The 221,323-nt window shown below is 66.8% G+C and carries 210 protein-coding genes, 3 tRNA genes and 1 riboswitch (2 of these 214 cut by a window edge); of the genes, 110 read left to right on the top strand and 103 right to left on the bottom strand.

The features are described 5' to 3' along the window. A protein-coding gene (locus AC1RMY_RS19100; RefSeq protein WP_492867162.1) for a hypothetical protein crosses the window boundary here: on the top strand, nt 1-496 show its 3' portion. The gene continues 173 nt to the left of window position 1, outside the view; the window shows 496 of its 669 coding nt (coding positions 174-669); its start codon lies off the left edge, out of view; its stop codon occupies nt 494-496. A 217-nt stretch (nt 497-713) separates the two neighbouring features. Here the strand turns inward: AC1RMY_RS19100 and AC1RMY_RS19095 are convergent, their stop codons facing one another. Next, nucleotides 714-2,231, bottom strand: a complete 1,518-nt coding sequence (locus AC1RMY_RS19095; protein ID WP_492867161.1) for a sensor histidine kinase — start codon at nt 2,229-2,231, stop codon at nt 714-716. A gap of 187 nt (nt 2,232-2,418) precedes the next feature. Here AC1RMY_RS19095 and AC1RMY_RS19090 point away from each other — a divergent pair, with 187 nt between their 5' ends. The 5 genes from AC1RMY_RS19090 (at nt 2,419) to AC1RMY_RS19070 (ending at nt 5,166) form a co-directional block, all read left to right on the top strand. Beyond that, nucleotides 2,419-2,868: a thermonuclease family protein gene (locus AC1RMY_RS19090; RefSeq protein WP_492867159.1), complete on the top strand. Its 450-nt coding sequence runs from the start codon at nt 2,419-2,421 to the stop codon at nt 2,866-2,868. A 108-nt stretch (nt 2,869-2,976) separates the two neighbouring features. Next, nucleotides 2,977-3,588 (top strand): glutathione S-transferase family protein, encoded by a 612-nt coding sequence (locus AC1RMY_RS19085; protein WP_492867158.1) that lies wholly within the window; start codon nt 2,977-2,979, stop codon nt 3,586-3,588. Beyond that, entirely contained in the window at nt 3,588-4,058 is a 471-nt protein-coding gene (locus AC1RMY_RS19080; RefSeq protein WP_492867157.1) for a hypothetical protein, read from the top strand. Before AC1RMY_RS19085 ends, AC1RMY_RS19080 begins: the two co-directional genes overlap by 1 nt. Nucleotides 4,059-4,084: 26 nt before the next feature. Then, nucleotides 4,085-4,543, top strand: a complete 459-nt coding sequence (locus tag AC1RMY_RS19075; protein WP_492867155.1) for a hypothetical protein — start codon at nt 4,085-4,087, stop codon at nt 4,541-4,543. Beyond that, nucleotides 4,540-5,166: a uracil-DNA glycosylase family protein gene (locus AC1RMY_RS19070; RefSeq protein WP_492867154.1), complete on the top strand. Its 627-nt coding sequence runs from the start codon at nt 4,540-4,542 to the stop codon at nt 5,164-5,166. Before AC1RMY_RS19075 ends, AC1RMY_RS19070 begins: the two co-directional genes overlap by 4 nt. A gap of 13 nt (nt 5,167-5,179) precedes the next feature. On the opposite strand, the gene AC1RMY_RS19065 is transcribed toward AC1RMY_RS19070, so the two are convergent. The 3 genes from AC1RMY_RS19065 to AC1RMY_RS19055 all read right to left on the bottom strand — a co-directional run bounded on the left by AC1RMY_RS19065 (nt 5,180) and on the right by AC1RMY_RS19055 (nt 8,171). After that, nucleotides 5,180-5,566, bottom strand: coding sequence for a hypothetical protein (locus AC1RMY_RS19065; RefSeq protein WP_492867153.1), 387 nt, complete (start codon nt 5,564-5,566; stop codon nt 5,180-5,182). 158 nt (nt 5,567-5,724) lie between these two features. Beyond that, nucleotides 5,725-6,819: a TRAP transporter substrate-binding protein gene (locus tag AC1RMY_RS19060; RefSeq protein WP_492867151.1), complete on the bottom strand. Its 1,095-nt coding sequence runs from the start codon at nt 6,817-6,819 to the stop codon at nt 5,725-5,727. A gap of 266 nt (nt 6,820-7,085) precedes the next feature. Next, a complete protein-coding gene (locus tag AC1RMY_RS19055) occupies nt 7,086-8,171 on the bottom strand; it encodes a TRAP transporter substrate-binding protein (protein ID WP_492867149.1) in 1,086 nt (361 codons plus the stop codon). 216 nt (nt 8,172-8,387) lie between these two features. Between AC1RMY_RS19055 and speB the strand changes: the two genes are divergently transcribed. Further along, complete coding sequence (gene speB, locus AC1RMY_RS19050) at nt 8,388-9,455, top strand: agmatinase (protein ID WP_492867147.1); 1,068 nt, start codon at nt 8,388-8,390, stop codon at nt 9,453-9,455. Between the two features lie 14 nt (nt 9,456-9,469). Here speB and AC1RMY_RS19045 read toward each other — a convergent pair whose 3' ends face one another. Then, nucleotides 9,470-10,144 carry a spermidine synthase gene (locus AC1RMY_RS19045; RefSeq protein WP_492867145.1) on the bottom strand — a complete coding sequence of 225 codons (675 nt, stop codon included), beginning with the start codon at nt 10,142-10,144 and terminating at the stop codon, nt 9,470-9,472. Between the two features lie 206 nt (nt 10,145-10,350). Between AC1RMY_RS19045 and AC1RMY_RS19040 the strand changes: the two genes are divergently transcribed. From AC1RMY_RS19040 to AC1RMY_RS19025, 4 genes are all read left to right on the top strand, one after another. Then, a complete protein-coding gene (locus tag AC1RMY_RS19040) occupies nt 10,351-11,583 on the top strand; it encodes an MFS transporter (protein WP_492867143.1) in 1,233 nt (410 codons plus the stop codon). 203 nt (nt 11,584-11,786) lie between these two features. After that, nucleotides 11,787-12,569 carry a transporter substrate-binding domain-containing protein gene (locus tag AC1RMY_RS19035; RefSeq protein ID WP_492867142.1) on the top strand — a complete coding sequence of 261 codons (783 nt, stop codon included), beginning with the start codon at nt 11,787-11,789 and terminating at the stop codon, nt 12,567-12,569. Between the two features lie 71 nt (nt 12,570-12,640). Continuing rightward, nucleotides 12,641-13,369 (top strand): ABC transporter permease, encoded by a 729-nt coding sequence (locus AC1RMY_RS19030; RefSeq protein ID WP_492867140.1) that lies wholly within the window; start codon nt 12,641-12,643, stop codon nt 13,367-13,369. Next, nucleotides 13,366-14,082 carry an ABC transporter permease gene (locus AC1RMY_RS19025; protein ID WP_492867139.1) on the top strand — a complete coding sequence of 239 codons (717 nt, stop codon included), beginning with the start codon at nt 13,366-13,368 and terminating at the stop codon, nt 14,080-14,082. The genes AC1RMY_RS19030 and AC1RMY_RS19025 overlap by 4 nt, the downstream gene beginning before the upstream one ends. A gap of 24 nt (nt 14,083-14,106) precedes the next feature. Here the strand turns inward: AC1RMY_RS19025 and map are convergent, their stop codons facing one another. Further along, nucleotides 14,107-14,856, bottom strand: coding sequence for a type I methionyl aminopeptidase (map, locus tag AC1RMY_RS19020; protein WP_492867137.1), 750 nt, complete (start codon nt 14,854-14,856; stop codon nt 14,107-14,109). Nucleotides 14,857-15,003: 147 nt separating this feature from the next. Between map and AC1RMY_RS19015 the strand changes: the two genes are divergently transcribed. Continuing rightward, complete coding sequence (locus tag AC1RMY_RS19015) at nt 15,004-15,870, top strand: NAD(P)-dependent oxidoreductase (protein ID WP_492867135.1); 867 nt, start codon at nt 15,004-15,006, stop codon at nt 15,868-15,870. A gap of 36 nt (nt 15,871-15,906) precedes the next feature. Here AC1RMY_RS19015 and AC1RMY_RS19010 read toward each other — a convergent pair whose 3' ends face one another. Both AC1RMY_RS19010 and AC1RMY_RS19005 read right to left on the bottom strand, forming a co-directional pair. After that, the gene (locus tag AC1RMY_RS19010; RefSeq protein WP_492867133.1) at nt 15,907-17,097 is read right to left on the bottom strand and encodes a multidrug effflux MFS transporter; all 1,191 of its coding nucleotides are present in this window, start codon (nt 17,095-17,097) and stop codon (nt 15,907-15,909) included. Continuing rightward, nucleotides 17,094-17,996 (bottom strand): DMT family transporter, encoded by a 903-nt coding sequence (locus tag AC1RMY_RS19005; protein WP_492867131.1) that lies wholly within the window; start codon nt 17,994-17,996, stop codon nt 17,094-17,096. Before AC1RMY_RS19005 ends, AC1RMY_RS19010 begins: the two co-directional genes overlap by 4 nt. Before the next feature lie 301 nt (nt 17,997-18,297). Between AC1RMY_RS19005 and AC1RMY_RS19000 the strand changes: the two genes are divergently transcribed. Next, complete coding sequence (locus AC1RMY_RS19000) at nt 18,298-20,073, top strand: methyl-accepting chemotaxis protein (RefSeq protein ID WP_492867129.1); 1,776 nt, start codon at nt 18,298-18,300, stop codon at nt 20,071-20,073. A gap of 18 nt (nt 20,074-20,091) precedes the next feature. Here the strand turns inward: AC1RMY_RS19000 and AC1RMY_RS18995 are convergent, their stop codons facing one another. The 4 genes from AC1RMY_RS18995 to moaA all read right to left on the bottom strand — a co-directional run bounded on the left by AC1RMY_RS18995 (nt 20,092) and on the right by moaA (nt 24,201). Continuing rightward, a complete protein-coding gene (locus AC1RMY_RS18995) occupies nt 20,092-20,856 on the bottom strand; it encodes a hypothetical protein (RefSeq protein WP_492867127.1) in 765 nt (254 codons plus the stop codon). 97 nt (nt 20,857-20,953) lie between these two features. After that, nucleotides 20,954-22,486: a hypothetical protein gene (locus tag AC1RMY_RS18990; protein WP_492867125.1), complete on the bottom strand. Its 1,533-nt coding sequence runs from the start codon at nt 22,484-22,486 to the stop codon at nt 20,954-20,956. Next, on the bottom strand, nt 22,476-23,063 hold the full coding sequence (locus AC1RMY_RS18985) for a hypothetical protein (protein ID WP_492867123.1): 588 nt from the start codon (nt 23,061-23,063) through the stop codon (nt 22,476-22,478). Before AC1RMY_RS18985 ends, AC1RMY_RS18990 begins: the two co-directional genes overlap by 11 nt. A gap of 124 nt (nt 23,064-23,187) precedes the next feature. Then, nucleotides 23,188-24,201, bottom strand: coding sequence for a GTP 3',8-cyclase MoaA (gene moaA / locus AC1RMY_RS18980; protein WP_492867210.1), 1,014 nt, complete (start codon nt 24,199-24,201; stop codon nt 23,188-23,190). A 187-nt stretch (nt 24,202-24,388) separates the two neighbouring features. On the opposite strand from moaA, the gene AC1RMY_RS18975 reads away from it, so the two are divergent. Next, complete coding sequence (locus tag AC1RMY_RS18975) at nt 24,389-24,757, top strand: gamma-butyrobetaine hydroxylase family protein (protein ID WP_492867121.1); 369 nt, start codon at nt 24,389-24,391, stop codon at nt 24,755-24,757. A 137-nt stretch (nt 24,758-24,894) separates the two neighbouring features. On the opposite strand, the gene hpxZ is transcribed toward AC1RMY_RS18975, so the two are convergent. The 11 genes from hpxZ to cyoA form a co-directional block, all read right to left on the bottom strand. Then, nucleotides 24,895-25,299, bottom strand: coding sequence for an oxalurate catabolism protein HpxZ (gene hpxZ, locus AC1RMY_RS18970; RefSeq protein ID WP_492867119.1), 405 nt, complete (start codon nt 25,297-25,299; stop codon nt 24,895-24,897). Next, the gene (locus AC1RMY_RS18965) at nt 25,296-26,468 is read right to left on the bottom strand and encodes an amidase (RefSeq protein ID WP_492867118.1); all 1,173 of its coding nucleotides are present in this window, start codon (nt 26,466-26,468) and stop codon (nt 25,296-25,298) included. Before AC1RMY_RS18965 ends, hpxZ begins: the two co-directional genes overlap by 4 nt. Nucleotides 26,469-26,610: 142 nt before the next feature. Continuing rightward, on the bottom strand, nt 26,611-27,189 hold the full coding sequence (locus tag AC1RMY_RS18960; RefSeq protein ID WP_492867117.1) for a L,D-transpeptidase: 579 nt from the start codon (nt 27,187-27,189) through the stop codon (nt 26,611-26,613). 244 nt (nt 27,190-27,433) lie between these two features. Next, a complete protein-coding gene (locus AC1RMY_RS18955; protein WP_492867115.1) occupies nt 27,434-27,685 on the bottom strand; it encodes a hypothetical protein in 252 nt (83 codons plus the stop codon). 171 nt (nt 27,686-27,856) lie between these two features. Beyond that, nucleotides 27,857-28,390, bottom strand: a complete 534-nt coding sequence (locus AC1RMY_RS18950) for a response regulator transcription factor (protein WP_492867113.1) — start codon at nt 28,388-28,390, stop codon at nt 27,857-27,859. Then, on the bottom strand, nt 28,380-29,582 hold the full coding sequence (locus tag AC1RMY_RS18945) for an ATP-binding protein (protein ID WP_492867111.1): 1,203 nt from the start codon (nt 29,580-29,582) through the stop codon (nt 28,380-28,382). Before AC1RMY_RS18945 ends, AC1RMY_RS18950 begins: the two co-directional genes overlap by 11 nt. A 91-nt stretch (nt 29,583-29,673) precedes the next feature. After that, on the bottom strand, nt 29,674-30,432 hold the full coding sequence (locus AC1RMY_RS18940; RefSeq protein ID WP_492867109.1) for an SURF1 family protein: 759 nt from the start codon (nt 30,430-30,432) through the stop codon (nt 29,674-29,676). Beyond that, complete coding sequence (gene cyoD / locus AC1RMY_RS18935) at nt 30,429-30,812, bottom strand: cytochrome o ubiquinol oxidase subunit IV (protein ID WP_492867108.1); 384 nt, start codon at nt 30,810-30,812, stop codon at nt 30,429-30,431. Before cyoD ends, AC1RMY_RS18940 begins: the two co-directional genes overlap by 4 nt. Continuing rightward, entirely contained in the window at nt 30,809-31,441 is a 633-nt protein-coding gene (gene cyoC / locus AC1RMY_RS18930) for a cytochrome o ubiquinol oxidase subunit III (protein WP_492867106.1), read from the bottom strand. Before cyoC ends, cyoD begins: the two co-directional genes overlap by 4 nt. Nucleotides 31,442-31,458: 17 nt before the next feature. After that, nucleotides 31,459-33,438, bottom strand: a complete 1,980-nt coding sequence (cyoB, locus tag AC1RMY_RS18925) for a cytochrome o ubiquinol oxidase subunit I (RefSeq protein ID WP_492867208.1) — start codon at nt 33,436-33,438, stop codon at nt 31,459-31,461. Nucleotides 33,439-33,478: 40 nt separating this feature from the next. Continuing rightward, the gene (gene cyoA, locus AC1RMY_RS18920; protein WP_492867104.1) at nt 33,479-34,657 is read right to left on the bottom strand and encodes a ubiquinol oxidase subunit II; all 1,179 of its coding nucleotides are present in this window, start codon (nt 34,655-34,657) and stop codon (nt 33,479-33,481) included. Between the two features lie 185 nt (nt 34,658-34,842). Here cyoA and AC1RMY_RS18915 point away from each other — a divergent pair, with 185 nt between their 5' ends. Further along, nucleotides 34,843-36,177, top strand: a complete 1,335-nt coding sequence (locus AC1RMY_RS18915; RefSeq protein ID WP_492867206.1) for an MFS transporter — start codon at nt 34,843-34,845, stop codon at nt 36,175-36,177. An 8-nt stretch (nt 36,178-36,185) separates the two neighbouring features. On the opposite strand, the gene AC1RMY_RS18910 is transcribed toward AC1RMY_RS18915, so the two are convergent. From AC1RMY_RS18910 to gph, 4 genes are all read right to left on the bottom strand, one after another. Beyond that, entirely contained in the window at nt 36,186-36,614 is a 429-nt protein-coding gene (locus AC1RMY_RS18910) for a DUF1810 domain-containing protein (RefSeq protein WP_492867102.1), read from the bottom strand. Between the two features lie 37 nt (nt 36,615-36,651). Beyond that, a complete protein-coding gene (locus AC1RMY_RS18905; RefSeq protein ID WP_492867101.1) occupies nt 36,652-37,689 on the bottom strand; it encodes a hypothetical protein in 1,038 nt (345 codons plus the stop codon). 152 nt (nt 37,690-37,841) lie between these two features. After that, a tRNA-Val gene (locus AC1RMY_RS18900) sits at nt 37,842-37,916 on the bottom strand. A 37-nt stretch (nt 37,917-37,953) separates the two neighbouring features. Continuing rightward, nucleotides 37,954-38,667: a phosphoglycolate phosphatase gene (gene gph, locus AC1RMY_RS18895; RefSeq protein ID WP_492867099.1), complete on the bottom strand. Its 714-nt coding sequence runs from the start codon at nt 38,665-38,667 to the stop codon at nt 37,954-37,956. A 188-nt stretch (nt 38,668-38,855) separates the two neighbouring features. Here gph and AC1RMY_RS18890 point away from each other — a divergent pair, with 188 nt between their 5' ends. From AC1RMY_RS18890 to AC1RMY_RS18875, 4 genes are all read left to right on the top strand, one after another. Then, entirely contained in the window at nt 38,856-39,197 is a 342-nt protein-coding gene (locus AC1RMY_RS18890) for a hypothetical protein (protein WP_492867204.1), read from the top strand. A gap of 139 nt (nt 39,198-39,336) precedes the next feature. Beyond that, nucleotides 39,337-40,788, top strand: a complete 1,452-nt coding sequence (locus AC1RMY_RS18885) for an NAD-dependent succinate-semialdehyde dehydrogenase (protein WP_492867098.1) — start codon at nt 39,337-39,339, stop codon at nt 40,786-40,788. A 61-nt stretch (nt 40,789-40,849) separates the two neighbouring features. Then, a complete protein-coding gene (rpiA, locus tag AC1RMY_RS18880; RefSeq protein WP_492867096.1) occupies nt 40,850-41,551 on the top strand; it encodes a ribose-5-phosphate isomerase RpiA in 702 nt (233 codons plus the stop codon). A 252-nt stretch (nt 41,552-41,803) separates the two neighbouring features. Beyond that, on the top strand, nt 41,804-42,322 hold the full coding sequence (locus tag AC1RMY_RS18875) for a DUF2059 domain-containing protein (RefSeq protein ID WP_492867094.1): 519 nt from the start codon (nt 41,804-41,806) through the stop codon (nt 42,320-42,322). Nucleotides 42,323-42,402: 80 nt separating this feature from the next. On the opposite strand, the gene AC1RMY_RS18870 is transcribed toward AC1RMY_RS18875, so the two are convergent. Continuing rightward, the gene (locus AC1RMY_RS18870) at nt 42,403-43,827 is read right to left on the bottom strand and encodes an APC family permease (RefSeq protein ID WP_492867093.1); all 1,425 of its coding nucleotides are present in this window, start codon (nt 43,825-43,827) and stop codon (nt 42,403-42,405) included. Nucleotides 43,828-43,985: 158 nt separating this feature from the next. Between AC1RMY_RS18870 and AC1RMY_RS18865 the strand changes: the two genes are divergently transcribed. After that, entirely contained in the window at nt 43,986-45,038 is a 1,053-nt protein-coding gene (locus AC1RMY_RS18865; RefSeq protein ID WP_492867091.1) for an SDR family oxidoreductase, read from the top strand. 147 nt (nt 45,039-45,185) lie between these two features. Here the strand turns inward: AC1RMY_RS18865 and AC1RMY_RS18860 are convergent, their stop codons facing one another. The 3 genes from AC1RMY_RS18860 to AC1RMY_RS18850 all read right to left on the bottom strand — a co-directional run bounded on the left by AC1RMY_RS18860 (nt 45,186) and on the right by AC1RMY_RS18850 (nt 48,240). Then, nucleotides 45,186-46,685 carry a tripartite tricarboxylate transporter permease gene (locus tag AC1RMY_RS18860; RefSeq protein ID WP_492867089.1) on the bottom strand — a complete coding sequence of 500 codons (1,500 nt, stop codon included), beginning with the start codon at nt 46,683-46,685 and terminating at the stop codon, nt 45,186-45,188. 12 nt (nt 46,686-46,697) lie between these two features. Next, nucleotides 46,698-47,177: a tripartite tricarboxylate transporter TctB family protein gene (locus AC1RMY_RS18855; RefSeq protein WP_492867087.1), complete on the bottom strand. Its 480-nt coding sequence runs from the start codon at nt 47,175-47,177 to the stop codon at nt 46,698-46,700. Between the two features lie 100 nt (nt 47,178-47,277). Further along, nucleotides 47,278-48,240: a Bug family tripartite tricarboxylate transporter substrate binding protein gene (locus tag AC1RMY_RS18850; protein ID WP_492867086.1), complete on the bottom strand. Its 963-nt coding sequence runs from the start codon at nt 48,238-48,240 to the stop codon at nt 47,278-47,280. Between the two features lie 228 nt (nt 48,241-48,468). Here AC1RMY_RS18850 and AC1RMY_RS18845 point away from each other — a divergent pair, with 228 nt between their 5' ends. The 5 genes from AC1RMY_RS18845 to AC1RMY_RS18825 all read left to right on the top strand — a co-directional run bounded on the left by AC1RMY_RS18845 (nt 48,469) and on the right by AC1RMY_RS18825 (nt 53,508). Continuing rightward, a complete protein-coding gene (locus AC1RMY_RS18845; RefSeq protein ID WP_492867084.1) occupies nt 48,469-49,734 on the top strand; it encodes an O-antigen ligase family protein in 1,266 nt (421 codons plus the stop codon). Between the two features lie 9 nt (nt 49,735-49,743). Further along, entirely contained in the window at nt 49,744-51,111 is a 1,368-nt protein-coding gene (gene gor, locus AC1RMY_RS18840) for a glutathione-disulfide reductase (protein ID WP_492867082.1), read from the top strand. Between the two features lie 77 nt (nt 51,112-51,188). Next, nucleotides 51,189-51,437: a type II toxin-antitoxin system VapB family antitoxin gene (locus AC1RMY_RS18835; RefSeq protein WP_492867081.1), complete on the top strand. Its 249-nt coding sequence runs from the start codon at nt 51,189-51,191 to the stop codon at nt 51,435-51,437. Further along, on the top strand, nt 51,434-51,835 hold the full coding sequence (locus AC1RMY_RS18830; RefSeq protein WP_492867079.1) for a type II toxin-antitoxin system VapC family toxin: 402 nt from the start codon (nt 51,434-51,436) through the stop codon (nt 51,833-51,835). Before AC1RMY_RS18835 ends, AC1RMY_RS18830 begins: the two co-directional genes overlap by 4 nt. 287 nt (nt 51,836-52,122) lie before the next feature. After that, nucleotides 52,123-53,508 carry a class II 3-deoxy-7-phosphoheptulonate synthase gene (locus AC1RMY_RS18825; RefSeq protein ID WP_492867077.1) on the top strand — a complete coding sequence of 462 codons (1,386 nt, stop codon included), beginning with the start codon at nt 52,123-52,125 and terminating at the stop codon, nt 53,506-53,508. An 82-nt stretch (nt 53,509-53,590) separates the two neighbouring features. Here the strand turns inward: AC1RMY_RS18825 and AC1RMY_RS18820 are convergent, their stop codons facing one another. Continuing rightward, the gene (locus AC1RMY_RS18820) at nt 53,591-54,490 is read right to left on the bottom strand and encodes an outer membrane protein (protein WP_492867075.1); all 900 of its coding nucleotides are present in this window, start codon (nt 54,488-54,490) and stop codon (nt 53,591-53,593) included. Between the two features lie 161 nt (nt 54,491-54,651). Here AC1RMY_RS18820 and AC1RMY_RS18815 point away from each other — a divergent pair, with 161 nt between their 5' ends. Both AC1RMY_RS18815 and gltX read left to right on the top strand, forming a co-directional pair. Next, on the top strand, nt 54,652-56,391 hold the full coding sequence (locus tag AC1RMY_RS18815) for an NAD+ synthase (RefSeq protein WP_492867073.1): 1,740 nt from the start codon (nt 54,652-54,654) through the stop codon (nt 56,389-56,391). Nucleotides 56,392-56,460: 69 nt separating this feature from the next. After that, complete coding sequence (gene gltX / locus AC1RMY_RS18810) at nt 56,461-57,804, top strand: glutamate--tRNA ligase (protein ID WP_492867072.1); 1,344 nt, start codon at nt 56,461-56,463, stop codon at nt 57,802-57,804. A 130-nt stretch (nt 57,805-57,934) separates the two neighbouring features. Here the strand turns inward: gltX and AC1RMY_RS18805 are convergent, their stop codons facing one another. Continuing rightward, nucleotides 57,935-59,272 (bottom strand): MFS transporter, encoded by a 1,338-nt coding sequence (locus AC1RMY_RS18805; protein ID WP_492867071.1) that lies wholly within the window; start codon nt 59,270-59,272, stop codon nt 57,935-57,937. Between the two features lie 204 nt (nt 59,273-59,476). Next, nucleotides 59,477-60,658 (bottom strand): DUF2865 domain-containing protein, encoded by a 1,182-nt coding sequence (locus tag AC1RMY_RS18800; RefSeq protein ID WP_492867069.1) that lies wholly within the window; start codon nt 60,656-60,658, stop codon nt 59,477-59,479. A 302-nt stretch (nt 60,659-60,960) separates the two neighbouring features. Between AC1RMY_RS18800 and AC1RMY_RS18795 the strand changes: the two genes are divergently transcribed. After that, nucleotides 60,961-61,911: a phosphoribosylaminoimidazolesuccinocarboxamide synthase gene (locus AC1RMY_RS18795; RefSeq protein WP_492867067.1), complete on the top strand. Its 951-nt coding sequence runs from the start codon at nt 60,961-60,963 to the stop codon at nt 61,909-61,911. Nucleotides 61,912-62,101: 190 nt separating this feature from the next. Here the strand turns inward: AC1RMY_RS18795 and AC1RMY_RS18790 are convergent, their stop codons facing one another. Continuing rightward, complete coding sequence (locus AC1RMY_RS18790; RefSeq protein ID WP_492867066.1) at nt 62,102-62,596, bottom strand: MarR family winged helix-turn-helix transcriptional regulator; 495 nt, start codon at nt 62,594-62,596, stop codon at nt 62,102-62,104. 35 nt (nt 62,597-62,631) lie between these two features. Continuing rightward, on the bottom strand, nt 62,632-63,717 hold the full coding sequence (locus AC1RMY_RS18785; RefSeq protein ID WP_492867065.1) for a TRAP transporter substrate-binding protein: 1,086 nt from the start codon (nt 63,715-63,717) through the stop codon (nt 62,632-62,634). 63 nt (nt 63,718-63,780) lie between these two features. Between AC1RMY_RS18785 and AC1RMY_RS18780 the strand changes: the two genes are divergently transcribed. Together AC1RMY_RS18780 and AC1RMY_RS18775 are read left to right on the top strand one after the other, a co-directional pair. After that, complete coding sequence (locus AC1RMY_RS18780) at nt 63,781-64,791, top strand: fumarylacetoacetate hydrolase family protein (protein ID WP_492867063.1); 1,011 nt, start codon at nt 63,781-63,783, stop codon at nt 64,789-64,791. Between the two features lie 107 nt (nt 64,792-64,898). Then, nucleotides 64,899-65,432: a hypothetical protein gene (locus AC1RMY_RS18775; protein ID WP_492867061.1), complete on the top strand. Its 534-nt coding sequence runs from the start codon at nt 64,899-64,901 to the stop codon at nt 65,430-65,432. Here AC1RMY_RS18775 and AC1RMY_RS18770 read toward each other — a convergent pair. Then, nucleotides 65,402-65,977: a GNAT family N-acetyltransferase gene (locus tag AC1RMY_RS18770; protein ID WP_492867059.1), complete on the bottom strand. Its 576-nt coding sequence runs from the start codon at nt 65,975-65,977 to the stop codon at nt 65,402-65,404. The genes AC1RMY_RS18775 and AC1RMY_RS18770 overlap by 31 nt on opposite strands. 87 nt (nt 65,978-66,064) lie before the next feature. On the opposite strand from AC1RMY_RS18770, the gene AC1RMY_RS18765 reads away from it, so the two are divergent. Next, nucleotides 66,065-66,583 (top strand): CreA family protein, encoded by a 519-nt coding sequence (locus tag AC1RMY_RS18765; protein ID WP_492867058.1) that lies wholly within the window; start codon nt 66,065-66,067, stop codon nt 66,581-66,583. A 307-nt stretch (nt 66,584-66,890) separates the two neighbouring features. Here AC1RMY_RS18765 and AC1RMY_RS18760 read toward each other — a convergent pair whose 3' ends face one another. Beyond that, nucleotides 66,891-67,184 carry a hypothetical protein gene (locus tag AC1RMY_RS18760; protein WP_492867056.1) on the bottom strand — a complete coding sequence of 98 codons (294 nt, stop codon included), beginning with the start codon at nt 67,182-67,184 and terminating at the stop codon, nt 66,891-66,893. 301 nt (nt 67,185-67,485) lie between these two features. After that, nucleotides 67,486-67,818, bottom strand: a complete 333-nt coding sequence (locus tag AC1RMY_RS18755; protein WP_492867054.1) for a hypothetical protein — start codon at nt 67,816-67,818, stop codon at nt 67,486-67,488. 323 nt (nt 67,819-68,141) lie between these two features. On the opposite strand from AC1RMY_RS18755, the gene cysS reads away from it, so the two are divergent. The 3 genes from cysS (at nt 68,142) to cimA (ending at nt 71,951) form a co-directional block, all read left to right on the top strand. Next, a complete protein-coding gene (gene cysS, locus AC1RMY_RS18750; RefSeq protein ID WP_492867052.1) occupies nt 68,142-69,692 on the top strand; it encodes a cysteine--tRNA ligase in 1,551 nt (516 codons plus the stop codon). A gap of 185 nt (nt 69,693-69,877) precedes the next feature. Beyond that, nucleotides 69,878-70,243 carry an endonuclease domain-containing protein gene (locus tag AC1RMY_RS18745; RefSeq protein WP_492867202.1) on the top strand — a complete coding sequence of 122 codons (366 nt, stop codon included), beginning with the start codon at nt 69,878-69,880 and terminating at the stop codon, nt 70,241-70,243. Between the two features lie 109 nt (nt 70,244-70,352). Then, the gene (gene cimA / locus AC1RMY_RS18740; RefSeq protein WP_492867050.1) at nt 70,353-71,951 is read left to right on the top strand and encodes a citramalate synthase; all 1,599 of its coding nucleotides are present in this window, start codon (nt 70,353-70,355) and stop codon (nt 71,949-71,951) included. 114 nt (nt 71,952-72,065) lie between these two features. Here the strand turns inward: cimA and AC1RMY_RS18735 are convergent, their stop codons facing one another. After that, nucleotides 72,066-72,413, bottom strand: coding sequence for a hypothetical protein (locus AC1RMY_RS18735; RefSeq protein WP_492867048.1), 348 nt, complete (start codon nt 72,411-72,413; stop codon nt 72,066-72,068). 169 nt (nt 72,414-72,582) lie between these two features. Here AC1RMY_RS18735 and AC1RMY_RS18730 point away from each other — a divergent pair, with 169 nt between their 5' ends. Both AC1RMY_RS18730 and AC1RMY_RS18725 read left to right on the top strand, forming a co-directional pair. Then, the gene (locus AC1RMY_RS18730; RefSeq protein ID WP_492867046.1) at nt 72,583-74,496 is read left to right on the top strand and encodes an ABCB family ABC transporter ATP-binding protein/permease; all 1,914 of its coding nucleotides are present in this window, start codon (nt 72,583-72,585) and stop codon (nt 74,494-74,496) included. A 132-nt stretch (nt 74,497-74,628) separates the two neighbouring features. Beyond that, nucleotides 74,629-75,117 carry a hypothetical protein gene (locus AC1RMY_RS18725; protein ID WP_492867044.1) on the top strand — a complete coding sequence of 163 codons (489 nt, stop codon included), beginning with the start codon at nt 74,629-74,631 and terminating at the stop codon, nt 75,115-75,117. Between the two features lie 12 nt (nt 75,118-75,129). Here the strand turns inward: AC1RMY_RS18725 and AC1RMY_RS18720 are convergent, their stop codons facing one another. Further along, nucleotides 75,130-76,497: a cytochrome P450 gene (locus tag AC1RMY_RS18720; RefSeq protein WP_492867042.1), complete on the bottom strand. Its 1,368-nt coding sequence runs from the start codon at nt 76,495-76,497 to the stop codon at nt 75,130-75,132. Between the two features lie 63 nt (nt 76,498-76,560). Next, nucleotides 76,561-77,574, bottom strand: a complete 1,014-nt coding sequence (locus tag AC1RMY_RS18715) for an SDR family oxidoreductase (protein WP_492867040.1) — start codon at nt 77,572-77,574, stop codon at nt 76,561-76,563. A 187-nt stretch (nt 77,575-77,761) separates the two neighbouring features. Between AC1RMY_RS18715 and AC1RMY_RS18710 the strand changes: the two genes are divergently transcribed. Further along, nucleotides 77,762-78,469 (top strand): phosphatidylserine decarboxylase, encoded by a 708-nt coding sequence (locus tag AC1RMY_RS18710; protein ID WP_492867039.1) that lies wholly within the window; start codon nt 77,762-77,764, stop codon nt 78,467-78,469. Between the two features lie 233 nt (nt 78,470-78,702). After that, on the top strand, nt 78,703-79,539 hold the full coding sequence (locus AC1RMY_RS18705) for a CDP-alcohol phosphatidyltransferase family protein (protein ID WP_492867037.1): 837 nt from the start codon (nt 78,703-78,705) through the stop codon (nt 79,537-79,539). A gap of 29 nt (nt 79,540-79,568) precedes the next feature. On the opposite strand, the gene AC1RMY_RS18700 is transcribed toward AC1RMY_RS18705, so the two are convergent. Further along, a complete protein-coding gene (locus AC1RMY_RS18700; protein ID WP_492867035.1) occupies nt 79,569-79,880 on the bottom strand; it encodes a hypothetical protein in 312 nt (103 codons plus the stop codon). A 419-nt stretch (nt 79,881-80,299) separates the two neighbouring features. Here AC1RMY_RS18700 and AC1RMY_RS18695 point away from each other — a divergent pair, with 419 nt between their 5' ends. Further along, nucleotides 80,300-80,908 carry a Maf-like protein gene (locus AC1RMY_RS18695; RefSeq protein WP_492867200.1) on the top strand — a complete coding sequence of 203 codons (609 nt, stop codon included), beginning with the start codon at nt 80,300-80,302 and terminating at the stop codon, nt 80,906-80,908. Between the two features lie 134 nt (nt 80,909-81,042). On the opposite strand, the gene AC1RMY_RS18690 is transcribed toward AC1RMY_RS18695, so the two are convergent. Beyond that, on the bottom strand, nt 81,043-81,699 hold the full coding sequence (locus AC1RMY_RS18690) for a TetR/AcrR family transcriptional regulator (protein ID WP_492867033.1): 657 nt from the start codon (nt 81,697-81,699) through the stop codon (nt 81,043-81,045). 232 nt (nt 81,700-81,931) lie between these two features. Here AC1RMY_RS18690 and AC1RMY_RS18685 point away from each other — a divergent pair, with 232 nt between their 5' ends. From AC1RMY_RS18685 to AC1RMY_RS18660, 6 genes are all read left to right on the top strand, one after another. After that, nucleotides 81,932-82,825: an NAD(P)/FAD-dependent oxidoreductase gene (locus AC1RMY_RS18685; RefSeq protein ID WP_492867198.1), complete on the top strand. Its 894-nt coding sequence runs from the start codon at nt 81,932-81,934 to the stop codon at nt 82,823-82,825. A 24-nt stretch (nt 82,826-82,849) separates the two neighbouring features. Beyond that, nucleotides 82,850-83,323 (top strand): methyltransferase family protein, encoded by a 474-nt coding sequence (locus AC1RMY_RS18680; RefSeq protein WP_492867031.1) that lies wholly within the window; start codon nt 82,850-82,852, stop codon nt 83,321-83,323. Between the two features lie 884 nt (nt 83,324-84,207). After that, complete coding sequence (locus tag AC1RMY_RS18675) at nt 84,208-85,029, top strand: SDR family NAD(P)-dependent oxidoreductase (RefSeq protein WP_492867029.1); 822 nt, start codon at nt 84,208-84,210, stop codon at nt 85,027-85,029. Next, on the top strand, nt 85,022-85,243 hold the full coding sequence (yacG, locus tag AC1RMY_RS18670; protein ID WP_492867027.1) for a DNA gyrase inhibitor YacG: 222 nt from the start codon (nt 85,022-85,024) through the stop codon (nt 85,241-85,243). The genes AC1RMY_RS18675 and yacG overlap by 8 nt, the downstream gene beginning before the upstream one ends. Nucleotides 85,244-85,352: 109 nt before the next feature. Then, entirely contained in the window at nt 85,353-85,697 is a 345-nt protein-coding gene (locus AC1RMY_RS18665) for a hypothetical protein (protein WP_492867025.1), read from the top strand. A gap of 115 nt (nt 85,698-85,812) precedes the next feature. Then, entirely contained in the window at nt 85,813-86,097 is a 285-nt protein-coding gene (locus tag AC1RMY_RS18660; RefSeq protein ID WP_492867023.1) for a hypothetical protein, read from the top strand. 250 nt (nt 86,098-86,347) lie between these two features. Here AC1RMY_RS18660 and AC1RMY_RS18655 read toward each other — a convergent pair. Continuing rightward, a tRNA-Phe gene (locus AC1RMY_RS18655) sits at nt 86,348-86,423 on the bottom strand. Between the two features lie 201 nt (nt 86,424-86,624). Between AC1RMY_RS18655 and AC1RMY_RS18650 the strand changes: the two genes are divergently transcribed. Beyond that, nucleotides 86,625-86,715, top strand: a tRNA-Ser gene (locus tag AC1RMY_RS18650). Nucleotides 86,716-87,079: 364 nt separating this feature from the next. Here the strand turns inward: AC1RMY_RS18650 and AC1RMY_RS18645 are convergent. Next, a complete protein-coding gene (locus AC1RMY_RS18645) occupies nt 87,080-88,045 on the bottom strand; it encodes an ABC transporter substrate-binding protein (protein ID WP_492867021.1) in 966 nt (321 codons plus the stop codon). A gap of 154 nt (nt 88,046-88,199) precedes the next feature. Between AC1RMY_RS18645 and ilvD the strand changes: the two genes are divergently transcribed. The 5 genes from ilvD (at nt 88,200) to AC1RMY_RS18620 (ending at nt 93,402) form a co-directional block, all read left to right on the top strand. Beyond that, on the top strand, nt 88,200-89,906 hold the full coding sequence (ilvD, locus tag AC1RMY_RS18640) for a dihydroxy-acid dehydratase (RefSeq protein ID WP_492867020.1): 1,707 nt from the start codon (nt 88,200-88,202) through the stop codon (nt 89,904-89,906). A gap of 13 nt (nt 89,907-89,919) precedes the next feature. After that, nucleotides 89,920-90,873, top strand: coding sequence for an NAD(P)-dependent oxidoreductase (locus tag AC1RMY_RS18635; RefSeq protein ID WP_492867018.1), 954 nt, complete (start codon nt 89,920-89,922; stop codon nt 90,871-90,873). 149 nt (nt 90,874-91,022) lie between these two features. Then, complete coding sequence (locus AC1RMY_RS18630) at nt 91,023-91,862, top strand: ABC transporter ATP-binding protein (RefSeq protein WP_492867197.1); 840 nt, start codon at nt 91,023-91,025, stop codon at nt 91,860-91,862. Continuing rightward, entirely contained in the window at nt 91,859-92,641 is a 783-nt protein-coding gene (locus tag AC1RMY_RS18625) for an ABC transporter permease (RefSeq protein ID WP_492867016.1), read from the top strand. The genes AC1RMY_RS18630 and AC1RMY_RS18625 overlap by 4 nt, the downstream gene beginning before the upstream one ends. A gap of 8 nt (nt 92,642-92,649) precedes the next feature. Continuing rightward, a complete protein-coding gene (locus AC1RMY_RS18620) occupies nt 92,650-93,402 on the top strand; it encodes an ABC transporter permease (protein WP_492867015.1) in 753 nt (250 codons plus the stop codon). An 11-nt stretch (nt 93,403-93,413) separates the two neighbouring features. On the opposite strand, the gene AC1RMY_RS18615 is transcribed toward AC1RMY_RS18620, so the two are convergent. Then, nucleotides 93,414-94,382, bottom strand: coding sequence for a flavin reductase (locus tag AC1RMY_RS18615; protein WP_492867014.1), 969 nt, complete (start codon nt 94,380-94,382; stop codon nt 93,414-93,416). A gap of 118 nt (nt 94,383-94,500) precedes the next feature. Between AC1RMY_RS18615 and AC1RMY_RS18610 the strand changes: the two genes are divergently transcribed. After that, nucleotides 94,501-95,547, top strand: a complete 1,047-nt coding sequence (locus tag AC1RMY_RS18610; protein ID WP_492867012.1) for a 2,5-dihydroxypyridine 5,6-dioxygenase NicX family protein — start codon at nt 94,501-94,503, stop codon at nt 95,545-95,547. Nucleotides 95,548-95,560: 13 nt separating this feature from the next. On the opposite strand, the gene AC1RMY_RS18605 is transcribed toward AC1RMY_RS18610, so the two are convergent. Genes AC1RMY_RS18605 through AC1RMY_RS18585 form a run of 5 tightly spaced genes read right to left on the bottom strand, consistent with a single transcriptional unit; the run spans nt 95,561 to nt 101,275 of the window. Continuing rightward, nucleotides 95,561-96,550 carry a 3-hydroxybutyryl-CoA dehydrogenase gene (locus AC1RMY_RS18605; RefSeq protein ID WP_492867011.1) on the bottom strand — a complete coding sequence of 330 codons (990 nt, stop codon included), beginning with the start codon at nt 96,548-96,550 and terminating at the stop codon, nt 95,561-95,563. After that, nucleotides 96,547-97,641 carry an NAD/NADP octopine/nopaline dehydrogenase family protein gene (locus tag AC1RMY_RS18600; protein ID WP_492867009.1) on the bottom strand — a complete coding sequence of 365 codons (1,095 nt, stop codon included), beginning with the start codon at nt 97,639-97,641 and terminating at the stop codon, nt 96,547-96,549. The genes AC1RMY_RS18605 and AC1RMY_RS18600 overlap by 4 nt, the downstream gene beginning before the upstream one ends. Beyond that, entirely contained in the window at nt 97,638-99,164 is a 1,527-nt protein-coding gene (locus AC1RMY_RS18595) for a class I adenylate-forming enzyme family protein (RefSeq protein ID WP_492867007.1), read from the bottom strand. The genes AC1RMY_RS18600 and AC1RMY_RS18595 overlap by 4 nt, the downstream gene beginning before the upstream one ends. Nucleotides 99,165-99,184: 20 nt before the next feature. Further along, the gene (locus AC1RMY_RS18590; protein WP_492867005.1) at nt 99,185-100,450 is read right to left on the bottom strand and encodes an acyl-CoA dehydrogenase family protein; all 1,266 of its coding nucleotides are present in this window, start codon (nt 100,448-100,450) and stop codon (nt 99,185-99,187) included. A 3-nt stretch (nt 100,451-100,453) separates the two neighbouring features. After that, nucleotides 100,454-101,275 carry an alpha/beta fold hydrolase gene (locus AC1RMY_RS18585; RefSeq protein ID WP_492867003.1) on the bottom strand — a complete coding sequence of 274 codons (822 nt, stop codon included), beginning with the start codon at nt 101,273-101,275 and terminating at the stop codon, nt 100,454-100,456. A gap of 604 nt (nt 101,276-101,879) precedes the next feature. Between AC1RMY_RS18585 and AC1RMY_RS18580 the strand changes: the two genes are divergently transcribed. The 8 genes from AC1RMY_RS18580 (at nt 101,880) to AC1RMY_RS18545 (ending at nt 108,658) form a co-directional block, all read left to right on the top strand. Further along, on the top strand, nt 101,880-103,178 hold the full coding sequence (locus AC1RMY_RS18580; protein ID WP_492867001.1) for an alanine racemase: 1,299 nt from the start codon (nt 101,880-101,882) through the stop codon (nt 103,176-103,178). A 10-nt stretch (nt 103,179-103,188) separates the two neighbouring features. Beyond that, nucleotides 103,189-103,848 (top strand): amino acid ABC transporter permease, encoded by a 660-nt coding sequence (locus AC1RMY_RS18575; protein WP_492866999.1) that lies wholly within the window; start codon nt 103,189-103,191, stop codon nt 103,846-103,848. Between the two features lie 12 nt (nt 103,849-103,860). Next, on the top strand, nt 103,861-104,511 hold the full coding sequence (locus tag AC1RMY_RS18570; RefSeq protein WP_492866997.1) for an amino acid ABC transporter permease: 651 nt from the start codon (nt 103,861-103,863) through the stop codon (nt 104,509-104,511). Continuing rightward, nucleotides 104,498-105,226, top strand: a complete 729-nt coding sequence (locus tag AC1RMY_RS18565) for an amino acid ABC transporter ATP-binding protein (RefSeq protein WP_492866996.1) — start codon at nt 104,498-104,500, stop codon at nt 105,224-105,226. The genes AC1RMY_RS18570 and AC1RMY_RS18565 overlap by 14 nt, the downstream gene beginning before the upstream one ends. Before the next feature lie 41 nt (nt 105,227-105,267). Further along, entirely contained in the window at nt 105,268-106,062 is a 795-nt protein-coding gene (locus tag AC1RMY_RS18560; protein ID WP_492866994.1) for a transporter substrate-binding domain-containing protein, read from the top strand. Between the two features lie 72 nt (nt 106,063-106,134). Then, nucleotides 106,135-106,479, top strand: coding sequence for a RidA family protein (locus tag AC1RMY_RS18555; RefSeq protein WP_492866992.1), 345 nt, complete (start codon nt 106,135-106,137; stop codon nt 106,477-106,479). Between the two features lie 54 nt (nt 106,480-106,533). Continuing rightward, nucleotides 106,534-107,562, top strand: a complete 1,029-nt coding sequence (locus tag AC1RMY_RS18550; protein WP_492866990.1) for a M14 family metallopeptidase — start codon at nt 106,534-106,536, stop codon at nt 107,560-107,562. A gap of 25 nt (nt 107,563-107,587) precedes the next feature. After that, nucleotides 107,588-108,658 carry a LacI family DNA-binding transcriptional regulator gene (locus AC1RMY_RS18545; protein WP_492866988.1) on the top strand — a complete coding sequence of 357 codons (1,071 nt, stop codon included), beginning with the start codon at nt 107,588-107,590 and terminating at the stop codon, nt 108,656-108,658. A 110-nt stretch (nt 108,659-108,768) separates the two neighbouring features. On the opposite strand, the gene AC1RMY_RS18540 is transcribed toward AC1RMY_RS18545, so the two are convergent. The 4 genes from AC1RMY_RS18540 to AC1RMY_RS18525 all read right to left on the bottom strand — a co-directional run bounded on the left by AC1RMY_RS18540 (nt 108,769) and on the right by AC1RMY_RS18525 (nt 113,412). Beyond that, nucleotides 108,769-110,148, bottom strand: a complete 1,380-nt coding sequence (locus AC1RMY_RS18540) for a TRAP transporter large permease (protein WP_492866987.1) — start codon at nt 110,146-110,148, stop codon at nt 108,769-108,771. Further along, entirely contained in the window at nt 110,145-110,780 is a 636-nt protein-coding gene (locus AC1RMY_RS18535; RefSeq protein WP_492866985.1) for a TRAP transporter small permease subunit, read from the bottom strand. Before AC1RMY_RS18535 ends, AC1RMY_RS18540 begins: the two co-directional genes overlap by 4 nt. 14 nt (nt 110,781-110,794) lie before the next feature. After that, complete coding sequence (locus AC1RMY_RS18530) at nt 110,795-111,877, bottom strand: TRAP transporter substrate-binding protein (RefSeq protein ID WP_492866983.1); 1,083 nt, start codon at nt 111,875-111,877, stop codon at nt 110,795-110,797. 281 nt (nt 111,878-112,158) lie between these two features. Then, entirely contained in the window at nt 112,159-113,412 is a 1,254-nt protein-coding gene (locus AC1RMY_RS18525) for an ROK family protein (RefSeq protein ID WP_492866981.1), read from the bottom strand. 174 nt (nt 113,413-113,586) lie between these two features. Between AC1RMY_RS18525 and AC1RMY_RS18520 the strand changes: the two genes are divergently transcribed. The 7 genes from AC1RMY_RS18520 (at nt 113,587) to AC1RMY_RS18490 (ending at nt 121,378) form a co-directional block, all read left to right on the top strand. After that, nucleotides 113,587-114,846 carry a sugar ABC transporter substrate-binding protein gene (locus tag AC1RMY_RS18520; protein ID WP_492866979.1) on the top strand — a complete coding sequence of 420 codons (1,260 nt, stop codon included), beginning with the start codon at nt 113,587-113,589 and terminating at the stop codon, nt 114,844-114,846. Between the two features lie 190 nt (nt 114,847-115,036). Next, entirely contained in the window at nt 115,037-115,963 is a 927-nt protein-coding gene (locus tag AC1RMY_RS18515) for a carbohydrate ABC transporter permease (protein WP_492866977.1), read from the top strand. Continuing rightward, entirely contained in the window at nt 115,963-116,820 is an 858-nt protein-coding gene (locus AC1RMY_RS18510) for a carbohydrate ABC transporter permease (protein WP_492866976.1), read from the top strand. Before AC1RMY_RS18515 ends, AC1RMY_RS18510 begins: the two co-directional genes overlap by 1 nt. 5 nt (nt 116,821-116,825) lie before the next feature. Next, complete coding sequence (locus tag AC1RMY_RS18505) at nt 116,826-118,343, top strand: argininosuccinate lyase (protein ID WP_492866974.1); 1,518 nt, start codon at nt 116,826-116,828, stop codon at nt 118,341-118,343. After that, nucleotides 118,343-119,419 (top strand): ABC transporter ATP-binding protein, encoded by a 1,077-nt coding sequence (locus tag AC1RMY_RS18500; protein WP_492866973.1) that lies wholly within the window; start codon nt 118,343-118,345, stop codon nt 119,417-119,419. Before AC1RMY_RS18505 ends, AC1RMY_RS18500 begins: the two co-directional genes overlap by 1 nt. Further along, nucleotides 119,416-120,363 (top strand): carbohydrate kinase family protein, encoded by a 948-nt coding sequence (locus AC1RMY_RS18495; RefSeq protein ID WP_492866971.1) that lies wholly within the window; start codon nt 119,416-119,418, stop codon nt 120,361-120,363. Before AC1RMY_RS18500 ends, AC1RMY_RS18495 begins: the two co-directional genes overlap by 4 nt. Then, the gene (locus tag AC1RMY_RS18490; RefSeq protein ID WP_492866970.1) at nt 120,356-121,378 is read left to right on the top strand and encodes an SIS domain-containing protein; all 1,023 of its coding nucleotides are present in this window, start codon (nt 120,356-120,358) and stop codon (nt 121,376-121,378) included. Before AC1RMY_RS18495 ends, AC1RMY_RS18490 begins: the two co-directional genes overlap by 8 nt. A gap of 39 nt (nt 121,379-121,417) precedes the next feature. On the opposite strand, the gene AC1RMY_RS18485 is transcribed toward AC1RMY_RS18490, so the two are convergent. Then, entirely contained in the window at nt 121,418-122,323 is a 906-nt protein-coding gene (locus AC1RMY_RS18485; RefSeq protein WP_492866968.1) for a LysR family transcriptional regulator, read from the bottom strand. Between the two features lie 114 nt (nt 122,324-122,437). Between AC1RMY_RS18485 and AC1RMY_RS18480 the strand changes: the two genes are divergently transcribed. The 4 genes from AC1RMY_RS18480 to AC1RMY_RS18465 all read left to right on the top strand — a co-directional run bounded on the left by AC1RMY_RS18480 (nt 122,438) and on the right by AC1RMY_RS18465 (nt 126,579). Then, complete coding sequence (locus AC1RMY_RS18480; RefSeq protein ID WP_492866966.1) at nt 122,438-123,235, top strand: type 1 glutamine amidotransferase domain-containing protein; 798 nt, start codon at nt 122,438-122,440, stop codon at nt 123,233-123,235. Nucleotides 123,236-123,309: 74 nt separating this feature from the next. After that, nucleotides 123,310-123,606: a putative quinol monooxygenase gene (locus AC1RMY_RS18475; RefSeq protein ID WP_492866965.1), complete on the top strand. Its 297-nt coding sequence runs from the start codon at nt 123,310-123,312 to the stop codon at nt 123,604-123,606. Nucleotides 123,607-123,677: 71 nt separating this feature from the next. Then, nucleotides 123,678-124,682 carry an aldo/keto reductase gene (locus AC1RMY_RS18470; RefSeq protein ID WP_492866963.1) on the top strand — a complete coding sequence of 335 codons (1,005 nt, stop codon included), beginning with the start codon at nt 123,678-123,680 and terminating at the stop codon, nt 124,680-124,682. Between the two features lie 139 nt (nt 124,683-124,821). Continuing rightward, nucleotides 124,822-126,579 (top strand): adenylate/guanylate cyclase domain-containing protein, encoded by a 1,758-nt coding sequence (locus AC1RMY_RS18465; protein WP_492866961.1) that lies wholly within the window; start codon nt 124,822-124,824, stop codon nt 126,577-126,579. Here AC1RMY_RS18465 and AC1RMY_RS18460 read toward each other — a convergent pair. Continuing rightward, nucleotides 126,554-126,769 carry a hypothetical protein gene (locus tag AC1RMY_RS18460; protein WP_492866960.1) on the bottom strand — a complete coding sequence of 72 codons (216 nt, stop codon included), beginning with the start codon at nt 126,767-126,769 and terminating at the stop codon, nt 126,554-126,556. The genes AC1RMY_RS18465 and AC1RMY_RS18460 overlap by 26 nt on opposite strands. A 353-nt stretch (nt 126,770-127,122) precedes the next feature. Between AC1RMY_RS18460 and AC1RMY_RS18455 the strand changes: the two genes are divergently transcribed. From AC1RMY_RS18455 to AC1RMY_RS18445, 3 genes are all read left to right on the top strand, one after another. Continuing rightward, nucleotides 127,123-127,878, top strand: coding sequence for an IclR family transcriptional regulator (locus AC1RMY_RS18455; RefSeq protein ID WP_492866958.1), 756 nt, complete (start codon nt 127,123-127,125; stop codon nt 127,876-127,878). Nucleotides 127,879-128,062: 184 nt separating this feature from the next. Beyond that, nucleotides 128,063-129,331, top strand: coding sequence for a hypothetical protein (locus AC1RMY_RS18450; protein ID WP_492866957.1), 1,269 nt, complete (start codon nt 128,063-128,065; stop codon nt 129,329-129,331). After that, nucleotides 129,328-129,921, top strand: coding sequence for a protein-S-isoprenylcysteine O-methyltransferase (locus tag AC1RMY_RS18445; protein WP_492866956.1), 594 nt, complete (start codon nt 129,328-129,330; stop codon nt 129,919-129,921). The genes AC1RMY_RS18450 and AC1RMY_RS18445 overlap by 4 nt, the downstream gene beginning before the upstream one ends. A gap of 10 nt (nt 129,922-129,931) precedes the next feature. Here the strand turns inward: AC1RMY_RS18445 and AC1RMY_RS18440 are convergent, their stop codons facing one another. Next, the gene (locus AC1RMY_RS18440; protein ID WP_492866954.1) at nt 129,932-130,609 is read right to left on the bottom strand and encodes an L-2-amino-thiazoline-4-carboxylic acid hydrolase; all 678 of its coding nucleotides are present in this window, start codon (nt 130,607-130,609) and stop codon (nt 129,932-129,934) included. A gap of 151 nt (nt 130,610-130,760) precedes the next feature. Here AC1RMY_RS18440 and AC1RMY_RS18435 point away from each other — a divergent pair, with 151 nt between their 5' ends. Then, complete coding sequence (locus tag AC1RMY_RS18435; protein WP_492866953.1) at nt 130,761-131,255, top strand: L,D-transpeptidase; 495 nt, start codon at nt 130,761-130,763, stop codon at nt 131,253-131,255. 55 nt (nt 131,256-131,310) lie between these two features. Here AC1RMY_RS18435 and AC1RMY_RS18430 read toward each other — a convergent pair whose 3' ends face one another. Then, a complete protein-coding gene (locus AC1RMY_RS18430) occupies nt 131,311-132,015 on the bottom strand; it encodes a hypothetical protein (protein WP_492866951.1) in 705 nt (234 codons plus the stop codon). A gap of 736 nt (nt 132,016-132,751) precedes the next feature. On the opposite strand from AC1RMY_RS18430, the gene AC1RMY_RS18425 reads away from it, so the two are divergent. The 6 genes from AC1RMY_RS18425 (at nt 132,752) to AC1RMY_RS18400 (ending at nt 137,159) form a co-directional block, all read left to right on the top strand. Beyond that, nucleotides 132,752-132,928, top strand: coding sequence for a hypothetical protein (locus AC1RMY_RS18425; RefSeq protein WP_492866949.1), 177 nt, complete (start codon nt 132,752-132,754; stop codon nt 132,926-132,928). A 130-nt stretch (nt 132,929-133,058) separates the two neighbouring features. Continuing rightward, entirely contained in the window at nt 133,059-134,177 is a 1,119-nt protein-coding gene (locus AC1RMY_RS18420) for a mandelate racemase/muconate lactonizing enzyme family protein (RefSeq protein ID WP_492866947.1), read from the top strand. A 206-nt stretch (nt 134,178-134,383) separates the two neighbouring features. Then, nucleotides 134,384-134,484, top strand: a riboswitch (TPP riboswitch). Between the two features lie 46 nt (nt 134,485-134,530). Further along, on the top strand, nt 134,531-135,565 hold the full coding sequence (gene thiO, locus AC1RMY_RS18415) for a glycine oxidase ThiO (protein ID WP_492866945.1): 1,035 nt from the start codon (nt 134,531-134,533) through the stop codon (nt 135,563-135,565). Beyond that, a complete protein-coding gene (gene thiS / locus AC1RMY_RS18410) occupies nt 135,549-135,746 on the top strand; it encodes a sulfur carrier protein ThiS (protein ID WP_492866943.1) in 198 nt (65 codons plus the stop codon). The genes thiO and thiS overlap by 17 nt, the downstream gene beginning before the upstream one ends. A gap of 16 nt (nt 135,747-135,762) precedes the next feature. Continuing rightward, entirely contained in the window at nt 135,763-136,536 is a 774-nt protein-coding gene (locus AC1RMY_RS18405) for a thiazole synthase (protein ID WP_492866942.1), read from the top strand. 14 nt (nt 136,537-136,550) lie between these two features. Continuing rightward, a complete protein-coding gene (locus AC1RMY_RS18400) occupies nt 136,551-137,159 on the top strand; it encodes a thiamine phosphate synthase (RefSeq protein ID WP_492867195.1) in 609 nt (202 codons plus the stop codon). Nucleotides 137,160-137,310: 151 nt separating this feature from the next. Here AC1RMY_RS18400 and AC1RMY_RS18395 read toward each other — a convergent pair whose 3' ends face one another. The 3 genes from AC1RMY_RS18395 to AC1RMY_RS18385 form a co-directional block, all read right to left on the bottom strand. Then, a complete protein-coding gene (locus AC1RMY_RS18395) occupies nt 137,311-137,625 on the bottom strand; it encodes an Rdx family protein (RefSeq protein WP_492866941.1) in 315 nt (104 codons plus the stop codon). A 117-nt stretch (nt 137,626-137,742) separates the two neighbouring features. Beyond that, on the bottom strand, nt 137,743-138,828 hold the full coding sequence (locus AC1RMY_RS18390; RefSeq protein ID WP_492866939.1) for a DUF3616 domain-containing protein: 1,086 nt from the start codon (nt 138,826-138,828) through the stop codon (nt 137,743-137,745). Between the two features lie 62 nt (nt 138,829-138,890). Further along, on the bottom strand, nt 138,891-139,709 hold the full coding sequence (locus tag AC1RMY_RS18385) for an IclR family transcriptional regulator (protein WP_492866938.1): 819 nt from the start codon (nt 139,707-139,709) through the stop codon (nt 138,891-138,893). A gap of 178 nt (nt 139,710-139,887) precedes the next feature. Here AC1RMY_RS18385 and AC1RMY_RS18380 point away from each other — a divergent pair, with 178 nt between their 5' ends. Genes AC1RMY_RS18380 through AC1RMY_RS18350 form a run of 7 tightly spaced genes read left to right on the top strand, consistent with a single transcriptional unit; the run spans nt 139,888 to nt 146,556 of the window. Continuing rightward, nucleotides 139,888-140,940 carry an ABC transporter ATP-binding protein gene (locus AC1RMY_RS18380; protein WP_492866936.1) on the top strand — a complete coding sequence of 351 codons (1,053 nt, stop codon included), beginning with the start codon at nt 139,888-139,890 and terminating at the stop codon, nt 140,938-140,940. Next, nucleotides 140,937-141,839, top strand: a complete 903-nt coding sequence (locus AC1RMY_RS18375; protein WP_492866934.1) for an ABC transporter permease — start codon at nt 140,937-140,939, stop codon at nt 141,837-141,839. The genes AC1RMY_RS18380 and AC1RMY_RS18375 overlap by 4 nt, the downstream gene beginning before the upstream one ends. 5 nt (nt 141,840-141,844) lie before the next feature. Continuing rightward, entirely contained in the window at nt 141,845-142,639 is a 795-nt protein-coding gene (locus tag AC1RMY_RS18370) for an ABC transporter permease (protein ID WP_492867193.1), read from the top strand. 11 nt (nt 142,640-142,650) lie between these two features. Continuing rightward, nucleotides 142,651-142,941: a (2Fe-2S)-binding protein gene (locus AC1RMY_RS18365; protein ID WP_492866933.1), complete on the top strand. Its 291-nt coding sequence runs from the start codon at nt 142,651-142,653 to the stop codon at nt 142,939-142,941. Further along, nucleotides 142,938-144,326, top strand: coding sequence for an FAD/NAD(P)-dependent oxidoreductase (locus tag AC1RMY_RS18360; protein ID WP_492866931.1), 1,389 nt, complete (start codon nt 142,938-142,940; stop codon nt 144,324-144,326). The genes AC1RMY_RS18365 and AC1RMY_RS18360 overlap by 4 nt, the downstream gene beginning before the upstream one ends. Then, nucleotides 144,323-145,507 carry an NAD(P)/FAD-dependent oxidoreductase gene (locus tag AC1RMY_RS18355; RefSeq protein WP_492866930.1) on the top strand — a complete coding sequence of 395 codons (1,185 nt, stop codon included), beginning with the start codon at nt 144,323-144,325 and terminating at the stop codon, nt 145,505-145,507. Before AC1RMY_RS18360 ends, AC1RMY_RS18355 begins: the two co-directional genes overlap by 4 nt. Continuing rightward, nucleotides 145,504-146,556 carry an ABC transporter substrate-binding protein gene (locus AC1RMY_RS18350; protein ID WP_492866929.1) on the top strand — a complete coding sequence of 351 codons (1,053 nt, stop codon included), beginning with the start codon at nt 145,504-145,506 and terminating at the stop codon, nt 146,554-146,556. Before AC1RMY_RS18355 ends, AC1RMY_RS18350 begins: the two co-directional genes overlap by 4 nt. Nucleotides 146,557-146,712: 156 nt before the next feature. Here the strand turns inward: AC1RMY_RS18350 and AC1RMY_RS18345 are convergent, their stop codons facing one another. From AC1RMY_RS18345 to AC1RMY_RS18335, 3 genes are all read right to left on the bottom strand, one after another. Beyond that, on the bottom strand, nt 146,713-149,898 hold the full coding sequence (locus AC1RMY_RS18345; RefSeq protein WP_492866927.1) for an efflux RND transporter permease subunit: 3,186 nt from the start codon (nt 149,896-149,898) through the stop codon (nt 146,713-146,715). A gap of 161 nt (nt 149,899-150,059) precedes the next feature. Further along, entirely contained in the window at nt 150,060-151,280 is a 1,221-nt protein-coding gene (locus AC1RMY_RS18340; protein ID WP_492866926.1) for an efflux RND transporter periplasmic adaptor subunit, read from the bottom strand. A 55-nt stretch (nt 151,281-151,335) separates the two neighbouring features. Continuing rightward, complete coding sequence (locus AC1RMY_RS18335) at nt 151,336-152,172, bottom strand: alpha/beta hydrolase fold domain-containing protein (protein ID WP_492866924.1); 837 nt, start codon at nt 152,170-152,172, stop codon at nt 151,336-151,338. 132 nt (nt 152,173-152,304) lie between these two features. Here AC1RMY_RS18335 and AC1RMY_RS18330 point away from each other — a divergent pair, with 132 nt between their 5' ends. Then, nucleotides 152,305-153,261, top strand: coding sequence for a LysR family transcriptional regulator (locus AC1RMY_RS18330; protein ID WP_492866923.1), 957 nt, complete (start codon nt 152,305-152,307; stop codon nt 153,259-153,261). A 38-nt stretch (nt 153,262-153,299) separates the two neighbouring features. On the opposite strand, the gene minE is transcribed toward AC1RMY_RS18330, so the two are convergent. The 13 genes from minE to AC1RMY_RS18265 form a co-directional block, all read right to left on the bottom strand. Beyond that, on the bottom strand, nt 153,300-153,563 hold the full coding sequence (gene minE, locus AC1RMY_RS18325) for a cell division topological specificity factor MinE (RefSeq protein WP_492866921.1): 264 nt from the start codon (nt 153,561-153,563) through the stop codon (nt 153,300-153,302). Further along, nucleotides 153,560-154,375 (bottom strand): septum site-determining protein MinD, encoded by an 816-nt coding sequence (minD, locus tag AC1RMY_RS18320; protein ID WP_492866919.1) that lies wholly within the window; start codon nt 154,373-154,375, stop codon nt 153,560-153,562. Before minD ends, minE begins: the two co-directional genes overlap by 4 nt. Nucleotides 154,376-154,409: 34 nt before the next feature. Continuing rightward, nucleotides 154,410-155,159 (bottom strand): septum site-determining protein MinC, encoded by a 750-nt coding sequence (minC, locus tag AC1RMY_RS18315; protein ID WP_492866917.1) that lies wholly within the window; start codon nt 155,157-155,159, stop codon nt 154,410-154,412. A gap of 305 nt (nt 155,160-155,464) precedes the next feature. Next, complete coding sequence (locus AC1RMY_RS18310; RefSeq protein WP_492866915.1) at nt 155,465-156,958, bottom strand: carboxypeptidase M32; 1,494 nt, start codon at nt 156,956-156,958, stop codon at nt 155,465-155,467. A gap of 35 nt (nt 156,959-156,993) precedes the next feature. Beyond that, nucleotides 156,994-158,085 carry an NADH:flavin oxidoreductase/NADH oxidase gene (locus AC1RMY_RS18305; RefSeq protein ID WP_492866914.1) on the bottom strand — a complete coding sequence of 364 codons (1,092 nt, stop codon included), beginning with the start codon at nt 158,083-158,085 and terminating at the stop codon, nt 156,994-156,996. A gap of 136 nt (nt 158,086-158,221) precedes the next feature. Further along, nucleotides 158,222-159,898, bottom strand: a complete 1,677-nt coding sequence (locus AC1RMY_RS18300; protein WP_492866912.1) for a saccharopine dehydrogenase family protein — start codon at nt 159,896-159,898, stop codon at nt 158,222-158,224. After that, nucleotides 159,895-160,317 (bottom strand): thiol-disulfide oxidoreductase DCC family protein, encoded by a 423-nt coding sequence (locus AC1RMY_RS18295; RefSeq protein WP_492866910.1) that lies wholly within the window; start codon nt 160,315-160,317, stop codon nt 159,895-159,897. The genes AC1RMY_RS18300 and AC1RMY_RS18295 overlap by 4 nt, the downstream gene beginning before the upstream one ends. A 4-nt stretch (nt 160,318-160,321) precedes the next feature. Continuing rightward, the gene (locus AC1RMY_RS18290) at nt 160,322-161,593 is read right to left on the bottom strand and encodes an acyl-CoA dehydrogenase family protein (RefSeq protein ID WP_492866908.1); all 1,272 of its coding nucleotides are present in this window, start codon (nt 161,591-161,593) and stop codon (nt 160,322-160,324) included. Nucleotides 161,594-161,604: 11 nt separating this feature from the next. Beyond that, the gene (locus tag AC1RMY_RS18285) at nt 161,605-162,648 is read right to left on the bottom strand and encodes a phosphotransferase family protein (protein WP_492866906.1); all 1,044 of its coding nucleotides are present in this window, start codon (nt 162,646-162,648) and stop codon (nt 161,605-161,607) included. Between the two features lie 52 nt (nt 162,649-162,700). Then, on the bottom strand, nt 162,701-164,101 hold the full coding sequence (locus AC1RMY_RS18280) for a protein kinase domain-containing protein (protein ID WP_492866904.1): 1,401 nt from the start codon (nt 164,099-164,101) through the stop codon (nt 162,701-162,703). Between the two features lie 15 nt (nt 164,102-164,116). Further along, entirely contained in the window at nt 164,117-164,857 is a 741-nt protein-coding gene (locus tag AC1RMY_RS18275; RefSeq protein ID WP_492866902.1) for a metallophosphoesterase family protein, read from the bottom strand. Between the two features lie 83 nt (nt 164,858-164,940). Further along, on the bottom strand, nt 164,941-166,326 hold the full coding sequence (locus AC1RMY_RS18270) for a methyl-accepting chemotaxis protein (protein WP_492866900.1): 1,386 nt from the start codon (nt 166,324-166,326) through the stop codon (nt 164,941-164,943). Between the two features lie 82 nt (nt 166,327-166,408). After that, complete coding sequence (locus AC1RMY_RS18265) at nt 166,409-167,647, bottom strand: aspartate kinase (RefSeq protein ID WP_492867191.1); 1,239 nt, start codon at nt 167,645-167,647, stop codon at nt 166,409-166,411. Nucleotides 167,648-167,799: 152 nt separating this feature from the next. Here AC1RMY_RS18265 and ubiG point away from each other — a divergent pair, with 152 nt between their 5' ends. Then, entirely contained in the window at nt 167,800-168,555 is a 756-nt protein-coding gene (gene ubiG, locus AC1RMY_RS18260; RefSeq protein WP_492866898.1) for a bifunctional 2-polyprenyl-6-hydroxyphenol methylase/3-demethylubiquinol 3-O-methyltransferase UbiG, read from the top strand. A gap of 27 nt (nt 168,556-168,582) precedes the next feature. Here the strand turns inward: ubiG and AC1RMY_RS18255 are convergent, their stop codons facing one another. Beyond that, nucleotides 168,583-168,891: a hypothetical protein gene (locus AC1RMY_RS18255; RefSeq protein WP_492866896.1), complete on the bottom strand. Its 309-nt coding sequence runs from the start codon at nt 168,889-168,891 to the stop codon at nt 168,583-168,585. Between the two features lie 272 nt (nt 168,892-169,163). Here AC1RMY_RS18255 and ccrA point away from each other — a divergent pair, with 272 nt between their 5' ends. The 4 genes from ccrA to AC1RMY_RS18235 all read left to right on the top strand — a co-directional run bounded on the left by ccrA (nt 169,164) and on the right by AC1RMY_RS18235 (nt 174,165). Next, on the top strand, nt 169,164-170,450 hold the full coding sequence (ccrA, locus tag AC1RMY_RS18250; RefSeq protein WP_492866894.1) for a crotonyl-CoA carboxylase/reductase: 1,287 nt from the start codon (nt 169,164-169,166) through the stop codon (nt 170,448-170,450). A gap of 315 nt (nt 170,451-170,765) precedes the next feature. Continuing rightward, nucleotides 170,766-171,425 carry a glutathione S-transferase family protein gene (locus tag AC1RMY_RS18245; RefSeq protein WP_492866892.1) on the top strand — a complete coding sequence of 220 codons (660 nt, stop codon included), beginning with the start codon at nt 170,766-170,768 and terminating at the stop codon, nt 171,423-171,425. Nucleotides 171,426-171,526: 101 nt separating this feature from the next. Then, on the top strand, nt 171,527-172,411 hold the full coding sequence (locus tag AC1RMY_RS18240; protein ID WP_492866890.1) for a DMT family transporter: 885 nt from the start codon (nt 171,527-171,529) through the stop codon (nt 172,409-172,411). A 77-nt stretch (nt 172,412-172,488) separates the two neighbouring features. Next, a complete protein-coding gene (locus tag AC1RMY_RS18235) occupies nt 172,489-174,165 on the top strand; it encodes an acyl-CoA dehydrogenase family protein (protein WP_492866888.1) in 1,677 nt (558 codons plus the stop codon). Between the two features lie 35 nt (nt 174,166-174,200). Here the strand turns inward: AC1RMY_RS18235 and AC1RMY_RS18230 are convergent, their stop codons facing one another. After that, nucleotides 174,201-174,914 carry a cytochrome b gene (locus tag AC1RMY_RS18230; RefSeq protein WP_492866886.1) on the bottom strand — a complete coding sequence of 238 codons (714 nt, stop codon included), beginning with the start codon at nt 174,912-174,914 and terminating at the stop codon, nt 174,201-174,203. A gap of 13 nt (nt 174,915-174,927) precedes the next feature. Here AC1RMY_RS18230 and AC1RMY_RS18225 point away from each other — a divergent pair, with 13 nt between their 5' ends. Further along, nucleotides 174,928-175,659 (top strand): SIMPL domain-containing protein, encoded by a 732-nt coding sequence (locus AC1RMY_RS18225; protein ID WP_492866884.1) that lies wholly within the window; start codon nt 174,928-174,930, stop codon nt 175,657-175,659. A 102-nt stretch (nt 175,660-175,761) separates the two neighbouring features. Beyond that, the gene (locus AC1RMY_RS18220; RefSeq protein ID WP_492866882.1) at nt 175,762-176,832 is read left to right on the top strand and encodes an HD-GYP domain-containing protein; all 1,071 of its coding nucleotides are present in this window, start codon (nt 175,762-175,764) and stop codon (nt 176,830-176,832) included. Nucleotides 176,833-176,845: 13 nt separating this feature from the next. On the opposite strand, the gene AC1RMY_RS18215 is transcribed toward AC1RMY_RS18220, so the two are convergent. The 11 genes from AC1RMY_RS18215 to AC1RMY_RS18165 form a co-directional block, all read right to left on the bottom strand. Beyond that, nucleotides 176,846-178,801 (bottom strand): bifunctional 2',3'-cyclic-nucleotide 2'-phosphodiesterase/3'-nucleotidase, encoded by a 1,956-nt coding sequence (locus AC1RMY_RS18215; protein WP_492866881.1) that lies wholly within the window; start codon nt 178,799-178,801, stop codon nt 176,846-176,848. Nucleotides 178,802-178,893: 92 nt separating this feature from the next. Next, complete coding sequence (locus AC1RMY_RS18210; protein ID WP_492866880.1) at nt 178,894-180,774, bottom strand: bifunctional sugar phosphate isomerase/epimerase/4-hydroxyphenylpyruvate dioxygenase family protein; 1,881 nt, start codon at nt 180,772-180,774, stop codon at nt 178,894-178,896. After that, the gene (locus AC1RMY_RS18205; protein WP_492866878.1) at nt 180,771-181,829 is read right to left on the bottom strand and encodes a Gfo/Idh/MocA family protein; all 1,059 of its coding nucleotides are present in this window, start codon (nt 181,827-181,829) and stop codon (nt 180,771-180,773) included. The genes AC1RMY_RS18210 and AC1RMY_RS18205 overlap by 4 nt, the downstream gene beginning before the upstream one ends. Before the next feature lie 82 nt (nt 181,830-181,911). Continuing rightward, complete coding sequence (locus AC1RMY_RS18200; RefSeq protein WP_492866877.1) at nt 181,912-182,649, bottom strand: ABC transporter ATP-binding protein; 738 nt, start codon at nt 182,647-182,649, stop codon at nt 181,912-181,914. Nucleotides 182,650-182,660: 11 nt separating this feature from the next. Next, complete coding sequence (locus AC1RMY_RS18195; RefSeq protein WP_492866875.1) at nt 182,661-183,422, bottom strand: ABC transporter ATP-binding protein; 762 nt, start codon at nt 183,420-183,422, stop codon at nt 182,661-182,663. Next, nucleotides 183,419-184,456: a branched-chain amino acid ABC transporter permease gene (locus tag AC1RMY_RS18190; protein ID WP_492866873.1), complete on the bottom strand. Its 1,038-nt coding sequence runs from the start codon at nt 184,454-184,456 to the stop codon at nt 183,419-183,421. Before AC1RMY_RS18190 ends, AC1RMY_RS18195 begins: the two co-directional genes overlap by 4 nt. After that, nucleotides 184,453-185,331 (bottom strand): branched-chain amino acid ABC transporter permease, encoded by an 879-nt coding sequence (locus AC1RMY_RS18185; protein ID WP_492866871.1) that lies wholly within the window; start codon nt 185,329-185,331, stop codon nt 184,453-184,455. The genes AC1RMY_RS18190 and AC1RMY_RS18185 overlap by 4 nt, the downstream gene beginning before the upstream one ends. 222 nt (nt 185,332-185,553) lie before the next feature. Then, nucleotides 185,554-186,690 carry an ABC transporter substrate-binding protein gene (locus AC1RMY_RS18180; RefSeq protein ID WP_492866869.1) on the bottom strand — a complete coding sequence of 379 codons (1,137 nt, stop codon included), beginning with the start codon at nt 186,688-186,690 and terminating at the stop codon, nt 185,554-185,556. Between the two features lie 75 nt (nt 186,691-186,765). Continuing rightward, the gene (locus AC1RMY_RS18175) at nt 186,766-187,650 is read right to left on the bottom strand and encodes a shikimate dehydrogenase (RefSeq protein WP_492866867.1); all 885 of its coding nucleotides are present in this window, start codon (nt 187,648-187,650) and stop codon (nt 186,766-186,768) included. Nucleotides 187,651-187,753: 103 nt separating this feature from the next. After that, nucleotides 187,754-188,695, bottom strand: coding sequence for a LysR family transcriptional regulator (locus tag AC1RMY_RS18170; protein ID WP_492866865.1), 942 nt, complete (start codon nt 188,693-188,695; stop codon nt 187,754-187,756). A 260-nt stretch (nt 188,696-188,955) separates the two neighbouring features. Continuing rightward, on the bottom strand, nt 188,956-189,453 hold the full coding sequence (locus AC1RMY_RS18165; RefSeq protein WP_492866863.1) for a DUF4142 domain-containing protein: 498 nt from the start codon (nt 189,451-189,453) through the stop codon (nt 188,956-188,958). Between the two features lie 214 nt (nt 189,454-189,667). Here AC1RMY_RS18165 and AC1RMY_RS18160 point away from each other — a divergent pair, with 214 nt between their 5' ends. From AC1RMY_RS18160 to AC1RMY_RS18135, 6 genes are all read left to right on the top strand, one after another. After that, nucleotides 189,668-190,420 (top strand): fumarylacetoacetate hydrolase family protein, encoded by a 753-nt coding sequence (locus AC1RMY_RS18160; protein WP_492866861.1) that lies wholly within the window; start codon nt 189,668-189,670, stop codon nt 190,418-190,420. Nucleotides 190,421-190,535: 115 nt separating this feature from the next. After that, nucleotides 190,536-192,548 (top strand): autotransporter assembly complex protein TamA, encoded by a 2,013-nt coding sequence (locus tag AC1RMY_RS18155; protein WP_492866859.1) that lies wholly within the window; start codon nt 190,536-190,538, stop codon nt 192,546-192,548. Next, nucleotides 192,548-196,879: a translocation/assembly module TamB domain-containing protein gene (locus tag AC1RMY_RS18150; RefSeq protein WP_492866857.1), complete on the top strand. Its 4,332-nt coding sequence runs from the start codon at nt 192,548-192,550 to the stop codon at nt 196,877-196,879. Before AC1RMY_RS18155 ends, AC1RMY_RS18150 begins: the two co-directional genes overlap by 1 nt. A 397-nt stretch (nt 196,880-197,276) precedes the next feature. After that, a complete protein-coding gene (locus AC1RMY_RS18145; protein WP_492866855.1) occupies nt 197,277-198,662 on the top strand; it encodes a porin in 1,386 nt (461 codons plus the stop codon). Nucleotides 198,663-199,026: 364 nt separating this feature from the next. Then, nucleotides 199,027-201,384 (top strand): OmpA family protein, encoded by a 2,358-nt coding sequence (locus tag AC1RMY_RS18140; RefSeq protein ID WP_492866853.1) that lies wholly within the window; start codon nt 199,027-199,029, stop codon nt 201,382-201,384. Nucleotides 201,385-201,397: 13 nt separating this feature from the next. Continuing rightward, entirely contained in the window at nt 201,398-202,042 is a 645-nt protein-coding gene (locus tag AC1RMY_RS18135) for a helix-hairpin-helix domain-containing protein (protein WP_492866851.1), read from the top strand. A 4-nt stretch (nt 202,043-202,046) separates the two neighbouring features. Here AC1RMY_RS18135 and AC1RMY_RS18130 read toward each other — a convergent pair whose 3' ends face one another. Both AC1RMY_RS18130 and AC1RMY_RS18125 read right to left on the bottom strand, forming a co-directional pair. Further along, on the bottom strand, nt 202,047-202,946 hold the full coding sequence (locus AC1RMY_RS18130) for an alpha/beta fold hydrolase (RefSeq protein WP_492866849.1): 900 nt from the start codon (nt 202,944-202,946) through the stop codon (nt 202,047-202,049). Nucleotides 202,947-203,128: 182 nt separating this feature from the next. Beyond that, nucleotides 203,129-205,216, bottom strand: coding sequence for a lytic transglycosylase domain-containing protein (locus AC1RMY_RS18125; RefSeq protein ID WP_492866847.1), 2,088 nt, complete (start codon nt 205,214-205,216; stop codon nt 203,129-203,131). 169 nt (nt 205,217-205,385) lie between these two features. On the opposite strand from AC1RMY_RS18125, the gene dapA reads away from it, so the two are divergent. Beyond that, on the top strand, nt 205,386-206,279 hold the full coding sequence (gene dapA / locus AC1RMY_RS18120; protein WP_492866845.1) for a 4-hydroxy-tetrahydrodipicolinate synthase: 894 nt from the start codon (nt 205,386-205,388) through the stop codon (nt 206,277-206,279). Between the two features lie 180 nt (nt 206,280-206,459). After that, on the top strand, nt 206,460-206,933 hold the full coding sequence (smpB, locus tag AC1RMY_RS18115) for an SsrA-binding protein SmpB (RefSeq protein ID WP_492866843.1): 474 nt from the start codon (nt 206,460-206,462) through the stop codon (nt 206,931-206,933). Between the two features lie 670 nt (nt 206,934-207,603). Here the strand turns inward: smpB and AC1RMY_RS18110 are convergent. The 5 genes from AC1RMY_RS18110 to lepB all read right to left on the bottom strand — a co-directional run bounded on the left by AC1RMY_RS18110 (nt 207,604) and on the right by lepB (nt 211,471). Continuing rightward, nucleotides 207,604-208,239, bottom strand: a complete 636-nt coding sequence (locus AC1RMY_RS18110; protein ID WP_492866841.1) for a LabA-like NYN domain-containing protein — start codon at nt 208,237-208,239, stop codon at nt 207,604-207,606. A gap of 113 nt (nt 208,240-208,352) precedes the next feature. Then, nucleotides 208,353-208,937, bottom strand: coding sequence for an orotate phosphoribosyltransferase (gene pyrE, locus AC1RMY_RS18105; RefSeq protein ID WP_492866839.1), 585 nt, complete (start codon nt 208,935-208,937; stop codon nt 208,353-208,355). An 82-nt stretch (nt 208,938-209,019) separates the two neighbouring features. Then, nucleotides 209,020-209,949: a GTPase Era gene (era, locus tag AC1RMY_RS18100; protein ID WP_492866837.1), complete on the bottom strand. Its 930-nt coding sequence runs from the start codon at nt 209,947-209,949 to the stop codon at nt 209,020-209,022. Continuing rightward, on the bottom strand, nt 209,942-210,673 hold the full coding sequence (gene rnc, locus AC1RMY_RS18095) for a ribonuclease III (RefSeq protein ID WP_492866835.1): 732 nt from the start codon (nt 210,671-210,673) through the stop codon (nt 209,942-209,944). Before rnc ends, era begins: the two co-directional genes overlap by 8 nt. 30 nt (nt 210,674-210,703) lie before the next feature. Then, entirely contained in the window at nt 210,704-211,471 is a 768-nt protein-coding gene (gene lepB / locus AC1RMY_RS18090) for a signal peptidase I (protein WP_492866833.1), read from the bottom strand. A 177-nt stretch (nt 211,472-211,648) separates the two neighbouring features. Here lepB and aqpZ point away from each other — a divergent pair, with 177 nt between their 5' ends. Next, nucleotides 211,649-212,374, top strand: coding sequence for an aquaporin Z (gene aqpZ / locus AC1RMY_RS18085; RefSeq protein WP_492866831.1), 726 nt, complete (start codon nt 211,649-211,651; stop codon nt 212,372-212,374). A 12-nt stretch (nt 212,375-212,386) separates the two neighbouring features. On the opposite strand, the gene AC1RMY_RS18080 is transcribed toward aqpZ, so the two are convergent. The 3 genes from AC1RMY_RS18080 to AC1RMY_RS18070 are packed head-to-tail and all read right to left on the bottom strand — an operon-like array spanning nt 212,387 to nt 214,620. Further along, nucleotides 212,387-213,439: a DUF2332 domain-containing protein gene (locus tag AC1RMY_RS18080; protein WP_492866830.1), complete on the bottom strand. Its 1,053-nt coding sequence runs from the start codon at nt 213,437-213,439 to the stop codon at nt 212,387-212,389. Nucleotides 213,440-213,456: 17 nt separating this feature from the next. Next, nucleotides 213,457-213,861, bottom strand: a complete 405-nt coding sequence (gene acpS / locus AC1RMY_RS18075; RefSeq protein WP_492866828.1) for a holo-ACP synthase — start codon at nt 213,859-213,861, stop codon at nt 213,457-213,459. 9 nt (nt 213,862-213,870) lie between these two features. Continuing rightward, nucleotides 213,871-214,620 (bottom strand): pyridoxine 5'-phosphate synthase, encoded by a 750-nt coding sequence (locus tag AC1RMY_RS18070; RefSeq protein WP_492866827.1) that lies wholly within the window; start codon nt 214,618-214,620, stop codon nt 213,871-213,873. A gap of 237 nt (nt 214,621-214,857) precedes the next feature. Here AC1RMY_RS18070 and AC1RMY_RS18065 point away from each other — a divergent pair, with 237 nt between their 5' ends. From AC1RMY_RS18065 to AC1RMY_RS18055, 3 genes are all read left to right on the top strand, one after another. Continuing rightward, nucleotides 214,858-216,558 carry an ATP-binding protein gene (locus AC1RMY_RS18065; RefSeq protein WP_492866825.1) on the top strand — a complete coding sequence of 567 codons (1,701 nt, stop codon included), beginning with the start codon at nt 214,858-214,860 and terminating at the stop codon, nt 216,556-216,558. Nucleotides 216,559-216,661: 103 nt separating this feature from the next. After that, nucleotides 216,662-217,054 carry a DNA-directed RNA polymerase subunit omega gene (gene rpoZ / locus AC1RMY_RS18060; protein WP_492866823.1) on the top strand — a complete coding sequence of 131 codons (393 nt, stop codon included), beginning with the start codon at nt 216,662-216,664 and terminating at the stop codon, nt 217,052-217,054. A gap of 153 nt (nt 217,055-217,207) precedes the next feature. Beyond that, nucleotides 217,208-219,427 carry a RelA/SpoT family protein gene (locus tag AC1RMY_RS18055; RefSeq protein ID WP_492867190.1) on the top strand — a complete coding sequence of 740 codons (2,220 nt, stop codon included), beginning with the start codon at nt 217,208-217,210 and terminating at the stop codon, nt 219,425-219,427. Here AC1RMY_RS18055 and AC1RMY_RS18050 read toward each other — a convergent pair whose 3' ends face one another. Beyond that, a complete protein-coding gene (locus AC1RMY_RS18050) occupies nt 219,428-220,282 on the bottom strand; it encodes a LysR family transcriptional regulator (protein WP_492866822.1) in 855 nt (284 codons plus the stop codon). A gap of 132 nt (nt 220,283-220,414) precedes the next feature. Between AC1RMY_RS18050 and AC1RMY_RS18045 the strand changes: the two genes are divergently transcribed. After that, nucleotides 220,415-220,798: a tautomerase family protein gene (locus tag AC1RMY_RS18045; protein WP_492866820.1), complete on the top strand. Its 384-nt coding sequence runs from the start codon at nt 220,415-220,417 to the stop codon at nt 220,796-220,798. A 184-nt stretch (nt 220,799-220,982) separates the two neighbouring features. After that, nucleotides 220,983-221,323: the beginning of a DNA repair protein RecO gene (gene recO, locus AC1RMY_RS18040; RefSeq protein WP_492866818.1), read on the top strand. The gene runs 403 nt beyond the window's last position; only the first 341 of its 744 coding nucleotides appear in the window; its start codon is at nt 220,983-220,985; its stop codon lies off the right edge, out of view.

Genomic DNA, 221,323 nt, shown 5'->3' with positions numbered 1-221,323 from the left:
TGCTCAAGCTGCGGGCGCCGGCGGCAAGACCTGGCGGGCCTATCTCTCCACCCAGGCCGTCGGCGGCGCTACAGCCGTCAATGCCCGCGATCGCATCGGCACCGGTCCGTGGCAGAATGCCAAGGGTGTGATCGTCGCCACCAGCGTCGCCGATCTGCACGGCACTGCGCCGAACCTCACCAAGCAGACGGCGCTCAACGAGAAGGGCGAGCCCGTCAACGGCCGCGGCGACACCCCGAACCAGCACGACATCCTGACGGGCTCCCAAGCCGACGGCACCACCTTCGGGCCGGGCGAGGACCGCACCTGCGGGAACTATACCAAGAGCGGCACGGAGGGCGCGGTGATGGTCGGTCATCACGACCGCAGTGGGCTCGACGACTCAGCCGCAGCGAAGTCCTGGAACATGTCGCATCTGTCGCGCGGCGGCTGCAGCCAGGATGCGCTGCGCAGCACCGGCGGTGCCGGCCTGCTCTACTGCTTCGCCATCAATTGAGGCTGGTCGTGCCATCAGGCGACGTTCGGCGCGGGGCGATGATCCGCCAGAGGGCGCTGAATTTGACAGGAGCGCGCGGTCATCCCGGACAAGCGGCGTAGCCGCGCAGCTCCGGGATCCATCGTAGGGCTCCGGAGGCCTCCAATGGATCCCGGGGCAAGCCCGGGATGACGCCGTGGTTCCGTGCAGAACTAGCACGCTCCAAGGCTTCGACCCCTCACGCTGCCCGCGTCTCCGGCTCGGGCAGCGCCGCGAGCGTGTCCATCACGCGCACGGCCGGCAGCGTGATCGTCACCTCCGTGCCGGCGCGCGGCTTCGACTTCAGGCTGAAGCCGCCGCCATGCAGGTCGATAAGCCCTTTCACGATCGGCAGCCCGAGCCCCGAGCCCTGCTCGGCCGTCTTGATCGCCAGAGAGCCGCGCCCGAAGGTCTGCAGCACGACCGGGATCTCGTCCTCGGGAATGCCCGGACCGGTATCGGTGATCGAGACATATTGGCCGCCATTCGCGGTCCAGCCGACCTTGATGGTGATCTCGCCGCCCGGCGGGGTGAACTTGATCGCGTTCGCGAGGATGTTGAGCACGACCTGCCGGATCGCACGCTCGTCGGCCCAGACCTTCGGCAGGTCGGGCTCGACCGCCTCGCGGATGGTCTGGCCCTTGGCCTTGGCCCGCAAGTTGAGCATGTGCCGGCAATCTTCGGCGATGGCGGCGAGCGAGAGCGCTTCCTCGTTTAGCTCGTATTTTCCGGCCTCGATGCGCGACAGGTCGAGGATCTCGTTGATCAGTTCCAGCAGGTGCTGGCCGGAGCTGTGGATGTCGGCCGAATATTCCTTGTAGGCGGCGTTGGCATGTCCGCCGAAGACCTCGTTCTTCATCACCTCGGAGAAGCCGAGGATGGCGTTGAGAGGCGTGCGCAGCTCATGGCTCATCGTCGCCAGGAAGCGGGACTTGGCGAGGTTGGCCTCCTCCGCCTTGCGCCGGGCTTCGTCGGAATTGGCGTTGGCGGTTTCGAGTTCGGCGATCAGCGCGTCCTTCTCCGCCCGGAATGCGATAGCCGAGACCGAACTGGCATAAAGCCGGTTGGCCAGAAAGACGAAGAAGAGCTGCGCCGAGGCCGCCATGACGGCGGTGGTGAGGCTGTCCATGTCGGTCCGCCCCCAGAAGAAGGCGGCGATGCCGATCATGATCGGAACGATCCCGGCATAGACCGCCATCGGGATGGAGGCGGCGAGCATCACCGTCAGGGCGCTGACGATGAGCAGTGTCGTGGTGACGAAGACTTTGGCACCGGGCGCGTCGACCTTGGCGAAGACCATCAGGATCAGCGCCCAGGAGATGCCGTGGAAGCCCTCCGCCAGCGCAAACCCGCGGCGCCAGCGCTTGATACCGATCTCGTCGCTCGGTTGCGCCAGGAAGCGCCGGCTCAGCACGACGATGATCATCGTCGCCAGCAGCACCGCCCCGACCCAGGGCGTGACCATGTAGACCGGCACCCAGAGGCATGCCGCGGCGGCGATGCCGATGGCCAGGACGAGCGTGCCGACCGAGCCGTTCATCCGGTATTCGGCGAAGACCCGCAGCAGCTCATGATCGAAGGCGCGTTCGAGCCCGGTCGAGGATGTCAGCCGCTCGCGCACCGACTTGACCTCGCGCGTGACGAGCTTGCGGCGCGCGAGGGCGGTCGGGTCCGGCCCGCGTCCACGCTGCACCTGTTCGGCCGTCACTTCAGGCATGATCGGGACGTGATTAACCTCTTCCTGCGCGCGGGATGCGCGACGGGCTCGCCATCATGGTCGGCAAATCGTTAAGCTCTTCCTGATGACGCGCTTCGGATTCACCCGTTCGAGACAGGGACCCTTCGGCTGGCGGCGGGTCAGCCGCCCCGTTGATATCGTTGTAGCTCTTGGAATCATTGGCTTATTGGCGATTGCAGGCGCGGTGTTGCAATATCGCCTCGGCCCTGCGCGAACGCTGATCGGCGCCGCCCGCGCGATCGATGGCGATTCCCTGCGCCTCGCCGGCGAGGAACTGCGGCTGCAAGGGCTCGACGCGCCCGAGTTCCGGCAAAGCTGCACGGATCGGGCCGGCCGCGCGGTCGATTGCGGCCGTGCCTCGCGGCGGGCGCTGGAGGTGCTGCTGTCGCGCGGCATCGTCACCTGCGAGATCGGCAAGGTCGATCGCTATGGCCGAGGCCTCGCCCAGTGCCGTCAGGGCGAGACCGACATCAACGCGATGCTGGTGCGCGATGGGCATGCCGTCGCCTATGGCGCCTACCGCGCCGAGGAAGCCGAGGCGAAGGCGGCCGGGCGCGGTATCTGGGCTTTCCAGTTCGAGCGCCCGGAGACCTGGCGGCGTGGGCAGGGGCGATAGGGAGGAGCAGGTCCCGGCGCCACACAACCATCACGAAGAGCCTTGAAAGGATTGACCATCCGGCCCTCGGCATGGTCGGGTCGCGCGGCGATGGCGGAGAGGATGTCGATGAAACTCTATGATGGCGGGCGGGCGCCCAATCCGCGGCGCGTGCGCATCTTCTTTGCGGAAAAGGGTGTGCCCCTGCCGGAGATCGTGCCGATCGACATGGCGAAGAAGGAGCACAAGACCGAGGTCTTCACGAAGCTGAACCCGGCGCAGCGTCTGCCGGTCCTGGTGCTCGACGACGGCACGGCGCTGGCCGAGACCGTCGCGATCTGCCGTTACATCGAGAGCCTGCATCCGAACCCGCCGCTCTTCGGTAAGGATGCCAAGCATCAGGCCCTGATCGAGATGTGGAATCGGCGCATCGAGCTCGGCCTGTTCGCGGCCGTCGCCGCAGTATTTCGTCATTCGCACCCCTCGATGGCGGAACTCGAGGAGCAGGTGCCGGAATGGGCCGAGGCCAATCGCGAGCAGATCGACGATCACCTCTGGATCCTCGAGCTGCAGCTCGCCGGCAACCGCTATGTCTGCGGCGACGAGCTGACGGTCGCCGACATCACCGCCGGCATCGCCATCGATTTCATGAGGCCCTCGCGCATTCCGCTGCCGGAGGACTTTGTCCAGATCCGGCGCTGGCACGCCGAACTCTCCGCCCGGCCGAGCTGGAAGGCCTGATGCGAGCCGCCATTCTCCTCCTGGCCGCTCTCGCCGCGCCGCCGCTGCCCGCCTTCGCGGTCGACAAGCTCGATGGCGAGGCGATCCGGCGCGCCTTCGAAGGGAATACCGTCAGCGGCCGCTACACCAATGGTGGCTTCTTCACCGAGTATCACGATCCCGATGGCCGTGCGCTCGGCCACAATGGCTGGCAGCCCAACCGCGATGCCTGCTGGACCACGCGGGCCGATCAGGTCTGCTACTACTACGGACCGCAGAGCGACCGCACGGTGCATTGCTTCACGGTGGAACTCAGCCGCGATCTCTATGTTTTGCGCAATGCCGGCAACGGCCGGATCAATGCGCTCGCCTCGGTCGAACCGGGCAATCCGCGCAAGCATGGCGACAACGGCGAGTCCTGGTATTGCGATGGCCTGATCTCGAAAGCGCCCGAACCGCTGATGACGCGACGGCGTCTCGCCGCACGCTGATGCTGCCCAGGAGCCTTGCCGCCGCCATGCTCGCGGTCGTCATCACGCCCGGCGCCGCCGCGCAGGCGGCCGAGCGGCTCGATGGCGAGGCGATCCGGCGCGCCTTCGAGGGCAACACGGTGGCCGGGCGTTACTCCGGCACCAATATGCCTTTCAGCGAACATCATCATCCCGATGGTCGCGCCACCGGCCATAATCGCAACGTTCCCAACCGCGACGCCTGCTGGACGACGACGGCGGAAGCTGTCTGCTACTATTACGGCCCGCAGGAGACGCGCCGGACCTACTGTTTCACGGTCGAGCGCAGCGGCCGGCTTTATGTCCTGCGCAACCGGTCGAGCGGCCGCATCAACGGCATGGCGACCGTCGAGGCGGGGGATCCGGAGGGCGCCAGCCAAGGCCCTCCCACCTGGACCTGCGATGGGCTGATCTCGCAGGTTCCAGGTCGTTTGCGCCCGAACCGCTCGCGGCTGGCGAGGCGATGACCGGGCCGGAACCTCTCGATACGGTCCTGCGCGAATTGAGGGCCTGCCGGATCTGCCGCGATGCGCCGCTCTATCCGCCGCCGCTGCCGCATCAGCCGAGGCCGGTCATCCAGGCTTCGGTGACCGCGCGGCTTTGCATCGCGGGACAAGCGCCGGGCACCCGCGTCCATGCCAGCGGCAGGCCTTTTACCGACCCCTCCGGCGTGCGGCTGCGTGGCTGGCTCGGCCTCGACGAGGCGGTCTTCTACGACGCGGCGAAGGTCGCGATCGTGCCGATGGGCCATTGCTTCCCGGGCCTCGATGCCAAGGGCGGAGACAAGCCGCCGCGCCGCGAATGCGCTCCGACCTGGCGCGCCCGCGTCTTCGCTGCGATGCCGGTGGTCGAACTCGTGCTCGCGATCGGCCGCTATGCCCAGGCCTGGCATCTAGGCCCCGGAGCGGGCGCGAGCCTCTCCGACACGGTCAGCGACTGGCGTGCGATCTTCGCGCGGCCGGAGCGCCCCCGAATCCTGCCGCTGCCGCATCCGTCCTGGCGCAACAATGCCTGGCTGAAGCGCAATCCCTGGTTCGAGGACGAACTGGTGCCGGTGCTGCGCCGCGAGGTCTCGCGCCTCGTCGGTTGAGCCCGCGAGGGCGTCAGCGATACTGGAAGCTGCCCGAATCGAGGTTGCGATCGACCTGTCCGCGCATCTGGATCACCGTGCGCACCGGCCCCATGCCGGTCTGGCCGCGCCCTTCGAGATGGACCAGGGCACCGGCGGAGGAGCCGTAGCCGTTCCGCGAGCTCTTGCCGAATTCCGCCCGGACCGAGCCGCCGGCGCGCACGCAGAGCGAAGAGCCGTCGACACGCACGAAGCCGGGGCCGTATTCGGGGCAGGGCCGCGCTGCCTGCTGTTCGGGACGCGCCGGCTTCGCCCGTTCCTTGACCTGGCCACGACCCGGCAAGGGTTCTCCGATCGACTGAGCCTGGGCGGAGGCCACTGTCAGGAGGATGAAGAAAGCGGAGCCGGCAAGGCGAAGCATGGGGCGAATCCGGAGGCGAACCGAGGGCCTATCAACACGTAGCAAAAAAGGCGCGACGAAGGCCGCCAGCATATGCGCCTCTCCGGCAACGGAAAACCCCGGCCTCGCGGCCGGGGTGGGGTTCCAGTTGGGCCGCGTGCGCGGCCGGTCGCTCCTTGTCAGAGCTGGTTGGCCGCGCGAGCGCGGATCAGGAAGTTATCGTAGGTGTATTCGGCGATCTGGAACCACAGATATTCGTCGCCGCGGAAGGCCGACATCGCGTCATAGACCTTCTTGAAGGCGTGGTTCTTGGCCGAGGTCTCGGCATAGACCTCTTTCGAGGCCTTGAGGCAGGCTTCCAGGATCTCCTGCGAGAACGGCCGCAACTGCGCGCCGGCGCCCACGAGACGTTTCAGCGCGGCGGGATTGCGAGCGTCGTACTTGGCCTGCATGTCGACATTGGCGAGCGCCGCGGCGGTCGTCAGCACCGATTTGTAGGCCTTCGGCAGCGCGTCCCACTTGGCGGTATTGAGGAAGAAGTGCAGCGCGGCGCCGCCTTCCCACCAGCCCGGATAATAGTAGAACGGCGCGACCTTGTTGAAGCCAAGCTTCTCGTCATCGGCGGGGCCGACCCATTCGGCTGCATCGATCGTGCCCTTCTCGAGCGCCGGATAGATGTCGCCACCGGCGATCTGCTGCGGCACAACGCCGAGCTTGGCCATGACCTGCCCGGCGAAGCCGCCGATGCGCATCTTCACGCCCTGGAGGTCGGCGACGGTCTTGATCTCCTTGCGGAACCAGCCGCCCATCTGGCAGCCCGTATTGCCGCCTGGAAGCGCGTAGATGTTGTAGGACTTGTAGAACTCGTTGAGCAGTTCGTTGCCGCCGCCATGGTAGAACCAGGCGTTCTGCTGGCGCGCGTTGAGCCCGAAAGGCACCGCCGTGCCGAAGGCGAAGGTCGGGTCCTTGCCGACATAGTAGTAGGATGCGGTGTGGCACATCTCGACGGTGCCGTTGGTCACGGCATCGGCCGCCTGAAGACCCGGGACGATTTCGCCGGCTGCGAAGACCTGGATCTGGAACTTGCCGTCCGTGGCCTCCGACACGGCCTTGGAGAGAACCTCGGACGCGCCATAGATCGTATCGAGGGATTTCGGGAAGGAGGAGGTCACCCGCCACCTGACCTCCGGCGTCGCCTGAGCGATGGCCGGGCTTGCGATCACGCCGGCGGCCGCACCGGCACCTGCAACTTTCATGAACTGACGACGCTTCATTCCGTCTCCTCCCTGGAGTCCTTTCGCGCACCGGTTCCGGGCCGATCGTCACGATTCCGTCAGAAAAGCAGGTTTGCAACACAACGCAAGAGGAAAATGCATGCCGGTTATGCGCCTATGGTATGGAATCGCGGTGGATCCGCGGCCGTCACGGCGCTTGGCGCGGGGGGCGATCCGCAAGCCCGATCCCAACGAAAAAAGCCCGGCCGAAGCCGGGCTTTGAACGAAAGGCACGACCGGCGCCGCGAAGACGCCGGTATCAGGCTTCAGCGTGCGCGCGAACGCACCTGGAAGACGTCGAAGCTGAGCTCCGCCACCTGCCACCAGAGATACTGGTCGCCGCGGAAGGCGGCCATGGCGTCGATCGCCTTCTTGAAGTCGGGGTTCTTGGCCGAAATCTCGCCGTAGAGCTCGTTGGAGGCCTTCAGGCAGGCTTCCAGGATTTCCTGCGAGAACGGACGCAGCTGCGTGCCGGCGCCGACGAGACGCTTCAGCGCGGGCGGGTTCTGCAGGTCGTACTTCGCCGCCATCTGCGTGTTGGCATAGGTGCAGGCGGCGGTCAGGGCAGCCTGGTAGGCCTTGGGCAGCGCGTTCCACTTCTCCAGGTTGACGAAGGCGTGGACGCAGGGCCCGCCCTCCCAGAAGCCGGGATAGTAGTAGTACGGCGCGACCTTGGAGAAGCCGAGCTTCTCGTCGTCATAGGGGCCGACCCACTCGGCGCCGTCGATCGTGCCCTTTTCGAGCGCCGGATAGATGTCGCCGCCGCCGATCTGCTGCGGCACGACGCCGAGCTTGGCGAGCACCTGGCCGGCGATGCCGCCGATGCGCATCTTCAGGCCCTGCATGTCGGCGACGGTCTTGATCTCCTTGCGGAACCAGCCGCCCATCTGGGCGCCGGTGTTGCCGCAGGGCAGGCCGTAGATGTTGAACTTCTTGTAGAACTCGTTGAACAGGTCGTTGCCGCCGCCCTGGTACAGCCAGGCGTTCTGGCCGCGCGCATTGAGGCCGAACGGCACCGAAGCGGCGATCGCGAAGGTCGGGTCCTTGCCGACATAGTAGTAGGACACCGTGTGGCACATCTCGACAGTGCCGTTGGTGACGGCGTCGGCGGCCTGCAGGGCAGGGACGATTTCGCCCGCGGCGAAGACCTGGATCTGGAACTTTCCGTCGGTCAGTTCGGAGACCATCTTGGCCATGACTTCGGCGCCGCCATAGATCGTGTCGAGCGACTTGGGAAAGCTCGACGCCAGACGCCACTTCACCTCGGGGTTCGACTGCGCGACGGCCGGCGAGGCGATCGCGGCCGCTGCTGCACCGGCGGTAGCGGTCTGGATAAACTGACGGCGCTTCATGATGGACATCTCCTCGATGGGTCTCGGATTTCCGAGTGTTGTGGCGGTGGGAGGCGGTTCGGCCGCGCTCGCCGATCATTCGATACTTGCTTGGCCTTCTAGACGAGCGCCTCGCCAATCGCGAGCACTTTCAACGCTCTGGCCTGCGACTTTTGGCTAGTGCCGGGCCTGCTTTGGCGGCCTCGGCATGCTCGGCTACAAGGATGCTCGCTGCACATGAAGGGACGGAGCATGGATCACGACAAGCTGAAGCGGCTGAGGGCGCGCTATGCCGGCGCCAGCGGCGCCGACATCCACGATCCCCGCTTCGCCAAGGTCGCCGCCGACCAGTTCAAGGGCGACAAGCGCAAATGGCCGTTCTCGGACGTGGCGACCTTCATCAGCGCACCCTATCGCCCGGACGCCCTGAGCCTTCCCGATCTCGGTGGGCTCGACGTCGCGATCATCGGCCTGCCGATGGATCTCGGCGTCACCAACCGTGCCGGCACGCGGCTCGGGCCGCGCGCCGTGCGCGCCGTCGAGCGCATGGGGCCGATGGATCATGTCCTGGGCACGGCGCCCTTCGGTATGCTCAAGGCTGCCGATATCGGCGACGTGCCCTTCCGCTCGCGCTATTCGCTTGAAAGCTGCCACGAGGATATCGAGGCGACCTTCAGGACGATCGTCGCGGCCGGCGTCTCGCCGCTGGCGGTCGGCGGCGACCATTCGATCACCTATCCGATCCTCAAGGCGGTCGGCGCGAAGCGTCCGGTCGGCATGATCCATATCGACGCCCATTGCGACACGTCGGGGCCCTATGAGGGCTCGAAGTTCCACCATGGCGGGCCGTTCCGGCAGGCGGTGCTAGACGGCGTGCTCGATCCCGAGCGCGTCATCCAGATCGGCATCAGGGGCGGGGCGGAGTATCTCTGGGAGTTTTCCTACGAGTCCGGCATGACCGTGATCCATGCCAACGAGGTCGATGATCTCGGCATCGAGGCCGTCATCGCCAAGGCGCTTGCCGTGATCGGCGACGGGCCGACTTACGTCTCCTTCGACGTCGATTCGCTCGACCCTGCCTTCGCGCCCGGCACCGGCACGCCCGAGGTCGGCGGCCTGACGCCGCGCGAGGCGCTGGCGATCCTGCGCGGATTGAAGGGCGCCGATATCGTCGGCGCCGACGTCGTCGAGGTCGCCCCGCAATATGACGCGACCTCCAACACAGCCCAATGCGCCGCGCAGGTCCTGTTCACCGAGCTCTGCCTGATCGCAGAGGCCAGGGCGCTCGGGAAGGGGCGGCCCTAGGGCACCCGGCGGCCTCAGGCCCTGCGTGCCAGCCAGATGACGTGCCGGGCGCCGCTGCGGCCGCGATGGGCCCGCACCGTCACCTCCTCGGCCGCGAAGCCGGCCTGCCGCAATCGCTGGGTGAAGCGCCGGTCGGGTCCTTGCGACCAGACGGCCAGGATGCCGCTGGGGCGTAGCGCCGCCTTCGCCAGGCCGAGGCCGCCATCATCGTAGAGCCGGTCGTTGGCGGCCACGGTCAGCCCGTCCGGACCGTTGTCGACATCGAGCAGGATCGCGTCATAGCGTCCCGCGCCCTCGGCGATGACCTGCGCGACATCCCGCTCCACGATGGTGACACGCGGATCGTCGAGGCAACCGGCGAAAAGCTCCGCCATCGGCCCGCGTGCCCAGGCGACGACGGTGGGGATGAGTTCGGACACGGTGATCTCGGCATCCCCGCCGAAACTCGCCAGCGCGGCGCGCAAGGTGAACCCCATGCCGAGCCCACCGATCAGGATGCGTGGTTTGGGCCGGCCAGCGAGACGCGTCGCGACCAGCGTCGCCAGCGCCTCCTCCGAACCGCTGAGGCGGCTGTTCATCAGTTCGATGCTGCCGAGCATGATCGAAAACTCGGCGCCGCGCCGCTTCAGCCGGAGTTCGGGACCGGCGCCGGGCGACTTCGCGGTGTCGAGCAGAATCCAGGGCAGCATGGCGAGCTCTCGATCACAGGCGTGAGGTTCGGGCTGGCAAAAGCCAGCCATTCGGTTCTGTCTATAACGAGCGCGCTCGACCCATGCAGGAAATTCATGCCGGCGCTCCTCACGTCGTGTTGATCTGACGCAAGCTGCATGGCTATGCCATCTTGTTGCATCGCAGCGAAAAATGCTGCGTCGCCAAAGATGGGCTTCCGATCCTGATGACTCTCGCAACGAACGACACCCACATCGGGGCAACTGCGTCAGTGCAGGCCAAGGCCCGCCCGGGCAGCCATATCGGGCTGGTCCTGTTCGCGCTCGCGATGGGCGGCTTCGCCATCGGCACCACGGAATTCGCGGTGATGAGCCTCGTGCCGTATTTCTCAGCCGGACTCGGCATCGACGAGCCGACGGCTGGTCATGTCATCAGCGCCTATGCGCTCGGTGTCGTCGTCGGCGCACCGATCATCGCCGTGCTCGCGGCGCGGCTGTCGCGCCGGACGCTGCTGATCGGCCTGATGGCGGTGTTCGGTGTCGCGAACCTCATGAGCGCGCTGGCCCCGAGCTATGGCTGGATGCTTCTCTTCCGCTTCCTCAGCGGCCTGCCGCACGGCGCCTATTTCGGTGTGGCCGCGCTCGTCGCCGCCTCGCTCTCGCCGCCCAACCGCCGGGCCCAGGCAGTCGCGCGCGTCATGCTCGGCCTGACTGTCGCGACGATCATCGGCGTGCCCTTCGCTAACTGGATGGGGCAGGCGCTCGGCTGGCGTTGGGGCTTCGGCATCGTCGCCCTGCTGGCGCTGCTGACCATGGCACTGGTCTATGCCTTCGCCCCGCGCGACCGGGTCGAACCTGGTGCGAGCCCCTTGCGTGAACTCGGCGCGCTCAAGCGCCGGCAGGTCTGGCTGACGCTTGCCATCGGCGCGATCGGTTTCGGCGGCATGTTCGCGGTCTACACCTATGTCGCCTCGACGCTGATGGAGGTGACACAGGTCGCGCCGTCGGTGGTGCCTGTCGTTCTCTGTGTCTTCGGCCTCGGCCTGACGGCGGGCACGCTGGTCGGCGCCTGGGCGGCCGACCGGGCGCTGATGCCTTCGGTCGGCGGCATGCTGCTCTGGACGGCCGCAGCCCTGGCGCTGTTTCCATTCGCCGCCGGCAACATCTGGACGGTTTCGATCGTGATCTTCCTGATCGGCACCAGCGGCGGGCTCGGCGCCATGTTGCAGACGCGGCTGATGGACGTGGCCGAGGACGCGCAGACGCTGGCAGCCGCCCTCAACCACTCGGCCTTCAACACGGCCAACGCTCTCGGGCCCTGGCTCGGCGGCATGGCGATCGCCGCCGGCCATGGCTGGACCTCGACGGGCTGGGTCGGCACCGCGCTGGCGCTCGGCGGCTTCGCGATCTGGATCGTGGCCGTGCTCGACGACCGCCTCCGTGCGACGAAGGCCCGCTGATCGCGCCCGGGACCCGGTCTCTCGCGGCGCACTTGCTCGACATGACAGCCTCTCGCCCGCCCTGCCGAATAATTCGGCGGGCTGGCTCAGAAAAGCTGCGAGCCCCCACTTGCGGCCATGGCACGGCATCGCCCAATCTGTGGGCAGAGCTGGCTATGGGAACTCGAAACGCCCGTCCGGCCAAAACCTTGTGGGAGGTCCGAATGAAGGGTTTCGCGAAATTCATCGCCGCCGCCGCGCTGACGGTCGTCGGCGCCACCGGCGCCCTGGCGCAGGCCAAGGAGTGGAAGGAAGTTCGGATTGGTACCGAAGGCGCCTATCCGCCCTACAACAACCTCAACGCCAAGAAGGAGCTGGAAGGCTTCGAGATCGACTACGGCAACCTGCTCTGCGAGCGGATGAAGGTGAAATGCACCTGGGTCGTGCAGGACTGGGATGGCATCATCCCGGCGCTGCTCGCCAACAAGTACGATGTCATAATCGCCGGCATGAACGCGACCGACGAGCGCAAGAAGCAGGTCGACTTCACGAGCGTCTACAATAAGACGCCGATCTGGATGGTCGGGCCGAAGGCGACCAAAGGCAACGACATCACTCCCGTAGCGCTCAAGGGCAAGGCGGTCGGCGCGCAGGGCTCCACGATCCACGCCAATTTCCTCGAGAAGTTCTACAAGGACTCCAATCCGCGTCTCTATCCGACGCAGGAAGAGGCCAATCTCGATCTGATCAACGGCCGGCTCGACTATATCGTCGCCGATGCGCTCGCCCTCTCGGATTTTCTGAACGGCAAGGGCAAGGACTGCTGCAAGCTGATCGCCGAGGTGCCGCGCGATCCTGCGATCCACGGCCCGGGCGTCGCAGCAGCGATCCGCAAGAGCGACACCGCGCTCAAGGCCCTGTTCGACAAGGCGATCGCCGAAACCATCGCCGACGGCTCGAACAAGAAGCTCGAGGACAAGTGGTTCAAGCTGGCGGCCACCAACTGACCTGCCGATGTCACGCCCGCCGGCATCGCGCCGGCGGGCGCTTCCAGCGTAGGTCGCCAGCGTAGGTCGCAATGATCGAAAAGCTTGCTCTGCTCGGCTTCGGCGAGGGCGGTTGGGGCCTCGCGCTGCTCCAGGGCGCCGGAATCACCATCTCGATCGCACTGGCGACGCTGCCCTTCGGTCTGGCGCTCGGGCTGGTCGTGGCGCTGGGCAAGCGCTCTGACAGCGCCATCCTGCGCTGGATCGCGACGGGCTACACCACCGTCTTCCGCGGCGTGCCCGAACTGCTGACGCTCTACATCATCTATTTTGGCGTCCAGATCCTGCTGCAGCGGCTCTGGGAATGGCTTGGACTGCCGGGCAGTTTCTCGATGCCGCCCTTCGTCGCCGGCATGATCGCGCTCGGCGTCGTCCTCTCGGCCTTCTCCAGCGAAGTCTGGGTCGGTGCGCTGAACTCGATCCAGAAGGGTCAGCGCGAGGCGGCGGCGGCGCTGGGACTATCGAAGGCCCAGGCCTTCCGCCTCGTCGTCCTACCCCAGCTCATCCGTGTCGCGCTGCCCGGCCTCGGCAACAACTGGATGGTGCTGCTGAAGGAGACCTCGCTGGTCTCGGTCATCACCCTGCCGGACATCATGTTCATCACCACCCGCGCCAATGTCGCGACCAAGGAGCCCTTCCTGTTTTTCGGGGCGGCGATGCTGATCTACCTCGCCTTCTCGCTCGCCTCCGCCTGGGGGCTGGGCAAGCTGGAGGCGCGCACCAATCGCGGCTATGCGGCCTTCGGGGGCGCGACGCGATGAGCTGGTGCGAATATCCGGGCTGGCTCGTCGGCAGCGAGGTCTTCCAGAACTATGGCTGCCGCATGTTCAGCGGCCTCTGGATCACCTTCGAACTGGTGGCGATCTCGGTGACGCTGGGCTTCGTGCTGGCGCTTGGGCTTGCCGTCGCGCGGCTCTACGGCCCGAAATGGGCGCAAGGCCTGATCAATGGCTACACCACCTTCTTCCGTGGCACGCCGCTGCTCTGCCAGCTCTTCCTGGTCTATTACGGGCTCGGCCAGTTCCGCGTTTTCTGGACGGATCTCGGGCTCTGGTGGTTCTTCCGGGAGCCGTTCTACTGCGCGCTCCTGACCTTCGTCATCAATACGGCAGCCTATCAGGCCGAGATCCTGCGCGGCGCGATCCAGTCGATTCCGCGCGGCCAGTTCGAGGGCGCGCTGGCGCTCGGGCTGCATCGCTGGGCGACGCTTCGCCATGTGATCATGCCGCAGGCGATGATCCTGGCCCTGCGCCCGCTCGGCAACGAACTCATCGTGATGATCAAGTCGAGCGCGGTCGCCTCGCTTGTGACCCTGTTCGACCTGATGGGCGCGACGCGGCTCGCCTTCGCCCGCTCCTTCGACCTTTCGATCTACCTCTACGCGGCGCTGATCTATCTCGTCCTGGTCGAGGTCATCCGGCGCGTCTGGGACAGGCTCGAACTCAGGCTGACGAGGCATATGGCGCTGCGCTGATCGCCAGCGCCGATCGTTCCTGGATCAGGCTGGAAGCGTCAGGATCAGGGCTCCGTTGGCGGTCGCGACGACGGTGTGCTCGTACTGCACCGTCAATGCACGCGGCTCGCCATAGAGCGTCCAGGGATCGTCGCCATTCTCGGCCCAGTTCGCCCCGAGCGACAGGAACGGCTCGATCGTGAAGACCAGCCCCTTCTGCATCACCCGGCGCTCGGAACGATCCGGCCATGTCGCGAGCTCGGTCGGTTCTTCATGCAGCGAGCGACCGACGCCATGGCTCGCGAGGTTGCGGACCAGCGTATAGCCGTTCTTCTCGGCGAAGCGCCCGACGGCCCGTCCGATCCCGGCCAGCGGCTTGCCGGCCCCGACCTGCCCGATGCCGACCCAGAGCGCGCGGCGCCCGTCACGGCACAGCCGTTCGGTCCTGCGAGCGACCGGCGGTACGGCGAAAGAGGCGCCGGTGTCGGAAAAGAAGCCGTTCTTCTCCGCGGACACGTCGATGTTGACGAGGTCGCCGGCTTCGATCCGCCGCTCGCCGGGAATGCCATGCGCGATCTCGTCATTGACGCTGATGCAGGTTGCTCCCGGGAAATCATAGGCGAGTTCCGGTGCCGACCGCGCTCCGGCCTGTTCCAGCAGGGCTCGGCCGATCCCGTCGAGTTCCCCTGTCGTCATGCCCGGCTCGATCGCCTTTCCCATCGCGGCGAGCGCGGCCGCGACGATGCGGCCGATCTCCTGCAATCCCTTGAGCTCGTCGTCGTTGGATATGGTCATGGCCCGATGCCGTAGCCCGTTCGGCGACGTGCCACAACCGGCGCCTCGTTCTCGCGCATATGCGCCGTCGCAGCGGCGCTCCTTCCCAGCGGGCTTGCCGCAAGCTAAAGCGCTTGGCGAATTCAGAACAATGCAGCGGAGCGAAACATGGCCAAAGTCGCGTTCATCGGTCTCGGCGTCATGGGCTATCCCATGGCCGGTCATCTCAAGGCCAAGGGCCACGAGGTCACGGTCTACAACCGCAACCCGACGAAGGCGCAAGGCTGGGTCTCGCAGCATGCCGGCATTTCGGCGCCGACCCCCGCCGATGCGGCGCGGGGCCAGGAGATCGTCTTCGCCTGCGTCGGCAATGACGATGACCTGCGCTCGGTGACGCTGGGCGAACAGGGCGCCTTCGCCGGCATGGACAAGGGCGCAGTATTCGTCGACCACACCACGGCGTCGGCCAATGTCGCCCGCGAGCTCGATGCTGCCGCGAAGGCCGGCGGCTTCGGATTCGTCGACGCGCCGGTCTCGGGCGGCCAGGCCGGCGCCGAGAACGGCGTGCTGACGGTCATGTGCGGCGGCGAGCCTGCGGTTTATGCCCGTGCCGAGCCGGTGATCGCGGCTTACGCCCGCATGTGCAAGCTGATGGGCCCGGCCGGTTCCGGCCAGCTCACCAAGATGGTCAACCAGATCTGCATCGCCGGCCTCGTCCAGGCGCTGTCGGAGGGCGTGCACTTCGCCAAGCGGGCCGGGCTCGACGTCGAGGCGATGCTCGAGGTGATCTCGAAGGGCGCCGCCGGCTCCTGGCAGATGGAGAACCGCGGCAAGACCATGAATGCGGGCAAGTTCGACTTCGGCTTCGCCGTGGACTGGATGCGCAAGGATCTCGGCATCGTGCTCGACGAGGCGCGCAGCAACGGTGCGCGCCTGCCGGTCACCGCTCTGGTCGATCAGTTCTATGCCGATGTGCAGAAGCTCGGCGGTGGTCGCTGGGATACCTCGAGCCTGCTCAGGCGCCTGGAAGGCTGAGCGGGAGAGCCGGCTCTGCCATCACCCGGGCCTCCGTCAGCGGTCCGGCGTCGCGTCCCGCCGGCCTAGGTGGATCGCGACCAGCCCGGCCGCGGTCAGGAGCCACATCAATACCACCAGCGAAGGCGACCAGATCGTCACCAGCCAGCTGATCAGCACCGTCATCAGCGCGCTGAGCCCGAGCTGGATCGCGCCCATCAGCCCGGCGGCGGAGCCTGCAAGTTCCGGCCGGGCCGACAGCGCCTCTGCCGTCGCGCCAGGGATCGTCATGCCGTTGCCGATGGCGTTGAGGGCGAGTGGCAGGAACAGCATCAGCGGCACCCAGTCCGTGCGCAGCGCAAGCGGAACCGCTATCGTCATCGCGACGGCCGAGATGACGAGCCCGAGATGGACCATGCGCGGGGCGCCGATGCGGACCACCAGCCGCGCCATGGCGAAATTACCGAACATGTAGCCCAGCGCGTTCAGGATGAAATAGGTGCCGTAGACGTCGCTGCTGCGCCCCATGGTCTCGACCACGACATAGGGTGCCGCGGCGATGAAGGCGAAGAAGGCGGAGGTGCTGGTCGAGACGGCTATGACGTTCAAACTGAAAGCACGGTTTCCGGCGAGCTGCGGGAAGGCGCGGAACACACCGAGGAGCGGCGTCCGCTGGCCGAGATCAGGGGCGGTCTCCGGCAGTCGAGCCACTGTCAGCAACAGCACGACGGCGCCCGTGACCGTCATGAACCAGAGGATCATGCGCCAGCCGAAGGCGACCTCGATCTGCCCGCCGAGCCAGGGCGCGACCATCGGCGCCACGACCATCACCATGGTCACCGTCGCGATCTGGCTCGCAGCCTGGTCGCGTGTGGCGGTGTCGCGGATGATCGCGCGCGACAGCGCGAAGACCGAGCCCGAGCCCGCGCCCTGCAGCACCCGCGCCAGCAGCAAGAGCTCGATCGACGGAGCCAGCGCGCCGAGCAATGAGCCGATCACGAACAGGATGATGCCCGCATTGACGCAGGGCCGGCGGCCGAAGCGATCGGAGAGCGGGCCGCTGACGAGCTGTGTCAGGGCCACCGCCACAAGGAACAGCGTCAGGGTAAGCTGGATCGTCGCGTAGCTCTCGCCGAAATGGCGCGCCAGGTTCGGCGCAGCCGGCGCCATCAGGTTGAGCGCGAGCGGCTGCAAGGTCGACATCGCGACCAGCACCACCAATGTCGGCTTCAACGCCATCGCCGTCATGCCGGTGGTCCGCCCGCGATCTTGAGCTTCGAGTCGGGTACGACGCGTTGCCGGTGCATGGTGTAGAGCCCGCTCGCGACGATCAAGGCTATGCCGAGGAAGGCGACGGCATCGGGAATCTCGCCCCAGACGAAATAACCCATCAGCACGGCGAGGATGACGACCGAATAGCGATAGCCGGAGACGACTCCGACATCGGTGTTGCGATAGGCGCTGATGATGCAGATGCTTCCCGCCGTCATCAACGCGGCCGCCGCCGCGACATAGAGCGTTTCGCGGCGCCAGATCGGTGCCCAGACCTCGAACAGCCCGTAGCCGCAGGCGACGAGGCCGACGATCGCGGTCGTCATCAGGGCGATGACGGTCGAGGGAATCTCGTTCCCGATCCGGCGGGTCAGCAGATCGCGGCAGGCGGCGAGGCTGGCGCTTCCGAGCGCGACGAGGGCGGCGAAATCGAAGGAATCCGCCGCCGGCCTCAGCACCACCAGAACCCCGCAGAAGCCAACGAAGACCGCAATGGTTCGGCGCCAGCCGACACGCTCGATGCCCAGGACGACGGCAAGCGCCACGATGATGATCGGCGAGGCCAGCAGGATCGCGGTGACATCCGCCAGCGGTAGCTTGGCCAGCGCCCATATGAAGGTCAGCGTCACGCCGGCGTCGATCAGCCCGCGCAGCAGCACGATCGGTTTCGCGGCCAGCCGCAGCCTGGCACCATCCCGAAAGGCGAGGACGAGCCCGAGCGAGGCCAGCAGCGCGAAGGCCGTGCGCAGCGTGATCGCCTGCCCGACCGGGTAGGCCTCGCGCGCCAGCTTCATCAGGGCGTCGTTGCAGATGAAGAGCGCCATGGCGCCCAGCATGGCGAGAATGCCGCGGCGATTCTGTTCGGGGCTGGCCACGGCGTCGTCCCGTCCTGGCTCAGGCCGCGAGGCTGTCGAGTGAGAAGGGGCTCGGGTCGAGGGCGGATCGGCCTGCCGTCGAGACGTCGTCGCTGATGCTCGTCATGGGCGATGCTGGCTCGGCAGGGCGCGGGAGGAAGGCGGGATGGGACATATGACCCTGTCGGAGCCTTACAGGCGCACCTCGTTTGGGTCCATGTCCACAGGCGCCCGATCGACCTGCTCCGGGCACAGTCGTCAGTCTTTGTTAACAATCTCGAACCATAAGGAAGCGGCTGACTTAACCTAACGGGATGGCCTGATGCACGGCAGGGTTCGACGCTGGCTGAGCAGTCGAAGCCGTGCGGCTGCGGTCGATGCCGCTGTGGCGGCGGAAGCGGCGTCCGCCGCCGTCCTGGCCGCAACGGATATGGTCGCTACCCGCCGCGCCGCCAATCGCGAAGCGGTAAACGTCCTTGAGCAGGACGTGGTGGCCGCGATGCGTCGCCTGACTGCCGATCTCGGCAGCGCCGAGCGGTTCTCGACCGAATCCGAGACTCGATCCAGCGCCATCCATGAGAGCGTCATCGGGATGCGGACTGCGGCCGCGACTGCGAATGAGAATTCGGCAGCGCTGGTGACGGCGTCGCAGCAGGTCTCCGATGCCGCCGAGGAAATCGGCAGCTCGATGAGCCACGCGCGCGAGCGACTGGACGCAGCCGCGACCCGCGCCGGCGAGGCGACCGAGATGATGACGGGCCTCGCCGTCGCAACGGCCGAGATCCGCGGCATCGTCGATTCGATCGCCGAGATCGCGCGCCAGACCAATCTGCTCGCGCTGAACGCCTCGATCGAGGCTGCCCGCGCCGGCGAGGCCGGGCGCGGCTTCGGCGTCGTCGCGCAGGAGGTCAAGGTCCTCTCAGTGGAGGTGCGCGATGCGGTCGAGAGTATCCGCAACCGCGTCGACCGGCTGACGCAGGCTGCCCATGGCTCGGCCGCCATCGTGACGGACGCCCTCCAGATGGTGCGCGACGTCAACCCGGTGATCGCCGCGATCGGGACGGCCTCGCAGGAGCAGGCGGCGGCGACGGCGGAACTCTCGCGCAATGCGGGTGAGACGGCGCGCTTCGTCGAGACGGTGGTGCAGCGCGTCGACGAGATCGACCGCGTGGCGCTGTCGGCCGCGACCGAAAGCGCCAATGCCCGCAGGGTGACCAGCATAGGTGCCAGCCGTGCATGCGGCATGCTGCGGCGGTTCATACCGACCTTGCGGCACTCCTCCTTTGCCGACCGCCGGCAGCATGACCGCTTTCCCGTCGAGCATCGTGCCAAGGCCAGGTTCGGTGCCGTCGACTTCGTCAGCCGCACCATCGATCTCGGCCGTGGTGGCGTTCTGCTCGCGAGCCCGCAGGATCACATGTTCGTGCCGGGCATCTCCGGTTCGATCGAGATCGCCGACCTGCCGCCGATGCCCTGCCGCATGGCGGCGACCAGCGAACTCGGCCTGCACATGGTCTTCGATCGCCAGGCGGCCGGCGAGGCGCATCAGCTCGATGGGCTGATCGAGACGATCGAGAACTCCTACCGCCCGCTGACCGACAAGGCCCAGGCCTTCGCAGCCGAACTCTCCGCTGTGATGGCGGGCGCCCTCGATGACGGCCTCGCGAGCGAGGCGGAACTGTTCGACGTGGACTATGTCGCGGAAACCGGCACCGACCCTCAGCAGTATAGCAACCGCGCCTTGCCGGCTCTCGAGACCCTTCTGCCGCCCGTGCTGGCGCGTACGCTCGCGAGCGATCCGCGCCTGCTCTTCACGGTGGCGATCGACCGCAACGGCTTCATCCCCGTCCACAACCAGGCCTATTCGCTGCCTCAACGCAGCGGTGATCCGGCCTGGAACGCGGCCCACTCCCGCAACCGGCGCATCTTCGACGACCGCGCCGGCATCGCGGCGGCCCGCTCGGTTCGGCCCTTCCTCGTCCAGTCCTATCTGCGCGACATGGGCGGCGGCGTCACCGAAATGGTCCGCGAGGTCGATGCCCCGCTGCGGGTCAGGGGCCGTCATTGGGGCGGCGTGCGGATGGCCTACCGAATGTAGACCGGCGCAGGCCGGCCGTCAGAGCCGTTCCCAGACGAAGGGAATGTTCAGCCCGCGCAGCGTCTGCTGCCAGAGCGAGCCGGCCTGTTCGAGACGTTGCGCGTCATAGACGCCCTGGACCTGGTGGACCTGCAATTGCCAGGCGCTGGCGCCTGAATCCTTCCAGACCTTGCCGACGAGGCGCTTGAGGCGCTCGGGGTCGCGCGCTGCGGCGTTGCTGCCGAAGACGGTGAACTGGTTCGAGTTCTGCAGCATGTCCGAGACCAGGACGAGCGCCTTGTCGCCGTCGCGCACGCGCGTCTCGGGCCGCGAGACGACGTCGCCCACCGCTTCCACGATCGGCGAGAGGTTGCCCTTGGCTGGCTGTGTCAGGACGGCCAGCGCGTCGTCGAGTGGCCGGCCGAACTTCTCGACCCAGCGCATATAGTCGCGGCGCGGATTGCCGATCAGCTCGCTCGCCGTCCGCCCCGGATTGCACAGCGACAAGAGCGGCGGAAAGCCCGGCTCGAACACGTCGTTGAAGACATAGATCGACAGCATCCGGTCCGGCGGCAGCTCGTCGCCGATCTTCTTGACCAGCCGCTTCAGCCGCCCGGCCTGGACCTCGCTCCACGGGTCGCTCTTGTCGACCAGCACCAGCGTATGGCCGACCGCGCCGGTCTTCAGGCAGAGCGATTCGGAATCGCGCGGCGGTCCCTTGAGCAGCGAGGGCGCGGCGAAGAAGCCGACCAGCGCGACGCCTGCCAAGATGGAGGCGACGATCGCCCAGCTCTCGCTCTTCATCGACCACTCTTCATTCTGCAATCCTCGGAAACACTGAGCGTCATCCCGGGCTTGCCCCGGGATCCATCGGAGGGCCGTTCCTTTGACGGATTTGGCCCTACGATGGATCCCGGATCTCCGCTTCGCTGCGTCCGGGATGACGGCGCGGTTCGGGCGCCGGACGCGAATTCTCACGTTCCATAGCGGCGAATTCCGCATTGATCTGCCGGCGCGCCGCCTCGTCCTGCTCGAAGGCATCGCGCCCCGCCTCGGCGGCCCGCGTCTTCAGCCGCTCGATCTCACCGGCCAGATCGAGGCCGCGCACCAGAGCCAGCCGCTCCCGCAACTTGGCCTCGACCAGGGCCGGCATGTTTGCCAGTTGCCGCTCGAAATCGGCGATCAGGGTCCTGACCGCACGATGCTCGGCAAGCTCGGTCGGCTCGTCGATCTCGGGCAGGTTGAGCGATTGCGAGAAATAGGCGGGCGGGATATCCGTCCGCACGCGCAGATTGGCCTCGCGATACTGCATCAGCGCGGCGTCCTTGGCCGAACGAAGCTGTGCGAGGCGCGCATTGAACAGATCGCGCGCCTGGTCGGCGTTGGCTTTGAAGGCCTGCAGCCGGGCGAGTTCATGCGCGCAGTCCTCCTTGAAGCCGTCGATGCCGGATCGGAGGATTTCCAGTTCCGGCAGCAGTTCGACATCGAGCCGGCGGCGCTCGTCCTCGACCGCGCTCCAGCGCTGGCGCCAGCGCTTGTAGGCTGCGCCATGCCCGGGATAGGTGCCGAAGGCCGAATAGCCCTTCACGGCCGCGGCGAAGGCGACGATGCAGCCGATCAGCACCAGCGCCGCCGATTTCAGTTCGGTGATCGCGAGCGGGCTCTCCATCAGGCGCGGCAGCACCTGCAGCGAGCGCGCATCGGGCGTGGCGATCAGCATCTCGCGGTAATGTCCGACGGCGAGGTTGAACAGCACGATCAGCGCGATCAGCGCGGCATAGACGGGCAGGGCCCAGAACAGATGCGAGGCTCGCACATGCTGGCAATATCGTGCCGGCCAAAGGCCGACGAGGAAGCCCAGCGCGATGTTGAGGGCCGAGATGATCACGGCGGTTGCGGCGCCGCCGACGAGGCCGAACTCGCTGGCCTCCGCGAAGAAGTTGCCGTTGAGCAGGCTCTCGATCACCAGCGGCACGATCAGGAAGAGCAGGATGAACTGCCATTTGTCGATCTTCGGATCGGCGGTGCGGCGATGCGTGTAGTTGAAGAACTCGTATTCCCGCTTGGCCTTGAGCGCGTCATAGACCCGCTGCTCCAGCTCGCCGCCATGTCGGTTCAGCAAGGCGCGCATTGACGCCTCGATCGAGCGGACCCGACCCTCATAGCGCTCCTGGGTGAAGATCTCGCGCCGGCCGGCGATCTCGGCATGCAGGGCGTTCAGCGCCGAGGCGGCCTCCTGCCGGATCGCTCCGAACAGCTCCATGACGCGCGCCAGCAGGGTCAGCTCGGTCTGCGAGGGCAGGGTCGAATGCGGTGGCGGGTTGTTGTCGAGCGCATCGCTCGCGCCATGATGCCCCGCCTGCACCACCTCGGCGAGGTGATGGGCCGTGATCGGCGGAAGCATGCCGTTGGCGGCGCCGGGTTCATGCGCCATGCACGGATCTCGCCAGGAAATGCCGGGCGTCGACGACATCGACATGGAAATCCCGGAAGCCGCGTCGGGCCGGCCGGCGATAGGTCCGCTGGAACCAGCCTGTCATGGCCAGCAGCAGGGCGGTGATCGCCAGCACGATCCATCCCTCCGTCGTCGGATGTTCCGTGGCGGGCACGCTGGCGATCGCCAGCAACGCCGCGGCGATCGCGGCGAGCGCCAGCAGCACGCCGACGCGATGCCGGCCGACGTCATGCGCCAGTCGCAGCGCGGTTTCGATCCCGGCAATTACGGTGAAGGCGCACAGCGCGAGCACGGTCAGGGCCGCCAGGCCCGCGGCGATTCCGGCGCCGATGCCGCTCGGGGAGGCCGGTGCCAGCGCCGTGAACACGCTGCGCGCCGACAAGCCGGCGAAGACGACACAGGCGATGACGAGCAGGGCCAGCAGCAGCGAAAGCAGCCGCAGATTTGGCCAGAGCCTGATGGCCATGGTCGCCAGCCGGGCGATCCGGGTCTCCAGCACGAAGCGGGAGACGTCATGCGCGGTCGACCTGAGCCGAGGAAGAATGCCTCTGATCATCGAACGCCCGCAACAGCCACCATCAACGAAGCGTTAATGCTTTGGTGAAGCGCGTCAAGGCATTGGCGCTGCGCGCACGCCGCCGTCCCCAGCGGGCGGCGCGTGCGGGTGCGCAGCCGTCCGCTCACCCGCCGGTGACGCTCATATGGCGGCCGACCGCTGGCCGGCTGCGGCGCCGGTCGATGACGAAGTCATGGCCCTTGGGCTTGCGCGAGATCGCCTCTTCCATGGCGCGATGCAGGGCGGCGTCGTCGGCCGAAGCCCGGATCGGGGCGCGCAGATCGGCGGCGTCCTCCTGGCCGAGGCACATATAGAGCGTGCCGGTGCAGGTCAGCCGCACGCGGTTGCAGCTCTCGCAGAAATTATGCGTCATCGGCGTGATGAAGCCGACGAGCCCGCCGGTCTCCTTGACGCGCACATAGCGGGCCGGGCCGCCGGTGCGATACGGATCGTCGACGAGGTTGTAGCTGTCCATGAGCCGCGCCCGCACCACCGAGAGCGGCAGGAACTGGTCGATGCGCCCGGGCTCGATCTCGCCCAGCGGCATCACCTCGATCAGGGTCAGGTCCATGCCGAGGCCGTGGGCCCAGGTCATCAGGCTCTCGATCTCGTCCTCGTTGACGCCCTTGAGCGCGACCGCGTTGATCTTGACCCTCATGCCCGCCTTGCGCGCCGCCTCGATGCCGCCGAGCACCTTGCCGAGGTCGCCCCAGCGCGTGATCTTGCGGAACTTGTCGGGGTCGAGCGTGTCCAGCGAGACGTTGATCCGGCGCACGCCGTAATCGGCGAGTTCCTGGGCGTAACGGTCGAGCAGCGAGCCGTTCGTCGTCAGCGTCAGCTCTTCCAGCGCGCCCGTGGCGAGATGGCGCGAGAGCGAGCGGAACAGGCTCATCACGTCGCGCCGGACCAGAGGCTCGCCGCCGGTGAGGCGGAGTTTCCGGGTGCCGCGTGCGACGAAGGCGGAGGCGACGCGGTCGATCTCCTCCAGCGTCAGCAAATCGCGCTTGGGCAGGAAGGTCATGTCCTCGGACATGCAATAGACGCAGCGGAAATCGCAGCGATCCGTCACCGAGATCCGCAGATAGGAGATATCGCGGCCGAACGGGTCGGTCAGAACCGGGCGCGTCAGCGGCGCGATCGTCGGCTTGGTCGTCTCGGGGATCGTCGTATCGAGCAGCACGGCCTGAAACTGTCCGGTCACTGGCGCCTGCCTTCTTCCGCGCTGTGCGGGAAGGCGGCATTGCTATGGTGCCGAGACATTGGCATTGCTGCGGCCAAGGTCAAGCGCAGCCAGTGTCGCGCCCCGTCACCGAGAACCCGATCCGATGTCATCCTGGCCGACCGAAATCCGCCTCTCGAAGGACCGCCGGACGCTTCACATTGCCTTCGACGACGGCGCGAATTATGCGCTCGCGGCCGAATTGCTGCGTGTCGAGAGCCCCTCGGCCGAGGTGCAGGGCCACGGCCCGACGCAGAAGAAGACCATACCCGGCAAGGCCGAGGTCGAGATCCTCACCGTCGAACCCGTCGGTCACTATGCCGTGAAGCTCACCTTCGACGACATGCACGACACCGGCATCTATGGCTGGGACTATCTGCGCGAGCTCGGCGAAACGGGCGAGGCCAAGATGCAGGCCTATCTCGAAGCGCTTGCCGCGCAGGGGCTCTCGCGGGAGCCGCTACGTCGGCGGTGAGGTGGTCAGCGCCGTTTCAGGCGAGGATGCGCGCGACAGTCCCGCCATCGCGAGAAGCGAGAGCGACGAAGCAATCCAGGAGCCGTAGCGCTCGACGCTTCCCTGGATTGCTTCGCTGACGCTCGCAATGACGACGTTCAATAGAGCCGCACGCCGTCCATGGTCGAGACATGCGCCGAGATCACCTTCCAGCCGAGCTCGGGAAAGCGCACCCAGCTCTGGCTCTGCCGGCCGATCAGGTCGCGGCCACGCACCTTGAACTCCAGGTTGACGGTCGCGATGTCGCGCCCGAGCGTCAGGATCTCCAGCCGGATCCGCTTCTCTTTGATCCCGGGTCCGGGCGGGCGGGCGACGCGGTGGCCATGGATTTCGGCGAAGCCGTAGCCGTTCTCGTGCAGCGCGTAGCGGATCGTGTGCGGGCTGTTCCAGAAGGTCGCGTCGAGCACATCGACATTCTTGTCGATCAGCGCCTGTTCGTAACGCTCGAACAGCGCCGAAACCTCGGCGACCACATCGGGCAGGTTGGGCGTCAGGTCGGTCACGCGGCTTTCTCCATGGCTTGGGCGACGGCGACGAGCGCGGCGTCCGTGCCGCGCCCGCCGATGATCGAAAGCCCGACCGGCGCACCATCCACCGTCGCACCGGGCAGGCTCACCTGCGGCGAGCCGGTCAGCCCGCCCTGCGAGCACAGGCAACTGATCCGGTCCTTGAAGAACTGCTGGACCGGCGTTGAGAGGCCGCGCTTCGGGGCAGGGAAAGGCGTGGTCGGCAGGCACAGGATCGTGCCGGGCGGCAGCAGATAATGCAGCCTTGCCCTGGCCTCCTGTCGCATCAGCGCGGCCCAGGCACGATCCGCTTCCGGCATCCGCGCGCCGTTGAGAAGCCCGGCCGCTACGGTGAAGGCCATGCGCGGATTGGCGCTCTCGACCCAGGGCCTGAACGTCTCCCAGGCCTCGACCGGCTGCAGCGTGCGCTGCGCCTTCGCCCAGACGGAGAGACCTTGCGGCGCCATCAACTCCTCGCGCACCTCGCCGATGATCTTGCCGAGCCGCTCGACCATTGGCGCAAGCGCCGCGGCGACGTCCGGGTCGGCGAAGCCGAAGGCATCGACGGCCACGATCAGCTTTGTCGGCAGCGGGCCGGGCGCCTCGCCCAGCATCACCGTCGAGACCCTGGCGAAGGTATCCGCATCGCGCGCGAACCAGCCGGTCGTGTCGGAGGAGGGCGCCTGCGGCAGCATCCCGGTGACGTCGATCCGGCCATGGGTCGGGCGGATGCCGTAGAGGCCGCAGAAGCTGGAGGGAACGCGCACCGAGCCGCCCGTATCGGTGCCCAGCGCCGTGTCGCAGAGGTCGGCCGCGACAGCCGCCGCGGACCCCGACGACGAGCCGCCCGGCACGCGATCGGGCGCGGCGGTATTGAGCGGCGTGCCGTCGAAGGCATTCTCGCCGAGGATGCCGAGCGAGACCTCGTCGGTTATGGTCTTGCCCACCAGATCCGCCCCGGCATCGAGCAGGGTCTGGACCGCCCAGGCATGGCGCTCCGGCACGGGGTTGAACGTCGCCCAGTCGTGATTGCCGCCCCTGGTCGGCACGCCAGCGACATCGAACAGGTCCTTGGCCGCGAAGCTCAGTCCGGAGAGCGGCCCGCCCGCTTGCCCGCAGATACGAACCCGCGGTCCGGCCACGAAGGCATTGACGACATCATCCACGTTCATTCTCGTCAGTTGCTGAATCCAGCTTCGAGAATGCCAGTGCGAGAGCGGGGCCGCTATGCCAGCCGCGGCATACGCAACCAACAAAAACGGGCCGCCCCGAGGGGCGACCCTGATCTGAATGGTACGGTCACTCCGCTCAGCGGGCGACGACGACTCGAGTGCCAACCTTGACGCGCTCATAGAGGTCCATGACGTCCTCGTTGAGCATGCGGATGCAGCCGGAGGAGACGGCCTGGCCGATGGTCTCCGGCTCATTCGAGCCGTGGATGCGGTAGAGGGTCGAGCCGAGATACATCGCGCGCGCGCCCATCGGGTTCTCCGGACCGCCGGGCATGAAGCGCGGCAGGTCGGGGCGGCGCTTCAGCATCTGGGCGGGCGGCGTCCAGGTCGGCCATTCCTGCTTGCGGGTGATCGTCTGCGCACCGGCCCAGTCGAAGCCCGGGCGGCCGACGCCGACGCCGTAGCGCATCGCCTTGCCGTCCGGCATGATCAGATACAGGCGGCGCTCGGTCGTGTTAATGACGATCGTGCCGGGATTGTAGCGGCTGCTGTAGGACACGATCTCGCGCGGGATCGCGGTCGCCTGGGCCTTGGACGGGTCCTCGGAGGTGAACAGCGGCTGGCGGGTCAGCGGATCGATCTCCGCCTTGGCGGTGGACGCCAGGGCGAGCAGACCAAGGCCGGAGAGTGCGGCCATGCGGAAAAAGCGGTTCATCGGGACCTCGGGCAGGCAGCGAAAGGAATATGGGGCAAGAAGTTGGCCAGAAAAGGTCAACAACTCCTCAATTTCCTGTCAGAATCAGGCCGAGGGCGCAATCTGATCGCCATCACATCGGTGCGAGCACGAGGGCTTTGACAGGCCCCGTTGCGCGCCTGCAACATGACGGTTCGGGCGCAGATTCGACACCTTGGAAGGAAGGCGTCGATCCGCAGCCGTCCGCCTGCTCACCAGGCTGCGATCAGGCGTCGGAATCGGCGATCCCGAAATTCTGCAGCATCTCCTTGCGGCTCATGCAGCTGACATCATAGGTCACGGCGCGGCCCTTGAACTCCGGCTTCTTGCCGAACTCCTGGGTCATCGTATCAGTGATGCCGTCGATGCGCGCTTCGCAGGCCTCGATCGTCGTGAAGCGCACGTCGGCGACGCGCGCGCTCGTGCATTTCGGCTCGCCCGCGATGCAGGCGAGAATGACCATGGTGAATGCGTCCATCACCGTCCTTCCGGCGTTCCGATTCACCCCCCAGCGCGTCAATAGGAGCAAGATCGGGGCCAGCCGGCTACCTGTTGCACCCCGCGAAGCATTTCGTTGTTGGGGAAAGTGACTTCCCGGACACACGCCATGGTGTGAGGGCGATGGCGAGGCAAGGGCCCCGACCGGGTCTCAGGTCAGGCGCCGCTTCTCCAGCTTCCGCGCCAGCGTCCGGCGATGCATGCCGAGGCGGCGGGCGGTTTCCGAGATGTTGAAGTCGGTCTCGACCAGGGTTTCGTGGATCCGCTCCCATTCGAGAGTCTTCAGTGAGGTCTGGCGCTGCGTGAGGGGAACCTCGGCATCGCCCTCGACCTTGTCGAAGGCGGCCTCGATGTCGTCGGTATTGGCGGGCTTGGCGAGATAGTGGCAGGCCCCCAACTTGATCGCCTCGACGGCGGTGGCGATGCTGGCGAAGCCGGTCAGCACGACGATCTTCATGCGGGGGTCGCGGGCATGCAGCAGCTTGACGCATTCGAGCCCCGAGCCGCCGACCACCTTAAGGTCGACCACGGCGTAGCGGGGCGTCACGGTCTCGATCAGGGTTCGCAGGCTGTCGACGCCGTCGCAGTCGAGCACGCTGTAGCCGCGGCGCTCGAAGGAGCGGCGCAGCACCGGCGCGAAGGCCGGGTCGTCCTCGACGATCAGCAGCGTCTTCTCATCCGCCATGGCTGCCCTCCCAGATCGCCGGGGTCGGCGAGAGCGAGGCGAGCGGCAGGGTCACGGTGACGCAGGCGCCGCCGCCGTCGCGGTTCTGCGCCGACAACGTACCGCCGAGCTTGCGCATCACGTTGCTGACGAGGAAGAGCCCGAGGCCGCCGCCCGGCCGCCCCTTGGTCGAGCGATAGGGCTTGCCGAGCGTGGCGAGGATCTCGCGGGGAAAGCCCGTTCCCTCATCCGTGACGATGATCACCAGATCGTCCTCGCGCCGCTCGACCCTGACGCCGACATGGTCGGGCGAGGCCTCCAGCGCATTGTCGAAGATGTTGCAGATCACCTGCTTCAGAGCCGGGTCCGAGACGATCGCCGCATCGGGCTTGAAGACGTTGACATAGTCCAGCCGGACCGGCGCCTGATGCGACTGCCATTCCGCCACCAGTTCATCGACGAAGCGACGCACCGTCGTGCGGCCGGGATTCTCGCCGCGCGTCTCGCCTGAGGACATCAGGATGCCGGAAACGATCCGCTTGCAGCGATCGAGCTGGCCCTGCATCTCGCCGATGTCCTGGATCAGATCTGGCTGCGCCTTGAACACCGGCATGCGCCGCCAGTCGTTGAGTATCACCGAGAGGGTCGAGAGCGGCGTGCCGAGTTCATGCGCCGCGCCCGAGGCGAGCAGGCCCATGCGCACGATATGGTCCTCCTCGACGGCGCGCTGGCGCAGATCGGCGAGGTGCTCGTCCCGGATGCGCAGGTTGCGGCTGATCCGCTGGATGAAGACGACGAGCAGCCCGGCCGCGATCAGGAAACAGATGAAGACGCCCTGGATATGCAGCCGCGGCACGCCGTCATCGAGGGAGACCGGCAATGCGAGCGGGCGATGGACGCCCATCAGCCCGATGAAGCAGAGGCTGGCGATTGCGACCAGCACCCAGGTCGACCAGCGTTCGAGCAGCACGGCCGCCAGCCCGATCTGGAGCAGGTAGAGCGAGATGAACGGGTTCGTCGCGCCGCCGCTGAGATAAAGCTGCGTGGTCAGCGCTGCGACGTCGAACAGCAACGCAGCGAACAGCTCGGCATTGCTGACCTCGGCGGCGCGGCGACGAAGCCGGACGAGGCTCACGAGATTGAGCAGCACCAGGAGCGCGATCACCAACGCCATCTCGCGCAGGGGCAGGGCGATGCCGAGGCCCCATTGCACGATCAGGATGGTCAGGACCTGGCCGCCGACCGCAAGCCAGCGAAGCTGGACCAGCAGCAGCAGGTTCGTGCGGTTGGTGGTGTCGCGGACGCTAATGCTCTTGCTCCGTGCCGTTTCGCAGCCTGTACTCGCCGCGTAGCACGAAGAACAGGGCGCCCGCGAGCATCAGCGCCAATGCGAACCAGGTCAGCGCGTAGACCAGATGGTTGTCGGAGAAGCGCAGCACGGTCAGCCCGCCGACCGGATAGCCGCCGGGATTGGGCGCGGCGTCGGCATCGATGAAATAGGGGGCGGCGCTCTCCAGCCCGCGCGCCCTTGCGATCGCCGCGACATCGCGCGAATGCCAGCGTCCCTCGGCCGGCGCGTTCGTGCGCAGGAAGCCGCCGCCGGGTTCGCTCAGGCGCAGCAGGCCGGTGATGGCGACCGTGTCCAACGGCTGGCCCGAAGCCCGGCTGACCGGGTCGCGCCGGTCGGGGGGAACGAAACCGCGATTGACAAGGATGGTGAAGCCCGCATCCGTCACCAGCGGCGTGAGCACCCAGAAGCCGCTGCCCCGCTCGGTGACGGCCTGCACCAGGGTTTCGCGGTCATTCAGGAAACGGCCAGAGAGCGTCACGCGCAGATACTCGTCCTGCGCAATCTCTGGCCAGCGTTCCGGGCCGGGCGCGGGGACCGGCGTCGCCCGGATACGCGTTTCCACCCGTTCGATCAGCGCCTGCTTCCAGCCGAGGCGCTGGATCTGCCAGACACCGAGCGCGGCTAGCCCGGCGACGCCGAGAAGCGCGATCAGCGTGCCGATGGCGAGGGCGGGCAGGGACCGCGGCGCGCGCGCCGCGGCAGCCTCTTTCACGGCATCTGTCTCATGTCGTGAACCGGCATCATGTTGGTGTTGAGATGGTACATCACCCACAGCGAGCCGGCGAGCGCGATCACCACGAGGATGATGGTGAAGACCAGCGCCAGCATCGTCCAGCCGCCTTCCGATTTCCCGTTCATGTGCAGGAAATAGATCATGTGGACGATGATCTGGGCGACGGCGAACCCCATGATCGCGAAGGCGGTCAACTGGTTGCTGCCGAGGGCGCCTGACATCACCAGCCAGAACGGGATCGCGGTCAGGATGACCGAGAGCACGAAGCCGATCATGTAGCTCTTGAAGGAGCCGTGGGCATGCTCGTCATGACCGTGGTCATGGCCGGCATCGTGGTCCGTGTGGGTCTCGGCGCTCATCGCAGCATCCCCATCAAATAGACGAAGGTGAAGACGCCGATCCAGATGACGTCGAGGAAGTGCCAGAACATCGAGAGGCACATCAGCCGCCGGCGATTGGCGGTGATCAGCCCGTGCTTCGCGACCTGCACCATCAGTGTGAACAGCCAGATCGTGCCGAAGGTGACGTGCAGCCCGTGCGTGCCCACCAGCGTGAAGAAGGCGGAGAGGAAGGCGCTCCGCTGCGGCGTCGCGCCCATATGGATCAGGTGGTGGAACTCGTAGAGCTCGATGCTCAGGAAGGCGATGCCGAACATCGCGGTCACCGCGAGCCAGATCTGCGTCGCGGCGACACGACCCTGCACCATCGTCAGCATGGCGAAGCCATAGGTGATCGAGGAGAACAGCAGCATCGCCGTGTTGAGCGCGACGAGCGGCAGGTCGAACAGGTCCTTCGGCCCCGGACCGGCGGCATAGTTCGCGCCGAGCACGCCGAAGATCGCGAACAGGATCGCGAAGATGAGGCAATCGCTCATCAGGTAGATCCAGAAGCCCAGCGGCGTGCTGTGCCCCTCCGGATGTGGATGCTCGTCGCGCAGATAGAAGACCGGCGCTTCGCCGCTCTGCGCGGCAGGAATGGAATTGGCCATCGAACTCGCCATGACGCTCAGGCCCTCGATCCGGCGAGCAGGCGGGTGCGCTCGTCCTCGGCTCGGACGACCTCCTCGGCCGGGATGTGGAAGTCGCGGTGGTAGTTGAAGCTGTGAGTGATCGCCGTGACGATGATCGCGGCGAAGGAGAGCGCCGCCAGCCACCAGATGTGCCAAATCAACGCGAAGCCGAGCGCCGTCGAGATGCCCGCGAGCACGATGCCGGTCGCCGTGTTCTTCGGCATGTGGATCGGCTTGAAGCCGTCGAGCGGGCGCACATAGCCGCGCCGCTTCATGTCGGTCCAGGCGTCGTTGTCATGCACGACTGGCGTGAAGGCGAAGTTGTAGGCCGGCGGCGGCGAGGACGTCGCCCATTCCAGCGTGCGCCCGTCCCAGGGGTCGCCGGAGACGTCGCGAAGCTCGTCGCGCTTCCAGATGCTGTAGGCGATCTGCAGCAGGAAGGCGACGATGCCGAGCAGGATCAGGAAGGCGCCGAAGCCGGCGATGACGAACCAGATCTGCAGGGACGGGTCGTCGAAGACGCGCATCCGCCGCGTCACGCCCATCAGGCCGAGCACATAGAGCGGCATGAAGGCGAACCAGAAGCCGATCGCCCAGAACCAGAAAGAGAATTTCCCGAGCAGCGGATGAAGCCGGAAGCCGAAGGCCTTCGGGAACCAGTAGATCATGCCCGCGAACAGCCCGTAGAGCACGCCGCCGATGATGACGTTGTGGAAATGCGCGATCAGGAACAGGCTGTTGTGCAGCACGAAATCGGCCGGGGGCACGGCGAGCAGCACGCCGGTCATGCCGCCGATGACGAAGGTCAGCATGAAGGCGACGGTCCACATCATCGGCGCCTCGAAGCGGATGCGCCCGCGATACATCGTGAACAGCCAGTTGAAGATCTTCGCGCCGGTCGGGATCGAGATGATCATCGTCGTGATCCCGAAGAAGGAATTCACGCTCGCGCCCGAGCCCATCGTGAAGAAGTGGTGCAGCCAGACGAGGTAGGACAGGATCGTGATGACGACCGTCGCATAGACCATCGAGGTGTAGCCGAAGAGGCGCTTGCCCGAGAAGGTCGAGGTCACCTCCGAGAAGATGCCGAAGGCCGGCAGGATCAGGATGTAGACCTCCGGATGGCCCCAGATCCAGATCAGGTTCACGTACATCATCGGGTTGCCGCCGAAGTCGTTCGTGAAGAAGTTCGTCCCGACATAGCGGTCGAGCGAGAGCAGCGCGAGCACGGCCGTCAGCACCGGGAAGGTCGCGACGATCAGGACGTTGGTGCACAGCGAGGTCCAGGTGAAGACCGGCATCTTCATCAGGGTCATGCCGGGGCAGCGCATCTTCACGATCGTGCAGACCAGGTTGATGCCTGACAGCGTCGTGCCGACGCCCGCCACCTGCAGCGCCCAGATATAATAGTCGACGCCGACATCGGGGCTGTAGGCGATGCCCGAAAGCGGCGGATAGGCGAGCCAGCCGGTGCGCGCGAACTCGCCGATGAAGAGCGACATCATCACCAGCACGGCGCCGGCCGTGGTCATCCAGAAGCTGAAATTGTTCAGGAAGGGGAAGGAGACGTCGCGCGCGCCGATCTGCAGCGGCACGACATAGTTCATCAGCCCCGTCACCAGCGGCATGGCGACGAAGAAGATCATGATCACGCCATGCGCGGTGAAGATCTGGTCGTAGTGATGGGCGTTGAGGTAGCCCTCGGAGCCGTCGAAGGCCATCGCCTGCTGCAGCCGCATCATCACCGCGTCGGCGAAGCCGCGCAGCAGCATGATCAGGCCGAGCACCATGTACATGATGCCGATCTTCTTGTGGTCGACCGAGGTGAACCACTCGCGCCAGAGATAGCCCCAGAGCTTGAAATAGGTGATGGCGCCGACGACGGCGATGCCGCCGAGCGCGACGACGACGAAGGTCGCGAGCACGATCGGCTCATGGACCGGGAAGGACTCCAGCGTCAGCCGGCCGAAGACCATGGAATGGGGTGTGGAAGCGCTGGTCACGGGGAAACTCGCTTCAGGAATTGGACGGCCGGGCCTGGCTCAGCAGCTCGGAGAAGGTCTGCGGCCGGCGTGGCGTGAGGGCGGGGAGGGGCAGGCCGAGCCCGCGCATCGGGGCGAGGTCGCGTGGCGTCGTGTCGGCCGGCACCAGCGCCATCAACGCCTTGGCTTCCTCGATCGTGCAGATCGAGGCGATGTAGCTCGGCTGCGCGCCGAAGGGGGCTTCGCCGCCGCGGCGGGTGTATTTGTCATAGGCGAGGGGCAGGGTGGTGTGGATGCCGGCGAGGCCGAGCCCGCCCTTGGCGTCGAGCGCCATCATCTCGCTCATGCACATCTTGCCGGGCTGGACGCAGAGATTGCGGATCGCGTCGAAGAGCTTGGGTTCCGTCGCGGCGAAGCGCTTGACCGGAACGTTCTCGCTTGGGCGTTCGAGTTCGAGATAGGCGGCGCGGTCGAGCGTGCCGCCTGCCTCCTTCGCCTTGGCGATCCAGCCCGCGAAATCGCCCTCGGACAGGCCGAAGAAGGCGAAGCGCATGCCGGAGAAGCCGGCGCCGCTGTAATTGGCCGAGAAGCCCTGATAGCGGCCGGGATGGTTGATGACCGCATGCAGCCGCGTCTGCATCGCCGGCATCGCATAGATCTGGCCGGCGAGCGCCGGGATGTAGAAGGAGTTCATCACCGAGGACGAGGTGATGCGGAAATGGATCGGCCGGTCGACCGGCGCGGCGAGCTCGTTGACCGTCGCAATGCCCTGTTCCGGGTAGATGAACAGCCATTTCCAGTCGAGCGCCACGACCTCGACCTCGAGCGGTTTGGCCGTCTCCGGCACCGGCCGCCCCGCCGCGATCCGGTCGAGCTTGCGATAGGGGTCGAGCAGATGCGTGCCCATCCAGGTGAGCGCGCCGAGCGCGATGATGATCAGCAGCGGCGCCGCCCAGATCACCAGTTCGAGCCCGGTCGAATGGTCCCAGTCGGGCTTGTAGGTCGCGTCCTTGTTCGAGGCGCGGTAGCGCCAGGCGAAGAACACGGTCAGCGCCATCACCGGCACGATGATCAGCAGCATCAGCACCGTGGAGATCACCACGAGATCGCGCTGCTGCGCCGCGACATCGCCCGCCGGCGCCATGACGACGAGGTTGCAGCCGCCGAGGGCGACGAGCAGGGGAATGACGAGGGCGAGACGCAGACGGCTCAAAGCATGCACCTTTCGCAAGGCTATGTTCGGCGAGACCGCTAGCTGCACTGCAGCAAAGGGGACATTGGACAATTTGCCCAATGCCGCCTTTCCGTCGGATAATGCACTAGCAGCCGCTCCGCGGCAAAACGCTACGGTGCCGCCCTCCCTGGATCCACGCGCAACGGTTAGAGATCATGGCTCAGATGCCCGCGACGCAAGTCCCGCTGACGGACGAACGCGATTCCAGCCATCTGAGCGAGAGTCATGGCGCGGTGAACCCCGGCGAGATGGCGATCGGCGTCATCATCGGCCGCACTTCCGAGTTCTTCGATTTCTTCGTCTATGCGATCGCCTCGGTCATCGTCTTCCCGAAACTGGTCTTCTCATTCGCCGATCCGCTGACCGGCACGCTCTATTCCTTCGCGATCTTCGCACTCGCCTTCATCGCGCGCCCCTTCGGCACGGTCATCTTCACCGCCATCGACCGCAAGATCGGCAAGAGCGCCAAGCTGACGCTCGCCCTCTTCCTGTTGGGCATCTCGACCTGCTCGATCGGCTTCCTGCCCGGTTATGAGCGGATCGGCATCGCCTCGGTCTGGCTGCTGGCGCTGGCGCGCATCGGGCAGGGCATCGCGCTCGGCGGCACCTGGGACGGCCTCGCCTCGCTGCTGGCGATGAATGCGCCGCAGCGCCATCGTGGCTGGTATGCGATGATTCCGCAGCTCGGCGCGCCCTTCGGTCTGATCGTGGCGAGCGGGCTCTTCGCCTTCTTCGTCGGCAATCTCTCGGCCGAGGATTTCTACGACTGGGGCTGGCGCTATCCCTTCTTCGTCGCTTTCGCGATCAATGTGGTGGCGCTGTTCGCCCGGCTGCGCATGGTCGTGACGCCGGACTACCAGAGGCTGTTCGAGAGCCGCGATCTGCAGCCGGCCAAAATCATCGACACGCTGCGGGCCGAAGGGCAGCATGTCGTGATCGGCGCCTTCGCGCCGCTGGCGAGCTTCGCCATGTTCCACATGGTCACGGTGTTCCCGCTCTCCTGGGTCTATCTGTTCACGCAGGAGGGGCCGGCCCGCTTCCTCGTCATCGAAGCGGTCGGTGCGGTCTTCGGCGCCATGGCGATCGTCGCCTCCGGCGTGATCGCGGACCGGATCGGCCGGCGCGCGCTTCTCGGCGGCTGCGCGATGGCGATCGCCGTGTTCAGCGGCTTCGCGCCGCAGCTTCTCGATGGCGGCTTCCTTGGCGAGATCGTCTTCATGATCGGCGGCTTCATCCTGCTCGGCCTGTCCTTCGGGCAGTCCTCCGGCTCGGTCGCCTCCGCCTTCTCGCCGGTCTACCGCTATACCGGCTCGGCCCTGACCTCGGACCTCGCCTGGCTCTTCGGCGCAGGCTTCGCGCCGCTGGCGGCGCTCGTGCTCTCAACCCGCTTTGGCCTGATCTCGGCCGGCGCCTATCTGCTTTCCGGCGCGGTGGTGACGCTGCTCGCGCTCAGGCTGAACCGCCAATGGGAGATGCGCCGCGCTGACGAGCGCGGCTGAGCGCAGCATCAGCCCTGAAGGAGCGCGATCGTGCGGGCGTCCCGCTGCCCGCCGCAGCAGCGCTCGATCGCCTGATCGAACAGGCTGGGCCTTTCGTGTGCGGCGAGCGCGAACAGCGTCATGCTGGATGCGAACTTCATGTCGTCCGGCGAGCCGAAGATTTCGCGCAGGCTGCGGCCCTCGACCGCCAGCACGGCCTGCGTGCAACGCTGCAGCCGCTCCCCGAGCAGCGGATGCGCCAGATAGGCGCGAGCCTCGCCCAGGCCCGATAGTCCGAAGTGCTGCGAGGTCGGCGAAATGCCCAATCCGCGCAGTTGCGGGAAGACGAACCACATCCAGTGGCCGCGCTTGCGCCCGGCGCGAAGCTCGGCCAGCGCGTCGTCGAAGGCGGCGGCCTGCGCCGACACGAAGCGCTCAAGATCGAACGGGTCGCTCATTTCTGAAAGATGGCGGAGCGGCCGGCGAGTGCAAGGTTCACGCGCGAGGGATGCTCCGTCGATATTCGGCGAACAGCCTAGAGCAAGTGAGATCCCCGATCTCGATAAAGCTGCGATCGGGGCGTTGGAGCCATTGGGCAATGCCCTCGCGCGTGGAATCGATGTCAGATTTCGACATACCGCAGGCTGACGCGAATACCCTTTTTGCGCGCCCGAGTCCGGCAGGCGCGATCAACTCCATATTCTGAGGATGAAACGCGAAGCCGAGGAAGACGATGGTTTCTGCTCGCTGCACGGCGTGCCTCATGCGCGCCAGTAAGTCGTCATCTTCGTGGCGCTCAGTGAACGTCTTTATTTGCGACGCTAGGCGTACCAACTCGAATCCGCTGACGGTTGGATCGCCAAATTGAGTCGATTGGTTCGGCGATTGCCATGGCAGAAAGCCAACTTTTCCATAGGGATGGTGTATATGCAGCGAGGATACGATCTCTCCCGCAGTCGCAAAATTCATGGAATAATAGCTCATTAGGGCTCTAGTGAAAAAATGCTCTATGCATCGATCGTAATTGAAACAAATTATCTCAATTTTTGAGAAAAAATGATCGGTATTTTCTTTGGATACGCCTTCGTTCATCATCTTAAATAGGTCGCCATACCAAGTGTCTCCGACCTTAGAGACGTCGACGTAATCTTGATCGTCGACCCGTAATTTTGAGCGCCCTTCGGAGTTCAGAATCGCTCTGACGATGCCCAGCTTCCCAAGCGTGACGACGGCTTCGTCACTTTGATGTGCGTCGAGAAAGTTATCGATCGAATAGGATAGCTTGAGGCCTTCCTGCATTCGCCCATGAGCGCGTACATATTTGTCGACCGTGTCGTTTAGAGACCGGTGCAACGCACGTTCATGTGCCCCCAACGCTTGCATCAGTTCTCGGTCGCCTTTGGCCGGTCCGATGTCGCGCCTTTCGATCTTCGTAGCCGCAAGAACCTTTGGCATAAGTTCGAGGCCTAGCGGCAGGTCCGCCTCTTTGCTGGCTCCCGCCCCGACTATCAGCAGCGTATTTGACTTGAGCATGGAGCGAGATCCGAATCGGCTTCGTCCCAGCATTCTTCACACAGATGCGCCTCGTGCATCTCGTAGAAGGGGCAGAACCGGCACAGTTCTCGGCCAAACCCGGCGGCACTTCGCAGCGGTGGAATATTGGCGGCAATGACCTGGGAATGCGGTGGTGGGCGACACAGGGATCGAACCTGTGACCACTCCCGTGTGAAGGGAGTGCTCTACCGCTGAGCTAGTCGCCCGCACCGGCGCCTCTCCTAGTCGGCGCGCGCGTTGGCGTCAAGAATGAGCCGCGACCTTGCTGCGGACTTCCTTGTCGCGCTGGCCGAACACCGCGCGCACGGCCTCGGGCAGCGAGTCGAAATGCTGGATGATCACATCCGGCTCCAGTGTCTCGATCGGCACGTCGGTATAGCCGAAGGGCACGCAGATCGTCGGGATGCCGGCGGCGCGCGCGGTCGCGATGTCCGTGCGCGAATCGCCGATCATCACGGCCCGCGCCGGATCGGCCCCGGCCGCCTCGATCGTCAGGGTCAGGTGGCGCGGATCGGGCTTGTGGAACGGGAAGCTGTCGCGGCCGGCGACGGCAGCGAAGCGCTGCGCGATCTTGAAATGGTCGAGGATCAGCCGCGTATGCAGGATCGGCTTGTTGGTGCAGACCGCGAGCGCGTAGCCATCGGCGGCAAGCGTATCGAGCGCATCGAGCACGCCGTCGAAGAGATGGCTGTTGGACGCGACGTCCTCGGCATAGATCAGCAGGAAATCCTCGAACAGCCGCTCCAGCGTCGCCTCATTGAGCGGCCGCCCCGAAACCTTGAAGCCGCGCTCGATCAGGGCGCGCGCGCCGGCACCGACCAACTCGCGGGCCCGCTCCAGCGGCAGCGCCGGCAGGCCCTCGCGCTCAAGGATGACGTTCAGCGTGCGCATGATATCGGGAGCCGTTTCGGCGAGCGTGCCGTCGAGATCGAAGACGACGATGGGGGGCAGGCTCATCGGTATGGCTCTCCAACTAAGGCGGCTGCCCGCTTAAAGGCGCTTCGGCGGGGCTTGGCAAGCAGGCTCGGCAACGAGGCTTCGCAGGCGGAGCACAGGAGATCGTCCGCCCAGCCAATGATGCTATCCTCCGCTCGATTCGCGGAAGGAATGGTGCGGTGTCGAAATCCCTCGGACGATTGGCTGCCATGGCGGCCGGCGGTTGGCTGGCGCTCAGCGAGGTCGCGCTGGCTGCGCCCTTCGAGTTCGCGCCGGCGCCGCAGACCGACCTGAACCGGGTCTACCGCATCGACAAGGCGACTGGCGAAGTCGCGGCCTGCCAGTTCCAGCTCAAGGAGGGTGGCGTCGGCGTCACCGTCTGCTTCCCTGCCGGCGAGGGGGCAGGTCCGCAGGCGCCGAGCGACTACACGCTGATGCCGTCTCGCCATGAGCGCGAGGGCGGCATCTTCCGGGTCAATATCCGCACCGGCGAGATGAGCATCTGCTACGTCTTCGACGACAAGACCGTCTGCACGGCCCAGGCGAAATAGCACGTCGAAATATTCCGCCGTCGGCAGGGCCGAAAAGCGCAGGACCTATTGCTGTTATGCGCCTCCGGCCTGTCGTCAGCCGCGGCCCCGGCATGCTAGATCAGGCGCGAAATCTTCCTTTCGCGTCATCGAGGCTGCCATGCTGAAGCTGAACGATCCGTCCCTCCTGAAGTCGCAGTGCTATGTCGACGGCGCCTGGATCGGCGAGGGCGTTGATGTCGTCGACAATCCCGCCACCGGCGAGGTGCTGACCAAGGTGCCGCGCTTCGGCGCTGACGAGACGACGGCCGCCGTCGAGGCGGCCTCGCGCGCCTTCAAGCCTTGGGCGAAGAAGTCCGCCAAGGAGCGTTCGACGATCCTGCGCAAATGGTTCGATCTCATCATGGCGAACCAGGAGGATCTGGCGCAGATCATGACGGCCGAGCAGGGCAAGCCGCTGGTCGAGTCGCGCGGCGAGGTCGCCTACGCCGCCTCCTTCGTCGAGTTCTACGCGGAGGAAGCCAAGCGCATCTATGGCGAGACGATTCCCTCGCCCTTCCCGAATTCGCGCATCATCGTCCAGAAGCAGCCCGTCGGCGTCTGCGCCGCGATCACGCCCTGGAACTTCCCGGCCGCGATGATCACCCGCAAATGCTCGCCGGGCCTCGCCGCCGGCTGCACCTTCGTGGTCAAGCCCGCGCCGGACACCCCGCTGACCGCCTTCGCCCTGATCGAACTCGCGATCCGCGCCGGCTTCCCCAAGGGCGTGTTGAACATCGTCACGGGCGATGCGGTCGCGATCGGCAAGGTCATGACCTCGCACCCGGCGGTACGCTTCATCGGCTTCACCGGCTCGACCCCGGTCGGCAAGCTCCTGATGCAGCAGGCGGCCTCGACCGTGAAAAAGGTCGGCCTCGAGCTCGGCGGCAACGCGCCCTTCATCGTCTTCGACGACGCCGATGTCGATGCCGCCGTCCAGGGCGCCATCGCCGCCAAGTTCCGCAACATGGGTCAGACCTGCGTCTGCACCAATCGCCTCTTCGTTCAGGAGGGGATCCATGACGAATTCGTCGCCAAGTTCGCCGGCGAGGTCGCTAAGCTCAAGGTCGGCAACGGCGTCGAGGTCGGCGTCGTGCAGGGCCCGCTGATCAACGAGCGCGCGGTCGAGAAGGTCGAGCGGCATGTCGCCGACGCCATCGCCAACGGCGCGAAGGTGGTCGTCGGCGGGCATCGCCACGCGCTGGGTCGCACTTTCTACGAGCCGACGGTCCTATCCGGCGTCACCACCAAGATGCTGGTGACGAACGAGGAGACCTTCGGCCCCGTCGCCCCGGTCTACACCTTTAAGACCGAGGAGGAGGTCGTCGCGCTCGCCAACGACACGCCCTTCGGGCTGGCGGCCTATTTCTACTCGAAGGATCTCGGTCGCGCCTTCCGCGTCGCCGAGGAACTCGAATACGGCATGGTCGGCATCAACTCCGCCATGCTCGGCACCGAGGTCGCCCCCTTCGGCGGCGTCAAGGAATCGGGGCTCGGCCGCGAGGGCTCGCTCCACGGCATGGATGAGTTCGTCGAGATCAAATACATGCTGATGGGCGGTCTCGGGGCTTGAACCGGCGGCCCCGGGCCGTCATTGCGGGTGCTCGCGATGACGTGCTCCGGAGAATGATGGAATGAGCCCCGACGATCTCAAGAAGCTTGCAGCCGCGCGTGCGCTCGAACTCGTGCGCCCGGGGATGCGGCTCGGCCTCGGTACGGGCTCGACGGCGAAGCATTTCGTCGACCTGCTTGGCCAGCGCGTCGCCGACGGCCTCGATGTGATCTGCGTCTCCACTTCGGAAGTGACGGAGGCGCAGGCGCGGTCGCTCGCCATCCCGATGTCGACGCTCGACGAGACGCCGGAGCTTGATCTCACCGTCGACGGCGCCGACGAGGTCGATCGCGAGCTTCGCCTGATCAAGGGCGGCGGCGCGGCCCTGCTGCGCGAGAAGATCGTCGCCTCCGCCTCGGCGCGGATGGTTGTCATCGCCGACGACAGCAAGCTCGTGGAACGCCTCGGCTGCTTCCCGCTGCCGATCGAGGTTGTGCCCTTCGGCCTGGAGGTGACCCGCCGTGCCGTCGTCGCCGCGATCGCCTCCGTCGGCGCGACCGGCGACCTCGTCCTGCGCCGCAAGCCCGATGGCAGCGTGGTCCTCACCGATGGCGGGCACTACATTCTCGACGCGCATCTCGGCGCCATTGCACGCCCGGAGGCGCTGGCGGCCGCGCTCGCCCTGATTCCCGGTGTGGTCGAGCACGGCCTGTTCCTCGGCCTCGCCAGCGCCGCGATTCTCGCCAGCGGCACGGGATTGACGGTGCTCGGAACGCTCGACTGACCGCTTTTGCTCAGCCTATTGCCGGTTTCGGGGCGCTTGTGCATGCGACATCGGCACGCCCGAATTCCAGTTTCCACTTTGCGCGACGATGCTCTATGGAGACCGCTTGATGCGCCGTTCGGCATCGGGGTTGCCTTGAGGCGGCGCCCGGCCGGGCGCTACGAAATGATCCAGCGGCTGGCGGGCCATGCGTGGCGCGGGCCGTCATCCAGATGCGATTGCGCGATCCGGCGCATGAGGAAGGGGCTCACCATGATCCGTCACCATTTGGCCGGCGCGGCCGTCAGCCTGGCGCTTGTGTTCGCCATGCCCGTGCAGGCGCAGACCGCCGCGCAGCCGGCGCAGGTCGACGTACCGCAGAGCTGGCTCGAGGCGGGCCGCGATGTCGTCGTCCTGTCGGGGCTCGCCGAGTCCTTCGAGGCGATCTATCTCGAGTTCCGCGAGCGCGTCACCCAGACGGTCGCCACGACGCGTCCCGAGGTTCGCAAGGACATGGAGGAGGTCATCCTGCTGCTGCGGCCCGAGGCCGAGAAGAAGCGCCAGGAGATCATCGCCTCCGCCGCCTATATCTTCGCCAAGCGCATGAGCGAGGCCGATCTGCGCGACGTCGCGGCCTTCTTCAAGTCGCCGGTCGGGCAGCGTTACAACGCGGCCCGCCCGCGCGCGATCGACGAAATCTTCGCGCTGATGCAGCCCTGGAGCCTGCAGACCAGCAACTTCCTGTTCGACCGCTTCAGCGAGGAAATGCGCAAGCGCGGCCATCAGCTGTGATCTGAAGGAGCCGCCATCGGCTATCCTGTCAGAAGGCCGCCGGCCATGGGCCGGCGGCTTTTTCGTTTGGCCTGCCGCTCTCAGTTCGTCGGGCCGATGCGCCCGAAATCGTCGGGGTCGGGCGCGCTCGGCCGCATGCCCGTGGCACGGTTGACCATCACGGTCACGATCCAAAGTAGCACGCCGATGCCGATGAGGACGCCCGCGATCTTGTATTGGACAAGGTCGCGGCCGGTCCATGGGCCCGCGAAGAACGCGCAGGCCAGAGCCCCCAGGATCGGCAGCAGCGTCGGCGTGCGGAAATGGTCGTGCTCGACCCTGTCCTTGCGCAGCACCAGCACGGCAATGTTGACGACGGTGAAGACGCAGAGCAGCAGCAGCGCCGTCGTGCCGCCGAGCGCCGGAACCTCGCCGACGAAGGTGATCAGTGCGAAGGCGAGCAAGGTCGTGAAGCCGATCGCGACATAGGGCGTGCGCCGGGTCTGGTGCACCTTGCCGAGGACCGGCGGCAGCACATGCTCGCGGCTCATGCCGTAGACCAGCCGGCTCGCCATCAGCATGTTGATCAGCGCGCTGTTGGCGACCGCGAACATGGTGATGAAGCCGAAGATCCAGATCGGGAAGTTGGGCGCGCCGGCCTGCACTACCTTGAGCAGCGGCGTCTCGCCCTCGCCGAGTTGCTCGGGTGGCACCAGCGTGATCGCCGAGATCGAGACCAGCACATAGATCGTGCCGGTGATGACGAGCCCCGCGAGCAGCACCTTCGGGAAGATGTGGCTCGGGTCCTTGCACTCCTCGGCCATGTTGACCGAATCCTCGAAGCCGACCATCGCGAAGAAGGCGAGCGTCGTCGCGGCGATCACCGGCCAGAACGCGCCGCCATCGCCCGCCGTCTTGAATTCCAGCACGCGCGAGACGTCGCCCTGGCCGCCCATGATCGCGATCATGCCGATCGTGATGATGATCAAAAGGCCGGTCAGCTCGACGCAGGTCAGCACGACATTCGCCTTCACGCTTTCGCCGACCCCGCGCAGGTTCACCGCCGCGACCAGCGCCATGAAGCCGAGCCCGATCGCGGTGATGCCGAAAGTGCCGGCGAGGCCGAGATTGAAGGCGTTCGACATGTTGGCGGCGAAGGCGCGCGACGCTGTCGAGGCCGAGGTGATGCCTGAGCACATCACCGCGAAGGCGACGATGAAGGTGATGAAATGGATGCCGAAGGCCTTGTGGGTGTAGAGCGCGGCGCCGGCCGCCTTCGGATACTTCGTGACCAGTTCGAGATAGCTGAACGCGGTCACCAGCGCGACGACGAAGGCGACGAGGAAAGGCAGCCAGACCACGCCGCCGACCTGTTTGGCGACCTGCCCGGTCAGCGCGTAGATGCCGGTGCCGAGGATGTCGCCGACGATGAAGAGCAGCAGCAGCCACGGGCCCATGACCCGGTGGAGGCTGGGTTCGGCTGTTGCTTGGGATGCTGGTGCTGAGGAGAGGGGGATGTCGCTCATGGCTTGTCGAGGCTCCGGCCACTGACTGAAGGGCAGCATGGTACGAACACAGTTGCGCCGCAATTGTTTACCGCCTTCGGCGCAGCACTCCCATCAACTGGCGAAAGGCGATAGACGAGGGCGCATCTGCGCCCCGCTTGAACCAACGGATCTCCTGCATGAGTGCCGCCCCTGTCCTCGTCACCGGCGGCTCCGGCTTCCTGGCCGGTCATTGCATCCTCGCCTTGCTGGCGGCAGGGCACATGGTCCGCACGACGCTGCGCTCGCCGCAGCGCGAGGCCGGTCTGCGCGCCGCGCTTGCGGCCGCAGGCATCGATCCGGGCGTGCGCCTCGAGGTGGTGACGGCTGACCTGATGGCCGATGACGGCTGGCCGCGCGCCGTGGCCGGCTGTCGCTATGTGCTGCATGTTGCGTCGCCGCTGCCGGCGGCCGCGCCGAAGCATGAGGACGAACTGATCGGACCGGCCCGCGATGGCACGCTCCGGGTGCTGCGGGCGGCCCACGCCGCTGGCGTCGAGCGCGTCGTGCTGACCTCCTCCTTCGCCGCGATCGGCTATGGCAAGGTGCTGACGCGCCCCTATTCCGAGAGCGACTGGACCGACGTGTCCGCGCCGGGCCTTGCCGCCTATCCGAAATCCAAGACGCTCGCCGAGCGCGCGGCCTGGGAATTCGTCGATGGCGAGGGCCGAAAGCTGGGCGAAGGGAACGGGCTCGAACTTGCCGTGGTCAATCCCGTCGGCATCTTCGGCCCGCTGCTCGGGCCTGAGCTGTCTGCCTCGACCCTGCTGGTGAAGAGCATGCTCGAAGGCAGGCTGCCGGCTTTGCCACGCCTGATGTTCGGTGTCGTCGATGTCCGCGACGTCGCCGATCTGCATCTGCGGGCGATGACGGACCCCGCCGCTGCCGGGGAACGTTTCCTGGCCACGGCCGGCGACTTCCTGACCATGCAGGAGATCGCGCAGGCGCTGCGCGATCGGCTCGGCTCTGCAGCCGGCAAGGTCTCGACGCGCGTTCTGCCCGACTGGCTGGTCCGCTTCGTCGCACGCTTCAGCGCTGCCGCACGGCAGGCGGCGACGCCGGAACTCGGACGGAGCAAGACCGCGTCGAGCACCAAGGCCCGCGCCATGCTGGGTTGGGAGCCACGGCCCGCCGCTGACGCATTGGCCGCGACGGGGGAGAGCCTGATCCGGCTCGGCGTGGTCGGGCGGTAAGGTCACAAGCCCGTCATCCCCGGACGCAGCGAAGCGGAGATCCGGGATCCATCGTAGAGCGCTGGAGCCCTACGATGGATCCCGGCGCTTCGGCCGGGATGACGGCGTGTTTCTGTGCAAGATAAAGAAGCGCGCCTGATGAGCGCTTCAGTCCTCGCTCGCCTTGAACTTGTTCAGCCCTTTCATCACGAAAGGCGCGACCAATGCGATAAAGGCAAGGCCGAGCAGCGTCGCCGAGCCTGGATTCTCCAGCAGGATCATCGGGTCGCCCAGGCTGATCTGGAGCGCACGGCGCAGCTGTGCCTCGGCCATCGGCCCGAGGATGAGGCCGACCACCATCGGCGCGACCGGATAGTCGTAGCGCCGCATCAGATAGCCGAGATAGCCGAACAGGAAGAGCATGCCGAGTTCGACCGGCGAGGCGTTGACGGCGAGCGTGCCCATGGTCGCGAACACCAGGATGCCCGCATAGAGCCAGGGCTGCGGCACGGCGAGCAGCTTCACCCATAGCCCGATCAGCGGCAGGTTCAGGATCACCAGCATGACGTTGGCGATGAACAGCGAGGCGATCAGGCCCCAGACCAGGTCCGGCTTCTCGGCGAACAGGAGCGGGCCAGGGTTCAGCCCGTATTGCTGGAATCCGGCCAGCATGATCGCCGCCGTCGCAGAGGTCGGCAGGCCGAGCGTCAGCAGCGGCACGAGCGTGCCGGCGGCCGAGGCGTTGTTGGCGGCTTCCGGCCCCGCGACGCCCTCGATCGCGCCCTTGCCGAACTCCTCCGGATATTTGCAGAGCTTCTTCTCGGTCGAATAGCTCAGGAAGGTCGGCACCTCGGCGCCGCCGGCGGGCAGGGCGCCGATCGGGAAGCCATAGGCGGTGCCGCGCAGCCAGGGCGCCCAGGAGCGCTTCCAGTCCTGCTTGCTCATCCACAGCGAGCCCTTGATCGGAATGATCTCTTCCGGGTCGCGATGGCGCTTGGAGGCGACGTAGAGCGCTTCGCCCACGGCGAAGAGGCCGACCGCCAGCGTCGTCACCTCGACGCCGTTCAGGAGTTCCGGCACGCCGAAGGTCAGTCGCGCCTGGCCGGTCAGCTTGTCGATGCCGATCAGGCCGAGCGTGATGCCGAGGAACAGGCTCGTCAGCCCGCGCAGGGGCGAGTCCCCGAAGGTCGCCGAGACCGTGACGAAGGCGACGATCATCAGGGCGAAATAGTCCCATGGGCCGAACTTGATCGCGACCTCGACGAGCCAGGGCGCGAGGAAGGCCAGGCCGATCGTGGCGATCAGCCCGGCGACGAAGGAGCCGATCGCGGCCGTCGCCAGCGCCGGGCCGCCGCGGCCGGCCTTGGCCATCTTCGAGCCTTCGAGCGCGGTGGCCAGCGAGGCGCTTTCACCGGGCGCATTGAGCAGGATGGCGGTGGTCGAGCCGCCATACATGCCGCCATAGTAGATGCCGGCGAACATGATGAGCGAGCCGGCCGGATCCAGCTTGAAGGTCACGGGCAGCAGCAGCGCGACCGTCAGCGCCGGGCCGATGCCGGGCAGCACGCCCACGGCCGTGCCGAGGAAGACGCCGATCAGGCAGAACAGCAGCTTTGACGGCTCGAGCGCGACGCTGAAGCCGTTGAGGAGCGAGAGAGCGGTTTCCATGGCCGGCGGTCCTCAAAGAAACAGGCGTTCGAGAGGCCCGACCGGCAAGAGCAGGGTCAGGAGTTTGGCGAAGACGAGGAAGATCACGAGGCCGAGCGCGAAGCCGATCGCTACGTCGACTGCCAGTGCGCGCCGGCCGAAGCCTCGCGCCGTGCAGGCGAAGAGGATGGTGATCGCGATGACGAAGCCGGCGCCAACGGCGATGCAGGCGATCAGGCCGATGAGACCGCCGACGATCCAGAGCAGCGCGCCTCGATCGGCGCTTTCCGGCTTCGGCAGCCCTTCGCGGACGGCGACGAAGAGATGTGCCAGTCCGAGCAGGACCAGTCCGATGCAGGCGACCATGGGCATGGCCGTCGGTCCGAGGCCGTAATTCGAGGTGATCGTCTGCTGCGAGGCGTCGTAATAGACGATGCCCGCCAGTGCGAGCAGCAGGACGCCGACGATGAGGGCGGGCCTGTCGGCTCCGCGAGCCATTTTTTCGTTCGTCATGGCATTCCCGTCGTCTGGCCGTGCATGCGGGGAGGATGGTGCCGAGGCGCGAAGGGGGCCGATCTCCCGGCCCCCTTCGTCTTCCTTGGCGATCTCGGGATTACTTTACGAGGCCGACATCCGTCATGACCTTGGCGACGCGCGCCTGCTCGGCCTTCATGAAGGCCTCGAACTCGGCGCCGCCGAGATAGGCGTCGTCCCAGCCGCGAGCCTTCAGGATCTCGGCCCATTCCTTCGTCTTGACCAGCTTCGAAACGGCGTCCGACAGTGTCTTCGTCTGGTCGGCTGTCAGGCCCGGAGGGGCGACGACCGAACGCCAGTTGATCAGCTCGAGATTGACGCCGCCCTCCTTGAGCGTCGGGGCGTCCGGGGCATTGGCGAGCCGCGCCGAGGACGAAACGCCGACGACGCGCAGCTTGCCGGCCTTGATCTGGCCCTCGAACTCGCCATAGCCGGAAATGCCGGCGGTGACGCGCCCGCCGAGCATGGCTGCCAGTGCCTCGCCGCCGCCCGAGAACGGGATGTAGTTGATCTTCTTGGGATCGCCGCCGGCCGCTTCCGCGAACAGAGCGGCGAGGATGTGGTCGGCACCGCCGGCCGAGCCGCCGGCCCAGGTCACCTTGGCCGGGTCGGCCTTGACGCGCTCGGCCAGGTCCTTGGCGGACTTGATCGGGGAATCGGTGGGCACGACGATGACGAGGGCTTCCGCCGTCAGCCGCGCGATCGGGGTCACCTGCGTCAGGTTGACCGGCGACTTGTTGAGCAGGATCGCGCCGACCATGACGAAGCCGTTGACCATCAGCTGCGAGCCGTCGCCCTTGGCGTTGATCAACTGCGCCAGGCCGATCGTGCCCCCGGCGCCGGTGACGTTGGTCACCTGCACGCTCTTGGCAATGCCCGACGCGGTCAGCGCCTGCTGCATCGAGCGCGCCGTGCCGTCCCAGCCGCCGCCCGGCGAAGCCGGGGCCATGATCTTCAGCTCGAGCTGGGCGAAGGCCGCTGTCGAGAGGCCGGCAACCGCGACCGCCACGATGGCGCCGCGCTTCAAAATGGATGTGAGCATGTGAATTTCCTCCGCACGCGGCTTCCCCGCGCATTTTTCAGCCGCAGGCCTGCCACTGATGGCTGGGCGCGTCAGCGTCAATTGCGCATGATTGCATAATCATGAGTCAAGAGATTTCGTCTGGCATGGGGCCAACGGCCGGCTTCTTGGTCTTTGGTTCTACGACCTCGGCCTGCGGTCTCGACAAGGCTCTGGCCGCATTCGCGATGATCGCGTAAGCGCTGCACGATGACCACGACAGCCCCCTCCGGCACCGAAGCCGCTACGTCCGGCCACGCGCAGCGTCTGTCGCGCAGGCTGGCCGCGCTCGGTACGGTCCTGCTCATCCTGATGCCTTTGGCGATGTGGCTGGCAAACCGTTCGGCCCCGCTCATCCTCGGGCTCGCGGCCGGCTGCTTTGTCGCTGCCGCCGTCATCGCCGAGGGCGCGGGCCCCTTCCTGTCCCGCCTGCGGACGTGCCTTCGCGGGCCGGTCGCGCTTTCGCTCTGCGCCTTCGTTGCCTGGTCGCTCGCGACCCTGGCCTGGAGTCATCGCCCGGCCCCGGGGCTTGCCGCATGGGGCGAGCTGGTGCTGCCGCTGGCATTCGGCCTGTTGATCGCGGTCAGCGGCCGATTCCGGCCCGGCACCGATGCCGACCGGGCGCTCGCGCTGGCGCTCGTAGCAGCTGTCGTCCTGATGATGGCCGAACTTGCGAGCGGTCTTTCGCTGCGGATCATGCTCGGCATCGGCAAGCAGCAGGGCTTCATCTTCAATCGCCCGGCCCTGACCTGCCTCGTCCTCTCGGCCGCCGTGTTGCCTGGACTGCTGCGTCCCGCCGCAATGCTGCGCGACCGACTGCTCGCCGGCCTCGTCCTGCTCGCCCTCGTCGCGCTCTCCTTTCAGTCCGACAGCGGGGCCACCGGCTTCGGCCTCGCCATCATGGCGGTCACCTGGCTCGCAGCGCTCCTGCTGCCGCGGCTGACATTGTTGGCCGTGGCACTAGGCTTTGCCGCGACCATGCTGCTGTCTCCGGTCACGGGTAGGCTTGTCGATGCGAGCCTGCCGCCGGCGCTGCACGAAAAGCTCGCGGGTTCGCATACGCGCGAGCGAACCGATGTTTGGCTGAGCTTCGGCGAAGCCATCCTGGCGCGGCCGCTCCTGGGTTCGGGCTTCGGCACCTCGGCGACGCTGGATCGTCATCCCGTCGCGCTCGAGGTCTCGCCGCCGCATCGTGCGATGCTCGCGGTCGGGCATCCCCACAGCGCGCCGATGCAGGCCTGGGTCGAGACGGGGGCGGTCGGTGCTGCCCTGCTGGCCTTTGCGGGGCTCGCCTTCCTCTATCGCCTGCGCCATCTGCCGGCGCGGGATCTGGCGCCGCGGCTGGCGCTGGCGGCGTCCGCGTTCGCCGTTGCGTCCGTCGCGCATGGCGCCTGGCAGGGCTGGTGGATTGCGGTGCTGGCCGCAGCGACCTTATGGCTGGCTGCCCGGCCCATGGTGCAGGGCCGAGAGGCTTGAGAGGGCAAGATGGCTGAATTCGACGTCGATCTCTTCGTCATCGGGGCTGGCTCGGGCGGAACCCGCGCCGCGCGCATTGCGTCCGGCCATGGCGCGCGCGTCATGATCGCGGAGGAGGACCGCATCGGCGGCACCTGCGTCATTCGCGGCTGCGTACCCAAGAAGCTCTTCGTCTATGCCAGCCGCTTCGCCGAGGATTTCGAGGACGCCGCCGGCTTCGGCTGGACCGTCGAGAAGCCGAGCTTCGACTGGCCGACGCTGCGCGATGCCGTCGCCAATGAGGTGACCCGCCTGTCGGGCCTGTATCGAAAGGGGCTGGAAGGGGCGGGTGTCACCATCCGCGAAGAGCGCGCGACGGTGGTCGACGCCCATACCGTGCGCCTCGCCAAGAGCGGCGAGATGGTCCGCGCCCGGCACATCCTGGTTGCGACCGGTGGCTGGCCGGCCTTCGACCCGCCGATCCCGGGCGGCGAGCTCGGCATCTCCTCGAACGAGATCTTCCATCTTCCGAGCTTGCCTAAGCGCATGCTGGTCGTCGGCGGCGGCTACATCGCGCTCGAATTCGCCAGTCTGTTCGCGCGCCTCGGCGTCGAGGTCACGGTGCTGCATCGCGGCGACAATGTGCTGCGCGGCTTCGACGAGGACGTCCGCAGCCGCCTGCGCGACGCGCTCGAACATGCTGGCATCCATTTCCGCCTCGGCTGCACGGTCGAGCGGATCGAACTCTTGCCCGATGGCTGCCGCCGCGCCCATTGCGCCAAGGGCGCGCCGATCGATGCCGACGTGATCCTCGTCGCGACGGGGCGGCGCCCCCATACGGCGGGGCTCGGTTTGGCCGAAGCAGGTGTCGAACTCGGCCCGGTGGGCGAAGTCGTGGTCGATGCGAATTCGGCCAGCAACGTGCCGTCGATCCATGCCGTCGGCGACGTCACCGACCGGGTCAACCTCACCCCCGTCGCGATCCGCGAGGGCCATGCCTTCGCCGACTCCGTCTTCGGCGGCAAGCCCTGGCAAATGGATCACGGCCTCGTCGCCTCGGCGGTCTTCACCACGCCGGAGATCGGCACGGTCGGTCTGTCGGAGGCCCAGGCGGCTGCCGCCGGCTACGAACTGCGCATCTTCGAATCCGGCTTCCGTCCGATGAAGGCGACGATCTCGGGCCGGGCCGAGCGCATCTACATGAAGCTCGTCGTCGACGTGAAGACCGACAAGGTGCTCGGCGTCCACATCCTCGGCCACGACGCCGGCGAGATCATCCAGGCGGTGGCCATCGCGGTGACCATGGGGGCGACCAAGGCCGATTTCGACCGCACCATCGCCCTGCATCCGAGCGCTGCGGAAGAGCTGGTGACGATGCGGACGCCGCGGGCGGGGTAGGGCGGGACGATTGCTTTGAGACGTCGTCGAGCGTATTCTAGAATGCTGCGGGATGTATTCTAGAACGAGGTGCTTGGATGGGCATCAGCATCAAGAACGACGAGGTCGAGGCGCTGGCCCGCCAACTCGCCAGCAAGCACGGCAAGGGCCTGACCGAGATCGTCCATGACGCGCTGCGCGAAAAGGCGGAGCGCGAGGCCGCCGAGCCCACGCTTTGGGAGAAGCTTGCGCCGTTGCGGGCGAGACTGGCCGCTATGCCTGACAGGGGGCCAATCCCGGATCGTGCCTTTTACGACGAACTGAACGGAGAGGACGAGCGGCGGTGATCGTCGTCGATGCGTCGGCGATCGTGTCAGTTCTGGCGGAGGAACTGGACGCGCAAGCCATGACCGCGCGCCTGGCCGTCCATCATCAACGTTCGATCTCCACCATCTCGATCTGGGAAGCGGCTTGTGCAATCGCGCGCTGGAAGGATTGTTCGCGCCCTGACGGCCTTGCGATCGTCGAGGAGTTCATGCGGTCTGCCAGCATCAAACCCATCGCCCCTGACATGGCGATCACCGCGCTCGCGATAGAAGCATCCGAGCGCTATGGCCTCGGCGGCGGTCGCCCCGGCATCCTCAATCTCGGCGATTGTTTCTCCTATGCGACGGCGAAGCACCTGAAGGCCAGGCTGCTGTTCAAGGGCGACGACTTCAGCCGCACCGATGTCGAGCCGGCCTGAGCGCGCGCAGTGCGCAAGCCGGGTCCAGTTTCGGCTGATTCAAAATCCGAACGCGTTGAATCGCCGCGTGATGCCGTTGAATCGGTTTCTCGCCGATCGGAATCATTTTGTGAGCCGCGATCGCTAGCCCTTTGAAGCGATTCAGGATTCGCTAACCATGAGAGCGGCCCCGCACGGCGCATGGCGCATGAGCGGCACAGTGGCCTTCGCGGCGTCATGGGTGTATAGGCCCGCCTTCGCGCTTCAAAGAGGTTAACCGGCGCGATTTCAAGTCAGGAGCAGGACCCATGTCGGAGCGGTGGACGCCCGAGAGCTGGAGGGCAAAGCCCGTCCAGCAGATCCCGGATTATCCGGACCAGGCAGCCCTGAGGGCGGTCGAGCAGCAGCTCGCCGGCTTTCCGCCGCTCGTTTTTGCGGGTGAGGCGCGCAAGCTCAAGAAGGCACTCGCGAAAGTCGCAAGCGGCGAGGCCTTCCTGCTCCAGGGCGGAGACTGTGCCGAGAGCTTCGGCGAGCACTCCGCCGACAACATCCGCGATTTCTTCCGGCTCTTCCTGCAGATGGCGGTGGTGCTGACCTTTGCCGGCGGCTCGCCCGTCGTGAAGGTCGGTCGCATCGCCGGCCAGTTCGCGAAACCGCGTTCAGCTCCCACAGAGACCGTCAACGGCGTCGAGCTGCCGAGCTACAAGGGCGACATCGTCAACGACAACGAGTTCACGGCGGAGGCGCGCATCCCCGATCCGCGCCGCCAGCTCGAGGCCTACCGGCAGTCGGCGGCGACGTTGAACCTGATCCGCGCCTTCGCGACCGGCGGCTACGCCAATCTCGACAACGCTCATCGCTGGATGCTCGGTTTCGTCAAGGATGCTCCTGCCTCCTCGCGCTACAACGAGGTCGCCGAGCGCATCACCGAGGCGCTCGACTTCATGCGCGCCATCGGCATCGACCCGGAGACCCATCCGGAGATGCGTACGACCGACTTCTACACCAGCCATGAGGCGCTGCTGCTCGGCTACGAGCAGGCGATGACACGCACGGACTCGACCACCGGCGATTATTACGACACATCCGGCCACATGCTCTGGATCGGCGATCGCACGCGCCAGATCGACCATGCGCATGTCGAGTTCTTCCGCGGCATCAAGAATCCGATCGGCCTGAAATGCGGCCCCTCGACCACGGTCGACGGTCTGCTCAAGCTGATCGAGGTGCTCGATCCGCAGAACCAGGCCGGCCGCCTGACGCTGATCGGCCGTTTCGGCGCCGACAAGGTCTTCGACAACCTGCCGGCCCTGGTGCGCGCCACCAAGCGGGAAGGGCGCAACGTCGTCTGGTCCTGCGATCCGATGCACGGCAACACGGTCAAGGCGGCGAGCGGCTACAAGACCCGGCCCTTCGACCTGATCATGACCGAGGTGAAGAACTTCTTCGCCGTCCATCAGGCGGAAGGTACCCATGCCGGCGGCCTGCATCTGGAGATGACCGGCAAGAACGTCACCGAATGCACCGGTGGTGCGCGCGGCATGACCGATGCGGATCTGAACGACCGCTACCACACGGTCTGCGATCCGCGCCTCAATGCCGAGCAGGCGCTGGAGCTGGCCTTCCTCGTCGCCGAGCTGGTCAAGCGCGAGCGGGCAGGGCGGACGCGGCCCGAGGTCGAGGCGGCCGAGTAGACTGCGCCGGCAACCATAGCCGTGACAAACGAAAAAGCCGGGGCGACCGCCCCGGCTTTTTCGCGTTCGCGAATGATCGATGTCAGAACTTCAGGCCGGCGGCGACGCGGGCGGTGTTGATCGTCGTCGTCGTGCCCTCGACATCGGCGAAGCGGATGAGCTGGTACTCGGCGCGGAGGAAGAGATTGTCGGTCAGCGCCCAGTCGACGCCGAGACCGGCGGTCAGGCCGAAGCCGTAGACGTTGGTCTTGCTCGCGCCGACGCGCAGAGGGTAGCCGGCTGCCGTGAGGTTTGCACCGGTGGTTGAATTTGGCGGTATGAAACGCCAGGTAGCATCAATGGTCGATACCGTGTTGAAGCGCCCGACCGCGCCGCCGAACGTACCGAAGGGCATAATCCGGCCATAGGCCCAGCCCATGCGGATGCGCGCGGTCGCATAGTCGAGCAGCTCGGCACCCAGGTTGGTGGTGAGCGAGTAGCCGTTGTCCGTGCCATCGGAGGTGGTGGAGCGCCGAGCGATGTAGTCGGAGATCAGATACTCGTGGTTGGACCGCGTGTAGTCGGCTTCGAGACCGAGAATCACGTCGCCGAAAGTCCAGTTGTAACCGGCGAAACCGAAGAAGGTCGCCCCGCTGTCGGTCTTGGAAGGCAGGTTGCCGACGAGCGAGCCCATGTCGAACTCGCTGCCGAGGAGCGTGTTGCGATAGGCGAAACGCGCCAAATCCTGCAGGCCGTTGCCCGGTTCGAACTTGGTCGACGAGACCCCGGCGCCGCCGCCGTAATAGAAGCCCGACCAGTTCATCCTGCTGTCGAAGGTTTCAGGCGCCGGGGCATCTTCGATCTGGGAGCCTCGCAGAACGGGGTAGTCGGCGGCCTCAGAGGTCGTGGTCGTGGCAAGGGAGCCGACGACAAGCGCGCCGGCGACGAGGGCGCAGGCGGCGAGGGGGGCTCTGCCCATCGCGGTGATCTGGCGGGTACGCATGCTCGCTTCTCCGAACGGCGGCCGGCAATCGTGCAAGAGCGGCTCGTGATCGATTCATGCGCGATTAACCCTAACGTCGGGTTAAGCGGCGGCCGCGATCGGCAGGTCCGCCCGGCTCCGGCGGCATTGCCCGCTCCGCACCGCCGCGCTACAGCCGCGCCATGACCGCGGCCTCCTTCCGCCTCGCGCTTGCGCAATCCAATCCGACCGTCGGCGACATCGCCGGCAACGCGGCCCGCATCAGGGAGGCGAGGCGGCTGGCAGGGGAGGCGGTCGCCGATCTCGTGATGTTCCCCGAGCTTTTCCTCTGCGGCTACCCGCCGGAGGATCTTGTGCTCAAGCCGGCCTTCCAGGACGCCTGCCGGAAGGCCTGCGAGGATCTGGCGCGCGAAACCGCCGATGGTGGCCCGGCCGTGCTGCTCGGCCTGCCCTGGGTGGAAGGCGGCAAGCTCTACAACGCCTATGCGCTGCTCGATGGCGGCGTGATCCAGGCGGTGCGTTTCAAGGTGGCGCTGCCGGATTACGGCGTCTTCGACGAGGCCCGCGTCTTCGCGCCCGGGCCTTTGCCGGGGCCGGTGCCCTTCCGGGGCCGCGTCCGCCTCGGGCTGCCGATCTGCGAGGACATCTGGAGCGAGGACGTGGCCGAATGCCTCGCCGAGACTGGGGCCGAGATCCTGCTCTCGCCCAACGGCTCGCCCTTCCGGCGCGGCGTCGGCGACGAGCGCATGAATGTCGCGGTGGCGCGCGTCGTCGAGACCGGCCTGCCGCTGGTCTATCTCAACCAGGTCGGCGGACAGGACGAGCTCGTCTTCGACGGCGCCTCCTTCGTGCTCGACGCCGGCCGCAACCTGACCCATCAGCTGCCGGCCTTCCGGGAGGCGCTCGTGGTCACGGAGTGGCGGCGCGAGGCGGGGCGCTGGCGCTGCGAGCCGGGACAGCCCGCCGCGATCGAGATAGGCGACGAGGCCGACTACGCCGCCTGTGTGCTCGCCTTGCGCGACTATGTCGGCAAGACCGGCTTCCCCAGCGTCGTGCTCGGCCTCTCCGGCGGCATCGATTCCGCGCTCTGCGCCGCTATCGCCGTCGATGCGCTGGGGCCAGACCGCGTCACCTGCGTGATGATGCCTTCGCGCTTCACCGGTCCGCAAAGCCTCGCCGATGCGCAAGCCTGCGCGCATGCGCTCGGCGTGGACTACAAGACAGTGCCGATCGCGGACACCATCGCGGCCTTCGATGCCGCGCTGGCCGGCCTGTTCGCGGGTCAGGCGCCCGGCGTCACCGAAGAGAACCTGCAGAGCCGCGCGCGCGGCACGCTGCTGATGGCGCTCTCCAACAAGTTCGGCTGGATGCTGGTGACGACCGGCAACAAGTCGGAAATGTCCTGCGGCTACGCCACGCTCTATGGCGACATGAACGGCGGCTTCAATCCGATCAAGGATCTCTACAAGACCGACGTCTTCCGCCTCGCCGCCTTGCGCAACCGCTGGAAGCCGTTGGGCGCGCTGGGTCCCGACGCGATCGTCATCCCCGAAGCGATTCTGACGAGACCGCCCAGCGCCGAATTGCGCGCCGACCAGACCGACCAGGATTCCTTGCCGCCCTATGAGGTGCTCGACCCCATCCTTGTCGCGCTGATCGAGCGCGAGCAGCGCGTCGCCGACATCGTCGCCCAGGGCCATGATCGCGAGACCGTGCTGGCCGTCGAGCGCTTGCTCCACCGCGCCGAATACAAGCGCCGCCAGGCCGCGCCGGGGGTGAAGGTCACCAGCCGCAATTTTGGCCGCGACCGGCGCTACCCGATCGTCAACGGCTTCGCCGACAAGGGCGAGGCCGCCTACACCCCCGATGCTGCGCTGGTGAAGGGCGTCGGCCGGGCGGGCGGCGAAAGCTTCGACTTCTGAGGCAAGCCGCAGGGACGATTGTCGCTGTCGGGCAAACGCGCCATAAGCGCCGCCATGATCTCTTCGCCCATGACCGCTTCGCCTCTCCTGCGCTTCGCCCCGTCGCCGACCGGCTACCTGCATATCGGCAACGCCCGCTCGGCGCTGTTCAACGGGCTCTATGCCCGCCGCCATGGCGGCCGCTTTATGCTGCGTTACGACGATACCGATCTGGCGCGCTCGAAGCCCGAATTCGCGCAGGCCATCGCCGAGGATCTCGCCTGGCTCGGCATCGTGCCTGACCTGGTGATCAGCCAGTCGCAGCGGCTCTCGCTCTATGATGCGGCGGCCGAGGATCTGCGCGCCGCCGGCCGGCTCTACCCCTGCTATGAAACCGCCGACGAGCTTGACCGCCGGCGCAAGCGCCAGCTCGCGCGCGGCCTGCCGCCGATCTATGACCGTGCCGCGCTGAAGCTGACGGCGCAGGATAAGGCGAAGCTTGAGGCCGAGGGGCGCAGGCCCCATTGGCGCTTCCTGCTGGAGCCGCGAATCGTCGCCTGGAACGACCTCATCCGCGGTGAGGCCCATGTCGATTGCGCGTCGCTGTCGGACCAGGTGCTGATCCGCGAGGATGGCAGCTATCTCTACCATCTGCCCTCGGTCGTCGACGATGCGGCGACCAACGTCACCCATATCATCCGCGGCGAGGACCACGTCACCAATACGGCGGTCCATATCCAGATCTTCGAGGCGCTGGGCGCGCAGCTGCCGGCTTTCGGCCACCACAACCTCCTGACCACGGCGAGCGGCGAGGGGCTGTCGAAGCGCCTCGGCCATCTCTCGCTGCGCGGATTGCGCGAGGCCGGCGTCGAGCCGCTCGCGGTGGCGGCTCTCGCCGTGCTGACCGGCTCGTCGGATGCCGTTCGCCCCGTTGCCAGCCTCGATGAACTCGCCGGGTTGGTCGATCTCGCCCACGTCTCACGTGCCCCCGCGAAGTTCGACGAGCACGACTTGGAGACGTTGAGCGCGCGGACGCTGCACCAGCTTCCCTATGAGGCGGTGGCTTCCCGGTTGGCCGAATTGGGCATCGGCGGCGGCGAGCCGTTCTGGCTCGCGATCCGCGGCAATCTCGGCAAGCTCGACGAGGCCCGCCTCTGGGACGACGTCGTGCGCGGGCCGATCAAGCCTGTCATGGCGGATGCCACCTTCGCGGCGACGGCGGCGTCCCTGCTGCCGCCCGAACCCTTCGACGTGATGACCTGGAAGAGCTGGACCAGCGCGGTGCAGGCCGCGACCGGGGCGAAGGGCAAGGCCCTGTTCATGCCGCTGCGCCAGGCCCTGACCGGGCAGGACCACGGCCCCGAGCTGGCCGCGCTGCTGCCGCTGATCGGCCGTGAGAAGGCGCTGCGGCGCCTTGCCGGCGAAGCCGCTTGACGGTTCTCATGCCCGCACCGTCATGCTCGCCCTTGTGGCGAGCATCCACGTCTTGGTCGTAGCGCTCTACGATGGAAGGCGTGGATGGTCGGGACAAGCCCGACCATGACGAGGAGGGCCGACGTATAGCTCAATCATGCCGATGCATCGCCGAGCTGTGCTTGGTGTCGCGCATCGTCGAATACACCAGCAGCGAGATGAAGATCACGCCGGCGAGGTAGTAGAAGAACCACTGCTCGTGGCCCTGCTGCTTGAACCAGAGCGCGATCGCTGGCGCCGTGCCGCCGAAGATCGAGACGGTGAGCGCATAAGGCACGGCGACGCCCGTCGCGCGGATCGAGGTCGGGAACAGCTCCGCCTTCACCACCGCGTTGATCGAGGTGTAGCCGGCGACGAAGATCCAGGCGCCCGAGATCAGCAGGAACGCCACCCAGGGTGATTTCGTACCGGCGAGCGTCGTCAGCAGCGGCACCGTGAACAGCGTGCCGCAGACGCCGAAGAAGATCAGCATCGGCTTGCGTCCGATCTTGTCCGAGATCAGCCCGTAGATCGGCTGCAGCGCGGCGGCGAAGATCAGCGAGCCGGCGATGACATAGGTCGTGGTGATGTCGGAGAAGCCGGCCGTCTGGCGCACGAAGGTCTGCATATAGGTGGTGAAGGTGTAGAAGGCGGCCGTGCCGCCGGCGGTCAGGCCGACGACGATGGCGACCTCGCGCGGATATTTCAGCAGGCCACGCAGCGAGCTCTCGCGCTTGATGCCGCTCTTCCTGGCGGCCTCGAAGGATTCGGTTTCGTGCATGTGCCGGCGCATGAACATGGCGGTGACCGCCAGCAGCGCGCCGATGACGAAGGGGATGCGCCAGCCCCATTCGACGAGCTGCTCATGCGTCAGGAAGACGTTCTGGAGCAGCAGCAGCACGAGGATCGCGGTGAGCTGGCCGCCGATCAGCGTGACGTATTGGAAGCTCGAATAGAAGCCGCGATGCTCGGGATCGGCGATCTCGGAGAGATAGGTCGCCGAGGCGCCGTATTCGCCGCCGAGGCTCAGCCCCTCGATGATGCGCGCCAGGGCCAGCAGGGCCGGCGCCGCGAAGCCGATCGTGGCATAGGTCGGCGTCAGCGCGATGATCAGCGAGCCGAAGCACATCATCAGCACGGAGACGGTCAGCGACAGGCGCCGTCCATAGCGGTCGGCGAGATGGCCGAAGAGCCAGCCGCCGAGCGGGCGCACGATGAAGCCGGCCGCGAACAAAGTCGCCGCGTTGAGCTGCTGCACCACCGGATCGCTCGATGGGAAGAAGGCCGGCGCGAAATAGAGCGAAAACGCGGTGTAGGCGTAGAAGTCGTACCACTCGACGAGATTGCCAACCGAACCGACAAAGATCGCCTTGAGGCGGCGTTTGGCGTCGGCCATCTCGATCGGATGCGGATGCGGATGCGGATGCGCTGTCGCGACGGTTTCTGACATGGCGGCCTCTGCGCCCGGCGTCGTCAGAACTTCGTCCTCGGTCGCCGCAGCGGCACGATCAGGGCACGGTCTGGCGGCGTTCCAGGCAAGCGGGGTTGATGGTTGACCCCTCTATCGCGCCGCAGCATTCATGCGTCCATCGGTTGTCCGGAACATTTGCGCGCAATAGCCATGCTGTCGGCGCATGCGCCAATGGGCTCGCCGTCAGGGTCGCGCGGTGGCGGGGCCGAGATTCGGGGCCAGATTCGGCGCGACGATCCGCACCGTCCGCTTTTCGCCGGTGACGCTGCGTGTCTCGCGCTTGAGCCCGTCGCCCTTGTCGAGCACGCGCTCGCCCACGGTGCTCGGCCCGACGCCCGCCGATTCCGTGCCGGCCGTCGGCGAATTCTCGGAGGGCATCGGCTTCTCGTCGGGAATCTCCGGCGCCGCGGCCGGCTGGGGAGTCGGCGCCGCGCCGCGCCGCTTCGGGTCCGGCTTGGTGGCTTCCCGCGGGCGCGAGAGTTCGGCGGCGCGCTGCTCGGTGACGATGACGTCGCCCTTGCGCTTGTCGAGGAGGTATTCGGCTTCCTTCAGGGCCTGAGCCCAGCTCTGGCCCTGGCCCCGGCAGGTGCAGGCGGCATCGAAGCTGCGCTGGTACTTGCCTGCGTTCGGCAGCGAGGAATAGGGCTGGCCGGTGCTGCGTGCGACGGCGTTCTGGATCTCGCCGCCATTGGTCATGCCATAGGCGAGCGTCTCGGTTCCCGGGCAGAGCGCCTGGCACATCTCGTCGCCGCCTTCGCGGCCGCCCGGATTGTTGGCGAGCGGGAAGAAGAAGCCGTCGCAGGTCCGCACGCAGACGGTCTGAGGCCCGCCCATGCGCGGCTTCTCGGGCTCGAGCGGCTGCTCGGGGTCGAGTTCCGGCAGCGTCGAATCGATTTCGCCGCGGCGTGGTTCGAGGCCGAAGATCGTCTCGAAGAAGCCGCGCTGCTGGGGCGCGCGGCAATTGCTGTTGATGGCGGCGGCGAGCTGCGCCCGGCGCTGTTCCACCGCGCCGCCCTGCGCTTGTTGCTGCAGGCTGGCATACTGAGCCTGCAATTGCCCGATCTGGGCGCGCAGGCCGCCGCATTGCGCCGGCGGGCCCTCGCCGAAGAAGGCGAAGCCGCCGCGCTCGCAGCCCATGGCGCGATACTGGTTCGTCGCCTGCGCGAGCTGGGAACCGACGCGCTGCGCCGCCTGCGCCGCGCGCGGATCGCCGCCGCTGCGCTGGCCCTGCAGGCTCGCAAGCTCGGAACGCCACGCAGCGCAGGAGGGCGACTGTGCCAGCGCGGCGCCGCCCATGGAGACCACGGCCAGCAACGCCGCACCGAAGCGCCCGCACTGCCGCTGCCAGAAAGCTCTCGATGTCATAGCCGGTCGCGTCACGTCACCTGCTTGTGGTCTTGCTCTGCCGGACGACCCTTGCCCAAAGCTGGCCTTGTTCAAGCCTAGCGGCTCGCCCGAGGGACGAACAACACCCGCCAAACGCGACGGAACTAAGGAGGGACGCCTCGCTGGACGCTGAGGGCAAGGTCGGCGCCCGCTTCGCATGCCATATTCGCCGACGCCGGGCAATCGCTGGCGAAGGCGGTTGGCGCGGGCGTCACGACTGTCTAGAACGCTCCAACCCGCCCGTGCACGTCGCGTGGGCGCCATGACCGGGCGATGCCGACATGACCGAACCTCTGGCGCTGGAAGGCGCCTTCATCCCCGAACTTCCGAACTATTATCGCGGCAAGGTCCGCGAGAACTACGATCTGCCCGACGGGCGCCGCATCCTGATCTCGACCGACCGGCTGAGCGCCTTCGACCGCGCCATCGCGGCGATTCCCTATAAGGGCCAGGTGCTGACCCAGACGGCGCGCTACTGGTTCGAGAACACGGCCGACATCTGCCCCAACCATGTCCTCGAATATCCCGATCCCAATGTCGTGATCGGCAGGCGGCTCGACATTCTTCCGGTCGAGATCGTGGTGCGCGGCTATCTCGCCGGCACGACCGGGACCTCGATCCTGACGATGTACAAGCAGGGCCAGCGCGAGATGTACGGCGAGCGCCTGCCGGACGGCCTGCGCGACAACGAGAAGCTGCCCGAGGCGATCATCACCCCGACCAGCAAGGCCTTCGACGGCGGCCATGACGAGCCGCTCTCGGCTGCCCAGATCGTTGCGGAAGACCTGCTGACCCAGAAGCAGTGGGACACCGTCAGCGCCTACGCTTTGGCGCTCTTCGCGCGCGGGCAGGCGATGGCGGCCGAGCGCGGTCTGATCCTGGCCGACACCAAATACGAGTTCGGCACCGACAAGGACGGCACGATCCTCCTCGCCGACGAGATACACACCCCTGATTCCAGCCGCTACTGGATGGCGGGCAGCTATGCCGCGCGCTTCGCGGCCGGGGAGAAGCCTGAATCGTTCGACAAGGACTTCGTCCGCAACTGGGTGGTCGCGCGCTGCGACCCCTACAAGGAAGACCTGCCGCCGATCCCGCCGGAGCTGATCGCGCAGACGACGGACGTCTATGTCCGCGCCTTCGAGACCATCACCGGCCAGGGCTTCGTGCCGCCCCCGCCCGGCGAGCCGCCGCTGGAGCGCATCCGCAGGAATCTCGCGAGGTTTTTCTGAAGCGCAGATTACGTCCTGGCCTGGACAATAAAGCGCGGGTCATCCCGGGCGACCGGAGGGAGACCCGGGATCCATGCCTGAACCTCACCGGCAAGCGCTCCGGCATGGATCCCGGATCTCCGCTTCGCTGGGTCCGGGATGACCGCGCGAATGTGGGTGGCCGTTGGGAAGGCGCCGCCAGCGCGTCCCCTCAACCCTCGTCGTCGCGATAGCTGCCGGCGAGGTGGCGGCTGCGCTCGGTCAGCGTCGAGAGTACGCGCTCGAACACCTTCATCTCGTCGGCCGCGATCCCTTCCGTCCAGCGCGCCTGGAAGGCCAGCGCCAGCGGCACGATCTGGGCATAGATGCGCTCGCCGGCCGAGGTCAGCGCGACGAAGTGCTCGCGCCGGTCCTGTCGGTTCTCCGAGCGCGAGACCAGCCCGCGCTGCTCCAGCTCGGAGACGGCGCGCGAGACCTTGGTCTTGTGCATCTGGGCGAGTTCGCCGATGTCGCGCGAGGTCAGCTTGCCGAACTCGCCGAGCTGCGCGACCACGCGCCATTCCGGGATGCCGATACCGAACTGGGCGCCGTAGATCCGACCCAGCGCCCTCGCCGAATGAAAGGCGACGACGTTGAGACGGTATGGCAGGTACTGCTCCAGCCGCAGCGGCGTTTCCGGCTGGGGGGAGGGCGGTTTCGTCGACATGATCCGCTGGCCGCCTTCTTTTTCCGGCAACCCGCTCAGCGCGCCTTCAGCCTGTTCATGAAGGAATCGAAGGAGAGTTCCGCGACCTGCCACCAGAGCAGGTTCTCGCCGCGGAAGGCGACCATCGAATCGTAGCCGGCCTTGAAGTCCGCGCTCTTGGCCGAGGTCTCGGCGTAATACTCCTCAGCGGCCTTGAGGGCTGCTTCCATCACCGGCAGCGGGAAGGGCCGCAGCTGCGCGCCCTGGCCGACGAGCCGGCGCAGGCCGCCCGGATTGACGAAATCGTACTTGCCGAGCATCCAGTTGTTGGCCGCTTCGCAAGCCTGCTGGACGATCGCCTGGTAGTGCTTGGGCAGCTTGGCCCAGGCCTCCTTGCCGATGATCAGGTGCAGCATCGCGCCGCCCTCCCACCAGCCGGGGTAATAGTAATATTTGGCGACGCGGATGAAGCCGAGCTTCTCGTCGTCATAGGGACCGACGAATTCGGCGGCGTCGATCGCGCCGCGCTCCAGCGCCGGATAGACGTCGCCCGGCGCGATCTGCGTCGGCACCACGCCGAGCTTGGCCAGAACCTGCCCGCCCATGCCGCCGATGCGGAATTTCAGCCCCTTGAGGTCGTCGACGCCCTTGAGCTCGTTGCGGAAGAAGCCGCCCATCTGGGTGCCCGAGTTGCCGCAGGGGATCGAATAGGCGTTGAAGCGGTCGAGCACGCCGTTCACGATCTGCTCGCCGCCGCCAAAATACCACCAGCTATGCTGCTGGCGGGCGTTGAGCCCGAATGGGATGCCGGTGCCGAGACCCAGCGTCGGGTCCTTGCCGATGTAGAAATAGGTCGGCGAATGGGCGCATTCGACCGTGCCCGAGGAGACGGCGTCGAGGGCCTGCAGACCGGGAACGATCTCGCCCGGCGCGAAGACCTGGATCTGGAACTTGCCGTCGGTGGCGTCGCTGACGAGTTTGGCGAATTGCTGGGCGGTGCCGTAGATCGTGTCGAGCGACTTCGGGAAGCTCGACGTCAGCCGCCACTTCACCTCGGGCTGCGACTGCGCGACGGCCGGCATCGCGACGGGCGTGGCGGCGGCCGCGAGCGCACCGGTTTTCAAAAAGTCGCGACGTTTCATAAGGTGTTCCTCCCACGGGCTCGTTGGGCCCTTATTGGCGCGTCGTGCGAGGAATGAAAAGACATGAAACTCGCTTCGCTCATGCATGGTCGGGATGGCCGCCTGGTCGTGGTCTCGCAGGATCTGACGCGGGCGACCGACGCCTTTCCCATCGTCTCGACCTTGCAGGCCGCGCTCGACGACTGGGACCGGCACGCGCCGCGCCTTGCCGATCTCGCGGTCGGCCTCGAGCACGGCTCGGTTCCCTCGTTCCGCTTTCACGAACATGACTGCGCCGCGCCCCTGCCACGCGCGTTTCAATGGCTCGACGGCTCGGCCTATCCGAACCATATCGAACTGGCCTGCAAGGGTCGCCGGGTCGATCCGCCGGCGAGCCTCCTGACGGAGCCGCAGATGTATCAGGGCGGCTCGGATACGCCGCTCGGCCCGCGCCAGCCGATTCATGCGGCAGCCGAGGACCAGGGCATCGATTTCGAGGCCGAGATCGCGGTCGTCACCGGCGATGTGCCGATGGGCGTCACGCCGGAGGCCGCGCTCGGCTGCATCCGCCTCGTCATGCTGGTCAACGACGTCAGCCTGCGCCACATCGCCGGCCCCGAACTGGCGAAGGGCTTCGGCTTCGTCCAGTCCAAGCCCTCCGGCGCCTACTCCGCGGTCGCCGTCACACCCGACGAACTCGGCGACGCCTGGCGGGAAGGCCGCCTGCACCTGCCGGTGTTGGCGCAGGTCAACGGCAAGCTGTTCGGCAAACCGAATGCCGGCGTCGACATGACCTTCGATTTCGGCGCGCTGATCGCTCACGCCGCCCGGACGCGCCGGCTCGGCGCCGGCACGATCATCGGGGCCGGCACCGTTTCGAACCGGGGCGCCGATGGCGGCCCGAGTCATGCTTTGGCGGATGGCGGCGTCGGCTATGCCTGCATCCTCGAGCAGCGCATCGTCGAGAAGCTCCGGGACGGCAAGGCGAGCACGCCGTTCCTGCGCTTCGGCGACACCGTCCGCATCGAGGTGAAGGACGCTGCCGGCCATTCGATCTTCGGGGCGATCGAGCAGGAGATCCTTCCGGCCGGTTGAGGGCGCGAACTCCGTCATCATGGGCTTGGCGCTTGCCGGGGGGGCGGCTAACCTGCCGCCGTCAACGCCTGCCCCCCGACGAAGCCCGCCGCGAGAGCCTGAACCCCATGATCGACCATGTGCCGTTCTATTCCGCCGCCGTGCCGCTCGCCTTCTTTGTCTGGGGGCCGGTGCTGGTGATGGTCCTGTTCTGGGCGGTCGGCCTCTGGTCGAGCCGGCAGGGCGTGCCGCGCATGCTGGAGAACGACTGGAACGGCTTCAACGTTGCCGATGTCGAGAGGCTCTTCGCCATGTATGGCGAGACGCACCGCGCGCGTTATCGCAACCGGGTGCTGCCGGCGGATGTCGCCTGCGCCTTCACCTATGCCATCGTCGGCGCGATCCTGATCGCCGGCCTCTCGATGCGCGGCCAGCCCTGGTGGGTAGCAGTGCTCTGCGGCGGCGGCTGGCTGCTCGGCGGCCTCTGCGACGTCGCAGAGAACCTCGCGGTGGCCCGGCTGCTCGACAAATACCCCAGGGTCGAGGCCGGCGACGTCGCCTTCGCCAGCCGCGTCACCCAGTTGAAGCTGGTGCTGTTCCTGCTTGGCACCGTCGGGGCGATCGCCGCGGCCTATCTCGCCTTCAAGCCGTTGGCGGCCTGAAGGCGTTTGCGCCAATCATCGCCCGAGAGACGAAAACTGGCGCCGGGCACCGGCGGATCGCCGATCAGCACGGCCGATGCGTCGCCCTGGCGCGTGAAGCCGAGTTTCTGCGCGAGCCGGCAGGACGCCTCGTTCTGCGGATGCGTGAGAATGGCGATGGCGGGCAGGTCGAGCGCCTCCATGCCATGGCGAACCAGCCGTTCGGAGGCTTCGAAGGCATAGCCCTTGCCCCAATGTCCTGTCTCGAAGCGATAGCTGAGCTGCGGGTCATCGCCGTCATCTGCGCCCGGTATCAGGCCGACATAGCCGAGGAACCCATCGTCGTCGGCTCGACCGAAGACGCTCCAGTAACCGAGCCCGATCGCGACATGGCTGAAGCTTCGCGCCGCGACCGCCTCCCGGCTCATGCTCGGCGAGCCCGGCGGCGCGATGTGGCGCATCACCTGCGGGTCGGCATTGAGCCGCGCGATCCGATCGAGATCCTCCATGCTGCGCGGGCGCAGCATCAGGCGTTCGGTTTCGAGCACGGGCAGGGTTGTCGGCATGCGGCATCTCGCTCGGGGCTGGCGCTGTCGGCCCCGTGGTCCCATATCGTGGTCGGTGCCGGTTGAGAACGGCTGGGGAGAACGGGAATGCAGGTCTGCCGTCTTGTCTTTGGAGTCCTGGCCGGCCTTGCCGTGGCGGTAGGCCTCGCAGCCCCGGCGGCCGCACAGGAAGACCTGATCTTCCGGAAGTCGACCGTCTGGAAGATGCTGACGCCGAACGATAAACTCGCCGTCTACGGCGTCGACGATCCCTTGGTGGAGGGCGTCGCCTGCCACTACACCATCCCCGAAAAGGGCGGCGTCTCCGGCATGTTCGGCGTGGCCGAAGAGGTCTCCGAGGTTTCGCTGGCCTGCCGCCAGATTGGTCCGATCAAGTTCAAGGAGAAATCGGAACAGGGCGACGTCGTCTTCCGCGAGCGTCGTTCGCTGATCTGGAAAAAGATGCAGATCGTGCGCGGCTGCGACGCCAAGCGCAATGTGCTGGTCTATCTGGTCTATACCGACAAGCTGATCGACGGCTCGCCGCAGAACTCGACCTCGACCGTGCCGATCATGCCTTGGGGCGGCACGGGCGATGTGCCGAAATGCGCCGACTGGATCAAATGAGAGGCGACCGCCCGTCATCCCTGGGACAGGGCGGGGTTCGATCGCTGCAGGTCTCTGCGGACGCAGACGGACGCTCGTGCTTTGGGCCGGGTGCCTGCACGGATCACGAGGAGCTGGAGCGGGTTGCCGAGATTGACTGGATGGGTTGCGGTATCCGTCTGTGTTAATGGATAGATAAAATAGTTTCGATTTCGGGATTTCGTATTGAATAAAATCGCTCAGATAGATTATATTGCTATTATTAGGAAGTGTGTAGTTATAAGTGATATGCGTTTGGAAATTCAAAATATAGGTACGGTCGATAAATTTAGTTCTTTTTCTTGTTTTTGTTGCCCCACAGAACAAAGCCCATCAGAAGCCCCAGTGCCATGGAAATAAAAGATGAGGCGGCTATATTGAACGCTCCAGCGAAGAAGAATCCGATAATTCCGCCGGACATGCTGGCTAGAAGTATGAATATCAATGAATCGGTTAATTTGAATATGTATTCGGCTCTCGCGTAGATGGCTTCTTCATCTGCAAGATAACGCTGCGATTCGGTGTGATCCGTTTCTAGGCGCCTTGAATCATTGTTCGGTGTCTTGGTTTCTGATTTATCCATGAGATGGCGCCCTTTCGCTTGCAGGATTCGGGTAGACCTCGACAAAAAGCATGCGTAGCCGCTTCCAAAGGGTCGAGACTGCAAGACAGCCATTTTCAGATTATGCGCGAAACGGTTATTTGCGCAACTCAAGAAGATGCGCTGGGGCGACCGCGGCCAACAGGCAAAATGCTATGATGGCCTGCTCGGCGTCTGACCGGTCGATTGTCCGATCGAAGTATTGAGTGCGACGGATTTCATACGGAGTCACAGTCCGCCGGCCAGGTCGAGACGCTAGGGCGACGTCTGTCTGCGAGCGGCCTCAGCCGCCGCAGGTGATGACCAGTGGCTGCTCGGGCGCTCCGGCGGGGGGCGCCGCCTTCGAGAGCGAGCCGGTGAAATCCTCGCGCGAGGCGATGCCGAAGGAACTCGCCTTGGCGAAGCCCTGCGCCTCGCACCAGGCATCGGCGACGATCTTGCCACATTCGGACTTGCTGGAGATGCAGTCCGCCACGCCATAGCCGTCGCTGGCGGGGATCAGGAAGGTGCGCTGGTCGCTGGGGGCGGCGACGGTCTTGCTGGTCGGCAGGACCGACAGCGAAAGCCCGGCTCCGACAATCCCGAACAGGCCGATCAGGGCAACGGCGCGGCGCATATCTGAGGTGTCCTCGTGGCTGACGGGCGCTCAACCCTCGAATCGAGAGGATGGTTCCAGTCAGTTAAAATTGAATGAAGTGCCGGCCTTCTGGTTGTGCAGTGCGGCGAAACTGCGGCGCCCTCTTGACGCAAAGCCCGCGCGCAGGCAAGCCTGTGTCGATGACGCGAGCCCTCAACCGGATTTGCATTATTTGCCGCTAGCTTTCGCTGGCCGGCTGCTCACGTCCTCATCCTGAAACGGAAAGACAGACAGCGCCTCCGGCCAGCGGCCAGGACAGGCTCGCCGTCACGCTTTCGCTTTTCGCCAGGACAACAGACCCGATGTCGCCGACCTTGAGGCTTTACAATACGCTGACGCGGAAGAAGGAGGACTTCGTCCCCGTCGATCCGCAGAACGTCCGCATGTATGTCTGCGGCCCGACGGTCTACGACTACGCCCATATCGGCAATGCCCGCCCGGTCATCGTCTTCGACGTGCTCTACCGGCTGCTGCGGCATCTCTATGGCGAGAGCCATGTCACCTATGCCCGCAACCTCACCGACGTCGACGACAAGATCAACGCGCGCGCGGCGCGCGACTGGCCCTCCCTCCCGCTGAACGAGGCGATCGCGAAGGTCACGGAAGCCACGACGGCGCAATTCCATGCCGATGTCGATGCGCTCGGCTGCCTGCGGCCGGACGAGGAGCCGCGCGCCACCGACCATATCGAGGAGATGAAGGCGATCATCGAGCGCCTGATCGCGCGCGGCGTCGCCTATGTAGCCGAGGAGCACGTGCTCTTCCATGTCCCGGCGGTCGCGCATCTGGCGAAGGCGCCGAAATACGGCTCGCTCGCCCGCCGCTCGCTCGACGAGATGATGGCCGGCGCCCGCGTCGATGTCGCGCCGTACAAGAAGGACGCGATGGATTTCGTGCTCTGGAAGCCGAGCCGCGAGGGCGTCGATCCGGGCTGGCCGTCACCCGCCGGCATTGAGACGCCCGGCCGTCCCGGCTGGCACATCGAATGCTCGGCCATGTCGATGGCGAAGCTGCTCGAACCGTTCGGAGGCGGGCTCTCCTGCGACGATCCGGGCAAGAACGTCTTCGACATCCATGGCGGCGGCATCGACCTCGTCTTCCCGCATCACGAGAACGAGATCGCCCAATCCTGCTGCGCCTTCGGCAGCGCGGCCGGCAGCAGCCGCATGGCCAACTACTGGATGCATAACGGCTTCCTGCAGGTCGAGGGCGAGAAGATGTCGAAGTCGCTTGGCAACTTCGTCACCATCAACGAGCTGCTGCAGACGGATACATTTGGCGGGCGGAAATGGCCCGGCGAGGTGCTGCGGCTCGCGATGCTGAAGACGCATTACCGCCAGCCGATCGACTGGACGGTGAAGGCGTTGGAGGAGGCGGAGAAGACGCTCGATCGGTGGTATGAATGGCTAGATGGCACTGCGATCGATGAAGCAGCCGAGCCTATTAGTTCTGTCGTAGAGCCATTGCTTGACGATCTGAACACGGTTGCCGCCGTTTCTGAACTCTACCCGCTGTTTAATTCCGCCCAGATGGGATCCTTGAGAATGGGAGGCTCGTTCGGGTGGGACATCCGCAATCCAGCCTCTGCATCAGCGGTCGTTGCGGCAGCGAGAATTCTTGGCTTGCTTCGGCATGACCCCGCTTCGTGGCGCGCCCAGAAGATCGCAGAATCGGGCGTGGACAAGGCGCGCGTCCAGTTGCTCATCACTACCCGCCTGGTCGCCCGCCGCGACAAGAACTTCGCCGAATCCGACCTCATCCGCGACGAACTCGCCGCCATGGGCATCGCGCTCAAGGACGGCAAGGACCCTGCCACCGGCGAGCCGACCACGACCTGGGAGGTGAAGCGATGAACCGCGACGCACCCCCTCTCCCCCCGCGGGAGAGGGTTGGGGTGAGGGGGCAGCGCGACGATGCCACCGAGACGGCTACAAAATCGCCAACCGTAAACGTCACGGCGCCCCCTCATCCGTCTGCTGCGCAGCCACCTTCTCCCGCAAGGGGAGAAGGGGAGCTCGCTCCGACGCGAGCGCAAACCCTGAAAAGTCGCGCCCGCGCCATGCGCAAGGCGCCGACCGAGGCCGAGCGCAAGCTTTGGTATCTGGTTCGCGATCGTCGCTTCAGCGGTTTCAAGTTTCGCCGCCAAATGCCCCTCGGACGCTACATCGTCGATTTCGTTTGTATGGAGAGACGCCTCGTCATCGAAGCCGACGGCGGCCAGCATGCCGAGAACGCGCATGATGCCGTGCGAGACGCCTGGCTGAGGGCTCAGGGCTATCGGATCAGGCGCTTCTTTAACGCGGACATCCTCCAGCGACCGGGCGAGGTGAGCGACACGCTTTGGCACGACCTCGACGGCCTGCCTCGTATCGATCCAACAGACGTTGCGGAAATGCGTTCATGACCCCGACCCCGAAAATCCGCCCCGCCGGCTCGCTCTCCGTCGCCATCAAGCTCGTCATGCTCGCCATGGTGGTGCCACGCGTCCTGCGCTTCAAGCTGCGACGCGATCGATGAGCGCCGCGCGCATCCATCTGTTCGACACGACGCTGCGCGACGGTGCGCAGACGACCGGCGTCGATTTCTCGCTCGACGACAAGCGTGCGGTCGCTGCTCTGCTCGACAGGCTCGGTATCGACTATGTCGAGGGCGGCTATCCCGGTGCCAACCCGCTCGACACGGCCTTCTTCGCGCAAAAGCCGACGAAGAACGCCAAATTCGCCGCCTTCGGCATGACCAAGCGGGCAGGGCGCTCGGCCGCCAACGATCCCGGCATCGCCGCGCTGCTGGAGGCGAAGGCGGACGCCATCGTCTTCGTCGCCAAGAGCTGGGACTACCATGTCCATGTCGCGCTCGAGATCTCGCTCGAGGAGAACCTCGCCGGCATCCGCGAAAGCGTCGAGGCGGCGAGGGCGGCGGGTCGCGAGGTCATGCTCGACTGCGAGCACTTCTTCGACGGCTACAAGGCCAATCCCGGCTACGCGCTCGCCTGTGCCCGCACCGCCTATGAGGCCGGCGCGCGCTGGGTCGTACTCTGCGACACCAATGGCGGCACGCTGCCGGACGAGGTCGGCGCGATCGTGCGCGAAGTCGCCAAGGTCGTTCCGGGCGATCATCTCGGCATCCACGCCCATGACGATTGCGGCTGCGCCGTCGCCAATTCGCTCGCGGCGGTCGAGGCCGGCGCGCGCCAGATCCAGGGCACGCTGAACGGGCTCGGCGAGCGCTGCGGCAACGCCAATCTGGTGACGCTGATCGGCGCGCTGAAGCTTAAGGAGCGGTATCGCGGGCGCTTCGAGATCGGCGTCGACGACGCGCAGATCGCGGAGTTGACCCACGCCTCGCGCCAGCTCGACGAGATGCTGAACCGGGTGCCGAACCGGCACGCGCCCTTCGTCGGGGCCTCGGCCTTCGCCACCAAGGCCGGCATCCATGCCTCCGCCGTGCTGAAGGATCCGCGCACCTATGAGCATGTTCCGCCCGAGGCGATCGGCAACACGCGCAAGGTGCTGATCTCGGACCAGGGCGGCAAGTCGAACCTCGTCGCCGAGCTCGAGCGCATCGGCGTAACCCTCGGCCGCGACGACCCGCGGCTTGGCCGGGTGCTCGAGGAGATCAAGGAGAAGGAGGCGCAGGGCTATGCCTTCGAGGGCGCCGATGCCTCCTTCATGCTGCTGGTCAAGCGCATCATGGGCGAGGTGCCGGATTATTTCACGGTCGAGCGCTTCGCCGTGAACGTCGAGCGCCGGCACAATGCGCTCGGCGACCTCGTCACCTTCTCGGAGGCGATCGTGAAGCTGACGGTCGGCGGCGAGGTGCTGATCACGGCGGCCGAAGGCCCGTCCGGACCGGTCAACGCCCTCGACCAGGCGCTGCGCAAGGATCTCGGCCGCTATCAGGCGCTGATCGAGGGCCTGCGGCTGGTGGACTACAAGGTCCGCATCTTCCAAGGCGGCAGCGATGCGGTGACGCGCGTCCTGATCGAGTCGATGGACGAAACCGGCGAGCGCTGGACCACGGTCGGCGTCAGCGCCAACATCATCGATGCCTCGTTCCAGGCGCTGGTCGACTCGATCACCTACAAGCTGCTGCGGGCCGGCGCGACGGTGTGAGGCGCTTCCGTCATGGTCGGGCCTGTCCCGACCATCCACGTCTTCCTTGATCGAGGACGGTGTTCAAGTCGTGGATGCTCGCCACAAGGGCGAGCATGACGGCACAGCAAGGCCTCACTCCGTCAGGCGGATGATCTTGTCCTTGCAGAGATCCATGCCCTCGGCGTCGCTCTCGACCTCGTCGCCGAATTTCGCCAGCACGAAATAGCTGCAGCCCGCCGGCTTGTTGAGCTTCACCGCGATGCTCTTGCCCGGGGCCAGGGGCTTGGCGATCTTGCCGACGAGCCGCGGCTGGTCGCCGCCGGTGGCGATCTCGAACACCGTGAGAGGCGCGGTCCGCATGTTCTTGATGGTGATCTGGGCAGGCGGCTTGGTGCCCTGGGCGGCGGCAGGCAGGGCGGCAGAGATGAGGCCGGCAGCCATCCCGAGCAGGCCGGTCACGACAACGCGTTGAATCTTCATGGTTGTTTCTTCCCCGGTGACGCGCCTTTGAGCGCTCCAGAGGCAGTTTGACACCGGGCTTTGGACGTAAGCAAGGCAGCAGCCTTTGCAATCCCGCCCCTGTGCCAGCCCAGATGCATTTGCCGGGGATTGCGCCTATATCAGCGCCCCAACCTGGAATCGTCCCAAGATGCCTCCGCCAGCCGTGCCGCCTCCGGCGCCGACCTTCGCACGCCCCGCCTTGCTCAAGCCTGGCTCGGGCTTCGTCGAGACCTTCCGCGCGCTCTGGCCCTATCTCTGGCCGGCGGATCGCACCGATCTGCGCCGGCGGGTGATCATCGCCTTCGCATTGCTGGTGACGGGGCGGCTCATCCTGATGGGTGTGCCCTTCACGTTCAAATGGGCCACCGACGCGCTGGCGAGCACGCCCTCGACGCTCGAACGCTGGCTGCCCTGGCTGGTCGGCGCGCCGCTGGCGCTCACCGTGCTCTATGGCCTGGCCCGGGTCGGTTCGGCCGCCTTCATCCAGCTCCGCGACGCCGTCTTCGCGCCGGTCTTCATGCATGCGGTGCGCACGCTGGCGCTGCAGACCTTCGGCCATCTGCACCACCTTTCGCTGCGCTTCCATCTGGAGCGCAAGACCGGCGGGCTGACGCGCGTGCTCGAGCGCGGCCGCAATGGCATCGAGGAGATGGTCCGGCTCGGCCTGAACCAGCTCGTGCCGGTGGTGATCGAGCTCGCGCTGATCATCACCGTGCTGCTGGTGATGTTCGACTGGGTCTATGTCGTCGTGCTGGTCGTCATGGTGACGACCTATATGGTCTACACCATCAAGGCGACGGAATGGCGCATCGCCATCCGGGCGCAGATGAACGAGTCCGACACCGACGCCAATTCCAAGGCGATCGATTCGCTGCTGAACTACGAGACGGTGAAGTATTTCGGCGCGGAAGCCCGCGAGACGGCGCGCTACGACCGCTCGATGGCGCGCTATGAACGCAATTCCGTCAAGGCCTACACCTCACTGGCCTGGCTCAATTTCGGCCAAGCCGCGATCTTCGCGATCGGCCTGACCATCTCGATGGTGATGGCGGTGCAGGGTGTTCGCGCTGGCACGCACACCGTTGGCGACTTCGTGCTGATCAACGCGATGCTGGTCCAGCTCTACATGCCCCTGAATTTCATGGGCACCGTCTATCGCGAGATCAAGCAGGCGACGCTCGACATCGAGCAGATGTTCTCGCTGATCGGCAAGGATCCGGAGATCCAGGACAGGCCCGGCGCGCCGCCGCTCACGGTGCCGGCGGGAGAGGTGCGCTTCGAGGACGTGCATTTCGCCTATATCCCGGAGCGGCCGATCCTGAGGGGCATTTCCTTCACCGTGCCCGCCGGCCGGACGATCGCCATCGTCGGCCCTTCCGGCGCCGGCAAGTCGACGATCTCGCGCCTGCTCTTCCGCTTCTACGAGCCGCAGAAGGGGCGCATCCTGATCGACGGCCAGCCGATCGCGGACGTGCAGCAGGTCTCGTTGCGTGCAGCCATCGGCATGGTCCCGCAGGACACGGTGCTGTTCAACGACACGATCGAATACAACATCCGCTATGGCCGCCCCGACGCCACCGAGGCGGAGATGGAGGAGGCCGCGCGCCTTGCCCAGATCGACCGCTTCATCAAGTCGCTGCCCGAGGGCTACGCCACCTCGGTCGGCGAGCGCGGCCTCAAGCTCTCGGGCGGCGAGAAGCAGCGTGTCGCCATCGCCCGCACCATCCTGAAGGGCCCGCCGGTGCTGGTGCTGGACGAGGCCACCTCGGCGCTCGATTCCTTCACCGAGAAGGAGATTCAGGACGCGCTCGACCGTGTCAGCGAAGGGCGCACGACGCTCGTCATCGCTCACCGCCTCTCGACCGTCATCAATGCCGACGAGATCATCGTGCTCGACAAGGGGCTGATCGCCGAGCGCGGCCACCACCGCGACCTTCTCGCCGCGAACGGCATCTACGCTGCGCTCTGGAACCGCCAGCGCCAGGTCGACGAGGCCAAGGCGACGCTGCAGCGCGCCACCGCAGAGGAGGAGCCGAGCGTGCGGGTGAGCCTGACGCCGTGAATGGGGCTCCCCTTCTCCCGCGTGGGAAAAGGCGACGCCACAGTTTGAAACCGCTCGCATCTGCGGCGCGCTTCCTGCATCTTGACGCAAGAGGAGCCTCCGGCTCCGCGTTCGAGAGCCGGGGGGCTTGCCATGTTCGATCCGACCACATTCGTAGGGTTTCATACCTGGCTCAGCCTGATCGCCATCGTGGCGGGTTTTCCCGTCGCGGCCGGCCTGCTGAACGGGCATATCCGGCCAGGCTGGACCGGTGTCTTCCTCTCGACCGCCTTTGCGACGAGCGCGACCGGCTTCGGCTTTCCCTTCAATGGCGTGCTGCCGTCGCACATCATCGGCACGATCTCGCTGGTGCTCGTCGGAATCGCGGGTTTCGCGCTCTATGCCCGCCGTCTCGACGGGGTCTGGCGCCGCACCTACGCCATCACGGTGATGATCAGCTTCTATCTGCTGCTCTTCGTCCTGGTGGCGCAGCTCTTCTCGAAAGTCCCGGCGTTGCGCGCTCTGGCGCCGACCCAGTCCGAACCGCCTTTCGCGATTTCGGAAGGGCTGCTGTTCGTCGCCTTCGTCGTGCTGACCTGGCTGGCCGCGCGGCGCTTCACCACCTATCGCGCGCCGGCCTGACACCGCTCTCGTTCACGAGCGCGGATAGGCCCTCATCCGCAGCGGCTGTTTCGGCCGTAGCGTAATCTTGAGGGTGGGTTCCGGCGGCGTGGTGGAGAGCGGCTGCAGCCGCAACGCCGGCAGCAGCACGGCCAGGATCGCGACCGCCTCCATCGTGGCGAAGGCGCTGCCGATGCAGATGCGCGGCCCCGAGCCGAAGGGCAGATAGGCGTAGCGATGCCGCCCGCGCGCAGCGTCCGGGGCAAACCGGCCGGGGTCGAACTGTTCCGGCCGCTCCCAGAGCTTTTCATGGCGATGCACGGCCTGGATCGGCACATACAGCACCATGCCCGGCTTCAGCGAAACGCCGCCGAGCGTGAACGGCGCCTCGACCTGCCGCGTGATGACGGGCGCGGGCGGGTAGAGCCGCATCGCCTCTTGGAACACCGCCTTGGTCAGGGGCAGGGCGGCGACGTGCTCCGGCAGCAAGGGCCCGCCGCCGTTGACGCCGGCGATCTCGCCGAGCACGGCCGCCTCGTATTCACGATGCTGGGTGAGCAGATGCAGCGTCCAGGCGAGGCCGAGCGCCGTCGTCTCATGGCCGGCGGTGACGAAGGTCAGGAGGTTGTCGACGATCTCGGCGTCGCCCATCGCCCGGCCGGTCTCCGGATCGGAGGTATCAAGTAGCATATCGAGCAGGTCGCCGCGGCTCATTCCGTCGGCACGGCGCTGCGCCACCAGCCCGTCCAGGCTCTCGCGCAGATAAGCGACCGAGGCTCGCGCCTTGCGGCGACCGGGATAAGGTAGCCAGTCGGGCGCGCCGAACAGGTTGTAGACGAACATGAAATTCGTCGGTTCGAGATAGTCCGAGATCGCCCGTTCGACCTTGCCGACATCGAGCGCCTGCGAGCCCGACAGCATCGTCTCCACGATGATGTCGAAGGTCGTGCGCATCATTTCGTGGCCGATGTCGAGCGGCGCTGATACGGCTTGCCAACGCTCGCGCGTCGCCTCGGCAACAGCGATCATCGCCGGCAGGAAACCGAGCAGCCTTTCGTGCTGAAAGCCGGAGGCGACCGCCTGGCGCTGCCAGCGCCAATGCGCGCCGTCCGCCGTCAGCAACCCCTCGCCGATGGCGGGGCCGAGGACCCGGCGGATGAGGTCGCCCTTGCCCAGCGAGGAGGCCTGTTTGGTGAGCGCCTCTTGGATCAGCGGCGGATCGCAGACATAGAGGCTGGTGCGTCCGCCGGTCTTCGCCAGCACGAGCTTCTCGCGATAGACTTCCCTTGGCATCGCCTGCAGCGGGTTGCGCAGCAGCGAGGCGATCACTGACAGGGCCGGTCGCCGGCTTTCGACCAGACCGGAGGACGGCGTCGTATCCAGGGCGGCGAGTGTCGTCACGTGTTGCTCTGCGTGGTCATGGCGCCATGCTCTGCTCGGATTGGGGCGCGAATGCGCTCGTTCTCAGCCGCCATTGTAACCGCCGATGATCGGCAGGATCTCGCCCGTGATGTAGCTCGAGCATTGTGCCGAGGCGAGGAAGACATAGGCCGGCGCGATCTCCTCCGGCTGTGCCGGTCGCTGCATCGGGGTTTTCGCGCCGAACTGCGCGACATCCTCGGCCGTCTTGTCGGAGGGGTTGAGCGGGCTCCAGACCGGGCCGGGCGCGACCGCGTTGACGCGGATGCCGCGCGGCACCAGATGCGTCGCCAGCGAGCGGGTGAAGGCGTGGATCCCGCCCTTCGTGGTCGAATAGTCGATCAGGTCCTTGTTGCCGAGCAGGCCGGTGACCGAGCCCGAATTCACGATCGCCCCGCCATTGCCCATATGCGGCAGCACGGCCTGCGCCATGTGGAAATAGCCGTACAGATTGGTCTTGAGCGTCGTGTCGAAATGCTCCTCGGTCAGATCCTCGAAGCGCGGCGCATGGACCTGGAAGGCGGCATTGTTGACGAGGATGTCGAGCCGGCCGAACGCCTTGACCACCTTCTCGACTGCCTTCCGGCAGAACTGTGCGTCGCGGACATCGCCTGAAATCTCCATGCCGCGCTGCCCCTCGGCCTCGATCGCGGCGAGCGTGTCGGCCGCATCCCGGTCTTCCCCGAGATGGAGGATCGCGACATCTGCCCCCTCGCGGGCAAACAGCACGGCCACCGCCCGTCCGATGCCGGAATCGCCGCCGGTGATGATGGCGACCTTGCCCTCGAGCTTGCCGGAGCCCTTGTAGTAGGGCGCGTCATACATCGGCGCGGGGTCGAGAGCCGCCTCCGAGCCCGGCTTGGGCTGGTGCTGCTTCTTGAAGGGCGGCTCCGGATAGAGCCGCGCGCCGGCCTGCATGGCGCCCGGGCGGGACTTCGCCGGTTTCACCTCGGCCCGTGCGACCTGCTTCTGGATGCGCCGCTGCTGCCTGCCCGCGGCCTTCCCGGCCTTGCCTGCCTTCGGCTTGTCCGCCTTCCGCTTCGCCGCTGATTTCGCCATGGCAACCTCCTCGCTTGTCGCACGCCTCCAACGGGCAACGGGTTGGGCGGGCAGGGGTTCCGTGTGGCGGCCGCGGCCGGCTCTTCCCCCGGCGCGCCGAACCTCCTAAACAGCGCCACGAGCTGCGGCTGAAAATGCCGCCGCAAACGCATCATGCGCGCGAGGCGCGCAGCCACATTACGGGACTTTGCCCATGTCGCTCGTCGATTCCGTCCGCAAGGTGATCGTGCCCATCCACAAGGAGGGCTACGTCTTCATCGCCATCGCGCTGGTCGCGACGATCGTGCTCGCCAATCTCTGGTCGCCCTTCGGCTGGATCGGCGCGATCATCACCATCTGGATCTGCTACTTCTTCCGCGATCCGATCCGGATCACGCCGCAGCGCGAGGGGCTGGTGATTTCGCCGGCGGATGGCCGCATCAGCCAGATCGCCTCGGCCCTGCCGCCGCCGGAGTTGAACCTTCCGGCCGAGCAGATGACGCGCATCTCGATCTTCATGAACGTCTTCGACTGCCATGTGAACCGCGCCCCGGTGCCGGGTCGCATCGTCAAGATGGCCTATACGCCAGGCCTCTTCCTGAACGCCGAACTCGACAAGGCGAGCGACGACAACGAGCGCAACGCGCTCGCGATCGAGACCCCGGCCGGCATCGTCGGCGTCGTCCAAATCGCCGGCCTGATCGCGCGCCGTATCGTCCCCTTCGTCAAGGAGGGCGACGTCATCGGCACCGGCGAGCGCTTCGGCCTGATCCGCTTCGGCTCGCGCGTCGATGTCTATCTGCCCGTCGGCGTCGCCCCTCTGGTCGGCGAGGGCCAGACGGCCCTGGCGGGCGAGACGGTGCTGGCCGATTTCGCCGGCAGCGAAGCGGCGGCGCGGATGTTCCGGGGGATTTGACCTTTCAGGAGAAGGCGCGGGGAACCCTCTCCTGTAAGGAGAGGGCAGGGTGAGGTGTCGGCCGTCTGTCGCTATGGCTGTGACCTCACCGCCGCTACGCCGTGAGGTGATACTCCGCTGGTCCAGCGGCCAGCACCTCACCCCTACCCCTCTCCTTACAGGAGAGGGGATCCCGCGCCTTCGAATGCCATCCCGCCTAGCCTCCGACCTCAAAACCGCGTATTCCCGCTCGCATGAGCGACCTGTTTCCTCCCTTCGAGCCCGAGCGCGCCGAATCGCGGCGCGCCCGCTTCAAGCCGATCCCGTTCCGCCTAATCGCGCCCAACGTCATCACCCTTCTGGCGCTGTGCCTCGGCCTGACCGCGATGCGCCTCGTCGTCGAGGGCAAGCTGGAGACGGCGACGATCTGCATCCTGATCGCGGCGGCGCTCGACGGCGTCGACGGCCGGCTCGCGCGCATGCTCAAGGGCACGTCGCGCTTCGGCGCGGAACTTGATTCACTCTCGGACTTCGTCAATTTCGGCGTCGCTACCGGCTATGTCCTGTGGATCTTCGTGCTGCACGACCTCAGATCCTTCGGCTGGATCATCGTGCTGACGCTGGCTTGCGCGATGGCGCTCCGCCTCGCCCGCTTCAACGTCATGATCGACGATCCCGACCGGCCGGAATGGCAGAAGAACTTCTTCGTCGGCATGCCGGCGCCGGCCGGCGCGATCACGGCCATGCTGCCGCTCTACCTGCATTTCATCGGCGTGCCCGTGCAGGATTACGGCGCCGTTCCGGTGGGGCTCTATATCCTCTTCATCGCCTTCCTGACGATCTCGCGCATCCCCTGCTATGCCGGAAAGACGCTGGGCACGCGCATCCCGCGTGACCGGGTGCTGCCGATCTTCGTCGCGGTCGTGGTCGTGGCGGGCCTGCTCTTCGCCTATCCCTTCGAGGTGCTGGCCCTGATCGTCATCGCCTATCTCGCCCTGATCCCGCTCAGCGCGGCGCGCTACCGCAAGCTCGATCGCGAGTATCAGGCGGCGATGGCGTTGCCGCCCGAGGCACCCGCCGAGCCCGGCTGATCAGAGGCGAAGGCCGAAGCCGTCGCGCTTCAGCGCCGGCGGCCGGTCAGCCGCGCCGCATTGGCGCGGGTGCGCTTGGAGAACGGCTCGAGCGTGCTGTTGGCGACCTTGGCGGCTTCCTCGGCGAGATCGACGCTGGCGAGTGGATTGAGTGCCATCCCCCACCAGAACATCGCGGTGGCCTGGCTGGCGGCGAAGCCGCTCTCCATGACGGCCGAGACCTTCTCGCTGACGGCCTTGGCGGCCTCGCGCTGACCGCGGCTGTCGCCCAGCGCGCCCTTCATCAGCAACGGCATCCGCATCGCGATCGTCAGCCCGGCATCGGCCTGGAGCGTCATCATCTTGCTTGCAAGCGCCTGCGCTTCCACCCTCGCTGCGCTGGCGGAACGGGGCTTCCTGGTCGATGGCGCCATGTGGTGAGCTACTCCGGGCTTCGGGACGGGATGTCGGAGGGACGATCCCCGCATGGCGGCCGCGACGACATACGAAAGCGCAATGTGGCGGTTCCCGCCTCTGTGTGCAATGCAATACGGCTCGGTTTTCCTGCTCATTTTATGCGCACGGTGAATGGCCGCCCCATGGCCGTGGCAGCCTCACCGTCGGGCGCAGGGGTCTTGAGTAGGGTGCGCGAGACGGATTTATCCATCGCGGAAAATGCTCTAGAGGCTGTTGGCGCAGCGCGGCGTTCGGGCCGCGTCGGAACCTCGTCGGGCTGCCCTTGAGCTTTTTCGCCTCTCCCAAACATCCCGGCTGGCGGCCGATGCTGGTGCTGGCCTCCGCCTCGCCGCGCCGCCTGGCCCTGCTCGAGCAGGCCGGGCTGAAGCCCGATGCGATGCTGCCGACCGATCTCGACGAGACGCCGCTGAAGGGCGAGCGCCCGCGCGATCTCGCCCGCCGCCTCGCCCGCGAGAAGGCGCAGGCCGCGCGTGTCGGCGCCGCGAGCCGGCCCGATCTCGAAGGCTGCTACATCGTCGCCGCCGACACCGTCGTCGCGGTCGGCCGGCGCATCCTGCCCAAGGCCGAGATCGTCGACGAGGCCGCGGCCTGCCTGCGCCTGCTCTCGGGCAGGGCGCACCGGGTCTACACCGCGGTCGCGCTCGTCACGCCGTCCGGCGCGATCCGCGAGCGCGTCGTCGAGACCAGGCTGCGCTTCAAGCGCCTCTCGAACGAGGACATCGAGACCTATCTCGCCTCGGGCGAATGGCGCGGCAAGGCGGGCGGCTATGCCATCCAGGGCATCGCCGGCTCCTTCGTCGTCAAGCTCGTCGGCTCCTACACGGCCGTAGTGGGATTGCCGCTGCACGAGACGGTCAACCTGCTGGGGGGAGAGGGGTTTCCGGTGCGGTTTGGCTGGATGAATGTGGGGTGAGCGGGGCTGATGGCCCCTTCCTGACATTCTTAGCGTCCGGTTTCGGGCGGTTCAGCTCGGCTATATATCGCGCGCCAAGGATTGGCCCTTCGGTGACGCGGTGGAAGTCCGCTTTTGGGCATTCTGATCCGTTCTTAACTGGGCAATCCACCCGCGTGGTCGTTGCCACCGTGCGCGGCGATGAACATGGCGACAGCCGACCGGCAATAGGATTCGATTTCGTTGTCGTCCTCTGCTCTCGCCTGATCGAAGCGTGCGATAATCAGGAGATCGGATCCTTTGATAAGCGCGGCAAATAAGCGGGCGGACCGGAGAGGATCGGGCACGTTCAGAACCGCCTTCGCGTGCAACTGACGCAACAGGGCCTCGATTTGGGCGATGACATAGGCGGGGCCGGCTTCGTAAAACAGTTTGCTTAACGATTTTTGGTTCGTCTTGTCGGCCATGATCATGGCTTCGACACTGCGGACGTCCGGGCTCAACAGCGTGCGAATCAGGGATGTTCCCACCGCCATGAGCTGATCTTCGGCCGAACCGTCGACGCCTTCAAAAAGGGCCTGTGGCGCAAACTGATGGCAGTGGGTCGCGATGGCCGCGCTGAACAGCGCCTCCTTGTTCTCGAAGTGCCGATAGATGCTGAGCTTGGATATCCTCGCTCGCTGGGCGACCTTGTCCAAGGTCGTCGCTTGAAAACCCAATTCCACAAAGAGTTCGAACGCGGCGTCGACTATCGTTTGGCCAAGCGCCTCGTTGGCGGGCCGGCCGCGCCGGCCCGGGCTACTTTCGGTCACGACAATTCCAGTCCTTGACAGTATCGTAATTCTCGTATTACGATACCATGTAGTATCAAAAATGCGCAAGAGCATTTGTCGGACGATCGACGGCCTGAAATACGAGAGATCCATGCAGCGACGAACCCTGCTGAAGCTGGCCGCGGCGCTTTCCGCCATCGGCATCGCCCGCGCCCCGGCCAACGCCAAGTCCGGCCCATCCTCTTCCATCCACAACAAGGAGCCTATCGTCATGGATGACGTCATCATCATCGGCGGCAGCTTTGCCGGTCTCGCCGGCGCCTTGCAGCTCGGCCGTGCCCGCCGCAAGGTCACCGTTCTCGATACCGGCCTGCCGCGCAATCGCTTTGCGGGCCGCTCGCACGGAGTGCTCGGCCACGATCACAAGCCGCCGTCCGACATCCTGGCCGAGGCGCGGCAGCAACTGGCGCGCTATCCTGCGATCAGGATGGTCAATGCCCGCGCCGACGGCATCTCCGGTACCATCGACAATTTCTCCGTCCTCACCGGCGATGGCGAAAGCCTGAAGGCGCGCCGCCTGATCCTGAGTTATGGCGTTGTCGACCAGATGCCTGCTGTTCCGGGATATGCCGAAAGCTGGGGCTCATCCATCATCCCATGCCCCTATTGCGACGGCTTCGAAGTCGCCGGCCAGCATTGGGGCCTCATCTGGTCGGGTCCGCAGTCGATGAATCAGGTCAGGCTGTTTCACGACTGGACCGATAGGTTGACGGTCTTCGCCGATGGTCACGACATCGCACCCGACATGCGGGCCGATCTGGCGGGCCGCCAGGTACCTGTCGTTGATGGGCGGATCATCGGGGTCGCCCGTCACGGGAGCCATGATGCCACCATCAAGCTCGATACCGGCCCCGATGTCGCGGTCGACATCCTGTTCGCGCATCCGCGCAACAAGCCGTCCGCAAGCCTGCATGAATCACTGGGCCTCGCCACGGTCGATACGCCCCTCGGCATCGCCCTCAAGGTCGACGAGCGCCGCGAAACCAGCATGCCCGGCATCTACGCCGCCGGCGACCTCGCCAATCCCGGAATGCCCTCGGTCACTCAGGCATCAGCGCAAGGTGCGATGGCGGGGATCTCCGCCCAGCAGTCGATGCTGGTTTGAGAAGACACAGATTGGAGGATGAGCATGGCCGTCGAACCGGACAGCGCGGGTGTGCGCTTCCCTCCACCCTTCCTCTATCTGGGAGCGCTGCTCTTGGGGCTGGCGGCGGAGCGGTTCGTCACCCTGCGCTCTTTCGGTATCGACTGGCGGTTGCTGGTCGCGACGGGCGCACCGCTGTTCGTTGCCGGCGCGGCGGTGATGCTTGCGGCGGCGGGGCTGTTCCGGCGGCTGGGCACCAACGTTCCGCCGTCGCAGCCAACGACCCTCATTGCAACGACCGGTCCCTATCGGTGGACCCGCAATCCCATGTATCTCGGCATGGCGCTTATTTATGCCGGCCTTGCGATCGGCTTCGACGGGCCGATCGCCTTCGCCTTGCTCCCGTTGGTGCTGATCGCGATCCAGACGCAGGTGATCGCCCGCGAGGAGCGCTATCTCGAAGCGAAATTCGGCGACGACTACCGCCGCTACGAGGCCGAGGTTCGCCGCTGGCTCTGACTATTCCGCCGCTGCCGCCTGCGGGACCTTCTGATGAACCAGCTCCGGCTTCCTTGCCGCGAGCTATCACATTCTGAAGGTTGCGGGCCGGTGTCACGGAAAACCGACTGGCCGGCTGACCCCGAGGCGATCGCGGAACGGATCGCGGCATGGGCCGAGTAGCAGATCACTCGTCCAGGCTGAAGTCAGACTTGGGTTGGGAGCGGACCTCCGCTTTGTGGTCTGGCAAAAGTCCGCTTCTCGGCGATAGCCCAATGTCAGCTCCTGGCGCATTTGCCACGCCGCAAAACTAATCCCCGCCTTCCACTCCACCTCCATAATCCCTCCACCTCATCCCCGAGGGGCAGCCATCCGGAGGTGTGCCGTTGGTGGGGGTGGGGGCGGCGCCTGCGGCTGGTCTCACACACCAGACTCGGGAGGCTTCGGGAACCGCCCTGGGGATACTACGGTCCCTGTGCGAGGAGCTCGCTGGAACGGTCGGCGGCATCAGGCCTTCGTCCCATGCCGGAGTAGACGCGACGAGGCGATGAGCCGAACTGGCGTCGAAAGGGCTCGCGGCGGAGGCTGGCCAAAGACCCGATAAGCGCGGCCCGGAGTCCGAAATCGCCGATGAGCGGAGCGCCACGGGGCGTGCGGAGGGTGGCTTAATCCCTTCGCGCCGCATCCTGGCCAATGGATGCGGACCCTGATACCGCGCCTCGCGGCGCTCCGCTGCCCCTCATGCTTCGCCGCCCCGCGCCCGCGCGGGGCGGGTGTCGGCGCAGTCCGGCAGCCGACCGCTATCATTGTCGGGGTTCCAACCCTTGCGCCACGCCTCGCGACTCCCGATCCTACGCGCGACGGTTGCGCCGACGTACAAAGCGCGCCGCAGGGAGGGATCAGACATGACGGGACGTCTGAGGGGCAAGGTCGCGATCGTGGCCGGCGCAGGCTCGATCGGGCCGGGCTGGGGCAATGGCAAGGCCACAGCCATGGTCTTCGCCCGCGAAGGGGCGAGGGTGGTCTGCGCCGACATCAACCGTGACGCGGCGGAGGAGACCGCGGCGCTGATCCAGAACGAGGGCGGCCAGGCTTTCGCCGTCCAGGCCGACGTCACCAGGGCCGAGGCGGTCGCCGATCTCGTGGCGCAGACGCTCGGCCGCTTCGGCCGCATCGACATCCTCGACAACAATGTCGGCATCGCCGAGGTCGGCGGCGTCGTCGAGCTCTCGGAGGAGGTCTGGGAGCGCGTCTTCCGGGTCAACCTGACCGGCGCCTTCCTGACGATGAAGCATGTCATCCCGGTGATGCAGCGCCAGTTCGAGGAGAACGGGGAGGGCGGCTCGATCATCAACATCTCGTCGATCGCCTCGATCCGCCATACCGGCGTGCCCTATGCCAGCTATTCGGCCACCAAGGCGGGGCTGAACCAGCTCACCCGCACCACCGCCGTCCAATACGCGCCCCAGAAGATCCGCGTGAACGCGATCCTGCCCGGCCTGATGAAGACGCCGATGGTCGAGCATTCCGCCGGCCTCGCCGAGGCCTATGGCGAGGGCGACGTCGACGCGATGTGGGCGGCGCGTGACGCGCAGGTCCCGATGGGCCATATGGGCGAGGCTTGGGACGTCGCCCATGCGGCGCTGTTCCTCGCCAGTGACGAAGCGCGCTATGTGACCGGCATCGAACTGGTCGTCGATGGAGGCATCACGCTCAAATATGGCTGACAACGAGAATACGCCGCCGGCCGCCAGATCTGCTCCGGCCCGGCCTTGCCCCATCTGCGGCAAGCCGGCCGTCGTGCGCTACAAGCCCTTCTGTTCGCCAAGGTGCGCTGACATCGATCTCGGGCGCTGGTTGAAGGGCTCCTATGTCATCCCCGGCGAGCCGGTCGAGGAGACAGAGACCGGCCTGCCGCCGCGTCAGGACGATGAGGCGTGAGCCGGGTCGCAGCGTTTCACCCGCCATTCATGAACGCGCTGCTATCCGGAACATTATCGCCTGCCCGGCCTTTGATGGCTGTGCGGTGGCACAAGCTGAGAGGAAATGCATGATGCTTCGTAAGCTCGCACTGATGGCGATGGTTGGCGCGACGCTGATGTCGGCGACCTCGGCCGGCGCGCAGATTTATGGCGACCCGTTCGGGCCGATGCGTCCGGGTTACCGCCCGCCGCCCTCGGAGTACCAGCCGCGCCCGCGCTACCAGGAACCCGATCGTGGCTACGACCGGGGCTATGACCGCCGCCGCGGATACTATGACGAAGGTCCGCGCCACCGCCGCGGCCGGGGGATCTGCGCGACCTCCCGGGGCGCCTGCCCTGCGCCGCCGCTACCGGTCGGCAGCTCCTGCCGTTGCGATATCGACGGGCTGATCAAGCGCGGGATCGTCCAGTAGATGCCGGGCCGCATGCGGCGGATAAGATGACGGAGGGGCGGCAGGGATCTGCCGCCCTTTCCATTTGCGCTATAGTCCGGGCCATCGCGCGGCCGCGCTCGCGGAAATGTATGTCATGGCCTACACCGACGAACTCGAACTGGTGCTGGAAGCCGAGCAGGCGCTTCGACGCAGAATTGCGCTGCGCATTGCGCAGGAGCAGGGCGAGCCAGCCACAGATGTCCAGCGCGAGCAGCAGATGCGGGCAGCCGACGAGGCGATCGAGGCCTGGGCCAGCGAAGCGCAGGACGAGCACGACGCCCGCGCCTTCAGGCCGCTGACGCCGCTGCAGGAGCTTCTCGCCGAACACAGGGCGATCTGCGACCGCATCCTCGACATCCAGGACCGCCGCCTGTCCTGAAGCGGTAGAGCCTGCAGGCCAGCAGGTCGCTCCCGCCGTTGCTCGTTTTGACTATCGCGATCCACGATTCGGTCGAATCGCGTTCTTCGGTGCCGTGGCCCCGTCACCGCTGATCGGCAACGCCGTCGTCATGCCGGGCAAGAGCGGCAGCCCGATGCCGGGCAAGAGCGGCAGCCCGCGTTTGCGGGTCGCGCTGACTCAAAGCACCCGAACGGCTTGAAGCGTTAAACGGGTCGATCTCGGAGGGAAATGGTGCCCAGAGCTGGAATCGAACCAGCGACACTGCGATTTTCAGTCGCATGCTCTACCAACTGAGCTATCTGGGCGCCGGGGAAGCGTTGCGGCGCGTCCCTGTTGGTCGGCGCGGTATAGTCGGTGGCGAACGGGCTGTCCAGTCGCTTTGACAGCTTTGCGATAACCATCCGCACGCATCGAAGCGCGGACCCTCCCCCGATGCGGAAACCCGCAGGATTTGTCCGTTCGATGGCTTGTCAAAGCGAGCGCCGATCGGGCATAGAGCATCCAACGGAGACGTGGCCGAGAGGCTGAAGGCACTCGTTTGCTAAATGAGCATACCCCACAAGGGTATCGAGGGTTCGAATCCCTCCGTCTCCGCCACTTCCACCCCCTTGAAATCATTGAGATTGAGTCATGTCAGTCTCACGCCCACCGGCTTAGCTTCCTGCCACATCGGGGATTGGAGGATTCCATGACGAGTCGGGGATGCAATGTCCCGACAGTCGCTTCTTCACCAGGTGCAGACTCAGCGGGAATACAGCCGCACCGCATGGCGAGGATCGCCGGTGGCAACCGATGGCGTCTGTGGCTGACGCAGGGCAGGATCATGCGAACCCATCCACCCCGCTGGCCGCCACCCCGCCGTTAGCGGGCCAACGCCAAAACGGCAGACGCCGGGCAGCGTATCGGCGCGACCCGGCGTTGAGGACGGACGCCCGCGGCGGCAGGCATCCGGTGACTGCGGCTATTGGATCGGTGCGGTTATAGGCCCCTTGAACTGGGCCGCATCGAGCTTCGGCAGCATCCCGGTCTGCGCATAGATGTCGAGCATCTTCTGAATCGCCGGGAAATTCGGCGCCGCACCCGGATCGCGCCCAAAGTCGTTGTCCTTCAGCAGATAGCTCTCCAGCACCGGAATCGGAGCCTTCAATGTTTCGGAGACGACCTTCAGCGTCTCCTCGCGGTTGGCGAGCGCCAGTTTCATGCCCTTGGTCAGGTCGCGGACATAGGCCTTCACCGCGTCCGGGTTCTTCTCGACGAAATCGGCCCGGCAGGCATCGAGGATGTGGACGATGTTCGGCATCGCTTCCGAGAGCGAGAACAGCTTGCGCAGGCCGCCCTTGGCTTCGGCGCGGGCCGCGAAGGGCTGGTTCATGTTGACCGCGTCGACGCGGCCGGCGCGAACCGCGTCCTCCGACAAGGCGAAGCCGACCTCGACCAGTTTGATATCCTTCTGCGGATCGACGCCGGCGCCGTTCAGCAGCATCGCGAAGGGACCGTATGTTCCGCCGCCGAGCACGCTGATGCCGACGGTCTTGCCCTTCAGGTCGGCGATCGACTTGATCGGAGAGTCGTCCTTCACCGCCCAGTAGACGGAGAAGCCGCCGGGCTTCTCGAAGACGTGCTGCGCCACGATATAGGCCTTGAGATTGCCGCCGGCGACGCCCTGGGCGAGCGAGAGCACGCCCTGCGTGGCGCAATCCAGCGCGCCGGCGGCGAGCGCCTGCGTCATCGGCGAGGTGCCCTGGAACTGCACCCATTCGATCTGATAGCTCTTGCCGAGGTCCGGGAACTCGGCCGGGCGGCGCATCATCCAGTACTTCGATTCCTCGGCGGGGATCGTCCAGCCGACACGGATCTTTTGCTGGGCCTGTGCGGCGCCGGCCGAAAGCGCGAGAGCGGCCAGCGCCCCGAGAGCAAGCTTCTTCATCCCGTTTCCCTCTCCGTCGTCTTTCCGACTTGATTTACGGCTCACGGCCGATGAATTATTTCAAGCATAAAATAAGCCAGCGGCAAGAGCCGGCTGCTACCCGCCTTGCCGCCGTGACCGCCGCCGCGTCGGCGCCCCTGTCGAGGACGTTGCGATGAAGCCCTCCAATCGCCCGTGGCGTTCGCGCGTCACCACCGACGGGCTCGACCGCACGCCGCACCGCGCCTTCATGCGCGCCATGGGGCTGGACGATGCCGCCATCGCCAAGCCGATGATCGGCGTCGTCAGTATGAAAGGCGAGCAGACGCCGTGCAACATGACGCATGGCTTCCAGGTCGATGCGGCCAAGCAGGGCATTCTCGAGGCCGGCGGCACGCCGCGCGAATTCGCCACCATCTCGGTGTCCGACGGCATCAGCATGAATCATGAGGGCATGAAATTCTCGCTGCTCTCGCGCGAGATCATCGCCGATTCGATCGAGGCGGTGGTCCATGGTCTCGCCTATGACGCGTTGATCGGCTTCGGCGGCTGCGACAAGACGCTGCCGGGCGTGATGATGGGCATGATCCGCTGCAACGTGCCCTCGATCTTCATCTATGGCGGCAGCGCGCTGCCGGGCCGCTTCCAGGGTCGCGATCTGACGGCGCTCGATTCCTACGAGGCGGTGGGCGCCGTCTCGACCGGCGACATGGACGAGGCGATGCTGGAGAAGATCGAGCGCGCCTGCCTGCCGACGATCGGCGCCTGTGCCGGCCAGTTCACTGCCAACACCATGGCGATGGTCTCCGAGGCCATGGGCCTCTCCTTGCCCAATATCTCGATGGTGCCGGGCGTCTATGCCGAACGCGCCCAGATGGTGCGCGGCGCCGGGCGGCTGATCATGGAGATGCTGCTGCGTGGCGGCCCGCTGCCGCGAGACATCGTCACGCGGCAGTCGCTGGAGAACGGCGCGGCGATCGTGGCTGCGACCGGCGGCTCGACCAATGCCGCGCTGCATCTGCCCGCGCTCGCCAACGAGGCCGGCATCCGCTTCACGCTCGACGATGTCGGCGAGGTCTTCGCGCGCACGCCGCTGATCGGCAATCTGAGGCCGGGCGGCAAATATGTCGCCAAGGACGTGCATGATCTGGGCGGGGTCGGCATCGTCATCCGCGAATTGCTCGCGGGCGGCCATCTCCACGGCGAGGTCCTGACCGTGACGGGCCGGACGCTGGCGCAGGAATTCGCCGATGGCCCGGCGCCTGACGGGGAGGTCATCAAATCCCTCTCCGCCCCGATCATGGCGGATGGCGGCGTCGCGATCCTTAAAGGCAATCTCTGTCCGGACGGCGCGGTCATCAAGGTCGCCGGCCTGAAGAGCCTGGTGTTCGAGGGGCCGGCGCGCGTCTTCGAGGACGAGGAAAGCTGCTCTGCGGCGGTGCGCGAGCGCGCCTATGAAGAGGGCGAGGTGCTGATCATCCGCAATGAGGGGCCCGTCGGCGGGCCCGGCATGCGCGAGATGCTCGGCGTCACCGCGCTGATCTACGGCCAGAGGATGGGCGAGAAGGTCGCGCTCGTCACCGACGGCCGCTTCTCGGGCGCGACGCGCGGCATGTGCATCGGCTATGTCTCGCCGGAGGCCTTCATCGGGGGGCCGCTCGCCCTGGTCCGCAACGGCGACAGGATCAGGATCGATGGCGGTGCCCGCACCATGGACCTGCTCATTCCCGAGGCCGAACTGGCGGCCCGGCGCGCCGCCTGGACGCAGGCCCCGCCGCGTCACCGGGGCGGAGCCCTGGCGAAATACGCCAAGGTCGTCGGCCAGGCCCCTGGCGGCGCCGTGACGCATGAGGGGCCGGCTGAATGGCCCTGGTTCGGTTGAGCTGGAGAAGACGATGACCGAGACGCCCGGGACGGAGATGCCCAGCACCGAGATGCCGAAGACGATCCCTCTCGCTTATCTCGGCATCGGGCTGATGGGGCTGCCGATGACGCTGCGCCTGCTCGCGGCCGGCTTCCCAGTCAGCGTCTGGAACCGCTCCGCCGCTAAGCTCGAACCGGCGGTGGCGCAGGGCGCGACCAAGGTCGCGACGCCGCGGGCCGCAGCCGAGGCGGCGCAGATCGTCTTCCTGTGCCTGACCGATGCCAGGGCCGTCGAGGAGGTCGTCTTCGGGCCGGGCGGCCTCGCCGAGGCACCGGGCGAGGGCAGGATCGTGGTCGATTTCTCTTCGATCCATCCGGAGAAAACGCGTTCGATCGCCGCGCGCCTCAGGGCCGCCAACGGCATGGGCTGGATCGACGCGCCGGTCTCGGGCGGCGTCAAGGGGGCGGGCGAGGGCAGTCTTGCCGTGATGGCGGGTGGCGACGTGGGCGAGTTCGAGCGGGTCGCTCCCTATGTCCTGCTGATGGCGCGCCGCTTCACCCATATGGGCCCGCAGGGCGCGGGGCAGACCACCAAGCTCTGCAACCAGATCATCGCCGGCTGCGCCATGACGGTTCTGGCCGAAGCGACGCGGCTCGCGGTCAATGCCGGCATCGACGCCGGGCGCCTGCCCGAAGCGCTGGCCGGCGGCTTCGCCGATTCCATCCCGCTGCAGCTCTTTGTCCCGCGCATGGCGCAGGGCATCTACGATCCGCCGATCGGCGCCATCGCCACGATCCTGAAGGACCTCGACACCGTCGTCGACGTCGCGCAGGCGACGGGCAGCCCCGTGCCCATGGCCGGCCTCTCGGCCCAGCTTTTCCGGATGGCGCAGGCGCAGCGCGGGCCGGGCGCCGACGCGCTGGAAATCTTCAAGCTCTCCGAGCCGAAGCTCCCGGGCCTCGGGCGCGAGGACGCCGGAGGCTGACTGAAATGCGCGCTGTCACGCAAAAATTTTAAGCTTGAAGGAAGTTCCCCGGCGGCGAGGCCGGGCTATACTCCGGCACAAGGGCGGTGCAGGCTCGCTTTCGGCCTCGATGCGCGCAGGCCCGACGACGCGAAGGAGATGCGATGGCGATGTCGCTCGCACGGGTGGAGGTCGAGGCCCCGCCCCGAAGCCCGGAGATCGCTCGGCCGGCCGCCGCGATGATCGAGATCGATCGCGTCACCCAGGCGTTTTCTACGGCTGGCCGTAGCCGCCACGTCGCTATCTCCGATATCTCGCTCTCGATCGAGAGCGGCGCCTTCGTTTCGATCCTCGGCCCGTCAGGTTGCGGAAAGTCGACGCTGCTCTACATCATCGGCGGGTTCGTCAAGCCAACCGAAGGCGCCGTCCGTGTCCAGGGCAAGGCGGTCACCGGGCCCGGGCCTGATCGCGGGCCGGTCTTTCAGGAATTCGCGCTCTTCCCGTGGAAGACCGTGCTCGGCAATGTCTGCTACGGCCTGCGCCAGCAGGGCGTCCCGAAGGCGGAAGCCGAGGAGCGCGCCCGCAGGCTCATCGGCATGGTCGGGCTGGCCAAATATGAGAGCTTTTATCCCAAGGAGCTTTCCGGGGGCATGAAGCAGCGCGTCGCGATCGCGCGCACGCTGGCCTACGATCCCGCCGTGCTGCTGATGGACGAGCCCTTCGGCGCGCTCGACGCCCACACCCGCACCCGGCTGCAGAACGACCTGCTCGACATCTGGGAGCGCGACCGCAAGACCGTGCTCTTCGTGACGCATGCGGTCGAGGAGGCGGTCTATCTCTCCGACAAGGTCGTGGTGATGACCTCCTCGCCCGGCCGCATCAAGACCGTGGTCGATATCGACCTGCCGCGCCCGCGCGTGCGGGCCGAATTGCTGCTCGATCCGCGCTACCAGAAATACATCGTCGAGATCGAGAAGCTGATCGACGAGGTTCCGGAGCACGGGGCATGACGGGCCGCGTCTCCCCGGACAAGATCGCCGCGCTGCTCGCCTGTATCGGCCTGCTCGCGCTCTGGCAGGTCGCGGCGCTCGCCCTGGCGACCGACAGCGTCCCGACGGCGCTGCAGGCGATCTCGACCGTGCCCGACATCCTGAGCGATCGCGAATCCCTCGCCAACATCCTCGATTCGCTCAGGCGGATGCTGATCGGCTTTTCGCTCGCGGCCGCGGTCGCGATCCCGCTCGGGCTGGCGATGGGCCGGATGGAGCCGGTCGCCGCCTTCTTCAACCCGTTGCTGATGGTCATCTACCCGGTGCCGAAGGCGGCGCTGATGCCGATCATCATGCTCTGGCTCGGCGTCGGCGATGTCTCCAAGACGCTGGTGATCTTCCTCGGCGTCAGCCTGCCGATGATCTATCACAGCTATCAGGGCGCACGCGCCGTCGAGCAGAAGCTGCTCTGGTCGGCCGCGGCGATGGGGCTCGGTCCCGCCCGGCGCATGCTGCGCATCGTCCTGCCGGCGGCGCTGCCCGAGATCCTCGTCGGCTGCCGCACCGGCATCGTGCTGGCGCTGATCACCATGATCACCAGCGAGATGATCGCGCGTCAGTCCGGTGCCGGCAACATCCTGTTCAACGCGCTCGACATGGCGCAGTACGACACCGTCTTCGCCATGATCCTGATCATCGGCGCGCTTGGCCTCGTGCTCGACATTGCCTTCGACGCGCTGCGGGCGCGGCTTGTCGCCTGGTCGGACCAGCGCGGCGGCATGCCGCTGAGCTTCTCATGACGGCGGGCATGGCAGGCCGCACCCTGCTCGGAATCTTGCCGATCGCGCTGCTGATCGGCCTCTGGCATGGCCTCGTCGCCTTTGGCCATGCCCCGCCGTCGCTGCTGCCGCCACCCGGCCTGGTGCTCGCCCGCTTCGCGCAGCAGGTCACGGCCGGCGATTTCCTGTCGCAGGCGAGCGCGACGCTGTTTCGCCTTTTTGCCGGCTTCTCGATCGCCGTCATGCTCGGGGTCGGCATCGGGCTGGCGGCGGCCGCGAGCCCGCTCGTCGGGGCGATCGTGCGGCCGCTGATCCGGGTGCTCGCGCCGATTCCGAAGGTCGCGCTCTATCCGGCCTTCATGCTGATTTTGGGCTTCGACCATGCCTCGAAGATCACGCTGGTCGTGGTCGATGCGCTGTTCCCGATCCTGCTGGCGACTTATCAAGGCGCAACGAGCGTCGAGAAGAAGCTGGTCTGGTCGGCCCGCGCCGCCGGCACGCCGCCCTGGCAGGTATCGTTCAAGGTCGTGCTGCCGGCGGCAGCGCCCTCGATCCTGACAGGCTGCCGCATCGGCCTGCTGATCTCCTGCATCGTCGTGTTCCTGGCCGAAATGATCTCGTCGACCGAGGGGCTGGGCTATCTGCTGGTGCGCGCAGCGCGCAGCTTCCAGACCGCCGACATGTTCGTGCCACTGATCGCGATCTCGGCGCTCGGCCTTATCCTCAACGGGCTGCTCTATGGCGCGCGGCGCTATCTGCTGCGCGGCTTCCCGGAAGGGTGAGTCTGCGAAACCTAATCCCGGCCATGACGGTCGATCAGCAGGTCGAGCGCCTGCTTGATCGCCAGCCTCTCCCCGCGCGTGAAGGGCTTGAGGAACTCTTCCTCATGCGCCTTCGCCGCGACCAGGACCGGTGCGACGCGCTCGCGCCCTGACGGCGTCAGATGGATGGTGACTCGCCGCCTGTCCTCGCGCGAGCCGTGGCGCTCGATCAGCCCGGCCTCCTCCATGCCGTCGAGAACACGCGTCAGGCGCGGCTGCTTCATCAGAGCCATGGCCGCGAGTTCGCCGACCGAGAGCGCCTCGACATCGGAGAGGCACGCCAGAACCCGCCATTCCGGCACGGTCAGGTTCCATTGCGGCAGGGCGCCATGGAAGCCGCCCGAGACCAGCGAACTCGCCCGCGCCAGCAGATAGGCGAGATAATTCCGCGCGAAGCTGTCATCGGCGAGCTTCGGCGGCTGCCGCGTGCCTTCGATGCCGCGCAGCACGCCGGAATGGAACAGCAGCGGGTCGTGGCTGCGCTCGAAGAGCCGCACGACCTCTCCGACGATGATGCTGTGGTCGCCGCCAGGATAGCGCGCCCAGCTCCGGCATTCGAAGGTCGGCGCGAGTTCCTCGATCAGCGGCGCGCCGGTCTGCCCGGCGCGGTGGCTCACGCCCGCGAACTTGTCGAGCGCGCGGCCGGCGAAGCGCAGCGCCAGTTCGTGATGGCCCGAGCCCAGGAAATGCACGGCGAAGGCATCGGCCCCCGCGAAGACGTCATGGCTGAAGGCCGAGCGCGCCACGCTCCAGAGGATCAGCGGGGGCTCCAGCGAAACGGCGGCGAAGGAGTTCACCGTCATGCCGAACGGCTTGCCGTCGCGCATCGCCGTGACGATCGCGACGCCGGTCGGAAACTGGCCGAGCGCCCGGCGCAGGGCCTCTGGCGACGGGGCGCCGGTCTCGCCGCCTGCCGGCTCGCGCGGACGCTCGCCCGTCATGCCATGCTCTCCCGATCTTTCATGATTGAAAATATGCCTTTTCATGTAATATGGCCAGAGCTTCCCGGGAGGCTCCGCCCCGGCGAGCGAGGTTCGCCACAGCATCAAGGAAGCATCCATGCTGGCAGACCGGATCGAAGCGAAATGGATCGACGCCTTCTGCGAGATCTTCGCCCGCTGCGCGGTCAAGCCGGGTGATACGGCTGCGATCCTCTCCGAGACGCAGTCGCGGCGGCTCAATGTTCATCTCGCCGAACTTGCTCTCGCCCGTCTGGGCGCGAAAGCCTTCCATATCGTCCTTCCGACGCCGCGCAATACCCAGCCCGTGCCGGTGCGCTCGACCGGGGCGAGCATCGCCATCCAGGGGCTCGGCCCCGTCGTCGCCGCGCTCGGCCAGGCCGGTTTTGTCGTCGACTGCACGCTGGAAGGGCTGATGCATGCCCCAGAGACCGCTGCGATCCTGAAAGCCGGCGCCCGCATCCTCGTCGTCTCCAACGAGCACCCCGAGGCGTTGGAGCGCATGGTCCCGGATCCAGCGCTGGAGACGCGGGTTCGCGCCGCGGCGAAGATGCTGCGCACCACGGCGCGCATGCATGTGACATCGAAGGCGGGCACCGACCTCACCATCGACATGGCCGGTGCCTCGACGGTCGGCGTCTGGGGCTGGACCGATCGGCCGGGCACGCTGGCGCATTGGCCCGGCGGGATCGTCGTCAGCTTTCCGGCACAGGGCACGGTCAACGGTACGGTGGTGATGGCGCCGGGCGACATCAACCTGACCTTCAAGCGCTATCTCGCGGCCCCGGTCACGATGGTGTTCGAGAACGACTACATGGTCTCGCTGGAAGGAGAGGGCGTCGATGCCGCGCTGATGCGCGACTATCTCGCCGCCTGGGGCGACCGTGAGGCCTATGCAGTTTCCCATGTCGGCTTCGGCATGAATCCGGCGGCGCGCTACGAGGCGCTGGCCATGTACGACCAGCGCGACAGCAACGGCACGGAGCTGCGCGCGGTCGCCGGCAACTTCCTGTTCTCGACCGGAGCCAACGAGTTCGCCGGGCGCTATACGCAGGGTCATTTTGATCTGCCGATCATGGGCACGACGATCGCGCTCGACGACAGGGTCGTGGTACGCGACGGCAAGCTCGAGGACGTGTTCGGGTAGGCGCTGAACCGCCTCAATCCAGCACCGGCGGCCGCGTCAGGCCGATATGCTTCAACAGACCCGCGATGGCGGCGAGCCGCTGCTCGCGATAGGCGGCGATGTCCTTGCCGTCATAATCGAGGAAGCCCTGGCCGGTGCGCATGCCGATACGCCCCTCCGCCATGTTGCGGCCGATGATCTCCGGTGCGGCATAGCGGGAATCGTTCAAGGCACCTTCGAGATATCGGCTGGCATAATGCAGGATGTCGCCGCCGCCCCAATCGATGAATTCGAGCAGGCCGAGCACCGCATAGCGGAAGCCGAAGCCATAGGTGATCGCCTTGTCGATGTCCTCGGCGCTGGCCACGCCCTGCTCGACCATGCGGGCGGCCTCGTTCATGGCCAGAACCTGGATGCGCGGCACGATGTAGCCGGGCGTCGCGGCGCAGGTCACGGGCACCTTGCCGATGCCCTCCAGCAGCGCCTTCATCGTGGCGGTGACGGCCGGGTCTGTCTTGGCGCCAGGCGACAGCTCGACCAGCGGCACGAGATAGGCCGGGTTCAGCCAATGCGCGTTGAGGAAGCGCTCGGGCCGGGCGAGCGCACCGGACAGATCGTCGACGAGGATCGTCGAGGTCGTCGAGGCGAGGATCGCATCCGCTGCCATGGCGGCCTCGGCACGACCCAGCACGCCGCGCTTCAGATCGACGATCTCGGGCACGCCTTCGAAGACGATCGCAGATGTGGCAAGCGCGGCCTCGATGCCGCTTTCCCGCACAACGCGGACGCGCGCCATCAGCTTGGGAATGTCGTCTTCAGCGAGCAGGCCGAAGCGCGAGAGACTGCCGAAGGCGGCTGCGATTTCGCCCAGCGCCTCGTTCTCCAGCGCCGTGAAGCCCTGCGTATTGCGAACCTTGAGATCGAGGATGCCGACGTCGTGCCCCGCATAGGCGAAGGCGACCGCGATGCCGCGGCCCATGCGGCCGGCGCCGAGGCAGGCAATGGCAGGGCGTGGGACGGTCATGGCTGGAAGCCTTGCTTCAGCAGGTCTTGCAATGCGGCCCTGTCGTATTCGCCGAGGCCAAGGCTCGCCAGCGTGCGGCCGCCTCTCAGGAAGTCTTCGCCGCAGACGGCGCCGCCGATGGCGAGGAATGCCTCGCTCAGGGGCATGCCGACAGCCGCGAGCTTGCCGACGGAACGGAAGAAGGACAGGCCGACGCGCAGATCCTCGCGCATATAGCGATGGCTGGTCAGGTCGAGCGTCTCGCGCCAGTCGCCGGAATCGGTCAGCCGGTCATGCGAGCCGCGGCCATACATCCACTCCTCGCCTTCCCTCGCATAATGGTCGGCGAGCGGGAAATGTGGGCCGCCATAGCCGAGCGCTTCGCGCACGGCGATACGTTCGGCATCGAGCGCGTCGGTGACGCGGCGGATCGCGGCTTGCGTGCCTTCCTTGTGGATGTCCCAGCGCTCGAAATGCTGGATCGGTCCGGCATTCATGATGATCAGCGGCGGGTGGATGATCGGCCCGGCATTCATCAGCGCGCCCGACAGCGCATCGCCGCAGGGCTCGATGACGCCAGGAAAGGCGCGGCCGATCACGGCGATTGCGTGCTCGGCCAGGGCCAGCGGCAGCACGCCGGTCGGCAATCGCTTGGCGCGGATCGTGATCGCGACCTCGAAGGGGCCGTGCTTGCGCGCCAGCCAGGGCAGGGTGCCGGTCTCGGCGAAGGCGACCTTCGCCCGGTTGCCGGAAGCGTGCAACGCGCGGGCGAAGATCATCGAGCCGAAGGTCGCGGGCGGCAGATAGACCACCTGTCCATCGACCAGATGCGGCGCCAGTGCCTTGGCGATGTCTTCCTGCGCGAAGGCCGGCGCCGGGCACAGGATCAGTTCGGCGCCGCGGACCGCTGCCGCCATGTCCGTCGTCGCCAGCGCAAGCTTCGTTTCGTGGCGACCGTTGAAGTCCTTCACGACGATGCGCGAGCCTTGGCCGACATGGTCCGCGACGGCCTGCGCATCGCGGCGCCAGAGCGCGACCTCATGGCCCTGCAGCGCGAAGTCGCCCGCCGCCGCGAAAGAGCCGTTGCCCCCGCCCAGAACCGCGATTCTCATGCATCCCCTCCGCTTTGCTCGGCCTTGAGCTTGAAATGCTGGACTTTGCCGAGCGCCGTGCGCGGCAGGTCGGCGACGAAGACGATCTCGCGCGGCAGCTTGAAGCGGGCGAGATTGGCCGCGAGCGTGGCCGTGAGTGCGAGCCTCAATGCCGCCTCGTTGGCTCGATGATCGGGATGGGCCAGCACATAGGCGACCGGCACTTCCTGCCATGTCGGATCGGGCCGGCCGATCACAGCCGCCTCGACCACAGCGGGATGGGCGGTCAGCACGCGCTCGATTTCGGCCGGATAGATGTTCTCGCCGCCGGAGATGATCATGTTCTTGCGGCGGTCGTGAACGGTGAAGTAGCCGTCGGCGTCGCACGTGCCGATATCGCCGGTGCGGAACCAGCCGTCGCTCAGCGCCTGGGCCGTTGCCTCCGGGTTGCGCCAGTAATGGCTCAAGACATTGGGGCCGCGCACGACGATTTCGCCGGCCTGGCCGGGAGGGCATGCGACACCGGCATCGTCCACCGTCCTGGCCTCGCAGCACAGTCCCGGCAGCCCGGTCGAGCCCTTGCGCGAAAGGTCACCGCCGAGGCGCGTATAGATCGCGATCGGGCAGGTCTCGGTCGCGCCATAGACCTGCAGGACCGGAACGCCGCGCAAGTTGAAGGCGTCGATCAGCCCCTGCGGGACGATCGAGGATCCGGTCGCGACGGCGCGCAGGCAGGACAGGTCGGCGTCGCGCCAGTCGGGATGGGCGATCAGCGCCTGCATCGTCGCCGGCACCAGGACAGTCAGGGTGGGTCGCTCGCGGGTCAGGCTCGCCAGTGTCGCATTGGGTGCGAACCGGGCATGGATCGTCACCGTTGCGCCCTGATGCAGCGCTGGGGTCGTCTGGATGTTGAGCCCGCCGACATGGAAGAAGGGCAGCACGGTCAGGACATGGTCGTTTCCGGTCAGCCCGTGCATGTGCTGGCTCATCACGCCGTTGCAGAACAGCGCCTCCTGCGTCAGCACGGCGCCTTTGGGCCGCCCGGTCGTGCCCGAGGTGTAGACGATCAGCAGCGGGTCGTGCGGCGCGCCGGCCGGCGCCAGCGCAGGCGGCGCCGATGTCAGCAGGTCGTCGAGCCGAAAGCCGCTCTCGGGTGTGAAATCGATCCCGATCGCGGTCGCATCTGGAAGAGCCTGTGCGTAACCCGACAGCATTCCTGCGAACGCCTCCTCCAGCACCAGGAGCGTCACCTCCGCGTCGGTCAGGATGAAGAGCTGTTCGGGTACGGCGAGGCGCCAGTTGATCGGCACCATGATCGCGCCCAGCCTGGCGCAGGCGTAGAGCAGAACAAGATAGTCGGGCCGGTTGAGGCTCGCGATCGCGACCCGGGCGCCCTTTGCGACGCCGAGGCCTGACAGCGCGGCCGCGCAGGCCTCGATGCGTCGGGCCAACGCGTCATAGCTCATGGCTTCGCCTTCGAAGATCAGCGCCGGCTTGTCCGGCGCGAAGGCGGCATTGCGTTCGATCAGGCGCGAGAGATCCATGTCCGGCGTCCCGCGCAGCTTCAGTCGTCGCTCTCGCCAGCTTCGTACAGCGCTTCCCGGCCGATCCTGTCGAGGCAGAGTTCCGCCGTCCAGGGCAGCATCAGCGAGCCGCAGCGGCTGTCGCGATAGATCCGCTCCAACGGCAGCGATTTCAGCATCGCCTGCCCGCCGCAGGTGCGGATGGCGAGCCGCGCGAGGTCGTTGGCGCCCTCCATCGTCGAATACTGCGCCGCATAGGCCCGGAGCACCTGGTCCTTGGAGGGGTTGGGCCCAGCCTCGCGCACGGCCTGGAACCACAGCGCCTTGATCTGCTCGAGCTTGATCCGCATCTCGGCAACCGTGATCTGCTTGGTCGGATACATCCGCCGCTTCACCGGCGGCATGCCCGGCACCTCGCCGCGCAGATAGCGCACGGTGAAATCATAGGCCGCCTGGGCGAGGCCCATATAGGTCGGCGACAGCGTCAGGAACATGTGCGGCCAGCGCGAAGCGGCCTGGAAATAGACCCCGCGCGGCATCAGCGCCGCTTCGTCGGAAACGAACACCTCCTTGAAGATCAGGGTGCGCGAGACCGTGCCGCGCATGCCCAGAGGGTCCCAGTCGCCGACGACGGAGACGCCCGCGGCCTTGGCGGGAATGGCGAGATAGAGCGTGTTGCGGCGCGAGGGCTTGGCGTCCGGAGTCGCCATCTCGGTGCAGAGCACGCCGTAATAGTCGGCATGACCCGAGAGCGAGGCGAAGATCTTCTTGCCATCGACGACCCAGCCGCCCTCGACCGGACGCGCCGTGGTGCCGAAGGCCGCGCCGCCGGCCGCCGCCGCCCCACCCTCGGAGAAAGGCTGCGAATAGATCGCGCCATCCGTGATGATGCGCTTGTAGTGGACGGCGCGGCGCGACTGGTGCAGTGCGCGATCCGCCTCGCTCATCTCGAGGTCGTCGACGAGCGGGCCCGACCAGAGCGTCGAGCAGACATGCATGTTCCAGGTCAGCGCGGTCGCGCCGCAATATCGGCCGATCTCGGCGGCGGCGACGGCATAGGTCAGATAGTCGGCGCCGAGCCCGCCCTGGCTTTCGGGGATGGCGATGCCGAGCAGCCCGGCCTTGTGCAGATCGGTGTAGTTTTCGCTCGGGAACCGGGCCTCGCGGTCATAGGTTTCGGCGCGCCCGGCGAAGACGGTGCGGCCCAGTTCGCGGGCGCGAGCGGCGATGGCGGCCGTCGCGGGCGAAAGGCCGAAACCGGCGGGGTCGAAGATCGGGGCGTCCTGTGGTGGCGTCGTCTCGGCCATGGCTCAGCTCTCCCGTCCGCTCAGTCCGTTGTCGTCGAGGAAGCGGCGCAACGCCGCGTTGAACGCATCCGGCCGTTCCATGCCGGCGAGATGGCCGACGCCGTCCAGCTCGACATAGGCCGCTCCGGGAATGCGCTGCGCCATCTTGGCCATCATCGGGGCCGGCGCGTTGCCGTCCTTCGACCCGGAGAGGACGAGTGTCGGCACGGCGATGCGGACGAGCGCCTCGCGCAGGTCGAAGCCCATCAGCGCCAGCATCATGGCGCGATAGCTCATCTCCGAGCCGCTGCCCATGCAGTCGCGCGCCAGCGCCACGCCCGCCGGATCGGGATCGTTGCCGATCAGCCCAGCGACCAGTTCCTCGGCCAGGCCCTTCATCGTCGCACCGGCATCAAGAGGCCCGAGGCGGGCGGCGATGAAGTCGCGCTGCCAGTCGCCATCGGGCCGGCCAAAGGCGGGGCTGGTCTGCGCCAGGACGACGGCGCGCGCCTGCCCGCCATCGGCCAGATGCTGCTGCACGATCATGCCACCGATCGAATGACCGACGAGGATCGGATTCTCGAGGCGCAGTTCGCTCAGGAACTGCGTCAGCGCGACCGACAATGTCGCGATGCTGACCTCGGCCATGGCCTGGGAGCCGCCATAGCCCGGCATGTCCCAGGCGATGGTGTGAAAATCATCGCAGAAGGCGTCGAGCTGCGGACGCCAGCCGCGTGCGGCGCCGCCGATGCCGTGCAGGAAGACGAGCGCGGGCGCGGCGGGATCTCCGGCCCGCATATAGCTGAAGCGGTGGTCTGGCGTCGTCTCGGGCGTCGGCTGCGGCATGGCGTTGCATGCTCCCCTCTCGTTCCGCCAACCATAGCGCAGCTATAATGTATGAAAAGGGATTATTTCATTTTTGATGGATATGGAGCGGTCATTCGCTCGGGCGCAGCGAAGCAAAGACTCAGGCATCTCGAACAGGAAGCCGCTGGCATCGGGCTGGGTCGGACTATCCCGGCGTTGGCGTGATGCCGTGTGAGCCTACGACTCCGTCCACACTGCATGGGGTCTCGATGCGAAGAGCCGATGTGGCGATCGCGCGATCTCTATGAAGGTCATTCGATGCACGACTGCCGGTTCAGGCGAGAGCAAGCCGGCAAGGCGGAGCGCCTGATCGCCGCGCGCATGCAATGAGGCAAGTGCCGGCGGGCAATGCCCGAGCATGACGAGATGTGTGGCCCGCGTAGAAGGTCGGCGCTTTTTCGGGCCCGGATTTCCGTCTCAGCAACGCTCCATGACGGCCGCGATGATCCAGGAATCCTCCCTTCGCAAGAATTCCTAAATGGCCTCAACTGCGCTTGCGGCCGATAAAAATCTCGAATGATAACGTTGTCATGACGACTGCTAGCTGGTAGGCATATGGGAAGGCGCGGAACATGTGATCGTCATGACGGAATTTGATGCAAACGCTGAGACCGCGTTGGACGCAACAGTTCGTGGCGTCCCTTTCGCCAATCCGACGCTCGTCGAGAATTTCGTCCGGAGGCAGCTCAGTCCGAGCCGGGGCGATCTGTCTCTGCCCGCCTTGACCGTCGACGAGTCGTCGCTTCGCGCCAACCGCACTCTGTTCTTCCGCTATCTCGCTGCTCATGGCGCCGCCATAGCGCCGCACGCCAAGACGCCGATGTCGCCCGAGATCGTCGCCGAGCTTCGCCGGGCCGGGGCCTGGGGAGCATCAGTCGCCAATCTCCAGCAAGCGGCGGTGTTGATGCAGGCGGGCGAGCCGCGCCTGCTACTTGCCAACGAGATCGGCGGCAAGGCGGCAGGCCGGCGTCTCGGTGCGCTTCTCGCCGCGCATCCCGAGGTTGAACTCGTCGCTTTCGCCGATAGTTCCGACGCTGTCGCCGCACTCGCCGTGGCCGCCGAAACAGGCGGCAGGACGGGACTTCCGGTTCTCGTCGAGATCGGCGCCGGGCGTGCCGGCGCGCGTGACGAACACGCGGTGGCGGCTGTGATCGCGGCCGTGAGCAACTCCAAGGGTCTGTTACGGCTCGCAGGTGTCGCGACTTACGAAGGTGCTGTCGCCGGCTCTGACGCGTTCGCAACGCAGGTCGCCATCGCGGCCCTGATGGATCGTACCAAAGCGGCCTTCGGCCAGATCCGTGCTACCGCACCCGAGGTGCCGCTGATCGTGAGCGCGGGGGGCTCCTCCTATTTCGATCTGGTCGTCGACGCGCTCGCTCCGCTCGTCGCTGCGGATGGGCGAGCGACGCTTCTCCTGCGCAGCGGCGCGATCTTCTTCTCCGATCATGGCGTCTATGCCCGCGCGTTTGCGGCGCTCGATGCGCGCGGTGGCCTCTCCATCGGCGACGAGGTGCTGTCGGCGGCGAAGAGCTTCCGGCCCGCGCTGCGGCTCTGGGCCGAGGTGCTGTCGCGGCCTGAGCCGGGTCTCGCCATCGCCGGTTTCGGCATGCGCGACGTCTCCTTCGATCAGGGCCTGCCGGTGCTTCTCTCCGTTCATCGTGACGGGGAGGCAATCGCCGGCCTGGCCGAGGGCGCCGTGGTCGTGAAACTCAACGACCAGCACGCCTTCCTGCACCTGGTGCCGGAGAGCGAACTGCAGGTCGGCGACGTTCTCTGCCTCGGCATCTCGCATCCCTGCACCTGCCTCGATCGCTGGCGGGTGGTGTTCGGTCTCGGTGAGGACGGCACGGTGACACGCATGCTGCGCACGCATTTCGGTTGAAGGCGGTCGCATGAACTTTCAGCAGCTCTGGCGCTATCAGGACCAGTTCGTCGAAGGTGCACTCGTCACCCTGGCCCTGACGGTGATCGCGGCAACGGCAGGCCTCGTCATCGGCGTAGCGGGCGCGACACGGATGCGCGCTGGACCGCGTCCGCTGCGCTTCGCCATCCGCGCCTATATCGAGATCTTCCGCAACACCCCCTCGCTGATCCAGATCTTCCTGATCTTCTTCGTGCTGCCGAGCTTCGGACTGAAGCTGCCGGCGTTCGAGGCGGCGGCTGTGGCGCTGAGTCTGTATTTCGGCGCCTATGCGATCGAGATCGTGCGCGCAGGGCTGGATTCGATTCCTCGCAGCCAGCTCGAGGCCGGACAGTGCCTCGGGTTGACCAACTGGCAGATTTTCCGCCACGTCGTGTTGCCGCCGGCGCTGCGCAACATCTACCCGGCCTTCACCAGTCAGTTCGTCCTGCTCCTGCTCGGCACGTCGCTGGCGTCGCAGGTCGCCGCCGGCGAACTCTTCCATGCGGCGAGCTTCATCGAGAGCCGGACCTATCGCAGCTTCGAGGTTTATGCGGTGGTCTGCGCGATCTGTTTCGCGATGGTGATGGCGTTCAAGACGATCTTCGCCGCGGTCGGTCTCGCCGCCTTCCGCTGGCCGGTCAGGCGCTGAGGGCTTCGAACCATGCGCTCCTTCGGCCTCGTCGACCTTTTCTCGCTGGTGCATGCGCTGCAGTGGACCGTGTTGCTCGTGCTGCTGGCGCTTGCCTTCGGCGCGCCGCTTGGGCTCCTGTTCGCCACGATGCGCGTCAGCCGCCTCGCCCCGCTGCGCTGGCTCGCCGCGGCGCTGATACAGCTTATCCAGGGCCTGCCGCTGCTCGGGCTGCTGTTCTTCTTCTATTTCGGCATGCCGGTCTTCCTCGGCGTCGAGGTTCCGGCGCTCGTCGCGGTCAGCGTCGCCTACACGCTCTATACGGCGGGGTTCCTCGGCGACATCTGGCGCGGCGGCATCCAGGCGGTGAAGCAGGCGCAGTGGGAGGCAGGGGCCTGCCTCGGCCTGACGACCTGGCAGCAGTTCCGCCACATCATCGGCCCGCAGGCTCTGCGCCTGTCGCTGCCGCCAACGGTGGGCTTCCTCGTCCAGCTCATCAAGGGCACATCGCTCGCATCGATCGTCGGTTTCGTCGAACTCGCCCGCGCAGGGCAGGTTACCAGCGCAGCGACCTTCCAGCCGCTCCTCACCTACAGCGTGGTCGCTGCGATCTACTTCGCGCTGTGCCTGCCGCTGACCCTCTGGTCCCGTTCCCTGGAGGCCCGCCTCAATGGCGCTCGTTGAAATTCAGGATGTCCGCAAGAGCTTCGGCGCGGTCGAGGTGCTCAAAGGCGTCTCGCTCGACGTCAAGGAAGGCGAGATCGTCACCATCATCGGCCGCTCGGGCTCGGGCAAGTCGACGCTGCTGCGTTGCATCAACGCGCTGGAGACCATTGATTCCGGCTCGATCACGGTCGAAGGCCAGCCGATCAGCGCCGGCATGGCCAATCTGCGCCAGTTCCGCCAGCGCGTCGGCATTGTCTTCCAGGCCTTCAACCTGTTTCCGCATCTGACGGTGGAGAAGAACGTCACGCTGGCGCCGCTGCTGACGAAGAAGGTCGGCAAGGCCGGGGCCCGTCCGCTCGCACTCGACGTGCTCGCCCGCGTCGGCCTCGCCGAGAAGATCGACGCGTGGCCGGAACAGCTCTCGGGCGGCCAGCAGCAGCGCGTCGCGATCGCGCGCTGCCTCGCTATGGCCCCGCATCTGATGCTGTTCGACGAGGTGACGTCCGCGCTTGATCCCGAGCTCGTCGGCGAGGTGCTCAGGGTGATGGAGGACATGGCGCGCCAGGGCATGACCATGATCCTCGTCACCCACGAGATGGGCTTCGCGCGCAATGTCGCGAACAAGATCGTCTTCATGCATCAGGGCAAGGTCTGGGAGGAGGGGCCACCGGCCGAGCTCTTCGCCAATCCGCAGACGCCCGAACTGCGCAGTTTCATCAACTCGGTGAAGTAGCCGAATCCCAAGGCTGCCACGAGCCCTCAGAGGAGAAGAGCATGAGCCTGACCAAGACCGTGATGGCGGCGTTCGTCGCCGCCGCAACCCTTGCTGCGCCCGTCGCGGCCAAAGCCGACAAGCTGCAGGACGTCCTCAAGGCGGGCAAGCTGCGCGTCGGCATCCTGACCGATGCCGCCCCCTGGGGCTTCAAGGACGACAAGGGTGAGATCGCCGGCCTCGATGCCGACCTCGCCAAGCTGGTCGCAAGCGACCTCGGCGTGAAGCTCGAACTCGTCCCGGTCACGGGTGCGGCTCGCATCCCGAGCCTGCTCGCCGACAAGATCGACGTGCTCGTCGCCGGCCTTGGCGCCACGCCGGAGCGCGCCCAGCAGATCATGTTCTCGCAGCCCTATGCCGTGGTGAATCTCGGCGTCTACGGCCCGAAGTCGATCCCTGCCGCCACCGGCAAGATCCCGGAGAATCTCAAGGGCAAGACCGTCGCCGTCGCCAAGGGCACGACGCTCGACCTGTGGCTGACGGACAATGCGCCGGGCGTGAAGGTCGTGCGCTTCGAGGACACCCCGGCCGCTATCGCCGCCTATCTCTCCGGCCAGGCCGACACCTTCGCCGAGAACAGCGCCATCGCGCTCAAGGTGATGGATCAGAACCCCGGCAAGGAGGTCGAGATGAAGTTCGTCATCCGCCAGTCGCCGGCCCATATCGGCGTGCGCCAGGGCGAGCAGAACCTGCTCAACTGGCTCAATACCGCCATCTTCTCGAACAAGCTGAACAGCAAGCTCAGCGCCCTCCAGCTCAAATGGTTCAAGGAAGAGCAGACGCTGCCGACGCTCTGACACGGCCTCGCCAAGGCCATTCCCCGGCCGGCGCTTCCGAGGCGCCGGCCTTTTCTTCCGGAGACAAGTCCCATGATCCAGCGTTTCCAGGTCGGCCCGCGCATGAGCCAGGCCGTCGTGCTTCACGGCGTCGTCCACATCGCCGGTCAGGTCGCCGACAACCGCAAGGCCGGCATCGCCGAGCAGACCGCCGATGTGCTCGCCAAGATCGAGGCGCTGCTAAAGGAAGCCGGTTCCGACAAGTCGAAGCTCGCTGCGGTCAACGTCTTCCTGCCGCACATCGCCGATTTCGACGCGATGAACGCCGTCTACGATGCCTGGATCGACAAGGCCAAACCGCCGGCGCGCGCCTGCGTCGAGGCCCGCCTCGCAGACCCCGATCTGCGCGTCGAGATGACGGCGCTCGCTGCCGTCTGATCCGAAAGCCGCTGCCGGCTCACTCCAGCGACGGCAGCGCAGCAAGGTGCCCCCATGCATACCGGCCTGTTCCACGAGATCGACTTTGCCGCAAACGGCAAGTCGCTCAGCCATCTCAGCATTCCCTTTTCGGTCGACCGCTCTCCCTATTTCCAGGTCAAGGTGCCGGTCTGCCGCATCCGCAACGGCGACGGCCCTCGCGTCCTGCTGATGGCCGGCAACCATGGTGACGAATATGAAGGCGAGATCGCGCTCACCCGCCTGATCAGGCACATGACGCCCGAGATGATGCGGGGCGAGATCACCATCCTGCCCTTCGCCAATGCTCCGGCAGTCTTTGCCGCGCGCCGCCGTTCCCCGCTCGACGAAGGCAATCTCAACCGGGCCTTCCCGGGAGATGCGGGGGGCGCCCCGACCTTCCGGATCGCGCATTTTCTCGAACAGGAGCTGTTCCCGCGCCACGACGTGGTCTTCGACCTGCATTCGGGCGGGACGTCCATGGCGCATCTGCCCTGCGCGCTGGTCGAGCGGCAGGGTCCACCGGAGCGTTTCGCTAAGGCGCTGACGCTGATGGAGGGGCTCGGCATGCCCTATGGCTTCGTTGCCGAGAACGGCGCCCAGGCACCGACCTCGATGGCGGGCGCTGCGCGCGCCGGTGCGATCGGCCTGTCCGGCGAGTTCGGCGGCGGCGGAACCGTGACGCCCCAGAGCATGGCTCTGACGCAGCGCGCCATCAGCAACCTGTTGCTGGCGCTCGGCAGCATCGCGGAGCCGGTGCTCGGTCCGCATGCGCCGATCGAACAGCCGATGACGCTGCTCGCCTTGCAGAGCCATGCTCAGGCGATCTACGCGACGCGCCGCGGCTGGTTCGAGCCGGCAGTGGATTGTGGGGCCGAGGTGGAGGCAGGCGACCTCGCCGGCTGGTATCATGATTTCGGTCGCCTCGAGATGGCCGAGGACGAGCAGCGTTTCGCGAGCTCAGGCATCGTGATTTCGCGGCGACTGCACAGCGACAGCGAAGCCGGCGATTGCCTGATCCAAGTCGGTCGCAGGCTGGATCGCGTGGCTCTCGGACTCGGCTGAGGGGCGGCGGCAGGTTGAGGGCTGGATGACGGACGAGCCGGAAGGGCATGCGACTTACGACGACGTGGTGCGCGTCAAGGGGCAGGCTGTCGCGGCGCGTGCCTCGGTAGGCTCGCCTCGCATCGAGGAGGTGGCGCGTCTGGCCGGCGTCTCGCCGATCACGGTTTCGCGCGCGCTCCGCCGGCCGGAAAAGCTGAGCGAGGACACGCGACGGAAGGTGCTCGAAGCGATCGAGCGTACCGGCTACGAATCGAATCCGCATGCGCGGGCGCTTCGCTCCGGCCATTCGACGCTGGTCGCGGCCTTCGTCTCGAACATCATGAGCCAGCAATTCGGCCTCGCCATCCAAGGGCTGGCCGCCCAGCTCGAGCCGGAAGGCTACGAATTGATGATCGGGCAGACCTCCTATTCCTATGCGAAGGAGGTCGCCATGGTGCGCTCTTTGCGCAGCCTCAGGCCGGCTGCCGTGATGTTCACCGGGGTGATCGAGCTCGAGGAAAACCGGCAGGCGCTGCGGGAACTCGCCATACCGGTTGTCGAAACCTGGGCCTTCCCACGCGATCCGATCGACATGCTCGTCGGCTTCTCCAATGTCGATGCCGGTGCCATGGCTGCGAGGCATCTGGCTGAGAAGGGCTACCGCAGGTTGGCCTTCATCGGGCGCAACAGCGGCCGTGGCGCTCTGCGCCTCCAGGGTTTCAGCGCCGAGGCAGAGCGCTGCGGAATCACGCTAGGCTACACTGTCACAGTCCCCGACGTTCAAAGCATCGCCGATGGCCGCGTGGCGCTGGGGCGGCTGATCGACGAAGGCGGGGCAATCGAGGCCGTCTTCTGCGCGAACGACCTGCTGGCGACAGGGGCTCTGATCGAGGCCCGCGCTCGCGGGCTCACCATACCTGCAGACCTCGCCATTCTCGGCTTCGGCGACAACGACGCAGCCGGCCAGATCGCACCCGGGCTCACCACGATCAGCATGGACGCCTACGATCTCGGGACACGCGTTGGGCAACTCCTGCGCTATCGCCTGAAAGGCGTTCAACCGCCGAGACTTTCGCAAAATCTTCCGCTTGAGTTGATTTGCCGCGCCAGCACCTGAACCCGGTTCCACTACCCCGCAATGTTCGCTCAGGGGGCGTCGCCGAATTTCTACAATTGTTGGAGAGTTGGCCTGGTGCCGGTTTGTGGCGGTGGAACCGAGCTTTTTGACTATTGCACCGCTTTGGGCAGCCACAGGGCGAGCTGGGGGAACCACATCAGGATGATCACCGCCAGGATGTAGACGATGACGAAGGGCATCACGCCCGAGAAGACATCGGTGATCGGCCCACCGTCGCGGCGCATGCCCTGAAGCACGTAGAGCACCGTGCCGTCAGGCGGCGAGACGAGCGCGATCTCGACCAGCATCGTCACGATGACGCCGAACCAGATCGGATCGTAGCCGAGCGCGACCACGACCGGAAACACCACCGGGATCGTCGTCACCACCATGGAGAAGCCCTCCATGAAAGTGCCGAGCGCGAGATAGAACCCGATGATCAGCAGCATGATCGCCCAGGGCGGCAGCGGCATCTCGCTGACAAGCCTGGCCAGAGCCTGCGGCACGCCGAGGCCCACGAAGACGTAATTCAGCACATAGGCGCCGAACAGGATCAGCCCGATCAGCGCCGTGTTGCGCGCCGTCGCCTCGGCCGAGGCGTTCAGCATCTTGAGGTTCAGCCGGCCTTCGATCGCGGCGAAGACCATGGCCCCCATGACCCCGAGCGCTGCCGATTCGGTCGCGGTCGCGAGCCCGCCATAGATGGTGCCGAGCACGATCAGGATCAGAAGCGCGGTCGGCAGCAGATCCACCAGGCTGCGCAGCTTTGCCCCGAGCGGAATGCGCTGCGCGTCCTTGTCGATCAGCGGCGCGGCCGTGCGCGCCTTCCACAGGATCACCAGCACGAACAGGAAGACGACCAAGATGCTGGGACCGACGGCGGCGAGATAAAGCGCGCCGACCGAGGTCTCGGTGATCAGCCCGTAGATGATGAAGGTGATGCCGGGGGGAATCAGGTTCCCGAGCGCGCCTCCCGCCGCGAGCGACCCCAGCACCATCCGGGGATCGTAGCGCGAGCCCTGGAAGAACGGCAGCGCGACCGAGCCCATGGTCGCGGCGGTCGCGACCGACGAGCCCGAGATCGCCGAAAACACGCCTGATGCGGCGATGTTGGTGTGCAGCAGCCCGCCCGGCATCCGGTCGAGCCAGACGTTGAGCGACCGATAGAGCCGCTCCGACAGGCCCGAGCGCAGCAGGATCTCACCCATCAGCAGGAAGAGCGGCACCGCCACCAGCACGAAGCTGGAGGAGGGGGTCCAGACGGTCTGGCCGATGAAGGTCCAGAACGGACGGTCCGAGAAGGCAAAGCCGATGATCAGCCCGAGCACGCCGAGCGCGGCCCCGACATAGATGCCGGCGCCGAAGAAGACGAGGAACAGCCCGACGAGCAGCAGGACCTCGCCGATCAGATTGGTGTTGGGGCCGACGCCCATGAAGCTCATGCCGACCATCAGGCCGACGAGCGTGAGCAGGAAGACGATCGCGATCATCGCGCCGTCTCCTTGGCCGAATATCCTGGGGCATCGAGCGCGCCGACCGCCTCCAGCGCCTCGGCGGCCTCCTCGTCATAGGTTCGCGCGTGCAGGAGCGCCTCGGCCTCGGCCCCGCGTCCGGCGACGACCAGGAGCGTGCTCTCGGCCAGCATCAGCAGGATCAGCACGAGGAAGACGATGATCCCGAAGGTCCACAGGCCCTGCGGGATCCAGAGCGGCGTGCGCAGCACGCTGATGTCCGTCGCCCTGAACAGCAGGGATTCGTCGACGAGTTCCCAGGCCCCCTTGGCCAGGAACCCCATGAACACCGCCAGGGCCGCCAGGCTGAGGAGATGCATCGGGTAGCGGATTCTGGCGGGCAGGAAGTTGATCAGCACGTCGATGCGCACATGCGCCCGGGTGCTCAGCGTATGCGCCAGCGCCCAGGAGATGCCGAAGGCGAGCGAGTAGCCGGTCAGTTCGGTCGTTGCCTGCGAGGAGAAGCCGAGGAAACGCCTGGCCAGCACATCGAAGGTGATGAAGGCGGCGCAGAGGATGAACCCCCAACCGGCGGCGTAGCCCATGAAGGCGCCGAGCCTGGCGATCATCCTTCGACAGAAGGACGCCGCGACGATCGCGTTCGAGAGCATCGCGGCGCTGTTCCTCACTTGGCTTCGTAGCGAACGCCGGTGATCGGGGCGACCAGCCGGTTATAGGTGTCGCCACAGCGGTCGCCGCAGCGCTTGACCCAGGCCGGGAGCACGGCGGTGCTCAGGCTGGCACGCAAGGTGGCCATATCGGCCTCGGTCGGCCGGGTCACGGTCATCGGCCTGTTCTCGACGACATGGCCGATCCTGCAGCCCTCCTTCTTGCCGGAATTGCAGGCGATGCCGTCCTCGGTCGCCTCCAGCCCCAGCGCCCATTGCTGGTCCTCGACCTGCTTGAAGGTGGCCTGCATGAACTCGCGCACGGCGGGGTCGAGCTTGTTCCACCAGGCGAGATTGGCGACATAGGCGGAATTGCCCCAGGAAACGGGCAGGGCGTACATGTGCTTCGTCACCTCGTACCAGCGTGCGCCATTGCCGGTCGCGGTGCCTGTGATCGCACAGTCGACGACGCCGCGCTCCAGCGCGCCATAGACCTCGGGAAAGCCGATCGCGGTCGGCTGCCCGCCGATCGACTGGACGAAATCATTGGAGGAGCCGCCGGCAGTGCGGATGCGCCGGCCCTTCAGGTCGGCCAGGCTGGTCACCGGCTCGCGGCAATAGAACACCTGCGCCGGGTAGGGGAAGGTCGCGATGATGCGCACCCCGAAGCGCTCCAGCTCCTTGTTGACCTCCGGCAGCACCGCGTCGATCACCTTGCGCGACTGGGCGTGCGAGGGGTTCATGCCGGCAAGGTCCGACATCTCCAGCATCGGCACGTCGCCCGCGACCGTCGGTAGCGCCGGCGCGCCGATGTCGATCTGGCCCGAGCGGATCACGCGCAGCAGTTCTGGGCCGGTGAGCGCTCGTTCGGGCCAGCTCGCCAGCGTCACCTTGATGCGCCCGCCGCTCTTCTCCGGAATGCCCTCGCGCAGCATCGGGATGTCGACCTTGGTATATTGCGGGATCGTCGGCGAAAGCTGCGTCACCATGGTGATGTTGACGACTGGTCCCGGCGGCAGCGTCTGCGCGAATGTCGGGCCGGCCGGTATCACGACGGCAGCCGCGAAGGCTGCCGCGGCAAGGCGATAACTCGGTCTCATGGGTTCATCCTCCCGGTGCGCAGCCGCTGAGCGGCGCGGCTGAGCATCATGGATGCAATCGCGATGCCCACAAGGCCACACGGGCGAAGGCCACGTCATTTTTGCTTGATATGTCACCGCGGCGAACGGGCGAAACCATGCAAGGCACGGCGATCGACTTGCCGCCCGTTATGGAAGTGCGAGCGACGGGGGCAAGCGGAATGTCCTTGACCCGCCTTCTCGACAGCGCTGCACGCTCCAGCTCGACGACCTGATCGCATCGCAGAATGCTCCGGCGCCGGTCAGGCAGCCGGAGCCGTGTCTTCAGTCATCACCTCGTCCTGAACCACGGCCACACGGTCGAGCTTTGGAGCCATGGTGTCGAGCAAAGGCAGTGCTGCCGCGCCCAGCGCCGCGGTCAGACGCCCCGTCGCACCGCGCTGCACGCGCGCGATCGTTCGGCCCGGCCGGTTCGCGACGGAGATCGGCAAGGGAGACATGGCGGCGATCAGCGCGTCGATGACATCGTCGGGCATGCCGCCGCCGAGGATGACCGTCTCGGGATCGAACAGGTTCTCCAGCATCGCGACGACCGGCGCGAGCAGCCCTGCGGCCTCCGTGATCCAGCCGAGGAGCGCTGGGTGTCCTTGCTCGTGCAGCCTCGTGATTTCGTCAGGTCCTGCATTCGCGATGCCGGCCGCGCGCAGCGTCTCGGTCAGCGCGTGGACCGAGGCGTAGCGTTCGAGGCAGCCCTGCTGACCGCAGGCGCAGGCGAGGCCGCTGCGTACGACCGGAATATGCCCGATCTCGCCGGCATTGCCGAAAGCGCCGCGATAGGGCTGGCCGGCGACGATGACGCCGAGCCCGAGGCCGGTGCCGAAATAGATCTGGCAGAAATGCCTGAGATTGCGCCCGAGCCCGTGCAGATGCTCGCCGACGGCCGCCGCCGTGGCGTCGTTTTCGATCGTCACCGGAGCGCCCAGCGCGTCGCTCAAAAGCTGCCCGGCGTCCTGTCCGGCCCAGCCGGGCAGGGGGGAGGAGCCGACCGAGTTCATGCCCTCGACCTCGAAGGGGCCGGGCATCACGACCCCGCAGCCGAGCAGGCGCTTCGGCAGACCTGGCGCGCGGCGGGCCTGGGTGAGTTCCGCAGCCGCGAGCCTGCATACGGCCTCGATCGTCGCGTCGCCGAGTGGAACGGTGCGCTGCGCCCGGACTTGCCCCGTCAGATCGACGAGCACCGTCGTGATGTGGTCGGTCGCGACTTCCATTCCGGCCGTCATTCCGCCATCGGGATTGACGGCGAGCTCCACGGGCGGCTGCCCGCGTGCCGTGCGCCGCCGCCCCTGTTCCATCAGGAAGCCTTCTTCGACCAGTTCCGCGACGATGTTCGAGACGGCCTGAGCCGTCAGCAGCGTCAGTGCCGCGATGTCGGAACGGCCGAGCAGCCCATGCTGGCGCACGGTTTCCAGCACGACGCGGCGATTATGGCTGCGTGTTCGCTCGGGATTGGTACCGACGGCGACGCTGCGAGACGCGGGAGGGCGACGATGAGGCATGGACAGCCGTGTTTATTGCAGGAGGGCAGCGTGGTCCGACTATTAATTCAACTCAAGTGAATTAATCGGTTGACAGCGAGGCGACAGCAGGACGACGATCGGTGCCGATCGTCTTGAACGCTGGGCGCAACGGCGACGGCAGGGGCAGGGCGTCGCCAGAACAGGGAGAGGGTCATGCGCAGCTTTCGTGGAATGCTGTTGGGTCTGATGGTGTCCGTCGGCGCGATCGCCGGCGCGAAGGCCCAGACCGTCGAGATTGAGTACTGGCAGTACGTCTTCGACGCGCGCGTCAAGGCGATGACCGAGCTGATCAAGCGTTTTGAAGCCGCTAACCCGACCATCAAGGTCAAGCACACCACCTTCCCCTATGCCGACTACCAGACCAAGATCGCCGCCGCGATGCCGGCCGGCCAGGGACCGGACGTCGTCCAGCTCTTCTATGGCTGGCTCGACAATTTCGTCGGTGCGAAGTTCATCCAGCCGCTCCCGCGCGACGCCTTCCCGCCCGCGATGATCGAGAAGGAATTCTATCCGATCGTTTCCGCGATGAAGCGCGACGGCGAATATTACGCCCTGCCGACCGCTGTGCGTTCGCTGGCGCTGTTCTACAACAAGAAGCTCTTCCAGGAGGCCGGGCTCGACCCGGCCAAGCCGCCGAAGACCGTCGAGGAGCTTCTCGACATGGCCAGGAAGACGACCAAGCGCGACGCCGCCGGCAACATGCTCTCGGCCGGCATCACGCTCGATTTCCCGGGCCAGGACTATCATTGGTGGCGCGAGACGCTGCTGCGCCAGAATGGCGGCCAGCCCTATAGCGACGACAACCGCAAGGTCGCCTATGACAGCGAGGCCGGCGCCAGGTCGCTGAACTGGTATGCCGATCTCCAGCGCGTCCACAAAGCCGGTCAGGTCGGCTTCATGGATGAAGGCCAGGCCGCGTTCCGCGCCGGCCGCGCCGCGATGACCATCGACGGCTCGTTCCGCCTCGGTGGTTTCGGCGCGATCAAGGCCTTCGAATGGGGCGTCGCCGAGCTGCCGACTTCGGCCGACGGCAAGAAGTCGAACTTCGCCAGCTATTGGGTCAACGCCATCACCACCAAGCCGACGGGTCCCAAGCTCGAAGCCGCCAAGAAGTTCCTGGCCTTCGTCACCACGCCCGAGGCGATGCAGCTCTGGCTCGAGACGGTCGGCGAACTGCCCGCCCGCAAGGAAGCGGCTGAAACCGAGAAGAACCTCAACCATCCGATCTACGGGCCGTTCCTCAAGGCGCTCGCCTATTCGCAGGCCACCGTCTTCGTCGACGAGATGGGCCAGCGCCAGGTCTCGCTCGACATGATCAACCGCGTGCTGATCCAGAACCAGGACGCCAAGGCCGCTCTCGCCGAGGCCGCCAAGGCCGAACAGGCGATCCTCGACAAGTTCTACAAGAAGTAGCTTTCGGCTTGCCCACGAACCTCGCCGTCATCCCGGACAAGTCGCGTTAGCGACGCCGATCCGGGATCCATTCCGGAGCGCTGATCGGATGGGTTCAGGAATGGATCCCGGGTCTGCGCTTCGCTTCGCCCGGGATGACGGCGCGCCTTGTCTCTGCGAACGCTTCGGTCTGCAAAGTACATCAGCCGCAATGAGCCCTTCATCGAACAGCACCGCCGCTGCGCCCCACCTCTGGTCCGGGCTCAGCCTGCGCCAGAAGCAGGTCGTCTGGGCCTGGGCCTTCCTGGCCGTGCCGATCCTGTTCTACGCGCTGATCCGGTTCTATCCGACGATCGAGGCGTTCTACATCGCGACGACCAACTGGAACCTGCTGTCCAAGCCCGCCTTCGTCGGCCTCGCCAACTTCAAGCGGCTGTGGAGCGATGTCGCTTTCTGGCAGGTCTTCCGCAACACGGCGCTCTATCTGCTGATCGGCACGCCGGTCAGCCTGATCCTCGCCTTCGCCATCGCCTACCATCTCGACCGCGTCCGCTTCATGCACGGCTTCATCCGGGCGCTGTATTTCCTGCCCTTCCTGACGACGGCCGCGGCCATGGCCTGGGTCTGGCGCTGGTTCTACCAGCCGGTGCCGATCGGCCTGATCAACGATGTGCTGGCGAGCATGGGCCTGCCGCAGCAGCCTTTCCTGCGTTCGACGACGCAGGCGCTGCCCGCCGTTCTGGCCCCGGCGATCTGGGCGGGGCTCGGTTTCCAGGTGGTGATTTTCCTCGCCGGGCTTCGCGCCATTCCCTCGACCTATTATGAAGCGGCCCGCATCGACGGCGTCTCGGATTTCACCATCCTGACCCGTATCACCGTCCCGCTGCTGAAGCCGACGATCATCTTCCTCGTGGTCTTTTCCTCGATCGGCTTCCTGCGCATCTTCGACCAGGTCTACAACATGACCAGCGGCGATCCCGGCGGTCCGCTCAACGCGACCAAGCCGCTCGTGCTGATGATCTACCAGACGGCCTTCTCGTCCTTCGAGATGGGCTATGCGGCAGCGCAGACCGTGGTGCTTTTTCTTGTGCTGCTGGCCGTCTCGCTGCTGCAATTGCGCCTGCTGAGGGACCGCTGATGAGCGCGCTCGCGACCCTCATGCCGAGCCGCCTCCTGCCCAGCCGGTTCCAGCCGGGCCGCGTCATCGCCTGGCTCCTGCTGCTGGGCGGCGGGGTGCTCATGGTCGCGCCGCTCGCCTTCATGTTCTCGACCTCGCTCAAGGACGCATCCGAGGTCTATGATCTCGCCTTCCTGCCGGCGCATCCGACGCTCGATAATTATGTCACCGTGCTTTCGGACGGCCGCTTCCTGCGCTGGTTCCTGAACTCCTTCGCCATCGCGACGGTGGTGACGCTGTCCAACGTCTTCTTCGACAGCCTCGTCGGCTACACCCTCGCGAAATTCCAGTTCCGCGGCCGCTATCTCGTCTTCCTGGCGATTCTTTCGACGCTGATGATCCCGACCGAGATGCTGGTCATTCCCTGGTATGTCATGGCCAAGAACTTCGGCTGGCTCGACAGCTATTGGGGCATCATGTTCCCGGGCATGATGACGGCCTTCGGCACCTTCCTGATGAAGCAGTTCTTCGAGACGGTGCCGAACGACTTTCTCGAAGCGGCGCGGATCGATGGCCTCAACGAGTTCGCGATCTTCTGGCGCATCGCGTTGCCGCTGGTGACGCCGGCGCTCTCGGCGCTCGCGATTTTCACCTTCCTGAGCAACTGGACGGCCTTCATCTGGCCGCTGATCGTGACCACCAGCAAGGAACTCTACACGCTCCCCGTCGGGCTCTCGAGCTTCGCCGTCGAAGCCCAGATCCAGTGGGAGCTGATCATGACGGGCGCCGCCCTGGCGACGCTGCCGACGCTCACCGTCTTCCTGCTGCTCCAGCGCTACATCGTGCGCGGCGTCGTGCTCGCCGGGCTCAAGGGCTGATCCAGATGACCACGCATGACGATCCCAGGGCGCAGGACGCCTCCGTCTTTCCCGATCCGGTCTACAAGGAGACCGTGCTGCGGCCGCTCTTCGACGGTGCAAGGACGCATCACGTCGAGGGCTTCCGCGCCATCGACCGCGCCCATCTCGTCATGCTCGCCGAGGCCGGCATCCTGCCGCGCGCCACGGCCGGCCGAATCGCCCGCGCGCTGGCCGAGATCGACGCGCAGATTGACCCGGCGACACTGACCTATACCGGCGAGGTCGAGGATTTCTTCTTCCTGATCGAGGCGGAGCTGAAGAAGCGCCTGCCGGCCGACGATACCGGCCGCCTCCACACCGGCCGTTCGCGCAACGACATCGACCACACCCTGTTCAAGCTCGCGCTCAAGCCGAAACTCGACCGGCTCGCAGCCAAGCTGCGCGCGCTGATCGCGGCCACGCTCGGCCTGGCCGAGCGCGAGAGCGCAACGCTGATCGTCGCCTACACCCATGGCCAGCCGGCGCAGCCGACCACGTTCGGGCATTATCTCGCCGCCGCCATCGAGGTGATGCTGCGCGATCACGAGCGGCTGGTGCAGGCGCGCGGATTGCTCGATCTGTCGCCGATGGGGGCGGCCGCGATCACGACCTCGGGCTTCCCGCTGGATCGCGCGCGCATCGCCCATCTCCTCGGCTTCGCCGCGCCGCTGCAGAACTCCTATGGCTGCATCGCCGCGGTCGACTACGTCACCGCGACCTACAGCGCGGTCGAACTCGTCTTCCTGCATCTCGGCAGGCTGATCCAGGACCTTCAGGTCTGGACCGCCTTCGAGGTCGGCCAGCTCTATGTCCCCAACGCCTTCGTGCAGATCTCCTCGATCATGCCGCAGAAGCGCAACCCGGTGCCGATCGAGCACCTGCGGCATCTGGCGTCGCAGACCGTGTCGCGCGCGCGGCTGGTCCGGGACGTCGTCCACAACACCCCCTTCACCGACATGAACGATGCCGAAGGAGAGACCAACGAGGCGGGCTACCAGGCCTTCGCGACGGGCGAACGCGTGCTCGATCTGCTCGCCGCCCTGCTGCCCGCGATGAGCGTCGATGGCCGGCGCGTCGCCGAGAACATCCGCCGCTCCTGCATCACCATCACCGAGCTTGCCGACACGCTGGTCCGCCGCGAGGGGCTTTCCTTCCGCGCCGCCCATGAGATCGCAGCCGATGTGGCGCGGGCCATCGTCGCGAAGGATGGCGACCTGCCGCGCGACGGCTTCGCGCCCTTCGCCGAGGCGTTCCGGCGTCATGCCGGCCGCGAACCGGCGCTGACGGCGGCCGAGTTCGCGCAGGCCGTCTCGCCGGAGCATTTCGTCGCGGTGAGGGAGCGTTTCGGCGGTCCCGGCCCGCAGGCCCTGGCTGCGGCCTTCGCCAGCTATCGCGCCGCGCTGGACGCGGCCGAGCGCGCGGCAACGGCTATCGCGGCACGCGAGACCTCCGCAGCGCGCGAGCTGGAAGCCGCCTTCGCTGATCTGATGGGAGCGGCCTGATGGCGGCAATCGAGCTTCAGGCCCTCGTCAAGCGCTACGGCAGGACGCAGGTCGTCCACGGGATCGATCTGTCGATTGCCGACGGCGAATTCGTCGTCTTCGTCGGACCTTCCGGCTGCGGCAAGTCGACGACCTTGCGCATGATCGCAGGGCTGGAGGACATAGACGGCGGCACGATCTCGATCGGCGGCCGTGCGGTGAACCGGCTCGAACCCAAGGACCGGAACATCGCCATGGTGTTCCAGAACTACGCGATCTACCCGCATATGACCGTCGCCGAGAATATCGGCTTCGGACTGCATACTGCCAAGCTCGACAAGGCGGAGAAGCGCCGCCGCGTCGAGGAGACCGGGCGCATCCTCGGGCTGGAGGCGCTGCTGGAGCGCAAGCCTTCGGCGCTGTCCGGCGGCCAGCGCCAGCGTGTCGCCATCGGCCGCGCCATGGTGCGCGATCCCGCCGCCTTCCTCTTCGACGAGCCGCTTTCCAATCTCGACGCGCAATTGCGCGCGCAGATGCGCCTGGAGATCAAGCGCCTGCACCAGCGGCTCGGCACGACGATCGTCTTCGTCACCCATGATCAGGTCGAGGCGATGACGCTGGCCGACCGTATCGTGGTGATGCGCGACGGGCGCATCCTGCAGGTCGGCGCGCCGATGGAACTCTACGAGAAGCCGGTCGATGTCTTCACGGCCCGCTTCATCGGCTCCCCGACGATGAACATCCTTCTGGCACGGGCGGTGACGGCGGGTGGCGCCACGACGCTCGCACTTGGCGATAAGCCGGTAGCACTGCCGTCCGCGATGGGCTCTGTCCCGGCCGATCTCCTGGTCGGCATCCGGCCGCAGCAACTGCACGTCCTCTCGGCGGACGAGCCCGCCGATCTGGTCTTGACCGGCACCGCTGCGGTGATTGAGCCGCTGGGCTCGGAATCCTTCGTGCATGTCGAGCACGGCGGAGGGCTCATCCTCGCCTCGGCTCCGGCCAAGGCGCCGCCTGCGGTCGGCGCACCCGTGCGCCTCGGCGCGCCCGTCTCGGCGCTGACCCTGTTCGATGCCGCCAGCGAGCGCGCGCTATGAGCGCGGGACGCCATCTCGTCGTCAGCGTCGGACGGCTCTATTGCGACATCGTCTTCCGTGGCTTCGAGGCGTTGCCGCAACTCGGTGAGGAGCGCTTCGCGCAGGAGGTCTCGGTGGTGCCGGGCGGCGGCGGCTTCATCACGGCTGCGCATCTCGCCTCGCTGGGATCACAGGTGGCCCTGCTCTCGCGGATAGGCCTCGACCCGCTCTCTCATGCCATCGCGCCGGCCCTCGCCGAGAGCGGCGTCGATCTGCGCTGGCTCGAACGCGCGCCGGAAGCCGGCCCGCAGCCGACGGTGGTGATGGTGCAGGGCGGCGAGCGCGCCTTCCTCTCGCACAGGGCCGGCGCCGCCCGCCCGGCGACTTTGAACGCTGCGCTGGTCGATCCTGCGGTGCGCCACCTCCATATCGCCGAATTCGCCACGCTCGCCGAAATCCCGGAACTCGTATCGGCGGCGAAGCAGGCGGGTGTCACCGTCTCGCTCGATCCGAGCTGGGACGATGCCTGGATCCGCGACCCCGATCTCGTCCAGCGAGCGATGGGCACCGACATCTTCCTGCCCAATGCCGCCGAAGCCCGCGCCATCGCCGGCTGCGAGGACCTCGACGAGGCCGGCCGCAGGCTCGCGCGTCATTTCCCGGTCGTCGTCATCAAGGACGGCGAACAGGGCGCGCGGCTCTATCGGCGCGAGGAGAGCATCAGCTTGCCGGCGCCCAAGGGCGGCCCGGTTCTCGACACGACAGGTGCGGGCGACGCTTTCAATGCCGGCTTCCTCGCCGCCTGGCTCGCGGGCCGCTCGCCGGCGCGCGCGCTAGCGGAGGGAATTGCCTGCGGCACCCTCTCGGTCCAGGGGGTGGGCGGCGCCGGCATCCGCTTGTCCCGCAAGCGCGTAGCCGAGATCGGCGAGGCCTTGCTCGAGGATCATGATCGCATCCATGCCTGAAGCTCTCCTGACCCGCGAAGCTGCGGAAGCCGCCGACATCGCCGCCGGCCAGTTCGCGGCGAACGCCGAGACGATGGCCGCTCTGGCCGAACGCCTGCGCCGCAAGCCGCCGGCTTTTGTTGCGACCTGCGCCCGCGGCTCGTCCGACCATGCCGCGACCTATGGCAAATACCTCATCGAACGCACGCTCGGCCTGCCTGTCGCCTCGCTCGGGCCGAGTCTCGCTTCCGTCTATGGCGGCCGGCTCGATCTCTCGGGCGCCCTCTTCATCGCCGTCTCGCAATCAGGCCGCAGCCCCGATGCCTTGCGGCTGACGGAAGCGGCCAGGCGCGGCGGTGCGCTCGTGGTGGGTTTCGTCAATGACGAGGCTTCCCCGCTCGCCGACCTCGTGGACGTGCTGGTTCCGCTCCATGCCGGCCCGGAAAAGAGTGTTGCCGCCACCAAGAGTTTCCTCGCGACCTGTATCGCCTTCCTTCATCTCGTTGCCACCTGGAGCGAGGACAGGGCACTGCTGTCGGCGCTGGAACGTGCGCCCCGCCTATTGACCCGGGCCGGCGCCTGCGACTGGTCGACGCCGCTGGCGAACTTGCGGAAGGCTTCGAGCCTCTATGTCATCGGCCGCGGGCTTGGCCTGGGCATCGCCCAGGAAATGGCGCTCAAGTTCAAGGAGACCTGCCGCATCCATGCCGAGGCCTTCAGCGCCGCCGAAGTGCTGCATGGGCCGATGGCGCTGGCCCGCCCCGGCTTCCCGGTGCTGGTGCTCGATCCTGTGGACGAGGGCAGCGAAAGCACGCGCTCGGTCGCGGCCGCCTTCGCGGGGCTGGGTGCTGCTGTTGCCTATGCCGGCGACGGAGCGGCGGCCACCGCGCTCCCGATGCCGCCCGATGTCCCGGGAGCACTGGCGCCGCTCGTCCAGGCGCGCGCCTTCTATGGCGGCGTCGCAGCACTCGCCGCGGCCCGTGGTCTGGATCCCGACAGGCCGCCCCATCTGAGCAAGGTCACGCAGACGCTGTAGGGTACGTCAGAAGCGGCTGCTGGCCGGCTTCCGCAAGCCTCAAGGCATCGCAACGTCGCCCGCGACCTCGGCGATCAGCGATCTCAGCCAGCGATGGGCCGGGTCGTTGCGATAGCGGACGTGCCAGGCCATCTCGACCGGGAAGGTTCCGAGGTCGACCGGCGGCGGCACGACCTTCAGGCGTGGATCGCTGGCCAGATGGCGGCAGATCAGTTTCGGCAGCGTGCTGCAATAGTCGGTCACGGCGATCAGCTCCGGAATCGCCAGGAAATGCGTGACGGAGACCGCGATCTCCCGCTTCAGGCCTTGCCGGTCCAGGGCCTGGAAGAGGCCGGCGCGCAGTCGTCCGGGCGGCAGCACGTTGATGTGCTTCACGCTCTCATACTGCTCCCGCGACATCGTTCCGGAGATCACGGGATGGTCGGCCCGCACGACGCATGCAAGGCCGTCATCCATCAGATGCTGCACGACGAGACTGTCCGGCGGGTCGATGATCCGGCCGAGGACCATCGCCGTATCGCCCGAAACGACTCCGGTTTCGACGACGTCGCTGCCATAGGGTGTGAGGCGCAGCCTGATGCCGGGTGCGACCGAGCGCAGCCGCGCTACGATCGCCGGGACGAGTACGAACTCGACATAGCTGTTGGGTGCGATGGTGATCAGCCGCTCGGCTCGTGCCGGATCGAAGTCCTGCTGGCCGAGCACGATGTTGTCCACCGTCGCCAGGGCCGCGGCGATCGCCGGCGCCAGTTCCAGCGCCAGCGCCGTCGGCTGGATGCCGTAGCGCTCGCGGATGAAGAGCGGGTCGCGCATGACGGCGCGCAGCCGTGTCAGCGCGTTCGAGAGGGCGGGTTGCGTGATCCCGAGGCGCTGCGCGGCGCGCGTGACGCTGCGCTCTTCCATCAGCACGACAAAAATGGGCAGCAGGTTGAGATCGTATCGCATCAGTCATAATCTAACATGAATATCTAAAATCAGAGAAATAAACTTCTGGAATATGTGATCCCGGAGCATGGTCGGGGCGTCCAAGAGGACGCCAACGACTTTCAGGAGATCATCATGAGCAAGGGCAAGGTGCTTGTCGTCGGGTCGAATGCCACCCGGATCGAGATCCAGGGCGGCGGCACGGGAGCGACGGGCCAGTATCTCAACGAGACGGTCGTGCCCGCCATGGCCGTGATCGCGGCCGGCTACGAGGTCGTTCTCGCCACGCCGAACGGGAGCAAGCCGCATATCGACGAGGTCTCGGACTCGGTGCAGCATTTCGAGGGCGACGAGGCCGCATATCACCGCGCGAAGACGTTCTATGCCGAGGATCCTGCGATGAACCGGGTGCGGACGCTGCGCTCGGTGATCGAAGAAGGGCTCGACGGCTATGCCGGGGTGTTCGTGCCTGGCGGCCAGGCTCCTGTGGTCGATCTGATGCAGGATGCCGAGCTGGGTGAGATCCTGCGTCACTTCCACGAGCGTGCCAAGCCGACCGCACTGCTCTGTCATGGGCCGATAGCTGTGGTCTCGGCCATGCGGCATGCCCGCGAATTCCGCGCCGCGCTGATCGCCGGCGTTCCGGAAAAGGCGGCTGAGTGGGCGAAGGGCTGGCAGTATGCCGGCTATCGCATGACCGTCTTCTCGGCGACCGAGGAGAAGGTGGTCGAGGACCACATCCTGCATGCGAAGATGTATTTCAACATGCCCGAGGCGCTCACGGCCGCTGGCGGCGAGGTGGTCACCGGCGCCGTGGATTTCGAGCCAAACGTCGTCGAGGACCGCGAACTCATCACGGGCCAGAATCCGCGTTCCGATCATCCGCTCGCGGCGCGGTTCGTCGCGGCGCTCGACCGCGCGGCCTCGGCATGAGCCTGAGAAAGACCGGGGGGCTGCTGGCCGGCCAGCGCCCGCCGGTGCCCCACCACGCCACGAGGGACATATCGATGTCGACGGCAGTGAAGATCATGGCGACCCTGACGGCGCGTCCGGGCAAAGCCGAGGTGCTGAAGGCGCTGCTCTTCGGCATGGTTGCGCCCAGCCGGGCGGAGCCGGGCAATCTGCGCTGGGACATCTGGCAGGACCAGACCGAGCCGGGTCGCTTCGTCCTCGACGAACTCTACACCGGCGACGATGCCGTCGCCGCGCACCGCGCGACGGCTCATTTCAAGAGCTATCTCGGGCGCATCGCCGACCTGGCCGAGCGCAACGCAATGGTGCTCGAGGCCGTCGACGTCGCCTGAACAGGCACGACAACGAGCGCGGGCCGCACCGGCCACGAAACCACATCCCATCTCAATCGGAGGTTCAGATCATGGCACTGAAAGACATTCTGCCCGGCAAGCTCGGCTTCGGCGCCGCACCGCTCGGCAACATGTTCCGGGATATCCCGGAGCAGGAGGCGCAGGCGACAGTGGACGCAGCCTGGAGGGACGGTATCCGCTATTTCGACAATGCGCCGTTCTACGGGGCCGGCCTCGCCGAGATCCGCATGGGCGAGGCGCTCTCCGGCAAGCCGCGCGATCAATACGTCATCTCGACCAAGGTCGGCCGCGTCATCCTCGACGAGATCGAGGATGTCAGCGCCCGCGATCTCGGCGAGAAGGGTGACGTCTTCAAATATGGACGTCCCAACCGGATCGTGAACGACTATTCGGAAGATGCGACGCTGCGCTCGATCGAGGACAGCCTGAAGCGCCTGAAGACCGACCACATCGAGATCGCCTTCGTCCACGACGTCGCGCAGGATTTCTATGGCGACGAGTGGCTCGGCGTCTTCGAGACGGCGCGCAAGGGCGCCTTCAAGGCGCTCGACCGCCTGCGCGACGAGGGCGTGATCAAGGCCTGGGGGCTCGGCGTCAACCGCGTCGAGCCGATCGAGCTCCTGCTGGCGCTCGACGGCCCCCGGCCGGATGGCTTTTTGCTTGCCGGGCGCTACACGCTGCTCGACCATTCCCGGGCGCTACAGCGTGTGATGCCGATGGTCGTGGAGCGTGGACTAGGCATCGTCGTCGGCGGTCCCTACAGTTCGGGCGCGCTCGTCGGCGGGCCGAATTTCGAATACGCGCCGATCACGCCTGCGGTCCGCGACAAGGTCGCGCGCATCAAGGCCATCGCGGATCGCCATGGCATCAGCATGAAGGCGGCGGGCCTCCAGTTCTCGCTCGCCCATCCGGCGGTCGCCGCAGTGATCCCCGGAGCGAGCCAGCCCAGCCGTATTGCCGAAGATCGAGCCGCGCTTGCGGAGGTCGTGCCGAGCGCGTTCTGGCGCGAACTGCGCGAGGCTCGTCTCGTGCATCCCGAAGCGCCGCTGCCCTGAACGCGCCTGACGGCTGGAAGGCGAGGGCGCTCGACGTCCTATTGGCCGGGGCGCGGCTGGACGAGCGTCTTGATGGACGCCCAAACCGCCGAGGCGTATGGTCCCGCACTGTGCTGCGCTCCTGAAAGTGGCCTGGCCGATGGGCGAAGAACGTGTGCCGCGCCGTCTCGCCGCGATCCTTGCCGCCGATGTCGTCGGCTACACGCGCCTGATGGAGGCCGACGAGCAAGGCACGCTGGCGCGGCTCAAGACGTTGTTGCGCGACGTGCTCCAGCCCAGGGCCGGGCAGCATGGCGGCCGCATCTTCAAGACGATCGGGGACGGCGTCCTGATCGAGTTCACCAGCGCGGTCGATGCCGTGAGGAGCGCTCTCGAGATCCAGCGTGCTCTTCCCGCGCATAATGCAGGTCTGGCCGAAAGGCAGCAGCTGGCGCTGCGCATCGGGATCAGCCTAGGCGACGTCATGGTCGAAGGCGATGATCTCTACGGGAACGGCGTCAACCTCGCGGTCCGCATGCAGGCCCTGGCGGCGCCCGGCGGCATCTGCATCTCCGGCAACGTGCATGAGCATCTCGGCAACGCGCTCGACATCGGGTTTGATGATCTCGGCGAACAATTCGTCAAGAATCTCGATCGGCCGATCCGGTGCTACCGCGTCAACGAAGCCGCGATGCATTCGGCGGCCCCGTCCGCAGCCGGCCCGGCGCTGCCCGACGGGCCGTCGATCGCGGTTCTGCCCTTCGACAATCTGAGCGGCGCCCCGGAGCAGGATTACTTCGCCGACGGGATTACCGAGGACATCCTCACCGCTCTGTCTCGCCTGCGCTGGCTCTTCGTGATCGCACGCAATTCCAGCTTCGCCTACAAGGGGCGAGGGGTGGACGTCCGCCAGGTCGCCCGTGAACTTGGTGTCCGCTACGTCCTCGAAGGCAGTGTCCGGGCGGCCGGAGGACGTATCCGGATCGTCGGCCAGTTGATCGATGCGCAGACCGGCAAGCATCTCTGGGCCGAGAAGTACGACCGGGATCTGACCGATGTGTTCGCGGTCCAGGACGAGATTACCAATGTGGTGGTCGCCACGATCGAGCCGCATCTCTACGCCGAGGAGGGCATGCGGGCGGCGGGCAAGCCGCCGGGGAGCATCGACGCCTGGGGCCTGGTCGTGCGTGCGATGGGTCTGATCAACAAGGTCGGGCGACGTCAGAACGATCAGGCGCAGGCGCTCCTGCGCCAGGCCATATCGGTCGACCCCGGCTATGCGCGGGCGCACGCCCTGCTGGGTTGGGCGATCTGGTGGGCCTCGCTCTGTTACTGGGTGCCGGAGACCAGGGAGGGCTATCGGGAAGCTGCAGGTCATGCCGAGACAGGGCTGGCCTGCGACCCGGGCGATCCTTGGGCGCGAATGACCTTCGGCCTGTGCCTGAGCACGGCGGGCCAACACGAGCGGGCCCTGGCGGAACTGCGGATGGCCCTCGACCTCAACCCCAGTTTTGCCCTGGGCCGGACCGCCTATGGCTGGGGCTTGCTGCGAGCCGGGCACTACGACGACGCGGTCTCGGAGACGGGCAAGGCTATCCGCATGAGTCCGCTGGACAGCTTTGCCGGAATCTACACGGCGATCCATGGGCTGGCCCTGCTTGGGTCCAGGCGGTTCGAGGAGGCGCTGCCGCATCTGCGCCGATCGGTCGCCGCCTTTGCCGAATATTCGGGCCACTACAACACGCTGATCAGTTGCTGCGGCCATCTCGGCTTGATCGAGGAGGCGCAGGAATTCCTCGCCGCACGGGCTCGCGTCGGCCCGCCGCTGCGCCTCTCCGTGCTTCGCCAGAACCTCGGCAAATTCGCCCACTGCGACGTGTTCGTCGAGGGGCTCAAGAAGGCCGGCGTGCCGGAGTGAAGCACTGCATCAGGGCCGAAAGCCGGCCGATCAGGCGCTTGACGAAGCGGCGCGGCGAAGGCGCGGACGCGACGGCCACGAACGGGCCGTGGACTTCGTAGAGATACTCTTCGCGCAGAATCTGCCCGATCGCCAGACGGCCCAGCAGACGCTTGATGACGTGGTCGACGTCGCGGTTCGAAGCCTGCATTGTGCGCTCCTGCTGATGAATACACCGCCTTGATCGGCCGGCTGCCCATGCTTGGTGTGGGTTTGCGCGTTCAGGGTCTGTGACGGGGATCACAAAGCGATGTGCCGGCCCAAGGCGCCGCGCGTCTTTCTCTCGAACGGCCTCCCAGTGATCTGTGCGTAGCAAGGCGTCGACGGGCGTCGGGGATTGCTAGGCCTTCGCCATTGGAGTTTGATGGGGAGCGCCGTTGCCCCGGCATCGCCATGAAAATCGATGCCGGACTCACAGGTGCAAGGCTTCAGGGAGATCGTCTGAAAGTATTCCAGTTCCGGATCTTGAGTGTTGTCGCCTTTGCGGAGTTCACAAGCTGAACCATGGACACGACATTGCAAGAAGGCCTGACGCTTCTCGAGGTCTTGGCGAAGAGCGTTCAGCCAAGAAGCGTCAGTGATTTGGCAGAACAGACGCACCTGAACGAAAAGACCGTTCAGACCATCATGAACGAGTTCGAGTGCTCGGGTTATCTCGCGCGCGAACCCGCCACCGGACGTTATGCCCTGTCATTGAAGTTGTGGGGGCTGGGCGTCGGTTTGTTGTCGCGCCTCGATCTGAAGCGGGAGGTGCAGAGCCATCTCTCGCAGCTCGCCTTTTCCACGCGCGAAACCGTGCATCTCTCCGTCCTCAGCGGAGAGGATGTGATCTGCATCGACAAGATCGGCAGCCCGGAGCCCTTTCAGACCGGCTCGGAGATTGGTGGCAAGGCGCCTGTCCATGCCGTGGCGATCGGCAGGGCGATTCTCGCATTTCAACCGCCACACATCATCGAGCGCATGGGCCGGCAGATTCTCTCGCTGACGCCGAGCGCGATCGACAGCCTCGATGCCCTGCAGGCTGAGTTGCTGGCGATACGTTCGCAGGGCTATGCCATCAACCTCGGTGAATGGCATGGGGCCGTCGATGGCGTGGCGGCGCCGATCCGGCGCGCCGATGGCGTCGTCGAGGCCGCCGTCGGCGTGTCGGGCCCCTCGTCGAGGCTGAGCCCGGAAACGATCTCGTCGATAGCGGGACAGGTGGTGGGGGCGGCGCGGGCCATATCGCTGGGACTGGGCTTTCGCGGCGCGCGAAACTAGAAGCCTCGCCGGCGCTGCGCGATTCCCCGAACCGAGCGGCGAACGGCCGGCTGCTCACGGGCTCAATCTGCGACGCCGCTCACACGAGGCCGTGCTAAAGGCCGCCGATACCCTTCTGTGCACACCGGAGAACGGGTGATCGCTGGCGCAAGCGCTGGCGATCCACTAACAAAAAATGTGCAGGTTGCGCGTTCGCGACAGGACAGCCGAGGATTCAGGACACCCGGGAATGATGGGCTCGAGGGTCTCCAAACGTCGAGTATACCATATTGGCGGGTATGATCATGCCCGGCCGGATGTCGTGCATGGCCGCTTCGTCAGGGAGCTACGGCGTTTCGAACGCACATGGGGCGTGTCCGCGACATCCTCGGAGCCTGTGGTCGGTGACGATCTGGCAACGTGGCATGTCGAGACGACCGGCGCCGATTGGCGGGTCGAGACGGAGTTCCGCCTGCTGCGCTGGGACGATGTCATTGAGACCGAGGTTGCGCAACCGATGTGGCGGCGGCTGCCGGGCAGTGTGCTGGCATTCTTCGATTTTCTCCTCGCTGGAGCGTTCGGTCGCTATCTGCGCGCCAGCTGGCGCTATGCGATGTTCTTTCTCTACCCGTTCCTGATTCTGGCGGCGATCGTCCTGTCCGCCTGGCTCGGCGGAGCGGTGCTGGCGCGGATGACCGGATCCACACTGGCTGGCGTCGCCGCGGGAATCGGCTTTTTCGCGGCGCTGTTTTATGCGGCGGATCGCTGGCTGTTTCTCGGATTGCTGTTCGATGACTGGATTTTTTCGCGCCGGTATATTCGCAAGGGCGACCCCGTCCTCGCCGATCGCTTGCAGCGCCTGGCCGTCGATCTCGCCCGCTCGCTGGAGGCGGATGCACCGGATGAAATCGTCATCGTCGCGCATAGCCTCGGCGCCGTGCTGGCCATCGATCTGATCGATCGCGCGGTCGAGGCCGGGTTGGGGCAGGGCGAAGGCGGCCCCCGCGTCGTACTTCTGTCGGTCGGGTCTTCGACGCTCAAGATCGGGCTTCACGGCGCGGCCGTCCGGTTCCGTGCTGCCGTCGCACGCGTCAGTGCCGCTCGCGCCGTGTTCTGGGCCGACTATCAGGCGCGCTCGGACGTGATGAACTTCTATGACCGCGATCCGCTTTCCGAGATGGGGCTACCGGCGACGGGCTCCCCGCTCATCCGCAGCGTCAGCATCCGGCGCATGCTCGACCCTGCGCGCTATCCGCGTATCCGCCGGAACTGGTACCGGATGCATTGCCAGTTCGTCAGGGGCAACGACCGGCGGGCGCCCTATGACTATTTCATGTTCACCTGCGGGCCGTTCAGCGCAGAACAGCAGGCACAATCACAGGAAGGCGCCATGCTAGCCCTCGATTCCGAAGGACGACTTTCGCCTTCGCCTTCTCCGACGCGCAACGATCCGACCGAGGCTGTCCGGCAATGACGTTGACGATCGCCAAGGCCGTCTATGTCTTGCTTGCCGTCGGCTGGTACATCATCCGGATTCCTCATGCACGGCGCTCGCGCAAGACGCCGATTTCCCGTAGCGCGCGAGGGGCGCGGGAGATCATCTTGCTCAGCATCTCGTTCACAGGGCTCGGACTTCTGCCCTTCATCTATGTCGCAACGGGATTTCCGCGCTTCGCGAACTATCCGTTCCAGCCCGTCTTGGCCGTGATCGGCACGCTCGTCGCGGCGGCGTCACTGGTCCTGTTTCACCTCACGCACCGTGCGCTTGGCCGAAACTGGTCGGTCTCGCTCGATCTGCGGGAAAGCCACCGCCTCATAACCGGCGGCGTCTACCGCTATGTCCGCCACCCGATGTATTCCGCCTTCTGGCTTTGGGCGATTGCTCAGGCCCTGCTCCTCCCGAATGTCGTGGCCGGACTGTCGGGCCTGGTCGGCTTCGGAACGCTGTATTTCCTGCGCGTCGGGCAGGAAGAGCGCCTGATGGTCGAGGGCTTCGGCGCGGAATACAGCGACTACATGGCACGAACAGGGCGTGTCGTCCCGCGGTTGTCAGGGCGTTCCTGACGATCTGATCCTAGTTCGGCGGAAGCCGCGAGAAGCGGAAATTGCAGTGGCTCGCGCCGCCGGCCAGGGTTTGTGTCCTGTTTAGCTGGATGCCTCGCGTTGCATAGGCGTCGAAATCGAGCCCGCAGATGCTCGGGAGGATCTCCTTGTCGCCATGGCGAGCCGCGAACTTGCAGAAGCCGCAGGCCTTGTAGTCGATGCCGAATTCGAAGCTGTCGTCCGGGCCGGGCTCGACGAAATCATAGACGAAATCGTCCGGAAACTCGTTCCGGCGGCTCCTGGCGGCCTGCTCGCGCAGCAAGGCCTGATTCTCCGGCGACATGAAATGACGCCCCGCGGCGAGACGTTCCGCTTCGGGCACGGTCAGCAGTTGCGCCTTGTAGGTTTCCCGCTCGATCTCGCCAATCACGGGCAGCGGCACGCCATGTCGCCGGAGCACGCGGCTGATGGCCATGAAGCCCATGAGGCGCATGAAGAAGTCGCTCATGCGGCTCGCCTCTCCGCCAACATAGGGCATCTGGGTGAGCACGACCGCGAACTCGTCCATCACCTCCCGCCGGATCGCATCGACGTCGGAAAACTCCGTGCGCTCCTGCAAAAACGCTTCGGCGAGATCGATACGCTGCCGCATGGCGGCCTCCATCGCATCGCGATGCGCCTCGTAGAAGGGATGGATGGTCTCGGCCATTGGGCACCTCTCTGTCGATGACGTGAACGGCTCGCCCTCGCATGGCTCGCTGGCCCGCTTGCCATCGACGCCGCGCCTCGCGTAGAGGAGATCGATACCTTTATTTGCCAGGATGGCGTGAGTTCTGGACGAGGCAGGGGGCTTGCGTAATATGCTCAGGTTTGGCGTCTTATTGGCTGCTCTGACGGTCGCACTTCCGATCGAGGCGCGCGAGGTCGTTGCTTACAAGGGCAATGCCGCACCCGGCGCGATCATCATCAAGACGAAAGAGCGTCGCTTGTATTGGGTGCGCGAGGACGGCACTGCGATCCGCTATCAGGTCGCCGTCGGCAAGCCTTCCAAGCAGTGGCTGGGCGAAGTCGAGATCGACGGAAAGCATGTCGAGCCGGCCTGGTCGCCGCCTGAAGAGATCAAGAACGACAATCCGGCCCTTCCCGACGTCATCCCCGGCGGATCGCCGCGCAATCCGATGGGCGCCCGTGCCCTGACGCTGTCCGGCGGCGGGCAATATGCGATCCACGGAACCAACCGGCCGGAAAGCATCGGGACCTTCGCGTCCTATGGCTGCTTCCGCATGCGCAACGAGGACATCATCGACCTCTTCGAGCGCGTCGCGGTCGGCACCCCGGTTATCGTTCAGCGCTGATTGACACCGAAGGCCCGGCCTCACGGCATGCTGCCGGGGCCGGGAAAAGGATCGCTCAATTGTTGCGGTCGGCCGTGAAGGCTGCAGCGCTGTTGGCTCGCGCGCTACCGCTGTTCAGAGCCTTGAGGGCGTTGATGTAGTCGGCAGGGTAGAGCAGCGTGTTGCTCGGCGCCTCCAGCCCCATGTACTGGGCAACCTCGCCGACCCACCTATTGCAGTTGTAGAGCACCGCATGCCAGGTCGGGGAGTTCTTCTGCTTACGCCTGATATGGGCGGCGACGCGGCGATACTGATCTTCGCTCAGCATGACGCGGAAACGCGCCGAAATGTACTCGTCCTCCATGTCCCCGTCGCTCGGGCCTGTCTCGGCCGGCACAGGCAGGACATGGCCGACCGACCACATTTCGGGGCCATCGCCGGCCGGATGCAGGCCGGCGACCTGATCGGCGGTGACCTGCCCGACCTCGCCCCTGGCGTTCAGACGGCCATGGACGAGGAAGGTGTGGCCATAGCTCAGCGCATAGCGCGAACGGAATTCGACAAAATAGGCACCGGTGACCTGCGGTGCCTGCCGCCGGGAAGCGCGTTGCGGGGTCCGCGAGGCGGGGCCGGTATCATGTGTGATGAAGCCCGGATCGTCGCCGGGGACGTTCGTGATCGCTTGAGCGTACGCCTGGAAGGACGTGCCGGCACAGACCAGGCCCGCGGCACAGGCCGCCAGCATCCAGGAGCGCGCCCGATGGGTCAGTTGAAGCCACATCGCATGCCTCCCGCTGTCGCGACTACTCCACAACATCTGCGTCCTGGCGCGGCGAGATGCAAGTAACGGGTCGTTGAAAAGAAAACGGCCGGTCAGACCGGCCGTTTTCCGTTTCGTCGGGCTTAGCCCTTCGTCACGATCGGCGCGGCCGCCGGCGGCGGAGCCTTGCCTTTGCCCTTGCCGATCGAAGCGCACCCACCGACGCCCATCATCGCAACGGCTACAGTCAACACAAGAAGCTTTTTCATCGATTCGCCCTCATTAAGAACAGCCCAACTATGGATGATTGGACTCCGACTGCTAGTGCGGATGGGCAACACTGTGTCCATTTCGTTGTGCCAGGCAGCCCCGCTTAGCACAACGCGAGTATTCCAGATGGGTTCCATGATTTCAATGGGGCAGCGGGAGTACCCCGACAGCGCCGGGAATTATGGTTTCCGGAGATGGCGAACAAAATCTGCACGGAGATCCCCCTGCCATGCCGTTTGTCAGCCGGCAACGATGCGTCGTGTTTTGGGTTCGTCGGGGGAGGGAGTGCCGCCGATCTGCTATCGAGTGCCGAAAGCGGTGGCCGAATTCATCGTCGGAAATTTGCATCCGTCGAGCCAGCTCGACGCAAGCTCCTCGCTGAAGAGTTCCCACGGGAAACATGCATGCGCCGAGGGGCAGCGGGGAGACGATGAGTGGTGGATGGACGATAGGCGCGCCTCGGGCGCGGCGTGGTTCGAGCCCGGTCGTGGAAGTGACTGATGGCGATCGGGAGGCGCGCGCCTGGTGCTGTTTCCCGCGCAGGGACCTGGACATCGAAGCGGCTCGCCCGGTGTGGCTCGACGAAAGCGGGGTGCAACTCACCTGGCAGCCGACGCATTGGCGCCCGGCCACGGCGGCCGTTGCAACCTTCGAAGTGGAGTGATCTGCATCGCCCGGATGCTGCCCCGGTATGCCCGCGGGCCGTTGCTGCCGCATGCATCCTGTGGTCGAACTTTCGACAACAAGCCGCCGCGGCCGATTCCGGACTGCGAGGAGAGGCCGGGAGGACCAGCATGCGCATCGCCAGTATCGAACCCTTCATCCTGCATATTCCCGTGACGGGCGGTTCGATCGCGGATTCGACCCATCGCATCAGCCATTGGGGCGTGGTCGGCACGAAGATCGTCACCGAGGACGGGCTCGAAGGCTACGGCTTCACCGGCACCCATGCCGATCTGCCCTCCGATCGGCTGATCACCGCCTGCATCCGCGACTGCTATGCGCCGCTGCTGATCGGCGAGGACGCCGCCGAGACGAATCGCCTCTGGCTCAAGCTCGCCCGCCACCCGGCGCTGCAATGGGTCGGCCGCGCCGGCATCACCCAGCTCGCGCTCGCTGCCGTCGATGTCGCGCTCTGGGATCTCAAGGCGAAGAAGGCCGGCGTGCCGCTCTGGCATCTGCTCGGCGGTGCCAGCAAGCCTCGGCTCGAGGCCTACAACACCGATATCGGCTGGCTTTCGATCCCGAAGGACCAGCTCGTCGACGGCTGCCGGAAGGCGGTCGAGCGCGACGGCTTCCACCGCATCAAGGTCAAGGTCGGCCATGCCGATCCCGGGATCGATATCGGCCGGCTCGAGGCTGTCAGGCACGCCGTCGGCTCCCATGTCGCGCTCGCCATCGACGGGAACGGCAAATGGGACCTGCCGACCTGCAGGCGCTTTTGCGCCCGGGCCGAGCCGCTCGACATCTTCTGGTTCGAGGAGCCGCTCTGGTATGACGATGTCGGCTCGCATGCGGCGCTGGCGCGCTCGACCTCGATCCCGGTCGCGCTCGGCGAGCAGCTCTACTCGCTCGACGCCTTCCGCTCCTTCATCGCCGCCGACGCGATCGACTTCGTCCAACCCGACGTGACCCGGCTCGGCGGCATCACCGAGTATATCCAGGTCGCGGATCTTGCGCTGGCGAACCGCCTGCCGGTCGCGCCCCATGCCGGCGAGATGAGCCAGGTCCATGTCCATCTCGCCTATTGGCATCAGGCGACGCCGGTCCTCGAATACATCCCCTGGATCAAGGACGCCTTCGAGGAGCCGGCCGATGTCGTCGACGGCTGTTTCCTGAAACCGCAGAAGCCCGGCGCCGGTACCACGCCCACGGCTGATGCCTTCGCCCGCTTCGCCAAGCCGCTGGGTTGACCTGCGCGGCCATTCTTCAAGGGAGTGGCATTGGCGAAAAGGCGCGGGTCATCCCGGACGCAGCGAAGCGGAGATCCGGGATCCATGCCGGTGCATTCACCGGAAGGGTTCAGGCATGAATCCCGGGTCTCCCTGCCGTCGCCCGGGATGACCGGCGTGTTGAAGCCTCGCCGCCTTGCTCCTGCCGCCGGGACCGCCTAAACTTCGTCGATCCGTTGGGGTGCCGCGAGGCTGAGAGGTGCTGACGCACCAACCCATCGAACCTGATCCGGGTAATGCCGGCGAAGGGAACGGTCATCGGCTCGTCGCTCGCTCTGCCATGGCCGTTGCCTTCCCGGGCGAATGGGAATGGCATGACTCAGCTTTCGACCCATCCACGGCAAGGCGAGCAAGTCCATGTCGGCATCGTCGGTGCGGGCGTCGTCGGCCTCGCCTGCGCGGTCGAATTGCTCGAACGCGGCGCCTCGGTCGATATCCATGAGCGCGGCGCCTTCGCCGGCGAGCGGGCCTGTTCCTGGCATGCCGGCGGCATGCTCGCACCCTGGTGCGAGGGCGAAAGCGCAGAGGAACCTGTGATCCGGCTCGGACAGGAGGCTGCAGCTTGGTGGCAGCGCCATGTCGACGGCGTTGTCCGCAAGGGCACGCTCGTTTTGGCCCCGAGCCGGGATCGCAGCGAACTGCGCCGCTTCGGCCTGCGCACTTCGCATTTCGCGGAGATCGACGGCGAGGGGATCGCGGCACTCGAACCTGATCTCGCCGGACGCTTCGCCAAGGGCCTGTTCTTCGAAGGGGAGGCCCATCTCGATCCGCGATTGGCGCTCGCAGGCCTTGCCGCGAAGGTCGAGGCCCTGGGCGGTCGCATCCATTTCGGTAGCGAGGTGGAAGCCTCTGACATCGCCGCCGATACGGTCCTCGACTGTCGCGGCTTGTCGGCCCGCGATGCGTTGCCCGATCTGCGCGGCGTCAAGGGTGAGATGCTGCTGCTGCGGAGCCGCGATATCACATTGTCGCGCCCTGTGCGCCTGCTCCACCCGCGCATCCCGCTCTATGTCGTGCCGCGCGCGGGAGGGCTCTTCATGGTGGGCGCGACCATGATCGAGAGCAGCGATCGCGGCCGCATCTCTGCCCGCTCGATGCTGGAACTGCTCGGCGCGGCCTATGCGCTGCACCCCGCCTTCGGCGAGGCCGAGGTGGTCGAGATCGGCGTCGATGCCCGCCCGGCCTTTCCCGACAACCTGCCGCGGCTGACACGCCGAGCTCGGGTCCTTCACGTCAACGGCTTCTATCGTCACGGCTTCCTGCTCAGCCCTGCCATGGCGCGGCTGGCGGCTGATGCCGTGCTCGACCCGGCCGCCATTCCGGAGATGTTGCATGACGCTGCTGCTTAACGGGCAACCGCAGGAGGTCGTGGCCACTACGCTCGCCGAGGCGCTGGCCGAACTCGGCTATGCCGGCAAGGTCGTCGCCACCGCCGTGAACGGGGACTTCGTCGCCGCCCGTAAGCGCGAGGCCGTCAGGCTGACCGAGGGCGACCGCATCGAGGTGCTCGCCCCGATGCAGGGCGGCTGAGATGCAAAGGCCTCAGATGAAAGACTTTTACAGCTTCGAGCCGCAGAGCCGGCTCTTCCTCGGCACGGCGCAATACCCGTCGCCCTCGATCCTCGCCGAGGCGGTCAGGCGCTCCGGCGTCGAGGTCGTCACCGTTTCGCTGAGGCGGGAAGCCGGGGAGGGCGGCGCCGGCCAGGCCTTCTGGTCACTGATCCGCGAGCTCGGCGTGCGCGTCCTGCCCAACACGGCCGGCTGCCATACGGTCAAGGAGGCCGTCACCACCGCCCATATGGCACGCGAGGTCTTCGGCACGGAATGGATCAAGCTCGAGGTCATCGGCGACGACGACACGCTGCAGCCCGACGTGGTCGGACTGATCGAGGCGGCCCGCATCCTGAGCGAGGACGGCTTCCAGGTCTTTCCCTACACGACCGAGGACATCGTCGTCGGCGGGCGCCTGCTCGATGCCGGCTGCGAGGTGCTGATGCCCTGGGGCGCGCCGATCGGCTCGGCGAGGGGGCTGAACAACCCCTACGGCCTGCGCACCCTGCGCCAGCACTTCCCGGATATCCCGCTCGTCGTCGATGCCGGCATCGGCCTGCCGTCCCATGCGGCGCATGCCATGGAACTCGGCTATGACGCGATCCTGCTCAACACCGCCGTCGCCAAGGCCGGCGATCCGGTACTGATGGCGCAGGCCTTCGCCAAGGCGATCGAGGCCGGGCGCGAGGCATTTCAGGCGCAGCCGATCGAGGCCCGTGACATGGCCGCTCCCTCCACCCCCGTCATGGGCAAGGCCTTCCTGTCGTGAAAGACGTTTCTCTCGTGAAGCTCGATCCGTTCTATCCCATCTTCGACAGTGCCGACTGGCTGGAGCGCATGCTGCCGCTCGGCGTGAAGCTGGTCCAGCTGCGCATAAAGGATCGCAGCGAGGTCGAAACCGGCCGCGAGATCGCCAACGCCAGGGCGCTGTGTGCAGCCGCCGGCTGCGTCCTCGTCGTCAACGACTACTGGCATCTGGCGATCGAGGAAGGCTGTGACTTCGTCCATCTCGGCCAAGAGGACCTGGATGGCGCCGATCTCGCCGCGATCCGCAAGGCGGGCATGAGGCTCGGCGTCAGCAGCCATGATGAGATCGAGCTCGATCGCGCTCTGACGACGGAGCCCGATTACGTCGCGCTCGGCCCGGTCTATCCGACGATCCTGAAGGCGATGAAATGGGACCCGCAGGGGCTGGAGCGCGTCACGGAGTGGAAGCGACGCGTCGGCGACATCCCGCTGGTCGGCATCGGCGGCATTTCTCTGGAGCGCGCTCCCGGTGTTTTTGCCGCCGGGGCCGACATCGTCGCGGCGGTCACCGACATCACGCTGAACGCCGATCCCGAGGCACGGTTGAAGGCCTGGATCGTAGCGACGCGGAAGGTCGCCGCTTAGTATTCCGGAACCACCACGTCATCCCGGACAAGCGGCGCAGCCGCGTAGATCCGGGATCCATCGAAGGGCTCCGGAACTCTACGATGGATCCCGGAGCTCCGCTTCGCTACGTCCGGGATGACGTCGTGGTTCGGAGCGTGCCCGATGAGGATCAAACGCTTTCCTTCGCCACATGTCCGTCGACATGGCCGAGGCTGCGCTCGGGGTCGAGCCGGTCGCGCACGCGCTGCTTGAGCACCTTGGAGTCGGGGAAGCCGCCATCCTCCTTGCGGTCCCAGATCAGCTCGCCATCGTAGTGGATCTGGAAGATGCCGCCGGTGCGAGGGATCAGCGCGATCTCGCCGATGTCCTGCCCGAAGGTCGAGAGCAGTTCCTGGCCGAGCCAGGTGGCGCGCAGCATCCACTGGCACATCGAGCAGTAGGTGATGGCGATACGGGGGCCGGGCTTGGGAGCGGTTTCGGTCATGATGGTCTGCCTTCAGGGTCGGAAGCTGGCCTTCGAGACCATGCTTTGACCTGGTAAGGCAAGTGTTCTGCGACATGGCGGCCCGGCGCGGCCGTCCGATCAGCGCGGCCAAATCGATCAGCGCGGAATGCTGAAACGCAGCGCCCCGCCGTCGCAGAGCCCGTCGGAGAAGACGATCGCCTGATAGGGCCGGCCAGGCCTGTCGTCGAGCACGGCGAGCGCTTCCGGCTTGATCTCCTTGCGCTTGATCTTTTCGGAGCAGTTCCGTCGCGGCACGCTGTCGAGATCGAGCGTCGCGAGGGGCTCGAGGTTGTCCTTGCCGTTCTGGCCGTTCCAGCGCGAGACGGTGAAGCCGCGCTTCTCGTTCTCCTCGTCGTCATCCGGGCCGGCGAGCACCAGAAAGCCGTCGCTGACGGCGATGAGGTCGCGGATAGAGCGGCCCTTGCCGAGAGCGACGGTCAACAGGTTCGGGTCGGCATCGCCGCCTTCGAACAGGGCCTTTGCATCGATCGAGAGGATTCGCGCGCCGTCCTTGCCGACCGGCCCACGGAAACCGAAGAACAGCCGGCCATCCCGGACCGCCATCCCCTCGATATTCACGCCGTTCTTTCCGTCGCCTGTCGTTCCAAGGCACATGCCCTCGCCGACATGCTCCTTCAGCCCGGGCACGCGGCGCATCAGCGTCCAGAGCGCGCCCGTGTCGGTGAAGTCGGCCAGCGTGCCGTCGTTGCCTCGCTTGCCACGGCCGGTTTCGGGGTCGAGCCGGAAGCGGATCAGGTGGCGGCTCTCCGGATTGCTCTTGCACGTGCCGCGCTTGGCGCTGTGCGAGCCGACGACGTAGTAGAAGGTGCCGTCGGTCGCGGCGGCCTCGCCATCGAGTTCGATCTTTCCCGGGATCAGCACGACGCGTTCGGCTTCCGGCCGGATGGCCCGGGCCTCGATCGTCAGGTAGCGCGCCTCGCCACCCTCGTCGAAGACCGCGAGGCAAAGTCCGGACGCTTTGGAAACCGCCGGGCAGGCGATGCCGCTCAGCGCCTGGCGCGTCTCCTCCGACCTACGGACGAAGGCGAAGCCGGCGCCTGCATGAAGCGGACCGGCCTGGGGCCTGAGCGCGGGCGGGTCGGCTGCGGCCGCTGCTCCATCCAAGGCTGGCAGGGAGAGCAGGAGCAGGACAAGCATCGTCCGCGAAAGATGCGCGATCATGGTTGTCGCCCTCATAGGTTGCAGAAGTCTATGGCTCTTCCGGTTCACCGGAAAGTGGTTTTTCATCCCGTCACGGCGCTCAGGCTGCGCGAGGGATAGCGCAACGCCATGTCGAAGGGATTGAGCTTCGCGCTCAGCGCCTGCGCTTCCGTCCTGAGGATGCCGACGACGCTGGCGAGCCGTTCCTCGCGCAGTCGCTCGGCCAGCGTCCCGATGCTGAGCGCGGCCACCGTGCGCCCCTCCGCATCGAAGACCGGCACGGCGACGCCGGCCATGCCGGGGATCAGCCCTGTGTTGAGGTTGACCCAGCCTTGCTCGCGCGCGACGGCCAGCGCGCAGCGCAGTGCCGCCTCGTCGAGGAAACCACGATCGAGCAGGCGGGGCATGTTGAAGCGGATCACCGCCTCGCGTTCGGCCTCGGGCAGATGCGCCAGGATGACGAGGCTGCCCTGGCCGATGCCGAGCGGCACCTTGCCGCCGATGTCGCCGGTGAAGGAGCGGATCGGGAACGGGCCCTCGATCCGGTCGAGGCAGACCGCATCATAGCCGTTGCGCACGAGCAGGAAGACGGTGTCGCTCAGCGTCGCCGAGAGCCGCAGCAGCGCCGGCCGCGCCAGTTCGCGCAGGCCGCCTGACTGCCCGGCACGGGCGGCCAGAACGAAGAAGTCGAGCGCCGGCCGATAGCGCTTGCCGCCCGCGACCTGCTCGACGAAGCCCTCCGCCATCAGGTCGCGCAGCGCCCGGTGCGCGCTCGGCTGGCCGCAGCCGGCGGCCTCGGCGATGTCCTTCAGCCGCATGCCGGCGGCATCGCCCGCCGCCACGATGCGCAGGAGGCGCAAGGCGCGCTGCAGGCTCGATTGAGGCTCGCGTGCATCGGTCATTTTTCGAAAGGATGCCAAAGAGAACTGATGAATAATTCTATATATGAGAATTATCTCGATATAAATTCTCTGATGTGAAATCCGTCGTTGACGGATTTATGTCGCTTCCATCTCCTTCGGGCCATCGCAGTCCGGCTTCCGGTTCGATCATGTCCGGGCGCCCGCATCCGAGGTGCCGATGGGTTTCCTGACGCTGCAGTCGCTGAGCAAGGTCTATGGCGACCTTGCCGCCGTGAACGATGTCGACCTCAGCGTCGCCCAAGGCGAGTTCGTCTCGCTGCTCGGCCCTTCGGGCTGCGGCAAGACCACGACGCTGCAGATGATTGCGGGCCTCGTCGAGCCGTCGAGCGGGCGCATCACTCTGGACGGGCGCGACATCACCCATGAGAAGCCGAACCGGCGCGGCCTCGGCATCGTCTTCCAGAGCTACGCCCTGTTTCCGCACATGACTGTCGCGGAGAACGTCGCCTTCGGCCTGGAGATGCGCAAGGTCGCCAAGCCCGAGCGCGACCGTCGCGTCGCCGCCATGCTCGGCCTCGTCCATCTCGCCAGCATGGCCGGACGCTATCCGCGCCAGCTTTCGGGCGGCCAGCGCCAGCGTGTCGCGATCGCCCGCGCTTTGGTGATCGAGCCGCCGGTGCTCCTGCTCGACGAGCCCTTGTCCAATCTAGACGCCAAGCTGCGCGAGGAGATGCAGTTCGAACTGCGCCGCATCCAGCGCAGCGTCGGCACCACGACGATCATGGTGACGCATGACCAGGCCGAGGCGCTCTCGATCAGCGACCGCGTCGTCGTGATGGAGAAGGGCGCGATGACGCAGATCGACGCGCCCTATCGGCTTTATGAGCGGCCGGCGACGGCCTTCATCTCCTCCTTCGTCGGCAGGATGAACCGGATCGAGGGCGTCTGGCGCGGCGGCCGCGCGGAAGTCGCAGGCCTCGCCCTGCCGAGCGAGCCGGCGACGTTTGCGGATGGCGAGGCGATCGCGCTGTCGCTGCGGCCGGAGAAGATCCTGCTGGCCGGGGCCGGGCAGGGCGTCCTCGACGGGCAGATCCTCGCCCGTTTCTTCCTCGGCAGCTACTGGCTCTTCAATGTCGAGACGCCCGCGGGCCTGCTCTCGGTTTCCGTGCCGAACCAGGGCGACGAGCCGCCCGCCGAGGGAGCGCAGGTCTCGCTCTCCTGGGCGCCGGCCAGCCTCAAGGTCGATGCGCCCGCGGGAGCGGCCGCATGAACGCGCCGAGCACGACCATCATCGGCGCCGCGCCGGCCGCTCCGGCTGGCAGGCGCCCCAACCCGACACCCTGGCTGCTGGTCGGCCCCGGCGCGCTGATGTTCCTCGGGCTGGTGGTCCTGCCGCTGATCCTGACGGTGATCCTCTCCTTCCACGCCTATGACCACGCGACCGGCATCAAGAGCGAGTTCACGCTGGCGCATTACACGGCGGTCTTCTCGGACAGCTACTATCTCGGCATCTTCTGGCGCACGCTCAGGCTCGCCTTCCTGACCACGCTGATCTGCGCCCTGATCGGCGCGCCCGAGGCCTATATCCTGTCGCGGATGCGCGATCCCTGGCGCTCGGTCTTCCTGCTGGTGATCATCGGGCCGCTGCTGGTTTCGGTCGTGGTGCGCGCCTTCGGCTGGAGCATGGTGTTGGGCTCGAACGGGCTGGTGAACCAGACGCTGCAGCTGCTCGGCCTCGGCACGGTCAAGCTGCTCTATACCGAGACGGCGATCGTGATCGCGCTCGTCCATGTCATGCTGCCCTTCATGGTCATCCCGGTCTGGACGGCGCTGCAGAAGCTCGATCCGATGGTCGAGGCCGCGGCCCTGACGCTCGGCGCCTCGCACTTCACCGCGCTGCGCCGTGTAGTGCTGCCGCAGGTCTCGCTCGGCGCGCTCTCGGGCAGCCTGATCGTCTTCGGCCTCTCCGCCAGCGCTTTCGCTATTCCCGGCCTGCTCGGCGGCCGCCGGCTCAAGATGGCCGCGACGCTCGTCTACGACGAATACATGCACGAGTTGAACTGGCCGCTCGGCGCCGCCATCGCCATCATCGTGCTCGCCGCCAACCTCATCATCATGCTGGCCTATAACCGCATGGTCGAGGCCCGCGCCCGCCGGACATTGGGGTGAGCGCCATGCAGAAGAACGGCCCCATCGCGCTCGCCTTCCACAGCCTCGTCGTCGCCTTCGTGCTGGCGCCGCTTTTGGTGATCTGCCTCGTCGCCTTCACGCCCGAGAACACCTTGTCGATCCCGACGACCTCGTTCTCGCTGCGCTGGTTCAAGGCGATCTTCGAGCATCCCGACTTCGTCGCCTCCTTCGTCAACAGCCTCTGGCTGGCGACGCTCGCCGCGACGATCGCGATCGTGATCGCGGTCCCGGCCGCGCTCGCCATCGACCGCTACGACTTCCCCGGCCGCGATGCGCTCAACGCGCTCTTCCTCTCGCCGCTGATCATTCCCCATCTGGTGCTCGGCGTCGCTTTCCTGCGGCTCTTCGCGCTGATCGGGGGCACCGGCTCCTTCGCCTGGCTGGTCGCGACCCATGTCATCATCGTCACGCCTTACGTGCTGCGGCTCGTGATGGCGGCCTTCACGGGGCTCGACCGCAGCGCCGAGCAGGCCGCGATGACGCTGGGCGCCTCGCACTGGACGGTGTTCCGCCGCGTCACCGCGCCGATGATCCTGCCCGGCATCACCGGCGGCTGGCTGCTCGCCTTCATCAACTCGTTCGACGAACTGACCATGTCGATCTTCGTCACCTCGCCGCAAACGGTGACGCTGCCGGTGAGGATGTACATGTATGCGACGGAATCGATCGACCCGATGATGGCGGCGGTCTCGGCGCTGATGATCGCCCTGACGGCCGGCGCCATGCTGATCCTCGACCGCGCCTTCGGCCTCGACAAGATCCTCGTCGGGCAGAAATAGGGCCGATCGCCATGCCGCTGCTCCACCGCATCGCCCGCAAGGATCACGCGACGATCGCCTTCACGCTCGACGGCGCGCCCTGCGAGGGAAGGGCCGGCGACACGCTTCTGACCGCGATCCTCAGCCATGCCGCAGCGCTTCGCAGGACAGAGTTCTCGGGTGAGCCGCGCGCCGGCTTCTGCCAGATGGGCGCCTGCCAGGATTGCTGGGTAACGCTCGCCAGTGGCGAGCGCCTGCGTGCCTGCACCACGCCATTGGCTGCGGGTATGAGCATCCTCACGCAAGCGGGGCTTGCCGCGTGAGCGGGCGCGCGCAGCCGCTCGTCGTCGGCGCGGGACCGGCCGGCATCCGCGCGGCGCAGGCGCTGGTCGCCGCCGGGCTGCGCCCGCTGGTCGTCGACGAGGCGCCGGCCTGCGGCGGCCAGATCTATCGACAGCGCCTCGTCCCGGACGAGCGCAGCGCCAAGGCGCTTTACGGATCGGAAGCCGGCAAGGCCGGGGCGCTGCATCGCGATTTCGCGGCGCTTGCCGGGCAGATCGACTATTGGCCGCAGGCCCTGCTCTGGAACCTCCGCGAGGGCACGGCCGATATCGCGGTCGCCGGCGAGAACCGCCGCGTCGCCTATGACGGGTTGATCCTGGCGACGGGGGCGACCGACCGCATCCTGCCGATCCCGGGCTGGACGCTGCCCGGCGTCTTCACGCTCGGCGGCGCACAGATCGCGTTGAAGGCGCAAGGCTGCGCCATCGGCCGGCGCGTCGTCTTCGCCGGCTCCGGGCCGCTGCTCTATCTCGTCGCCTGGCAATACATGAAGGCGGGCGTCGAGGTCGCCGCCGTGCTCGACTCGGCCCCGTTCTCGGCCAAGTTCGCCATGCTGCGCGGCTTGCCGCTGTTTCCGACCGTCGTTCTGCGCGGCATGCGCTTCGTCGCCGAACTGCGGCTGCGCGGCGTCGCCATCCATTGCGGCGTCGAGGATCTGCGCATGGAGGGAGAGGGCGCTGTCACCGGCATCGCCTGGCGGCAGGGCGGGCACGAACGCCATATCGCCTGCGATGGCGTCGGCTACGGCCTCGCCCTGCGTTCCGAGACGCAAGCTGCCGACCTCGCCGGTTGCGCCTTCCGCTTCGATCCGCGCGACCGCGCCTGGCTGCCGAAGCGCGATGCCGCCGGACGCTCCAGCGTGCCGGGCGTCTATCTCGCCGGAGACGGTGCCGGCATCGCGGGCGCCGATGCTGCCGAGCGGGCAGGGGAGCGCGCCGCGCTTGCGCTCTGCGAGGATCGCCGGCTGCCGTTCTCGCTGGACCGTGCGGCCAAGCTCGAGCGTGAGCTCGCCCGCATCGATCGCTTCCGCGACATCTTGGAGGCGGCTTTTCCTTTCCCGGCCCATTGGGCCGGCGGCATCGCCGACGACACGCTGCTCTGCCGCTGCGAGGAGATCAGCGGCGGCGAGGCCCGCGACGCTGTCGCCCGCTTCGACATTGTCGAGTTGAACCGCCTGAAGGCGGTCAGCCGCGTCGGCATGGGGCGCTGCCAGGGACGCGTCTGTGGTGGGGCCGCAGCAGAACTGCTCGCAATAAGGACAGGCCAGGAACTCGAAAGCGTCGGGCGTTTGCGTTCGCAGGCGCCGCTCAAGCCGCTGCCGCTGGCGCTGAAACCCGCTCCGCGCGAGACGGAGGCGGCACGATGAGCGCGCGCCTCGATATCGACGTCGCGATCATCGGCGGCGGCCTCGTCGGCTCCTCGGCGGCGCTGGCGCTGCGCGGCATGGGCATGAGCGTCGCCCTGCTCGACAAGGGCTTCTGCGGCGCGCAGGCGAGCGGCGTGAACTATGGCGGCGTCCGCCGGCAGGGCCGGCCGCGCGCACAATTGCCGCTGTCGCAGCGCGCCCATGCGATCTGGCCTCGTCTCAAGGCCCTGATCGGCATCGACGGCGAGTTCCAGCGCTCGGGTCATCTCAAGCTCGCCCGCGGCGAAGCCGACATGGCCTCGCTCGAAGCCTATGCCGCCGCTGTCGCCGATCAGGGGCTCGACCTCGAACTGATCGGCCATAACGACCTGCGCGAGCGCTTCCCCTGGATCGGTGGCGACATCACCGGCGCCTCGCTCTGTGCCGGCGACGGCCACGCCAATCCCCGCCTCGTCGCCGCCGGCTTCGCCAGCGCCGCCCGCCGAGCCGGCGCGCATGTCCTCGAGAACACGCCCGTGACCGGCGCCACACGCGACGGCGAGGGCTTCGCGCTGGAGGCGGGCGAAGGGCTGAGCTTGCGCGCGGGCGCACTGATCAACAGCGCCGGTGCCTGGGCCGGCCCCTTCGCGGCAGCCTTCGGCGAGTCCGTTCCGGTCAGCCGCATCTACCCCTCGATGGTAGTCACCGAGCCGCTGGCTCCGATCATGACCGTCAACACCGGCATGGAAGGCGGCGGCATCTATGCCCGCCAGGTCGAGCGCGGGAACTGCGTCGTCGGCGGCGAACGCGGCCTGCCCCTCGCCGACACGGATTTCTCCCGGCCGACGGGCGAGGGCGCGCTCGCCATCATGAACAAGGCGGCCGAACTCTTCCCGGCGATGCGCCATGCCCAGGCGATCCGCTTCTGGACCGGCACCGAGGCCGCGATGCCGGACCGCAATCCGGTGATCGGCCCGAGCGGCACGACGCCCGGCCTGCTCCACGCCTTCGGCTTCACCGGAGCCGGTTTCCAGATCGCGCCCGGCGTCGGTGAGGTTCTGGCCGAACTCATCCGCGACGGCACGACGGCAACGCCGATCGAGGCGTTCTCGATCGCCCGTTTCACGACCAGCGACCGCACAGCCGACGGCTCGGGTGCGGATCGCCCTTCAGAGCCGCAACACAGGGGAAACCACTCATGATCAACCGCAGAACCGCGCTCGGCGCTGCCGCAGCCACGCTCGCGCTGGCCGCCGGCACGGCAGCCTTCGCCCAGACCAGGACGCTCTATGTCGGCATGAATGGCGGCAACTTCGAGAAGACCTTCACCCAGGGCGTCTTCCCGGATTTCGAGAAGGCCAACAACGTCAAGGTCGTCGTCGTGCCCGGCACCTCCTCGGACATCCTGGCCAAGGCGACCGCGGCCAAGGACAAGCCGCAGATGCACGTGATGTTCCTCGATGATGGCGTCATGGTCCGCGCCGTCGGCGCCGGCCTGTGCGAGAAGCTGAAGGACGGCCCGGAGCTCGCCGAACTCGACAAGGGCGCCCGCATGAAGGGCGACATGGCCGTCGGCATCGACATGGGCATGACCGGCCTCGCCTACAACAAGAAGATGTTCGACGAGAAGGGCTGGGCCGCTCCGACCTCCTGGATGGATCTGGCCGATCCCAAGTTCAAGGACAAGGTCGTCTTCCAGTCGGCCTCGGCCTCCTCCTTCGGGCTGCACGCCTTCCTGATGTTCAACCGCATCCAGGGCGGCACCGAGAGCAATGTCGAGCCCGGATTCGGCAAGTTCCGCGACACCATCGGCAAGAACGTCATCGAGTTCATCCCGAACTCGGCCAAGATCTCCGAGATGGTCCAGACCGGCGAGGCCGCGATCTTCCCGCTGACCCCGACCGGCGTCTCGACGCTGAAGGAAAAGGGCATTCCGGTCGAATACGCCCAGCCCAAGGAAGGTTCGGTGGTGCTGATGGTCGCGCAATGCGTCATCGCCAACAATTCCGAGCCGGAACTCGCCCAGAAGCTCGCCGCCTATCTGCTCTCGGCCGACGCCCAGTCGAAGGCGCTGGCGGCCGGCAACATCGTGCCGTCGAACACCAGGGCCAAGGCGACGACCCCCGAAACCGAGAAGAAGCTCGAGACCTTCCACGCCAACATGAAGTCGGCGGTGGTGCTGGATTGGGACGCGATCAACGCCAAGCGCCCCGAATGGAACAGCCGCTGGAACAAGATGATCGAGCGGTAAGCTGAATTAGCTATCGCCAGAAACACGCCGTCATCCCGGACGTAGCGAAGCGGCGATCCGGGATCCATGCCTGAGCGCCTTTCGGAAAGGTTCAGGAATGGATCCCGGGTCGACCTTTGGTCGCCCGGGATGACGCGTTTGGTTGTACGAGGTTGGTCAGGCCGCCTTCGCCAGATGCGCCGGCTCCGCCTCCGCGCCATGCTGCTTGAGCGGCCTGTTGCCGGTGAGCTTGCGCATCAGCACGTAGAAAACCGGCGTCAGGAAGATGCCGAAGGCGGTGACGCCGATCATGCCGGCGAAGACCGCGATGCCCATCGCCTGCCGCATCTCGGCGCCGGCCCCGGTCGAGAGCACCAGCGGCACCACGCCCATGATGAAGGCGAGTGAGGTCATCAGGATCGGCCGCAACCGCAGCCGGCTCGCCTCGATCGCGGCCTCGACCGGCGTCCGTCCTTCGAATTCGAGCTCGCGCGCGAATTCGACGATCAGGATCGCGTTCTTGGCCGATAGTCCGACCAGCACCACGAGGCCGATCTGGGTGAAGACATTGTTGTCGCCGCCCGAATACCAGACGCCCGCCATCGCCGCGAGGAGCCCCATCGGGATGATCAGGATGATCGCGATCGGCAGCGTCAGGCTCTCATACTGGGCGGCCAGCACCAGGAAGACGAGCAGGATCGCGATCGGGAACACCAGCATGGCGGAGTTGCCGGCCAGGATCTCCTGATAGGTCAGCTCGGTCCATTCGAAGGCGAAGCCCTTCGGCAGCGTCTCGGCGGCAATCCGCGTCACCGCATCCTGCGCCTGGCCCGAGGAATAGCCGGGAGCGGGGCCGGCATTGATGTCGGCGCTGAGGAAGCCGTTATAGCGCATCGCCCGTTCCGGCCCGGAATCGCTGCGCACGTTCAGCACGGCCGAAAGCGGCACCATCTCGCCCGAGTTCGAGCGCACCTTCAGCTTGCCGATGTCCTCCTGATAGGCGCGGAAGGGCGCATCGGCCTGGACGCGCACCGTGTAGGTGCGGCCGAACTTGTTGAAGTCGTTGACGTAGGACGAGCCGAGATAGATCTGCAGCGTCTCGAAGACATCGGTCACGGGAACGCCGAGCTGGCGCGCCTTGGTGCGGTCGATATCGGCATAGAGCTGCGGGACGTTGACCTGGAAGCTCGAGAACATGCCGGCGATCTCGGGCGCGGTCGCAGCCTTGGCCATGAAGGCCTTGGTCGCCTCGTCGAGCGCCTTGTAGCCGAGGCCGGCGCGGTCCTCGATCTGCAGCTTGAAGCCGCCGATCGTGCCAAGCCCTTGCACGGGCGGCGGCGGGAACATCGCGATGAACGCATCCTTGACGCCGGCGAACTCCTTGTTGAGCTGCATGGCGATGGCATTGCCGGAGAGCGAGGGGTCTTTGCGCTGGTCGAAGGGCTTCAAGCCCACAAAGACGATGCCGGCGTTCGACGAGTTGGTGAAGCCGTTGATCGACAGGCCCGGGAACGAGATCGCGTTCTCGACGCCGGGATGCTTCAGCGCGATCTCGTCCATGCGGCGGATCACGTCCTCCGTCCGGTCGAGCGTCGCGGCGTCCGGCAGTTGCGCGAAGCCGACGAGATACTGCTTGTCCTGGCCGGGCACGAAGCCTGACGGCACGGTCTTGAACAGCACGCCGGTCAGCGCGACGAGGCCGACATAAAGCACCATCATCACCGTCTTGCGGCCGAGGATGCGGCGCACGCCACTGCCATACGCTTCCGAAGAGCGACTGAAGAAGCGGTTGAAGCCGCGGAAGAACCAGCCGAAGACGCGGTCCATGAAGCGCGTCAGCGCATCCTTCGGGGCGTCGTGGCCCTTCAGCAGCAGCGCCGCGAGCGCCGGCGACAGCGTCAGCGAGTTGACCGCCGAGATCACCGTCGAGATCGCGATCGTCAGCGCGAACTGCCGGTAGAACTGGCCGGTCAGGCCAGAGATGAAGGCGAGCGGCACGAACACTGCGACGAGGACGAGCGCGATCGCGATGATCGGGCCGGAGACCTCGCGCATCGCCTTGTAGGTCGCCTCGCGCGGCTCGAGACCATGCTCGATGTTGCGCTCGACGTTCTCGACCACGACGATCGCGTCGTCGACGACGATGCCGATCGCCAGCACCAGGCCGAACAGCGAGAGCGCGTTGATCGAGAAGCCGAAGAGATACATCACCGCGAAGGTGCCGACGACCGAGACAGGCACGGCGACGAGCGGGATGATCGAGGCGCGCCAGGTCTGCAGGAAGACGATGACGACGAGCACCACCAGCGCGATCGCCTCGAGCAGCGTCGTGATGACCGCCTTGATCGAGGCGCGCACGAACTGGGTGGTGTCGTAGACGATCGAATAGTCCACGCCCTCGGGCATGTTCTGCTTGATCTCGCGCATCGTCTCCTGGACGCGGTCGGCGATGGCGATCGCATTCGAGTTCGGCGCCTGGAACACCGGCACCGCGACGGCGGACTTGCCGTTGAGCAGCGAGCGGAGCGCGTAGTCGGCGGCGCCGAGTTCGATGCGCGCGATGTCCTTCAGGCGGATGACGGCGCCGCTGGCGACGGTCTTGACGATGATCTCGCCGAACTCCTCCTCGCTGGCGAGGCGGCCCTGTGCGTTGACCGAGAGCTGCAGGTCGAGCCCCGGGCCGCTCGGCGAGGCGCCGATCACGCCGGCCGCGGCCTGGACGTTCTGGGCCCTGATCTCGCGCACGATGTCGGAGGGCGAGAGGCCGTGCTCGGCGACCCTCTGGGGATCGAGCCAGACGCGCATCGAATAGTCGCCCGAGCCGAAGAGCTGGACCTGGCCGACGCCGTCGATGCGCGCCAGCCGGTCCTTGACGTTGAGCACGGCATAATTGCGCAGATAGGTCATGTCGTAGCGGCCGTTCGGCGAGGTGATGTGCACCACCATCGTCAGGTCCGGCGAACTCTTGATGGTGGTGACGCCGAAGCGGCGGACCTCCTCCGGCAGGCGCGGTTCGGCCTGGCTGACCCGGTTCTGCACCAGCTGCTGGGCCTTGTCCGGATCGGTGCCGAGCTTGAAGGTGACGTTCAGCGTCATCACGCCGTCGGTCGTCGCCTGACTCGACATGTAGAGCATGCCCTCGACGCCGTTGATCTGCTCCTCGATCGGCGTCGCCACGGTCTCGGCGATGACGCGCGGATTGGCGCCGGGATACTGCGCGCGCACGACCACGGTCGGCGGCACGACCTCGGGATATTCCGAGATCGGCAGGATGCGTAGCGAGATCAGTCCGGCGAGGAAGATCAGGACGGAGAGCACGCCGGCGAAGATCGGCCGGTCGATAAAGAACTTGGACAGGTTCATGGCACGCCCCCCTTTGGAGCGGATTTGAATTCATCAAGCGCACGTCATCCCGGGCGACCGGAGGGAGACCCGGGATGCATGCCGGAACGGTTCAGGCATGGGTCCCGGGTCAGCGCGGCCTTGCCGCGTGCCCGGGACGACGTCGCATCTGTGATTGCGGTTTATCGTTGCGCGAGTTCGGTCTTGCCCGGCCCGCGCTTCAGTTCGGCCTTCTCGGCCATAGGCACGGCCTCCGGCGCGACGGTCGCGCCGGGGCGGATGCGCTGCAGGCCGTTGACGACGATGCGCTCGCCCGACTTCAGGCCGGAGGTGACGACGCGGAGCCCGTCATTCGTGGCGCCCAGCGTCACCTCGCGCCAGAGCGCCTTGTTGTCCTCGCCGACCACGAAGACGAACTTCTTGTTCTGGTCGGTGCCGACGGCGCGCTCGTTGATCACGAGGCTCTGCTCTGCCCGTGCCTGGCCCATCTGCACGCGCACGAACTGGCCCGGCAGCAGCTTGCCGTCGGGATTGTCGAGGATGGCCCGCACCCGCACCGTGCCGCTGGCCGCATCGACGCCGTTGTCGACGAAATGCAGCTTGCCGGTGAAGCTCGCGGCTTCCGAGGTCGCGGTCGCCAGCCGGACCGGGATGCGGTCGAGCGCGCGCTCGCTGCCTGGCAGGCTCGCCAGCGCGTCGAGCACCGTGCGCTCGTCGGCGTCGAACGAGGCATAGACCGGATCGACCGAGACCAGCGTCGTCAGCAGCGGGGCGGAAGCGCCGGCCGCGACGAGGTTGCCGACGGTGACGCCGAGCCGGCCGATTCGGCCGCTGATCGGCGCGCGGATCTGGGTGTAGTCGAGGTTGAGCCGCGCCGTGCGCTGGGCGGCCTCGGCCGCGCGCAGATTCGCCTGGGCCTCGCGCAGGGCGTTGTAGCGCGTGTCGATTTCGCGCTGGGAGACGTTGCGGCTCGCCATCAACTGCTGGCCGCGCTCATGCTCGCTCGCTGCCAGCGCGACGCGCGCCTCGGCTGCCAGAACATTCGCCTGAGCTCGCTCGTATTCGGCGAGATAGGGGCCCTGGTCGATGCTGACGAGCAGGTCGCCCTGACGCACGAGCCCGCCTTCGCGGAAATGCACGGCCTCGATCACGCCCGAAACGCGCGAGCGCAGTTCGACGCGTTCGATCGCCTCGAGCCGACCGGAGAACTCGGCCCAGTTGACGATCTCGCGTGGTTCGACGGTCGCGACCGAGACCGCGGTGGCGGGCGGCGCTGCCGCGGCAGGGGTGTCGCCCTGGGCGTGTCCGCCGAACAGGTTGAAGGCGAGGGCGAGCGTGGCGAGCGAGGCGCCGGCGGCCAGGCCGCCGCCCAGCAGGCCACGACGATGCGTTCCCTGAAGCATGGGTTCAATCCTTGGATGAGAGGGAGGTCGAAGAGAGAGGCGGTCGGTCGCGCGTTCAGGAAGGCGCGGTCAGGGCATAGAATTCGGTCACGAGGTCGCCTGCCAGGCAGAGGCAAGAATCGTTCTGCGGAGCCTCGGCATAGGCGGCGGGCCAGCGGCTCGCCCCGGGGCGGACATGGTGGCGGACGGTGACTCCAGCCTCGCCGAGACGGGCCGCATAGGTCGCGACCTCGTCGCGCATCAGGTCGTCATCGGCCGAAATCAGCAGGGCGGGCGGCAGGCCGCCGAGCCGCGAGGCATTGACCGGCGCGGCATAAGGGTGGGCGGCCTTGTCGGGCGAGCCGAGATAGTCCGCCCAACCATCGGCCCAATGGCAGCCGACAGGCCCGGCATAGGCTTCCCGGAACGAGCAGGTGCCGACGCAAGGATCGAGCATCGGCGAGAGCAGGATCTGCCCGGCCAAATCTGGCCCGCGCCGGTCGCGCGCCATCAGGGCGAGCGCGGCGGCGAGATTGCCGCCGGCTTCCTCGCCCGCGACATAAAGCGGTGCCCGCTTCGTCGCCCAGCGGGCGCGGCCCTTGCCGATCGCCGCCAGCGCCCCATATGCGGCCTCCAGCGCCTCGGGAAAACGATGCGCGGGGGCCAGCGGATAGTCGAGCGAGAGCACGACCGATCCGGCCTCGGCCAGCATCGTCGCCACGGCCTCGCCTTCCCTCAGCGAGCCACCGGTGAAGGCGCCGCCATGCAGATGCAGTACGAGCCCGGCATCGGCCGCGACATCGGCTGGCGCATAGAGGCGCGCCGCCAGGGAAGCCGGGCCAGCCGCGATCGTCTCCTGCCGCCAGAAGACGGAGCGGGGGCTACGATAGGGCTGGATCGAACTGGCGAGCATGGCGCGGCCTGTGCTGTTGCGGTGCAGCGTGATTTAAGTGATACTCATTGGGCAATAAATGGTGCTTTCGTTCATTCATTATTTCCTGAGAGAAATAATAGCGCGCTGGCGCTCGACCTGAGGGGAGGGGGAATGGATCAGCTCAACGCCATGCGTGCCTTCGTCAGGGTCGTCGAGGCCGGCACATTTTCGCGCGCCGCCGATCTGCTCGACATGCCAAAGCCGACGGTCACCAAGCAGATCCAGCAGCTCGAGGCGCATCTGCGGGCCAAGCTGCTGAACCGGACGACACGGCGCGTCACCGTGACGATGGACGGCGCCGCCTACTACGAGCGCGCCTTGCGCGTGCTCGGCGAGATCGACGAACTCGACGCCAGCATGGCCTCGTCGCAGGCGCGCCCGAGCGGGCGACTGCGCGTCGAAAGCAGCGCCTCGCTCGCGGTCGCGGTGATTATCCCGGCCTTACCGGAGTTCCATGCGCGCTATCCCGAGATCCAGATCGATCTCGGCCTCAGCGACCGGCCGACCGATCTGCTCGGCGAGAATGTCGATTGTGCCGTCCGGGGCGGGGAGATCGGCGACCAGAGCCTGATCGCCCGGCGCATCGGCGAAATGTACATGGTGACCTGCGCCGCGCCCGACTATCTCGCGCGTCGCGGCCTGCCGCGGCACCCGTCGGATCTGGAGAACGGGCATGTCATCGTCGGCTATCGCTATGCCGGCGCCAGCCGCGTCATGCCCTTCACCTATGTCGGCGAGGGCGAGAGCATCGAGGTGAAGAGCGACTACGTCGTTTCGTTCAACGAAGGTGCTGGCTATGTCGCGGCGGCGCTCGCCGGCCTCGGCGTCATCCAGGCGCCGACCTTCATGGTGCAGGAGCATATCGCGGCGGGCCGCCTCGTGCCGCTGCTGACGAGCTGGTGCTCGGCCCCGAAGCCGCTGCACATCGTCTACCCCCCGAACCGCCACCTCTCGAACAAGGTCCGCGTCTTCGTCGACTGGCTGGCCGAGCTCTTCGCCAGGGACGACAAGATCCAGCGCAAGACGACGCTCAGGCTGTTGGGCAAGGAATCCTGCGACGCGGCCTGAGCGGCGCACTCGAGGACGCGCCAAGGAAAAGGCGGCCCTCAGGCCGCCTTCTTGCCCGCATCGAACGGGATTTCGATGTCCACCGCCAGCGTCGAGACCTTGGCGCCGCGCTCCATGCGGACGCTGACCTTCTCGTCGTCGACCTGCATGTGCTTGGAGATGGCCCGCAGGATCTCGTCGCGCAGCTTGGTGACGAGGTCTGAATCGCCGACCGAGGCACGCTCATGCGCGAGCAGGACCTGCAGGCGCTCGCGCGCGGCGGGGGCCGACTGGTTCCTGGAGAAGAAGCGAAGCAGTTTCATGCCGCTTTCCTTCCGAACATCTTGCCGAAGAAGCTGCGCTTCTCGCCCGGGATGGTGACGGGCAGGTTCTCGCCCCGCAGCCGGCGCGCCGCGTCGAAATAGGCGACGGCAGGAGCGCTGCGCGCGTCCGCGAGCGTCACCGGCGAGCCGAGATTTGAGGCGCGCAGCACGTCCATGCTCTCCGGAACGATGCCCAGCAGTGGGATCGACAGGATTTCCAGGACGTCGTCGACCTTGAGCATGTCGCCGCGCTCGGCGCGGGCGGGGTCGTAGCGGGTCAGCAGCAGGTGTTTCTCCATGCGCTCGCCTTGCTCGGCCTTGAGCGTCTTGGAATCGAGCAGGCCGATGATGCGGTCCGAGTCGCGCACCGAGGAGACTTCCGGGTTGGTGACGACGATGGCGACGTCGGCATGGCGCATGGCGAGCGTTGCGCCGCGCTCGATGCCGGCCGGGCTGTCGCAGATCACCCAGTCGAAGGACTGCTTGAGCGCTCCGATGACCGCGGCGACGCCCTCGGCCGTCAGGTTGTCCTTGTCGCGCGTCTGCGAGGCCGGCAGCAGATAGAGGCTCTCGACCCGCTTGTCTCGGATCAGCGCCTGCGTCAGCTTGGCCTCGCCTTGGATGACGTTGACGAGGTCGTAGACCACCCGCCGCTCGGCACCCATGATCAGGTCGAGATTGCGCAGTCCGACGTCGAAATCGACGACCACGACCTTGTCGCCGTTCTGCGCCAGCGCGGCTCCCAATGCGGCCGATGATGTCGTCTTCCCGACACCGCCCTTGCCCGATGTAACGACTATGACCTTGCCCATTGCTCTCTCCCGTGTGGATGGACGCGCCGTCAGATCAGGCGAGTGATGCGGTCTTGAAGGTTTCGCCTTCCAGCCAGAACTGGACGGCCGTGCCGCGCAGGCCGGGCTCCAGGTCCTCGGCCGTCTTGTAATAGCCGTCGATGGCGATCAGCTCGGCTTCGAGCTTGCGGCAGAAGATGCGCGCCGCGGCGTTGCCCATCGTGCCGGCCATCGCTCGGCCGCGCAGCGTGCCGTAGATGTGGATCGAGCCCCCGGCGATGACCTCGGCGCCCGAGGCGACCGAGCCGAGGATCGTCACATCGCCCTCGGTGAAGATCAGCGACTGGCCCGAGCGCACCGGCTCGGTCACGACGATCGACGGCGCGGCCTTGGCCGGCTGGGGCGCCATGGGCGCAGCGGGCTCGGCCTTGGCAGGTTCACGGGATTTGGCCTTGGGCTCGTCGGCTGCGGCCGGCGCCTCGAAATCGGAAGCCGGGCGCCCGTCCGACATGGCGGGCGGCAGGCCGGCGTCGAGCAGCGAGGGACGTGCGCCTTCGATGCCCATGATCCGGACATGGCGCTCGCCGAGCCTGTCGACGAGGTCATGGAGCTGCGCGCGGTCGATCTCCAGTCCGGTGATGTCGAGCACGACCGGCCGGCGCATGAAGAAACCCGTCGAGCGGGACGCCAGATCGTCGAGCCGCGCCAGCCAGTCCTCGAAGGGCAGCTCCGGGGTCAGCGAGATCGCAAGGAAGCTCCGCCCCTTGAGGCGAATAGGCCGAGATTGCGTTAACACGTTGGTCATCTTGATGAATTTTCGGTTGAATCTATGTAGGCGGGTATGGTTAACGGCCGGTAAATTTCTGCTCTGTCGCTGTGGACGCGCGCCGGTTTGAGTGCCGCTAGCGGCGGGCAAAAAGGCGCGCGAACGCAACGGCTTGCCGCCATGCGCCAGGCGTTTGCGCACTGGCCGTCACGGCAAGACCGGTCGGTGAATTTTGATGCAGACACGCCGTCACCCCGGACTTCGCCAGGGCGGTGAAACGTCAGCGCGCTATCAGGACGCGAAATCGCCCGAGCAGAATCGGGGGCGAACGAATCGCCCGGCGCTCAACCTTCGCCCGCATATCTCCGGCGCAGATGCGCCTTGAACACGCCGGCGTCGAGCGGCAGCCCCGTCGCCTGCGTCAGCAGGGCGTCGGTTTCCAGCAGCGAGCCCTGGCTGTGGATGTTCGTGCGCAGCCAGCCGAGCAGGGGGGCGAAGTCGCCGCGGCCGATCGCCGGCAGGATCTCGGGAACGGCCTTGCAGGCGGCGTCGAAGATCTGCGCCGCCGTCATCGCGCCGAGCGTATAGGTCGGGAAATAGCCCCAGCCGCCGCTCGGCCAGTGCACATCCTGCAGACAGCCGAGGCGATCATCCGGCACGGTGACGCCGAGCAGCTCGCGCATGCCGGCGTTCCAGGCGGCCGGCAGCTCCGCGAGCGGCATCTCGTCCGCGATCAGCGCCTTCTCCAGCCGGTAGCGCAGAATGACATGGGCGGGGTAGGTCACCTCGTCGGCATCGACGCGGATGAAGCCGGGCTCGACCTTGGTGTAGCGTCGCCACAGCGCATCCGTCTCCCATGCCGGGCCCGAGCCTCCGAAGCTCTCGCGCATCAGCGGCGCCGCGAAGGCGATGAACTCGCGTGAGCGGCAGGCCTGCATCTCCATGAGCAGCGACTGGCTCTCATGCAGGCTCATGCCGCGCGCCGCGCCGACGGGCTGGCTCAGGAAGCCCTGCGGCCGGCCCTGCTCGTAGAGCGCATGGCCGGTCTCGTGCAGCACGCCCATCAGCGCCTTGGCGAAATCGGCCTCGTCATAGCGGGTGGTGATGCGGACATCGTTGTCGGCCCCGCCGCAGAAGGGGTGGGTCGAGACGTCGAGCCGCCCGCGCTCGAAGTCGTAGCCCAGCGCCGCCATCATCCGCAGACCCAGCGCGCGCTGCTTCTCGATCGCGAAGGGCCCCTGCGGAGCGGCGACCTGCGGACGCTTCGCCTGCACGACCAGAACCTCCTGCAGGAAGCCCGGCAGGAAGCCCGCGAGATCGTCGAACAGCGCGTCGATCTTGGCCGAGCGCCCGCCCGGCTCGTAATCGTTGAGCAGCGCATCATAAGCCGAGAGGCCTAGCTTCTCGCCCTTCGCCATGCCGATCTGCCGTTGCAGATTCAGCACTTCGGCGAGATAGGGCAGGAGGCCGGCGAAATCGGCTTCGGCGCGGGCCTGCCGCCAGCGCATCTCGCAGGCGGAGATCGCCTTGCTGGAGGCCTCGACGAGGTCGGGCGGCAAGGCGGTCTCGACCGTCCAGAGCCGGCGGATCTCGCGCAGATTGGCGCGCTCCCAGGGTCCGAGCCCGTCATCCGCATCCGCTTCCGCCAGCCAGTCGCCGATACGGGCGTCGGTGGTCATGCCGTGATGCATCACCCGCAGCAGCGCCATGCTCTCGGCCCGCGTCCCAGCGGCTCCCTTCGGCATCATCACATCGTTATCCCATTGCAGGATGCCGATGGCGTTGCCGAGCGCGGAGGCGCGGCCGAAGTGGGCAGCGAGGTCGGAATAGGCGGTCATGCAATATGTCTCTGGGGATCGTGACGGACGGCCGTTCAGGCGAACAGCTCCTTGTACTGTCTCGGCTGCGAGCGCAGGAACTGCGGCGCCGCCTTGACGCGGGCGCCGAGCTGCGCCGCCGCATGCCAGGGCCAGCGCGGATCGAACAGGATGCCCCGCGCGATGCCGACGAGATCGGCGTCGCCCGTGCTGACGATCGCCTCGGCCTGCTCGGCCTCGGTGATCAGCCCGACCGCGATGGTCGGCAGCCCGGTCGCCTGCTTCACGGCCCGCGCCAGCGGCACCTGGTAGCTCGGTCCGAGCGGAATCTGCTGCGCCGTCGAATTACCGCCGCTGGAGACGTGGATGAAGTCGGCGCCGCGCGTCTTGAGTTCGGTCGCGAAGGCGATCGTCTGCTCGATGTCCCAGCCGCCCGCGACCCAATCGGTGCCCGAGACCCGCATTCCGACCGGGTATCCCGTCGGCACGGCCGCCTTCACGGCCTCCAACACGGCGAGCGGGAAGCGCATCCGGTTTTCCAGCGTGCCGCCGAATTCGTCATCGCGCCGGTTCGAAAGCGGCGAGAGGAACTGGTGGAGCAGGTAGCCATGAGCGCCGTGCAGCTCGATCATGTCGAGGCCGAGCCGGACGCTGCGCCGGGCGGCGGCGGCGAAGGCCTCGACCAGCCGGGCGATGTCGTCCTTGGCGAGCGACTGCGGCGCGCGCGGATAGCTCTCGAAGCCGGCGGAGGAGGGGCCGAACACCTCCCAGCCGCCCTGGTCGAGCCCGAGCTGGCCGCCGCCCTTCCAGGGTTGGTCGACCGAGGCCTTGCGCCCGGCATGGGCAAGCTGGACGCCGATCGGCATGTCCGACCATTTCCTGACAGAGGCGAGCACGCCCGCCAGCGCGGCCTCGTTCTCGTCCGACCACAGCCCGACATCGAATGGGCTGATCCGCCCGGCAGGCTCGACCGCCGTCGCCTCGATGATCAGGAGACCGGCGCCGGAGAGCGCCAGATTGCCGAGATGGATCGTGTGCCAGTCGCTCACATTGCCGTTATCAGCCGAATACTGACACATCGGCGCGATGACGATGCGGTTGGCGAGCGAAAGGCCGCCGATCTGGTAGGGGCTGAAGAGCTGGCTCATGGAGAGAGGTCCCGGTGGTGCGATGGCCGCGAATGGCCGTGTCATGCAACGACTCTAGCGCCCGCGAGATGCGGCTGGCCATGCGCTGGAACGCGGGTTGCGTGCGCCGTGGATGCAAGGGCGCTGCTCCGCCTCGCTAGCGCAGGCGCGGTTCGAGCCAGCCGCGATAATGCGTGAGCAGGCCGATTCCGGGCAGAGACAGGCGGACATCGAAGCGAAAGCGTCCGATATCGTCGACATATTCGCGTGTTTCGGATCGCGGTAGGGCGAAGCGCGGCAGCGTGATTCCGAAACATCGCGCAGATTTGATCGGCAAGGTGAGGCCGCCATCGCGCGCCGCCAGGTCCAGTGTGAAGCGGATCGCTCCGAAACCCTCCTGAAGTTCGTTCTGCGCGGTGGTCGAGAGTCGCGACGAAAAGCGCCTGCCGGCGAAATTCCGTGTCCAGACCTCCGTTTTCCCGCCGCCATCGGCGATGCGGTCGATGCTGAATGTAATTGGCACGTCGTGGCCGGCCGGCGGCAGGCCGATGATCCGTCGCGCCAGCCGTGCGAGCAGATGCGTGCCGGTCTCGATCGAGGCCCGACCCTGCCACACCGGCGGGCCCGCTGCACCATGCAACGCGACGAGCGGCGCGGGGAGGCCCGCGAAACTCTCCGCACCGAGCGCATCGCGGAAGACGGCCGTGCCATATGCGCTTTGCTCGCATCGCGTCGTGATCGCATAGGGCATCATTTCGGCTTCGATCTCGGCCAGGGCCAGGCTGCCGGCCGCCGATCTGGCTCCACGCGCGAGCCGGCCGTCCAGCAGCGCGCGCAGGGCCGCGGCGGCGGGCAAGGTGGGAACATGAGGTCCATCGCCACGCTCCGCCAGCAGGGACCAGCGTGCACGCCGCAACGCGCCGGCCTCATCCAGCCCGGTGACGGCGACCAGCATGCCACCGCGATCGGACGTCGGCAGGCGGGTGACACGGCGCAGGGATAGAAGAGCCGGGATCAAGGCGCGGGCATCGCCGACGACACCGGCGCGGCGCAATCGTGCGAGCGCCACGACGGCATGGTGCTCGATCGACGATTCCAGCCCAGCCCGAAACGATACGCGCGAGCCGACGCGCAGCGCCGGCCCCAGGCTTTGCGCATCCACCGTCTCGACGGCGGCTGCCTGCCTCATCCCGAGCCCCGGCATCGAGATCCGCGCGCCATCGACCCAGCCATGGGTCTGCTGCAACTCGCCCTCGCGCCAGACCGGGACCGGCTGGCCTGCATAGGACAGGATCGCCGCGATCACGGCCTGCCCGACATCGCTGCGTCCGCCGGGCGTAATCGCGATGTCGATGCTGTCGATGCGCTGCCAGCCCTCGGTGAGGGCAGTGACGGCTGCGGCCGAGAGCGCTGGCGTCGAACTCGCACCGGCGAGCGCGACGAGGCCGCGTTCGCGTGCCAGCCCGTCCAGCGCCGTGCCATAGCCGAGGATGTAGTCGCGCGCATCGGCGAGGTCGACGACATGTGCGCCTGCCGTCAACGCCGCACGCGGCACCTCGTAGCCGGCACCTTGGAACGGGCCGGACGCATCGATCACCAGCCAGGGCGACAGAGCCCGTAGCTGGGCGTCGAGATCGCGGCGATGATCGAAGCCGATGCCGCGGACCGTAGTCTGAGGCGCGACGACCATCCCGGCGGCGATCTGCCTGGCTTTGCTTTCGTCGCGCGAGGTGAGCAGGAGATCGAGCCCGGTCATCCGGCTTACATGCGCGGCCAGGCGGCGCCCGAAAACGCCGGTGCCGCCAATCAGCAGGACACGGCGCCGGACCGTCACGCCGCCCCCGGCAGGCTGAAGCGGTGGCGCTGGGCGGGGTCTGGCATCTCGCAGGCGGTCTTTTTGCCGAACAGCCGGTAGCGATTGCGCGCGATGCGGTCGTAGAGCCAATCGCGGATCGTGCGCGGCAGCCAGCCGCCGACCAATAGCAGCCGTGCGGGCCCGTCGAGATGCCGCAGCAATGCCAGAACGCCGTCGGATTTGCGCATCGCCTTGCCGTTCTCGATGAACAAGAAGCTTTCGGGATCGTCCGGATCGATGCCGTGCAATGCAGCGAGCGCGCGACCCTCGGGCGACTGGATCGCCACGAAGCGGATTTCGTGATCGCGCTCGTGCCGCAGCGTGTAGTGCACGCCGCCCGAGCAGAGCACGCAGACGCCGTCATAGAGCCAGATCGGAAGAGGTGTCGTCGCCGGCATGAGCTTACGGCGCCGGTTTGAGATAGGGCATGCGCACGCCCTGTTCCGTCATCGTGCTGCGGCCGGCGCCTTGCCGCTTCTTTATCTCCGCCCGCGCCACGGTGCGCAGATGCACCTCGTCGGGCCCGTCGATGAAGCGCAGCGCCCGGCCCCAGGAGTAGATGAAGGCGAGCGGCGTATCGTTCGAGAGCCCGCCGGCGCCGAAGACTTGCATCGCCCGGTCGGCGATCTTCGTCTGGAGCCGTGTTGCCACCACCTTGATCGAGGAGACTTCGGTGCGGGCGGCCTTGTTGCCATGGGTGTCCATCATCCAGGCCGCGCGCAGGCAGAGTAGCCGCGCCTGGTCGATCTCCATGCGCCCTTCGGCGATCCAGTCCTGCACATTGGCGTAGTCCGCGAGATGGCGGCTGAACGCCTTGCGCTGGAGCGCGCGCTCGACCATCAGCTCCAGCGCCACCTCGCATTGCCCGATCGAGCGCATGCAGTGGTGGATGCGGCCCGGCCCGAGCCGCGCCTGCGCCAGCGCGAAGCCCGCCCCTTCCTCGCCGAGCATGTTCGCAGCCGGCACGCGCACCGCGGCGAAATCCGTCTCGGTATGGCCCTCCGGCGAATGGTGGTTCAGCAGCGGCAGGTTGCGCATCACGCTGACGCCCGGCGCGTCCATCGGCACGATGATCATCGAATGGCGCTTGTGCGGATCGGCATCGGGGCGCGTATCCGAAAGGCCCATCACGATGCAGAACTTCACGTTGGGATGCAGCGCCCCGGTCGTCCACCATTTCCGGCCGGTGACGACGTAGTCGTCGCCGTCGCGGATGATCGTGGTCTGGAGGTTGGTCGGGTCCGAGGAGGCGACGCCGGGCTCGGTGATGCCAACGCAGGAGCGGATCTCGCCGTTCATGAGCGGCACCAGCCAGCGTTCGCGCTGCTCAAGCGTCGAGAACATATGCAGGATTTCCATGTTCCCGGTGTCGGGGGCGTTGCAGTTGAACACCTCCGATGACCAGTAGATCCGGCCCATGATCTCGGCGAGCGGCGCATATTCGAGGTTGGAGAGCCGTGTGCCGGGCTCGTCCGACTGCAGCGCCGGCAGGAACAGGTTCCACAGCCCCTCGGCCTTCGCCTTCGCTTTGAGGCCATCGATCAGCGCCATCGGATAGCGCCCGGCCTCGACCTCCTCCCGCCAGCGCGCATCGGCCGGCTGGACATGATCGTTCATGAAGACCTGCAGCCGCGTGCGCAGTTCCTCGACCTTGGCGGAATAGGCGAAGTCCATGGTGTCGTCCTTCAGTCGCGGCCGTCGATCACGGCCTCTGCGCGCAGCGCGAAACTCTCCGCCATCTCACCGACCGCCACGGCGTCTTCGGCCGCGGCGTTGCCGGCCTTCGCCCGCGCTGCGATGCCGTCGAGGATGACGGCGAAGCGCAGCAGCGAGAAGGCGAGGTGGAAGCGGCCCGGCCCCTCGCTGCGTCCAGCCGCCTCGCAATAGCGGTCGAGATATTCGGCCTGCGTGGGAATGCCCAGCGCCTCGCGGTCGAGCCCGACGATGCCGGCATACATCTGCGGCGTCGAATGCCAGGGCAGGCAGGAGAAGGCGGCGTCGGAGAGCGGGTGGCCGAGCGTCGAGAGCTCCCAGTCGAGCACGGCGACGACGCGGGGCTCCACGGGCGCGAACATCAGATTGCCCAGGCGAAAATCGCCATGGACGATGGTGGTCTCCGCTGTCTCGTCGAGATTGGCCGTCAGCCAGTCGAAGGCGCGGTCCACCGCCGCGATCTCGCGCGTCTTCGTCTCCCGCCATTGCCGGCCCCAACGGGCGATCTGGCGGGCATAGTAGTTCCCGGGCTTGCCGAAATCGGACAGGCCGGCCGCCTGCCAATCGAAGCCGTGCAGCGCGGCCAGCGTCTCGGCCATGGCGAAATACATGGCCCGCCGCTGATCGGGCATGACGCCTGGCAGGGCGGTGTCGTGGAAGACACGGCCTTCCAGCTGCTCCATCAGGTAGAAGGGCGTGCCGACGACGTCGTCCTCGCCATGGAACAGCACGACGGGCGGCACCGGAACGGCGGAGCCGGCCAGCGCCTTCAGTATCCGGAATTCGCGATCGACCGCATGTGCCGAGGGCAGCAGCGGTCCCGGCGGCTTCTTGCGCAGCACGAGCCGCGTTTCGGCCTCCGGATAGGAGAGGAAGAAGGTCGGGTTGGACTGCCCGCCGCTGATCCGCTCCAGCGTCATCGGTCCGCTAGCGCGGCCGGGCAGGGCGGAACGCAAGAAGGCATCGAGCCGGGCGGGATCGAATTCGGGGGCGGTGGAGGCTGGGCCGGCTGACATGGGCGGCATCATCACGAGGCGGGGCAGGTGGGTCAACGCCATGATCGCCGCATCACGACGACTTGCCTCCCTTCACCCTGATCACCGAAACCGAGCAATGCGCCTCGGCGACGACCTTGCTCGAGACGCTGCCGAGATGGCGGCGTACTGCCGAGGAGGAACGCGCGCCCAGAATGATATGGTCGATGTCGTTGTGGTCGGCATAGTTCAGGATCGCGTCGGCGGCGCTGACCGCCTCGATGACGTGATAGCTGACCCGGTCCTCGCGCAGATGCAGCGGCCGCGCCCAGTCCTTCAGAGCGACCAGCCGGTTGATGTAGAGCGAGCGCCCCTGCTCGTCGACGCTCTGGGTCTCGCGGATGATCTCGGTGCGCAGGACGGTCAGGCAGGCCAGCCAGGAATCCTCCCGCGCGGCGAGCAGCCGCTTCGTCTCCGCCAGGATCGCTTCGGCGAGCTGGTCGTATTCGCCCGAAAGGTCGACCGCCGCCAGGATGATGGAGGGGCCGGCCTTGCGCCGTTCGCGCGTCGCGGGACCGAGGATTTCGGCCTCGTCGCGCTTCTGGAAGCGCGCCAGCAGGCGCTTGCCCAGACCCGGCGGCGCCGTGCTGCGGCGGTGGCGCGCGACCACGACCTGCTCGGGATGGCGCAGGTCGAAGGCGACCTTGGCCGCGTCGGCATAGCGCCGGCTGCGGTCGACCTCGAGGCAGCGCAGGATGATCTCCTCGAGCCAGGCGGGCGCGTCCGGACGGATGGCGCGGGGCGGGCGCGGCGCATGGTAGAGGCGCCGCTTCAGGCCAGGCAGGGTCGCTGGGCGGCCGAACGGCTCCTCGCCGGTCGCCATCTGGTAGAGGATGCAGCCCAGCGCGAAGATGTCGCTCGCCGGGTCGGAGCGGTCGCCGAGGACCTGCTCCGGCGCGATATAGGCAGCGGTGCCCATCGGCGCGGAACTCTCCTCGCCGAGCAGGTCGGGCAGTTCGGCGTGCCGCGACAATCCGAAATCGAGCAGCACGGCCGCACCTTTGGTCATCATGACGTTCTGCGGCTTGAGATCGAGATGCGCGACCTCCTGGCGATGCAGATCGGCCAGCGCGACGGCGATAGCGATGCCGATGCGCACGGTCTCGGCGATCGGCAGCGGCGCTGCCTGGATCGTCTCGGCAAGCCGCGTTCCCGCGACGAATTCCATCGCGATGTAAGGGATGCGTGCGAGGTCGCCGGCCGCGATGAAGCCGGGCACATGCCGGCCGGTCAGGCGCTTGTGGATCATCGCCTCCGTCTCGTAGCCCACGATCATCGAGACGTCGGCGCCGGGATCGAGGATCGGGATCTTCATCACGAGGGGCTTGTCGTGATCCGGATGGGTCGCACGCCATAGCGAGGCCATCGTCCCGGCCGTCAGCCGCTCCGTCAGCGTGAAGCCGTCTATGACCGAGCCGGTCCGTGGCTTCTCCATCGCTCCCCCTCCCGCTTATCGGCCGATCTGAAGGCGCAGGCCAAGCCAATCGGGCAGGCCGCGCTCGTGGATCTTTCGCGCTGTCTCCTGCGAGTCGTAGGGCACGCGGATCATGGTGATCTCGGCCCGCTCCGTATCGAGCAGCGCGAAGCAGGCCGCCGGATTGCCGTCGCGGGGCTGGCCCACCGCCCCGACCACGACGGCATGGCGCCGGATCGCCGAGAGCGGCGCCGCGACATGCGGCAAGGGCTGAAATCGCACTGGCATGCGCCCCGTCCGCGCGTAGTAGATCATCGGCACATGGGTGTGCCCGCACAGCACGAGGGGGGTGGCGCAGGCGGCCAGGCATTCGCCAGCGGATTTTTCGTCGACGACATAAGCCCATTTGGCCGGCGCGCGCGCACTCGCGTGGACGAGAAGCATCCCGGGCAGTTCTGCCGTGAGCGGCAGCGCTTCCAGAAACGCCAGATGCGCGGCCGAAAGCTGCCGGCGGGTCCAGAGGATCGCGTCATGCGCGTGGGGCGTCATGCCGGAGGGGCCGTTGATCGCGGCCTCGTCATGGTTCCCGAGCAGGCAGATCGCGCCATCCGAGACCAGCCTTTCGGCCGTCTCGATCGCGAAGACGGGGTCGGGGCCGTAGCCGACGATATCGCCGAGCACCGCGATGCGGTCAGGTGCGAGGCGCTCGACCGCGGCGAGGACGGCTTCGGTCGCCTCGCGATTCGCGTGAAGATCCGTCAGTACGGCGATGCGCATGGGCGGCCGGGTCGAGGGGAAGCGGGCCGCTGGTGTGCCAGCCGGCGCAGTCTTGCGCCATAGGCCTTTCGGCTCAGCGCCCTTCAGGCCGCGCTGCGCAGGCTCGACAGGAAGCGCTCGACGAGATCGCTGATCATGCCCGCCGACGCCTCGACCTGCACCGCTGCCGAGTCGAGTTCGATCGACATCTTCGTGACGTCCCCGATCGAGTGCCGGGCGGCCTGAGCCGAGGCGAGGCCCTGCTGCGTGCGCAGTGCGGCCTCCTGCGTGTCCACTGCCATGTCGCTGGTCGCTAGGGACTGCTCCTGTACCGTTTTGGCGATCGAGGCGGCGGATTGTTCGAGGCGTGCGATGGTCTGGCTGATCGAGTTCACATGCCTGACGCAGGACTCGGTCGCGGACTGCACCTGGGCGATCTGCGTCGCGATTTCGCCGGTGGCGTTGGCCGTCTGATGGGCCAGCGACTTGACCTCGCCGGCGACGACCGCAAAGCCCCGCCCCGCGGCGCCGGCGCGTGCGGCCTCGATCGTGGCGTTGAGCGCCAGAAGATTGGTCTTGGTCGCGATCTGCTGGATCAGCGTGACGATCGAGCCGATTCGCCCGGCCGCCTCGGCCAGGACCTGCATGGAATCCGTGACCTCGCGCGTGTCGGTCACGGCCTCCCCGGTGACCGAGAAGCTCTGCTGCGTTTCGCTGCTGACATGGTCGAGCGCGCTGACGAGGTCGTTGGTCGCGGCCACGGCGCGGGTGATCCTATCGTTGCAGGCGCGCGCGGCCTCTTCCGCCAGCGTCGCCTCGCGATCGGCCTGGTTGCTCCGATAGAGACTGGTCGCGGCATAGTCCCTGAGCGTGCTGGCCGCGATCCGCAGGCTTTCGGACAACTGGCCGATATTGCCCTGGAAGGACGAGGCGGCCAGATGCAGCTCGTTCTCGCGCTGCGTCAGGCCGATACGGCTCGCCCGCTGGTGGCACGAGGTCGCGGCCAGCGCATCGGTGAGGATCAAGCGGGTCAGCGCGGCGGCGTCCTCGATCGCCTTGCGGCTGCTGAAGCGGCGCCGCCGGCCGATCTCCTGGAACAGCGGCTCGATCAGACGCAGCGCCGTCCCAAGGCGGGTGCGGATGCCCATCGCGTCGCCGAACTCGGTCATCGCGGCCCGGTTCAGGTCGTCGGCATAGTCGTTGCCGTACTCAGCCTTGAACAGCAGTTCGAAATGCCGTCGCTCGGCCTCGACGATCGGCTGGCGATGCCGCTCGACATGCACCTTCATGTCGGCGACGGAACGCTCGAGGTGGTCGCAATAGGCGGTGCAGGCCTCGCCGGCATGCTTGGAGACGACCGGCAGCAACGCGCGCGCGACGTTCCGCGCCCGCTCATCGACGCCCGAGGCGAGCAGGAGCTTGTCGATGGCCGTACCCGTGATCGCGACGGGCTTGGCACCGGATGAGGGGTGGCCGGGATCCTGGGACAATGTGCGCCATAGCCGAGAAATTTGTCGGTTATGACGCTCTCACGAATTTCTTAAAGAATTTGAGGCGAAATTGAGCGGCCTTTTAAGCCGCATCGAGCCCGTAGAGCGAGTGCAGCGTCCGCACCGCCAGCTCGGTATAGGCGGCGTCGATCAGCACCGAGAACTTGATCTCGGAGGTCGTGATCGCGCGGATGTTGATGCCCTTCTCCGAAAGAGCCCGGAAGGCGCGCGCCGCGACGCCGGCGTGGCTGCGCATGCCCACGCCGATGGCCGAGATCTTGACCACGTCGGTCGCGCCCTGCAGCGACTGGTAATGGATCACGTCGTGCAGGCCCTCGAGCAGGGTCCTGGAGCGCTCGTAATCGGCGGTCGGCACGGTGAAGGTGATGTCGGTCGTCGCCTGGTCGTCGGAGACGACCTGGATGATCATGTCGACATTGATGTTGGCGTCGGCGAGCGGTCCGAAGATCGCTGCCGCCACGCCCGGCTTGTCGGCGACGCGCCGGAGCGTGATCTGGGCTTCGTCGCGCGAAAACGCGATGCCGGTGACGATCTGCTGTTCCACGATGTCGTCCTCGTCGCAGATGAGGGTGCCTGGATTGGGATTGTTGGGGTCGTCGAAGGAGGAGCGCACATAGGTCGGCACGCGATGGACCATGGCGATCTCGACCGAGCGCACCTGGAGAACCTTGGAGCCGAGCGAGGCCATCTCCAGCATCTCCTCGAAGGAGACCTTGTCCATGCGCTTCGCCTTGGGCACCACGCGCGGATCGGTGGTGTAGACGCCGTCGACATCGGTATAGATGTCGCAGCGGTCGGCCTTGAGCCCGGCGGCGATCGCCACCGCCGAGGTGTCGGAGCCGCCGCGCCCGAGCGTCACGATTCGGTGCGACTGCGCGTGCAGGCCCTGGAAGCCGGAGCAGACCGCGATCTCGCGGTTGCGGTCGAAGCCGGCGAGGATGCCGGCGCCGTCGACGCTCTCGATCCGCGAGGAGGCATGCGCGTCCGAGCCGTAGATCGGGATCTGCCAGCCCTGCCAGGAGCGCGCCGGCAGGCCCATCTCCTGCAGCACGATCGCCATCAGACCCGAGGTCACCTGCTCGCCCGACGCCACGACGACGTCGTATTCGGCGCGGTCGTAGAGCGGCGCGGCCTCCTTGCACCAGGCGACCAGCTCGTTGGTCTTGCCCGACATTGCCGAGACCACGACCGCGACCTCGTGGCCGGCGTCGAATTCGCGTTTGACGTGCCGGGCCGCGTTCTTGATGCGCTCGACGGTCGCGACGGACGTGCCGCCGAATTTCATCACCAGACGGGCCATGGCGGTCCAGAGGCTCTCGAGTATCACGAATCCCGGTTCGGGCCGGGACGAAAGGTCACCCTCGCGCCTTGCGCGGGGCGGGTGTAGATGACGGGCAGCGGCCGGCCTGTCAATGCGACGAGGGTCGGCGGCATGCAAACGGAGACATGACCATGGCGGCGAGCGCCCAGCGCGATGGCTCGACCATCGATTCCGCCGAGGTGGCGCGGTTCGATGCGATCGCGAAAACCTGGTGGGACCCCAAGGGGCCGATGGCCGTCCTGCACAAGTTCAATCCGGTGCGGCTCGCCTTCATCCGCGACCTCGCCTGCGAACGCTTCGGCCGTGATCCGAAGACGATGCGCGCGCTGGAGGGGCTGACGCTGGTCGACATCGGCTGCGGCGGCGGCGTGCTCTGCGAGCCGCTGGCGCGCCTGGGCGCGAAGGTGACGGGGCTCGACCCCGCGCCGACCAACATTTCCGTCGCGAGCGCCCATGCCGAAGCTGGCGGGCTTTCGATCGACTATCGCCAGCAGACGATCGAGGCGCTGGTGGCGCAGGGCGCCCGCTACGACATCGTCCTGGCGATGGAGGTCGTCGAGCATGTCGCCGATGTCGAGGCCTTCGTCGGCGCTTGCTGCGCGGCGGCGAAGCCCGGCGGATTGCTCGTGATGGCGACGCTGAACCGCACGCTGAAATCCTATGCGCTCGCCATCGTCGGTGCCGAATACATCCTGCGCTGGCTGCCGCGCGGGACGCATGATTGGGAGAAGTTCGTGACGCCCGGCGAGCTCGGCGGCGCGATCGAGCGCGGCGGCCTCGAACTCGGCGACAGCACGGGCGTGGTCTACAACCCGTTCACGGATCGCTGGTCGGCGGCCCGGGACATGGACGTCAATTACATGCTGGCGGCGCATCGCCCGGGCTGAGCAGCGGCCGGGCGCCGGGCGGGCCGTTCAGAGCCAGCGCCGGATCGTCGTGATGGCGATCAGCATCGCCAACCCCGAGCCAAGGGCGACGAAGGAGGCGGTCAGCGCCGGATTATGGCCGATCGTGTAGCCGAGCTTGCGCCAGAGCAGCGTTCCGAGGATCGCGCCCGCGAGCACGATGAGCCCGTTGACGATGATGCCGAAGGCGCCGTCGCGCAGCAGCAGGTCGGAGATCCAGCCGAACAACAGCACCCCGACCGCGACGATCGCCAGGAAAACCACGAGCTGTGGCGTCGACATGTCCGGCAGTCCGAGCATCAGGATCAGGGCACGCATGGAAAATCCTCGGCAGGCTCGATGCTTGCTATAGCATGGCTGCGTTAAGGGGTTGCTTTGGCACCCGGCGGACGCAGCGCACGGCCTGATGGACCGCCACCGCCTTTCTGTTTCGCGCTGCGACATAGACCAATGGAACGATGGCGCGCCGCAGCATAAGATGCATGATCGTGGGCAAGTCTCTGATCAGGGACACGTCCGACGGGACCGCTTTGGGTGATCGCACGCCTTGGCGGTCGCAAGCCGCCGGACAAAGCAGGGGAGAGACGACGATGTCCAAGCCGCAGATGTCTAAGCCGCAGCCCGCCGCGACCACATACAAGGATCTCTACGAACTCGGCGAATTGCCGCCTCTCGGCCATGTCCCGGCCAACATGTATGCCTGGACGATCCGCCGCGAGCGCCATGGCCCGCCGCAGGAGAGCTTCCAGATCGAGGTCGTTCCGACCTGGGCGATCGGCGAAGAGGAGGTGCTGCTCCTCGTGATGGCGGGCGGCGTCAACTACAACGGCATCTGGGCGGGGCTCGGCCAGCCGATCTCGCCCTTCGACGTCCACAAGGGTTCGCTCCATATCGCCGGCTCCGACGCCTCCGGCATCGTCTGGGCCGTCGGCTCCAAGGTGAAGCGCTGGAAGGTCGGCGACGAGGTCATCGTCCATTGCAACCAGGACGACGGCGACGACGAGGAGTGCAATGGCGGCGACCCAATGTTCTCCTCGTCCCAGCGCATCTGGGGCTATGAGACGCCCGATGGCTCCTTCGCCCAGTTCTGCCGGGTGCAGTCGCGCCAATTGATGCTGAAGCCGAAGCACCTGCCCTGGGAGGAGGCGGCCTGTTACACGCTGACGCTCGCCACCGCCTATCGCATGCTCTTCGGCCACGCGCCGCACACCATCAAGCCCGGCGACAATGTCTTGGTCTGGGGCGCTTCGGGTGGCCTCGGCGTCTTCGGCGTGCAGCTCTGCGCCGCCTCCGGCGCCAACGCCATCGGCGTGATCTCGGACGAGACCAAGCGCGACTATGTGCTGGGGCTCGGCGCCAAGGGTGTGATCAACCGCAAGGATTTCAACTGCTGGGGCCAGATGCCCAAGGTCAATTCGCCCGAATATGTCGAATGGACCAAGGAAGCGCGGAAATTCGGCAAGGCGATCTGGGACATCACCGGCAAGAAGGATGTCGATATCGTCTTCGAGCATCCGGGCGAGGCGACCTTTCCGGTTTCATGCCTCGTCGCCAAGCGCGGCGGCATGGTCGTGTTCTGCGCCGGCACCTCCGGTTTCAACATCACCTTCGACGCCCGCTATGTCTGGATGCGGCAGAAGCGCGTGCAGGGCTCGCATTTCGCCCATCTCAAGCAAGCGAGCGCCGCCAACCAGTTCGTCATCGACCGGCGCATCGACCCTTGCATGTCCGAGGTCTTCCCCTGGGACAAGATCCCGCTCGCCCACCACAAGATGTGGAAGAACGAGCACGCGCCCGGCAACATGGCGGTGCTGGTCTATGCTCCACGCACGGGCCTGCGGACCTATGAGGACGTGGCGGAGGCGCTGGCGGGGTAGCGATTGGTCTGAAGACCGGGCCTCATCGACCGAAAACGCGGGTCATCCCGGGCGACCGCAGGGAGACCCGGGATCCATGCCTGAACCTCTCCGACAAGCGCTCCGGAATGGATCCCGGATCTCCGCTTCGCTGCGTCCCGGATGACGGCGCGCCTCTTGCTGACGTTCAAGTCTTTGAAGATGCTGGGATCATTGTTCCTCGGCGCTTCAGGACGAGAGCAGGAGGGGATACCGTTATCCTGCGCTCGGCCGGCTTGCGCCCGACCGCGATAACACTTAATCGTTCGGTAAAGTAATTTGCCGAACGAGGTGCCGATGTCCCTTCAGCTCTACGCGCATCCCTTCTCGTCCTACTGCCAGAAGGTGCTGGTCGCGCTCTACGAGAACGGCACGCCCTTCGCCTATCGGGTGCTCGGGCTCGATGACCCCCAGGCCGGAGAGGAACTCGCCGCGCTCTGGCCGCTGAAGCGCTTCCCCGTGCTCGTCGACGGCGGCGAAACCGTCCTGGAGTCCAGCGTCATCATCGAGCATCTGTCGCTCACCCATCCGGGCCCGGTGCCGCTGCTGCCAGCGGATGCGAAGGCGGCGCTCGCCACGCGGATGATGGACCGCTTCTTCGATAATTACGTGATGACGCCGATGCAGAAGATCGTCTTCGATCACATGCGCGAGCCGAACGACCGGGACCCCCATAGCGTAGCCGATGCGCGCGCGCTGCTGGACTCGGCCTATCAATGGCTCGACGCCCGGCTGGCCGGGCGCGAATGGGCCTGCGGCGGCGAGTTCGGCATGGCGGACTGCGCCGCCGCGCCGTCGCTGTTCTATGCCGACTGGGTCCACGAGATCGATGTCGCGTTTCCAAACGCCCGCGCTTACCGGGCGCGGCTCCTGGCGCGCCCCTCCTTCGCGCGGGTCATCGAGGAGGCGCGGCCCTATCGCCATTTCTTCCCGCCGGGCGCGCCCGATCGCGACTGAGGCCGGCGGCACGCCCGGTGTGAGCATGCCGGTGCGGCGTCCGCATGGGGCGACATCGTCCTGCCGCGCGATTAAGCAATCGGGCCTCGAAGGCCGGTCCCATGCTGACATCGCCCCTGTTCCTGCGCGCCATCCCGCTGATCTTCACCTTCCTCTGGTCGTCGGGCTGGATCGTCGCCGGCTATTCGGCGCAATACGCCGATCCGCTGACCTTCCTGTCGGTCCGCTTCGCCGGCGCCGGAATCCTGCTCGCCGTGCTGTCACTGGCCGTCGGTGCGCCCTGGCCGGCGACGCCGCGCGCCTGGCTCGACTGCATCGTCGCCGGCGTCCTGCTTCACGGCATTTATCTCTGTGGTCTCTGGTGGGCGATACGCCACGGCCTGCCGGCGGGCATTTCCGGCCTGATCGCCGGGCTCCAGCCGATCCTGACCGCGATGCTGGCGCCCGCCCTCGTCGGAGAACGCATCTCGCCGCCCCGCTGGGCCGGCATTCTCTGCGGCTTCCTCGGCATCGCGCTGGTGCTCGAACCCAAGCTCGTCGGCGTCGATCCGGCGGCGCTGGAGGGCATCCTGATTCCGGTCGCCGTCAATATCGTAGGCACGTTGGCCGTGACCTTCGGCTCCTTCTTCCAGAAGGTGCGCATCGTCTCCGGCGACCTGCGCACGGTGACGACGATCCAATACGGCGCCGCCTTCCTTTTCACGCTGCCGCTGGCCTTCGCGCTCGAACCGATGCGGATCGAGTGGAACCTGACCATGGCGCTCGTCCTGGCCTGGTCGGTGCTGGCGCTCTCCCTCGGGGGGATCGGGCTCTATCTCCTGATCCTGCGCCGCGGCGAAGTCTCGCGCATCGCCACGTTCCTCTACCTCGTCCCGGCACTGGTCGCCCTTGAGGCCTGGCTCCTGTTCGGCGAGACGATGTCGCCGGTCCAGATCGCGGGCATGGCTCTGACGATCGTCGGAGTCGTGCTGGCCAGTCGGAAATAGCGCCGGCTCAACCGAAAGACGGCTTTTCGCTCCTTCGCGGTTCGGCATATGCTGCGTCGCAACAAGGGAGAGAAAACATGAGCGCAACCGCGGCCGCCCCGTCGCAGATACCTGCCAGCGCCGTCGATCTGATCGCCGCTGCGCTGCCCGGCTTCGAGACCCTGCTGCAGGAGGCGGTCGCCGCCGTTCGCGGCAAAGTCCTGGCCGACGGCAGGATTTCCTCCGCCCTGCTGGAGGCCGAGCAGCACGCCGCCCATGGCCTCTCCTGGCTCGCCACCTACGTCATGGCGCTGCGCGAGCTGAAGGCCTATGGCGAGCGCCTCACGGCCGAGAACCGCTACGGCGCGGTCGAGGATTACGCGATCAGGATCGGCGCCGGCGAATATGCCGCGCAGATCCTCGGGGGCATCCCGATGAGCCAGGGCGAGATCGTCCGGCTGCCCGCGCTCGGCCTCTCGGCGAAAGCGATCACCGCCGCGCGCTCCGAAGCCGCCGAGGCGTTGATCGCCGAGGGTAACACGCCGGAGAACCGCGCCCGCCTCGTCTCCCTGTTCAGCCAGGATGACGGCGCCGTCAGCGTCGGCGACCCAGGCCTCGACGAGACGTTGGAAGCGATCCGCTCGGAGATGCGCCGCTTCTGCGCGGCGGAAGTCGCGCCCCATGCCCATGAGTGGCATCTGAAGAACGAGTACATCCCGATCGAGGTGGTCGAGAAGATGGCCGAGCTCGGCGTCTTCGGCCTGACCATTCCCGAGGAATTCGGCGGCATGGGCCTCTCCAAGGTCTCGATGTGCGTCGTCTCGGAGGAGCTTTCGCGCGGCTATATCGGCGTCGGCTCGCTCGGCACCCGCTCCGAGATCGCCGCCGAGCTGATCCTCTGCGGCGGCACGCCGGAGCAGAAGGAGAAATGGCTGCCGAAGCTCGCCTCCGGCGAAGTGCTGCCGACCGCGGTCTTCACCGAGCCCAACACCGGCTCTGACCTCGCCAGCCTGCGTACCCGCGCGGTCCGCGATGGTGAGGTCTGGAAGGTCTCCGGCAACAAGACCTGGATCACCCACCCCGTCCGCGCCGACATCATGACGCTGCTGGTCCGCACCGATCCCGATGCCGCCGGCTATCGCGGCCTTTCCATGCTGATCGCCGAGAAGCCGCGCGGAACAGATGCCGATCCGTTCCCGGTCGCAGGCCTCACCGGCGGCGAGATCGAGGTGCTCGGCTATCGCGGCATGAAGGAGTACGAGCTCGCCTTCGACGGTTTCGAGGTCAAGGCCGAGAACCTGCTCGGCGGCGTCGAGGGGCAGGGCTTCAAGCAGCTCATGCAGACCTTCGAGGCGGCCCGCATCCAGACGGCGGCTCGCGCCGTCGGCGTCGCCCAATCGGCCTTCGATCTCGGCCTGCGCTACGCCAAGGAGCGCATCCAGTTCGGCAAGAAGCTGATCGCCTTCCCGCGCGTCGCCGACAAGCTCGCGATGATGGCGGTCGAGATCCTGATCGCTCGCCAGCTCACCTATTTCGCCGCCCGCGAGAAGGATGCCGAGCGTCGCTGCGATCTCGAGGCTGGCATGGCCAAGCTGCTGGGCGCCCGCGTCGCCTGGGCCGCCGCCGACAACGCCCTCCAGATCCATGGCGGCAATGGCTTCGCGCTGGAATACGCCATCAGCCGCGTACTCTGCGACGCCCGCATCCTCAACATCTTCGAGGGCGCGGCCGAGATCCAGGCGCAGGTCATCGCAAGGCGGTTGGTGGAGGGGTAGGGCGGCGGCCGTGGCCGGGCCTTACTGGCCCTGCCTCACTTGCCCGGCAGCATCTGCCGCAGCGTATCGTCCTTGCGGATGAGATGGTGCCACAGCGCGGCCAGCATATGCAGCGCCGCGAGCCCGATCAGGCCATAGGCGAACCATTCATGCAGTTCGCGGACCGGCCGCGTCACCTCGCGGGGCGATGCGGCGGTGAACGGCGCGATCTTGAGCAGGCCGAGATCGAGCCCCTGACCGCGCATCGCCACATAGGCGATTCCGGCCGCCGGAGCGGCGAACATCAGCAGGTAAAGTCCCGCATGGCCGAGGCGCCCGGCCCGCTCAAGCCACCTGGGGCCTTTTGCCGGCGCGTGCCGGGGATGCGTTGCGCGCCAGACGAGGCGCTGCGCGAGCAGAAGGAGGATCGCGATGCCGATCGCCTTATGCGTTTCCACCGCCGCATATTTCCAGGAGCGCGGCAACCCATCGATAAGGAGCGCAAGCACGAAGGCCAGCAGGATCAGCCCGGCCATGCCCCAATGAAGAGCTCTAGCGACGCCGTCGTAACTGCCGCGGGAAGGAGAGAGTTTCGGATCGTCGGTCATGGCGGGTTCCAGGTTAAAACGATTCCAATCTAGGGCGGCGAGCCTGCGTTCCCGAGTTAAATTTCGTCCATGTTGGCACCGTCTGCCGTCTCCGGCCGCCATCGCGATAATTTCGACATGATGGCCCTGTTCTGCTCCCTTCTGCCGCAAGGCCGCGAGCAAACAGGATCAGTCGATGTCAAAAAGCCTAGCCACCATGTTCCTTGGATCGACGCTGATCTGCGCCGCCGTGGCGCTGTCGGCTCCCGCTATGGGACAGCAGGCGCAGCCTTCGCCCCGGATCAGCGTGGTCGGGGAGGGCGAGGTTAGCGTCGCTCCCGACATGGCGATCCTCAACCTGTCGGTGCTGCGCGAGGCCGAGACGGCGCGCGAGGCGGTCGCGGCGAGCAGCGAGGCGATGAAGCAGGTGCTCGCCGCGCTGAAGGCGGCCGGCATCGCCGAGCGCGACCTCCAAACCGCAGGCCTGAACATCCAGCCGCGCTATGCCCAGCCCGGCCCGCAGGCGAAGCCCCAGGCGCCGAAGATCAGCGGCTACGCGGCCAGCAACGCCCTGACCATCCGCATCCGTGATTTGTCGGCGCTCGGCGCGGTCCTCGACAAGGTCGTCGGCCTCGGCGTCAATCAGGGCGGGGATATCAGCTTCGTCAATGACGACCCGAAGCCGAGCCTGGCCGAGGCGCGCAAGCGTGCCGTCGCCGACGCCATGGAGCGGGCGCGCACGCTGGCCGAGGCGGCGAACGTCAAGCTCGGGCGCATCCTCTCGATCGAGGAGAGCCCCGCGCGGCCCGGCCCCGTGCCGATGGGCAAGGTCATGCGGGCTGCGGCGGCCGACAGCTTCGTGCCGGTCGAGCGCGGCGAGAACAGCTACGGTACGAGCGTCAACGTGGTGTTCGAAATCGCGCCCTGAACACAGGGGCGAGTTTACCGTATGGAATATGCAGTAAATTCATAATTGCGGGTTCCAATGGCGCGAACATGTCATGATGTCGCGCCGCGGATACCTGCCGGAATGCTTCTGATTACCGATCGCTCGGACGAAAGTCGGGACATTGCGCGAGGCCTCACTCTGTGGGGGCCCTGCGTCGTCGTCGGGCTCGACGGCCGGGCGGGCGGTGCGGACGCGCAGCCCAGGATCGTCGTCAGCGACGTCGATCTCGGCGAGCGGCGCTCGGTCGACGCCATTCGCGAGGCGCTGGCCCGCTACCGGCGCAAGGATACGCCTTATCTTTGCCTGTTGCGGGATATGACCGCGCGCTCCACCATCCAGGCGCGCGCCATCGGTGCGACCGAAATCCTGCCGGCTGGGTCGGCGCCGTCCCTGCTCGTCCAGACGATTAGCCAGCTGCTGCAGGGGGGCGAGGATGCAGACCCCGCCGGCGGCACGCAGGCCTTCACCCGCGCCCATCTCGCGACGGCGGCGGTATCGCTGGCTGACATGCTGGAATCGGCCTCGACCGGGAAATCGATTCCTCTCGGCGCGGTCGAGGCCTCTGTCGAGGCGATCGGCCAGGCCGCCGGCGCCGCGGATATCGGCGACTGGCTTCAGGTCGTCTGGAGCTATGACGACCTGACCTATCAGCACTGCATGCTCGTCGCCGGCCTTGCCGCCAGCTTCGCTCATCGGCTCGGATTCTGCGACGATGACCGGCGGCTCGTGACCCGCGCAGCCGTCCTCCACGACATCGGCAAGGCGCGGATTCCGCTCGATATCCTGCACAAGCCCGGCGCGCTCGACGAGGCCGAGCAGGCAGTCATGCGTAGCCACCCGGCGATCGGCCACAAGATGCTTCTGGAGCAGGGCGGCTTCCGGCCGGAAGTGCTCGCAGCCGTGCGCTCGCACCACGAATATCTCGATGGCTCCGGCTATCCGGACGGGCAGCGCGGCAGCCAGATTTCCGACATCGTGCGGATGATCACGATTTGCGACATCTACGCCGCGCTGATCGAGCGGCGCAGCTACAAGCCGCCGATGCTGCCCGATCAGGCTTACGACCTGCTGGTGCTGATGGGCGCCAAGCTCGACGCGGATCTGGTCCGCGCCTTCCGGCAGGTCGTGCTGACGACGGCGCAGGCAGCCTGACGGCAGGGCCTCCTCACCCCCGCAGCCGCCACTTGGCGAAGCCCTCTCCAGCATCGCCTGCCGGCTCGGCCTTGAGCCCTTCCGGCAGCTTCCCCGCAGCTGCGGGCGACGTCACGAAGGTTGCCTCCACGCCGGACGGCAAGGGCGCCAGCGACCAGTTTGCGTCGGCCTTCGGCTCGATCGTGCCCTTGGACAGGATGTAGCGCACGATCACGTCGCGGTTGAGGTCGGGCGCCTCCAGCACCACGGTCGTCCGGGTGCCTGGGAAATTGCCGCCGCCCGAGGCGCGGTAGTTGTTGGTCACGACGATGAACTCGGTCGTCTTGTCGATCGGCTTGCCGGCATAGGCGAGATCGACGATGCGGCGGGCTTCCGGTGCGGCCAGCTTGCCGTCGCCGTCATAGCGCGAGGGCTGCGTGACATCGATCCGGTAGGTCACGCCGTCGATCACGTCGAAATTGAAGGCGGGGAAGCCCGGATTGATCAGCGGCTGCTCGCCGGTCTTGGCGGGGTCGATCCGGTTGAAGATGCCGGCCGAGCGCTCCAGCCATTCCGCCACCTGCGCGCCGGTGATTTTCACGATCTGCACCGTGTTCGGATAGAGATAGATGTCGGCGACGTTCTTGATCGCGATCGGGCCGGCCGGAATGTCGGTGTAGAAGGCCGGCCCCGCGCGTCCGCCCGATTTGAACGGCGCGGCGGCCGAGAGCACCGGCAGGTCCTTCCACGCCGTCTGCGCCATCAGGCCCTTTGCGTAGGCGATCTGCGCCTCGGCGACGATCTGCACGGAAGGGTCGTCGGCGACCAGCGCGAAGAAGCTGTTGATCGGCGATGCCGTCTTGCCGACCGGCTCGCGCATATAGATCAGCGTCGCCTCGTGGTCGGTCTTGACGGTGGCGAGGACGGCGGGCTCCGCGGAAGCTTTCGGCACGATCTTGCGGTCCGGCGTGCGCTCGAAGATCGGCCGCGGCTCGACCTTGAAACCGGCGATGCGCCAGCGCTCGTCGCGCTTCTCGAGGTCGAGGTCGACGATGCCGAGATGCGAGCCCCAGAAGCCGGGCTGGCAGGCCGGCTTGCCATGCAGCGTGCCCTTGACGTTGTCGACGCCTGCTATGCCGTCGAAGGCCTTGGCCCCGGGAAAGACGAGATGCTGGTGGCCGGTCAGGATGACGTCGATACCGTCGAGGGCGGCGAGATGCAGCGCCGCGTTCTCCTCCATGCCCTTGCGTTCGCCGCCCGCGATGCCGGAATGGCAGAGCGCGATGACGATGTCGGGGACGGCCTTCAGCAATTCGGGCAGGTGCTTGTGGGCGGCATTGACGATGTCGCTGGCGACGAGCTTGCCCTCGAGATTGGCCTTGTCCCACTGCATGATCTGCGGCGGCACGAAGCCGATCACGCCGATCTTCAGAACCTGCTGCTGCCCCGCCTCGTCCTCGAAGCTCTGTTCGAACAGCCGCCAGGGATCGACCAGCGCTGCCCCTCCAACCCGCTCGATATTGGCGCAGACGAAGGGAAATTCGGCCTTGCCGAGCCCGTTGTCGAGGAAGTCGAGCCCGTAATTGAACTCGTGGTTGCCGAGCGTGCCGCAGAGATAGGGCAGTGCATTCATCGCGGCGATCATCGGATGGATCTCGCCGGGCTTGAGGCCCTTCTTGTAGGCGATGTAGTCGCCGAGCGACGACCCCTGCAGGAAGTCGCCATTGTCGAAGAGCAGGCTGTTCTTCGCCTCGGCCTGCGCCGACTTGATCAGGCTCGCGGTCTTGGCGAGGCCGACCGTGTCGTCGGCAGCGTCGCGGAAATAGTCGTAAGGCACGACATTGACGTGGAGATCGGTCGTCTCCAGCACGCGCAGCTTCAGCCGTGCCGGGCTCTGCGCACCAAGCGTGGAGGGCAGGGCGGCGCTGGCTGCGACCGCAGCTGCGCCCTTCAGCGTGTCACGACGGTTGAAGCGGGTTTCTCGTGCCATGACCTTTTCCTGCTCCTGCCGATCCTTCCGGAGGTTAGCATTGCGGCGCCGCCAAGGCACGGCGAAGTTGGCGCCAGTGGGCCGTCCCGCGCTTATAATTCCCGCAACGAGCGCGGCATCGTCACCGGGCGAGCCTCCCTGGCCTGCGCGGCGAGCCTGACCGGCGCGTTCACCGCCCCGAACCCCGCATAGCCGCCGCGCCGCTCGACGATCTCGAAGAAGAAGCGCTGCGCGAAGACATGGGTGTAGACCTGCAGGAATTCGGCGTCGCCGTCGCGGTCATAGAGGATGTGGTGCTCGCGCAGCCGGTCGATCAGGTCCGGATCGAGTCCGTGCCGCGCCTCCAGGTCCTCGTAATAGTTCTCGGGGATGTCGAGGAAGGAAAGCCCTGCCGCGCGCATCGCCGTCACCGCCGCGAAGATGTCGGGCGCATCGAAGGCGATGTGCTGCACGCCCGAGCCGAAATGCTCGGAGACGAAGCGCGAGGACAGGGTCCGCGTCGCCTGCGAGCCGTTCAGGATGAAGCGCAGCGAGCCGCTGGTGCTGACCAGCGGCCGGCTCTCGACCAGCCCGCCCGGATCGGCGATGGCGAGCTGCGGGATGCGGTCGAGCTGGAACAGCGCGGTGTAGAACAGCAGCCAGGACAGCATCTCCTCATAGTCCATCGACTGGGAGATGTGGTCGACGCTCTCGAGCGGCGCGGCGGCTGCCGGCACCTTCGCTCCCGTGACCGGCACGAAATCCTTGTCCCAGATATGGCCGAGTTCGCCTTCGGGCTGGGTGAAATAGATCAGCGAGCCTCCGACGCCCCGGATGGCGGGGATATGCAGTTCGCCAGGGCCGACCGGCTGCTCGAAGCTCTGGATACGCAGGCCGGTCGCGCGCGCCATCGCCTGCCCGACATTGTCGACCCGCAGGCAGATCGCGCAGACGCCGGGGCCGTGCATGATCGCATGCGATTGCGCGAAGCCGTCCTTTTCGGTGTTGAGCAGGAGGTTGATGCTGCCCTGGCTCCAGCGCGTGACGGATTTGCTGACATGCTGCCCGGTCTGGCGGAAGCCCAGCGCCGAAAACAGGCTAGCCAGTTCGGCCGCAGTGTCCTCGTCGAGCGCGAACTCGATGAACTCGACGCCCAGGATCTGCACGCGCGGCGGCAGGATCGGCGTGGTCTGGTCGGCGAGCGCGATCAGCGAGCGCATGCCGTCCGTCGCCAGCCGCCGGGCCGAGCCGGCGCGGAACTGGTCGTTGAAGATCTCGTGCGAGAGCGGCCCCTTGTAGCCGGTCTGCGCGATCGCCCGGACGAAATCGACGACGGCGAGGTCGCCCTGGCCCGGGAAGCAGCGGAAGTGCCGGCTCCAGCTCAGCACGTCCATGTCGAGCTTCGGCGCGTCGGCGAGCTGCACCAGGAAGATCCGGTCGCCGGGGATCGAGGCGATCGGCCCGAGCGGCGACTGGCGCGCCAACGTGTGGAAGGAATCGAGGATCAGCCCGATGCGCTCATGGTCGGCCCGGCGCACGATCTCCCAGGCGTCGCGATAGTCGTTGACGTGCCGGCCCCAGGCCAGCGCCTCGAAGCCGACGCGTACGCCGTAGCGGGCGGCGAGATCGCCGAGCTCGCGCAGATCGGCCGCCGCCCGGTCGATGCCGCCCAGCGCCTGCGGCGAGACGTTCGAACAGATCAGCATCAGCTCGGCGCCGAGCTCGTTCATGATCGCGAATTTGCGCTCGGCCCGGGCGAAGGTTCGTGCCCGCAGCGGCTCCGGCATGCCCTCGAAATCGCGGAAGGGCTGGAAGGCCGAGATCGTCATGCCGAGATCGGCGACCATCCGGCCGACCTCGCGCGGGCCGCCGTCGAAGGTCAGGAAATCATTCTCGAAGACCTCGACCGCGTCGAAGCCGGCTGCGGCGATCGCCTGCAGCTTCTCGGCGAGGTCGCCGCTGAGCGATACGGTGGCGATCGAGGTCGGGTTCATGCGGCTTTTGCTCCAACCTGACCGATCGTGACGGGGGCGCCGAGCCGGGCAGCTTCGCCGACGGCCTCGATCACGGCAAGGGTGCGCGTGGCGTCGGCGGCGTCGGTGATCGGGGCCTCCGTGCCGCGGATCACGGCGCAGAAATGCCGGATCTGCTCGGCCAGCGGTTCGAGGGGCGCGATGGCGAGGCTCGCGCGCAGCAGCGGCTCCCACCAGCCCTGCCGGCCCTCGTAATGCCAGCGCTCCAGCGACGGAATCGAGAGCGAACCCTCGCTTCCCGCGATCAGGTAGCAGAGCCCGTCGCGTTGGGGATATACCTTGTTCTCACCCGAGGTAAGCTCCCAGCTCCAGGGGCTTGGCGTTACATCGGAAATCGTCGCTGATCCGAGTGCGCCGTTGGCGAAGCGGAAGATCAGCGCCGCCGTATCCTCGACGGCGAAGCCGCGCGTCGCATTCGAGGTCATCGCCTGCACGTTCTCGATCTCGCCGCAGATGAAGCGCAGATTGTCGATGTCGTGGATGAGGTTGATCAAGACCGGCCCGCCGCCGGGCTCGCGCCGCCAGGCGACGTCGAAATAGTCGTCGGGCTTGCGGATCAGGAACAGCGCGTTGACCGCGACGAGCCGGCCGATGCCGCCCTCCTGCACCAGCTTGCGCGCGGCCTTGACGATCGGGTTGTGGCGGCGGTGATGGCCGCCGAGCACGGGAACGCCGGTCCGTGCCTGCACCGCGATCAGAAGCTCAGCCGCCGCGACGCTCTCCGCCAGCGGCTTTTCGATCAGGACCGGGACGCCGGCCTCCAGGCATTCGACGGCGCCCGGCACATGCAGGGCGTTCGGCGTCGCGATGATCGCGCCGTCCGGTTTCATCGCCGCCAGCATCTCGCCAATCGAGGAAAACCAGGGCGTGCCGCGCGAGGCGGCGAGCGCCTTGGCGGCGTCGGTCGGGTCGCAGATCGCGGCGCAGTCGCAGTCCGGCAAGTCGTCGAGGCGCTCCAGATGCGCACGGCCGATCAGGCCGGCGCCGACGAGGGCGATTCTGAGTGGGGCGGTCATCGTATCCTCGTCCTCAGCGACTGCGAATAAAGGCTCCCCGTCATGCTCGGCACGAGGCCGAGCATGACGGGGCAGGGGGGCATCATGCCGCCTCCGTCAGCGCGCCGCCGAGGAAGAGCTGCGCGACGCGCGGATCCGCCAGGATCTCGGTCGCCGGTCCCTGCATGCGGGTCTGGCCGAGTTCGAGCACGAGGCCTTCGTCGGAAATCTCCAGCGCCGAGCGGGCGTTTTGCTCGACCATCAGGATGGTGACGCCCTTGGCGCGCAACTCCATCAGGATGCCGAAGGTCTCCTGCACCAGCATCGGCGAGAGGCCGATCGAGGGCTCGTCAATCAGCACGAGCTTCGGGTCGAGCAGCAGGCCGCGCACGATCTCGAGCTGCTTCTGCTGTCCGCCGGACAGCGTCGAGGCCTGCACGTCGGCCTTGGCGCGCAGCGAGGGGAAGCGGTCGAGCGCCGCCTCGATGCGCTTGGGCATGTCGGTGATATCAGAGCCCGCCGCGACTGCGCCGAGCTCGATATTGTGGCGCACCGACAGCTCGGGGAAGATGTTGCGGCCCTGCGGCACGTAGCAGATGCCGGCCTCCAGCAGCTTGCGCTGGCTCCAATTGGTGATCTCGGTGCCGTCGAGCCGGATATGGCCCTCGCGCACCTTGAGCAGGCCGAAGATCGCCTTGAACACAGTCGATTTGCCGGCGCCGTTGGGGCCGATGACCGTGGTGATGGCGGCGCGCGGCACCTTGAACGTCGTGCCGTTCAGGATGGTCATGGCGCCATAGCCGCCGACCACGCCGTCGAGTTCGAGGATGGGGGTGCTCATGGCGCGGCTCCTCAATGCCCCAGATACGCTTCGATCACGGCCGGATTGGCCCTGACTTCGGCCGGCGTTCCTTCAGCCAGCACCTTGCCCTCGGCCAGCACGATGACGCGCGAGCACAGCGACATCACGAAATCCATGTTGTGCTCGATGACGACGAAGGTCGCGCCCTGTTCGGCATTGATGGCGCGTAAGCGCTCCTTGAGGTCGCCAAGCATGGTGAGATTCACGCCGCCGGCCGGTTCGTCGAGCAGCACGAGGCGGGGGCCCGCCATGAAGGCCATGGCGGCGTCGAGCAGCTTCTGCTGGCCATAGGAGAGCCCGCCCGCCTTGGCGTCCGCCAGATGTCCGAGCTTGAAGAAGCCGATCATCTGCTCGGCCTTCTCGGTCAGCCCGGCATCGCGCGCGCCGAACAGCCGCGACAGCATCGTCCCCTCATGCTCCTGCCCGGCGAGGATCAGGTTCTCCCGCACCGTCAGTTCCGGGAAGACCTGCAGGAGCTGGAAGGTGCGGCTGACGCCGAGCCGGTTGAGATCGGACGGGCGCATATTGGTGACGTCCTGGCCGTCGAGCTTCACCGTGCCCTCGGTCGGCTCCAACTGGCCGAGGATGCAGTTGAACAGGGTCGACTTGCCGCAGCCATTGGGGCCGATGATGCCGAGGATCTCGCCCTCGTTCACCGAGAACGACACGCCGTTGACCGCCTTGATGCCGCCGAAGGCCTTGTGGAGATTGCTGACTTCCAGAACCTTGCTGCTTGTAGAGACCTGGTTCATCGGGCGTCTCCCCGCTTGCCGGTGATTTTGGCCCAGGCCCGTTCCATCAGGCCGCTGACGCCCTGCGGGCAGGCGATCAGCAGCAGCATGACGATCGCCGCGAAGATGATCAGGTAGAGCGAGCCGGCAAAGCGCAGCCATTCCGGCAGCACGACGCCGAGCAGCGCACCGACGAAGGGGCCGAGCAGGTAGCCGGCCCCGCCCGCCACCACCATCAGCAGCAGGAAGAAGCTCTGCGAGAGCGAGAAGGGGGAAGGGTCGATGAACTCGACCAGCGGCGCATAGAGCGCGCCCGCGAAGCCCGCATAGGCGGAGCCGATCGCAAAGGCGAGCAGCGTATAGGTGCGGGTGTCGATGCCGAGGCTCGCGGCCCGGATCGGGTTCTCGCGCAGCGCCGTGAAGGCGCGGCCCCAGGGGCTGCGGATCAGCCACCACAGCGCGACCGCCAGGATGAAGGTCACTGCGACGACGAAGCGGTGGAACTCCAGCGCCCCGAACAGCTTGATGCCGAAAAAGTCCGGCCGGTTGATGTTCGAGATGCCGAACACGCCGCCGGTCAGCCATTGCTCGTTACGCAGGATCAGCCAGATCAGCGTCGAGAAGGCGAGCGTCACGAAGGCGAGGTAATGCGCCTTGACGCGCAGCGCCGGGAAGCCGAGCAGGATGCCGACCGCGAATGTCAGCAGTCCCGACAGCGCGAAGGCGGCATACCAGGAGACGCCGGCCTTGGTCGTCAGCAGCGCGGTCGTGTAGGCGCCGAGCCCCATGAAGGCGGCCTGCGCCAGCGACTTCAGCCCGGCATAGCCCAGCGTCAGGTTCAGCCCCATCACGGCGATGCTCATGACGAGCCAGAGCGACAGCACATAGGTGCCGTAGCGGCCCATCCCGACCGGGGCGAACCAGAGGATCGCGGCGCCGATCACCAGGGTGAGGAAGGTGCCGTCGATCGTGCCGCCGAGGCCCGGCAGCCGGGCGAGGCGAGGGGAGGCGGTCACGGGGTCGTGCGTAGCGGGCCGGGTTGCGGGGGCACTCATACGCGGCGCTCCTCTTTGCGGCCCATCAGCCCTTCGGGCTTGAGCAGGATGATGACGACGAGCAGCACCAGCGGCACCGCCAGCCGGTAGGAGCTCGAGACGTAAGCCGCGGCCATTGAGTCGACGATGCCGACGACGAGCCCGCCCACGAGCGCGCCGCGCACCTGGTTGAAGCCGCCGACGATCGCCGCGATGAAGGCGAAGAGGCCGATGACCTCGCCATTGGAGAACTTCGCCAGATAGATCGGCGAGATCAGCACCGAGGCAACGACCGCCAGCGCGGCGTTGATGACGAAGGTCAGCAGCACCATCCGCTCGACCGGTATGCCGAGGATGCGGGCCACCGTCGGGTTCTGCGCCGTCGCCTGCATCTGCCGGCCGAGGCGGGTGCCGCCGACGAACCATTGCAGCAGCCCGATGACCGCAAATGCGCAGGCGATGATCGCCAGATGCTGCAACGAGATCGCCGCACCGAAGACCTCGATCGTCTGCGTCGGCACGAAGGAGGGGAAGTTCTGCGCCTCGGCCGAGAAGCCGTCCTTGGCGCCCTCCTTCATGATGATCGACAGCGCCATGGTGGCGATGGCGAGCGGCAGCACGCCATGCTTGATCATCGGATCGACCACGGCGAGTTTGAAGCCGACGCCGAAGATCAGGATGAATGCGGCGATGCCGATCAGCGCGCCGAGCCAGACCGGAGCGCCGAAGAGCTTGATCGCGAGCAGGACCAGCACGGCCGGCAGCATCACGAACTCGCCCTGGGCGAAGTTGATCGTCTGCGAGGTCTGCCAGACCAGGGTGAAGCCTATCGCGGCGAGCGCATAGATCGCGCCCGTTGCGATGCCGGCGATGAGATAGGCGATGAATTCGGCCATGGCTTGGTGCCTTGTTCGGTTGGCGCGATTGGCTCGACCTAGCCCCTCCCCCTCGTGGGGAGGGGTTGGGGTGGGGGGCGAACGACCGGGTGAGGGATTGATCGGGCAGGCTCGCTGGTATCAGCGCCCCGTCTCGTCGATTTCTGGAGGGCTTGGACTTTCCGCCCCCCACCCCTTCCCCTCCCCACAAGGGGGAGGGGTTTATGTCGCGGTTCGTGCGCTCTACGGCTTGATCTTCGGCAGGGTGGCGTTGATCACCTGCTTGCCGTTGATCACCTCGGCGAGGAAGCTCTCGCGGTCGAGGTCGCCGTTCTGCTCGATCGTGGTCTCGATCAGGATGCCCGGCTCGTCGGACGGCTTGATCGTCGCGCCGCGCAGCGTGTCGGCGACGCCCTTCTTGTCGAACTTCTTCTGCTTCTCGGTCGCCCACTTGACCATGTAGACGGCCATGTAGCCCTTCAGGCCGTTATGATCCGAGGCGTAGTTGTACTTCGCCTGGAACTTCTTGCCGAACTCCTGGAAGGCCGGGATCGGCGCGTCGATCGACAGGCCGACATGGCCGCGCACGCCATTGGCGGCATCGCCTGCGAGGTCGATCACCTTGGCGCCGAGCAGGGTGGTCTCGCCGACCATCGGCTTGGTGATGCCCTGCTGCTTGGCGGCGCGCAGGAAGCGGGCGCTCTCCTCCTCGTTCAGATAGACGAAGACGGCGTCGGCGTTGGAGTTCTTGATCTTGATCGCGTCGGCCGCGAAATCGGCCTGGCCCTGCTCGGTCGCGACGTCGGCCGCGACCTTGATGCCGGCCTTCTCCAGCTCGGGGATGATCGCGTCGCGCCCGCCCTTGCCGAAGTCGTTGTTGACCCAGACGACCGCGACCGAACCGGCCTTGACCGTGTCCTTCAGGTATTTCGCGATCTTGGGCATCGCTGCCGCCTGGCTGAGCGAGGTGCGGAACAGGAACGGGTTGCCCTGCTTGGTCAGGCCGGCGGCCTCGCCGCCGACAATCTGGGCGATCTCGGCGCGCTGCGCGATCTGCATCGAGGCGCCGATCGGGCCGGAAAAGACCGGGCCGAGCACGGCGTAGGTGCCCTCGTCGATGGCGCGCTGCACGGCGGCGCGGGTGTTGCCCGGATTGGTCTGCGTGTCGTAGTGGACGATCTCGATTGGCTTGCCGAGGATGCCGCCCTTGGCGTTGATGTCGGCGACGGCGAGGTCGATGCCGTTCTTCCAGTTGGTGCCGGCGGTGGCGCCCGCACCCGACAATTCGACGACGTCGACGAGCTTGACCTTCTCCTGCGCAGAGGCCGGCAGGCCAAGCGCGGTCGCCAGCGCGGCGCCGATGATCCATTGGGTCTTCATGGGTTGTCTCCTCCAGAGGTTTGGCTTGGTTTCTTCTTCGCCCGGCTGCTGCGGGACGTTGTCGATCGGGATGATCTAGGCTGCGTGGTGGCTCGCCTCCTGCGCGGCCAGGGATTGGTCGAAGGCCTCAGTGATGGCCCCATTTTGGGGCTGCACCCCGGTGAACAGCGCAAAGGCGTCGACGGCCTGGTTGATGCTGAGTTCGCGACCCGTCATCACCGTGGCGCCCGCCTTCTGCGCGGCTTTCAGCAGCGGTGTCCAGAGCGGATGATAGACCGCGTCCGCGACCCACTGAGATTTTTGGATGAGCCCGGCCGGGACGGGGCTGTCGCGGTTGGGCAGCATCCCGATCGGCGTGCCGTTGACGATGCCGGCCGCGCCCGAAACCGCCTCGGCGACGCCGGCGCAGACCTCGACCCGCGCGCGCTCGCCGATCTGACTCGCCAGCGCCTGCGCCTTGGCGCGGTCGCTGTCGAACAGCCGCAGATGGCTGACGCCACAGCCCACGAGCGCAAAGCCGATTGCCTTGCCGACGCCGCCCGTGCCGATGATCGCGACGGGCGCGTCGCCATCATCGCGGCCGAGCGCGCGATAGGCGGTGGCGAAGCCGGTCGCGTCGGTGTTGTAGCCGGTGAGCTTGCCGTCCCGCGCGACCACCGTATTGACCGCGCCCATGGCGGTGGCCTCAGGCGAGAGCGCGTCGAGCAGCGGAACCACTGCCTCCTTGTAGGGATAGGTCACGTTGACGCCGGAAAAGCCCATGCGGCGCACACCGTCGAGGATCGCCGCGAGATCGCCACGCCCGGCGCCCGCCACCTCGATCAGGTGGTAATGAAGTTCGAAGCCGGCCTGCCGTGCCGCCGCCTCGTGCATCGACGGCGCGGCCGAATGCGCGATCGGCGAGCCGATCAGCCCGAGCAGCACGCGCTTCGTCCGGTTGGCGATGGGAAAACTCGGCATTATCTCGTCCCTGTGCGGCTCGCCTGTCGTCTCAGCAGGCGTTACCTGTCGTCAGATAAGCCGATCGAGCGTGATAACGCGATAACCAATTTGATCGGATTACCTAACCTGATGTTATCTTGCCAGCGGCTTTCCCTGATGCCGCCTCGCGCGGCCTGACAACTGCGTCCATCTCCTGCCGCAGCAGCGCAACGAAGGTCTCGGCGTAGAGGGAAGGGGCCTTGTCGTTCTTGATCGCGACATAAGTCTGGAACTGCGTCGGCTCCGCGATCGGGATCGTGGTGATGCCCTGCATCGAGCCATGCGCGACCGTGAACTGGTCGATCACGGCGATGCCGAGCCCGGCGCGCACCAGCGAGCAGACCGTCGTTCCGAACCGCGCCTTGATGACGATGTCGTAGTTCAGCCCCTGGCGGCTGAAGATCTCGGCCATGATCCGGCCATAGGGGTCGTTGGGGTCGATGCCGATCAGCGGGTGGCGCACGATCTCGGCGGCCGAGATCACCTCGCGGCCCGCCAGCTCATGGCCGTCGGGGACGATGCAGAGCAGTTCGCCCCGGCTCAGCGGCTCAAAGTCGATGCCGGGATGGTCGAGCTTGTAGCTCATTGCCGCGATCTCGCCCTTGCCGAGCAGGAGATAGTCGAGCGCCTCCTCGATCTTGAGGATGTTGATGTCGATGCGCAGATCCGGATGCTTGCGCTTCAGCTTCTCGATCGCGCGCGGCACCATGACGTGGCAGATGCTCGGCACCGAGCCGATGCGCAGCTCGATCTCGCCGCCGCGCTCGATCCGCGCCAGCGTGTAATGCAGGTCGTCGACCTTCTTGTAGACCCCGTTGATCTGCTCGAAGATGTCGTTGGCTTCCGGCGTCGGCACATAACGGCCATGGCGGCGCTCGAACAGCTTCAGCCGCAGCGTCCGCTCGGTGTGCTTCATCAGCCGGCTGATGCCGGGCGACGACACGCCGAGCAGCTTCGCCGCGCCGCTGATCGTGCCGGCGATCATGATGGCGCGGATCACCTCGATCTGCCGCAAGGTGAGCATCGGCCGCGTTTCCCCGTTTTGACGCCAACGGAGGCAAGCGGCGGGCGGCTGTCAAGCCGGAGAGGCTCGCTTGGTGATCCATGTTACGTCATTAAATGCGGGTCATCCCGGGCGACCGGAGGGAGGCCCGGGATCCATGCCGGAACCTCTCCTGCAAACGCTCCGGCATGGATCCCGGATCTCCGCTGCGCTGCGTCCGGGATGACCCGCTTGTGAGCGGTGCAACTTAACGATGAGGGTTCAAGGACAAAAAACGGACCTCAGTCTGGGGTCGGCAGTGCCTTCGCCCTGCGCTCGAGTTCCTGCAATGTCGGCAGGGTCTTCTCGGCGAAGGCCTTCAACTCGGGGTCGGAGCCGCTCTGCGCATAGGCCGAGATGAGCGCGACGGTCTCCTGCTGCGCCGCGCGCTGGGCCGCGACATAGGCCTTGTCGAAATCCGCTCCCTGTTTGGCCGACAGGTCGCGCAGCGTGTCGAGATGGCGGGCGTCCGGGCGCTCCGGCAAAGCGATGTCGGAGCGTCGCGCCACGATCTGCCTGAGGCTGCTGCCCGTCCTGCCGTGCTCGTCGGCGAGGCGATGGGCGAAGCTCTTGATCTCCGGCGAACCCGTCTTGTGCAGCGCCAGCGTCGCCGATTGCGCCCCGAACATGTTCGCGACGGCGGCCTGCGTCGCGAAATCCTGCGGTTGCAGCGCCCCTTGGGCGAGCGCGGCCGAAGCGCTCAGCATGGCCGCCGTGACGATCGGTACAAGCAGTCTCATCGCGGAGCGATGCCTTTCCTGATTGTTGCCGGGCATCTTGCAGGAACCCGGCAGGGCAGGCGGGGTTCCCGGTGGAAACCGGTGCCGCCCCCGTCGCGCGCCCGTCCCGCGACTTGTCCGGCCCCCGTCCCTGCGTTTAGCAGGGTGGCGTAGCGCAGGCGCCTCGTGCAGGGTGCGGGCCGACGATCTGGATAAAAGACAGGGACGAGACGCAATGCCTTCCACGAACGAGACCCTGCGCGATGCGCTGGTCGCCGCCCGCCGCAACAAGGCCCTGATCGAGATGAGCGAGCAGCCGGTGCCCGCCTCCTTCCTCGAAGGGCTCGCCGTGCAGGCGCAGATCGCGAAGCGCCTCGGCCATGATGAGGCCGGCTGGAAGGTCGCGATCGCCGAGGGCGGCCTGCCCGTCGCCGGCCTGATGCCGGGGCCGTATCTGGCGCCAGGCGACGTTTATGACGGCGCGATCGGCGCCGAGCTGCGTGTCGAGATCGAGATCGCTGTGAGGCTTGCCAAGGACGTGCCGATGCGCCCCGGCCAGCCCTATTCGCGCGCCGAGTTGCTCGGCCATTGCGACAAGGCCTATCTCGGCATCGAGATCGTCGAGAGCCGCCTCGCCAACTGGCAGGGCGTGCCCTTCGCGCTCTGGCTGGCCGACGCGCTCGGCCATGGCGGCTACTTCCTCGGCCCGGAGCTCGACATCAAGGTGTTGGACGACCTGACCGGCCTCGGCTGCTTCATCTCGCTCAACGGCGTCACGATCTACGACCAGCCGGCGGTGCATGGCAACGGCGATCCGATGGCGCCCTTCCTCGCTTGGGCGAACCGCAAGGACGAGCTGATGGGCGGGCTGCGCGCCGGCCAGATCGTCACCACGGGCAGCCTCTGCGGCGGCGTGCTCTCGCCGGGCAAGGGCGAGATCGTGACGAAGCTCAGCCCGCTCGGAACAGTATCGCTGACCCTGCGCTAGGAGTTTCGACGGGGCCTTGTCGATGATCGCAAGATCATCGACATTGTTTCCGACCATGCTCTGAACACAGTTTGACCTTAATCGTCGCGTGCCGGTGGCGTTGTCTGGAGGCTGGATGCGGTTGTGGCGTAGGGCGGCCCACGCTGTTGTCGGGGGAGGCGGTTGCGCTTTCGCCGCGCTGCTCGGTGTCCAGTCCGCGCCGGCCTCGGCCTTCGATCTGTCCTCGCTCGACATCTTCGGATTGTTCACGAAAAAGGACGAGCCCCCCGCCGTCAGCGCGGCGACCTTGCCTTATCGCCTCGACTTCGATCTCGGCGGCGTCGACAACGCCAAGGCCCTGACGCGCACCCTTCAGGACGCCTCACTGCTCTATCGCCTGCGCCAGGACGCCCCGCCCGACGGCGAGACCCTGGCGCGCCGCATGGCCGCCGATCTCAACCCGCTGGTCGATGCGCTCTGGTCGCAGGGCTACTTCAACGCCGAGGTCGCGCTCGTCGTCGACGGCGTGAGCCTGAAGGTCGGCGCCGAGCCGGATGCAAGGCTTATCCGCGCACTCGAATCCCACCGCAACCGCGATGCCGTGCCGATCACAATACGCATCGCTCCGGGGCCGGTCTTCGCCCTGCGCGAAATCGCCGTCAGCGAGCGCGGTCTTGCCGGCCCGCCCGCCATCGTGAACCCCGAGAAGGTCACGCGGTTGAAGCCCGGCGACCCGGCGACCTCTTCGGCATTGCGCGCGGCCCAGGCGGCGCTGGTCGACAATCTGCGCGCCCAATCCCGTCCGCTCGCCAAGGTGGTCGAGCTTCGCCCGGTCGTCGATCACGCCACGGGCATCATGGACGTGACCTATGTTGTCGAGCCCGGCCCGGTCGCCGGCTTCGGCGATGTCACGATCGGCCAGACCGACGAGATCCCGCCGGCCGTCGTGCGTTCCTTCATCTATCTGGAGCCAGGCGATCCCTATTCGCCCAAGCGCCTGGCCGATACGCGCCGGTCGATCGCCAGCATCCCGGCGGTCGGCTCGGTCCGCATCCGTGAGGGCGACAGGCTGGACGCCGCCGGCAACCTGCCGATCTTCGTCGAGGTCACCGAGCGGCCCAAGCGCCTGCTCGGCTTCTCGGCGCGCTACTCGACCATCGACGGCCCGGCGGTGAAGACCTATTGGGAGCATCGCAACCTGTTCGGCGGCGCCGAGCGTCTGCGCCTCGAAGGCGATATCTTCCTCGCCCCGCGCATCGACGGCACCAAGATCAAGAGCTTCGACGATTTCGAGCGCTCCGATCTCGGCGGCCGCTTCTCGTTCAGCTTCCTGAAACCGGCGCTCGGCGGCAGCCGCTACGACTGGCTGCTCGACGGCGTCGCGACCCGCCAGCGGGTCGGCACCAACCGCTATGGCGGCTACACGGCGCGCTACGCCAATGTCACCACCGCGATCCAGCGCCGCTTCAGCGACACCTTCTCAATTTCAGCCGGGCTGGAGGTCGAGCGCGGCCAGACCAGCGACGTGCTCGGAGAGATCGACTACACGCTCATCGGCATCCCGCTTTCGCTGAAATACGATTCGACCGACAGCCTGCTCGATCCGACCCGCGGCTTCCGCGCCACGGCCTCAGTCGCGCCCTATCCGACTTTCCTTGGCTCGACCGTCGGCATCGTCCAGGCCAAGGGAGCGTTCTCTGCCTATTACGCGCTCGACGAGGACGCCCGCTATGTGCTGGCCGGGCGCATCGGTCTCGGCTCGATCTCAGGCGCAAGCCTTGACGAGATCCCGGCGACGCGGCGCTTCTATGCCGGCGGCGGTGGTTCGGTTCGCGGCTACGCCTATCGTACGCTCTCCCCGCTCGGCCCGTACAACCAGCTCATAGGCGGCCGCAGCCTGTTCGAGGGCTCGCTCGAGGCGCGCATCAAGCTCACCGACACGATCGGCATCGTGCCGTTCTTCGACGCCGGCACCGCCTTCGAGGGCAGCCTTCCCGACTTCAAGCAGCGGCTCCAGATGGCCGCCGGCCTCGGCCTGCGCTACTACACCGCGATCGGGCCGATCCGCGTCGATGTCGCGGCCCCGCTCAACCCGCGCAAGGGCGACAAGCCGGTCGCACTCTATGTCAGCATCGGGCAGGCCTTCTGATGCGCCGCGCTCTCGCCCATCTCCGACCGAACCTCAGGCGCCTCGCGCTGTTCGGCACCTTGCTGCTTGGCGGCTTGCTGGCTTCGGCCCATTTCGGCGGCTTCGCCCAGAACGCCCAGACCGATCGCGGCATCGTCGCCGACCTGATCTCCAAGGCGCTGTCGAGCGACACCAGCCAGGTCTCGATCGGGCAGGTCAACGGCGCGCTGTCGTCGGATGTCGAGATCCGCGACATCGTGCTGGCCGACCGCGACGGCCCCTGGCTGCGCCTCGACCGGGCGCGGTTGATCTGGACACGCAGCGCGCTCCTGCTGCGCCGCCTCGACATCGACAGGCTCGAGATCGGCAGACTGGAAGTCCTGCGCAAGCAGGCGCCCCAGCCGGCCGGCGCCGCCCCACCGAGCGATGCACCGATCCTGCCGGAACTGCCGCTGAAGGTGATCGTGCGCGCCTTCCAGCTCAACGAGCTCGTGCTCGGCCAGCCGGTCGTCGGGGTCGCGGCGAGGCTCGGGGCCACCGGCTCGGCGACGCTCGGCCCGCCGAACGAAGGCCTCGATCTCAGGCTGGAGGCGCGCCGGCTCGATGCCCCCGGCCAGTTCAATGTCAATCTCGCCTTCGTGCCGCAGACCACGCGGCTGCAACTCGCCGCCAAGCTCGACGAGCCCGCCGGCGGGCTGATCTCGAAGGTCGCGGGCCTGCCCGGCGAGCCGCCGGTGCAGCTTGATCTCAACGGCGATGGCCCGCTCGATTCCTTCCGCTCGACGCTGACCTTCACCGCCGGCCCGACCATCGGCGCGCAAGGCCAGGCCACGCTGTCTCGCGCCGGCGTCGAGCGGCAGCTCGCGCTCGCGCTGGATGCCCGCATCGAAGGTTTGATGCCGGCGCCCGTCGCACCGGTCTTCGCCGGTTCGACGCGGCTCGACGGCTCGGTCGGCTTCGCCGATGCCGGCGCCATCGACATCCGCAATCTCGCGCTGGTCTCCGCGCTCGCGCGGCTCGACGTGCTCGGCCGCTACAACGCCGACAAGACGCTGGACCTGCGCGTCACCGCTGCCGCTCGTCCCAATACGGAGGGCAAGACTGTCGCCTCGGGCGCCGAGATCGGCAAGCTTGCCTTCGACGCCACGATCAAGGGGCCGGTCGCGGGGCCGACCGTCGTCGCCACCCTCGATGCGCAGGACACGAAGCTGCCGGCGGGCGGCTTCTCACGCCTCGGCATGACCTTCAACGCGACCCCGACCGGAACCATCGGCGAGCCCGGCACCCGAATCACGCTGACCGCCGACGGCGAGGCCGCGGGGATCGTGCTCGCCGACCGCGCGCTCGCCCGGGCCGTCGGCGAGCGCGTCGGCTTCACCCTCCGAGGCGTCGCCCAGGATGACGGCACCGCCGATTTCGAGACGCTGCGCCTCGCCATGTCCGGCGTCGAGCTCGACTATAAGGGGAAGGCCGGCAAGGCGCGCGTGCTCGGCCGCCTCCAGGCCGTACTGCCCGATCTCGCGCGATTGAGCGGCCTGGCCAGGCGCCCGCTCGGGGGCCGCGCCGAGCTCGCCGCCGAAATCGACGCCACGCCGCGCCTGAACGACTATGGCGCCACGCTGAGCGGTAAGGGCGACAGGCTCGCTACCGGCGACGCCGTGCTGGATCGGCTCCTTGCGGGTAACCTAACCCTTGCCGGACAGGTGCGTTTGCTGGCCGGCGACCTGACGGTGGCGGGCTTGCGCGTCGCGGGCCAGCACGCCGCCTTCACCGCCGATGGCGGCATCGGCGCCGGCGCGTCCGATCTGAAGCTCGCTCTCGCCTTGCCCGACCTGAAGCGCGCCGATCCGCGCCTGTCGGGCCGGGGCGACGTCACCGCGCAGATCACCGGCCCGCGCGACAGGCTCGACGCCAGCGCCCGGATCGCGGTCGCCAACGCCACGGCGCTGGCCCGGCCGATCCCGCGCCTCGCCATCGATGCGGTCGTTCGCGATCTCCAGGGCGCGCTCGATTCCCGCCTCACGCTGAACGGCGAGATCGATGCGAAGCCCGCAACGGGAACGATCGCGCTGGCGCGCCTGCCCGGCGACGGCTGGAATCTCTCGACGCTCGACCTGACCATCGGCTCTGTCCGTCTGAACGGCGCGCTGACGCTCGATCCGGCCAGCCGCGCCGCCGGACGCCTGACGCTGGCCGCGCGCAATCTCGACGATCTCTCGCCGCTTGCCCTGACCAAGATCGGCGGCCAGCTCGATGCTGATATCGCGCTGGCCGTGGTCGAAGGCCGGCAGAATCTCGAGCTCAAGGCGAGGGGGGCGAAGCTCGCCGGTCCTTCCATCGCCATCGACAAGCTCGACGCGACGGCGGCCGCCTCCGACATCTACGGGCGCCCGATGCTCGACGCCGCGATCGTCATCGACCGCGCTGTGGTCGCGGGCGAGACCTTCAGCGCGATCCGCTTCGACTCGAAAGGCGCGCCGGATGCCAGCGCCTTCACGCTCAGCGCCGCGGCGCGCGGCTTTGCCCTGAACGGCGCCGGCAAGCTCGTTCCGGGCGAACCGCTCAAGCTCGAGCTCGCCTCCTTCGACGCCCGCCGCGACGGCCGACGCATCGCGCTCGCCAATCCCGCGACCTTCGGCTTTCCGGCCGGCGGCGTCGAGATCGCGGGGCTGGCGCTGGCGATCGAGAACGGCCGCCTGACATTGGACGGCAAGGTCGGCGAGGCGCTCGACCTGAACCTGGTCGCAAAGGAGATTCCGCTCTCGGCCGCGCGCATCCTCGTTCCGAAGCTCGACCTTGCCGGTACGCTGAACGCCGAGGCTCGCATCCGCGGCACAGCCGGCACGCCGACCGGGCCGTGGACCCTCCAGGTCGCCCGCCTCGTGACGCCCGAAACCCGGCAGGCAGGCCTGCCGCCGGTCGAGATCGCCGCCAAGGGCGCACTGCAGGGGGACCAGACCAGTGTCGACGCGACCGTGAATGCCGGTCGCGGCGCCAGCCTGACGATTCGGGGCCGGGCCCCGCTCAACGCCATCGGCGCGCTCGACCTCGTGGCGCAGGGCCGGGTCGATGCCGTCCTGGCCAACGCGATGCTCGCAGCCCAGGGCCGCAGGCTGACCGGGACGGTCGCGCTCGACATGCGCGCGGCCGGAACGGCGGCCGCCCCGCGCCTCAGCGGCTCGGCCACGCTCGCCAATGGCAGCTTCACCGACGCGCTGCAGGGCGTGCGCCTGACCAATATCGAGGCGAGGCTGGCCGCCAATGGCGACAACCTCTCGATCGAGCGCGCGAGCGCGCAGACGCCCAATGGCGGCACGCTCTCGGCGAGCGGCCGGCTCCAGCTCGATCCCGCCGCCGGCTTCCCCGGCCAGGTCCGTATCCAGGGCAACCGCGCCCAGCTGGTCTCCAGCGGCATCGTCACGGCGGTCGCCAATCTCGGCCTCGATTTATCGGGGCCGCTGGCGCAGCGACCCCGGATCGGCGGGCGCGTCGACGTGCTCTCGCTCGACGTCGCGGTGCCGGACCGTCTGCCGGCCTCGCTGCGCCCGGTGGACGGAATCAGGCATATCAGGCCGACCGGCACCGCCGCCGCCCGTCTCGCGGAGCAGCGGCGGGCTCAGTCACGGGCAACGCGTGGCCGCCCGGGCCCGGCCTTCGACGCCGCGCTCGCCCTGACGATCTCCGCGCCGAGTCGCGTCTTCATCCGGGGCCGCGGCATCGATGCCGAACTCGGCGGCCAGATCCGGGTCGGTGGCACCCTGGCTGCGCCGGCGCTCGATGGCGGCTTCGAACTGCGGCGCGGACGCCTCAGCGTACTGAGCCAGCGTCTCGACTTCAGCCGTGGGCGCCTGACCTTCTCTGGCGGCACGATGCCGGAGCTCGACTTCGTCGCGGAAACCCGCGCCTCCGACGTCACCGCCCGCGTCATCGTCAGCGGCCCGGCCGACCAGCCCGTCTTCGCCTTCACCTCGACGCCGGAGCTGCCGCAGGACGAGGTGCTGTCGCGCCTGCTCTTTGCGCGCGCATCCGGTTCGCTCTCGCCGTTCCAGGCGCTGCAGCTCGCGCAGACGGCGGCGCAGTTCGCCGGCGGGGGCGGCGATGATTCCTTCGAGCGCCTGCGCAAATCACTCGGCGTCGACAACCTCGACATCCAGGTCGGCGCGGGCGGGCCGACGGTCGGCGTCTCCCGCTACATCGGCGACAACGTCTCCGTGGGCATCAAGGCGGGCGCCAAGCCGGAAGACAGCGGCGTCTCGGTCGGGATCGACGTGACCCGCCGCATCAAGGTCCAGGCCGAGACGGGAGCCGACGGTAGCGCCTCGGTCGGTGTCGGGGCCGAGTGGGAATACTGAGTCGCCGCCTGCTGGCGGAGAATCGGTGGGGCAGCCTGTGGATGACGCTCCAATGATTCTGCTCTGGAACGCCTCAAAACAGCCCCTTCCGGAACGGCAGGGTAAACGGTGTGTAAATTTCGGCGGTCAAAGCGTGACCTGCCTGCAACACCGGGGTCCAAAGCACCCCCTGGAGCCTCTCGGCGGCGTGATCGTGGTTGATCGGCCCTGCGGCATTCGTATGGTTGTCCTGCGTCGGGACGTTCCCGGTCGCTGTTTTTCGTCTTCGCCTCTGAATGGTTCAGGGACGTGGGCGAAAGGCCGGGACGAAGCAGGTTCGGTGATTGGGTCTCCTGGGGCTGGTCACCAAGGAATGTGCAGAAGCCCGAGGGTCTCGAAACTCTTTTGGAGGTTACCAATGAAGCTCGTTAAGAGCCTCCTCCTCGGTTCCGCCGCCGGCATCGCCGCGGTCGCCGGGGCTCAGGCCGCCGACCTTCCCTCGCGGAAGGCCGCTCCGGTCGAATACGTTCGCGTCTGCTCCGCCTATGGCGCAGGCTTCTTCTACATCCCCGGCACCGACACCTGCCTCCGCGTTGGCGGCCGTGTTCGCGCCGAGTACACCGTCGGCACCCGTTTCGGTGACACGCAGGACGCTTACGGCACCCGCGCTCGCGGTCGTCTGAACGTCGATGCTCGCACCGCGACCGCCTACGGCACGCTGCGCACCTTCTTCCGTTACGAGCTGACCAACAGCTCGAACTTCTACAGCGGCACGCTCGGCGGTAACCAGGGCATCATCGCCCCCGGCACCGTTCGTGTCTCGCAGACCACGACGGCTTCGAACCTCGATCTGGCCTTCATCCAGTTCGGTCCGATCACCGCCGGTCGCGCTCAGTCGTTCTTCGACTTCTACGCGAACGACCTGGGCTACTCGACGCTGCGCACGGCTGATAGCCGTCTGAACCTGTTGGCCTACACCGCCACCTTCGGTTCGGGCTTCTCGGCCACGGTCTCGATCGAAGACCGCACCACCGGCACCGGCCAGCGTGAGAACGGCGCGTTCGATCGTTTCGCCGGCACGGCTCTCGTTCTTGAAGGTCAGGACTTCCCGGATGTCGTCGCTTCGCTCCGCGTCGATCAGGGTTGGGGCTCTGCCCAGCTGTCGGGTGCTCTGACGCAGCGTCGTACCACGACCGTTGTGAACGGCGCTGGCGTCGTGACCAACCTCGGCGGTGACGAGTACGGCTTCGCCATCCAGGGCGGCGTGAAGATCAACCTGCCGATGCTCGCGGCTGGCGATCACCTGTACCTGCAGGCTGCCTATGCTGACGGCGCTCTCGGCTATCTCGGCTGGGGTGGCCAGTACGGCTCGGGCCGCATCACCTCGGGCCTTGGCGCGAACCAGCTCATCATCGGCGATCTCGGCGTCAGCACGCTCGGCTCCGTGAAGAACTCGACCGGTTGGTCGTTCGTCGCTGCTCTGCGTCACTTCTGGACCCCGCAGCTGCGTTCGGAGTTCTTCGGTTCGTACTCTGAGCTGAAGCTCGGCTACACCCAGGCCGCTGGCGTGTACGCAGCTGGCGCGATCGTGCGTCCGCTGGATCCGAAGGAGCTGCTCGTCGGCGCCAACCTGATCTGGACGCCGGTCTCGGGCCTGGATATCGGTGTTGAGGTTCTCTACACCCGCACCGAGCTGGCCTCGCGCGTCCTGTCCGTCAACAATGCGGGCGCCCGCGTTGCTGGCACCAGCATCAAGAGCGACGATGCCGTTACTGGTCGCTTCCGCATCCAGCGCGACTTCTGATCGTCTCAAGCGATCCTAGTCGGAAGCCCCGGGGAAACCCGGGGCTTTTTCGTTTACAGGCGACACTCGGCGCCGGAACCGCGCCCGACATGCGCCTTGCGCGGCCGCTGGCGCCTCGGTCCATGGCAGCGCCAGCGTGACGGTTGACAGCCGGCTCGCGAAGCGCCTTCTAGAGGACGCTGTCTTGTTTTGGACACAACTCGCGATGCTTACGCCTTCCCTTGGGTGACGGTCGGCTCGCTGAATGTGTCGACGGATGAGAAGCGTCGTTCAAGAGACTGAAACCGCAATGTTTTTGGGTTTCGGGTAAGCCGGCCTCAGGTCTCGTGGAGGGTTGAGCCGGCATCGGGCCTCGGGGGGTAGCATGGCGCGGCCGGGACGTTGGCTTTGGGGGCTGGTGCCGCTGGCATTGCTGTGGAGCGCCGCCAACCTGTTCTTGGGAGAGGCGATCGAGCGCGACGTCGGCCGCCGCGCAGTTGTTGCGGCAGCCGCCATCGCCGGCGAAGCGCCGGGCGCACGCCCCGTGACTGCCCAGGTCGACGGACGCGACGTCACGATCAGCGGCGAGGCCCTTTCCGCCGACGGGGCGACGCGGGCGATCGCGCGGTTGCGCGCCGAATTCGGCGTGCGCAGGGCGCTTGGCGGCCTGTCGCAGGTCGTCGCCCAGCGTCCGTATAGCTGGTCGGCCAACCGGCAGGGCGATGTCGTGTCGCTCAACGGCTTCGTGCCGGACGAGGCCACAGCAATCGCCAATGTCGCCGCCGTCCGGGCTGTCTTGCCGGCGCTGCGGATAGACGACCGCCAGAGCCTTGCCTTTGGTGCGCCCGCCGGTTTTCAGGCGATGACGAAGGCGGTGCTGGCTGAACTGCCCGGGCTCGCCGCCGGCAAGGTCGCGCTGGACGATACGCGCTTCTGCATCGAGGGCAGGGCGGCGACACCGGACGGTTTCCTCGCGCTTACGGCTGCTACGACCGCGCTGGCCCGGGACGGATTCCAGTCTGTGCCCTGTGCGCTCGAGCCGCCGGTCGTCACGCCGTATCGATGGGGCGTCGAGAACCCGGCCGCGGACATGCTGCGCCTGACCGGCTTCTATCCGTCGGATGCCATCCGCCAGCAGATCCTCGGCCTGCTGCGGCGCGCTTTCCCGGGGCCGATCCGTATCGACGACAGGATGAAGCCGGCTGCCGGTGAGCCGTCCGCCTTTCTCGTTAAGGTCACCCGCGCCATCAATGATCTCGCACGCCTGCGCCAAGGCAAGGCTGAGCTGAGCGGCGATAGCTATGCGCTGTCGGGCGACGGTCCAGAAACCTATGAGGCCTGCCAGGCGCTACGCCTGCAGATCGCGCAGGGCGATGGCCCCGATTCCGTGGCGCAGGTGACGATCACCTGTCCGCCGGAACCACCGCCACCACCGCCCCCGGTCGAGGCGCTGATGCCGGCATTGCCCGATATACCAGCACCGGTGTTCCTGCCGTCGGAATTGCCGCCGCCACCGCCACCGCCGCCGGACACCTCCGTGCCGCCAAACGCTCCCGCTCAGGCGAGCACGCCTCCGGCTCCGGTCGTGTCGCCGCCGCCGCGGCCACCGGCCGTGATGCTGAACTGGAGCGCTGCGATCGACGACGCCCAGGTCACGCTCAAGGGTCTGGTGCGCGATGCGCCAGCCCGCGATGCGCTTCTGGAGCATGCACGCCGTGTCGCGCCATCCGGCAACGTCTCGGACCAGCTGACCGTCGAGCCGCATCTGCGCGAGGAGCCCGATTATGGTGCCGCGACCGGCTTCGCACTGGAACTGCTCGCCAAGCTGAAGCAGGGTTCGGTCACGCTGGCGGGGGCCGCGCTGGCGCTTTCGGGAGAGGTCGCCAACGCCCAGGCCTGGCGGGAACTGGATGCTGCGCTGCGTCGCCAGCCGCTGCCGGCCGGATTGACCATCGGCAGCGAGGCTGGTGCGGCCACCTTGCCGGTACGGCCATACGGGCTGTCACTGGCGGCGGACCGCACCGGAGTGACCTTGCACGGGTATCTGCCCGACGCCCAGACGCGCGAGGCTCTGCTCTCGCTGATCGAGGCCTCGCCGCTAAAAGATAGGCTCGCCGATGAAACCGAGATCCTGCCGGGCGCGCCCGCGGGCTTTGCGGCCGCCGCTCGCATGGCGCTCGGCAATCTGCTGCGGCTCGATTTCGGCTCGGCTTCGATCGTGGATGATCTCGTGACGCTGCGCGGCCTGACCTGCCGCGATCTCATCAAGAGCGAAGTCGAGACCAGCGCCGCATCCGGCTTGCCCTCCGGCTTCCGGGTCGATGCCGTCATCGGCCTGCGCCAGACCGGCTGCGTCGTCGATCCGCCCGCGACCTGCCAGAACGATCTCGACGCTCTGACCAGGAACAACACGGTGCTGTTCGCACAGGGCACGACGGTGGTCGCGCTGGATGCGGCGACGGAACGCGTCATCGGCGAGGCCGTCGACATCCTGAAGCAGTGCCCGGGGACGCGGATCACCATCGAGGGTCATGCCAACAGCGATGGCGAGCGCGGCGGCTTCAACAATCTCGATCTGTCGGCCCGCCGCGCCCTGCGCGTCCGCGACGAACTGGTTCGGCGCGGCGTCGATCCGGCCCGGTTGGAAACGCGCGGCTTCGGCGTGGAGCGGCCGCTGGTGCCGCATGGCTCGGCGCAGGCCAAGCCGATGAACCGGCGCGTGCAGTTCACGGTCGCGAAATAGGAGAGGGACGGACATGCTGTATCTCGCCAGCCAGTTCCTCTGGTTCCTCGTCGCCGCTTTCGGGCTCGGCCTGGTCATGGGCTGGATCAGTCATGATGGCGGCAAGCTGCGGCTCGGCGGCAAGGTCGCCGGCTGGTTCGTCGTGCTGTGGGGGCTGGGCGCCGCGCTCACTTGGCTCCAGTTCCTGAACGGCGCACCGGCGACCTGGGTCGAATCGGCCCTGCTGTTCACGGCCGCCTATGTCGCGGGCTGTGTCCTGGCGGAGTTGCTGCGCGGAGCGCGCCCGCCCGCCGAGGTGGCGGCGCCGGCCGAAGCCGAAGCGGCGGCGCCATCGTTCGCCACATTGCCGCCGGTTGAGGGCGAAGCGGACATTCCCGGCAGGCGGCCGGGCGGTCTGGTCTCGGCGAAAGGCGACAAGCCCGACGATCTCAAGCTGATCAAGGGCGTAGCCGAGCAGAACGAAGCCCGGCTGCACGCGCTCGGTATCTGGCATTTCGAGCAGATCGCGGCCTGGACTCCCGAGAATGTCGAATGGATCGGCAGCTATCTGGCTTTTCCGGGCCGGATCGAGCGTGAGGATTGGGTCGGCCAGGCGAAGGCCTTCGCGGAAGGAGAAACCGAAACGCTCGCCGGCAGCCCCCGGGAGAGCGCCGCCTGAGTTCTCAGGCCGCGCGGCGCTCGGAGCGGGCGATCAGCCGGCTGATCCGGCGCACCATGTCTCTGGGTCCGAGCATCGGCGCATGGCCCTGCCCGGGTGCGACGAAAACCTCGCAATCGGGGTGGCGCTCGCCCATCTCGACCAGGGTCTTCTCCGCCAGAAGGTCTGAATTCTCGCCGCGGATCGCCAGCATCGGTACGCCGTTCAGCCCGTCGAAATAGCTCCACAGCACCGGCAGCGGCGCCTCGAGGTCGAGTTCCTCCAGCACCTTCATCAGCTTGGGATCGTAGTCGGGTTTCATCTTGCCGTCGCGGTCCGTCCAGGTCCGGCGCGCCATCATCTCCCATTCGGCATCGCCGAAGAGCGGGAACTGCTGGTCCGAGAGTCGCTTCAGGATTTCCGCGCCCTCGGCAAAGCTGCGCGGCAGCGGCAGCTTGCCGACATAGCCGCGAATCCGCAGCAGCCCGCGCGCATCGATCACCGGCCCGACATCGTTCAGCACCACGCCCTTGATCGTGCCGGGCCGCGCCGCGCCCATCGCCATCGTCAGGAGGCCGCCGCGAGAGGTTCCCACGAAGACCGCTGCCTCGATGCCGCTCGCGACCAGAACCTGCATGACATCGTCGAGCTCGACACGGATGTCGTAGTTCTTCCAGTCCTTGTCGAAGCCCGACAGGCCGCGGCCGCGGTAGTCCAGCGCCAGAACGCGCCGTGGCTTCGCTTCGTCCTGCGACAGCGCGAGTGCCAGCTCGTGGAAATCGGCGGCCGTGCGGGCGAATCCCGGCAGGCAGATGACCGGCAGCGCGGTCGCGGCCAGGGGCCCGTAATCGCGCACATGCAGGCGCAATCCGTCGCGCGCGCTGATGAAGAGCGAAGTGAAGCCGGTGTCGGGGGAGGTGGTCACGCGTCGAGCCTCGCGGACCGCTGGCTTTCGTCATCCCGCGCCGTCATCCCGGGCGGAGCGCAGCGCAGACCCGGGATCCATGCCGGAGCGCTGATCGTCAAAGGCTCAGGCATGGATCCCGGGTCTCCCTGCGGTCGCCCGGGATGACCCGCGCTGAGGTGAAACGAAAACAGGACTCGACCCTAATCCCGCCGCCAGCCGCGCTTCAAGTCGTGGTCGATCAGATAGGCCGTGCGCTGATTCAGGCGCTGGCGGTAGACCTGCAGGTTCTCCATGACACGCTGCACATAGTTGCGCGTCTCGTAGAAGGGGATGCGCTCGACCCAGTCGACGGCGTCGATCTCCGGCTTGCGCGGGTCGCCATAGGCCTCGATCCATCTCTTCACATTGCCGGAGCCGGCGTTATAGGCCGCGAAAGTCAGGATGTAGGAGCCGCGCCAGTCCTTGAGCAGGTCGTTGAGATGGGCAGCGCCCATCTGCGCGGAGTAGAGCGCATCGCGCCCGAGCCTCGGCCAGTCGAAGGGCAGGTTGGCGCGCCGGGCGGTTTCGCGCGCAGTCGCCGGCATCATCTGCATGAGCCCGCGCGCCCCGGCATGCGAGATTGCGGTCGGGTCGAAGGCGCTCTCCTGGCGTGCGATGGCGTGGACGATGGCGCGCTCCATCGGGTCGCCCAGAACCGGAAACTCCGGCACGCCGGAGGTCGGGAAGGCGGCCGTGTCGAGCGGGAAGCCGCGATGGAGCGCCGTCTTGCCGAGGGCGAGCAGGGCGCGCGGGTCGTCCTCGCGCTGTGCGATACCGGCCAGCGCCTCCAAGGCCGGCGTGCTGTGCAGGCGCTGGGCGAGATCGAGCATCATCTGGACGGCGAGGTCGCGCTCGCCGATGCGATAGAGCAGGCGCACGCCCTGATGCCCCGGCAGATGTGCCAGCGAGGCGGAGGCCGAGCGCCGCAGCGGCAGGTCAGGCAGGCCGAGCCGCGCGCGCGCCAGCTGGCCATAATAGGCGATCGGGTGCTCGGCGGCGCGCTCATAGGCGGCCCTGGCATCCTCTGCCTTGCCGATGGCCTCGGCGGCGCGGCCCTGCCAATAGGCCGCGCGTGAGACCGACACTGGCGTCTCTGCAATTCTCGCAGCTTCGTTGAAGTGTTCGAGCGCGATGCCCGGCTGGTCCCGGAAGCGCAGCGCGATGAAGCCGGCATGCCATTCGGCGTCGATACGCTCGGCCGCATCCTCGGCGCCATGGCCGGCCGCGACCTCATAGGCACGTGCCGCATCGCCCCCGTCGAGCAGCTTGCGCGCGATCAGCCGGCGCTCGACCCACCATTCGTCGCCGTCGCCGAGCAGTGCCGGATCGCGCGGGACATTCGCCAGCGCCTTGGCGGCCTCGGCGGGCTTGTCGGCCCGCCTGGCCTGTTGGGCCAGCAGGAAGGCGAAGGAGACATCCGTCTTGAGCGCTGCCGGAACGGCCGAAATCAGCGCAGGTGCGATCGGCTGCTTCGCCCTGGCGCTGGCGAGACGGGCCTTCGCGAGCAGGACGTAGTCGGCGGAGACGCGCGCAGCATTGCGCAGGGCTGCTTCTCCGTTGTCGCGGAAGAGATAGCGCTCAGTGCGCAGACGATGGTCGGTCGCGGTCAGGGCGCTGCCGAAGGCGTCGAGGGCGATCTTTTCGAGCGCGGCGCCGTGAGCATCCTGCCGCCAGCTCTGGCGGGCGAGCGCCACGGCCTCTTCGGTTTGCCCTTCCGCCTTCAGCGCGAGCGCGAGTGCGATACGCCCGGCCGGGCTGACGGGGCGCTGCCCATGGAAGAAGGCGCGGATCGTCGCCGGGCCCTTCTTTTCGGCGATCAGCCTTTCCTCGGCGCGGCGCCGGAACAGCGCCGTCGCGGGATAGTTCGGGTAGGTCTTGAGGAAGGTGTCGATCCGTGTGAACGGGACGAGGCCCGCTCCGGTGCGGATCGCGATCCATTCGAGCAGCGCGCGGGCGCTCGGGTCGTCGATCGACGCGGCGATGGCGTCGCCCTCGCCGAGGGCGCCGCGCCGATAGGCGATGACGGCCTTCTTGATGCCGTCGAGGCGGTCGGCATCGTCGAGCAGCGCCTCACCCGGATGGGAAGGCAGGGCGGCGGCCTTCTCGACCTCGACGGCGTCGAGGCTGGACAATTGGGTAGGATGACTGCCGTCATCGGCGGCGTGGGCGGGGAAGAGGGTGGGCATGGACGCAAGCAAGGCCGGCACAAGGAGGCTGATCAGCCTCAATCGGTCGGGAAGCAAGGCCATGGCAGGCTCCACGGTCGAATACGTAAGCCTGCAATGCTCACGGAACTGGGTTTATGAAGGCTTAACCAACATCGAACGCATTTTGATGCGTTGCCGACTTTGCCTCCGGCGGGGGACGGTTTATGTGTGACGGCCCAAAATGGCCATTCCGTGTCAGGACGCCGCTCTCATGACCAAGCATTCCGCCTTCACCGGTTCGCTCCCTGCGCTGGTGACGCCGTTCAAAGGCGGCAAGATCGACGAAACCGCCCTGCGCGCGCTGGTGAACTGGCAGATCGAAAGCGGTTCCGCGGGGCTCGTTCCCGTCGGCACCACCGGCGAAAGCCCGACGCTTTCGCATGACGAGCACAAGCGCGTCGTCGAGATCGTCATTGCGGAATCGAAGGGCAGGGTGCCGGTCATCGCGGGCGCCGGCTCGAACAACACGACGGAAGCGATCGACCTCGCGGTCCATGCCGAGAAGGCCGGCGCGCAGGCGGTCCTCGTCGTCACGCCCTACTACAATAAGCCGACCCAGGAGGGCATGTACCAGCACTTCAAGGCGGTGAACGATGCGGTTGGCATTCCGATCATCATCTACAACATCCCGCCGCGCTCGGTCGTGGACATGTCGGTCGAGACGATGACGCGGCTCTACGAGCTGAAGAACATCGCCGGGGTCAAGGATGCGACCGCCAATCTCGCCCGCGTCTCGCAGCAGCGCCACGCCATGGGGCCGGACTTCATCCAGCTCTCGGGCGAGGACATGACGGCGCTGGCCTATATGGCGGCCGGCGGCCATGGCTGCATCTCGGTCGTCGCCAATGTCGCGCCGCAGCTCTGCGCTGACCTGATGACGGCTGCGCTCAAGGGCGACTATGCCGGCGCGCTGAAGATTCAGGACCGGCTCGTGCCGCTGCATGATGCGATCTTCAAGGAGCCCGGCCTCGCCGGCGCCAAGCATGGTCTCAGCCTGCTCGGCCGCATCGAGGAGGAGGTCCGCCTGCCGCTGATGCCGGTCACGCCGCCGACCGGCAAGGTCATTCGCGACGCCATGGTGTTCGCCGGCCTGCTGAATGCCTAAATAAGGATGTTGCGTTCGTCCGGGCTCTCCGGTCGACGCCAGAGCCGGATCCGATCAGGTTGGATAACCTGATCGGTGAATCCGTCTCCAACTGCTTTGTAGAGAACGCGTGATCCGATCGGATTGCTCTGCAATCTGATCGGCGCGTGCTCTAGGAGCCCGAACCGCGGGCAGGATGAGATGAGCAAGCCCGACCCCGACCGCTACAAGCTCGCCGCCGACAACCGCAAGGCGCGCTATAATTACGAGATCACCGAGACGCTGGAGGCGGGCATCGCCCTGCAGGGTACGGAGATCAAGTCGCTGCGTGGTGGCCGCGCGACCATCGGCGAGAGCTATGCCGGCCCGATGGGCACCGAGCTCTTCCTGTTCAACGCGCATATCCCCGAATATCTCGAGGCCAACCGCTTCAACCACGACGTCAAGCGTCCGCGGAAGCTGTTGCTGCATCGCCGCCAGATCAACAAGCTGATGGGCGCGATCCAGCGCGACGGCTACACGGTGATCCCGCTCAAGGTCTATTTCAACGAGAAGGGTCGCGCCAAGGTCGAACTCGGCCTCGGCCGCGGCAAGAAGCTGCACGACAAGCGCGAGACCGAGAAGAACCGCGACTGGAACCGCGACAAGGCCCGCATCATGAAGACGGGTGCGTGAGCGCGTCATTTTCGGGCTTGCCCCGAGAAGCTCCGGCCGGATGAACTCCTGAGCCTCCGCGTCACGAGATGCTCGGGGCAGGCCCAAGCATGACGGTGGCCGAAATCTTATCCCCGCGCCGTCGCCCCATGCCTATCCTCCCCTTGCTCCGCCCGACCAAGGGGGCTGTCGCGAGGCATCGTGCGGCCGGGCGGGGTTTGCGGGTTTCGTCTTCTTGCGGCCGTTGCGGGCCAGGGATGGCGGAGGCGCAGATCGCCATCGCGCAGGTGAGTCAGGCTGCGCGACCCGTGACACGGATAACCAGAAGGCGATCTGGCGGCATCAAACACCCGCGCGCGGGCAAGACCTCTGCTCTAAAGGCCGGCGGCGGCTGACGGCGCTGCTTCGACACGACATTCGACATCGACGTCGGCACGCAGCCGTCGACTGCGACGCCACTACGCCCCGCGCATCCCCTTGGATACGCCAGGCACCAGACCGAAAAGTGGATCCCACTTTTCGGTCTGATGCAGGAGAAAGAGCGCGAAACCCCGCGGCACTGGCCGGCCGGGGCTTTCGGCGCGCCACCCGTCATTGCGAGCAGAGCGCGGCAATCCAGCAGGACATCGGCTCTGCGCAGGTGGATTGCCTCGCGGCCCGCACCTTCCGCAATGACGCAAAACACCAGCGTTCAGCTATCGACGGTCTCGTCGCCCTGGCGAATGCCGTAGCGGCGTTCGAGGCTGGGGTTGCCGGAAAGGACCGGGGCAGCCCCGAGAGGACCGCTGCGCACATGCCGTTCGGCCGGGTCGCGGCCGATCTTCTGCATTAATTGGGCGAGGTCGATGAACTCGTCGCATTGGCGGCGCAGATCGTCTGAGACCATTGGCGGGTTGGTCGAGATCGTCGAGACGACCGAAACTTTGACGCCCTTGCGCTGCACGGCCTCGACCAGGGGGCGGAAGTCGCCATCGCCGGAGAAAAGGTAGATCTGGTCGAGATGGGGAGCCAGTTCGAGCATCTCGATAGCAAGCTCGATGTCCATATTGCCCTTGATTCGGCGGCGGCCGGTGGCATCGGTGAATTCCTTGGCGGCCTTGGTGATGACCCGGTAGCCGTTGTAGTCGAGCCAGTCGACCAGCGGGCGGATCGACGAGTATTCCTCGCTCTCGATCAGCGTGGTGAAATAGAAGGCCCGGATCAGGTTGCCGCGGCCTTGGAATTCACGCAGCAGTCGGCGGTAGTCCATGTCGAAGCCGAGCTGCTTCGACGTCGCGTAGAGATTGGCGCCATCAATAAAGAGGGCGATGCGGGGGGCGGCCGCCATAGAAAGCACTCCGGATGAAATATCTTTACAATATGCGCAATGAAATCGAAACGCGGTCTAACTATGGTATTTCTCGGACGGTTTTGGGCGGTCTCGGCAAAGGATCAGTCGGGCTAGGCACTCAGCCCCCTGCTGCCGGGCTTGATCGCGGGGATCGCGGCGAGTTCGGGAGGCAGCGCGTCGGGCGCATAGTCGGGAACGTCGTACTCCATCAGGCTGACAAGTTTCATGCCAAGGTCGGCCCGGCCGGCCGAACGGTCGATCAGGCAGGCGGCGCCGACGATCGTGCCGGGTTCGCCGATCACGGAATCGCGGCATTCGCGCAGCGACAAGCCGGTTGTGATGATGTCCTCGATGATGACGCAGCGCGCACCTGCGGGCAGCGTGAAGCCGCGGCGCAGCTTGAAGACGCCGCCCTCGCGCTCGACGAAGACGGCCTTAGCCTCGAGATGGCGCGCCGTCTCGTAGCCCGGTACGATGCCGCCGATCGCAGGCGACACGACATAGTCGATCTTGCCGAACTCGCCCTCGATCTTGGCGGCGAGCGCCTTGCAGAGCCGCTCCGTCCGCACCGGATCCTGGAAGACGAACATCTTCTGCAGGAAGACGGCGCTGCGCCGGCCCGAGGACAGGATGAAATGCCCTTCGAGCAGCGCGCCGGCATCGCGGAATTCGGCCAGGACGTCGTCGTCGGTCATATATCGGCTCCACGGAAAACAGGATCGGCCGCGTTTTTGCGTCGGATCGCGCCGGGGCGCAAGGCTTGCGGGGGACTACTCCTCAGCCCTTTGGGAACTCCAGCCCCATCTCGCGGTAGCGCGCCGGGTCGTCGCTCCAGTTCTCGCGCACCTTCACGAACAGGAAGAGATGCACAGTCGCTTCGGCCGCTTCCGCAATCTCGATGCGCGCCTTCTGGCCGATCGCCTTGATCGTCTGGCCGCCTTCGCCGAGCACGATCTTGCGCTGGCCCTCGCGCTCCACATAGATCGTCTGCTCGATCCGGACCGAGCCGTCCGGCCGCTGCTGCCACTGCTCCGTCTCGACCGTCGAGCGATAGGGCAGTTCGTCATGCAGCCGCTCGAAGATCTTCTCGCGGGTGATCTCCGCGGCCAGGAAGCGCAGCGGCGCATCCGATATCTGGTCCTCCGGATAGAGCCAGGGGCCGAGCGGCAGCCGTGTCTCCAGCCAGGTCAGGATGTCCTTGACGCCGTAGCCGGTCAGCGCCGCGATCATGAAGGTCTGCTCGAAATTGCCTTGCGCATTCACCTTGGCGGTGATGTCGAGCAGCTTCTCCTTGGCGACCGTGTCGATCTTGTTGAGGATCAGGAATTTCGGCTGCTTCAGCTCGGAAAGCTTCTCCAGCAGGCGGGTGTTCTCCTCGTTGTCGAAGCGCTCGACATCGATCAGCACGCCGATCAGGTCGGCATCGGTGGCGCCGCCCCAGGCGCTCGTCACCATGGCGCGGTCAAGCCGGCGCTTGGGCGCGAAGATGCCCGGCGTATCGACGAAGATCACCTGTGCCGGGCCTGACAGGGCTATGCCGCGTACCTGTGTCCGCGTGGTCTGGACCTTGCGCGAGACGATCGAAACCTTGGCGCCGACGAGCTGGTTCAGCAGCGTCGACTTGCCGGCATTGGGCGTCCCGATCAGCGCGACGAAGCCGCAGCGCGTGGGCGCGAGCGCCTGGGCGCCTGTCTCCGCGTCAACCATTGTCGCTCTCCATTGTTTCGCTCCACAGGCCCTCGCGCCGCAGGAAGGCTTCCGCCGCCGCCTGCTCGGCCAGCCGCTTCGACGGCCCTTGCGCCTCGGCGTCGGTCAGGCCCGGGATGCGGGCCGCGACGCGGAAGACCGGCGCATGGTCCGGGCCCGACCGACCGCGCTCGCTATAGGTCGGCGTCTGGTAGCCCTGGCCCTGGGCCCATTCCTGCAGGGCGGTCTTGGCGTCCCTCAGCGGCCGCACCGGCTTGAGCAGGCGCTCGCCGAAGGCGCGTTCGACCAGCCCGCGTGCCGCAGCATAGCCTCCATCGATGAAGACTGCACCGATGATCGCCTCGCAGGCATCCGCCAGGATCGCCTTGTTCTTGCGTGCCCCGCCGAGGATCTCGCCTTCGCCGAGCCTCATGAAGGCGCCGAGGTTCCAGGCCTGTGCGACCTCGGCGCAGGTCTCCTTGCGGACGAGATCGGCGAGCCGGCGCGACATGTCGCCTTCCTCGGCCTGCGGATAGCGGGCGAAGAGCATGTCGGCGATGCTGAGGCCCAGCACCCGGTCGCCGAGGAACTCCAGCCGCTGATAGCTTTCCAGCCGCGAGCCTTCCGCGCTCATATGGGTGAGGGCGGTCGTCAGCAGGCCCTGGTCGACGAAGGAATGCCCGAGAGTCGCTTGCAGGCGGGCGGTATCCGGCGCCTTGCGTCCGTTGTCGCCGGCCTTGCTCACTTGCGGATCGCGCTCATTTGCAGATCCCGCTTACTTGATGGCGCTGAACAGGCGGTTCCAGCGAACCGTCCAGGGCCATTCCCACAGCTTCCAGGCCGAGGCGCCGTCCTCGATCGAGAAGAAGATGATCTCGGCGCGCCCGACGAAATTCTCGAACGGCACGAAGCCGACGCTGCGGTCCCGCGAGTCGAGTGAGTTGTCGCGATTGTCGCCCATCATGAAGAAGTGACCGGGCGGCACGACGAAGACCGGCGTGTTGTCGAAGCTGCCGTTGTCGCCCTCGCGCTCGATGATGTTGTGCGAGACGCCGTTGGGCAGTGTCTCGCGATACTGGATCGCGGGGGCGCTGCGGCCCCAGTTGTCGGTGGTGACGAAGTCGGCGATGCGCTCGCGCTTCACCGGCTGGTTGTTGATGTGCAGGATGCCGTCGATCATCTGGATGCGCTCGCCGGGGAGGCCGATGACGCGCTTGATGTAATCGGTCGAATTGTCGGTCGGCAGCTTGAACACCGCGATGTCGCCGCGCTTCGGCTCGGCCGCCCAGACGCGACCCGAGAACAGCGGCGGGCTGAACGGGATCGAGTGTTTCGAATAGCCGTAGGTGTATTTCGAGACGAAGAGATAGTCGCCGATCAGCAGCGTCGGAATCAGCGAGCCCGACGGGATGTTGAACGGCTGGAACAGCAGCGTGCGGATCACCAGCGCGATCAGCAGCGCCTGAACGACGACCTTGATCGTCTCGAAGACACCGCCCTCGTCCCTGGCGGCCTTGTTCTTGGCATCGACGTCGTTGGCCACGCGGGCGCTCCTGGGACGGTGGTCAAGCGCGCGGTCTAGCGGAATGTCACGCCGCAGACAACGGCGCGTCCGCAGGGGGCGCTCCCTCACCAATGGCGGGAGTATGAAGGGGTGCGGCAATTGACCGCGTCAGACGCTAGGGGCACGATAAAATGTCAATTCTGGGGAGGAATCATCATGAACGGCAAGAAATACGCGGCTGAAGCGATCGGCACATTCTGGCTGACCTTCGCTGGCTGCGGCAGCGCGGTCATCGCGGCGGGCTTCCCGCAGGTCGGCATCGGCCTGCTCGGCGTCTCGCTCGCCTTCGGCCTGACCGTCGTCACCATGGCCTATGCCATCGGCCATATCTCGGGCTGCCATCTCAACCCCGCCGTCACGGTCGGCCTGGCGGCGGGCGGGCGCTTCCCGGCGAACCAGATCCTTCCCTATGTCGTGGCGCAGGTCATCGGAGGCGTCGTGGCCGCGGGCGTGCTCTACCTCATCGCCAGCGGCGCGCCGGGCTTCGACCTCGCCAAGGGCTTCGCTTCGAACGGCTATGGCGATCACTCACCCGGCAAGTACAGCCTCTTCGCCGGCTTCCTCACCGAAATCGTGATGACGATGATGTTCCTGTTCATCATCATGGGCGCGACCCATGGCAAGGCGCCGGCCGGCTTCGCGCCGCTTGCGATCGGGCTCGGCCTCTGCCTGATCCACCTCGTCAGCATCCCGGTGACCAATACCTCGGTCAATCCGGCGCGCAGCACCGGCCCGGCGCTCTTCGTCGGCGGCTGGGCGCTGCAGCAGCTCTGGCTGTTCTGGATCGCCCCGCTGATCGGCGGCGCGCTCGGCGGCATCGTCTATCGCTGGCTGAGCGAGGAACCGCGCGGCGCCGTGGTCGGTAATGCGCCGGCCGAGTGAGGCGAGGGCGCTTCAGCGCCACTCAACCCAGCGGCCATGAAAATCGGCGCGCGCGATCTCGCGCTCGCCGCCATAGGGCCAGGTCGTCAGCGTCACGGCCGCGCTGCCGGACTGGCCGTCGGCCTCCATGCGCAGCCAGGCGAGCGGCGCCTTCTTTGTCGCCGTGGCGGCGGCTTTTGCCATGGCCTGCTCGATCCGGCGCTTCGTCGCCTCGGGCAGGTATTGCCACATGATCGTGTGCATCAGCAGGCGTGTCTGGCCGTGCTCTTGCGGGGTGGCCAGGCACGCTTCGGCCCACTCTGCCGCGTCCGCCTGTTCGACGCGCCAGGGCTGGCGGGCGGCGGCGTCGAAGGCAGCCTGCGTCGTGGCGATGCGTTCGGACTGGTCGGGCCAGATATAGGACATCACCCTGTCGCGATGGTCTCGATTGCCGGGATCGAGCGGGTTGAGATCGCAGGCGCGCCGGGCCGCGACCGCAAGCGGCGCGTCGAGCGGCGGCAACGACCCGCGCCATTCGCTGCGGATCGTGACTGGCGCAGTCGGATCACCCCAGACGCCGCTGCCGAGTTCGTAGCGATAGCCGTCGAAACCGAGATTGAGCCCTGCGCTCGCGCCGATCTCGATAACATCCAAGGGTAGCCCGGTTTCGCTGATGACCGTGAGTGCGCCGCCGAGCAGCACGGCGCAACGCTTAACCTCATTGGTCTGCGGCGCGCTGTCGAGATAATCATGCAGGAAGCCGTCATGCTCGGCGATTGCGTGCGCGAGGCCGCGCCACAGGGTTTCGGGGTCGGGCCTGTTCGGCGGATAGAGCGCCGTCAGGTTCAGGTCGCGCCCGGATCGGGCCAATGCGTTCAAGCCACCGGCGGCTCTCAGGGCGACCGCGTCGGCCCGCGGCTCACCGGGCCAGTTGAGGATGCGGGCGCCGAAACGGCTGGTCGCATCGAGGCGGTCTCGCAGAAGCTCGCAGATCAGGGCGGTGAAGTCCGAACCCATGCGTCGGCAGCCATTGGCCTGGCCGGAGAACTCCTCACGTGCCCGCGACTCGGCTGCTGCTCTCTGCATGTCAATCCGTCTCCGTTTCAGGCCGGAATCGCCCGCGCCTCGATCACCACGAAGGCCTGCGCCATCGGCGGATCGTCGGTCATCGAGACATGGACGATCGCCTCATGGCCGGGCGGCGTCATCGCCTTCAGCCGCTCGGCCGCGCCGCCGGTCAGCCGCATTGTCGGGCGGCCGCTGGGCAGGTTGACCACTTCCATGTCGCGCCAGAACACGCCGGCGCGCAGGCCGGTGCCGAGTGCCTTCGAGCAGGCTTCCTTCGCCGCGAAGCGCCGCGCATAGGAGGCTGCCCGCGTCGCGCGCCGATCGGATTTGGCGCGCTCGCCCTCGGTGAAGACGCGGTGGGTGAAACGTTCGCCGAAGCGCGCGAGCGACTTCTCGATGCGGTCGATGTCGCAGAGGTCGGAGCCGATGCCGAGGATCATGGCCCGGATCTACGCGCCGCCGCGGCCCTCGTCCATCGCCTGTCGCATCCGTCCGATCGCGGCATCGAGGCCGATGAAGATCGCCTCGCCGATCAGGAAATGGCCGATGTTGAACTCGACGAACTCCGGCACGGCCGCGAGCGTTCGCGCCGTGTCGTAGTCGAGCCCATGGCCGGCATGGACCTCGAGGCCGAGCTTCGCCCCCAGGGCCGCACCATGCGCGAGCCGCTGGAACTCGATCTCGGCCCTGGCCGTCGCGCCGTCCATGACGGCGTGGCACCAGCTTCCGGTATGCAGCTCGATCACTGGCGCGCCGAGCTTGGCGGCCATCGTGATCGGCGCTTCGTCGGGCTCGATGAACAGCGAGACGCGGCAGCCGGCTGCCTTAAGCCGGGCGATGGCCGGCGCGAGCTGGCTTTCCTGCCCGACGACGTCGAGCCCGCCCTCGGTGGTGCGCTCCTCGCGCTTCTCGGGCACGAGGCAGGCAGCATGTGGCTTCAGCCGTTCGGCCAGCGTGATCATCTCTTCGGTTGCGCCCATCTCGAAGTTGAGCGGCTTGGTCAACTCGACCGCCAGCCGCTCCATGTCGGCGTCGCGGATATGGCGGCGATCCTCGCGCAGATGCGCCGTGATGCCATCGGCGCCGGCCGCGACGGCCAGATGCGCGGCGCGGACGGGGTCGGGCAAGGCCCCGCCGCGGGCGTTCCGCACCGTCGCGACATGATCGATGTTCACGCCCAGTCGCAGCCGGCTCGTCATGGATCAACTCTCCCGAAAACGAGGCCGTGCATAGACGAAAATGCTGCAGCGGCTCAAGGCAGGGATTGTCATGGGCGAGGTCACGTTTCGTGATCGATCGCTCCACTCCTCCGCGACATCTTGGCGATTTGGTAACCGCAGCATGAGGACCGGCGCATGTTTGCCCGGGGATAAGGCAATCGTAAGAAGCCCGTCGTAGCCTTCATCTTCGGGAGAGAGGCCGGAAAGGGCCGCAACGTGCAGCTTGCAGTGAAAACGGGGCTATTCGAGAACGAGATTTCCGCCGAAAGGCGCGATCTCAGCCAGGATGCCGAACGCTCGCTGGGCCGCGTCGTCTCCTGCGACGGCTCGCGCGCGACCATTGCCAGCACGGTGTCCGGCATGGCGCGGCTTGGCCCGGATTCATGGGCCGTCGGCCGGATGATCTCGATCAATCTGGGCAGTTCGCGCATCGTCGGGCTCGTCTACGAGATGCGCGCGGTCGATCCGGTCTGGAACGAGGCGGCCGACAACGTCGTTCACGTTCAGGTCGAGATGCTCGGCGAGGTCACGGAGAGCCCCGACGGGCGCGCCCGCTTCCAGAGCGGCATCACCACCTATCCGCCGATCGGGGCGATCGCGCATCGCATCCGCTCGGGCGATCTCGCGCTGGTTCACGATCTCGGCGCGCGCAATGGCGTCGCCATCGGCACGCTGACGCAGGACGCCTCGATTCCCGCTACGATCAGCATCGACGACATGCTCTCACGGCATTTTGCCCTGCTCGGCACCACCGGCGTCGGCAAGTCGAGCGCGGTCGCATTGCTGCTGCGCCGGGCGATCGCGGCCCGCGCGCGGCTGCGCGTGCTGATTCTCGATCCGCACAACGAATATGCGGGGGCCTTTCCCGACCGCGCCCTGTCGATTGACGCGGAAGGGCTCGATCTGCCGTTCTGGATGTTCAAGCTGGAAGAGTTCGCCGAGATCGTCTTCCGCGGCCGCGCGGCTGTCGAGGAGGAGGCGGACATTCTGCGCGAGGTCGTGGCGACGGCGCGGGAGCGCTATCGCGGCGCCAGCCAGCGCAACCCCATGCGCGATCTCAATTCGAGCCTGCTGAAGCGCCCGCTCGACGCCGGCCTTGCCCGCCGCGAGGACGGCATGGGCAGCGCAAGCGACACGCCGACGCCGTACCGGATCGTCGATGCGCTCCAGATCATCGACGAACTGATCGGCCTGCACGAAATGCGCTGGCCGCGCGCCGCCCTGCGCTCGCTCAAGGTGCGCATCGAGACCCTTCACAGCGATCCGCGCTACCAGTTCATGTTCGCGCGCGCCAACATGATGGAGACGATGGCCCCCGTCGTGGCGCAGATCTTCCGCGTGCCGCATCATGGCCGGCCGATCACGGTGTTCCAGCTCGGCGGACTGCCGTCCGAGGTCGTCGATGCGGTGGCCTCCGTGCTGGCGCGGCTCGCCTTCGATCTCGCCATGGCGAGCCAGGGCACCTACGAGATCCTGCTGCTCTGCGAGGAGGCGCACCGCTATGTTCCGGCCGATCAGTCGCTCGGCTTCCTCCCGACGCGGCAGGCGATTGCCCGCATCGCCAAGGAAGGCCGCAAATACGGCGCCTATCTCGGCGTCGTGACGCAGCGCCCGGGCGAACTCGATCCGACCATCCTGTCGCAGTGTTCGACCGTCTTTGCCATGCGCCTCGCCAACGAGCACGACCAGCAGATCATCCGGGCCGCGATCTCGGACGCCTCGGCGAGCACGCTCAAATTCCTGTCCTCGGTCGGAAACCGCGAGGCGATCGCCTTCGGCGAGGGCGTCGCCACGACGATGCGGATGCGCTTCGCCGATCTTCAGCCGCATGAACTGCCGGCGATGGAGATCGCCGTCGGTGTCGAGGGGCGCCGCGAGCCGGGTCTCGACGAGATGGTCAGGCGGATGCGCGGTTGAGCCTGCACGGGCGCAACGCGAATCTTGCATCTGCCGTGCTTTGGCTGTAAGGCCCGCATTCGACATCTTCCCTGCATCGCCAGAGATCAGAAGGAGCCGCCACATGGCTCGCGTTACCGTTGAGGATTGCATCGACAAGGTCGACAACCGCTTCGAGCTGGTTCTCCTCGCCAGCCATCGCGCGCGGATGATCCAGTCGGGCTCGTCGATTCTCGTTCCGCGCGACAACGACAAGAACCCCGTCGTTGCGCTCCGCGAGATCGCCGACGAGAAGCTGAAGCCCGAGGATCTGAAGGAAGACCTGATCCACTCGCTGCAGAAGCATGTCGAGGTGGACGAGCCCGAGGCCGAGACGGTGCCGTTGCTCGCCGCCCCCGGCCAGAGCGCTTCGACCCCCGATTCGGAGGTCCAGTTCGACCGCATGAGCGAGGACGATCTGCTGCGGGGCCTCGACGGCCTCGTGCCGCCGACCGAGAGCGCCGACGACGAGGACTGATCCTCGACGGTCTCTGCACAGCCTTCACTAAAGCCCGGCACAGCCGGGCTTTTTCATGCCTGCCCGGTGAGAATACGCCTTGCTGCCCGTCCGTCCCATCCCGATATTGAACGACTCCAGACTACACAGGCGTGACAGAGGGCCCGCATGGGCATGATGCGGCAATACGAACTCGTCGATCGGGTTCGCAGCTACAACCCGAATACCGATGAGGACCTGCTAAACCGGGCCTATGTCTATGCCATGCGCGCGCATGGCACGCAGAAGCGCGCCTCCGGTGACCCGTTCTTCGCCCATCCGCTCGAAGTCGCGGCCCTCCTGACCGATCTCAAGCTGGATGATGCCACGATCGTCGCCGCCGTCCTGCACGACACCGTCGAGGACACCGCCGCCACGCTCGAAGAGATCGAGAGCATGTTCGGGCCGGACATCCGCCGGCTCGTGGACGGCCTGACGAAGATCAAGAAGCTTGATCTCGTCTCGAAGAAGGCGGCCCAGGGCGAGAACTTCCGCAAGCTCCTGCTCGCCATCGTCGACGATGTCCGCGTGCTCCTGGTCAAGCTCGCCGACCGGCTGCACAACATGCGCACCCTGCATTTCATGGCGCCTGAGAAGCGCCTGCGCATCGCCGAGGAGACCGCCGAGATCTATGCCCCGCTCGCCGGCCGCATGGGCATGCAGGAGCTGCGCGAGGAGCTGGAGGAACTTGCCTTCCGCCACATCAAGCCGGAAGCGCACGCCACCGTCACCAAGCGGCTGGAGGAGGTGACCAAGCGCGAAGGCAGCGTCATCGGCGAGATCGAGAAGGACCTGAAGGACAAGCTCGCGGCGAGCGGCATCCAGGCCGAGGTCTCAGGGAGGCGCAAACGGCCTTATTCGATCTGGAAGAAGATGGAGCGCAAATCCATCTCCTTCGAGCAGCTCTCCGACATCTTCGGCTTCCGCGTCATCGTCGAGAAGCCGGAAGACTGCTACCGCGTGCTGGGCATCGTCCACATGACCTGGCCGATGGTTCCGGGCCGCTACAAGGACTACATCTCGACGCCCAAGCAGAACGACTACCGCTCGATCCATACGACGGTCGTCGGGCCGGGCCACAGCCGCGTCGAATTGCAGATTCGCACCGACACCATGGACCGCATCGCCGAATTCGGCATCGCCGCCCATGCCTATTACAAGGACGGCCGCACCACGGAACTCGCGCAATATGCCGACGAGAGCCGCGCCTATCAGTGGCTGCGCCGCACCGTTGATCTGCTTGCGGAAGGCGACAGCCCCGAGGAGTTCCTCGAGCACACCAAGCTCGAGCTCTTCCACGACCAGGTCTTCTGCTTCACGCCGAAGGGGCGGCTGATCGCGCTGCCGCGCGGCGCGACGCCGATCGACTTCGCCTATGCGATCCACACCAATGTCGGCAACAGCGCGGTCGGCGCCAAGATCAACGGCCGCATCGCGCCGCTCCTGACGGAACTCGCCAATGGCGACGAGGTCGAGATCACCCGCGCCGAAGGCCAGACGCCGCCCGCCGCCTGGGAATCCCTCGTGGTCACCGGCAAGGCCCGTGCCGCCATCCGCCGCGCGACCCGCACCGCCGTGCGCCGGCAATATTCCGGCCTTGGCCGCCAGATCCTCGAGCGCGCCTTCAGCCGGGCCGAGCGGCCTTTTTCCGACGAGAAGCTGAAGGCGGCGCTGAAGCGGCTCGCCCGCACGGCGGTCGACGACGTGCTGGCCGCGGTCGGACGGGGCGAGATGTATTCCGGCGACGTGGTCAAGGCCGTTTATCCTGACCTCGAGCCTGAGAAGCGCAGCGCGCCCGAGCCGAAATCGGCGGGCGCGCCGGCGGGCAGCGGCAAGGGCTGGTTCGAGCTGCGCCAGGGCGAGAACCTGAAGTTCAAGCTGCCGGGCGAGACGCCGGGCGACGACGCCATCCCGATCCGCGGCCTCGGCGGCGACCTGCCAGTGCGCTTTGCGCCCAATGGCGGCGCCGTGCCGGGAGACCGCATCGTCGGCATCCTGACGCCGGGCGAGGGGGTGACGATCTATCCGATCCAGTCCTCGGCGCTGGCGGCCTTCGACAACGAGCCCGAGCGCTGGCTCGACGTGCGCTGGGACCTCGACGACAAGACGCCGCAGCGCTTCCCGGCCCGCATCTCGCTGAACTCGATCAACGAGCCGGGATCGCTGGCGCAGATCACCACGACCATCGCCGAGCATGACGGCAATATCGACGCCGTCGCGATGCACCGTCCGAACCCGGACTTCACCAATGTCACCATCGACCTGACGGTCTGGGACCTGAAGCATCTCAGCGCGATCATCAGCGAATTGCGCGAGAAGCGGGTGATCAGCCGGGTCGAGCGGGTGGTCGGGTAGTCAGGAAGCGCGCGGGGCTCGAAAGGCTGCTGCGAGCTCGCGCAGGAAGGCGTTGGTTCCCGGCGCGGCGACCTGGCTGCGCATGACCACTTGCGAGGTTCCGAGGTCCGGAAGCCCCCATTCGGCGCCGACATCGACGGCGCCCGGCGGTGCGATCCGCGCCGCCAATGGCGAGACGCCGATTCCGCCTGCCACGGCGGCGAGCACCGCCGCCATGCCGCCGCCGATGAATGCCTCGCGCCAGGCCAGGCCGGCGCGGTCGAGGGCGTCCATACCGTGCTGCCGCAGCCAGCAATCCGCAATGAGGCTCACCAGCGGCAGTGGCTCGTCCGGTCGATGAAGAAGGCTCTCGGCGGCGAACCAGCCGAAGGCGTCTTCGCGCAGAACCTCGCCGGTGCGCCCGCTGCCGAGGCGGCGGACGATCGCGACATCGAGTTCGCCGCGCTCGAACGCCGCTTCCAGCGCCCGCGACGCCTCGATCCTGAGACTAATGACGATGCTGGGGTGCTGGCGCGAGAGCCGACCCAGCACGGCAGGAATCTCGGCGCCGACGGCCTGCTCGCTGATGCCGATGGCGATGCGCTCGCCGGGCTGCCGGAACGCGCCGAGCGCGCGCTCATGCGCCGCCATCAATTCGCGCGCGGCCGGCAGGAAGCGCTCGCCTTCCGCGGTCAGCCGCACCAGCCTCGGATGCCGCTGCAGCAGCGTCTGGCCGAGCCCGTCCTCCAGCCGCTTGATCCGCGTGCTGACGAGCGACTGCGCCGTCCCCAGAGCCTCGGCTGCCCGGGTGAAACTGCTGAGTTCCGCTGCCTGCAGGAAGGCGGCAACGGCATCGATGTCGAGGGTGGCGCTCATCTAAAATCACAAATCCGCATCATTGATATCATCATAGATACTATTTCAGGATCAATGCAATCGGCCTAGCTTGGATGGGTTCGCAGGGCCTGCCGCCTTGCCTTTCCGCCTTCCTTGTCCTTGGAGCCCGCCATGCCCCTGATCCGGATTTCGATGCGCCGCGGCCGCCCGGCCTCCCATCCCGCCGCCATCGTCGATGGCGTCTACCGCGCCCTGCGCTCGACCTTCGAGGTGCCGGAGAACGATCTCTTCGCCGTCGTCCACCAGCACGACGCCGACGAGTTCGTCTTCGACGCCAATTACTTCGGATTCGAGCGTTCTGCAGGGCTGGTGATCATCCAGCTCACCGTCGCCAACACCCGCGGCGTCACCCAGAAGAAGGCGCTCTATGCCGCGATCGCCGCGAACCTGCAGAAGGAGCCGGGGCTGAAGCCCGACGACATCTTCATCAGCCTCGTCGAGGTCAAGCGCGAGGACTGGTCGTTCGGCGCCGGCATCGCGCAGTATGTGGCTTAGGTCGCACTTCCTTCTGACCAACCGCGCAGTCATCCCGGACAAGCAGCAAAGCTGCGCAGTTCCAGGATCCATCGTAGCGCAGTTCTGGATGAGGATTGGCCCTCCGATGGATCCCGGCGCTCCGGCCGGGATGACGGCGCGCCTGAAAATTGCAGCGTCGAGCAGGCCGCCCTAAACCCTTCCAATGGAATGGAGTGACGAGGGCACGATCATCGGCGTCCGCAGGCATGGCGAGAGCGCCGTGATCCTGGAGGCGATGACACGGGACCATGGCCGCCATCTCGGGCTCGTGCGCGGCGGCCGTTCCGCGAAGCAGCAGCCGGTGCTCCAACCCGGCAACGCTGTCTCACTGACCTGGCGGGCCAGGCTCGACGAGCATCTCGGCGAGTACAAGGTCGAGCTGCTGGCCTCGCATGCCGCGAGGCTGATCGAGGCGCCGGTCGCGCTCTATGGCCTCGGCACCGCCTCCGCCCTGCTGCGGCTGTTGCCGGAACGCGATCCGCATCCCGGCCTGCACGAGGCGCT

This window comes from Allobosea sp. GW822-FHT03F07, assembly GCF_058801345.1.
This window is presented reverse-complemented; position numbering and strand designations above follow the sequence as displayed.

Excerpts from the sequence above, each read along its gene's own strand:
- AC1RMY_RS19095 (WP_492867161.1), bottom strand. The coding sequence starts at position 2,231 with ATGCCTGAAGTGACGGCCGAACAGGTGCAGCGTGGACGCGGGCCGGAC.
- AC1RMY_RS19085 (WP_492867158.1), top strand. The coding sequence starts at position 2,977 with ATGAAACTCTATGATGGCGGGCGGGCGCCCAATCCGCGGCGCGTGCGC.
- AC1RMY_RS19080 (WP_492867157.1), top strand. The coding sequence starts at position 3,588 with ATGCGAGCCGCCATTCTCCTCCTGGCCGCTCTCGCCGCGCCGCCGCTG.
- AC1RMY_RS19075 (WP_492867155.1), top strand. The coding sequence starts at position 4,085 with ATGCTCGCGGTCGTCATCACGCCCGGCGCCGCCGCGCAGGCGGCCGAG.
- AC1RMY_RS19070 (WP_492867154.1), top strand. The coding sequence starts at position 4,540 with ATGACCGGGCCGGAACCTCTCGATACGGTCCTGCGCGAATTGAGGGCC.
- AC1RMY_RS19065 (WP_492867153.1), bottom strand. The coding sequence starts at position 5,566 with ATGCTTCGCCTTGCCGGCTCCGCTTTCTTCATCCTCCTGACAGTGGCC.
- AC1RMY_RS19060 (WP_492867151.1), bottom strand. The coding sequence starts at position 6,819 with ATGAAGCGTCGTCAGTTCATGAAAGTTGCAGGTGCCGGTGCGGCCGCC.
- AC1RMY_RS19055 (WP_492867149.1), bottom strand. The coding sequence starts at position 8,171 with ATGAAGCGCCGTCAGTTTATCCAGACCGCTACCGCCGGTGCAGCAGCG.
- speB (WP_492867147.1), top strand. The coding sequence starts at position 8,388 with ATGAAGGGACGGAGCATGGATCACGACAAGCTGAAGCGGCTGAGGGCG.
- AC1RMY_RS19045 (WP_492867145.1), bottom strand. The coding sequence starts at position 10,144 with ATGCTGCCCTGGATTCTGCTCGACACCGCGAAGTCGCCCGGCGCCGGT.
- AC1RMY_RS19040 (WP_492867143.1), top strand. The coding sequence starts at position 10,351 with ATGACTCTCGCAACGAACGACACCCACATCGGGGCAACTGCGTCAGTG.
- AC1RMY_RS19035 (WP_492867142.1), top strand. The coding sequence starts at position 11,787 with ATGAAGGGTTTCGCGAAATTCATCGCCGCCGCCGCGCTGACGGTCGTC.
- AC1RMY_RS19030 (WP_492867140.1), top strand. The coding sequence starts at position 12,641 with ATGATCGAAAAGCTTGCTCTGCTCGGCTTCGGCGAGGGCGGTTGGGGC.
- AC1RMY_RS19025 (WP_492867139.1), top strand. The coding sequence starts at position 13,366 with ATGAGCTGGTGCGAATATCCGGGCTGGCTCGTCGGCAGCGAGGTCTTC.
- map (WP_492867137.1), bottom strand. The coding sequence starts at position 14,856 with ATGACCATATCCAACGACGACGAGCTCAAGGGATTGCAGGAGATCGGC.
- AC1RMY_RS19015 (WP_492867135.1), top strand. The coding sequence starts at position 15,004 with ATGGCCAAAGTCGCGTTCATCGGTCTCGGCGTCATGGGCTATCCCATG.
- AC1RMY_RS19010 (WP_492867133.1), bottom strand. The coding sequence starts at position 17,097 with ATGACGGCGATGGCGTTGAAGCCGACATTGGTGGTGCTGGTCGCGATG.
- AC1RMY_RS19000 (WP_492867129.1), top strand. The coding sequence starts at position 18,298 with ATGCACGGCAGGGTTCGACGCTGGCTGAGCAGTCGAAGCCGTGCGGCT.
- AC1RMY_RS18995 (WP_492867127.1), bottom strand. The coding sequence starts at position 20,856 with ATGAAGAGCGAGAGCTGGGCGATCGTCGCCTCCATCTTGGCAGGCGTC.
- AC1RMY_RS18990 (WP_492867125.1), bottom strand. The coding sequence starts at position 22,486 with ATGGCGCATGAACCCGGCGCCGCCAACGGCATGCTTCCGCCGATCACG.
- AC1RMY_RS18985 (WP_492867123.1), bottom strand. The coding sequence starts at position 23,063 with ATGATCAGAGGCATTCTTCCTCGGCTCAGGTCGACCGCGCATGACGTC.
- AC1RMY_RS18975 (WP_492867121.1), top strand. The coding sequence starts at position 24,389 with ATGTCATCCTGGCCGACCGAAATCCGCCTCTCGAAGGACCGCCGGACG.
- AC1RMY_RS18960 (WP_492867117.1), bottom strand. The coding sequence starts at position 27,189 with ATGAACCGCTTTTTCCGCATGGCCGCACTCTCCGGCCTTGGTCTGCTC.
- AC1RMY_RS18955 (WP_492867115.1), bottom strand. The coding sequence starts at position 27,685 with ATGGACGCATTCACCATGGTCATTCTCGCCTGCATCGCGGGCGAGCCG.
- AC1RMY_RS18950 (WP_492867113.1), bottom strand. The coding sequence starts at position 28,390 with ATGGCGGATGAGAAGACGCTGCTGATCGTCGAGGACGACCCGGCCTTC.
- cyoD (WP_492867108.1), bottom strand. The coding sequence starts at position 30,812 with ATGAGCGCCGAGACCCACACGGACCACGATGCCGGCCATGACCACGGT.
- cyoC (WP_492867106.1), bottom strand. The coding sequence starts at position 31,441 with ATGGCCAATTCCATTCCTGCCGCGCAGAGCGGCGAAGCGCCGGTCTTC.
- cyoB (WP_492867208.1), bottom strand. The coding sequence starts at position 33,438 with ATGGTCTTCGGCCGGCTGACGCTGGAGTCCTTCCCGGTCCATGAGCCG.
- AC1RMY_RS18915 (WP_492867206.1), top strand. The coding sequence starts at position 34,843 with ATGCCCGCGACGCAAGTCCCGCTGACGGACGAACGCGATTCCAGCCAT.
- AC1RMY_RS18910 (WP_492867102.1), bottom strand. The coding sequence starts at position 36,614 with ATGAGCGACCCGTTCGATCTTGAGCGCTTCGTGTCGGCGCAGGCCGCC.
- AC1RMY_RS18905 (WP_492867101.1), bottom strand. The coding sequence starts at position 37,689 with ATGCTCAAGTCAAATACGCTGCTGATAGTCGGGGCGGGAGCCAGCAAA.
- gph (WP_492867099.1), bottom strand. The coding sequence starts at position 38,667 with ATGAGCCTGCCCCCCATCGTCGTCTTCGATCTCGACGGCACGCTCGCC.
- AC1RMY_RS18890 (WP_492867204.1), top strand. The coding sequence starts at position 38,856 with ATGGCGGCCGGCGGTTGGCTGGCGCTCAGCGAGGTCGCGCTGGCTGCG.
- AC1RMY_RS18885 (WP_492867098.1), top strand. The coding sequence starts at position 39,337 with ATGCTGAAGCTGAACGATCCGTCCCTCCTGAAGTCGCAGTGCTATGTC.
- rpiA (WP_492867096.1), top strand. The coding sequence starts at position 40,850 with ATGAGCCCCGACGATCTCAAGAAGCTTGCAGCCGCGCGTGCGCTCGAA.
- AC1RMY_RS18875 (WP_492867094.1), top strand. The coding sequence starts at position 41,804 with ATGATCCGTCACCATTTGGCCGGCGCGGCCGTCAGCCTGGCGCTTGTG.
- AC1RMY_RS18870 (WP_492867093.1), bottom strand. The coding sequence starts at position 43,827 with ATGAGCGACATCCCCCTCTCCTCAGCACCAGCATCCCAAGCAACAGCC.
- AC1RMY_RS18865 (WP_492867091.1), top strand. The coding sequence starts at position 43,986 with ATGAGTGCCGCCCCTGTCCTCGTCACCGGCGGCTCCGGCTTCCTGGCC.
- AC1RMY_RS18860 (WP_492867089.1), bottom strand. The coding sequence starts at position 46,685 with ATGGAAACCGCTCTCTCGCTCCTCAACGGCTTCAGCGTCGCGCTCGAG.
- AC1RMY_RS18855 (WP_492867087.1), bottom strand. The coding sequence starts at position 47,177 with ATGACGAACGAAAAAATGGCTCGCGGAGCCGACAGGCCCGCCCTCATC.
- AC1RMY_RS18850 (WP_492867086.1), bottom strand. The coding sequence starts at position 48,240 with ATGCTCACATCCATTTTGAAGCGCGGCGCCATCGTGGCGGTCGCGGTT.
- AC1RMY_RS18845 (WP_492867084.1), top strand. The coding sequence starts at position 48,469 with ATGACCACGACAGCCCCCTCCGGCACCGAAGCCGCTACGTCCGGCCAC.
- gor (WP_492867082.1), top strand. The coding sequence starts at position 49,744 with ATGGCTGAATTCGACGTCGATCTCTTCGTCATCGGGGCTGGCTCGGGC.
- AC1RMY_RS18835 (WP_492867081.1), top strand. The coding sequence starts at position 51,189 with ATGGGCATCAGCATCAAGAACGACGAGGTCGAGGCGCTGGCCCGCCAA.
- AC1RMY_RS18825 (WP_492867077.1), top strand. The coding sequence starts at position 52,123 with ATGTCGGAGCGGTGGACGCCCGAGAGCTGGAGGGCAAAGCCCGTCCAG.
- AC1RMY_RS18820 (WP_492867075.1), bottom strand. The coding sequence starts at position 54,490 with ATGCGTACCCGCCAGATCACCGCGATGGGCAGAGCCCCCCTCGCCGCC.
- AC1RMY_RS18815 (WP_492867073.1), top strand. The coding sequence starts at position 54,652 with ATGACCGCGGCCTCCTTCCGCCTCGCGCTTGCGCAATCCAATCCGACC.
- gltX (WP_492867072.1), top strand. The coding sequence starts at position 56,461 with ATGACCGCTTCGCCTCTCCTGCGCTTCGCCCCGTCGCCGACCGGCTAC.
- AC1RMY_RS18805 (WP_492867071.1), bottom strand. The coding sequence starts at position 59,272 with ATGTCAGAAACCGTCGCGACAGCGCATCCGCATCCGCATCCGCATCCG.
- AC1RMY_RS18800 (WP_492867069.1), bottom strand. The coding sequence starts at position 60,658 with ATGACATCGAGAGCTTTCTGGCAGCGGCAGTGCGGGCGCTTCGGTGCG.
- AC1RMY_RS18795 (WP_492867067.1), top strand. The coding sequence starts at position 60,961 with ATGACCGAACCTCTGGCGCTGGAAGGCGCCTTCATCCCCGAACTTCCG.
- AC1RMY_RS18790 (WP_492867066.1), bottom strand. The coding sequence starts at position 62,596 with ATGTCGACGAAACCGCCCTCCCCCCAGCCGGAAACGCCGCTGCGGCTG.
- AC1RMY_RS18785 (WP_492867065.1), bottom strand. The coding sequence starts at position 63,717 with ATGAAACGTCGCGACTTTTTGAAAACCGGTGCGCTCGCGGCCGCCGCC.
- AC1RMY_RS18780 (WP_492867063.1), top strand. The coding sequence starts at position 63,781 with ATGAAACTCGCTTCGCTCATGCATGGTCGGGATGGCCGCCTGGTCGTG.
- AC1RMY_RS18775 (WP_492867061.1), top strand. The coding sequence starts at position 64,899 with ATGATCGACCATGTGCCGTTCTATTCCGCCGCCGTGCCGCTCGCCTTC.
- AC1RMY_RS18770 (WP_492867059.1), bottom strand. The coding sequence starts at position 65,977 with ATGCCGACAACCCTGCCCGTGCTCGAAACCGAACGCCTGATGCTGCGC.
- AC1RMY_RS18765 (WP_492867058.1), top strand. The coding sequence starts at position 66,065 with ATGCAGGTCTGCCGTCTTGTCTTTGGAGTCCTGGCCGGCCTTGCCGTG.
- AC1RMY_RS18760 (WP_492867056.1), bottom strand. The coding sequence starts at position 67,184 with ATGGATAAATCAGAAACCAAGACACCGAACAATGATTCAAGGCGCCTA.
- AC1RMY_RS18755 (WP_492867054.1), bottom strand. The coding sequence starts at position 67,818 with ATGCGCCGCGCCGTTGCCCTGATCGGCCTGTTCGGGATTGTCGGAGCC.
- cysS (WP_492867052.1), top strand. The coding sequence starts at position 68,142 with ATGTCGCCGACCTTGAGGCTTTACAATACGCTGACGCGGAAGAAGGAG.
- cimA (WP_492867050.1), top strand. The coding sequence starts at position 70,353 with ATGAGCGCCGCGCGCATCCATCTGTTCGACACGACGCTGCGCGACGGT.
- AC1RMY_RS18735 (WP_492867048.1), bottom strand. The coding sequence starts at position 72,413 with ATGAAGATTCAACGCGTTGTCGTGACCGGCCTGCTCGGGATGGCTGCC.
- AC1RMY_RS18730 (WP_492867046.1), top strand. The coding sequence starts at position 72,583 with ATGCCTCCGCCAGCCGTGCCGCCTCCGGCGCCGACCTTCGCACGCCCC.
- AC1RMY_RS18725 (WP_492867044.1), top strand. The coding sequence starts at position 74,629 with ATGTTCGATCCGACCACATTCGTAGGGTTTCATACCTGGCTCAGCCTG.
- AC1RMY_RS18715 (WP_492867040.1), bottom strand. The coding sequence starts at position 77,574 with ATGGCGAAATCAGCGGCGAAGCGGAAGGCGGACAAGCCGAAGGCAGGC.
- AC1RMY_RS18705 (WP_492867037.1), top strand. The coding sequence starts at position 78,703 with ATGAGCGACCTGTTTCCTCCCTTCGAGCCCGAGCGCGCCGAATCGCGG.
- AC1RMY_RS18700 (WP_492867035.1), bottom strand. The coding sequence starts at position 79,880 with ATGATGACGCTCCAGGCCGATGCCGGGCTGACGATCGCGATGCGGATG.
- AC1RMY_RS18695 (WP_492867200.1), top strand. The coding sequence starts at position 80,300 with ATGCTGGTGCTGGCCTCCGCCTCGCCGCGCCGCCTGGCCCTGCTCGAG.
- AC1RMY_RS18685 (WP_492867198.1), top strand. The coding sequence starts at position 81,932 with ATGGATGACGTCATCATCATCGGCGGCAGCTTTGCCGGTCTCGCCGGC.
- AC1RMY_RS18680 (WP_492867031.1), top strand. The coding sequence starts at position 82,850 with ATGGCCGTCGAACCGGACAGCGCGGGTGTGCGCTTCCCTCCACCCTTC.
- AC1RMY_RS18675 (WP_492867029.1), top strand. The coding sequence starts at position 84,208 with ATGACGGGACGTCTGAGGGGCAAGGTCGCGATCGTGGCCGGCGCAGGC.
- yacG (WP_492867027.1), top strand. The coding sequence starts at position 85,022 with ATGGCTGACAACGAGAATACGCCGCCGGCCGCCAGATCTGCTCCGGCC.
- AC1RMY_RS18665 (WP_492867025.1), top strand. The coding sequence starts at position 85,353 with ATGATGCTTCGTAAGCTCGCACTGATGGCGATGGTTGGCGCGACGCTG.
- AC1RMY_RS18660 (WP_492867023.1), top strand. The coding sequence starts at position 85,813 with ATGGCCTACACCGACGAACTCGAACTGGTGCTGGAAGCCGAGCAGGCG.
- AC1RMY_RS18645 (WP_492867021.1), bottom strand. The coding sequence starts at position 88,045 with ATGAAGAAGCTTGCTCTCGGGGCGCTGGCCGCTCTCGCGCTTTCGGCC.
- ilvD (WP_492867020.1), top strand. The coding sequence starts at position 88,200 with ATGAAGCCCTCCAATCGCCCGTGGCGTTCGCGCGTCACCACCGACGGG.
- AC1RMY_RS18635 (WP_492867018.1), top strand. The coding sequence starts at position 89,920 with ATGACCGAGACGCCCGGGACGGAGATGCCCAGCACCGAGATGCCGAAG.
- AC1RMY_RS18630 (WP_492867197.1), top strand. The coding sequence starts at position 91,023 with ATGTCGCTCGCACGGGTGGAGGTCGAGGCCCCGCCCCGAAGCCCGGAG.
- AC1RMY_RS18625 (WP_492867016.1), top strand. The coding sequence starts at position 91,859 with ATGACGGGCCGCGTCTCCCCGGACAAGATCGCCGCGCTGCTCGCCTGT.
- AC1RMY_RS18620 (WP_492867015.1), top strand. The coding sequence starts at position 92,650 with ATGGCAGGCCGCACCCTGCTCGGAATCTTGCCGATCGCGCTGCTGATC.
- AC1RMY_RS18615 (WP_492867014.1), bottom strand. The coding sequence starts at position 94,382 with ATGACGGGCGAGCGTCCGCGCGAGCCGGCAGGCGGCGAGACCGGCGCC.
- AC1RMY_RS18610 (WP_492867012.1), top strand. The coding sequence starts at position 94,501 with ATGCTGGCAGACCGGATCGAAGCGAAATGGATCGACGCCTTCTGCGAG.
- AC1RMY_RS18605 (WP_492867011.1), bottom strand. The coding sequence starts at position 96,550 with ATGACCGTCCCACGCCCTGCCATTGCCTGCCTCGGCGCCGGCCGCATG.
- AC1RMY_RS18600 (WP_492867009.1), bottom strand. The coding sequence starts at position 97,641 with ATGAGAATCGCGGTTCTGGGCGGGGGCAACGGCTCTTTCGCGGCGGCG.
- AC1RMY_RS18595 (WP_492867007.1), bottom strand. The coding sequence starts at position 99,164 with ATGGATCTCTCGCGCCTGATCGAACGCAATGCCGCCTTCGCGCCGGAC.
- AC1RMY_RS18590 (WP_492867005.1), bottom strand. The coding sequence starts at position 100,450 with ATGGCCGAGACGACGCCACCACAGGACGCCCCGATCTTCGACCCCGCC.
- AC1RMY_RS18585 (WP_492867003.1), bottom strand. The coding sequence starts at position 101,275 with ATGCCGCAGCCGACGCCCGAGACGACGCCAGACCACCGCTTCAGCTAT.
- AC1RMY_RS18580 (WP_492867001.1), top strand. The coding sequence starts at position 101,880 with ATGACGGAATTTGATGCAAACGCTGAGACCGCGTTGGACGCAACAGTT.
- AC1RMY_RS18575 (WP_492866999.1), top strand. The coding sequence starts at position 103,189 with ATGAACTTTCAGCAGCTCTGGCGCTATCAGGACCAGTTCGTCGAAGGT.
- AC1RMY_RS18570 (WP_492866997.1), top strand. The coding sequence starts at position 103,861 with ATGCGCTCCTTCGGCCTCGTCGACCTTTTCTCGCTGGTGCATGCGCTG.
- AC1RMY_RS18565 (WP_492866996.1), top strand. The coding sequence starts at position 104,498 with ATGGCGCTCGTTGAAATTCAGGATGTCCGCAAGAGCTTCGGCGCGGTC.
- AC1RMY_RS18560 (WP_492866994.1), top strand. The coding sequence starts at position 105,268 with ATGAGCCTGACCAAGACCGTGATGGCGGCGTTCGTCGCCGCCGCAACC.
- AC1RMY_RS18555 (WP_492866992.1), top strand. The coding sequence starts at position 106,135 with ATGATCCAGCGTTTCCAGGTCGGCCCGCGCATGAGCCAGGCCGTCGTG.
- AC1RMY_RS18550 (WP_492866990.1), top strand. The coding sequence starts at position 106,534 with ATGCATACCGGCCTGTTCCACGAGATCGACTTTGCCGCAAACGGCAAG.
- AC1RMY_RS18545 (WP_492866988.1), top strand. The coding sequence starts at position 107,588 with ATGACGGACGAGCCGGAAGGGCATGCGACTTACGACGACGTGGTGCGC.
- AC1RMY_RS18540 (WP_492866987.1), bottom strand. The coding sequence starts at position 110,148 with ATGATCGCGATCGTCTTCCTGCTCACGCTCGTCGGCCTGATGGTCGGC.
- AC1RMY_RS18535 (WP_492866985.1), bottom strand. The coding sequence starts at position 110,780 with ATGCTCTCGAACGCGATCGTCGCGGCGTCCTTCTGTCGAAGGATGATC.
- AC1RMY_RS18530 (WP_492866983.1), bottom strand. The coding sequence starts at position 111,877 with ATGAGACCGAGTTATCGCCTTGCCGCGGCAGCCTTCGCGGCTGCCGTC.
- AC1RMY_RS18525 (WP_492866981.1), bottom strand. The coding sequence starts at position 113,412 with ATGCCTCATCGTCGCCCTCCCGCGTCTCGCAGCGTCGCCGTCGGTACC.
- AC1RMY_RS18520 (WP_492866979.1), top strand. The coding sequence starts at position 113,587 with ATGCGCAGCTTTCGTGGAATGCTGTTGGGTCTGATGGTGTCCGTCGGC.
- AC1RMY_RS18515 (WP_492866977.1), top strand. The coding sequence starts at position 115,037 with ATGAGCCCTTCATCGAACAGCACCGCCGCTGCGCCCCACCTCTGGTCC.
- AC1RMY_RS18510 (WP_492866976.1), top strand. The coding sequence starts at position 115,963 with ATGAGCGCGCTCGCGACCCTCATGCCGAGCCGCCTCCTGCCCAGCCGG.
- AC1RMY_RS18505 (WP_492866974.1), top strand. The coding sequence starts at position 116,826 with ATGACCACGCATGACGATCCCAGGGCGCAGGACGCCTCCGTCTTTCCC.
- AC1RMY_RS18500 (WP_492866973.1), top strand. The coding sequence starts at position 118,343 with ATGGCGGCAATCGAGCTTCAGGCCCTCGTCAAGCGCTACGGCAGGACG.
- AC1RMY_RS18495 (WP_492866971.1), top strand. The coding sequence starts at position 119,416 with ATGAGCGCGGGACGCCATCTCGTCGTCAGCGTCGGACGGCTCTATTGC.
- AC1RMY_RS18490 (WP_492866970.1), top strand. The coding sequence starts at position 120,356 with ATGCCTGAAGCTCTCCTGACCCGCGAAGCTGCGGAAGCCGCCGACATC.
- AC1RMY_RS18485 (WP_492866968.1), bottom strand. The coding sequence starts at position 122,323 with ATGCGATACGATCTCAACCTGCTGCCCATTTTTGTCGTGCTGATGGAA.
- AC1RMY_RS18480 (WP_492866966.1), top strand. The coding sequence starts at position 122,438 with ATGAGCAAGGGCAAGGTGCTTGTCGTCGGGTCGAATGCCACCCGGATC.
- AC1RMY_RS18475 (WP_492866965.1), top strand. The coding sequence starts at position 123,310 with ATGTCGACGGCAGTGAAGATCATGGCGACCCTGACGGCGCGTCCGGGC.
- AC1RMY_RS18470 (WP_492866963.1), top strand. The coding sequence starts at position 123,678 with ATGGCACTGAAAGACATTCTGCCCGGCAAGCTCGGCTTCGGCGCCGCA.
- AC1RMY_RS18465 (WP_492866961.1), top strand. The coding sequence starts at position 124,822 with ATGGGCGAAGAACGTGTGCCGCGCCGTCTCGCCGCGATCCTTGCCGCC.
- AC1RMY_RS18460 (WP_492866960.1), bottom strand. The coding sequence starts at position 126,769 with ATGCAGGCTTCGAACCGCGACGTCGACCACGTCATCAAGCGTCTGCTG.
- AC1RMY_RS18455 (WP_492866958.1), top strand. The coding sequence starts at position 127,123 with ATGGACACGACATTGCAAGAAGGCCTGACGCTTCTCGAGGTCTTGGCG.
- AC1RMY_RS18445 (WP_492866956.1), top strand. The coding sequence starts at position 129,328 with ATGACGTTGACGATCGCCAAGGCCGTCTATGTCTTGCTTGCCGTCGGC.
- AC1RMY_RS18440 (WP_492866954.1), bottom strand. The coding sequence starts at position 130,609 with ATGGCCGAGACCATCCATCCCTTCTACGAGGCGCATCGCGATGCGATG.
- AC1RMY_RS18435 (WP_492866953.1), top strand. The coding sequence starts at position 130,761 with ATGCTCAGGTTTGGCGTCTTATTGGCTGCTCTGACGGTCGCACTTCCG.
- AC1RMY_RS18430 (WP_492866951.1), bottom strand. The coding sequence starts at position 132,015 with ATGTGGCTTCAACTGACCCATCGGGCGCGCTCCTGGATGCTGGCGGCC.
- AC1RMY_RS18420 (WP_492866947.1), top strand. The coding sequence starts at position 133,059 with ATGCGCATCGCCAGTATCGAACCCTTCATCCTGCATATTCCCGTGACG.
- thiO (WP_492866945.1), top strand. The coding sequence starts at position 134,531 with ATGACTCAGCTTTCGACCCATCCACGGCAAGGCGAGCAAGTCCATGTC.
- thiS (WP_492866943.1), top strand. The coding sequence starts at position 135,549 with ATGACGCTGCTGCTTAACGGGCAACCGCAGGAGGTCGTGGCCACTACG.
- AC1RMY_RS18405 (WP_492866942.1), top strand. The coding sequence starts at position 135,763 with ATGAAAGACTTTTACAGCTTCGAGCCGCAGAGCCGGCTCTTCCTCGGC.
- AC1RMY_RS18395 (WP_492866941.1), bottom strand. The coding sequence starts at position 137,625 with ATGACCGAAACCGCTCCCAAGCCCGGCCCCCGTATCGCCATCACCTAC.
- AC1RMY_RS18390 (WP_492866939.1), bottom strand. The coding sequence starts at position 138,828 with ATGATCGCGCATCTTTCGCGGACGATGCTTGTCCTGCTCCTGCTCTCC.
- AC1RMY_RS18385 (WP_492866938.1), bottom strand. The coding sequence starts at position 139,709 with ATGACCGATGCACGCGAGCCTCAATCGAGCCTGCAGCGCGCCTTGCGC.
- AC1RMY_RS18380 (WP_492866936.1), top strand. The coding sequence starts at position 139,888 with ATGGGTTTCCTGACGCTGCAGTCGCTGAGCAAGGTCTATGGCGACCTT.
- AC1RMY_RS18375 (WP_492866934.1), top strand. The coding sequence starts at position 140,937 with ATGAACGCGCCGAGCACGACCATCATCGGCGCCGCGCCGGCCGCTCCG.
- AC1RMY_RS18370 (WP_492867193.1), top strand. The coding sequence starts at position 141,845 with ATGCAGAAGAACGGCCCCATCGCGCTCGCCTTCCACAGCCTCGTCGTC.
- AC1RMY_RS18365 (WP_492866933.1), top strand. The coding sequence starts at position 142,651 with ATGCCGCTGCTCCACCGCATCGCCCGCAAGGATCACGCGACGATCGCC.
- AC1RMY_RS18355 (WP_492866930.1), top strand. The coding sequence starts at position 144,323 with ATGAGCGCGCGCCTCGATATCGACGTCGCGATCATCGGCGGCGGCCTC.
- AC1RMY_RS18350 (WP_492866929.1), top strand. The coding sequence starts at position 145,504 with ATGATCAACCGCAGAACCGCGCTCGGCGCTGCCGCAGCCACGCTCGCG.
- AC1RMY_RS18345 (WP_492866927.1), bottom strand. The coding sequence starts at position 149,898 with ATGAACCTGTCCAAGTTCTTTATCGACCGGCCGATCTTCGCCGGCGTG.
- AC1RMY_RS18340 (WP_492866926.1), bottom strand. The coding sequence starts at position 151,280 with ATGCTTCAGGGAACGCATCGTCGTGGCCTGCTGGGCGGCGGCCTGGCC.
- AC1RMY_RS18335 (WP_492866924.1), bottom strand. The coding sequence starts at position 152,172 with ATGCTCGCCAGTTCGATCCAGCCCTATCGTAGCCCCCGCTCCGTCTTC.
- AC1RMY_RS18330 (WP_492866923.1), top strand. The coding sequence starts at position 152,305 with ATGGATCAGCTCAACGCCATGCGTGCCTTCGTCAGGGTCGTCGAGGCC.
- minE (WP_492866921.1), bottom strand. The coding sequence starts at position 153,563 with ATGAAACTGCTTCGCTTCTTCTCCAGGAACCAGTCGGCCCCCGCCGCG.
- minD (WP_492866919.1), bottom strand. The coding sequence starts at position 154,375 with ATGGGCAAGGTCATAGTCGTTACATCGGGCAAGGGCGGTGTCGGGAAG.
- minC (WP_492866917.1), bottom strand. The coding sequence starts at position 155,159 with ATGACCAACGTGTTAACGCAATCTCGGCCTATTCGCCTCAAGGGGCGG.
- AC1RMY_RS18310 (WP_492866915.1), bottom strand. The coding sequence starts at position 156,958 with ATGACCGCCTATTCCGACCTCGCTGCCCACTTCGGCCGCGCCTCCGCG.
- AC1RMY_RS18305 (WP_492866914.1), bottom strand. The coding sequence starts at position 158,085 with ATGAGCCAGCTCTTCAGCCCCTACCAGATCGGCGGCCTTTCGCTCGCC.
- AC1RMY_RS18295 (WP_492866910.1), bottom strand. The coding sequence starts at position 160,317 with ATGCCGGCGACGACACCTCTTCCGATCTGGCTCTATGACGGCGTCTGC.
- AC1RMY_RS18290 (WP_492866908.1), bottom strand. The coding sequence starts at position 161,593 with ATGGACTTCGCCTATTCCGCCAAGGTCGAGGAACTGCGCACGCGGCTG.
- AC1RMY_RS18285 (WP_492866906.1), bottom strand. The coding sequence starts at position 162,648 with ATGTCAGCCGGCCCAGCCTCCACCGCCCCCGAATTCGATCCCGCCCGG.
- AC1RMY_RS18280 (WP_492866904.1), bottom strand. The coding sequence starts at position 164,101 with ATGGAGAAGCCACGGACCGGCTCGGTCATAGACGGCTTCACGCTGACG.
- AC1RMY_RS18275 (WP_492866902.1), bottom strand. The coding sequence starts at position 164,857 with ATGCGCATCGCCGTACTGACGGATCTTCACGCGAATCGCGAGGCGACC.
- AC1RMY_RS18265 (WP_492867191.1), bottom strand. The coding sequence starts at position 167,647 with ATGGCCCGTCTGGTGATGAAATTCGGCGGCACGTCCGTCGCGACCGTC.
- ubiG (WP_492866898.1), top strand. The coding sequence starts at position 167,800 with ATGGCGGCGAGCGCCCAGCGCGATGGCTCGACCATCGATTCCGCCGAG.
- AC1RMY_RS18255 (WP_492866896.1), bottom strand. The coding sequence starts at position 168,891 with ATGCGTGCCCTGATCCTGATGCTCGGACTGCCGGACATGTCGACGCCA.
- ccrA (WP_492866894.1), top strand. The coding sequence starts at position 169,164 with ATGTCCAAGCCGCAGATGTCTAAGCCGCAGCCCGCCGCGACCACATAC.
- AC1RMY_RS18245 (WP_492866892.1), top strand. The coding sequence starts at position 170,766 with ATGTCCCTTCAGCTCTACGCGCATCCCTTCTCGTCCTACTGCCAGAAG.
- AC1RMY_RS18240 (WP_492866890.1), top strand. The coding sequence starts at position 171,527 with ATGCTGACATCGCCCCTGTTCCTGCGCGCCATCCCGCTGATCTTCACC.
- AC1RMY_RS18235 (WP_492866888.1), top strand. The coding sequence starts at position 172,489 with ATGAGCGCAACCGCGGCCGCCCCGTCGCAGATACCTGCCAGCGCCGTC.
- AC1RMY_RS18225 (WP_492866884.1), top strand. The coding sequence starts at position 174,928 with ATGTCAAAAAGCCTAGCCACCATGTTCCTTGGATCGACGCTGATCTGC.
- AC1RMY_RS18220 (WP_492866882.1), top strand. The coding sequence starts at position 175,762 with ATGCTTCTGATTACCGATCGCTCGGACGAAAGTCGGGACATTGCGCGA.
- AC1RMY_RS18215 (WP_492866881.1), bottom strand. The coding sequence starts at position 178,801 with ATGGCACGAGAAACCCGCTTCAACCGTCGTGACACGCTGAAGGGCGCA.
- AC1RMY_RS18210 (WP_492866880.1), bottom strand. The coding sequence starts at position 180,774 with ATGAACCCGACCTCGATCGCCACCGTATCGCTCAGCGGCGACCTCGCC.
- AC1RMY_RS18205 (WP_492866878.1), bottom strand. The coding sequence starts at position 181,829 with ATGACCGCCCCACTCAGAATCGCCCTCGTCGGCGCCGGCCTGATCGGC.
- AC1RMY_RS18200 (WP_492866877.1), bottom strand. The coding sequence starts at position 182,649 with ATGAGCACCCCCATCCTCGAACTCGACGGCGTGGTCGGCGGCTATGGC.
- AC1RMY_RS18195 (WP_492866875.1), bottom strand. The coding sequence starts at position 183,422 with ATGAACCAGGTCTCTACAAGCAGCAAGGTTCTGGAAGTCAGCAATCTC.
- AC1RMY_RS18190 (WP_492866873.1), bottom strand. The coding sequence starts at position 184,456 with ATGAGTGCCCCCGCAACCCGGCCCGCTACGCACGACCCCGTGACCGCC.
- AC1RMY_RS18185 (WP_492866871.1), bottom strand. The coding sequence starts at position 185,331 with ATGGCCGAATTCATCGCCTATCTCATCGCCGGCATCGCAACGGGCGCG.
- AC1RMY_RS18180 (WP_492866869.1), bottom strand. The coding sequence starts at position 186,690 with ATGAAGACCCAATGGATCATCGGCGCCGCGCTGGCGACCGCGCTTGGC.
- AC1RMY_RS18175 (WP_492866867.1), bottom strand. The coding sequence starts at position 187,650 with ATGCCGAGTTTTCCCATCGCCAACCGGACGAAGCGCGTGCTGCTCGGG.
- AC1RMY_RS18170 (WP_492866865.1), bottom strand. The coding sequence starts at position 188,695 with ATGCTCACCTTGCGGCAGATCGAGGTGATCCGCGCCATCATGATCGCC.
- AC1RMY_RS18165 (WP_492866863.1), bottom strand. The coding sequence starts at position 189,453 with ATGAGACTGCTTGTACCGATCGTCACGGCGGCCATGCTGAGCGCTTCG.
- AC1RMY_RS18160 (WP_492866861.1), top strand. The coding sequence starts at position 189,668 with ATGCCTTCCACGAACGAGACCCTGCGCGATGCGCTGGTCGCCGCCCGC.
- AC1RMY_RS18155 (WP_492866859.1), top strand. The coding sequence starts at position 190,536 with ATGCGGTTGTGGCGTAGGGCGGCCCACGCTGTTGTCGGGGGAGGCGGT.
- AC1RMY_RS18150 (WP_492866857.1), top strand. The coding sequence starts at position 192,548 with ATGCGCCGCGCTCTCGCCCATCTCCGACCGAACCTCAGGCGCCTCGCG.
- AC1RMY_RS18145 (WP_492866855.1), top strand. The coding sequence starts at position 197,277 with ATGAAGCTCGTTAAGAGCCTCCTCCTCGGTTCCGCCGCCGGCATCGCC.
- AC1RMY_RS18140 (WP_492866853.1), top strand. The coding sequence starts at position 199,027 with ATGGCGCGGCCGGGACGTTGGCTTTGGGGGCTGGTGCCGCTGGCATTG.
- AC1RMY_RS18135 (WP_492866851.1), top strand. The coding sequence starts at position 201,398 with ATGCTGTATCTCGCCAGCCAGTTCCTCTGGTTCCTCGTCGCCGCTTTC.
- AC1RMY_RS18125 (WP_492866847.1), bottom strand. The coding sequence starts at position 205,216 with ATGGCCTTGCTTCCCGACCGATTGAGGCTGATCAGCCTCCTTGTGCCG.
- dapA (WP_492866845.1), top strand. The coding sequence starts at position 205,386 with ATGACCAAGCATTCCGCCTTCACCGGTTCGCTCCCTGCGCTGGTGACG.
- smpB (WP_492866843.1), top strand. The coding sequence starts at position 206,460 with ATGAGCAAGCCCGACCCCGACCGCTACAAGCTCGCCGCCGACAACCGC.
- AC1RMY_RS18110 (WP_492866841.1), bottom strand. The coding sequence starts at position 208,239 with ATGGCGGCCGCCCCCCGCATCGCCCTCTTTATTGATGGCGCCAATCTC.
- pyrE (WP_492866839.1), bottom strand. The coding sequence starts at position 208,937 with ATGACCGACGACGACGTCCTGGCCGAATTCCGCGATGCCGGCGCGCTG.
- era (WP_492866837.1), bottom strand. The coding sequence starts at position 209,949 with ATGGTTGACGCGGAGACAGGCGCCCAGGCGCTCGCGCCCACGCGCTGC.
- aqpZ (WP_492866831.1), top strand. The coding sequence starts at position 211,649 with ATGAACGGCAAGAAATACGCGGCTGAAGCGATCGGCACATTCTGGCTG.
- AC1RMY_RS18080 (WP_492866830.1), bottom strand. The coding sequence starts at position 213,439 with ATGCAGAGAGCAGCAGCCGAGTCGCGGGCACGTGAGGAGTTCTCCGGC.
- acpS (WP_492866828.1), bottom strand. The coding sequence starts at position 213,861 with ATGATCCTCGGCATCGGCTCCGACCTCTGCGACATCGACCGCATCGAG.
- AC1RMY_RS18070 (WP_492866827.1), bottom strand. The coding sequence starts at position 214,620 with ATGACGAGCCGGCTGCGACTGGGCGTGAACATCGATCATGTCGCGACG.
- rpoZ (WP_492866823.1), top strand. The coding sequence starts at position 216,662 with ATGGCTCGCGTTACCGTTGAGGATTGCATCGACAAGGTCGACAACCGC.
- AC1RMY_RS18055 (WP_492867190.1), top strand. The coding sequence starts at position 217,208 with ATGATGCGGCAATACGAACTCGTCGATCGGGTTCGCAGCTACAACCCG.
- AC1RMY_RS18050 (WP_492866822.1), bottom strand. The coding sequence starts at position 220,282 with ATGAGCGCCACCCTCGACATCGATGCCGTTGCCGCCTTCCTGCAGGCA.
- AC1RMY_RS18045 (WP_492866820.1), top strand. The coding sequence starts at position 220,415 with ATGCCCCTGATCCGGATTTCGATGCGCCGCGGCCGCCCGGCCTCCCAT.